This is a genomic window from Halomonas caseinilytica (genome assembly GCF_001662305.1).
In the GTDB taxonomy this organism is placed as follows: Bacteria; Pseudomonadota; Gammaproteobacteria; order Pseudomonadales; family Halomonadaceae; genus Halomonas; species Halomonas caseinilytica.
Genome location: NZ_BDEP01000005.1, coordinates 1 through 162,381, shown reverse-complemented (window position 1 = coordinate 162,381; position 162,381 = coordinate 1). Strand labels below are relative to the sequence as shown.

Genomic DNA, 162,381 nt, shown 5'->3' with positions numbered 1-162,381 from the left:
CTACATTAGATGATGACCCCAATAGATCCAGGGGAAGCCGCGTCGCGGCCTCCATTGTTGTTGTGGTGATGGCCGCCTCGGCAGCCTAGAGATGGTCGAGAATGTCGAAATGATCGCAGTCCGGCAGGTCGACGAGATCCGCCCTGCCACCGGCAGCGTTCAGTGCGCTCACGAAGTCGCGTCCCTGGCGACGGAAGGCGGGCGAGTCGTGCTCGGCGATCAACACTCGGCTCGGCGGCAGTCCGGTCAGCTCACCGAACAGCGGGCTCAACGCCCGGGCCTGCGCCGGGTCGAGCGAAAGCGGTACATTGACGTAGGTGTCGACCAGCGGCGTCAGGTCATAGACACCGCTGACCAGCAGCAGCGCGTCGATGTCCTTGCCTGCCTCATCAGCCACTCGACAGGCCAGTTGGGCCCCGGCACTGTGACCGCCGAGCGTCACGGCGTCGACACCGCCCCGCGCATCGAGCGCCGTCCGCGCCTCCGCCAGCCCGCGCGCGCACTGCTCGCCCATGGTCTCGATTGATGTCGCCGGCGCCAGCCCGTAGCCCAGGGAAGCGAAGGCCATGCCTCGTGCCAGATAACGCTCGGCCAGGAAGTCAGTGGCGGTATGGTCCAGTTCCTGCCAGTAACCTCCATGGATGAAGGCCATCAATGGCCAGGGGCCGTCGCCCCGAGGCACGAAAAGATCCAGCCTGGCCAGTGGATCGTCACCATAGGCAAGCCGGCATGGCGCATGGCGCTCGACCACCTGCCGCCCCATCGCCGCCTGCCGCGCCAGGGTGGCTGCGACATCCCGGGCGTAGTGGCTCGGTGAATACTCGCGATCCAGGGCATCGCTCATGGCGCATCCTCAGGTTACGGCACCGCGCACGTTGAAGCGCGACTCCCGGTACTCGCCGGTTTCCAGCACCTCGCGGAAATGCCCGGCGGCCTGCCAGACATCTTCGAAGCTCAGGTAGAGCGGCGTGAAGCCGAAACGCATCAAGCCGGGCTCGCGGTAATCGCCGATCACACCCCGGGCGATCAGCGCCTGGACGATGGCGAAGCCATTCTCGGTGTCCACCAGCGATACCTGGCTGCCCCTCTCCCCGGCCGCCGGGGTGATATCGGTAATGCCGTAGGATTCGAGCAAATCAGCCAGACAATCGCGAAACAGCTCGCTCATCGCCAGGCTCTTGGTGCGCAATGCCTGGAGATCGACGTCCTGCCACATGTCGAGCGATGCCTCCAGGGCACGGTAGGTCAACGCCGAGTGGGTCCCGGTGCGAAAGCGGGTGATATCGCCGGCCGGGGCATAATCCGCCTCGAAGTCGAAGGGCGCGGCATGACCGTGCCAGCCGGAAAGCGGCTGCCAGCCACCGTCCTGGTGATCGCGCTGGACGTACAGGAACGCCGGGGCACCAGGGCCACCGTTGAGGTACTTGTAGGTGCAACCCACGGCATAACGGGCCCCGCAGCCGTTCAGGTCCACCGGCAAGGCCCCAGCCGAGTGGGCCAGGTCCCAGATGATCTCGGCGCCGTGTGCATGCACCTGGCGGGTGACGGCCGCCATGTCGCGCAACGCACCGGTACGGTAATTGACCTGGCTCAGCACCACCACATCGACACCGTCGAGATGTGCCTCGAGCGGCGCCCCCTCGGGCAGGAAACGATGCTCATGCCCGCCGAAGCGACTGAAGCCCTGGGCGATGTAGCCATCGGTGGGAAAGTTGCCGCCCTCGCTCAGTACCACCCCGCGTCCTTCATCACGCTGGCCGATGATATAGCCCAGCAACTTGAAGATGTTGAGCGTGATGTTATCGGTGACGATCACCTCGCCCTCACCCGCCCCCAGCACCGGGGCAAGCCGGTTACCGAGCCGTTCCGGCGCATCGAACCATCCCTGATTCCATCCCTTGATCAGCTCGTCACGCCACTGATCCAGGGTCTCGGCGACCGCATCTCGGGCCGCAAGGGGTTGGGCACCGAGGGAATTGCCATCGAGGTAGAGCACGCCCTCCGGCAGCGCGAAGCGCTCCTTGAAGGTCGCCAGTGGATCCTGGCGATCAAGCTCACGAACACGATCCAGGTTCACTCTCATATCGAATCTCCGGGCAGGCAAAGGGAATCGCTGCAGGGCATTCTAGGAGCAGATGGATGACGAGAGGTTGCGTTTTTCCACGCTAAACCCCACTTTTATGCAAAATTATTGCGCATAATGGCTTTATAAAGAGAAATGACATCACTCGACCGTTTTGATCTGAAACTCCTGCATATCCTGCAGCGCGATGCCCGCCTGACGCTGGGGCAACTCTCAGAGCGGGTGAACCTTTCCACCAGCCAATGTTCGCGACGCCTTGCACGACTGGAACGCGAGGGCGTGATCCAGGGATATTCGCTTCGCGTCTCCCCCGACGCCCTGGGCCTGCAGGTCACGGCCTTCATTTTCCTTTCCATGGACAAGCACCGCATGGACGACCCGCGAAGCGCCGTAGCCGCTCTGCTGAAACGGGACGAGGTGATCGAGTGCCATACCGTTACCGGCAACCACGATTTCATCATCAAGGTGGTGGTGGGCAGCCTCGGTGCGCTGTCGAGCTTCCTTGCCGAAGTGGTCAGTCCTCTGGACGGCATCCACGACATTGCCACTCAGGTCGCCATGGACACCCTCAAGACCAACGGGCCACTGAGAACGGACTGACGTCTTCACTGCCGATTCCGGCTAGTTTCCGCGATACGTCGCGATACACTGGCCACATCGATTCGGGATGCCGGAGGAGAACGCCATCATGCTGGACCCCGCCCAGTGCCGCCAGGCTCGTCTGGCTCGGGATGCCCGGTTCGACGGCCGCTTCTTCATCGCGGTGACCAGCACCGGCGTCTACTGCCGCCCGATCTGCCCGGCCACCCCACCCCATGAACGCAACGTGCGTTACTACGAGAGCGCCCTGGCCGCCTCGCAGGATGGCTTTCGCCCCTGCCTGCGCTGCCGGCCGGACAGTGCACCGGATTCGCCCGCCTGGCGTGGCCCCCACACCACCTTCGAACGAGCCCTGCGGCTGATCGACGAGGGCGCCCTGAGCGAGGCCACCTTGGGCGCGCTCTGTGAGCGCCTGGGCATCGGCGAACGTTATCTGCGCCAGTTGTTCCAGCAACGTCTCGGCGTCTCACCCAAGTCCTATGCGCTGCATCGCCAGTGCCTGTTCGCCAAGCAACTGCTGCATCAGACCAGGCTGCCCGTCACCGAGGTCGCCCACGCCAGCGGTTTTCGCAGCCTGAGGCGTTTCAACGACGCCTTTCGCCGCCACATCGGCCTGGCTCCTCGGGAATTGCGCCGCCACGGTGGCGATGGCGGCGACGACCTGACGCTGACGCTCGCCTACCGGCCGCCCTATGCCTGGCAGTCCTTACACGGCTTCCACCGCCAACGCGCCATCGAAGGCCTGGAGTGGGTCGGCGAGCATCACTATGGCCGCCATATCCGTTGGGGCAACGCCCGCGGCTGGTTCACCGCCGAGCATCATCCCGAACACCACGCTTTCCGCGTGCACCTGGCGCTGGACGATCTTGCTGCCCTGGCACCGGTGGTACGGCGGATTCGCCGGGTTCTCGACCTGGATGCCGATACCGCTACCATCGAGGCCCATCTCGGTCGTGTCGTGCCGGGGTTGCCGCTGATTGCGGGCCTGCGCCTGCCCGGCGTCTGGTCGCCATTCGAGGCCGGCGTGCGGGCGATCCTCGGCCAGCAGGTCTCCATCGTCGCCGCGCGTCGACTGGTCGGCACCCTGGTCGCCCGACTGGGCGAGCCGACCGAGCATGGCCATCATTTCCCCACGCCCGAGTCCATTGCCGCCAGCGAACTCGCCTTCCTGCGCATGCCCGGTGCACGCAAGGCGACCCTGCAACGCTTCGCGAGCTGGTACGCTGGTGCCGGATCGGGCGACGATCCGCTCCAGTGGACGGCCCTCAAGGGCATCGGTCCCTGGACGGCAAACTACGCCGCCATGCGCGGTATAGGGCATCCCGACATCTGGCTGGATGGCGACGCCGGGGTACGACGAGCCCTTGGCCACCTGGGCGGCATCGACCCGGCCGACGCCGCACCCTGGCGCAGCTACCTGACCCTTCAGCTATGGTCTCGGGAGCCGGCGCCCGACAACCTGGAACCGAACGTCATGGAGGCGAGCCGATGACCGACGCCCTCGACTACTACCAGCCCCCGCAAAGCGACGCCCTCGGCCTACTGCGCCTGAGCGCCACGGCCTCGGGCATCAACGAGATCGCCTTCGTCATGGAAAAGGACGCTGCGCCACGCCCCAACGAGATCACCGAGCGTGCCCGGCAGCAGCTCGCCGAGTATTTCGCCGGCGAACGCCGCGAGTTCGACCTGCCGCTCGCGCCCGAAGGCACCGACTTCCAGCAGCGCGTCTGGGAGGCGCTCACCACCATTCCCTACGGGCAGACCCGCAACTACGCCGAGATCGCCGAGCAACTCCGCTGCAAGGGCGGCCAGCGCGCGGTGGGAGCCGCCAACGGCAAGAACCCCATCGCCATCGTCGTGCCCTGCCACCGGGTGATCGGCAGCGACGGCCGACTCACCGGCTACGCCGGTGGCATCGGGCGAAAGCAATGGCTGCTGGCCCACGAAGCCGGCGAGATTTCTTTTCAACTGGCATGAAGTGGCTCGCTCAGACGGCATCCTCCTGCAGGGTGCCGAGCCGGCGCACGCTGGCGACGAAGTCGCTGAAGCGCTCGCCCTGGATGAGCACGTGATCGCGTAGCGCCCGCTCGGCCCGCTCGGCCTCTCCGGCCTCGATGGCAGCGACAATCTCGCGATGCTCCTCCAACGAGCTGCCCATGCGCTGACGCACCTGAAGCTGCAGGCGTCGGTAGGGCTTGAGCCGCTGCTTCAACTGGCGCGCCTCGCTATCCAGAAAACCGTTGTGGCTGGCCCGATAGATGCAGTCGTGAAAGGCCGCGTTCTCGTAATAGTACTCGTCGGGATCGCCCGCCCGAGCTGCCGTCTCGCATCGCGCCAGGGCCTCGCGCAGCTCCGTCAGTTCCGCGTCGCTGATCCGCCGGGCGGCCAACCGCCCGCACATTCCCTCCAGCTCGGCCATCACCTCGAACATCTCGATCAACTGATCGATGCCCACCTTGGCCACGAAGGTTCCCTTCTTCGGCGAGACCGTGACCAGACCGCTGGCCACCAGCTGCTGGATCGCCTCGCGCACCGGCGTGCGCGACACCTCGAACTCACGGCCCAGAGCTTCCGGATCCAGGCGCTCCCCCGGTGCGCGCCGCCCATTGATGATGTCGTCTTCCAGTGCATCCCGAAGTCGCTGCGTATTCGACCGTTTCATGGTCTGGGCTCCTCTCTTCACGCGCTTGCCTCACCCCTTGGTCTAAGGTCCTAAATTTGACACTGGTATTTCAATACGGCTATTGAAGTATACATCAGCCTAGCTGATACACACTTCATACAAGAACAATCTCCAAGGAGACGCCATGAAACGCTCATACATGCCACCCCTGGTGGCCGGCCTGGCTATCGCCACGCTCGCCGCCAGTTCTACCGCGGCTGCCCAGACGGTACTGCGCGCCTCCCACCAATTTCCCGGCGGGCAAGGCGACGTGCGTGATGAAATGGTCCAACTGATGGCCGAGAGGGTCGCCGACGCCGATGTAGGGCTCGAAGTCGAGGTCTATCCCGGTCAGTCGCTGTTCAAGGCACGCGAGCAGTGGGCCGCTCTGTCTCGGGGCCGGTTGGACATCACCGCGCTGCCGCTCGACTACGCCAGCGGCCGCCACCCCGAGTTCTCCGCTACCCTGATGCCCGGCCTGGTGCGCAACCACGAGCACGCCCAGCGGCTGAACGACTCCGAGTTCATGGGCATGATCAAGGACGTCATCCAGGAAGGTGGCGCCCGAGTGCTGGCCGATGCCTGGCTGGCCGGTGGCTTCGCCTCCAGCGATCGCTGCATCACCTCGCCGGACACCGTCGAGGGCCAGAACTTCCGCGCCGCCGGCCCGGCCTTCGAGGAAATGCTGGAAGCCGCAGGCGCATCGATCACCTCCATGCCCTCCTCGGATATCTACACCGCCATGCAGACCGGCGTGCTGGATGCCGCCAACACCTCATCGATGTCCTTCGTCTCGTACCGCATCTACGAGCAGGTCGAGTGCCTGACCGAACCCGGCGAGCACGCCCTGTGGTTCATGTACGAACCGATCCTGATCGCCGAGCAGAGCTGGCAGAAACTCGACGAGGCGCAGCAGCAGGCGCTCATGGAAGCCGGCCAGGACGCCGAGGAGTTCTTCGCCGAGCAGGCAGCCGGCCTGGACCAGCAGATGGTCGATGTCTTCGAGGAGAACGGCGTCGAGGTCGTGAGCATGAGCGAAGAGGACTACAACGCCTGGCTGGAGATCGCCAAGCAGAGCGCCTACAAGAACTTCGCCGAGAACGTCCCCGATGGGCAAGCCCTCATCGATGCCGCCCTGGCCGTCGATTGACCCACCGGCTCCGCCACCGACACCGGCCCACCACGCCGGTGTCCCTGACTTCGGGAGGACGACATGGCCATGGCCAATACTTCACCCTTTGCCGGACGCCTGCCACTCATCGATCTCTATATTCGCATGATGGACAGCGTCTCTCGCTACGCCGCCTACCTGGCTGCCGTGATGTTCATCGCCGGCGTGTTCGCGGTCTGCCACATGGTGTTCGTGCGCTACGTGCTGGGCATGAGCACCAGCTGGCAGACGGAATTCACTGTTTTCTCCGTCACCGGCGCCATGCTGATGGGCAGTGCCTACGTGCTGATGACCGGTGGCCATGTCGCCATTACCCTGCTGCCCGACATGGTGGGAGGCGTGGCCCGCAAGGTCATGCAGTGGATGGCCTCGCTGGTCGGCCTCGGCTTCTGCGCGGCCCTGAGCTACGGCGCCTGGATCTATCTGGCCGAGGCCTGGCATGGGCAGTGGACCACCGGCACGGTATGGAATCCGCCGCTCTGGCCGGCCCTGCTGCCGCTGGCCGTGGGCAGTAGTCTGCTGACCCTGCAGTACATCGCCGAACTGCTGCGCGGGGAGGACTGACATGGACCCGATTACACTCGGCATCATCGTGGCCCTCGCCCTCGTGGCACTGATGGCCATCGGCACTCCCATCGCCTTCGCCCTGGGCGGCGTCTCGCTGCTCGCCCTGCTGTATGACCGGGGCCTGCCGGAACTGACCTATTTCGGCGAGACCTTCTTCGAGCGCATCGCCGACTTCGGCTTCGTTGCCATTCCCATGTTCATCCTGATGGGTGCCGCCGTGGCCTCCTCGCCCACCGGCCGCGATCTCTATCGCTCGCTGGACCTGTGGATGGGACGGCTCCCGGCAGGCCTGGCGGTCTCCAACATCGGCGCCTGCTCGATCTTCGCCGCTCTCTCTGGCTCTTCCCCCGCCACCTGCGCGGCCATCGGCAAGATGGGCATCCCCGAGATGCGCACCCGCGGCTATCCGGATGGCGTCGCCGCTGGCAGCATTGCCGCCGGCGGTACCCTGGGCATCCTGATCCCGCCCTCGGTGACCATGATCATCTACGGCATCGCCAGCGAGACCTCCATCGGCCGATTATTCATCGCCGGGGTGGTGCCGGGCTTCATGCTCGCGGGGCTATTCATGGTCTGGACCATCATTGCCTGCAAGCTGGCCGGCGGCTATCAGGCACCAATAGCCCAGACAACCGAGCGCCTGAAGGAGACCGTCAAGACCAACGTCGACTCCAACATCAAGGCCTTGATCCGGGTGCTGCCCTTCCTGGCCGTGGTAGCGGGCATCCTGTTCGCGCTCTACGGCGGAGTGGCCACGCCTTCGGAGGCCGCCGGCGTCGGCGCCTTTCTGTGCCTGGCACTGGCCATTCTCATCTACCGCATGTGGCAGGTCGGTCCCATCAAGCTGATCATGCGCGACTCTCTGCGCGAGAGCGTGATGATCATGCTGGTGATCGCCTGTGCCGAGGTGTTCGCCTACGCCCTGTCGTCGCTGTTCATCACCCAGACCGTGGCCGGCGCCATCGCCGAGCTGGAGGTCAATCGCTGGGTGCTGATGGGTGTCATCAATGTCTTCTTGCTGGTAGCCGGCTTTTTCCTGCCGCCGGTGGCGGTGATCGTGATGACCGCCCCGATCCTGCTGCCAATCATTCTGGCCGCCAACTTCGATCCTTACTGGTTCGCCGTGGTGCTGACCATCAACCTGGAGATCGGCCTGATCACGCCGCCGGTCGGCCTCAACCTCTTTATCATCAAGGGCATCGCACCGGACATCTCGTTGCGCGACATCCTGTTCGGCAGCCTCCCCTACGCACTGTGCATGGTGCTGGGAATCGTCCTGCTGTGTCTCTTCCCGGGCCTTGCCCTGTGGCTACCCGACCTGCTCATGGGCTGAAGGAGTCGACGTCATGAACATGACCTTCCTGCAGGAGATGTTCAACAACATCACCCAGCGCGACGCCTTGCTGCGACGTCGCCACGGGTACAACACCAATCCTGACCACGCCGACCTGGTGGGCGCCTGTCGTGCCCTGCTGGAAAGCGATGGCGAGGCCTCGAGCATCGCCCTGGCCAGCCGCGCCCTGGCCATGTACGAGCGGCTGGATGGCAGCGAACGCCGGCGTTTCTTCGCCCGGCTCGCCGAGGAATTCGCCGCCGATCCGACACGGATCGACCAGGCCTACGCCGCCTATCGCGAGTCTCGCGACAACGCCACCCTGAACGGCCTGTTCGAGGCCTGCGAACCACGGCGTCAGGAGCTGTTCCGGCGACTCAACCTCGCCCGCGACGGCACCTATCAACTGGTCCGCATGCGCGAGGTCCTGCTCGCCCTGCGTCGCGAACACCCAGAGCTGGCGGGCATCGATGCCGACTTCGCCCACCTCTTCGCCTCCTGGTTCAATCGCGGCTTCCTGATGCTCAAGCGCATCGACTGGAACACACCGGCCTCGCTGCTCGAGCGCATCATCCACTACGAGGCGGTGCACGAAATCCACGACTGGAACGACCTTCGTCGACGGCTCGATACCCGTGACCGGCGCTGCTTTGCCTTCTTCCATCCCGCCATCGGCGATGAACCGCTGATCTTCGTCGAAGTGGCGCTGTGCAAGGGCTTGCCGGATCACATCCAGCCGATCCTGGCGGGAGAAGACAGCGACGTGGAAGCACCCGAGGATGCCGACACCGCCGCCTTCTTCGGCATCAGCAACTGCCAGACCGGGCTACGCGGCATTTCCTTCGGCAACTTCCTGATCAAGCAAGTGGTGCAGGAACTCAAGCAGGAACTGCCCCAGCTCAAGCACTTTGTCACCCTCTCGCCGGTGCCGGGCTTTGCCCAATGGCTGAAGGCACAGCGTGACGACGACAGTACGTCCGAGGCCCAGCGCGAGGCGCTCGCGGCCCTGGACGAGCCGGGCTGGCACCGGGATCCCGAACGTGCCGAGGCCCTCAAGGCCGTCGTGCGGCCGATGGCCGCCCGCTATCTGACGCAGGAAAAGAACGACCGGGGGTTGCCGCTCAACCCGGTGGCTCGCTTTCACCTCGGCAACGGCGCCGAGCTGCATCGCATCAACTGGCTCGGCGACATCTCCGACAAGGGGCTCGAGCAGGCCGTCGGCCTGATGGTCAATTACCTCTACGTGCTCAACGACATCGAACGCAACCACGAGAACTACACCGCCAACGCCACCGTGGCCTGCTCGAGCGAGGTACGCGACCTCGCCCGCAAGGCCAGGAAACAGCAGGCCAAGGGAGAGCTGAAATGAGCCACAACCTCTTCGAGAGCTTCGCCAGCCGCATGCAGCAGCGCGGCGACGCCGATTTCATAACCACCCGCGAGGGTCGACGCTACTCCTACGCCGACACACTCGCCGAAAGCGCGCGCCTGGCCGGCGCCCTGACCGAGCTGGGCGTCTCGCCCGGCGACCGGGTCGCCGTCCAGGTCGACAAGAGCCCCGAAGTCATCCTGCTCTACCTCGCCTGCCTACGAATCGGCGGCGTCTATCTGCCCCTCAACACCGGCTATACCTTTGATGAGATCCGCTACTTCCTCGGCGACGCCGAACCCGCCCTGTTCGTCTGCCGGCCCCAGGTCCACGAGGATGCCCGTGCCATTGCCGCCGAGGCCGGCTGCCCGGCGGTGGAAACCCTGGGAGCCAATGCCGACGGCAGTTTGCTGGATAAGGCCGCACGCGCCACGCCGCGCAACGAGACAGTGCCACGCGAGGCCGACGACCTGGCCGCCATTCTCTACACCTCCGGCACCACCGGTCGCTCCAAGGGTGCCATGTTGACCCACCGCAACCTCGCCTCCAACGCCGAGACCCTGGTGGAAGCCTGGCGCTTCGAGGCGGAAGATCGACTGATCCACGCCCTGCCCATCTTCCACACCCACGGCCTGTTCGTGGCCTGCAACGTCAGCCTGATGGCCGGCTCGAGCATGCTCTTCCTGCCCAGGTTCGACGCCGAGGTCATCCTCGAGGAAATGCCCCGCGGCAGCGTGATGATGGGCGTGCCCACCTTCTACACCCGACTGGTGGCCGACGAGCGCCTGACGGCCGAGCGCACCGCCAATATGCGGCTGTTCGTCTCCGGCTCCGCCCCTTTAACCGCCGAGACCCATGAAGCCTTCGAGACCAGAACCGGGCACGCCATCCTCGAGCGCTACGGGATGACCGAAACCAACATGAACATCTCCAACCCCTATGACGGCCCGCGCCGCGCCGGCACCGTCGGCAAGCCGCTGCCCGGTGTGGAAATCCGCATCACCGACCGCGATACGGGTGAGGAAGTCGCCGAAGGCGAGATCGGCCTGCTGCAGGTACGCGGCCCGAACGTCTTCATCGGCTACTGGCGCATGCCCGAGAAGACCCGCGAGGAGCTGCTGGAAGACGGCTTCTTCATCACCGGTGACCTGGCCATGATCGACGATCACGGCTACGTGCAAATCGTCGGTCGCGACAAGGATCTGGTGATCTCCGGCGGCTACAACGTCTATCCCAAGGAAGTCGAACAGGTGATCGACGAGCTCGAAGGCGTACAGGAGTCGGCGGTGATCGGCCTGCCCCATCCGGACTTCGGCGAAGGCGTCACGGCGGCGGTAGTCTGCGAGCCGGGCGCCAGCCTCGACGAAGCGCAGGTGCTCGATCACCTGCAGGGCCGCCTGGCCAAGTACAAGCAGCCAAAACGCGTCTTCTTCATCGACGCCCTGCCCCGCAACACCATGGGCAAGGTGCAGAAGAACGAGCTGCGCCAGCGCTTCGACGCTACCTACCGCTGAGTCGCCCTGCCTCCCATGACGGCACCCCGACGGCGGTGCCGTCGCTGATCCGCATGACGAGCGGCGATTTGCCAGGCGCCTGAGCCACGAATCTCAGCATCAATTGATTTTCGCCTTCATTTCTGTAATTCTCGACATATGGACAATGAAAAGATTCTCGACGCCTTCACGGCACTTTCCCAGGCGACCCGCCTGGCGACCTTCCGCGTCCTGGTACGGTACGAACCGGAAGGTCTCCCGGCCGGCGAGATCGCCCGGCTACTGGATGTGCCGCACAACACCATGTCGACGCATCTGGGCGTGCTGTCGCGGGCAGGACTGGTGAGCTCGCGTCGACAGAGCCGCTCGATCATCTATCGAGCCAACCTGGATCACATGCGAGAGACACTCAGCTTCCTGGTGCGCGACTGCTGCGCCGGACGCGCCGAACTGTGTGAACCGCTCCTTCGGGAGTTGCAACACCCCGCCGCCGACTGCAGCCGAGAGGCTGGCGAGAACCTGTGCAACGGTGAGGACGCCTCATGAGGCTGGATCAATTACCCAACATCGACCCCGAGTACTTGCACCCCATCGACGTCGACGCTCTGGTCGGCCCGGACCAACCTCGTCATCCCCCGCGCATTCTGGTGCTGTACGGCTCGCTGCGCGAACGTTCCTACTCGCGCCTGCTCTCCGAGGAAGCCGCACGCTTGCTGCGCTGGTTCGGTTGCGACGTGCGCACCTTCAATCCCTCCGGCCTGCCGCTGCCCGACGATACCGACGCCGAGCACCCCAAGGTGCAGGAGCTGCGCGACCTGGCCGAGTGGAGCGAGGGCATGCTGTGGGTCAGCCCCGAACGTCACGGCGCCATGACCGGCATCATGAAGGCCCAGATCGACTGGATACCCCTGGCGCTGGGCGGTGTCAGACCGACCCAAGGCAAGACACTCGCGGTCATGGAGGTCTCCGGCGGTAGCCAGAGCTTCAATGCCGTCAATCAACTGCGCATCCTCGGCCGCTGGATGCGCATGCTGACCATCCCCAACCAGTCGTCCGTGCCCAAGGCCTTCAACGAGTTCGACGAGGCCGGTCGCATGCATCTTTCGCCGCTCTACTACCGGGTCGTCGATGTCTGCGAGGAACTAGTGAAGTTCACCTGGATGACGCGCGGGCGCGCCGCTTACCTGACCGACCGTTACTCGGAGCGGGTAGAGAGTGCCGAAGCCGTGTCCCGACGCGTCAATCAGGCCACGCACTGAAAGGATCGCCGACAGAAGGGAATCGAACATGCTGGCTTTCGCCATCTTCGTGGCCACGCTGGTGCTGGTCATCTGGCAGCCGAAAGGGCTGGGTATCGGTTGGAGCGCCCTGGGCGGCGCGGCAGTGGCACTGGCCACCGGCGTGGTCGACTGGGGCGATGTGGATACCGTCTGGCACATCGTCTGGGACGCTACCTTCACCTTCGTCGCCCTGATCATCATCTCGCTGATCCTCGACGAAGCGGGCTTTTTCGCCTGGGCCGCACTGCATATCGCCCGCTGGGGCAACGGCCGCGGCCGCCTGCTGTTTCCACTGATCGTGATGCTCGGCGCGATGATCGCGGCGTTGTTCGCCAACGATGGCGCGGCCCTGCTGCTGACGCCCATCGTCATCGCCATCCTGGCGCGGCTCGATTTCAGCCCGGGGGCTGCCCTGGCCTTCATCATCGCCACCGGCTTCGTCGCCGACTCGACCAGCCTGCCGCTGATCATCTCCAACCTGGTCAACATCGTCAGCGCCAACTACTTCGATATCGGCTTCACGCGCTACGCCCAGATCATGGTACCGGTCGACCTGGTCTCGCTGATCGCCACCCTCGTCGTGCTGGGCTGGTACTTCCGCCGCGATATCCCCGCCCGCTACGATGTCGAGCGACTCGAGGCACCGGCCTCAGCGATTCGCGATCACCAGGTCTTTCGCGCCGCCTTTCCGCTGCTGGGCGTGCTGCTGATCGCCCTGTTCCTGACGACCCGCTGGCCGATCCCGTTCGCTGCCATCATGGGCGTGGCCGCCATCGTGCTGATGGCCATCGCCGGTCGATGGCTGACGCCAGGACATCTGCATGTCATCCCGCTTCGCAAGGTCATCGCCAACGCTCCCTGGCAGATCGTGCTGTTCTCGCTGGGCATGTACCTGGTGGTCTATGGCCTGGGCAATGCCTGGCTGACCGCCCGAGCGGCGAATGTGCTGGTGTGGTTGGGCCAGCAAGGCACGATCGTGGCGACCCTCGGCACCGGCTTCGCCTCCGCCATCCTGGCCTCACTGATGAACAACATGCCCTCCACGCTGATCGGCGCGCTGGCCATCGACCAGGCGGATGTCGCGCAGCAGACTCAGCAGTTGATGGTCTACGCCAACGTCATCGGCAACGACCTAGGGCCCAAGTTCACCCCCATCGGCAGCCTCGCCACCCTGCTCTGGCTACATGTGCTGGCCGGCAAGGGCTACCGCATCGGCTGGGGGCAGTACATGAAGGTCGGGCTGGTCATCACCCCGCCGGTGCTGCTGGCCACGCTGCTCGCCCTGGCACTGTGGCTGCCCGTGTTGCCGGCCCCCTAGATCGTTCATGCCCGAAGCGCCCGGACTCAGGAGTGCAGTGCCGCCGTGTCGCGCTCACACCGGCAGATGCAGGATGGCGCTGCGCAGCGCGGCCTCGTCGGCCCACAGCTTGCCCAGGGTCAGCGGCAGCGAGAAGCGACGCCGGCCGGCACCGCCAGGATTGAACAGCAGCCGGCCGTTGCGCCATTCGTTGCGCGCCTTGTGGGAGTGGCCATGCAGCACGACGTCGCAGGAAGTGGCACTATCGAAGTCGGCGATGTCGTGCACCAGGTGCAGACGCCAGCCGTTGACCACCAGATCGAGATGCCAGGGCAGCCGCTCGGCCCAGGCCGCGGTGTCGACGTTGCCCCGCACCGTATGGACCGGCGCCAGCTCGGCCAACCGCTCGAGTATCGCCGCATCCTGATCGCGGCTGCCCACATCGCCGAGATGCAGGATCAGCCCGCAACCCTCGAGCATCGTCAGCGCCTCGTCGCGCAGTGTGCCGTGAGTGTCGGCGATCACACCGATCGGCGTGTCGCATTCGAAACGTTCGGTGTTCATGCGCCAGCTCCCGTGATGCACGCAGTCCCATGCTTGACGCCAGTGATTGTCCTTGACCAGCAACCACCACATTTATACCGCCACCGATTTGCGGCACCATGAAGGCATGCTCGCCGCCGCGAAGGAACTGCCATGCTCGCCACATCCGACACCACCCTGCAACCCGGCTTCATGGTGGTGCATGGCAATCGCCTGGAGGACCTGCGCGACCTGGCGGTGACCTGGATGCGCAGCCATCCGCTGACGCCGCTGGAAGACGAGACCATCCTGGTGCAGAGCAACGGCATCAGCCAGTGGCTCAAGCTCGCCCTGGCCGCCGATGATCCGCAGGGCAGTGGCGTGGCGGCGGCGCTCGACGTCACCCTGCCGGCGCGCTTCCTGTGGCAGGCCTACCGCAGCGTGCTGGTGCATCGCGAGGGCGAGGGTGCCGTCCCGCCGGAGTCGCCGCTCGACAAGCCCCGGCTGATCTGGCGGCTGATGCGCCTGCTGCCCGCCCTGCTCGACGACCCGCTGTTCGCCCCGCTGGCGCGCTTTCTGGCCGATGACGATGACCTGCGCAAGCGCCACCAGCTCGCCGAGCGCCTGGCCGATCTGTTCGACCAGTACCAGGTCTACCGCGCCGACTGGCTGGCGGCCTGGGCGGAAGGCCGCGACGAGCTCATCGACGCCCGCGGCCAGGCCCGGCCGCTCGACGACGATCAGCGCTGGCAGCCCGCCCTGTGGCGCTACCTGCGCGACGACATCGGCGCGACGGGGCTGGGCACCAGCCGTGCCCTGGTGCACAGCCGCTTTCTCGAAGCCTGCAAGGAACTTACCCCCGAGACGCGTCCTGCCGGCCTGCCGCGTCGTGTCATGGTGTTCGGCATCTCCTCGCTGCCCCGCCAGACCCTCGAGGCCCTGGCCGCCATCGCCCGAGTCAGCCAGGTGGTGCTCTGCGTGCACAACCCATGTCGCCACTACTGGGCCGACATCATAGAGCACAAGGACCTGCTGCGTGCCGCACGCAAGCGCCAGCAACGCCGCCCCGGCATGCCCATCGAGCTGGACGACACCCAACTGCACCTCCACGCCCAACCACTGCTGGCCGCCTGGGGCAAGCAGGGCCGCGACTACCTGCGCCTGCTCGACGAATTCGACGACCAGGAAAGCTACCGAGCCCGCTTCGAGGCCGAGTCGCTGCGCATCGACCTCTTCGAGTCGCCGCTGGAAGGCTGCGACGCACCCGGCCTGCTCCAGCAGTTGCAGGACGACATCCTCGAGCTGCGCCCGCCGAGCGAGACCCGCGACACCTGGCCGGCCGTCGACCCGGAGCACGACACCAGCCTGCGCTTCCATGTCGCCCACAGCGCCCTGCGCGAGGTCGAGATCCTCCATGATCAGTTGCTGGCCGCCTTCGACGCCGACCCGAGCCTCAAACCCCGCGACATCCTGGTCATGGTGCCCGACATCGACACCTACACCGCCGCCGTCCAGGCGGTGTTCGGGCGATTGGCACCGGACGATCCGCGCCATATTCCCTTCACGCTCTCCGACCAGACCAGCCGCCACCGCCAGCCGCTGCTGATCGCCCTGGAGGCGCTACTGCACCTGCCCGAATCGCGGCTCAGCGTGGGCGAGCTGCTTGACCTGCTCGAAGTGCCCGCCCTGCGCCAGCGCTTCGGGCTCGACGCCGAGGCCCTGCCGGTACTGCGCCGCTGGATCGAAGGCGCCGGCATTCGTTGGGGACTCAGCGCCGACCAGCGTGCCCGCCTCGACCTGCCCGACGGGCTCACCGCCAACACCTGGGTCTTCGGCCTGCGCCGCCTGTTGCTTGGTTATGCGGTGGGCGACAACGCCGACGGCCCCTGGCACGGCATTGAGCCGTTCGGCGACATCGGCGGCCTGGAAGCCGCGCTGGCCGGCCCGCTGGTGGATCTGCTCGATACCCTGGACACTCTCTGGCGCCGCCTGAGCGAGCCCGCCGACGTAGCCACTTGGTGCCAGCGCTTGCGCGAGCTGCTCGCCGACTGCTTCAGCGCCGCCGACGAAGCCGATCTCACCACCCTGACCCGGCTCGAGGAACTGCTCGACGAATGGCGCGACACCACCGAGGATGCCGGCCTCGAGGAGCCCCTGCCGCTCTCGGTAGTACGCGAGCACTGGCTCGGCCAGATCGACGGCAACAACCTCTCCCAGCGCTTCCTGGCCGGCGCGGTGAACATCGCCACCCTGATGCCGATGCGCGCCATTCCCTTCCGCCACGTCTGCCTGCTGGGCATGAACGACGGCGACTACCCGCGCACCCAGCGCCCGCTGGACATCGACCTGATGGGCCACGACTACCGTCCCGGCGACCGCTCGCGCCGCGAGGACGACCGCTACCTGTTCCTCGAGGCGCTGCTCTCGGCCCGCGAGCGGCTGATGATCAGTTGGGTCGGCCGCAGCATTCACGACAACGCCCTACAGCCGCCCTCGGTGCTGCTCGGCCAGTTGCGCGACCATATCGCCGACGGCTGGCGCCTGGCCGGGCACGCAGCGGATGAACAGGCAGGCGACGGCCAGGCGCTGCTCGATGCCCTGACCACCGAGCACCCGCTGCAGCCCTTCAGCCGCACCTACTTCCGCCAGTCCCACCGCCCCGACGCCACCGCCGACCAGGGGCTGTTCACCTATGCCCATGAATGGCGGGCGATTCATGCACCGCAGAGTGCCAAGGGACGCGACTCAACGGCCACGCCGACAAACGCCACAAGCTGTGCGCGCACCCCCACCTTGCCCCCCATGGCCCAGGAAACTCCACTGACGCTCAAGCAACTCGGCGCCTTCCTCAAGGATCCGGTCAAGGCCTTCTTCCACACCCGGCTCGGCGTGTACCTAGAGCGCGAGGCTGCCGAAAGCCCCGACCACGAGCCCTTCGACCTCGACGGCCTGGCCCACTGGCAACTCCAGAACGAGTTGATCGGCGCCGGGCGACGCGCCGTGGAAGCCAGCGAGCCGCCCATGCCCGTCGTCGACGAGACCCTGGCGCGGCTCGAGCGCGAGGGCCGGCTGGCCATGGGCGGCTTCGCCCAACGCATGCGCGAGGACCTCGTCGCGCCCCTGGACGAGCTGTTCGTCAAATACGCCGAACTGCTCGACGCCTGGCCCCACGCCCGGCCGATGCCGGCACCGGTCTCGCTCTCGCTGGACGCCGACGGCGGCGAACTGGCCGTGGAGGACTGGCTCGGCGAGCTGCGCGAGAACGACCAGGGCGAAACCTGCCGCCTGCTGCTGCTCACCAGCAGCCTGATCAATCAGAGCAAGTACAACTGGAAACACTGGCTGACACCCTGGGTCGAGCATCTGGCCGCCCAGATCGCCGTCGGCCCGATGATCACCGAGCTGCGCTCCCGGGCCGGCGAGGGCACGCTGTATCCGCTGCCCGCAGACGAAGCCCGCGCCCGGCTGACCGCCATCGCCTCGGCCTGGCAGGCCGGCATGACCGCGCCGCTGCCGCTGGCCCGCGACACCGCCTTCGCCTGGATCGAGAAAGGCGGCGACGCCAGCGGGGTCGAGCGCTACCTCGGCGACGCGGAGAACGCCGAAGAAACCGATCTCAAGGCCGCCAAGGCTGCCGTCCAGACCCTGGAAGGCAACGACCACCAGGGCGGCGAACTCAGCCGCGACGCCTACCTGGCCCGCCAGTGGCGCGACTTCGACGAGCTGGCCCGCCACCAGGCCGCCGGTCGACGCTTCGGCGAACTGGCCGAACGCCTCTACGGGCCACTGCACTATATGGTGAAGGTCACCCAGAAGCAGATGTCGGGCACCGCAAAGCGCCAGCCGAGGGGAGACAAGTCATGAGCGAACACGCCCCCAACCTGGACCCGATTCACCTGCCGCTGCCCGGCAGCCGCCTGATCGAGGCCAGCGCCGGCACCGGCAAGACCTTCACCATTGCCCTGCTCTACCTGCGGCTGGTGCTCGGTCCGCGCGACGCCGACGACACCGCGGCCTTTCCCCGACCACTGACGCCACCGGAAATCCTGGTGGTAACCTTCACCAACGCCGCCACCCAGGAACTGCGCGAACGCATCCGCGCCCGGCTCGTCGAAGCCGCCGACGCCTTTCAGGCCGATACCAGCGCGGTGGGGAAAGGCGCCGAAGGGGCGCCTGGAGCAGGCCTTGAAGGAAGTCCGTCCCGGAACACCACCCCCGACCTCTTCGCCGAGCCACAGAGTTCGGCAGAGCCAGCGCCCGGCAGCACCTCCACCGCCGAGCGTCCTGCGGACCCGCTGCTCGCCCTGCGCGACAGCTACCCCCGGGAAAGCTGGCCGGCCTGCGCCCGCCGCCTGCGCCTGGCCGCCGAATGGATGGACGAAGCCGCCGTCTCCACCATTCACGCCTGGTGCCACCGCATGCTGCGCGAGCACGCCTTCGACAGCGGCAGCCTGTTCGCCCTGACCATGGAACTCGACCAGTCGGCGATGGATCAGGAGATCGCCCGGGACTACTGGCGAACCTTCTACTACGCCCTCGACCCCGAGGCCCTGGGCGTGATCACCCAGCACTGGGCTTCGCCGGACGCCCTCAACGAGGCCGTCGGCCGCCTGCGGGCCCACGCCGCCGCCCTGCCCGAGGCGCCACCTCCGGCCGAGACGCTGGCCAGCGCCCGGGCCGAGCGCGAACGCATCCTCGGCGAACTCAAGGCGCCCTGGCCGGCCTGGGTCGACGAACTGGAAGCACTGCTCGATGACGCCGCCGCCCGCAAGGCGTTCAATGGCCAGAAGCTCAACGCCAAGAACCGCGCCAACTGGCTCAACAAGCTGCGCGACTGGGCCAGTGACCCCGAGGCCGTGACGCCCGATCTCACCGATGCCGCCTGGAAACGCCTGACGCCGGAGGGCCTGGCCGAGATCTGGAAGGAAGGCCCGCCGCCGACGCATCCCGCCCTGGACGCCCTGGCCGAACTGCGCGACCGCCTGGCCGAACTGCCCGAGCCCTTCGCCAACCTGCTCTCCCACGCCGTGCACTGGATGGCGCGGCGCCGCGAGACGGTCCAGCGCCGCCGTGCCGAACTCGGCCCCGACGACCTGCTGCACCGGCTCGATGCAGCCTTCCAGGGCGAGGCCGGCGAGACCCTGGCCTCGCGTATCCGCGCCCAGTTCCCGGTGGCGCTGGTCGACGAGTTCCAGGACACCGACCCGGTGCAGTACCGGCTATTCGACCACGTCTATCGACTCGCCGAGAACCGTGGTGTCGTTGATGACAGTGAAATGAGCGCGGCATCGGGCGCTGAACAGAGCGCGGCTTCGGGCGCTGAAAAGAGCGCCGTACTGCTGATCGGCGACCCCAAGCAGGCCATCTACGCCTTTCGCGGCGCCGATATTCACACCTATCTCCAGGCCCGGCGCGACACCGCCGGTCGCCACGTCACCCTCGGCACCAACTTCCGCTCCGCCGCCAACATGGTCGCCGCGGTCAACCGCGTATTCGAATACGCCGAGGCACACAACGAAGGCGGCGCCTTCCTGTTCCGCCAGGGCGGAGAAGACCCCGTTCCCTTTCAGCCCGTCAGCGCCAAGGGACGCAAGGACTCACTGACCCGCGACGGCGCGCCCCAGGCAGCCCTGACTCTCTGGCACGTCGACGCCGAGACGCCGCTGTCGAAATCCGCCTACCTGCGGGAGCTGGCCGCGCGCTGCGCCAGCCAGATGGCCGCACTGCTCCGCGAAGGCCAGGCCGGCCGAACCGGCTTCACCGAAGGCGAGGATTTCCGCCCCCTGGCGCCGTCAGATCTTGCCGTGCTGGTCAACAACGCCGGCGAGGCACGTGCCATCCGCCGTGCGCTGCTCGAGCGCGGCGTGCGCAGCGTCTACCTCTCCGACAAGGAAGGCGTGTATGAGACCGAGGCCGCCGCCGAGCTGGAGTTGTGGCTGGCCGCCTGCGCCGCACCCGACGACGACCGCGCCCTGCGCGCCGCCCTGGCCAGCCCCAGCCTCGGCCTGACGCTGGCCGAGCTGGACGCCATGAGCGGCGGCAACCAGCAGGACGAACTGGCCTGGGAAGCCCGAGTGATGCAGTTCCGCGACTACCACCGCCAATGGCGACAGCGTGGCGTGCTGCCGATGATTCACCAGATCCTCGCCGACTTCAGCGTACCAGGACGGCTGCTGGCCGTGCCCGAGGGGGAAAGGAGACTGACCGACCTCTTGCACCTCGGCGAACTCCTCCAGCAAGCCAGCAACGAGCTCGACGGCGAGCACGCCCTGCTGCGCCACCTGCGCGAGGCCATCGCCCGGCCGCAGGAACAGGGCGAGGCCCATCGCCTGCGTCTGGAGAGCGACGCCGATCTCGTTCAGGTCGTCACCATCCACAAGTCCAAGGGGCTGGAGTACCCGCTGGTCTTCCTGCCCTTCATCGCCGCGGCCCGGCCGACCAAGAAAACCGACCTGCCGCTGCGCTGGCACGATGACGAGGGCCGGCTGCACCTTTCCCTGGAAGCCGACGAGACGATACGCGAGCGTGCCGATCACGAACGGCTCAGCGAGGACATGCGCAAGCTCTACGTCGCCCTGACCCGGGCACGGCACGCCACCTGGCTCGGCCTCGCCCCGCTGGAAGGCCTGGAGCACTCGGCCATTGGCTGGCTCGTCGCCGGCGGCCAACCGCTGCCACCCGACGCCTTGCGCCCCGCGCTGGAAGCCCTCGATGACGCGGCTCATGATGGCAGCGAAGGCGCCACGGTCGTCGTCAGCGACGCCCCCGACGTGGACACCACGCCCGTACCGCCGGACGACGACGAAGCGCCACTGGCCCCGGCTCGCCGCCCGCAACGCACCATTCGCGAACACTGGTGGATCGCCAGCTACTCGGCACTACGTACCGGCGCCACTCCGGATAACGACACGGAATCCGCTACCAGCGTCGAGGCCGAGCCGTCACCGGAGCCCACCACCGCTGGCGAAGCCACGGCGATGGAAGTAATCGGCGAGCCCTACGATGCCGGCGCCGCTACGGTGAGCGAGGGCTCACTGCATAGATTTCCTCGCGGCCCCTCGGCGGGCACGTTTTTGCATGGCCTGCTGGAATGGGCCGGCCAGCACGGCTTCGCCCGGGTCGTCGAGGACGCCGAGCTGCGCGACGAGACCCTGGCCCGCCGCGCCAACCGACGCGGCTGGGAAAGCCAGATTCCCGCCCTCGCCGAATGGCTGCCCAGCCTGCTGAGCGCCGAACTGCCGGTGCCTGACAGCCCAGCGGAGACGGCCACGGACGACACCCCGCTGCGCCTCGACCAGCTCGAGAGCTACAAGATCGAGATGGAATTCTGGCTGGCCGCCCACCGGGTCGACACCCGCCGGCTGGACGCCCTCGTAAGCACTCACACACTCGGCGGAAGGCCCCGGCCGGCGCTCGACCCCGATCGGCTCAACGGCATGCTCAAGGGCTTCATCGACCTGGTGGCGGAACACCAGGGGCGCTATTACGTGCTCGACTGGAAATCCAACCACCTGGGAGCGGACGACGCCGCCTACTCGCCCGAGGCCATGATGGATGCGGTGCTCGAGAAACGCTACGACGTGCAGTACTGCCTGTACCTGCTGGCCCTGCACCGACTGCTCCGTTCCCGCCTGCCGGACTACGACATCGACCGCCATCTGGGCGGCGCGCTCTACGTCTTCCTGCGCGGCACTCGCGCGCCCTCACGCGGCGTGCATGCCGAGCGCCCATCCCACGAACTGATCGAAGGGCTCGACGCCCTGTTCCGCGACGCCGAGGAGGCCGCCGCATGACGCCGGATATCACGACTGTTTCCCCCGAGCGCGCCCTCGACGATCACGAAGCGCTGTTCGCCCTGCTCGAGCGCTGGGTGGCGCGCGGCTGGCTGCGTTCGCTCGACCGCGCCTTCGCCGATTTCCTGCGTCGCGAGGTAAGCGAGGCCTCACCCGCACTGCTGCTGGCGGCGGCACTCGCCAGCCACCAGCTCGGGCGCGGGCATGTCTGCCTCGACCTCGCCCTCACCCTGGAAACACCGGACCTCGCCCTCTCGCTGCCCCCCGAGGGGGACAGCCTGGAGGAACCGCCGCCACTGCCCAGCCAGGTGATGGCCGGGCTCGATGTCGCCACCTGGCGCGCCGCCCTGCACCAGCCTGAGCTGGTCGGCGACGGCCCCGGCGCCACGCCCCTGGTGCTCGATGGCGACGCCGAACGACCCCGGCTGTATATGCGCCGCTACTGGCAGCACGAGCAGGATATCCACAGCCGGATCTCAGCGCGGCTCACGGTCGATGAAACGACCATGGAAGCCGCCAGCCTGCGGCCGCTGCTCGATACCCTCTTCGCGCCCCGCGACGAGCTCGACTGGCAGAAGACCGCCTGCGCCCTGGCCACGCGTTCGCGCTTCGCGGTGATCACCGGCGGCCCCGGCACCGGCAAGACCACTACCGTAGTGCGCCTGCTCGCCCTGCTCCAGGCCCTCACCCTGGGCGCCGGCGAGCCCGCCCTGCGCATCCGCCTCGCCGCGCCCACCGGCAAGGCCGCCGCCCGGCTCAACGAATCCATCGCCGGCCAGGTCGGCCAGTTGCCCTTCGGCGCCCTGGCCAGCCAGGCCGAGATCGAGACAACACCGAGCGATGGCGAGACAAGCCCCGCCGCACGGCTCCACAAGGCCGTGCCGCAGGACGTTTCCACGCTACACCGCCTGCTCGGCTCACGCCCCGATACACGACGCTTCCGCCACGACCGCCATAATCCGCTGCCGCTCGACATGCTGGTGGTCGACGAAGCCTCGATGGTCGACGTGGGTATGATGGCCGCCCTGCTCGAAGCGCTGCCGCCCCACGCCCGGCTGGTCCTGCTCGGCGACAAGGACCAGCTCGCCTCGGTGGAAGCCGGCTCGATCCTCGGCGACCTCTGCGTCCGCGCCGATGGCGGCCACTACACCCCGGCCACCGCCGACTGGCTGAATGATGCCACCGGCCAGACACTGCCCGGCGACTATCTCGACGCCGACGGCCAGCCGCTCGACCAGAGCATCGCCATGCTGCGCGTCAGCCACCGCTTCACCGCCGACAGCGGCATCGGCCAACTGGCCGCCGCCATCAACGCCCCGCTCGATCGAGAGAACGAACCCGCCGAGCAGCGCCGGGCGATTCAGCAGGCTCTCAGCGCCGGCTTCGCCGACCTCTCGCACCTGAAGCTACCCAAGGACGACGAACGCCGCCTGGCCCGCCTCACGGTGACCGGCTATCCCGAAGGCTTTCCCAAGGCCGAGACAAGTACCGCCGCCGCCAGCAGAACGCCTCCGGTCGGCTATCGTCACTTTCTCTCGATCATGGCCGAGCAACGCCCGGCGGACGACGCCGATCAAACGGCCTTCGACGACTGGGCCAGAAAAGTGCTCGAAGCCCACGGCCACTTCCAACTGCTGTGCGCCTTGCGGCGCGGCCCCTGGGGTGTGGAAGGCCTGAACGAACGCGTGCGTCAGGCACTGGAAAAGGAAGGACTGATCGACAGCCAGGACGGCCGCCACCTCTGGTACCCCGGCCGCCCGGTGCTGGTGACCAAGAACGACTACGGCCTCGGGCTGATGAACGGCGATATCGGCATCACGCTGGCCATGCCGCGCCCCGATGCCAACCCAAGCGACAACAACCCACGCCTGCTGCGCGTCGCCTTCCCCGCCGGCGACGGCAGCGACCGCATCAAGTGGGTACTGCCCTCACGCCTGCAAGCCGTGGAAACCGTGTTCGCCATGACCGTACACAAATCCCAAGGCTCGGAATTCACCCACGCCGCCTTGGTACTCCCCGACGCCCCCAACCCGATTCTCACAAGGGAACTCGTCTACACCGGCATCACCCGCGCCCGCCACTGGCTGACACTGGTGGAAATCGGCCGAGGGCAACTACTGGACGCCGCGCAGCGGAGAGTGATGAGGGTAAGTGGGTTGCGGAGTTAATTGATATCAGCTCCCTTTGATCAATCATTGGTTGTGGGCCGGTTTCCGACCAGCAGCATCACTTGAGAAAGATATAACGCCGCACTCAGCGGCAAATTTGGAGCGAAGCGGAAAACTTGCCCAACAGCAGCGCTAGCGCTTTGTTATACGGAGCTTGCGCAAGCCTCAAGCCACCCTAAACTTCCATAATCGGACCTTTCACTTAATTCGTCATAACATCACAACTCAACGGATCAGTTGTCTATTCATTCGACTCTATAGATTCTTAAATTTGCGAATCAACATTAAATGTGGATTCAGAGGTGACTTTGCACCTCAATGACTTCAGATTTTCGCGCCAATTTTTTTCTATAAGGCTTTCCTTCACTTTAGTCACATCGGATGTATAAATCACATGAGCTAAACTACTCTTTGCACGAGTGGATGTGACATAAAATAACCGGCGAGTGCGGTCCAAACCAGTTTCTTCTCCAGAACTTCGTTTCTTTTGACTTTCTCGAGAAATCTCCTTAGCGCCAAAATACTGCTCATAGGAAAACAAGAATCCGCCTGCTTCATCATCATCCATGACAACCATTACACGCTCGAACTCATTACCCTTCACGCCTTGATGGGTTCGAAAAATTGAATTCTCATCAATGTAGTTCTTATAGTTCTGAATCTGGAAGAAATCAGTCTCCAAAGCTTCAGCCCAAGCAGCAATCTCGCTATTATCCCGCTCTTCAGGTTCTGGTTCAACCTCCGGCCTATCTCCCATTTGATCTGACTCTGGTTCAACCTCAGTTTCTTCTGAATTTGTCACAAACGACTGTAATTTTTCTGGAATTATAAGCAGATCGTACTTAGCAAGTACTTCTAAAACTGAGCGAAAACTGACCTTATCATTTGAAACCACATTTCTAAATGCATGTTCCGCGGCTCGAGCAAGCGCGAGCGGATCGTCCTTATTTTCGTCAAGCACCCTGGCTTCCAACAGCGGAGACTTGTTTTCTCTCAAGATATACATCAATTCGGCTCGCTTTTTCTTCCGGCTCGCCTCAGCCAAAGGAAAAACAATGCTAGAAAAGAAATTCAGCTCGGCACTTTCACCTTCAGAGATCCGATATTTAATCTTGTCTGATTTTGAAAGCTTGTCCCAAAGATCATGAAAACCAAGCCGACGCCCAGCCATTTTATGTTCCAAAAGCAAAATAGCAGTTTCTTTGGATTGAGTGTCTTCCCAGTCCGCGTCACCCGTAACTTTCGCCATAGCCTCACGAATTTCCGCTTCGACTTTGTCTTTATCTGAAACACCGTGCGACAGTAAAAAATAGCGAACGAAACCTTCATCAGCTCCATCTTTGGCAAATTGATTAAGTCTGTCATCCTCACGACGAATTTGATTACCCAAACCAACGATGCGCCGCGCTGAGCGATGGTTCATTTTTTTGTCGAAAGTAGTCCAGCCGCTTGGCTTAGTCTTACCAAGCTCAGGTTCTCCTCCGCCAAAGATACGCTGCATAGTATCCCCAAACAGACCGACAACTACTTTATCCGACTTATTTTTTTGCAGATCAAAGAATGCACCAACTACGTCTTTATTAGTATCTTGGCTTTCGTCGATGAATATGAAAGGGAATTTGTTTACTATGATTTCTTCCATCATAGGCTTGGTAGTCAATAAGTTATAGAAAAGTTTCAAAACATCTGCGTGCGACAGCGAATTTTGGGAAGAGTTGACGCCGTTTGGATCGTAAACGAATGAGCGAGGTTGCGCTAACCATTCCATTTTCTTAGTCAGGCGGCAGATATCCCTTTTTCGAGCATCGGAAGCCTTTCCTGCGCGGCCTTTCCTTTCTTTTTCCTTGAGATTTTCTAAATCAGCGGGAATTGTTTCCAAGTACCACTTTCGAATATCTTCATTAAAACCGGAAATAGCCGACCAGCAAAAACTATGAATCGTCGAAACCGCAAAGATAGGACTTTGCTCAACCCGGTCCACGATTTCATTGGCTGCATTGTTCGTAAATGTTACAACGGCAACTTTCTTTCCTTGACGAACAAAATCACCAGAATACTCTTTCTTTAGAAAATCAAGAGCCTCTTTTAGAGAATAGGTCTTTCCTGATCCCGCCCCAGCGAAAGTGATAAAGCCTTTTCCGGAACCTATGCGCAGGCACTCTCTGATAGATTTATCAACGCTACTGTCATAATCTACGGGTTTCATGTCCGCCAAGTAGAATTCTTCTGACATAACTTATCCCTATGTTTTTGGTGAAAGCTGAGCTGCCAGCCATTTGAGGCCATCGCTCATGTATTCGGGGGGAGTGAAGCTATTCGACTCATTCTCCGCGAGATGGAATAGGCAATCAAAGGCAAAGTCCCCCTTATTCAATCCTTGCACATATTCATAAAGTGACTTTGACAACGATTCACCACCACTTTCATGGGCAGCTTTTATCTTGGGTTTTTTCTGGAAATACTCATAATCAAAATTAGCCAAAATCAAAGCATCTTCAAAAGTTCGGGACAAAGCTTCCTCCCCACAAATCAGAGCCGGCTTCTGGAAGGCAACGTAAAGCGGCGCACCTTGGCTTATTGTCGCATGTCCTGTTTTTGGTAAGTCTACTAGTTCATCAACAGTTTCTTTCCGTGGATGCCACATCTTCAAAGTATCATTATTGCTCTTTTGATCAGAATTTCTTTGCGGAAAGCAAGACTTTCCTTGGTTATCAACAGAGTCAAGATCAGTCAGCACTAGAGTCGCGACCCCAAGCTTCTCGACTAACTCTCTGTATTTGTGCGTGTGAGCACCGCTCACCTCAAGCATAGAGATGTACCGATTAGATAAGTCTGGGAAGCTATTGGAAATAAACTCTGGCACCAGAAGGCGCTCAGCCTGCCCCTCAACGAATATAACGCCATCGGCAAAGAAGATATCACAATGAGTGAGTTTCAAGTGTTTTCTTACAAACAAAAGCTCGTCTTTCGCGTGCGCAAAAAGTTCTGACATATTTGCAATTGATGTATGGTCCATCGCGATGGACGCATTCGGATCATTTCGTCGAAAGTAACGTAAATCTTTGAAGTCAATGTCATTAATAATATGACTGGAGTGAGTACTAATCACGAGCTGAGTCTGGTATTCAGGCTTATCTTTCTTTTCTTCCTGGTCGCGCAAATCGGAATGATTCCGCAAAGTATCGTAAGCTTTCGATATAAAAACACGCTGAACCTGAGCGTGAAGATTAACTTCCGGCTCTTCAAGCAATACTAAGTGAATTGGTTCAATCTGATCTTCGACATTATCCTCTGAAGAAGCCGATTTGCCAACACGCATCCATTTGTCGCGAAATTCTAAAAGCCTAAAGGTTAGGTATATTAGATTCTGGTAGCCAAGCCCAAGGTAACTTTCAGGAAGAAACTCTTCCTCCTTGTCATCAAGACGGTATCGAACCGATGACGATTTTTGCAAAGCATCCGTTCCGCTAACTTTCGCGGCAATTTCAACAGTTGGATTACCACCGATACCAGGGTAACCCATACTTTTCAACTCTTCGAAAGGAGATTCAAACTGCTTGTTCAGCCTTTTGGTAAAGTCCTTTTCTAAATTTTGCTGTTGCCCCAAGACTTTGAGGTCGTCAGCCTCCGGGGAATCTTCTGGGTTCAAAATACCCTCATAATAGTCTCGAAGTAGCTTGTTGAGCCGCTGCTTTTCTGAATATGGTCCTTTTTGGTCTGCGTCATCTTCAGCACCTAGTCCACGTTGTTCGGATATAGCATCTACTCGAATTAATTTTTTCAAAGCTTCAGATTTGAGAGGCTGCAAAATTTCGTCCTCACTAGTCTCGGCCCCTTTGCTCAAGACGTAGTGCTTTTGCTTTATGAACTTACTGAAGTTTCGGCCTTTCTCCAAGAAATCACATAGATCCTTAGGCCACAGACTTACCTCACCCTCATGCCCGGAAACTATAACTCTTGTATCAACAAACTCGCGAAACATTTTTGAGACATCGGTCACTTCATAGTTTATACGAACAGATAGAGCACCACCACTCCATTCCAAGTCAGGGAGAATATCACGAACCTTATACGCCTCATTCGCTTCCGCCGTTATCTCGATATCTAAGCTCGGCAACAACATGACAAGATCTTCGGATAGGTCCTCCATTTCCTCGTTAGTAGGAAATTCCTCTTCGACTTGTTCACCTAGCTTTTGGATTGCCTTCCAATTCTGCTTCGATATATCTCTAACGTTTAGGTTGTCTGGGCTTCTCAGGAATGTATGTAACGCTCCAATGCAGGAGGTTTTACCACTATTGTTAGCGCCGACAAGAACCGTTGTTTTATCATCAAGCACCAAGGTTACATTGGCCAGACGCCGGTAATTTTTTAAAGAAAAGGAAGTGATTTTCATGTGCAAAACCTTAAAGAAGGACCAGAAACAAGAGGATATTAATTTTAAAATTACTCCTTTTTACACTTTCGACCAATTCCCGCTAAAGGTCGAAAACACACTCTCATGCAATGCAGTATAACGCTTAGCGTAACCGGCTGGCTTCGGAGAAGCAGCGTAGAAGCCAGCCCGAGTTAACACTATTGTCATGCACTTTCTCAATCGAAGAAATCCTTGAGAACCTTTCGCGTTCCCACTTTCCTCCATTTGACTGGCTCAAAATTTGGACACCAGTCACAGACACTCTTTACAGCGGATGCCTGAATCTGGTCAGCAATCGAAGATGGGTGATCCTTCTGAAACCTAAATCGATTGAATAAAAAGTTACAGGGGAACAGGTAACGATCCATCTCAACCTCGTGCTTTATAGACGGTTTGTCCACTACCCTTATCGATAATGTACCCCGCCCCTCAACTTCTTCAGAGAATGGGTCATCAATTACCTTGTAGCAGTGAGCTTGGTAATCTCGACACGATTGCGATTCAAGATAGCAGTTAAGCACCGGTGCCATATGATAAGAGTTCTGCAGCAGCTTACCCTTAGAAAAAACCTGCACTCCCTTCCAGGTTCTCACATAATCCAATATCGCAACTGCTCGGCCTGCATCTGACTGACTTTCACCAAAGCAGACAAAATATGTGGACTTCCCATTTATGTCTGCTACCGCATACTGCTCAGCTCCTTCTGCAATATTCAGAACTAGTGAAAAGTTCTTTGATGTGCTTTTCGGGAACACCACAACAAGCATATACCGAAGCGACGCATCGAATGGATCAATTCTTTTTGCCAGTTGATTTTTAGTCACACTCATACCTCTTAGGGCATATAACGCCTAGTCTCACCTGCCCTTTTAGAGACGCCCCGCACCGGAAAAGCGGTCGGCGGCATCCCTTAGTAAGGGATCATTGTCACTCGGCCTTTCGTATTCACTGGCCGAAACTACGAAACTATTACCGCGACCAGTGTGCACTACACACCAGAACCTTTGCCCATTCATATTCTTTTCATCAACGGATAGAAAATAGGCGCCACCTTCAAATTCTTTATAGCTGACCTCGTTTCCGTATAGATCTAACCCCTCTTTCGCTAATGCAGCAGTGGCCACCTCCCTATCGATATTATCCCCCTCGTTTATACCTTTCAGTATTTCAACTACTTTGTCGGGCACAGTAATCCCAACGAAAAGCAAGAATTTCCGCATTTCACCTGGTTTTAGAATTATTGGGTAGCCAACTGGCTGGGAACCCAGGGTTAGCAACCCACCATCAATATCTGAGTAGAACGTTGTCCCGGGTGAATCACCACGCGTCAGATCGTAATTTTTGATAGAAAGTTGTCGGCTCCCGGTGTTCGAAATGGTGAGCTCCCACGGAACCTGAACAACGCTTCCCAAGCGTTCGAGCTTTGTCCCTGTAATGTAAATAACTCCCTTTAAGTACGGATTCAACTTGATAGAGACATCTTCCCGATGGAGCTTATCAAACTGCTCCTGTTGCTGCATGAGAGCGGCTTTTTGTTGAACATAGGGTATGGCAACGGCAGCTATCGCAATGACTAGCGATATGACTGCCGTAATTCGCGCAAACTTATCTGGTGATCTTTCACTCATCCCTGCCAATCCCTAACGCCCAGATTTGTAGCGCCAGCGGAAAAGCCGTTCCGCTTTGACGCTGTGGTTGAGTCTATGCCCGCTATTCTGGGAACCATCTCAGGTGCATTTCGAATTCCGCTCGGTATGGTGTCCGTATCTGCCCCGGAGCTTTTCTGACATACTCTTCAGCGCCTTGCTGGTATTCTTGGCCCAGTGAACGAAAGTAGGCCAAGGCCTCGTCAACGGAAGGAACCCTGCCATCCTCACCTTGGAATTTCGGCGACAATGCAGTCCAAATCACGGTATCAGCACCTCTGGCTATTGCCCAAGCTGGCAAACCTGGAATAAGGCCTGGTGCTTTCTCCTCAGTTCTCCAGACTCCAATTCGTTTGGTCGCTGTCTCCTCCCTTCGACGAAGACTCTCTATCGCGCGATCTAGATCATCACCATCCATCCAAGCCCATAACGAAGGCATTTCCTGAAACGATCGGCCAAGAACAAGTGTCAGTCTATGACCACTCGACTGTCGGGCAAACTCCACAGGTACTTTTGGGCCATCCTTATACCACGGCGAAGATAGAGCCAGGTCGCGGGCATCCCACACCAATGACCCCCAAGCAAGACATGCTATATGCATATTCCTCCTTCGCCCTTATAGGTATTAGCGAGCACACTCGTTTTCCACTTAAATGAGCATGCGCGTTCAATTTTTTATACCACTCCGATAACCCATTATTTTCAAAGAGAACATCCATCTACCCTGCAATAGGATCCCAATAAACACGCGCACTAGATAATACGGCTGAGCCACTACACTAGCCTTCATTCCACGCTCTCCGTCACCTTGTACGCGTCAAATGCCACTAGGCCGGCGATGGGTTGCATCTCGTCAATTGGCCATTTATAGCTCCAGGCCACATCGGCAATATCGGGCAGCGAGTAGTAGGTGCTGCCGCCCTTGAAGGGGCAGTGGGTCATAGTTTCGGAGATGGTGAGCTTTGACATATCCACATCGGATCGCGGCAGATATTGCCGCTGTGGATAGTCTTTCTCGCGCAGCTCAATGACGTCGCAGGTATCGGCGAGCAGGGTATCGCAATAATATATCCGCCCCCTGCGTGCATGCGGGTGCAAGATGTTGCGGGAGGCGATGTGATTGGCCATCAGCAGTCTCTTGCCGGTTGGGTTATCAGTCAGCCTAGAAGGGGGGATACAGAATGTCACCGTTTGGCGACATTTTCGGCTTCAACCATTAATCCACGTCTGCCTACGCAGAACATCCAAACCAGCACCAGCCAGGCTACTCAGCGCTTGGCGCTAACGCTGCCTCCCGCCATGATGATGAGATTGATGGGCTGCGGGAGACTCTCGGGATGAACCAGACACCACGCACACCGGCGCCGCTGACGAACCTGAGCGGTCGCTCCGTTCTCTTCGTGATGGCGGCGGACGCTGAATACGGCCCGCATCTGAAGGCGCGTTTCGTTCCCTTCATGACCGGCGTGGGGCCGGTCGAGGCGGCGGTGGAGCTCACCGCCGCGTTGGCGGAGCTGGAGGCACGCGGGCGGCTGCCGGACCTGGTGGTGTCACTAGGCTCGGCGGGCAGCCGGGATCTCGAGCAGACCGAGGTCTATCAGGCGACCTCGGTTTCCTACCGCGACATGGACGCCTCGCCGCTCGGCTTCGAGCCGGGCGTCACGCCCTTTCTCGATCTGCCGGCCACTTTGTCCCTGCCGTTGCGCATCCCAGGGATTCGCGAGGCGTCGCTGTCGACCGGCGCCAACATCGTCTCGGGCGTGGCCTATGACGCCATCGCCGCCGAAATGGTGGACATGGAGAGCTACGCCTGCCTGCGCGCCTGCACGCGTTTCGACGTGCCGCTGGTGGTGCTGCGCGGCATCTCGGACGGCAAGGCGGAGCTACAAGGGGTCGACGACTGGACGGCGTATCTCCACGTCATCGACGAGAAGCTGGCCGCCGCCGTGGATAGATTGGGAGAAGCACTCAAGGAGGGCTGCTGACGCGCCACCTTCCCACGTGCGGGCGCGGTATCTCGATGCATCAGCCCTACGGCAACACTTCAGATAAAGCCTCCACGCAGGCGTCGACTTCATCCACGCTGTTGTAGTGCGCCAGGGAGATGCGGGTAACCGCCTTGAGCCCCAGCGGGCACAGGTTGCCCGAGAAGACGTCGTCACTGTCCTCTCGACGCGCGTTCCTGTCCATGACGCAATTTCCGTCACATGCCTTCACGGCGGTCCCGGGTCTTGCAGGTCAAGGGACAAGGACGACCCGGCCCAGAATGGAATTGTTCTCGGCATAGGCATGTGCCGCCGCGACCTCGCAAAGCGAAAACCGTCGATCGAGGGGAACCTCCAGCTCACCGGTGGCGGCCAGGCGCAACATGTCGTCGACCGTCCTGTGGACGTCGGGTTTTTCGAGCTGGCTGCCCATGAACACACCCAGAAGCGTCTGGTTGGCCTGCAAGGCGGGCCAGAGGTCCAGGTCCAGCGACGCACGCCCTGCATTGCCAACGAAGACCAGACGTCCCTCGGGCCGGAGTGCGGCAAGCGATTCCGCGAGCGTGGAGCCGACGGGATCGACGACCAGATCCACGCCGCGGCCGTCGGTCAGCCGCATGACGGCCGCAGTCACATCCTCTGAGCGGTAGTCGATTGCGGTGTCCAGCCCATAAATCCGCAGTCGCGCGGCGCGATCCGCGCCCGAGACGGTTGCCAACACCTTCGAACCGGCGCGATGTGCCAGTTGGATCACCGCGACCCCGACGCTGCCCGCTCCGCCCTGCACGAGCATGGTCTCGCCGTCGGCCAGGTTGCCGCGCGCGAACAGGCTGTGATGAGCGGTTCCGAACGAGATGGGCAAGGCGGCCGCAGCCGCCATCTCCAACCCGTCCGGCACGATCCATGTCCGCGAGGCCTTCACGGCACGCAATTCGGCATGGGATCCGCCCATGTCGAATGAGGTCACCTTTTGCCCGATGAAGCGGTCGCGAACCTTCGCACCAACCTCGACGATCTCACCCGAGGCCGCATAGCCAGGAACGTGGCCTGCTGCCTGAGGCGCCGCCGTCGCCCGATTGATGAGATCGCCCCCCTCGATCGAGATTGCCTCCACCCGGAGGAGAACTCCATCCTCGGGACAACCCGGAGCCTCGACTTCTGCGTAGCTCAGGACCTCCGGCCCGCCTGGAACATCATAATATGCAGCCTTCATGCTCTTTCCTTCCATCGGCCTTCTGCCTCCGATTCTGACCGCGCCACAGCGCCTGAACACGTACTTCACTTGAGGGGCTTGGCGCAGTACGCGGCCGCTTTTTTGTGATTTCAGGCTCTTCCGACGTCTCGGCCAGTTGGTGTTTGAGACGGGCATTCTCGTCGGGCAGGGGCTACTCGCGAGCTGAAGCGCAGCAGAGCATGCCGCTCGGAGAAAAGGCCCCAAGCAAGAAAGTTCAGGATCTGGATTTGAGCGGTCATCAGACTTGTGCGGCTCCGCCGTCAGCGAAGACCTCGCTACCAGTCATGAAGCTGCTTTCGTCCGAGGCAAGAAAGAGCGCCACCGCCGCCGTCTCCTCGGGGTGCCCGATACGACCAAGAGGTATCTGCGAGGCAAAGCCTTCCAGCAACGCATCTTCCTCGCCCACATTTGCCAAGCCCTTGAGGCCGGGTGTCTCGGTGGCGCCGGGAGAGAGCACGTTTACGCGGATGCCTGTCCCTTTCAGGTCCAGGGCCCAGCTTCGGGCAAAGTTGCGGATTGCAGCCTTGGTCGCGCTGTAGACGCTGAACGCAGGAGTTCCCGTCGAACCGGTCGTGGAACCGGTGAGAATGATGGATCCGCCGGCCTGCATAAGCGGCAGAGCCTTCTGCACTGTGAACAGCGTTCCCTTGACATTGACGTCGAAGGTCAAATCGAACGATGCCTCGTCGATGGCGCCAAGCGAAGCTAGATTTCCAAGCCCGGCATTGGCGAAGAGAATGTCTATTCGTCCACTTTTCGCACGCACCGTCTCGAACAGCCGCTCAAGGTCGTCCAGATGCGAAACATCGCCCTGCACCGCGGTCACTCCGGGGCCGATCGCCTCCACCGCCCTGTCCAGTTCCTCCTGACGACGGCCGGTAATGAAAATCTCGGCACCTTCCGCCACAAACCGTTTGGCCGTCGCCAGACCGATGCCGCTGTTGCCGCCGGTTATGACGGCGACTTTACCTTCAAGTCTACCCATCTCGATCTCCTGGAAAGTGATAGCTGCTTCGCAATGGAGAATAGAGACTTGCTTTCTTTTATTAAAGTATGCACCTTTTAGTAAGTACCTACTGGAGCATGCGAAATGACAACATCTGGCTTTACCTGTGGGCTGGACGCTGCGTTGGCTGTCATCGGCGGCAAGTGGAAACCTTTGATTTTGTTCCACCTTGCCCACCAAGCGCGACGTTATGGCGATCTGAGGCGCGCCATCGGCAATGTCAGTGACAAAATGCTCATTCAGCAACTCAAGGAACTGGAGGCTGATGGGATCGTCGACCGGCTCGACTTCAAGGAAATTCCGCCGAAAGTCGAGTATTCCCTCACTGCGTTCGGCCAGACTCTCGCCGAAGCCTTGAAGCCGCTCTGCGCCTGGGGAACGGAACATATGACAGAGGTCGAGAAACTTTTGTCACGGCGCTCGGCACCGTGATCGTCCGCCTGTTCGACGATCCCGCGACCGTCGGGGTGATGCTCAATCCCGACGGCCGCTCCATGCCCTTCGTGATGGCGGCGCTCGATGCACGCGGGCAACGGCAGAAACCGAGTAGTGATGTATCGCGAGAGGATGGAAGAGGGATAAATGGGCATCGGTTGGAGAAAACATTGGCATCAGGGCCCGGAGGGGGCGAAAAGTACCTCCGGCCCCGATACCGCTTTCACTGGCCCGATACTAGCCCGATTCATTCGTCAGCAGCGGCTGCAATGCCCCATCCACGTGGCCGGCCCAGTCCGAGGGAGACATCGCCTCGTAACCCTGCTGGTCGGCGAAGGCACTGGAAATCACCACGTCGGGCCTGAGGTCACGCAACAGTCTGAGGCTTGCCACCAGAGCGTCACGATCACTCATGTCATCCATAAAGCCGTTGCTCCATTGCCCTACCCTGTTCCTGTATAGCGTATCGCCGGTAAACAGGTAGGTCTTCCCGGTCGTCGAACTGACCAGGAAGCAGGTACTGCCAGGGGTGTGGCCAGGGGTCGGAATCACCTCAATCCCGCCAGCGAGTGTTTCCCGCTCCTTGAACAACAGGTCCGGCTCCAGAATTTCCGCGAAAGCCTCACGTTCGCGGACAGGTCCTCCCAATTTCGCGCCGTAGCGCTCACGCACCCATAGAAGCGACTTACCGAGCTCATCCAGGTGGCTCAGAAAGTGCCAGTCTACGCCACCCAGTTCGGCCATGGCATCGATCTCATGTACATGGCCGGTATTGTAGAAGAGCACATTGCCTTGCTTTCGGGTAAGCAGGTAAGCGTGGGTAGTCAGCCCCGGGAACGGACTCTCCACTTCGGTTTGCCACAGGTCAGGAAAAATCTGTTTCATGGTGGTCTCCATTGTCTCGTCTTGTTGGCAAGAATGACTCGAAGCGTCCGGTTGCGAACGTTGTCAGCACTCCGACGAATATCATCAGCTGCTAGGCGACTTCTCTATATGGCACTGTCTCCCGCGCAGCCCGCGTCGCGGTCGCCCACCAGTGGAGCTGGCTCACCACCCGCTGTAACGCCGCCACGGCACGGTCCGGGCTGGCCAGACTCCCGTCATCAGCGAACTGCTCCCACACGTTGATGAAACTGACGCTGTCGCGCACCGTTACCGCATGCAGTTCCGCAAACACCTGCCGCAACTGCTCGACCGCACGCAGTCCCCCGGAAATCCCGCCGTAACTGACAAATCCAACGGGCTTGGTCTGCCACTCGGCATAGCTGGAATCGACCAGGAACTTCAGTGCCGCCGGGAAGCTGTGATTGTATTCGGGGGTGATCACAACAAAGGCGTCAGCCCGGTCGAGCTGATCCCGGAGGCGGTGGATTCCTTCGTTGGCCTGGTTTTCATGGCAACCGGGCAAATCGAGGCTGGCCGGATCGATCAGGGAGAACGTCAGGTCGTGACGTTTGTCGAGTTCTCCGGCGACCCACGCCGCCAAGGTGTCGCACAGTCTGCCTTCGCGGGTACTCCCGAGGATGACGGCTACATGGATGGGGTTGGACATGTGTTATCTCCTTTATCAGTCACTGGCTGATTCTTCATCAGGTGCACGAGGAGCCTATTACCTCAAGTTAAGTTGAGGTCAACGAACCGGATCATGGAGAATGGCTATGGGGGGAATAGTGTGAGTGGAATAGCCAGAGGGAAATAACCAGACAGACGCCAGGGGGCAAGCATGACGACAACACGAAACGGCCGGGACATACGATCCGCAATGAGTGTGGGAGAGGTCGCAAAACGCAGCGGTGTCGCGGTTTCCGCCCTCCGCTTCTACGAACAGAAGGGCCCGATCAAAAGCTGAAGCAACGCCGGTAGCCAGCGACGGTGCCAGCGAGCCATACTCAGACGGATCGCACCGTAACCACCGACGACGGGCAACGCCTTTCCGAGCGTTGGCGGGCAGAACTGGACCGCCACATTGAAGCGTTTCGACCAGCTCGGCGACTGCATCAGCTGTGGCTGCCTCTCGATCGATGCCTGCCGGCTACGCAATCCCTGGGATGAGCTGGGTGCCGAAGGGCCGGGAGCGCGGCTACTGGAGCCGGACGCTGAAGACTGATGAACACCGGTGCAGTCCCCCATGCAACAATGCCAGAGCTGATTCGCGGGTGCCGCCTACAACGCCATCGACGCCGACATGGTGGACATGGAGAGCTACGCCTGCCTGCGCGCCTGCATGCGTTTCGACGTGCCGCTGGTCTTGCTGGACGGCAAGGCGGAGTTGAACCACGTCGACGACTGGACGGCGTATCTCCACGTCATCGACGAGAAGCTGGCCGCCGCCGTGGATCGTCTGGACGAGGCACTCTAGGCTGGGAAGGAAAGGACGTTCCGGCATATTGAGGAGGCATGATGCCCACGACGCGCACGACCTCGCCCGCCCTGGAGCGAGCCCACCTGGTGTGGGACCTGTTCATCATCGTGCTGGTGATCGCCAACCTGGCGCTGCTGCTGTTCGACAGCCTCTTCCTGCTGCCGCCGCTGAACGCCGCCTTCGAGGCCGTGGCGCCCGGTCTGCACGGTGCCTACGACGAACACATTCATGCCAACTTCCTCACCATCGACCTGGCATTCGTGGCCGTCTTCCTGCTCGACGTGCTGCTGGGCTGGGCGGTGGCCATCGCCGAGCGGCACTACCACCGCTGGTTCTTCTACCCCTTCGTGCACTGGTACGACGTGCTCGGCTGCATCCCGCTGGGTGGCTTTCGGTTGCTGCGTATCCTGCGCGTCATCTCGCTGCTGCACCGCCTGCAGCGCATGGGCCTGATCGACGTGCGCCGCTGGTACCTCTACAGCGTGGTCGCCAAGTACTACGACATTCTCATGGAGGAGCTCACCGATCGCATCGCCATCCGCATGCTCGACAACGTGCAACAGGAGCTGCGCGCTGGCGACGGGCTCTCGGCACCGGTGATCGAGCGCGTGGTGGAACCGCGCAAGCAGGCGCTGATCCGCGAGATCAGCCAGCGCCTGGAAGTCATGGCGGATGATGCCTATACCCACAATCGTGACGATACGCTGCGTTATGTGCGCGGGCTGGTCGGCCGTACCCTGGCGGAGAGTCCGGAGCTTCAGCGGATTACGCGCCTGCCGCTGGGCAGCCAACTGGCTCGTGGACTGGAAGCCTCATTCTCGGACCTGGCCTGCCGACTGGTCGACGAGGCCCTGGCGGGTCTGAAGTCGAAGGAGTTCTCCAACCTGGTGGAGCACCTGGCCGAGAGCGGTTTCGATGCCTGGCTGCACACCGACCCGCAGACCGAGCAGATCACCGAGCAGGTGCTGGTGGACATGCTGGAACTGCTCAAGGAACAGATCGCGGTCAAGGGCTGGCAGCACAAATACGACTGAGCCCGCCGGCAGACAGTATCTCGAGCAACTCCCCGTGCCGCTCGGGATGCGCCACCAGCAGGCTGGCCCATTCGTCGGGCGTCGAGTCACCGGCAATATCGGTGACCGTGCAACCTGCCTCGCGGGCGATGACGATGCCGGCGGCGACATCCCACAACTCGAGCCGAGCGCCCTGGGACCAGAAGGCATCGAAGCGGCCGAGGCCAGCATAGGCGACCTCGAGAGCCGCCGAACCGGGCACACGGATGCCGGCGACTCGGGGCATCAGCGCCGTCAACTGGGCCAGGCTGGTCGGGCAGTCGCCCTTGTCGTGATAGGGCAGGCAAGTGGCGATCAGCATTTCGTGCAGGGCCCGGGCCGGCGGCGCGGCGATGCGTTGCTCGTTGCGATACGCGCCTTCCCCCGCCACCGCCCACAACATCTCGTCCAGCAGCGGCTGATAGACCACGCCGTGGGTCAATGAACGGCCTTGGCGCACGGCGATGGAGACCGAGAAGTGAGGCACCCGATGCAGGAAGTTGTTGGTGCCATCCAGCGGATCGATGATCACCGTGGTATCGCCGGCCCCGGACGGCGTCACGCCGCTTTCCTCGCCGAGAAAGGCCAGGCCGGGATGAGCGCGCTGGAGGCAGTCGATGATGATCCGCTCCGCCGCACGGTCATAGTGCGTCACGAAGTCGGAGGCCCCCTTGGCTTCGAAGTCGATGGCACCGGCAGCCTGGTAGCCCTCGAGAAGATGCGCACCGGCAAGGCGGGCAGCGTGTTGCAATGACGCGATCAGAGACGACTCGTGCATGATTCCTCCCGGGGAAGCCTGGAGCGCGCGACGCGACGATGCATCGCCAATGCCATGACGATAGCAGCGCAAGATTTCCGCGGGATGGCAGCGAGGCCGCCAGCATGTGCTTTCACCACGAGAAGTCCCTTCTTCACTGCCGCGTCGGACGAACCTTTTTTCGCATCCCCTGGCGCGTCAAGGCGATCCTCATCAGGCGCTGAAAGGTCGGGCATTCCAGATGGCTAGGAGCCGTGCAGGTCGCGGCATGACGCAATCCATCACGCAACGCGCTCAATTCCTTGATATGGCGATCCACAGCATCTGCCTTGGCAGCCAGCATGTCTCGGTCGATGCTTGGCTCCTTCCCCTGTCCCAGCATTCCGCGGATCTCGGCCAATGAGAATCCCGCAGCCTGCCCCAACGCAATCAACGCAAGACGTGGCAACACATCGGGTTCGAAGACACGACGCAGCCCTTTCCGCCCGACGGATCGAATAAGCCCGACTTCCTCGTAATAGCGCAGTTTTGAGGCGGGAACCCCGCTTTTTCGTGAAAGCTCAGTAATGTCCAGCATGCGACTTGACTTCAAGTTGACTTGAAGTAGTAGCTTATTCGATCTCAACTTGACTGCCCAAGGAAATCAAATCACATGGTGAGCTCTGATACCCATGACCGCGTCCCTCACGAGCCAGGTCACGTCGACCTGAAGTGCCTCGAAATGAAAGACTCGCTAGTAGCAGGAGCCCAGCAATGACTGACCTGACGATAGATGCCGTGCTCATTGGAATAGGTGCGACCATCTTTATGGATGTCATCGCTCTGCTGCGAAGTCGCCTGCTCAGCATTCCTTCACTGAATTACGCGATGGTGGGACGCTGGCTGGGGCATCTTCCCAACGGCACAATCGTCCACCGCCCTATCAGCAAAAGCAGCCGGGTTCGCGGCGAATCTGCCCTGGGGTGGGCTGCACACTACCTCGTCGGGATCGTTTTCGCTGCTGTATTTCTCAGTCTGGCAGGGGCGGAATGGCTCGAGCATGCGACCCTCCTACCGCCGCTAATGTTTGGTGTGCTGACGGCACTCGTCCCCTTTCTCATCCTGCAGCCTTGTTTGGGGGCGGGGATAGCCGCGCGCAAGACTCCTCGGCCGAATGTCGCCAGGCTTAGCAGCCTCTTCATACATGCCAGTTTCGGCCTTGGCTTGTGGGTCGCAAGCCAGGGATACGCGCACATGCTTCAAGGCTGACGACTGACGCATATCAGCTCCGCTCCGGCCGATGCGGGAGAGAGCCGTCATGGAGGCAAACCGATGCGAGGGACGATGCGCTGCCCGAAAGCCGGCTTCACTCACTCGTGCTGCAGGATATTGACGAGCTTGCCGAACGGGTCGCGAACGTAGAAACGCCGCACGCCCCAGGGCTCGCTGACTGGGCCGTATTCTATAGGCACGCTCGCTTCCTCGAAGCGTGCCAGCGCCGTCTCGAGATCATCGACTTCGATGGAGAGATCGGGCACCTCGGTACCCGAGCCACCCTCGGCACCAAAGCTCACCTGGACCCGCATTCGCTCGTCCGAGCCGTAGGTGCGAAACCAGCCATGATCCATGAGCCGCTCCAGGCCCAGGATGCGGCCATAGAAGGCTTCTGCCTTGTCGAGATCTTCCGTGGCCGTGTTAGCCATGATGCGTTTGACCTTCATGCGTCACCTCATCCGCGGGGCTTCTCGTGCATTCAATTCATGCATTCGATGGTTGCTCGGGAATCTCTTGCCGATGTCGATCACTGTAACTGTAGTCGCAACGTGCAATGTTCATAGAGTGACTGGCGTATCGGCTAGGCTCTGGGCGGTCGCAGTAAGCTTGGCCCCGATGACGAGCCGCAAAAAAACAGGGCCACGTCTCGGCGTGGCCCCGAAGCGGCATGGATAACGGCCTCAACCCGCCGTCAGGCTCGCAACGGCCTGGCCTAGGTAATCCTTCATGCGATCATTCATCCAGGTACTGTCCTTCAGTGCCGGTTCCTGCTCATTGGCCTGCCGGATCTTCTGGTGCGTGGCTGGGTCGTCGCCGGCAAAACGTTGCAGCAAGGCCAGCCATTCCCGGGCCAGTTGCTGCGCGGCCGGTTCCTCGGGGCGCGTGCCCTGCTCCAGCAACTGACGCAACCTGGCCATTAAGGGCGGCCACTCATGCATGCACTGCGGGTAGTTCTCTCGCATGAGATCGAACTCCGCATCCGAGAGATAGCGCCGATAGAAGGTCAGCTTGTACTCGGCGAACGCCTGCATCACGAAATCCGAGACCCGCGTGGAAATACCCAGTTGCTCCTGCGCATCGGGTTCGTTGGCATGCATGGCATTCAGCTTTTCGAGCAGAGCCGGGTCGCCGGCGGTATCACGCTCGAGTTTCGCCATCCAGCGCATCGCCAGATCCCGCGCCTCGGATGATGCGGGAGAGGTGCCCTGCTGCAACAGCGCCTCGGCTTCCTTGACCAGGTCCTTCCATTCCGCCCAGCGTGCGTTGTCGGCCTGGTAGAGCGGCAATCGATCGAGCTCCTCCGGGGAGAAGTAGCGGTCGTACATCGTCATCAACTCCAGTGTTTTCAGCCAGTCGTCCATTGCCGGTTCCTCGCCGTTCACGACCTGGCGATGCAGGTTCGCCAGACGGTCGCGCAGCTGAGTCTTCTGCACGATCTGGTGTTCCAGCAGGCGCATCTGCCGCTCGATGACGGTCGACAGCGGTGGAGACGGCTGGTCGAGCAAGGTGCCGATATCGGCCAGCGACATACCCAGGGAACGCAGCGCCTGTATGCGATGCAGGCGCGCGACATCCTGGCGTCGATAGAGCCGATAACCGGCGTCGGAACGCGTGGAGGGCTTGAGCAGGCCGATGTCGTCGTAATGGTGCAGCGTCCGGACGGTCAGTCCGGTGCGTCTGGCCAGTTCACCGACACGTAACAGCATGCTGTATCTCCTCTCCTCCACGCGTGGCTGAAGTCTGGCGCCTCACGTCGCGTGAGGGTCAAATGCCCCGTAACAAAATCTCGCAACACGCATACTCAGGTCCTGTTGATGGATAATCCGCCGTCCACGAGCATCGCGCTGCCACTCACGAAACTCGAGGCCTCGGAGGCCAGGAATAGCACGGCCTTGGCGATTTCCTCGGGGCTGGCGATCCGCTTGAGGGCATGCAGTCCTTCGACGAAGTCCCGTACCTCCTGCGTCGCATCCGGTGCGTTCACCATGTTGGCAGGCGTATCCGCCCCGCCCGGAAGGAGGGCGTTGACCCGCAGGCCCTGCGCACCGTGCTCGACGGCCAGCGTTTTGGCCAATCCGATGAGCCCGGCCTTGCTCGCCGCATAGGCCGACATACCGGGTATGCTGGCCGTGTAGCCAACGAAGCTCGAGGTGAAGATCAGCGAGCCACCGCCTCGCTCAAGCAGCGCCGGCACCTGGTGTCTGGCGCCCAGAAACGCTCCGGTGAGGTTCGTTTCGATCACCTGACTCCACTCCTCGCGCGTCAGCTCGGAGGCGGGCGCCATTCGCCCGATCACGCCAGCATTGTTGAAGGCAATGTCGAGGCCGCCGAAGCGGCCGACGGCTGTGTTGACCAGCGCCTTGGTGTGCGCTTCTTCCCGGACATCCCCCACCACGGCAATGGCGTCACCGCCCAATGCCCTGATGTCCTCCACGACCCCATCGAGTTCTGACTGACGCCGCGCGCCAAGAACGACCTTCGCCCCTTCACTGGCGAACAACAGTGCCGTGGCACGACCGATGCCGGAACTGGCTCCCGTGATGATGGTGACCTTTTGCTGAAGTGTCTGCATGATTTCCCCCTTTTTCCGATGGAATGAGGAACCGATGACGCCAAGAACTCGCCATGCAAGTTGCGGTTCCCATGCCAACTCTCGTGGAGAGAGCTAATCCAAGCACTCCGTTTCTTGTGCTCGAATCGCCATCGGGTGGGTCATGCACGACGTATGCTCGACGACCCGTTGAAGCGAGCGCCGAGCTGAGCGACTGGTTCGTGAATCACGAGGAAGGAGACGTCGTCCCAACCGAGTGTCGGGTCGCTGGTCATGGAGGGGGTTGGCGACTCACTTCATCTCGAAGCCACGTTCGACCAGGAAGTCCCGCATGTGCGGACGCAGCTTGGTCGCGAAGAGCGGTGTCAGATTGCGGGACCAGTCGGAGCTCTTGTTGCCTCCCTTGCGTTCGCTGTAATAGCGCTGCATGGACGCATCGAAAGCGGCCACGTGCGCCTCGTCGTCCTCGTAGACATCTTCCTTGAGGATCGCCTCCACCGGCAGGCGCGGCTTGATGTCCGGCTCGTCGGCCGGATAGCCAAGGCACATGCCAAACACCGGATACACGTGCTTCGGCAGCCGCAGCAGGTCACTGATGGCTTCCGGATTGTTGCGGATACCGCCGATGTAGCAGATGCCCAGGCCCTCGGACTCGGCGGCAAGCGCCACGTTCTGCGCCATCAGCGCCGTATCGACGCTGGCCACCAGCAACTGCTCGGTCGTCCCTCGCGTGACAGCGGCACCGGTACGCTCGGATGCCTCGGTAGGCCGCTTCATGTCGGCACAGAACATCAGGAAGTCGGAGCAACTGACGATATAGTCCTGACCACCGGCCAGCTCGGCGATCCGCTCGCGATTGCTCGGGTTCTTCACGTGGATGACGCTGTAGGCCTGCACATGGCTGGACGTGGCAGCTGCCTGGCCGGCACGGATCAGCTCGAGCAGCGTCTCGCGGGGAATCCGCTGCTCGGTGAACTGGCGAATCGAACGGTGGGACTTCATCAACTCGATGGTAGGGTTCATGCGACCTCGCAGGATGCAGAATCGAATGGGACAAACCCATCAATATAGTTAACCTGCTTATAATTTTCCACTATCAATGTCGTGCCCCTGGGCCAGATCACCCCGCCCCGCCGATGGCATCCCCCTTTTCCAGCGCCTTGAACGCCTCAGCAATCGTGGGCGGTGCCGTGGGACGGGCATGCATCGACGTCAGGTATGCTCTCAACCTCGGCGCCTCATCAAGCATCTTCTCTTCGTTCGCCCAGTCCAGCGTATAGGCGGCATTGAAATCGGCCACGCTGAGCCGGTTGCCCACCATGACATCACGATCCGCCATGTGCCGCTCGAGCACGGCCACCATCTCCACGCATTCCTGCCGGGCCAGCGCGGCATCCTCAGGCAAGCGCTTATCTTCCGGATAAAGGAAGGTATGGCGAGCGATGCGCCACAGAGGGGCCTCGATTTCGGTCGCCAAAAAGAAGATCCAGCGATACATCTGGGCCCTTTCCTCCACGGTCTCGGGCATGAACCCCGATTGGGGATGTTTCTCGGCCAGGTAGAGCTGGATCGCCGACGACTCGGTCACCACCAGATCCCCATCGACCAACACGGGAACCCGGGCCGCCGGGTTGAGGGAACGAAAGTCCCGCTGCAGGTGCTCACCTTGCAGAAGGTCCACCGGGCATATCTCGTACTCCAGGCCTAGCTCGTTGAGCAACCAAAGAACACGCAGGGCACGTGTCGGAGGTGCTCCGTATAGCTGGATCATGGTCAACTCCCTCGATTGATAGACATCGTGACGTTTCTTGATGCCTGATATGGTCGAACGGGAGCCTGTCGAATCGACACCCGCAATGCGACAACCTGCCTCAGGAAAGATAAATCAGAAACAAGTAAAGTAGAGAATGTCAGTTTGGCCAAGGTTGGCCTCTGCACTCAGCGTTCAGACGCCAGCATTTTCGAGGGAGTCGATCTAATGAAGAAGGTTACTGCATTATCTGCCATTTTCCTGGCCCTGGCAGGTGGAGCTTTCTCCTCTTCCGCATTGGCATCTTATGGCAAGGGTGACATTTACACGCGGGTAGGCGTTGCCAAGGTCGATCCCAAGAGTGACAACGGCAACTTCAATTCCATTGGCGTCAGCGACGTCGATGTCGACTCGGACAGAGGTGCGGCCTTTACCCTCGGATATCGCTTCATGGACAAGGTGGGCATCGAGCTGCTCGCGGCAGAGCCCTTTGAACATGACATCGCGCTGGACGGCGCCAACATTGCCTCGACCAAGCACCTGCCACCCACCTTGACCGTTCAATACTATCCTTTGGGTGGCACGACATCACCGGTTCAACCCTATGCGGGCGTTGGGGTCAATTACACCCACTTTTCCGATGAGCACGTCAACGGCGGCAACCTGGAGCTGGATGATTCCTGGGGCGTTGCCGCTCAGCTCGGCGTTGACCTGCTGCTCGACGATCACTGGGCGCTCAATGCAGCCGCCTGGTATCTGGATATCGACACGGATGCCACGGCAACCATCGGCGGCTCAAGTTACGACACCACGGTCGATATCGATCCCCTGGTGGTCATGGGTGGCATTAGCTATCGATTCTGAAGGTCATGGCAGTGCCTGAAGCATTAAAAAAACCGAGCCCAATGGCTCGGTTTTTATTATCCAGTCATCCATCAACCTTATAGTTTCTTCTCTGACCATCTCCACAATCAACCTGGAGATAATGCTGGCTCATGGAATGCTGAACCTTTCGTCACAGGGGCGATGGATTACCAGGTGATCTGTCGCCCTTCCTTGAAGACGGCCTTGAGCGTCTTTTCCGGATACTCGAGCACTCCGAGGTCCTCATCGGGCTGCCCTTCCCACAGGGCCAGGTCAGCCAGTGCCCCAGGGCGTATCACGCCAATCTCTCCTTCACGGTCAAGCAGGCGAGCATTGTTTGAGGTCGCCTGCTTGAGCACTTCAATGGGCGAAAAGGTTTCTCCGCGCAACATGAATTCGCGCATTTGATAACGTTGCATCTCACCGAGCAAGTCACTGCCCAAGCCGACCTGAACGCCGCTATCCCGGAGGAGCTCCAGGGCATCCAGACCTTGTTGGCGAACATCTTCTACCTTGGCGCAGCTAACCGCAGGTAATCCCATCTCCTTTCCATACTTGGCCAGTGCCTCGTACGTGCTGACCGTGGGCACAATAAAGGCTTCACGTTGCTTGGCCAGCTCACAAGCTGACTTGTCGATCAGATTGGCATGCTCTATCGAGCGCACCCCGTATTCCAGGCAACGCGAGATGGCTTCAGGAATATAGGCATGCGCCAGACAATATTTGCCCCATGCCTTCGCTTCCCAGACGATCGCCCGGATCTCGTCTTCCGTGTATTGCAACACATCTATCGGATCAGAGGGTGAGGCCACGCCGCCGCCAGCCATGATCTTGATATGGTTGGCTCCCTTGCGCAGCTCGTCCCGAGCGGCGTGCTGCACGTTTTCCACGCCATCGGCGATGCGGGAAATACTCGTTGAGGCCCCGCAACCACAGAGGCATCCACCCTCGAATGGCGTCCAGTCACCATGCCCTCCGGTCTGGCTCAAGGCCTTGCCACAGTAAAAGAGCCGGGGACCATCGATCAGCCCTTCTTCAACGGCTTGTGCCAGCCCGTAATCAGCCCCCGCTGCGTCCCGGACACTGGTGAACCCCCGCCTTAACATGGCGCGCAGTGAATGATGCGCAAACTGTGCGACATAGGAAGGCGCCATCAAGTCGACCTGCTTGAGACTCGCCGATGCCGCAAGAACATGCACGTGTGCATCGATCAACCCAGGTGTCAGCGTCGCTCCGGCGGCATCGATCACATCAGCGTGGGCCGAGCTCTCGACACCGTCGACGATGTGACTGATGCGGCCGTCTTCGATCACAACGCTCTGGTCGTCCTTGACGGTCTCGCTGAGACCATCGAAAAGTCGGCAATTCTTGATGATCAGCATGCAGAACTCCTTATCCTCGTGTGGTTTGCGTGTGGCTCGATGCGGGTTGTGTCAACAGGCTGACAACAACGAGCGCGAACGTGGCCAATGGCATGGCGACCAGCACGCTGTTCCACTCGAGCGGTTTGCTCAGGCCGATCTCCCAGATCAGCGTGACCGCACCACCGGTGAGCATGCCGGCCAGCCCTCCTGAAGGCGTGGCACGCTTCCATAGCAGGGCGGCGAGCAAGGCCGGGGTGATGGCCGCCCCGTACATGCCGTACGAGTACATCTGGATGGCCAGAACACTGGGGAAAAACGCACCCAGGATATAAGCGACAATCCCCAGCGCCGTAACACTGATTCGATTGAAGATCAGGCGTTTCGCTGCCGGGATCGAGACCTTGAACAGGCCGGTGATGATATCCTGTGTCAGATTGGCCGAAGACGAGAGCAAATAGGAATTCCCCGTCGTCAGGATGAGGGCCACGACCGAAGACAGCAGCAATGCGCCCAGCACGCTCGGCAATCCTTGCTGTGCCATGACCAGCATGGCGGTGTCAGGATTGATATCGGGGAATAACACGCGTGTGCTACTGACCAAGAGGACGATAAGCACGATGCAGACAAACCCCGTGACCATGAATCCCATCGCCGAACGGCGAGCCGTGCCTGAGTCCCTGGCTGCGGCAAAACGCTGGAAGAGATTCTGGTCACCAAGCAGCAGGAGAAACAAGGGCAGGAAATAGCTGATTGCCTACCATGCACTGAGCCCCCCGGTCAGGGTACGTTGTTCGCTCGGCAAGGCCGCCAGCATGCCCGAGAACCCACCAAGTTCGCTCAAGACAATCGGTACACCAATCAACATGCTGACAAAAATGATGATCGCGCTGATGAAATCTGTGTAGGCAACCGACACCAGCCCACCCAGCATGGCAAGCAGGGTAATGATGCCTGCCGATATCAGTGTGCCCTGCCAGGTCGGCAGGCCGAAGGCAATGTTGAGCGCATAGCCACCACCCAGAAACTGATAGGAAACGATACCGATGTAGGCCAGCAGGATGATCAGTGAAGCGACCGTACGCGCCAAGCTTCCGTACCGGCTCTCAATCAACTCGGGAATGGTCGTCGCCTCGGAGTCACGGATACGCCTGGCCAGGAACCAGTACATGATGAACGCCCCGATGGGCGTGCCGGCGAAAAAGAAAATCGCGGCCCCCGGACCGTTCTGGAAGACAAAGCTCGCACCGCCAATCACCGATCCAGAACCGACAAAGGTGGCAAGTAGCGTCCCCGTTACGACGAAGAATGGCAGCGAGCGCCCCGCTACAAGGAAGTCGGCATCATCACGGACTTTGCGCTTCGAGAAATAGATGCCTGCCAGGACCATCAAGATCAGATAAGCAATCAATATAGTTTCATGCATGACTTCAATTCCTGATTGAGATTGTTATGGGTAGGAGATGGCGCACGGAAGAGTGATAGCGCACCGTCACGCTCAGGAAGCGACTTCCTGTCGCAGAATGGCTTTCCAACTGTTCAATAGTTCGTTGAAATATTGAGAATCTTCTCGGAACACGCTCTGCGTTCCCATGCCACGAAGCAGGTTCATGGAAAGATTCATCAAATGACGGGATCTCTCGGGAGGAAGATGGGGAAACAGCCGTTCCCAGATATCATCGATGCGTGAATGGAAGCGCCGCACCTGGGGCGTCAACAGATTCTTGAAATCCGGCTCGTGGCGTGCCTTCAGGGCAATTTCGAGCGTCACCATATATAACTGACCGCTCATGTAATGCCACACCAGATCGAGAAACCCATCCAGCGTCAGATGACCGTCGTGAAACTCATCGGCACCGCAAGCCAATGCCTCGACGAACTCATCCAGCACCTTCTCGATGGCATGGACCAACAGGTCGTCCTTGTTGGCAAAGTGGTGCGTCAAGGCCCCTTTCGATACACCGGCCTCGCCGGCGACGCGATCCAGCCGGAAGCTGTGAAACCCATCGCGTTCCAGGCAGATCAGCGCGGCATTCAGTAGCTTACGGCGTGTTTCCCAGCTTTTGCGTTGCTGCCACTTCATGATGATGGTCTCTTCGTTGGCGCTTGTTGTTGTATGGCCTCTCACACAGATAGCATCGCAAAAAACAAACCGTCAAGTCGGTTTTATTATTGGAAATCACGGTTTCACCCACCCTTCAGCAGTGGCCCCTATGCCACCCAGGCTGGCCAGCAGGTGCTGCTAAGCCTAAGTGACCTCAAGCCTTCATCAGTGCCACCGAGGACCATAAGCCGGGACGTAACGCTATACGCTTATAGCCAAGGCAGCCCTGGCTGGACAATACCGTGCTCCATGTTCAACCACGGCCCCTTGTCTTGCGGAGCTCATGAGTTGCCAAATGGCCACGCCTTGCATAGCATACGAAACATATACGAATCATATATAAGTGAGGTCGTCATGGGGATCGTGAAAATTTCCGAGGACATGCATGAGGTTCTACGCCTCACCAGTCACGCGCTTAGCCGGTCGATCAATGCCCAAGCCGAGCATTGGATGCGCATCGGCATGCTGGCTGAGCTACATCCGGATCTGGATCATAGCGAACTCAGTCGCTTGCTGATCCGCGCTGAACAGGCAGGCGGGCTGGATTTACAAGCACTTGCCGGCGCCAAGGGCCTTGCACAGGCCCATGACGAAGAGGCGGCTTCCCATGGGTAGCGAGATCACGATCCACACGCCTACCGACCTGGCCATGTCCCGTACTGCCGGAAAGCTGGCCGCTGAAGTGCTCACCATGATTGCGCCTTATGTTCAGCCGGGGGTCACGACCGACGAACTTGACCGGATCTGCAACGATTACATCGTCAACGTGCAGCAAGCCATTCCGGCTAACGTGGGCTATCAAGGCTTCACGAAGACAATCTGCACCTCTATCAATCATGTGGTGTGTCACGGCATACCGTCGGACAAGGCGTTGAAGGATGGCGACATCGTCAACATCGATGTCGCGCTGATCAAAGACGACTGGTATGGCGATACGAGTCGCATGTACTTCGTTGGCACGCCCAGCACCAAGGCACGGCACTTGGTGAAAACGACCTATGACGCCATGCGTGCCGGTATTCACGCCGTGCGCCCCGACGCGACGCTCGGAGATATCGGGCACGCCATTCAAACCGTTGCCCACCGGAACGGTTATAGCGTCGTTCAAGAGTATTGCGGGCACGGCATCGGCCGGGTCTACCACGATGAGCCGCAGATTCTGCATTACGGGCAGCCAGGAGAGGGACTGCAACTCAGGCCCGGCATGATCTTTACCATCGAACCCATGATCAATGCGGGAAAACGTTTCGTGAGAACGTTGAGCGATGACTGGACAGTCATCACGAAGGACCGCTCCCTATCGGCTCAATGGGAGCACATGGTGGCCGTCACCGAGGAAGGTTTCGAGGTTCTGACGTCCTGGCCCGACCATCCCGAAGACTACCCTGCCATATAAAATGGGGCCGAGTGCCGGCCATGATCGATCCCCTGAAGCAGGACCACGCCCTGACGCGGTCCTGCGAGTACGGTGGACATTCATGCCTCACGGGCTTCGGTGCCCACTGGGCTGGCGAGCCACCGGCGGCTTGCTCGGTGACATCGGTCACTCGGCTGCCTCGCCCGCAGCCAGCCACGGATCAATGGTGTCGCGGTGGTTGTCGATCCACTGCTGGGCGCCTTCCTCGGGGTCACCGACTTCCTCAATGGTCGCCATGAGTCCACCGAGGCTGTCGTCGTCCATTTTCCAGGCATTCAGCACCTCGGTCAGCCAGGGATCATCGCCGGCGAAGTCGCCGCGCGAGAACCAGTAGATGGTTTCGTTCTCGCCATAGACGCCCTCGGGATCCTCGAGATACTTGAGATCATATTCGGCGAAGGCCCAGTGCGGGCTCCACAGGGTCACGACGATGGGTTCCTCGCTTGCGTAGGCACCGTCGAGGGCCGCCATCATGGCGGGGCCTGAGCTGTTGACCTGCGACAGCGGCAGTTCGTACTGCTCGATGGCGTCGTCGGTCAAACCGGCGATCGCGGAGCCACTGTCGATGCCCAGGATCGAGGGACTGCCTTGATACTCGAAGTCATCCGCACGTTCCTTGAGTTCCGGAATGGTGTCGATATCGACGTAGCTGGGCACGACCAGCCCCAGCCCGGCGCCCTCGTACCAGGCATCGTGCACCTGGAGCTCGTCCTTGTAGGGTTCGAGGAAGGGCTTGTCGGTGATCGGCAGCCAGATCTCCATGGAGATATCGATGTCACCCTGGGACATGGCCGCGTAGAGCGCATTCTTGCTAACATTGGAGAGTTTGACGTCGTAACCGTACTCGTCCTCCAGCAGAATCTTCCACATATTGGCGACGGCGATATTCTCGGCCCAGTTATTGGTGCCGATGACCAGTTCCTTGTCCTGTGCCATGAGGGCCTGGCTCGCCGGGATGAGGGCAAGAGCCAGCAATGCGGATGAGGCTTTCTTCATTTGAGAGGTCTCCCCGTTCTCGCGTTATGTTATCGATGCTCGATAGTAACAAGGTCTGTGCCCTTCCCCGCCCCTGGATTGAGAATGCCGGCCATGAGAAAAGGGAATGGCAGCGACGCCCCTGCCGGGACACGGCCTAGGCCGTCAGCCTGGGATCGAAGGGATAATCCGACAGCAGCTCGACCCGGCCGTCGTCGCGAATATACAACTGTTCCTCGAGCTTGACGCCCTCGCCGCCGTCCTCGTGGCCGATGAAGCTTTCCACGCAGAGCGTCATGCCTCTTCCACAACCCGCCATGATGAGCGCACCATCTTGATCTCGTTGGGCACCTTGAAGGCACGCGCCAGTTCAAGGGGCTCCTGGGCGTCCAGCACGCGATAGCCGCGCCGCTGCAACTCGAAGGCCGCCTCCGGGGTGGCACTCTCGATGGCGATGTGCTCACTATCACCGCACCGGCGCACCAGTCCGCGGAATCTCGTCGATAGTGGGTTCGCAGTCTGCCGGCTCATGGGTGAGCAGCAGGAGATCCAGGGCCACCAAGCTAGCTACCGCTGAGCCCCCTCCCCGAATACCATCAGCCTCCGCAGTTTTACGGACTTTTTACGTCACCTCGTGCTTTCATGTTTCTCATCGTCGGTGAGGTGGATGCAAAGGAGGGCCTCTTTCATGCCTGACGTCCGGAGGGTCACGGATGCACTGCGCCGGTGGGCACCCATTCTCAAGGTGCTCGCCGTGTTATGGGTAGTGCTGGCCATGTTCATGGCGATTCCACTGCTGATACTGATCGTCGAAGGCGAGCCCGATGCCATGGCATTCGGCCTGTCGATCGCCATCGTGCTCGCGGCGGCGGCGCTATCGTGGCTCGTTACCTGGCGAGTTCCCATCAGCCTCAAGCCCTGGCAGATGTTCGTGCTGACGACGCTGAGCTGGGTGACCATCAGCGGCTTTGCCAGCCTGCCGCTGGCGCTGGGCGCACCACAACTGACCCTGACCAACGCGGTCTTCGAATCCGTCTCGGCCATCACCACCACAGGGTCGACGATACTGGTGCATATCGAGGAGCTCTCGGATGGCCTCAAGCTCTGGCGCGGTATCATGCAGTGGCTCGGCGGCATCGGCATCATCGTCATGGGGATCGCCATCCTGCCGTTCCTCAAGGTAGGCGGCATGCGCCTGTTCCACACCGAATCCTCCGACTGGTCCGACAAGGTGATGCCACGCACGGGCGGCATCGCCAAGGCGACCCTGAGCATCTACTGTGGCTTCACCGCGCTGGCCGCACTGGCCTACTACCTGGGCGGCATGACCCCGCTCGATGCCGTCGTGCATGCCATGACCTCACTGGCCACCGGCGGCTTCGCCAACTCCGATGCGTCCTTCGGCGCCTATGCCGAACAGCCACAACTGCTCTGGATGGGCAGCCTGTTCATGCTGTGCGGCGCCTTGCCGTTCGTGCTCTACATCCGCTTCCTGCGGGGCTCGCGCCTGGCCCTGGTGCGTGACCAGCAGGTACAAGGCCTGCTGTTGCTGCTGCTGATCGTCATCCTGGCACTCACGGCCTGGCGAATCGGTCAGGGCTCGGCACCTTTTACCTCACTGACTCACGTGACGTTCAACGTCATCTCCGTGGTCACCACCACGGGCTATGCCTCCGATGATTACAGCGCCTGGGGGGCCATGCCCGTCGTGGCCTTCTTCTATCTCACCTTCGTGGGCGGATGCAGTGGTTCCACCAGCGGCGGCATGAAGATCTTTCGGTTCCAGGTGGCCATGCTGCTGCTGCGCAACCAACTGCGTTATCTGATCCACGCCAGCGGCGTCTTCGTCTCGCGCTACAACAACCAGCCGCTGACCGATGACATCACCCGAGGTGTGGTGGCCTTTTCGTTCTTCTTCTTCCTGACGGTCGCCGGCCTGGCCCTTGGGCTGAGCCTGCTGGGACTCGATCTCATCACGGCCCTGACCGGTGCGGCCACGGCGGTCACCAATGTCGGCCCCGGCCTGGGCGAGACGATCGGTCCTGCCGGCAACTTCGCGCCATTGCCGGATGCCGCCAAGTGGCTACTCTGCGCAGGCATGCTGATGGGCCGCCTGGAGATCCTCACGGTACTGGTTCTGCTGACGCCCATGTTCTGGCGACAATAGCGGCCTCTTTGCCATGACGTTTGACGTGACTTTCCCATGATGCCGGACAACGCTCAGGAAGCCGCCATGACCCGATCGTCCAACACCTCCTTGCATGGCCCGCGTGTGCTGGCGGCGCTCAGCGGTAGCAGCGAGGATGCCGCGCTGATCCGCTCGGCTCACCGTCTCGCCGAACGCGAGCAGTTGCCCTGGGGGGCTGTGCATGTCGACGGCGGCCGCCTCGATGCCGACAGACGCCTCGTCCTGGAGCAGGACGCTTCCAAGGTCGCTCGCCTGGGCGGCGAAATGCACACGATCCAGGGTCAGGACCGTGTGGCGGAGCTGCTCCATTACGCCGACGAGCACCGTATCACGACCCTGCTGGTGGGCTGTTCGCGTCCTTCCGGATGGCGCTTCTGGCGTCGCTCGCTACCCGAGCGCCTGCTCCATGCGGGCGGCGCATTCGACCTGGTCATGATCGCCGAGACCAGCAAGCGTCCCCGCTTCCGTCCACGCAGGACCTGGCAGCGATTCCAGTTGCGCGAACCCGCGATCGCGACGGCGACGTCCCTTTGTGCCCTGGGGTCCGCCTGGCTCCTGCAGGCCTGGCTGGAGCTGGCCGACCTCTCCCTGGTGTTTCTCGCAGCCGTACTGGCCAGTGCGGCCCTCGCCGGTACCAGGGCGGCCATGCTGAGTGCCTTCTTGGGGTTCTTGTCCTTCAATTTCTTCTTTATGCAGCCCCGCTTCTCGCTGGCCATCCTCGAGAAGGAACAACTGCTCACCGTAGTCTTTTTCCTGCTGGTCGCCGTGGTGGTGGGCCAACTCGCCGGGACCGGGCGTCGACGCCTGCACGCCCTGCGTCACAGCCAGGAGCAGTCCCAGCGACTGCTGGCCTATTCACGCTCCCTCTCCGCGGCGACCGATCGGGAACAGGTGTGCGATATCGGCCTCACTGCGCTGGAGCGATGGCTGCATGTCCCGGTCGCCTTCCTGGATTTCGAGCCAGGTGGCAGCCATCCATGCATTCGGCAGGCCATACCACAGGGAACCGTACCGGATGCGCCAGCCCTGACCGCAGCAAGCTGGAGCTGGCAGCACCAGCGCCCCAGTGGCGTGGGTACCGGGCAGCTCGACGAGGACGACCAAGGCTGGCGGATGCTGCCCCTGTCGGCACGGGGGCGGAGCATCGGCATGGTGGGCATCAAGCTCGGGCAGCGCCCCGCGCCATTGAGTCCCGATCACGAAGCGCTGCTGGAGTCGCTGGTCGGCCAGCTGGCCATGGCACTGGAACGGACACGCCTGGTCGGCGAACTGGAAACGACGCGGGTCTCGGAAGAGAACGAACGCCTGCGCTCGGCACTGCTTTCCTCCGTCTCCCATGACCTGCGCACGCCCCTGGCGTCGATCATCGGTTCGGCGAGCTCGTTGCGCGACCTGGAAGCGCAGTTGAGCCCGCAGGACAAGGCGGAACTGCTGGACGGCATTCTCAGCGAGAGCGAACGCCTCGACCGCTATATCCAGAACCTGCTGGACATGACCCGGCTGGGACACGGCAACCTCAAGCTCGAGCGCGACTGGATCTCCCTCGACGACCTGGTGTCGGCTGCCGTGCAACGCCTGGCGCCAGCGCTGTCCCCCCTCGAGCTTCGACTCGACTGGCCCACGGACCTGCCGCTGTTGCATGTTCATCCCGCCCTGATCGAGCAGGCACTGGTCAACGTCATCGACAACGCCGCACGCTTCTCCCCACCGGGCGGCCAGGTGTGCATCCAGGGCCGGCTCGATACCGACCACCGGCAGCTCGAGATCCGGGTGATGGACCAGGGGCCGGGCATCGCTCCCGAGATGCGGGAAGCTGTGTTCGACATGTTCCACACCGGCAGCGAAGGCGACCGCAGCCGCTATGGCAGTGGCCTGGGGCTGGCCATTTGCCAGGGCATGGTCGGCGCGCATGGTGGCAGTGTCGATGCCAGGCTCGGCCCGCAGGGGATCGGCACCATGATCACCCTCCATCTGCCCCTGCCGGTCACGGAGGACACGCAAGACTCGGAGCCCCCTCATGCCGACTGAACGCGACCGAGTGCTCGTCATCGACGACGAACCACAGATCCGACGCTTCCTGCGCATCAGCCTGGTCTCCCAGGGCTTCAGCGTGATCGAGGCCGAAACGGGAACCCAGGGCCTCGCTCGGGCCCGCGAGGAAGCCCCCGACCTCGTTCTGCTCGACCTGGGACTGCCCGACATGGACGGGCAAGCCGTGCTGGATGCGCTGCGGGCGCAGAGCGACATCCCGGTCATCATCGTCTCCGTGCGTGGTCAGGAAAGCGAAAAGGTCCGCGCACTCGACAATGGTGCCAATGATTACGTCACCAAGCCGTTCGGTATCCAGGAACTCCTCGCTCGCGTACGCGCGCTGCTGCGCCACCGGCGACGGCCGGACACCACGGGCGACGTCGAATGCTATCGACACGCAGGGCTGACCATCGACCTGTCAGCCCATCGCGTCAGTCTGCATGGCGACCCTGTGCATCTCACGCCCAAGGAATACGCCGTGCTCGCCCTGCTGGTCCGGCAGGTCGGGCGCGTGGTGACACAAACCCAGTTGCTGCGCGATATATGGGGCGCCGATCACGCCCACGATAGCCACTACCTGCGCATCGTGATCAGCAAGCTACGCCACAAGCTGGGCGACGATCCACAGTCGCCACACCTGTTGCAGACCGAAGCGGGCATCGGCTATCGCTTGCTGGCCCCTCGAGATCCCGAGGCATAACCGGTCGCCTTGATGTCGGTACGTCCGAGCCACCGCTTCGAGCGGCTTTTCCGTCTCCTGGCGAGGATTTTTTCGGCACCCGGTCGGCAAAGCCGGGGTCGGAGGCCTATGATGGTGGTTTGTCATCCGCATCGGGAGAACGCGTGATATGTCGTCCCTGTCCTTCAAGCCACGCCCTCGCGGCGGTCGCTGGCCCGTCGTGCTGGGTTGGCTGGGTGTCCTCCTGCTGGTGATATCGGTGGCACTGATGGGCGCCGCGGGTCCGGCCTACCGCCTGGAGTGGCTGTCGCTGGGGTCCTCGTTCACATTGCTTCGCCAGGGTTCACACTTGGCCCTGGGGGCGGGCGTGCTCGGCCTACTGACCTTCATGGTGGCCGGACTATGCCGGCGCTGGCGGCCGGCACTGGTCGGCATGGTGGTGATCCTGGCCGTGGCCGCAACCATCGCGCTGCCAGCACAGATGATGCACATGGCCCGCACCGCGCCGCCGATCCACGACATCACCACCGACATGACCGACCCGCCCGCCTTCGAGGCCCTGGCTGACGAGCGCCAGGCGGCACCCAACGCAGTCGCCTATCCCGGCAAGCCCTTCGCCCGGCAGCAGCGCATTGCCTATCCGCGCCTCGCGCCGCTCACCCTGGATAAGCCCCTGGCGCGCGTCATGGCCGCCGTGGAAGCCACGGTCGATGCCCGTGACTGGCACGTCGCCGAGGTCACGTCCCACCGGCTCGAAGCCACCGCTACCACACGCTGGTTCGGCTTCGAGGACGATATCGTGGTCCGGCTGACGGAGACGCCGAGCGGCGTTCAGGTCGACATGCGCTCGGCCTCTCGAATCGGTCGCAGCGACCTCGGCACCAATGCGGCCCGCATCCAGACCTTCCTCGAGGACGTGGCGCAGCGCCTGCGGGAATAGCGTCGACACGCCTTCACAGCCTGACCCGATTCGCTATCATCATGGCTCATCAATGCATCAGGGAGTCGATCATGAGCCTCGCCAGTGTGCGCGCCTTTCTCGCCGAAAACGCCCCCGACATCGAGATACTCGAACTCGAGACCAGTACGGCCACCGTCCAACTGGCCGCCGAGGCGCATGGGGTGGCGCCCGGCCAGATCGCCAAGACCCTGGCCTTCCGGATCGGCGATAGACAGGTACTGGTGGTGGCCAGTGGCGACGCGCGCTTCGACAATCGCAAGATGCGCGATGCCTTCGCCGGCAAGGCCAAGATGCTCGATGCCGAGACCGTGCTGGCACTGACCGGCCATCCCGTGGGCGGCGTCTGCCCGTTCGGCCTGGCCACGCCGCTGCCGGTCTACTGCGATGCCTCGCTCAAGGCCTACGACGAGGTGCTGCCCGCCGCCGGCGAGGTGAACAGCGCCGTCCGCCTCGCGCCGGCCCGGCTCGCCGAACTCGTCGGCGCCGAGTGGGTGGATGTCTGCAAGACACCGGAAATCGCCTGAACCATGGCAGATCTCGCGTGGTACCAGTATGCGCTCATCGGCTTGATCTTCGCCTGGAGCGGCTTCGTCAGGACGAGTCTGGGCTTCGGTGGCGCGGTGCTGGCCTTGCCCTTTCTGCTGCTGGTCCTCGATGAGCCGCTGGTCTTCCTGCCGATCGTCGCCATCCATCTGTTGATCTTCTCGAGCTGGATCGCTTGGCGCGGCCATCGCCAGGCTAGCAACTCCGAGGCCGGACAAGGGAACGATGGCGGCAACATCGATTGGGCTTACCTATTCCGGGCACTGAAGATCATGATCGTGCCGAAGCTGATCGGCGTGGTGGGTCTCCTGACCCTGCCGGGCCACATCATGTCGATCATCATCTTCGCGATCGTGCTCGTCTACGGCACGAGCTACCTGCTGAACAAGCCGTTTCGCAGCCAGGGCAAGGTGGTCGATTGCACCTTGCTGGGACTGGGCGGCTATGTCAGCGGCACCTCGCTGATCGGCGCGCCCTTGATCGTCTCGGTGTTCGCCAGCCATGTGGCGAAGCACCAGCTGCGCGATACCCTGTTCGTGCTGTGGTTCATCCTGGTGGCGATCAAGATGGTCTCGTTCCTCATCGCCGGCGTGGACCTGCAACTGATCCACCAGCTCTGGCTGCTGCCCTGTGCGCTGGTCGGCCATCTGCTCGGCGAACGCGCCCACCGCTACATGCTGTCCGCCGGCAGCGGCGTTTTCTTCCGTGTGCTCGGTGCGGTGCTGATCCTGGTCAGCGTGCTCGGGCTGATCGTCGGGTCCGGCTGAGGGAATCTCCTCAGCCACGCGTCGCCAGGGCACGGCGACATTCCTCGCGGTAGGCATCGAGTTGCCTCGCGGGATCGGCCGGAAGTCGCCCCAGCTCGGCGGCCAGCTCGAAGAAGCCCGTCGCCGGCAGCCCCTCGCCTCGCTGACTGACGACCAGAGCGGCAATCATGGGACGCCCCTGCTGAGCGTCCTCGCGCATCAGCGCTTCCAAGGCCGTCGTCACGCGCTGGATGGTGCGCGGTGGTGTCAACCCGAGCGCCTCGGCCAGCTGGCGATAGGTCATCGGCAAGGCCGTGTCGGGCACCGTTTCCAGCACCCGCCGCGCCTGATCGGCAAGGGCCTGCTCGCCACTCCCGGAGGCGCCCCCGTCGCTCATGACAGCGCCTCGGCGATCTCGCGCTCGCCGTCGAGCAGGTCGAATTCACGGTCAGCCAGCGTGCGCGCCTGGACCAGATGCAACAGCGCGTGCGCCACATTGGCCCGGGAGACGGTATTCTCACCACCGGTTTCCTCGAGCGAGGTGGCGACCTTGCGGGTGGCGGCCTCATCGGTCAGCCGGCCGGGCTTGAGGATGACATGCGGCACGCGAGCATGGCGAAGGTGCGCATCGGCGGCAAACTTGGCCGCCGTGTAGGGACGCAACTTCTCGGGGGCAGTCAACGGATCCTCGGCACGCATGGCGCTGACCATCAGATAGCGCGACAGTCCCAGCTCACTCACCAGGTCGGCGGCTCGAATCGCGCCATGAAGATCGATCATCAACGTCTTGTCAGGCCCCGTATGCGGCCCGGACCCTGCCGTGAAGAGCACCTGGTCGCAGCCTTCGAAGGCATGGCGCAGCTCGCCTTCCAGATCGGCCACCACGGTGTCGATGCCACGCTCCTCGAACCAGGCGCGCTGTTCTTCGCTTCTCACCATCGCCTTGATGGGCTCGCCCGCCGCTTTGGCCAGCTCGCAGAACTGGCGCCCGATCTGTCCGTTGGCGCCGATCACCAGTGTCGTCATGCCGCCTCCTCGCGTGGGTGTGTCTCCCTTGCATGTGGGCCGGCCCCGAGAGATTCAAGGCCGGCCCGACGCGAGTGCAGCAACCACAGCCGTTCAGTGTTGCTGCAAGGCTCTTGTCACGAGCTTTCCGACCTCGGCGATGGCAGCGTTGCGCTGGTCCATGTCGCCTTCGAACTCGGTGAGGTAGGCGCTGATGATCACCGGTTCGCCGTCCGACGGCCAGGCCACCGCCACGTTGTTCGTCGAGCCATGTTCACCACTGCCGGTCCGGTCGCCGATCCGCCAGTCATCGGGTAGGCCGGCGCGCAGGCGAGCATCGCCCGTCCGGTTGCCGAGGAACCAGTCGGTGAGTCGCTCTCGGGACTCTTTCGAGAGTCGATCGCCGAGGAACAGCACCTGCAGGTCGGCCGCCATCGCCGCCGGCGTGGTGGTGTCGCGCGGATCGCCGGGAGTGGCCTCGTTGAGCTTGGTTTCCCAGCGGTCGAGGCGCGTCATGTCATCGCCCAGCGAGCGTGCGAAATCGGTCACCGCACTGGGGCCACCGATCGCCTTCAGCACCATGTTGGCTGCGCTGTTGTCGCTGTAGCCCATGGCAGCTTCGCAGAGCGAATCCAGCGTCATGCCGGGTTCCCCGACATGTTCCTGGGTGACCGGCGAATAGGTCACCAGATCATCCTTCTCGTAGATCACGCGGCGCTGCAGTTCTTCCTGGCCGGCATCCACGCGATCCAGCAAGGCGGCGCAGGCCAGGACCTTGAAGGTACTGGCCATGGGGAAACGTTCGTCCTCGCGATGGCCCCAATGCCGGCCACTGCCGGTATCGGTCACCGTGACGCCAAGACGACCATCAAGCCGCTGCTCCAGCGATGCCAGCTCGGCCTCCAGGCCAGCGCTCTCGGCATCGGCCAGGGTGATCATCGGGGTTAGCATGGCTCCCGCCACGGCCAGGGAACCAAGCAGGGCAGTGAACCCACGACGGGTCAGGGATAACGACACGACATTCTCCTTACATGTGAGGAAACACTTCGATCAAGCGGCAAACAGGCCAGATTAAACGCTGCTCGGCCAGATATCCGATTCCTTCACGACATCATCGAAGATCAAGCCTATATAGCGGCCATTCGCACCACAAACCATGATATTTTGCCTCACACATAAGCTGAGTTAGGGCTTGTCATGGCCAGACCCCACCTTCCCCTCAATGCCCTGCGTGCCTTCGAGGCCGCCGCGCGACATGCCAGTTTCACTCAGGCAGCCAACGAACTGAACGTCACCCAGGCGGCCGTCAGCCATCAGGTCAAGCTGCTTGAGAACCGGCTCGACGTGGCGCTGTTCAAGCGTCTGCCCAGGGGCCTGCTGATCACGCCGGAAGGCGAGGCGCTGCTGCCCATCATGCAGGATTCCTTCGATCGCATGGCCGAGATGCTGGAACGCCTGGAGACGGGGCGGGTCCGCGACATCCTGATGGTCGGCGCGGTGGGAACCTTCGCCGTGGGCTGGCTGTTGCCCCGCCTGCCGGACTTTCAAGCGCGTCATCCACTCATCGAGATGCGCCTGTCGACCCACAACAATCGAGCCGACATCGCCGCCGAAGGGCTGGATTATGCAGTACGCTTCGGCGATGGAGGCTGGCACGGCACCGAGGCGATACCGCTGTTCGAGGCGCCGCTTTCCCCGCTGTGCATTCCGCGCATCGCCGCCACCCTGCGCGAGCCGGCCGACCTGACACAGCATCCCCTGCTGCGCTCCTACCGCGAACACGAATGGGCGAGCTGGTTCGAAGCCGCCGGCGTGCATGCCACACCACCTCTCGCCCAGGGCATCGTCTTCGATTCCTCGCTGGCAATGATGGACGCCGCCCTGCAGGGGGCCGGAGTGGCGCTCTGCCCGCCCCGGATGTTCACTCGACAACTGGCCAGCGGCGCCATCCGCCAGCCCTTCGACCTGCACACTTCCATGGGCAGCTACTGGCTGACGCGCTTGAAGTCCCGCCCCGTCACACCGGCTATGCACGCCTTCGAGGACTGGCTGGGCAAGGCCATCGCCGCGGATACCACCCCGGCATTTCCCTGAATACCGGCCATTGCCGTAAGATACCGCCCTTGTCATGACAGGAGCACGCCCGTGAACCCCGAGGACCTGGAACGACTGGTGACCCTGCGGATGCCCTTCGGCAAGTACGAAGGGACCCTGATCGCCGACCTGCCTGGCCCCTACCTCAACTGGTTCGCCCGAGAGGGCTTTCCAGGCGGCGAGATCGGCCGGCTGCTGCACCTGATGCATGAAATCGACCATAACGGTCTGGGCGGATTGCTTGACCCACTGCGACACGCGTCGCAGGCATGACCCCGGACCCGGGGAGCCTATGCTGCGTATTTCCAACACCGTGGAACTGAACGACCGGGAAATCGAGATCACCCAGATTCGCGCCCAGGGCGCGGGGGGACAGAACGTCAACAAGGTCGCCTCGGCGGTGCACCTGCGCTTCGACATCCCCGGTTCGAGCCTGCCGCCCTTCTACAAGGAACGCCTGATGGCGCTGTCGGATCAACGCATCAGCAAGGAAGGGGTCATCATCATCAAGGCGCAGAACCATCGCACCCTGGAGCTGAACAAGGAAGACGCCCTGGAACGGCTTCGCGAACTGATCCAGGGCGCCGTGCGGCCGCGCAAGACCCGCAAGGCGACCCGGCCGACCCGGGGCTCCCAGCGCCGCCGGGTCGACAAGAAGGTGCAGAAGGGCAAGACCAAGGCCCTGCGCGGCAAGGTCAAGCCCTGACCGGACATGTCCATCCGGATCCGCAGGGTGCCGTCATGCATGGTCACCGTACTCGTCGTGACGGCGCCACCAGATCCCTCCCGACTCGTTGCGTCCCTTGGGAGCTCGATCGAGCCATTGATAGGCGCCCCACAAGCCATCCAGTCCACGCGAATACGCGGAATAGCAATGGTAGACGACGCCATCCTCCAGGACGAAGGTGCTCATTCCCGGCCGGTCGCGCTGGTAGGTGGGTGAATCGGTGCCGCACATGGCCGCGAACTGCGCTTCCGGTGCCTCGCCACCGCCTTCTTTCCCCTCCCGCCATGCGAAGGCAGGCTCGCGCTGATAGTTGTACTCGATGTCGCCGTCACGCTGTTGCTGCTCGGTGAACCAGACATTGAAATCGAAGTTGAAGTCGCCATCGGGCGACGACGCCCAGGGAAAGGACCAGCCCATGCGCTGCTTGTAGGCTTGCAGGACCGCCAGTGGTGCTCGTGATACTGCCATCAGGGTGACGTCATGATGGGCCAGATGGGTCGTGAAGCCGTTGAAACCATCCGCGATCATCGAACAGGACGGGCAACCCGCCTTGTAGTCCGGCCCGAACATGAAATGATAGACGATCAGCTGCGAGCGCCCCTGGAAGAGATCCTTGAGCGAGGCCTCTCCTTTCTCGGTATCGAATCGATACGACTTGTCGATCCGTACCCATGGCAGCGACTGCCGCCACTGCGCCAATTCATCACTGCGCCGGGTCAGCGCTTTCTCCGCCTGGAGCAGTTCGAGACGCTCCCTCAGCCATTCTTCGCGTGTCCCGGTTCGATGTCCCGTCATCTCGGCATTCTCCTTTCGAATCGTGCATGATCGCTCGTGTCATCTCTCGGGCCTGTCGATACCGACCCATGAGATATAGTTAGTACATGCACGGCGCGTCCGGGAGTAACAATGATGGCGACATTTCCATGGATGCCCTGATCGCGGCTGCGGGGCGCGCGCTCGCGCAGGGCGACCCGCTCGGCGCACTGAACCGGATTGCCCTGCGCGAGGATGCGCCAGCCCTCGCCCTGAGGGGCATCGCCATGGCGCGGCTCGGCGATCTCGCGCTGGCCCGGGAACGGCTGCGCGATGCCGCGCGAGCGTTTGGCTCGAAGGACACGGTGGCGCGTGCGCGATGCATCATCGCCGAGGCCGAGATTGCGCTCGTCTCGCGTGACCTCGGCTGGCCCGCCAGGGCGCTCGAGGATGCCCACGCGACCCTCGCGTCACACGGCGATCTCGTGAATGCCTCCCATGCTCGTCACCTCGAGGCCCGCCATCTGTTGCTGCTCGGTCGCCTCGACGCGGCCGACGAACGCCTCTCGGGCATCGATCCCGCCGCCTTGCCACCGGCCTTGCGAGCCGCCCATGAACTCGTGGTAGCGGGCATCGCGACGCGACGACTCAAGACCGGCCGAGTCCATTCCGCACTCGCCAGAGCCGGGCACGCCGCTCGCGCCGCCGGCATTCCAGCCCTGCTGGCGGAGATCGAAACCGCCACCCATGTGCTGCACACCACCGCGGCGCGCCGAATGACATGCGACGGCGAGCGCCCCCTGCTGCTCGCGGATGTCGAGGCTCTCCTGGCCTCCCGGGCCTTGGTGGTGGATGGGTGCCGCCATGTCGTGCGCCACACCGACACCCTGGTCGCGCTGACCCGACGGCCAGTATTGTTCGCGCTCGTGCGCGCCCTGGGCGAAGCGTGGCCCGACGACGTACCGCGGGAGATCCTCATCAAGCACGCCTTCCAAACGCGCTACATCGACGAGACGCATCGTGCGCGGCTGCGGGTCGAGATCGGCCGACTGCGCACGGCGCTGCGCCCGCTGGCCACGGTGAACGCGACACGCCGAGGCTTTGCGCTCGCGCCACACGATGCCCGCGATGTCGTCGTGCTGGTGCCGCCCGACGATACGCCGCATGCCGATGTGCTGGCCTTGCTCGCCGACGGCGAAGCCTGGTCGAGCTCGGCCCTGGCACTCGCTCTCGGGGTCAGCCAGCGCACCGTACAACGCTCGCTCGATGCGCTGGCGGCGATGGGCAAGGCGCAGGCCCATGGCCGTGGGCGGACGTGTCGCTGGATGACAGCCACCATCCCCGGGTTCACGACAACCTTGTTACTCCCTGGTCCACTGCCGAGCGGCTAGCCTTGGTCAGGTAATCGACAACCAAGGAGAAGACGATGCAACGACATTCAGCCGACGTGATCCGCGAGTACGGCCCGTTTCCCGGCATCGAGTGCGTGCATGGCGTGACATTCGACGGCCGCTCCATCTGGCTGGCGACCGGCGAGACGCTGACCACCCTCGATCCGGAAAGCGGCAGGACAGGGCGCTCGGTGGATGCTGCGGCAACCGCCGGAACGGCCTTCGATGGCCAGCACCTGTACCAGATCGCCGGCAAGCGCATCCAGCGCATCGATCCAGAGACGGGAGATGTGCTCGCGACGATCCCCTCGCCCAGCGAAGACGATGACTCGGGGTTGGCCTGGGCCGAAGGAACACTCTGGGTAGGACAGTATGAAGGACGCAAGATCCTTCAGGTCGATCCTTGGACCGGCGACGTGCTGCGCATCCTCGAATCCGACCGCATGGTCACCGGCGTTACCTGGGTGGACGGCGAACTTTGGCACGGCACCTGGGAAAGCGGCGAAAGCGATGTGAGGCGGGTCGACCCGCATACGGGGGAGGTACAGCAACGCCTCGAACTGCCGACCGACACGGGGGTCTCGGGGCTCGAATCCGACGGGGCCGATCGGTTCTTCTGCGGCGGCGGCCCCAGCGGGCGGGTCAGGGCCATCCGACGCCCGACGCGAAATGCCTGACGACGACGCCCGCCACTCGGGCAGGATGGCTCCCGGGGCCACCCTGCCCCGACACATCGCCCCGCCGCGCCTTCGGTCGGACGTGCATGCGCTCTTTCAGCCGACGACAACCAGCCTTGGCCATATCGACAACCACTCCTTGCGGCGGAAGCGCGCACGAAATGCCGTCCGGTTGCAGCATCGCGGATTGTAGGTCACCTCGCCTGCCAGCAACGACGCCAGGCCGAATGGTGCCACCAGTGACAGGCGCTGATCCCTGCCGAGATGGGCACCCACGGCCGTTTCATGCTCGACCCAATACGTCATGGCATCGCACGTCGAGCGATAGGGGGCATCGCCATTACGTTCATGCATCCTGGCCTGATTCTTGACCGACCAGGGCAGGTTCGACACGGCACCTAGATACTCCTCCAGCTCACGATCCCGCGCCGCCGAGTCATCCCGGGCATCGAAGTACACGAGATCAATGTCATTGAGCGGCGTCGGATGCGTGTATCCGTGGAGACGATCCCATACCAGGTTGCGCACGAAACCTGCAGCCAGGCACCAGTCGTCCAGGCGCAGTCGTTCGGCGAGCTCCAGTGCTTCGAGCCGAGCGGGGTCGGCACGTAACCAGGCAAGAACCCGGCTTTCCAGGTCATGGCACATGACAGGAGGCCTCTACCCGACAGGGGCTAGCTATCCGACAGGAGTGGCCATCTCTCGCCACTGTTCCCGGGACAGGCGGTACAGGCGAACATCGCGCCCGTGGAAACGGCTCGTGACGAATGCCCGGAACCCGACCTTCTCCGCCACGCGAATGGAGGCCAGATGCGCCGGCTCGATGACGGCCACTACCGTCTCCAGGCACTGAGCGTCGAAGGCATTCGCCAGCACGGCCCGGGCCGCCTCGGGGGCCAGTCCGCGATGCCAGAAACGTCTGGCCAGTCGATAACCGATCCCGATCTCCTCGACACCCGCCACCTCTTCCGGCACCAGGCCACAGAACCCCACGAACTCACCGCTCTCCCGTTCGATCAGCGCCATGGGCCCGAAGCCACGGATCGCGTGGCAATCCCGGCTCCAGTCAAGGAAACGACGGGTGGCCCGTCGGTCGCAGACGCCTCGAACGGAAAACCGCATCACCGCCGGATCACTCAGAATGGCCGCCAGGTCGGGCAGATCCTGCTTCGATAAGCGGCGGATGGTCAGCCTATCGGTCTCGAACGAGAGGTCGCGGCTTCTCTTCATGGGCCTCGTTGCCTTGCGATCATGCAGGGTCTCGTGCCGACCGACGGCATTCACCGGTCCGACAGCGCCAGTTGAACACCCAACCCCGCAAAGGCACCGGAGAAACCACGTCGCAGCCATGATTGCACCCGGGGCGATTCGACGACGCCCCGGCGGAAGGCATGCGCCAGGCAGCCGTAGCCGACGAAGACGACGAGCGTCATCACCATGAACACGGCGCTGAGTCCCATCAGCTGCCACAATCCGGGCACCGCACCGGGCACGACGAACTGCGGCAGAAACGCCATGAAGAAGAGGGTCAGCTTGGGATTCAGGCTGTTGATCAGCATCGCCTTGAGGATGAGGCTCAGCGCGCTGGATCGCGTGACGCTTTCGTCCAGTGCAAAGGCAGAACGATCCCGCCAGGTGGCATAGGCCAGATAGAGCAGATAGGCAACACCGGCGAACTTGAGCACTTGAAAGGCGACCGCACTGGTGTGCAGGATCGCCGCCAGGCCAAGTACCGTGGCCAGCAGATGAGGCACGATACCGATCGTGCAGCCCAAGGCCGTGTAGAGGCTCGCGACACGCCCTTGAGTCAGCCCCGCCGTCACCGTGCACACCACGCCGGCGCCAGGCACCAGAACCACGATCAGGGACGTGACCAGAAACTCGATGGATATCATGTCGGATTGTCCTCGAAAGCTCGGATGACAATGGACGAACTTCGAGTCTAGGCCATTCTGGACAAACCGACGAACACGGCATGCCCTTCAGGCAATTATTCTCCCGCCTGCTGACGGAACGTCCCTTCTTCTCGCAATCCGACCCGATTGCCATCGGGGTCGAAGAGGTTGATGGTCGCGCCCCAAGCGTTACGCTCGATGCTCGCCTCGATGCCCTGGGCACGCAGGGTCCCGAGGGCCTCTTCCAGGTCCGCCACGTTGAACCGGAGCTTCGTGGCATTCTCGGCAATACGCTTGCCTTCGGGACGCGCCACCCCGCCGGTTTCGACCATCAAGTAGGCACCGCCAAACTCCAGGCAGGTCAGTCGGAAGTCGCCTTCCTGCTTCTCGAACATGACGGGCAGCGCGAGAACATCTCGATAAAAGGTCACGCACGCCTCATGGTTCTCGGTGTTGAGAATCACGCCGGTTCGCTGGAGTCGCATCGCTCATATCCTTGTCGTGAAGACTTTCGAACATCGCCTTCAGCATACCGTGAATCGTAGTGGGTGCTGATATGCTCCTTTGGCCATGTGCCCGTACTTGCCCCAACCCACCCGGTAGTTTTCCGCTCGCCCACCACTCCATCAATCCCACACGACGCTGAACGCTCGGGTCGAAGCGCTCGGCTCACTCCGCACGGACGATCACACGGTCGCGTGGCCAACGCACCTTCTTGAGACCGGCAAGCCAGTCGGTCTCCAGGTCGCGATAGCCGAGCGTCACCACCACGGCGCTGCGCAGCCCGCGTTCCGGCAGGCCAAGGACTTCGTCCAGGGCCGCCGGATCGAAGCCCTCCATGGGGGTGGCATCGACACGTTCCATGGCGGCTGCTGTCAGCACCATGCCCATGGCCAGATAGGCCTGCCGTGCGGCCCATTGATGCCTCGCCTCCGGTGTCGACAGGCGAGCGACCGTCTCCGCGATGGTATGGCGATAGCTTTCGAGGGATGCCGGCTCGACCCCACGTTCCTCGGCAATCAGCGCCATCAATTGGTCGACCTCGGCGTTGCCGATGCTCTCCCAGGTGGCAAACACCAAAAGGTGAGAGCCCTCGACGACCTGGGGTTGATGGTACATCGCTGGCTGGCAGCGCTCTCGCAGCTCCGGCGTATCGACCACCACGATCGAGTAGGGCTGCAGGCCATAGGACGAGGGCGCCAGGTGGGCCGCGTCCAGGATGCGTTCGAGTGTGGCATCGGGTACGCGACGGCCGTTCATTCGTTTGGTGGCGTAGCGCCAGTTCAGGGCAGTATGCAACATCATCAGGACTCCTCGGGTTGATGGGGGGCCGGGCGCGTCGAGGATGGTACTGCTCGCCAGGACGCACGTTGGAAAACCAGGGTGCCGGCAATGACCAGGCCACCGGCGATGGCGAGATTGGGCGGCGCCGATTCCCCCAGAAAGAGTACGGCGATAGCCGTGCCCATGACGGCGGCGACGGTGCCGATCTGGCTCAGATACACCGGGCCGGCTAACCGTTGAAGGATGAAGAAGAACAGATACAGAACGGTGAAGATGGCCATCTCGACCATCAGCAGCCCCACTGCGGCGGATGAGTCGAACAGCTCCCCGATCTGGCCCGGTTCGGTGCCGAGTGCTATCGGCAGCAGACCGAGCGCCGCCCCTGCCAGCACCAACGCAGTGAGATAGGTGAGCGGCACGCCATCCGGCCAGCGCCGGGTCCGGTAGATGTTACCCAGCGCCAGCATCACAGGCAGCAGCAGGATCAACAGCGACCAGCCCAGTTGACCGCCGCCGGCCTCGGCCTTGGACAAGGCCAGCACGACACCGCCGGCCAGCCCCAGCAAGACGCCGATCAACCGGTCCCAGCGCAGCGACTCCATTCGCAGGAGCACCGCCAGCAACCAGGTCACCAGTATCGGGAAGGCAAAGCTCAGCGAGACGAACCCTGCGCCCACATGACGCACCGCCAGAAAGCCCAGTGCATTGGGCATGGCCAGCAGGAGCCCGGCGACCAGCGCGTACTCGATGATGCGGCGATCGAGACGCCAGTGCCCCCGTTTCGGCACCGAAAGCAGCAGCAGAGCGAGACTGGCGCCGACCATGGCCACCATCAGGAAGGTGAGGCGTGGCAGTTCCGCCGCATCGGCGAACTTGGCCACGCTCAGTGACAGGGCCAGCAACGTCCCTACCAGCAGCAGGCAGCCCAGGGCCTTGACGACGTCGGCCTTGTGTCCCGTGGGTACATTCGCCATTCTATGCTCCTCTATCTCGTTGTCGTGTATCACGATAAAAAGAATCTTAGTATCAAGATAAATGGATGGCAAGGACTATGGACAGAGTCAGTGTCGCGATCGATCAGTGGCGCCGGGAACGGCCCGAACTCGAGCTGCTGCCCATGGAGCTGACCGCCCGCCTGGGGGCCGTCAGCCGCCATATCACCCATGACTACCTGGAGCCCTTCTTCAGAGAGCGCGGCTTGCAACCAAGAGAATTCGATGTGCTGGCAACCCTGCGTCGCGCCGGAGAACCCTATGCCCTGACGCCGACCCAGCTGTTCAAGGTGCTGATGTTCTCTTCAGGAGGCATGACCAACCAGCTCGACCGCCTGGAGAAGGCCGGCTTGATCGCGCGTCGCCCCAACCCGGATGACCGCCGCAGCATGCTGGTCACCCTGACGGAAGAAGGGCTTGAGCTCGTGAACAGCACCGTCGCCTTGCATGTGGACAACGAGGCCCGAGCGCTCTCGCCGCTGAGCGATGAGGAGCAGCGCGCGCTGAACGCCCTGCTGGCCAAGTTGATGAGCGGCCTGGACGCCAACGGCTAATTGGCATGGTCACCGCCCGGATCGGACCGGACGGTGATGAGCGACAATATCGAGGTCACTCGAAAGTGTCGCAGACGGAAGCGAGCGTCGAAGGATCATGGGTTTCTACATGCGAGACATTCCCGCCATCCGCTTCTATGGGAATGCTCCACTGGTGATCGTTTTGCATCTCGTCGCAACGACCGACAGAGCCGCCGCCAAAGTTGGAATCGATCCAGTAGTGCACCTCGTAGTTTCCGCCCTCCTGGAGCGCCCCGGGAAACTCGAAGGTAAAGGCGGGCTCCGCACTGGCGGAGACCTCGCCGCTTTCCATGCCCAGGACCTCTCCGGAAGCGGTGTCGATCAACGCGGCCTGTATCGACTGGCCGCCGTGCGGCCCTCCGAAGCTAGCATCGCCTTGAAAGGTCAGGTCGCTGCCCTCTTCGGCCAAGGCGGAAAAGGTGGAAAAAGCGAACAGCGGCAACGCGAATAATGCCCGACGACCAAGCGATATTGTGGACATCTGCTATCCCTCCCGAAACTGGTAGGTGAACATTGCCCTTCGGGGCTTCCGTTCCAGCATAGTGCCCAGCCGTCGCCCTTGCTCGCCGCCTAGTCCCCGACGGCCTCCTCGAGCCGTTCGAGCTCGACGGTCATGTAGAGGATGTCGGGCCTATCGGTCCAGGCGTTAGCGGGAGGCCGTGTCTCGACAAAACCGAGCCGGCGATAGAGTCGTCGCGCGGGATTATCCGGGAAAACGAACAAGGAACAGGCCTCGGTGGCCAGGGCCTTGCCGCCTTCCCGGGCGAGCAGCTGGATGAGCCGCGCCCCCAGCCCCTCGCCACGCCGATCGCTCGCGACGGCCAACCGGGCCAGATGGCAATGCCCCCAGCGCGCATAGTATTGACCGAAGCCCAGTAATTCCCCCGACTCGCCCAGCAAGCCGCGCGAGGTTATCTCATCGAGCTGCAGGTCCTCGCGAAAGCTCCGCATCGTGAAGGGATAGCGAAACGCCGGCCCTCCCCAACGACGACAACTCCACGCATCCGGGAACCAGCTCGCGAGCGTCTCGAGGTGCGAGGCGTGCAGTGAAACCAGGTGTCGATGTCGCATGAGTGGTTGCTCCCCAGCCCCAGCGGCAGAATGCACGACTACAGCCAGCGCTTGCGCCTGAACAGGTAGAGCATGCCGGCCACCAGCGACAGCATGACGCCGATCACGATGAAGTAGCCATAACGGAACGACAGTTCGGGCATGTAGGCGAAGTTCATGCCATAGAGTCCCGCCAGGAAGCTCAGTGGCACGAAGATGGCCGTGATCACCGTGAGGATGCGCATGGTGCTGTTGAGCTGGTGCGACGTCAGGGAAAGATAGCCATCCACTAGATCACCGCAGATGTCGTAGTACATCTGGGTCAGGCTCAACAGGCGCTCGAAGCGTTCGTGCACGTCATTGATGGCGTGCAGGGTTTCCTCGTTGGTACGGGGCAGATGATCGTAGTCGTAACCGATCAGTTCCTGGGTGATACCGACATGGTAGTTGAAGATGCGCCGCATCTTCACCAGCCTCGAGCGATAGGCGATGACGCGACGCATGAGGGCATCGCTGCCGTCGTTGGTCAGGGCATCCTCGAGGTCGCTGAGTTGCGACTCGAATGCCAGCAGGCTCTCCAGGTAGAAGCCCGCCGAGGTATACATGATCCGCAATGCCACATACTCCGGCGACCGTTCCAACAGTCGCTGCCCTTCGCGCTCGAACAGCCGGTCCACACTCATCGCCCGCCCTGGATGCAGGCTGAGCAGGAATCGCTCGCCCAGCAGGAATGCCATCTGCTGCGGCACGTAATCGAGCTCGTCGTCGAAGGAGGAAATGCCGCGATAGAGGATCAGGGTATGATCGTCGAACTCTTCGATCTTCGGCGGGTGCCGGTCACGCTGGGCATCGTCGATGGCCATGGGATGGCAGCCGAATGCCTCGAGCAACTCATGCTCGCGCGCCGCGCTCTCGCCCTGCAGGTCGATCCAGATGCGACTGTCCGCCGCTTCACGCCAGTGCGCGATCAATTCTTCACCCCCCAGGCAGGCGTGACCATCGGCGTCCAGGAGCAGCGTTCGAATCATCGTCTTGTCATCCCTGAATGATAGGCTCCTCTACGATACGGCAAGCCATTCGGCCTTGCCTACATGGCCATGGCATTCATGCCCTCGATCACGGACGGACACGGCACCACCATGACGGCATCCTCCCGGCACGACCTCGCCGAAGTGTTTCGCGCCTTTCTGCTGCTGGGGCTGAGCGCCTTCGGTGGCCCTGTCGCCCATCTCGGGTACTTCCGCGCGGAATTCGTGACACGTCGCCACTGGCTCGACGAGCACGCGTATGCCAATCTGGTCGCGCTGTGCCAGTTCCTGCCCGGCCCGGCCAGCAGCCAGGTGGGATTTGCGCTGGGCTTGATGCGCGCCGGGCCATTGGGAGGGCTCGCCGCCTGGACGGCCTTCACCCTGCCCTCGGCGCTGCTGCTGATGGTGTTCGCATTGGGGGCCGGCAGCCTGGAGGGCCCCTTGGGCACCGGGCTGCTGCAGGGATTGAAGGTGGTCGCAGTGGCCATCGTGGCCCACGCGGTCTGGGGCATGGCACGCACGCTGTGTCCCGACAGGCGACGCGCCGGCATCGCCATCGCCACCACCCTGCTGGTCACCGGCCTGGGGGGCACAGCCGGCCAGGTTGTCGCCATCCTCCTGGGAGGACTGGCCGGCCTGGTACTCTGCCGGGACATCGACGAGGCCCGCGCCCCGGCCCCGGACATCGCCCTCTCCCGTCTCGCCGGCCTCGTCTGCCTGGGGCTGTTCGCCGTGCTGCTGCTGGGCCTGCCACTGCTGGCCTCGGTCGGTCCCGGGATCGCACTGGTCGATGCGTTCTATCGCGCGGGCGCCCTGGTCTTCGGCGGCGGTCATGTGGTGCTGCCACTGCTCGAGGCCGCGGTTGTCCAGCCCGGCTGGGTGAGCGCCGATGATTTTCTGGCCGGCTATGGGGCGGCCCAGGCGGTTCCCGGGCCGCTTTTCACCTTTTCCGCCTATCTGGGAATGGCCGCCGATACGCTGCCCAGTGGCATCGTCGGCGCGGCGCTGGCCCTGGTGGCCATCTTCCTGCCAGGCATATTGCTGTTGCTGGCCGCGCTGCCATTCTGGAACAGGCTGCGCGAACGCCAAGGCATCCAGTCGCTGATGCGCGGCGCCAACGCCGCGGTGGTGGGATTGCTGGTAGCAACGCTCTATCAGCCGGTGTGGACCAGCGCGATTCTCGGACCGCACGAATTCGCCCTTGCCCTGGCGGGCTTCAGCCTGTTGGCGATCTGGCGGCAACCCGCCTGGCTGGCGGTCCTGGTATGCGGCCTGGGCGGCGTGCTGCTGAGCCTGCCCTCGACGGGATGAGGGCTACGAGACCTCAGCGTCGTGGGCCGCCTTCAACCGATAGAACTCGTCGACGATCTCGTCCATGGCCGACGCGTCATAGTCACAGAGCCCACTGACCACCAGCTTCTTGGCGCCACTGCCGATCTCCTCGCCGCCGGCGACGATACGAAAGTCCAGCATCACATCGCCGCGCTTGCCGACCACGTTGAGGGACGAATCGAGCAGCTCCAACCCCGGCTCGACGCCATCCAGGCGCGTGAGCGAGAAGCCCATGCTGTCATAGATCACCAGCGGGCGACGCGGGTTGAACATCACCCGGCGGTCTTCCATCAGCGGCTTGAGGTAATGGGGGAAGTTCTTGCCGGAAAAGGCCACATAGCAACGCGTGAAGGCCTCTACCACGGATTCGTCATGCGTGACCTCGCCGTCGCGGCACACTTCGAGATAGCACTTTCCGGCATCGTCCAGCACCCGGATCAGTCCATCGTCATCCTCGACGAAGGTCAGCGGCACGCTGTCGCCGACCATGCTGAGGAAGCGGAAGGTCATGTTCTGGGAGAGTCCGAACCGCGCCAGCACCAATGCGAACAACAGGTCCCCCGGGACGCAGAAGCGTCGCGCGTCGGGATTGTGGATCGGGTTGAAGTCACCGGCCACGCGCTTGGCGAAGCGACTCGCCTGCTCGGCGGTAATGTGGATGCGCGAGCCTGTGCGCGAGTGGTAATCGTCGAGAAACATGCGTCGAAGTCTGCCTGTGTCATTGGCGTTACGAAACTCTCCCGGCATTCCGGCCGGAGCCGCAGATGATGCCATAAAATTCGCGCCGAGGGGCGGGATAAGCGGCGATACCCCACACACCGACTCATGGCGATAGCAGCACTCCCCCTACCAAAGGGGCAGGCCAGCAGACCAATTGTCGTCGTGCAAAATGGTAAAATTTGCCAGTTTTCGCGTCTTTTCCCCATCTTACAACTCAGGATAACAATGATGTTGCAACGCTTTTGCCGCCCCGCCGGAGGATGCCGGCGCCACCGTCTCCCCGATCGCCTCGCGCTTTTGTCCTGCCTGCCTCTTCTGTTCCTTCTGGCCAGCCCCGCCCTCGCCGCATCCGGCGGCCTCGACCTGACCACCTCCTTCGTCGGTTTTCTCGCCGTGGCCATCTTCGTGCTGGCCTATGCCCTGGTCATGGCCGAGGAAAAGCTGCACATGCGCAAGTCGAAGCCCGTGCTTGTCGCCGCCGGCATCATCTGGGGGTTGATCGGCTGGGTCTACGTCAAGGCCGGCATGCCCAGCGAGTCCGAGCACGCCTTTCGCGAGACATTGCTCGAGTTCAGCGAGCTGATGCTCTTCCTGCTGGTCGCCATGACCTACATCAACGCCATGGAGGAGCGCAACGTCTTCGATGCGCTGCGCTCCTGGATGGTCCGCAAGGGCTTCAGCTACCGCATGCTGTTCTGGCTCACCGGTATCCTGGCCTTCGTCATCTCGCCCATTGCCGACAACCTGACCACGGCCCTGCTGATGTGCGCGGTGGTCACCAAGGTCGCCGAGGGCGACAAGCGCTTCATCAACCTGGCCTGCGTCAACATCGTGGTGGCCGCCAACGCCGGCGGCGCCTTCAGCCCCTTCGGCGATATCACCACCCTGATGGTCTGGCAGGCTGGCATCGTCCATTTTCAGGAATTCTTCGCGCTGCTGGTGCCCTCGCTGGTCAATTTCCTGATTCCTGCCGTGGTGATGAGCGCCTTCATCCAGAACCGCAAGCCTGCCGGCCTCGAGGACGACGTCTGGCTCAAGCGTGGCGCGCGACGCATCATCGTGCTGTTCTTTCTCACCGTGGCAACTGCCGTGGCCTGCCATACCCTGCTGCATCTGCCGCCGGTGCTGGGCATGATGACCGGTCTGGGCTACCTGCAGTTCTTCGGCTATTACCTGCGCCAGAGCCTGCCGCGCTCACTGGAGCGCAAGCGTACCCGCTACACGCAGCGCGGCGACTGGAAGAAGCTGGAGCAGCTGGGCAGCGTGGTGCCCTTCGACGTCTTCAACCGCGTGGCCCGGGCCGAGTGGGATACCCTGCTGTTCTTCTATGGCGTCGTGATGTGCGTCGGCGGCCTGGGCTTCATGGGTTATCTGGGCCTGCTGTCCGACATGCTCTACACCCAGTGGCACGCCACCTGGGCCAATATCGCCCTGGGCGTGGTCTCAGCGGTGGTCGACAACATCCCGGTGATGTTCGCCGTGCTGACCATGGAGCCCGATATGTCGCATGGTCACTGGCTGCTGATCACCCTGACCGCCGGAGTCGGCGGCAGCCTGCTGTCGGTGGGGTCTGCCGCCGGCGTGGCGCTGATGGGTCAGGCGCGAGGCAACTACACCTTCATGGGCCACCTGCGCTGGACCCCGGTCATCGCCCTGGGCTACATCGCCAGCGTGGCGACTCACCTATGGCTCAATGGGCATAGCTTCGCCCTGCATGGCTAGCCCCTGCCCCTGAGCCACCTCTCACGCCGGCGGTTCAGGGGGATGCGCCCAAATCTGGCCCGGGATACAGACGGTCGGGCCAGTCCAGCAGCATGATGGCCAGGACGTTGCGGTGCTCGCCGTACGCCGGGTCGAGGCCCCCGTCCTCGGCCGGCACCATGCGGGCTTCAGCGTCGTAGGCCGCCAGCAGGGCATCGCGCAGTCGGCCCACCGCAGGATCCCGCTCACGCCCCGCGAGCAGAAAGCTGATCCCGACTTCGGTATAGATGTCCTCCTTGGTCTCGACCAGGATCCGCTCCAGGTGGCCGGCAAAGTAGTCCAGTATCCAGTCGAACTCATCGGGCGGCACAGGCCATTGGTAATAGCCGCTGGCGGCGATCACGAAATGGGTCATGCCGTAGATCTTGTTGCGATAGGAGGCACGCGACAGCGACGCGTCCCGTTCGGGCGGGTAATGCCGGCGGAATGCCTCGATCGATGCCTCGCGTAGATCGGCCACCTCCAGCTCGTGGAGGTAATACGCCAGATTGGCTACCTGGGCGGCATAGACCTCCATCACCTCGGGGTCAGTGACGAAAGCGCGAAAATCGATACCCTCCAGGTAGCGCAACGCCCGGCGATATCCCGGCAGGTCGGTCTCGTTGAGCAGGCCGAGGTAGCTGGCCTGGGTCATCCGAAAGGCCAGTCCCTTGGCATAGGCAATCTCGCGCCAGTCGGCGAGCATGCGCTTGCGGCGCCGCTGCTTGTCGGTGCGCTCCGGATAGTCGGTCACCGCCGCCTCGGCACGCGCCGCGATGATCTCCGGTCGAGCCAGGCCGGGGAGCTCCTCTTTCAACTCGGCGAGAAGCCGGTCGGCATAGTCGCGATTGGGCGGCAGGTAACGCGCCTCGCCGGTCAGGCGGTAGAGGCGCTGGGCGTAATGCCGACGATCGTCCGCCGGCAGGTCGGGCAGGATTCGCTCATAATGCTGGCGTATCTCATCGGCCACCGCGATATAACGCGCTTCGTCGCGTTGTTCATCGAGGGCGCAACCGGCCAGCCACAGGCACAGCACCAGCCACCAGGCCCGAGACAGACAGCGCAGCATGGGCGGGAGGGGCATCGTGTTCATGAGCGCTCCTTGCGGCGTCGCGTCCGCTCGGGAGGAATCAGCTTGACGCGTGCCTTGGGACGCTTCGGTGGTGCCGGCGCCTCTCCGGCCTGCGGCTGACCTGCCGGTCGCTCCACTATCACCCAAGCGAAGACCGGCAACGCCAGGCGCCAGCGAATCGCCGCCAGGCGCAGCCCCAGCGTCGTCATCAGGGAGCCGCAGATGGCAACGAACAAGGACGCATTCAGCGCCTCCAGGGTCACGAAGACCACGCCACCGGCGATCGAGGCCGTCGCGTAGATCTCCTGTCGCAGCACCATCGGCACGCGTCGCGCCAGCACATCGCGCATCATGCCGCCCGCCACCCCGGTCAGCAGCCCCATCAGCACCGCGACCACACCCGGCGCATCCAGCAGCATCGCCTTGTAGGCGCCGATCACGGTGAACAGCGCCAGGCCGAAGGCATCCGCCACCGGCAAGAAGACACGCGACAGACGATGAATGTAATGGAACCCGAGGATGGAAAGGCCCACGGTCGCCAGGATGACCCACAGATATGCCGGATCGTCGACCCAGAACACCGGGCGCACACCAAGCACCAGATCGCGCAGGGTGCCGCCGCCGATCCCGGTCATGGCGGCGAGCACCAGCATGCCGAAGGGATCCATCCGCGAACGACAGGCCAGGATCACGCCCGACAGCGCGAAGACGATCACGCCCATCATGTCCAGCCAGTAGATCACGCCCGCCACTTGCATCCTCCGCTGTCCCATTGTCGCCAGCATAGCAGGCCCGACGTTCGCCACTGCCAACGCCCCGCTCGGCTCCACGAGCAGGTTCCTTGCCCCCGAAGGCTCATCGGAGATCGCCGTTATCGAGAGGCGAAACGCGCCAATTGCATCTCCCGCAGCCGGCTCAGGGTACGACGAAAGGGAAAGGCCAGGTGTCCGGCCGGATAGAGCGCCTCCATGGGCACCCGGGCCTCGACATGCAGAGGAACACCACGGTCGTAGCATTCATCGACCAGAGCGATGAATCGACGCACGCCATCATCATGCCGGGAGAGTGCCGGCAGCTCGCGGTCGCCGGTCTCGACCCTGGCGCCGGCGTCCTCGGTGCCCCGCGCGATCCGCGAGGCAACGGGAGTGCCGACGAGACAAGGCACCTCGCCGAGCAGGACATGGCGAAACCGATCGCACAAGGCGATGAAGTCCAGAGCCGCCAGCGGCCGTTCGCAGAGGGCCGCATAGCGGCACCACAGGACCGACTCGCTGCGCGCCTCCACCTCGATCGGCAGGTGTGCCAGGGTGAACGGCTCGGCAGACGCCGCCCGCTCCCCGTTGAGTCGTGCAAAGACCGCCGGCAGTACACTGGCCTGGCCTGCGCCGCGCACCCAGTAGCGCTGCTCGACCGCCCCCGGGTGACACCGGTGGTCCTGGTCGCCGGCCAGGTGCACCACCCGGGTGCTACGCTCGATGGCCTCGATGGCCGGCAGAAAGCGCTCGCGGTTGAAGCCGTCGGCATAGAGCCCGGAAGGCGGCTGGTTGGACGTGGTTACCAGAGTCACACCCTGCTCGAACAGCTCGCCCAGCAGGCGGCCAAGCAGCATGGCATCGGCGATATCGGCGACGAAGAGCTCATCGAGACACAGCACGCGCGCCTCGGCACGCAACTCGGCGGCCAGGCAACGCAGCGGATCGGCGGTCCCGGTCAGCTGGAACTGGCGACGATGCACCCAGCGCATGAAATGATGGAAGTGCTGGCGTCTCGACGGCACCTCGAGGCCACGCTGAAAGGCGTCCATCAGCCAGGTCTTGCCGCGCCCCACCGTTCCCCATAGATAGACGCCCGGGACCTGATCGTCCCTGCGCGCCAGGGCCCGATGGACATCCTCGAGCGCCTCGACGGCCTGCCACTGGGCATCATCCGCGACAAAACCATCCGCCAGGGCACGTCGATAGGCAACCAGGGGCGATGTCATGCGTCGGCGCCACGCTACTTCTGGATCAGAGTCACCACGACCAGCACCACGACGCCGGCCACCACACCGACCACGAGGTTGAGCAGCATCGGGCCGAGACCGTGCACGATGGCGTCCAGACCCGGCATGGCCAGCTCGACCTCGCTCATGTCCTGGCCCAGATGATGCAGGGCGGGAACGCCATGGCTCAGAATGCCGCCGCCGACCAGGAACATCGCCAGGGTACCGACCACCGACAGCAACTTCATGAGATAAGGGGCTCCCTTGACCAGGCCGCGCCCGACGACGGCCAGGGCGCCGCCACGCTCATCGAGGTAGAACCCCAGGTCATCCAGCTTGACGATGCCCGCGACCAGGCCATAGACACCGGCCGTCATCAACAGGCCAATGCCGATCAGCACGACGATCTGCTGGCCCAGGGCTGCCCCGGTGACCGTGCCCAGGGCGATGACGATGATCTCGGCGGAGAGGATGAAGTCGGTACGCACGGCCCCCTTGATCCTTTGGCGCTCGAAGGCCCGCATGTCGACATCGCCGGAAGCCAGCGCCTTGGCTCGCTCGGCGTGCTCCGCCTTGTCGTCCTCGCCATGCAGGAACTTGTGCGCCAGCTTCTCGGCGCCCTCGAAGCACAGGAAGGCACCGCCCAGCATCAGCAGCACCGTCACCAGCCAGGGCAGGAGCGCGCTGATCAGCAGCGCGGCAGGAATCAGAATCACCTTGTTGAGCAACGAGCCCTTGGCCACCGCCCAGACCACCGGCAACTCGCGAGCCGCCCTCACGCCGGTGACCTGCTCGGCATTGAGGGCCAGGTCATCCCCCAGCAGGCCGGCGGTCTTCTTGGCCGCGACCTTGGTCATCACCGAGACATCGTCGAGGATGGTGGCGATGTCATCGATCAGTGTCAGTAGACTGGCTCCAGCCACGGGGACCTCCTGTCGTGATGGTGGACATGTGATCCCCAGCATAACCGCAGTCACTGCCGACGCCGAGCATGAATGGCCCGCCTGCACGAAAAAGCCCCGCCGTGTGGCGGGGCAAGACAAGGAGGGAATCGCCGTTTCAGCCCAACTGAAATGGGTAGACGCTGCCGATGCGCAGAATGCCGGTCAGCTCGTCGAGAGCGGTGAGGGTCTCCTCGGCGAGCTGTGGGTCGGCCAGGTCGTCGGGTGCCAGGCGATCCCGGTAGTGGCGCTCGACCCAGGCCGTCAACTCGCCATGCAAGGCCTCGTCGAGCAGCACGCGCCCGGAGACGGCGGCACGCTCCGGCGCCGAAAGCGCCACGCGCAGCCTCAGACAGGCCGGACCGCCGCCGTTGCGCATGGACTGCTTGACGTCCTTGACCACCACCTCGCTGATCGGATTGTTGCCGGCCAGCAGATGATCCTGGATGCAACGCCACACCGCCTCGCGTTCCTGGCACTCGCCGGGTACCACCAGCGTCATGCTGCCATCCGGGTTGCTGAGTAACTGAGAGTTGAACAGGTACGAGGCCACGGCATCGTCCAGGCTGACCGCTTCGCACGGCACGCGCACCGGAATCAGCGGCTCGGGCATCCTGGCTCGCAGGGCGTCCAGGGTGCCCTCTTCATCACGGAAGGCCATCTCGTGATAGAGCAGCACCGGGCCGTTGCCCACCGCAATGACGTCATTGTGGAAGACGCCGGCATCGATAGCCTCGGGATGCTGCTGGGCGAACACCGCCTGCGCCTCATCGAGACCGTGCTGGCGTACCACCGCCTGGCTGGCTTCCCGGGTCTGGCGAGCCGGATAGCGACGCGGCTCGACGCCGTCGCCCCCGAACGCCTGGCGGCCATAAACATAGAGATGCACCCCGGCCGCGCCGTGCTCGGCGCACAGCCGGGTGTGGTTGGCCGCTCCCTCGTCGGAGAAGGCCGGCGTGGCGGGCAGCGCCGGATGGTGCGCGAAGCGCGTCTCGTCAGCGAAGATCGACGCCAGCACCCGGCCGGTGGTGGCCGGTTCCAGATAGCGATGGAAGCTCGACTGCAGGTTGGCCGGCGTGAAGTGAACCCGACCGTCGGCGGCATCAATACTCGGCGTCACCGTGGCGGCATTGGCCGTCCACATGCTGGAGGCGGAACACACCGCACGCAGCAGTTGCGGCGCCTCGCTGGCGGCCCGGGCCAGCACCCGAGCGTTGTCGCCAGCGAATCCCAGGGCGCGCAGGGCGCCAAGGTCCGGGCGCTGCTGAGGCGGCAACACGCCCTGGGCGTAGCCGGCCTCCATCAGCGCCTTCATCTTGCCGAGCCCCTGAAGCGCCGCCTCGCGGGGGTTGGCGATCAACCCCTGGTGGGTCATCGAGGCGACATTGCCATGCGCCAGTCCCGAGTAGTTGTGCGTCGGGCCCACCAGACCGTCGAAGTTTACCTCGCGAACGTCTCGCCCGACCTCGCTCATAGCGTCACCCCCGGCGGCAGTTCCTCGGGCAGTTGCAGCTCCTCGCTCTCCATGGATGCCACCGGATAGGCGCAGTAATCGGCGGCGTAATAGGCGCTCGGGCGATGGTTACCGCTGTCACCGACCCCACCGAAGGGCGCGTCACCGGACGCACCGGTCGTCTGGCGATTCCAGTTGACGATGCCGGCACGAATACGCAGCAGGAAGTCGTCCCAGTCGGCCCGTTCGCCACCGATCAGCCCGGCGGAGAGGCCATAACGGGTATCGTTGGCGAGGTGCAAGGCTTCGTCCCAGTCGTCATAGCGGTAGACCTTGAGCAGCGGGCCGAAGTGCTCCTCGTCGGGAACGTCCAGACCGGTGACATCGATCAGGGCGGGAGACAGCAGGCTGGTGCCCTCCTCCAGGCGTGCCATGCGCGACAGTACCGTACCACCCCGTACCTCGAGGTCCGCCTGGGCATCGAGCAACCCATCGGCCGCGTCGAGGGTCGCCAGGCCACCATAGAAGCCGGCCGGCTCGGCGAACTGGCCGGCTACCCGCAGCTTGCCGATCGCCTCGCTCAGCGCCTCCAGCAGCCGGTCACCCACCGGTCCACGAGGGACGATCAGTCGGCGCGCGCAGGTACAGCGCTGGCCACCGGACAGGAAGGCCGACTGAAGGATGGTCAGCACGGCCGCGGCCTGGTCCGGTACGTCCTTGATCACCAGCGGATTGTTGCCGCCAAGCTCCAGGGCCAGGATCTTGCCGAGCTGCTCGGCGAACTGACGCTGCAACAGACCGCCGACCTTGGCGCTGCCGGTGAACAGCAGGCCATCGATGTCCGGATGCCGGGACAGCGCCTGCCCCACCGGCGCCGCGCCCTGGACGAGGTTGATGACGCCTTCCGGCAGCCCCGCCTCGCGCCAGCACTGCAGGGTCAAGTCGGCAGTCAGCGGCGTCTGCTCGCTGGGCTTGAAGACCACGGTGTTACCGGCCAGCAGAGCCGGCACGATATGGCCGTTGGGCAGGTGGCCCGGGAAGTTGTAGGGGCCGAACACCGCCATCACGCCATGCGGACGATGGCGCAGCACCGCCCGGGCACCGCCCAGGTCACGCTCGCGCTCGCCGGCACGCTCCTGCTGGGCACGAATCGAGATCGCCACCTTGCCGATCATGGCGCCAACCTCGGTGCGCGCCTCCCACAGGGGCTTGCCGGTCTCATGGGCGATGGCCGTGGCCAGCGCTTCGCGGTGGGTTTCCAGCACGTCGCGGAAACGCTCCACCAGCGCCTTGCGCTCCTCCAGGGGCGTGCGCGCCCAGGCCGGCATGGCGGTACGGGCAGCATCCACCGCAGCGCCCACCTGGGCCTCGCTGGCAGCGCCGCCGGACCACAGCGCCTCGCCGCCTACGGGATCATGCTTGGCGAATGCCTCGGCCTCGCCGGACTGCCAATGGCCGCCGATCAGTAGCTGTTGCGTCGCCTTCATCATGTCTCCTCGTCGGTATCCAGAATACGCAGGGTGTCGCCCGAGCCGACCTCGAGTCGCTCGGCTTCGGCCTCGCTCAGGGTCAACACGCCTTCTGCGTCGGGGCCGCGTCCCACCCAGGCTGCGCGGAAATCGGCCATGACGGTACTGGCGGCCAGCCAACGCGGACGCGGCGTCTGCTCCAGCTCGCCGGCCTTGACCTCGACCCGGCAGGTTCTCGACAGGCGCACGCCACGCACGTCGTCGATATAGGCTTCCACGGTGGGACCGCCATCGAAGATGTCGATGAAGCCTTCCCAGCGCAGGCCTTCCTTCTTGAGCATCGCCAGCGCCGGGCGCGTGTCCTCGTGCACCTGGCCGATGCAGGCACGCGCCTCCTCAGAGAGAAAGGGCGTGTAGATCGGGAACTTGGGCATCAGCTCGCCAATGAAGCTCTTCTGACCCAGCCCGGTGAGCCGGTCGGCCTCGTTGAAGTCCATGGGGAAGAAGTGGCTGCCCAGGCACTCCCAGAAGGGACTCCTGCCCGATTCGTCGAACAGGCCGCGCATCTCCGCCAGAACCTTGTCGGGGAAGCCATCGCGGAACTGAGCCATGAACAGCCAGCGCATCATCGACAGCAGCGCGCCGTTGCGCTCGTGGCGACGGTCGGTACCACGATACTCGGCACGCAGGAACAGCGAGGCCACCTCGGCGTCGCCGGTGTGGTCCGAGCTCAGGAAGAGCGTGTCGATGGTGCGGTGCAGGTCGAGCTGTACCGAAGAGTGCGCCAGGGTGCCGACGCGATAATGATAGAAGGGGATCTCGCGTCCCACCTGGCTTTCGATGGCACAGCAGCCGGCCAGACGGCCCTCGACCTCGTCTTCGAGCACGAAGAAGTACAAGCGCTTGTCTTCCGGCGTCTCGCCATTGAAGGCGCTCACCGCCGAGGCGATCTTGGCGGCCAGGAAGGGTTCGTTATCGGGCAGCGAGGTGAACCCCACCCCCGTTTCGCGGGCCAGCACCCGCAGATCGTCCAGGTCGGACTCGGCAATCGGTCGGATGCGCATTACAACTCTCCCTCGTCGTAACCCGGGTCATGCTCGGCTCCTGCGAGTGACAGCGGCGCGGCAAGCACGGCGCGGCCTTCCTCGACGCCGAGCAGCTCGGCGTGCTCCGGCGACAGCATCAACTGGCCGGTGGGCGACAGGGCATAACGCGCCACGACGCAACGGAAATCGCCGAGACGCTGATTGGCGACCATCGCCGGCTCGGCGTCGGGCAGCGAATGGGAGGGACGAATGCGTACCGGATGCCAGGCGGCTTGGCGAAAGCTCTCGAGCCGCTCGCGCTCGCCTTTGATCACCGGCCCGGCATCGAAGATGTCGACATGTCGCGAGCGCAAAAAGCCCTCGGCGAGCATCTCGCTCATGGCCGGCTCGTGCTCCGGGTGCTCACGTCCCACCGCGGCCCGCGCCTGAGGCGTGAGCAGCGCCAGGTACAGCGGGAACTGCGGCATCACCTCGGCGATGAAGCTCTTCGAGCGCACCCCGGCGATATAGTTGATGTCCTGGAAGTCGCGGACGAAGAAATGACGCCCCACGCTGTTCCAGAACGGCGATTGCTGCTCGTCGTCCAGATAACCGGGGAAGGCCATCGCCAGGATCTCGGCGAAGCGTTCCGGGTACTGGGCGATGAACATCAGCCGTGCACGACGCAGCAGGCTCTCGGCGCTGGTGCCCCGATAGTGCGAGTCGAGCGAATAGGCGCACAGCAGGCTGGCTTCGGAAACCTCATGGGAGAGCGACAGGGTCTGTACCTCGCGGCGCACGTCGAGCTGCTGCGAGGCGTGGATCAGCGTCTCCTGGCGATAGGTATAGTAGGCTTCCCGGGCACCGGCCTGGGCGCGGATGGTGGCGGTACCCACCGCCTCGCCCCGCTCCAGGTCCTCGAGCACGAACGTATAGTGCTCATCGCCGGGAAACTCCACCTCGGCCTCGAAGGCCCGCTGGGAGCGCGCGATACGCTCCTCCAGCCGGTCGCGATGCGCCGGCAGATTGGTCAGGCGCGGCGTGGCGCTCCCCGCCAGCCGCTCCAGGGCCGGCAGATCCGCCGGCCGGGCGGGACGTACCACCAGCATGTCATGGCCTCCACGTGATTGGGCTTCCTGCATGGCGGAGACGCGGCTCACTGGTCGGCCACCAAGCGAGCGATGGCCCGCTCGAGGCGCGCCATGCCCTCGGCGATGTCTGCCTCGGGAATCACCAGCGACGGCGCCATGCGCAACACGTTGGGACCCGCCACCAACGCCATCAGGCCCTCCTCGATGGCCAGCGGCAGGATGTCCTTGGCGCGCCCCTCGTACTCGGGACGCATCTCGGCACCGATCAACAGCCCCATGCCACGCACTTCCTTGAAGACGCCGTGCTTGCGATTGATGGTCTCGAGGTGCTCGCGGAACAGGTCATGACGCTTGGCCACGCCCTCCAGCACCTCGGGGGTGTCGATGTGCTCGACCGCTGCCAGGGCCACGGCGGACGCCAGGGCATTGCCGCCGTAGGTCGAGCCGTGAGTGCCCAGACCCAGCGACGGGGCGACGCGGTCGGTGGTCAGCATGGCACCCACCGGGAAGCCGCCGCCGAGAGCCTTGGCGGTGGTCAGGATGTCCGGCGCCACGCCGTACTGCATGTAGGCATACAGCGAGCCGGTGCGGCCCACGCCGGTCTGCACCTCGTCGAAGATCAGCAAGGCATCGTTGGCATCACAGAGTTCACGCAGTCCCTTGAGGAACTCGGGGTCGGCGGGAATGATGCCGCCCTCGCCCTGCATCGGCTCGACCATCACCGCACAGGTGTCGGCATCGATCAGGTCGCGCACGCTGTCGAGGTCATTGAAGTCGCCATGCACGATGCCGCCGGGGACCGGGCCGAAGCCCTGGGAATACTTCGGTTGGCCGCCGACGCTGACGGTGAAGAAGGTCCGGCCGTGGAAAGACTTGCCGAAGGAGACGATGCGGTTCTTGCGCTCGCCGTGATGGTCGTAGGCCCAGCGACGCGCCAGCTTGAGCGCGGCCTCGTTGGCCTCGCCACCGGAGTTGCACAGGTAGACCTTGTCGGCAAAGGTACGCTCGACCAGGCTGCGTGCCAGCTTCAGGGCCGGCTCGTTGGTATAGACATTGGCCAGGTGCCACAGCTTGTCGGCCTGATCCTTGAGGGCATCGACCAGCACCGGGTGACAGTGACCCAGCGCGTTCACCGCGATGCCCCCGGCGAAATCGATGTACTCCTTGCCCTGCTGATCCCACAGGCGGCTGCCCTCGCCACGCACCGGGATGGCCTTCTGGGGCGCGTAGTTGGGCACCATGTACTGGTCGAAGTCGCTGCGGGTCGGGGTCTGGGTCATGTCACGCTCCTTTTGCTCGAGAAGACTCGGAAGGATGGCTCATCGTGCTTTCGAGTCGATGCATTCGAGTATAGGGAGCGCGGACCGAGGGGGCTTTCAGCAATGGGACGGCGAATTGTGAAAGAAGGCAGCCTCTCGGATCAGGCCGAACCGCTCTCAGACGACCGGCACGCCCGCCATGCATGGGGCGATCCGCTCTCGAATCGCCGCCAGGCGCGCCGGAGTTGGCGATCATCGCCGAACCCGACCTCGCCGGCGATGCGCGCCAGGCTCCAGGGCGTCTCTTCCATCAATTGTCGCGCAAGCTGCAGACGCAGGCGCATCAGGTAATCGTGCGGCGACATGCCGGCGACCGCCACGAAGCGTCGGCGCAGGTGACGCTCGCTCATGACCGCCACCCTCGCCATGTCGGCCATCGACCACGCCACCCCCAGGCGGTCGCACAGGGCATCCTGCAAGCGGTGGATACGCTCGTCGACATGGTTGCGCCCCTCCAGCCAACCGGACAGTTGTGGCTCATGGCCACTACGGCGCAGGTAGAGCACCATCTCCCGGGCCACCGCCAGTGTCAGCCGGTGCCCGAGGCGCCGTGTCAGCCAGTGCAGCATGGTGTCGATTCCCGTGGAGATGCCGGCGCTGGTGAGGATGGGCCCATCTTCGATGAAGATGCAGTCGCCCTGCACGCGCGCACCAGGCGCCAACGCTTCCAGGCGCGACAGCAGGGTGTGATGAGTGGTAGCGCGCCGGCCTTCCAGCAGTCCTGCCTCAGCCAGCAGCAGCGAACCCGAGCAGATGCCCATGACCGTGCCGGCAACCGGCGCATGCTCGCGCAGCCATTCGACGGCCAGCGGCTGACGGCTCGGATCGATGCCCTGCCGATACTGCCCAGGCACCAGCAGCAGATCCCAGGCTTGCGGCGTCCTGGGCAGGGGCTCGATACCGCTCAGCGCCAGCGGCCCCAGCCAGTCGAGCGTCTCGCAGGGGCCGAAATAGCGAATCCTCAGATCCTCGTGCATGCGCTGCGCACTGTGCAGCACCTGCAGCGGGCCCACCAGGTCGAGCGGGACCTGGCCGGGGAGCATCAGCACCCCGACCGTCGGGGACGGCACCGTCTCAAGCGGCATGCGTGCCCCACTCCTTCGCCAGGCCGACGACATCGACGATGCGCGCGAAGCGGCCTTCCAGCACCAGCTCGGTGCGCGCGCGAATGTCCTCGGCGGACCAGGTTCGACCCAATCGGGTCATGGGGAAGGTCAAGGTCGCCTCACTGACGAAGTCCACCGCGAAGCCGAGATCGGCGGCAACACGCGTGGTGGTCTCGCAGCACTGCTCGGTGCGAATGCCGCTGACGATCAGCCGTTCGATGCCCCGCTCGCGCAGCCAGCGCTCCAGCTCGGTATCGGTGAAGGCGTTATGGGCCCGCTTGTGAAAGGTCGCCGCCGCTGGCTCATCGAACCCCTCGAGCGGACGAACCAGGCCATTGGCGGGATCGAAAGGCGTCGCGCTGCCCGGCTCCTCGTGGAAGATGCGCACCATGGGAATGTCGGCCTGGCGGGCCAGTTCCAGCAAGGCGTGTTGCCGCTCGCGCCAAGGGACAGCCAGCGCCTCGTCCCAGTAGTCACGGGCCGGGAAGGAAGCTTGAACGTCGATCATCAGTAGCGCGGTGTTCATGGGCATGCTCTCCGTCAATGGGAATCATGCCAGGATACTCCTGCTCGTTCGCGTGGCTGAGGCCACAAACGGCTCATCAGCGGACATTTTCGGCCATAATCACCGAGTGCCGACACTGTTCGTCGAGCCTCTAGCCCAAACGCTCCTCGCGGGGCGTCATGCCAAAGTGATTGCGATAGGCAGTGGAGAAATGCGCCGCCGAGGAAAAGCCGGTCTGCAGGGCGATCTCGCCGGCGGGACGGTCGCTTTCGCGCAGCAGACGGCGAGCCTGCTGCAAGCGCAGGTTGAGGTAGTAGCGACTGGGCACGGCCTGGAGGTACTTCTTGAACAGCCGTTCGAGCTGGCGACGCGAGATGCCGAGATGCTCGGCCAGTTCGTGGGTCGTCAGCGGTTCTTCGATGTTCGACTCCATCAGCGCCACCGCGTCCACCAGACTCTGGGGCGCATGGCCGAGTCGCGTGCGCAACGGCACCTGCTGGGGCTCGTCGCCCATGCGGATACGCTCGAGCACGAAGTGTTCGGAGATGCGCTCGGCCAGCTCGTCACCGTGGTGGCTGCCGACCAGGGTCATCATCATGTCCATGGCGGCGGTGCCGCCTCCACAGGTCAGCCGGTCGCGGTCGATCTCGAACAACTGCTGTGACAGGCGGACCCGCGGATAATCCCGGGCGAAGGCCTCGAAACGCGGCCAGGGCAAGGTGGCACGATAGCCATCCAGTACCCCGGTACGCGCCAGCACCTCGGTGCCGCCACCGATACCCCCCAGCACCACCCGAGCGGCGGCCAGGCGTTGCAGCCAGTCGAGCAGCGACTGTGGGACACTCCCCGCCAGTGGGCCCGGCGCGCACACCAGTAGCAAGTCCAGGGAGGCGCCGGAGGCTGCAGCCGCGGCCTGGGGCAGCAGGGCCTGGCCGGAGGCACTGGCCACCGGACGCTCGTCGACGGCGAAGGTCGAAAGGCGGTACAGCGTCCGGCCGGCCAGCCGGTTGGCCACATGCAAGGGCTCGGTGGCACAGGCCTGGGCCAGCATCGAGAACCCCGGCAGCACCACGACCCCCACGTCTCGCGTCAAACCGGGGGAAAGGGGCGGGGCCTTGCCATCAGCGACCATCATCGGCGTCGTGCAGGGTATCGATGAAGGCGTTGGATCGGGAGATCGCCGCTTGCATGCGCGCCCTCAGGGCCGCGACATCGCGTTCCAGTCCATCGACTTCCCCACGCAACGCCCCGATCGCCCGAGCATTGAGGTTGTGCTTCAACAACAGCACATTGTCGCGCATCGCCAGCAACACGGGGTGCATGCTGTCGGCAGCCTCCTGCATGGCGTCGTGCATCTGCACATAGCGCTGACGCGTCTGCCGCAGCCGCTGCTCGGAGAGCCGGCGATACTCGGCACTCTGGTAGAGATCGAGCTCGCTTTCCCATTCCTCGAACAAGGCCGCGGCCACAGACTCGATGTCATCGATGCGTGTTTCGACCCGCTCGGCGGCGACCTCGCTGCGCTCGTACGCCTCGTCGAGGCGCTCATAGGTCTGCGACAACTCGCTGTCGGGCACACGCACCACGGCGCGGAATTGTTCCAGCGCCGATGCGAACTGTTCCTCGGCCGCCACCTGGGCGTCACGACCTTTCTCGACCCGCTCCACCATCAGGTCACGCTTGTGGATGCCGACCTTTTCCAGAGCGCCATAGTAGGCACTCTGGCAACCGCTCAGCAGCAACAGCAGGATGGCCGATACGAGCCAGCCATGGAGGGGCCGCGCCAGACGTCGGTGTCTCATGCAGCGTCTCTCAGAGTTCGACGACATCGAAGGTCGCCACCGGGTCGACGTCGGCCTCGTAGTCCACGTCGTCTCGCTCGAAGCCGAACAGCTTCAGGAAGTCGTGCTTGTAGCCCGCGTAGTCGGTGATCTCGAACAGATTGTCGGTGGTGACCTGCGACCACAGCGTCTTGCACGCCTGCTGGACATCGTCGCGCAGCTCCCAGTCATCGAGGCGCAGACGCCCGGCCTCGTCGGTGGCCATCTCGCCGCCCTGGGGGGAATAGAGACGCTCGCCGAACAGGCGGTTGAGCTGGTCGATGGTGCCTTCGTGCAGGCCCTGCTCCTTCATCACCTTGTAGACCATGGCGATATACAGTGGCATCACCGGGATCGCCGCGCTGGCCTGGGTCACCACGGACTTGAGCACCGCCACGTTGGCGCCGCCGCCCTGCTCGCCGAGGCGCTTATCGATCTCGCCGGCAGCGCGATCGAGGTCTTCCTTGGCACGGCCCAGGGCGCCGTGCCAGTAGATCGGCCAGGTGATCTCGGTGCCGATATAGCTGAAGGCCACGGACCGTGCCCCCGGCGCCAGCACACCGGCGCGGTCCAGAGCGTCGATCCACAGCTCCCAGTCCTCGCCGCCCATCACGTCGACGGTATCGGCGATCTCCTGTTCGGTGGCCGGCTCGACTTCGGCTTCGATGATGGCGTCCTTGTTGGTGTCGATGGCAGTGGCGCGGTACGTCTCGCCGATCGGCTTGAGGCTGGAGCGCTTGATCTCGCCGCTGTCGGGCAGCTTGCGCACCGGGGACGCCAGGGAATAGACCACCAGGTCGACCTGGCCGAGATCCTGCTTGATCAGCTCGACGGCCTTCTCGCGCGCCTCATGGGAAAAGGCGTCACCGTTGATGGACTTGCTGTACAGCCCTTCCTGCTTGGCGAACTTGTCGAAGGCCGCGGCGTTGTACCAGCCAGCGGTACCGGGCTTCTTCTCCGTGCCCGGCTTCTCGAAGAACACGCCCAGCGTATCGGCACCGTAGCCAAAGGCCGCGGTGACGCGTGCCGCCAGGCCATAGCCGCTGGAGGCGCCCACCACCAGCACTTTCTTGGGGCCGGCATGCTTGTCCAGGCCTCGCGCCCGGGTCGCCTCGATCTGCTCGAGCACGTTCTTCTCGCAACCGACGGGATGAGTGGTGGTGCAGATGAAACCGCGTACCTTGGGCTTGATGATCACGACAGACCTCTTCGTTGGATACCGAGGAGCCGCACGGGGCAGCGTCCGGGAAGTTGTATTGCCAATGGCGACATTCTAGCGACACTGGACGGCACTGTCCGCCCTCATCGACTCGCGGGGCAATCACACCGGCCAGGCCGTTATTGAGTACCGCCGCCGGCTGGGGCAGCATGGCGGTGATCCCGATGTCCGACACACAAGCAGGAGACCGCCAATGGATGCCCAGACCCTCGTCGACGAGCGTGGCGAATTATGGCTGGCGCTGGCGCCCCTGTGGCTGGAGCGGGAACCCAGGGAAACCGACTACGCCCGCATGGTCGACGTCATCCAGCGTCACGACCTCAGCGTGCGGGAGCTCGAGTGGGTTTTCCGCCTGGAACTGGCACCGGTGCTCTCTCGCCAGCAGATGTCCGTGGCCAGCGAATGGCGCCACTTCGACGATCACAAGCTGATGCGCCAGCTGGTTGCCCACAACCTGAGGCTCAAGGGATGGCGTCGCAAGACCTGGGCGCTGTTTTCGGGCCTGACCACCATGATGGCCCGCCACCGCTGGAACGAGCTGATGGAACGGGTCTCGATCGCGCGGGGCGAAACGCTGTAACCCCGCCTCGACCAAGACGGGTCAGTGAGACACAAGGCGGGCCAGTGACGAAAAGAGGGAGAAGCCACATGGATACTCGCATGATGGACCACGACCACGGATATGGACTGGTAAGCCGCTTTTTCCACTGGTTCATGGCGTTGCTGCTGCTCTGGCAGCTGATATCGGCAGCATTGCACTTCGCTTTCGACGAGGCGCCAGTCACCGACTTCTTCTTCGGTTTCCATTTTTCCAATGGTGTACTACTGCTCTGCCTGGCGCTTCTGCGAGGTATCTGGGGGCTGCTCAATCTCTCGCGCCGACCGCCCCATCGGCGCGGCATCGAGCGACTCGCCGCACTCGGCCATGTGCTGATCTATCTGTTGATGATCGCGGTGCCCACGATTGCCCTGATTCGCGCCTATGGTTCCGATCGCCCCTTCTCCGCCCTGGGCATGCCACTTTTTGCCGGCCAGGCCACCGAGATCGAATGGATGACGAATCTCGGTGGCCAGTGGCACGGGCTGCTGGGCTGGGGATTGTTCGCGCTGGTCGCCGGTCACATCGCCATGGCCCTGGTCCACACCCATGTATGGAAAGAGCCCCTGATCCGGCGGATGACCAGGGGCAGCGATCTCCCGTAGCGGCCTGCCGGACTCGGGGCAATCGGCCGGTTGCCCTCGAGCCGCACGGCGAGAGGCGCTAGACGTCGTCCAGGATCCTCTCCAGCGCTTCATTGAGCTCGCCAATCCCCGCCCGCGGCGAGAAGCGACGCACGACGCGACCGTCCCGGGCCACCAGGAACTTGGTGAAGTTCCACTTGATGGCTCGCGTGCCCAACAGGCCCGGCGCCTCTCGCTTGAGCTCGACGAACAGGGGATGAGCGTGGCGCCCGTTGACCTGAACCTTCTCCATCAGCGGGAAGGTCACGCCATAGGTCTGTTCGCCGAAGGTGCAGAACGCCGGGGCCGACTCGGGCGACTGTCGGCCGAACTGGTTGCAGGGAAAGGCCAGCACGGTGAAGCCACGGTCGCGATGGCGACGATAGAGACGCTCGAGCTCGCCGAGCTGGGACGTGAAGCCACAGCGGCTGGCCACATTGACGATCAGGAGCACCTGGCCGCGGAGCGCGCGGAGGTTGAATGGCTCGCCGCGATACGTGCGGCAATCATGGTCGTGGATGCTCATGGCTCGGGCTCGCTGTCTGTTCCATCAAGATGCCACGCCGGCTCCCTCGGCGCCAGTCCCGCGCCAACGCGGCCTCACTCGGAGGCCGTGAGCAAACCGTCGTGGATGAGCGTTTCCACCACCTGGCGCGTATCCGGCGTGACATCCTCGAGCGCCAAGGCCCTTTCCGGGGGCAGCCAGAAGGTCTCGGCGACTTCATCCGCCTGCAGGTCCAGAGGACCATCATAGTCGACCAGGTAGGCGCTACCGAAGATATGGTTGCCATCCCGGGCATGAACGAACTCCAGCACATGCCGCAGGGGAACCCCGACGATCCCGAGCTCTTCGGCCAGTTCGCGTCGTGCCGCCACGTGCACGGCCTCTCCAGCCCCCACCACGCCACCGGCGGCCAGGTCGATGCCACCGGGGAAAACCTCCTTGTATAGCGTGCGACGCTGCACGCACAGCTCGCCCCGCGCATTGCGCACCACGATATAGGTGGCCCGGTGCCAGAAGTGATAGCGCCGCATGGTGGCGCGCGGAGCGCTTCCGCAAGGCCGATTGCGCGCGTCCACCAACTGGATGCTCTCGTCGGATATGCGCTGGACCACCGTCGAATCGGACGGCGCACCTGAGTCGGAGGTCATGGCAACTTCCTGCAGGGAAATAGGCTCAGCCTAACGGCTCGTCGTGAGCACGTCATCTCCCTGCCGCTGGCATCGCCTTTCCTTCGTTGCCTTGCCGGTGGCTGCGTTACAGTCATCATTCCCTCCCGATGACGACAACAAGGGCCGAGCCATGCGCGATACCGACAAGAATACCGACAACCGCCAGGTGGACCTCGACGATGAGGGCGTTCACTGGGATCAGGCCATGAGTTATGGGCAATACCTGAACCTCGAGTCACTGCTGGACTGCCAGCGCCCCCTCTCCCGCGAACATGACGAAATGCTGTTCATCGTCATCCATCAGGCCTCCGAGCTATGGATACGACTGTGCCTGCATGAAGCCCATGGCGCCGCCGAGTACATTCGCCACGGCGACCTGCGCCCCGCCTTCAAGATGCTGACTCGGGTCGCACGCATCCAGGAGCAGCTCATCAACGCCTGGGAAGTGCTCGTCACCATGACGCCGGCGGACTACCTGAGCTTCCGCGACGAACTGGGCCAGAGCTCCGGCTTCCAGTCGTACCAGTACCGAGAACTGGAATTCCTGCTGGGCAACAAGAACGCGCGCATGATCGAAGCGCACCGCGCCCATTCCCGCCACTATGATCGTCTGCACGAAGTGCTTCACGCCCCCAGTCTCTACGACATCACTCTGCAGCAACTCGACAAGCGTGGCTTCGATATCCCGGATGACCGGCTCGAGCGCGACTGGTCCGAACCCTATATCGCCTCATCCCGCGTCGAAGCCGCCTGGCGCGAGATCTATCGCGACACCGAGACCTACTGGGATCTTTATGAACTGGCCGAAAAGCTGGTGGATCTGGAGTACAACTTCCAGAAATGGCGTTTCAGCCACATGAAGACCGTCGAGCGCATCATCGGTTATCGCCGCGGCACCGGCGGCACCGGGGGCGTCAGCTATCTGGTCAAGGCCCTCGACCTGCAGTTCTTCCCCGAACTCTGGTCGGTGAGAACCCTCATCTGAGCGCCGCCGAAAGCGTTGACCGGGCACCGGCTGAAGGCCATGCTCAGAAAGGTTCTCGCCACTGGAGTTCCGTCATGCAGGACTACGCACCGCGTGCTCGACTGGCAACCCACGAGGTGACCAACCAGCCCGACGCCCCCGAGGATCGCAACCTCCTCGAGGATGATCTGCCGCTGCGCGAAGCACTGACACGAGACGCTCCCGACTGGGTGACCGAGCGTCTCGCCCCGCTGGGACGCGAAGTCGGCAGCGAACGTGTCCGCGCCCTGGGCGAGGCGGCCAACCGTCATCCGCCCGAGCTGCGCTTGTTCGACCGCTACGGGCGCCGTCTGGATGCCGTCGACTATCACCCGGCCTACCATGCGCTGATGCACCTGGCCCTGGACAACGGCTGGCACGCGGTCGCCTGGCAGGAGGAAGGCCACGGCGGACACCAGGCGCACGTGGCCGCCCTGTACCTGCTCACCCAGGCGGAACCCGGCTTCTGCTGCCCGGTGACCATGACCCATGCCGCCATGCCGGCGCTTCGCCATTCGTCGTCCCTGCATGAGCGCTGGTCGCCCGGCCTGCTGAGCTGGGACTACGACCCTCGAGCACTCCCCGCCGAACGCAAGACGGCGCTGACCTTCGGCATGGCCATGACCGAGAAACAAGGCGGCAGCGACGTGCGTGCCAACACCACCCGAGCGCTCCCCACTGAGGACGGTTGGCGACTGAATGGCCACAAGTGGTTCTGCAGCGCCCCCATGTCGGACGCCTTCCTGACACTGGCACAGACCGACGACGGCCTCGGCTGCTTTCTGGTGCCGCGCTTCACTCCGGATGGCGAGCGCAACGCCATCGAGCTGCAGCGACTCAAGGACAAATGCGGCAATCGAGCCAACGCCTCGGCCGAAATCGAGTACCGCGACGCCTGGGCCGAGCCACTAGGCGAACCCGGGCGTGGCATCGCCACCATACTGTCGATGGTCCAGCAGACCCGGCTCGATGCCGCCACCGCGCCGGTGGCGATGATGCGGCAGGCGCTCTCCGAAGCCTGGCGACATGTGCGAACACGCCACGCCTTCGGCCAACGCCTGTCCGAGCAGCCCTTGATGCGCACTCTGCTCGCCGACATGGCCCTGGAAGTCGAAGCCGGCGTCGCCCTGACCCTGCGCACCGCCCGGGCCTTCGACGGCGCCGCGCGAGGCGACGCCCACGAAACCGCCCTGGCACGGCTGTTGCCGGCGCTGGCCAAGTACTGGCACAACAAGCGGGCTCCTGGTTTCCTGGCCGAGGCCATGGAATGCCTGGGTGGCATCGGCTACGTGGAGGAATCCCCAATGGCGCGGCTCTATCGCGAAGCGCCGGTGAACTCCATCTGGGAAGGCTCAGGCAATGTCATCTGCCTCGATGTGCTGCGGGTGTTCGAACGCCACCCCGACGCCCTGGCGGCACTTCGTCAGGAACTCAACGCCGTTCGCGGCATATCTCCAGCTCTGGATGCAGCCATCCAGGAGCTCGTCACGCGTCTCGAAGCGCCGCCGGAGACTCTGGAGCGGCAGGCCCGCTGGCTGACACAGCGCCTGGCCCAGTGCCTGCAGGGCGCCCTGCTGCTGCGCCACGCTCCCGCCGAAATAGGCGAGACCTTCTGTCGCTCGCGGCTTATCGACCCTGGCCCCGTCTTCGGCATCCTGCCTGCGGATGCGCCTGAAGATGCAATTCTGGCACGCCTGCCAAACTGAGCCGCTCATGGAAGACTTGACCCTCAGATGGATCCTCGGACAGGCCGTCAGCTTCACCGCTCTGGCGCTGTGCATCGTCGCCTTTTCCAGCAAGCGCGATGACCGACTGTTCGTGATCCTCGTTTTCGCCAATGTTGCCTTCGCCGTACAGTTCGCGCTCTTCCAAAGCTGGGTGGCTTCCGGCATCTCCGCGCTGATCGTGCTGCGTATCGTCCTGGCCCGACGTTACCCTCGCCATACCGGCATCATGGCGACGGTACTGATCGCTACCCTGGCCATTGCCGCCCTGACCTGGAGCGGGCCGGAGGACATCCCCGCCCTGGCGGCGGGATTACTGGGCACCTATGGCATGTTCATGCTGCGAGGCATCGCCATGCGCGCCCTGCTGGCCAGTGCCGCTTTCTGCTGGATCATCAGCAACCTGCTGGCCGGCTCCATCGGCGGCACTATCGCCGAGACCCTGATCTTCCTCACCAATGTGGTGACCATGTGGCGCCTCAAGCGCGATGCCGTGCTGCATGGCGTTTGAGGCGCCGACTTCCCCCTCTCCGCCTTGGCCAGGCCGAGTGCCAGGCAACCCGCCCATGCCGCCGGATGGGCGATGTCAGCCGCCGATGGGGCCCAAGGCTACCCGTAACGCCAACGCCAGAAGCAGCACGCCGGTAGCCCGGTTGATCCAATGGGCACGGGCCTGCAGCCAGGGCAGCACCCGAGAGTGGGACAGCCCGACGGCGACCAGCACGTACCAGCCACCATCGATGAGCATGGCTGTGCACACGATGATCGCGCGCGCCGCCAGGCTCATGTCCGGCGTCACGAACTGACTGAGCAAGGCAACGAAGAACAGGATGAGCTTGGGATTGGCGAGCGCCACCAGCATTCCCTCGCGCGCCGCCTGCATGCCAGAGGTGACCATGGCGTCCGCGTTTAGCGCCCCCGATCGCCCGGCCCGCAAGGCCTTGATGCCCAGCCAGGCCAGATAGGCGGCACCCGCCCAGGTGATCGCCTGGAACAGCGATGGGAAACGCTCGATCAGCGCTCCTAGCCCCCAGACGGTGAGCAGCGCATAGAGCCCCACCCCCAGCGCATGGGACAAGGCCGCCACCACGCCCGGCGTGCGTCCACCCCCGAGGGTGTGGCGCAGCACCAGCGCCAGGCTGGGTCCAGGCGACATGGCCCCCATGGCACAGATAGCCGCCAACGACAACCAGAGGGAAAAAGGCATGAGCATTCTCCAGTGACACATGATCGACCGGGCGCCACCCGGTCCGTCGACGAGCGAAAGGTATGGCAGAGAAACCGTGCCTAGCGGTGGAACTGCCCTTCGCGTTCCGGCTGCCAGAGGATAGCGTCGACACGCAGCGTCGCCTGCCTTCCTCCGGGCAGGGGCCATTCGATGACATCACCCACATGCAAGCCGAGCAGTGCCGCACCGACCGGCGCCATCACCGAGACACCATCGTCGGTGAATTCCAGCGCATGAGGGTAGACCAAGGTTCTCACGATCTCACGCTCATGCGTCAGATCGGTAAAGCGCACCTGGCTGTTCATGCTGATCACATCCGCTGGAATCTGTTCGGGCTCCAGCACCTCACCACGCTCCAGTTCTTCTTCCAGGGATAGCGCCACGGCATCCTCGCCAGCCGCGTCGATGAGCCGCTGTAACCGTTCAGCATCGAGCCGATTGATGATCAAAGGGGGACGCACCGCCATATGAGCCTCCTTGCCAGACGTGGCGTACGGGGATAACCAATAAAAACAGCCCTCCACCCGCTAGCGGGAGAAGGACTGTCCACGAAGCCACCATACGACATCACCACGAGGAAAGACAGGCCGCATGATACCCGTGCGCCCGCCTTGCTGATATCAAGCTGCCTGGCGCGCATGTTTCCTAGGCGAGGGGCATGACACATCATCGCAACAGGCGATAACAAAACCTCACAACAACGCTACCTACACCCCTCGATGTGGGCATCTATACTCACGCCAAGCTCCCAAGGCACCCGTTTCTCAAGGGATCAGCGACTTTCCTTGAGACGACGCCTCCCATTGGCAGGCATCACTTGGAAGCCGGCAAGAGATTGCATACCAGGAGACACAGGAGGGCATACCAATGGTCGACAAGCATAATGCCACCACAAGCCTCCCATCCCCCACAGGCATCAGGCCCCTACAAGAGCACGAATACGTATTCGTGAACGGTGGTGTAAACGATCAGAGCGCCACGCTTTCACTCGACGAGCTCGGCGGAGGATGGGCTACGACCATGGCAGTCGGTGAGGAAGAGCCCTGGCATAACGCCTCTGTAGCGCTCGATATCGAACTGCACATTGGCGCGTCAGCCAAGTCCGAATAGATACGCCAGGTCACCAGGGCACGACGCGCTCTCTTGCAGTCCCTGGTGACCGCCCGATACCTGGTTTGACAACCCGAACGCCTTTCTTCTGACCACTACACCGCCATCCGATACACAACAATCGCTGACAACACAGGTCTCCAGACGTCATGATTTTGATCGCCGGCGGTCAGTTCGATGTCAATCTCAGAGCGCTGCATGAACGACTAACCTATCGAGGCATTCCATTCTGCAGTCTCCTGGTTGGCCCGAATCAGACACCGAATTTACGCATCGACATTCAGGGCAACCGCCTTGAAGTGAATGATAGCGAAATATCACCCACGGCCTGTTTCATCAGACACGATGTCTTCCTTCATCAGGCCTCCGATAGAAAAAGGGCGCAAACCAGTGCTCTTAATTGGTTCCATGCCGTTCGTGGCTGGGCCGTCAGCCAGCCAAGTGTCCGGGTATTCAACCGACACTCTTACCTTCGTGAGAACAACAAGGTACAGAACCTGCTCCTTGCACAGGCGCATGGGCTCTCGATTCCCGACACGGTCGTCGTCAACGACCTCTCCAACCTTGATGCCACAGCAGAAGCCATGGTGCACAAACCGGTTGCCGGCGGAGAATACACGGGGCTGGTCAGCGAGTTACGTCAATCACCCGCCCTCGACTACCCTCGCTTCATCCAACCACGCCTGCAGCGCCCCGAGATGAGGATTTACCGTATTGGACCTGCCTTGATGGCGTTCTGGCTGTATTCCTCTGAACTCGACTACCGTCGCACGCAGGATGTCGAGATCGTCCACACTGCAGTTCCGCACACCATCGGCAATGACCTGATACGGCTGCTGGATCACCTCGAGCTCGACTTTGCGGCAGCAGATTTCATGGCAGACGAGGAAGGAGCCCTGCATTTCCTCGAGGTCAACACGCAGCCGATGTTTGCCGCCTTTGATCGCGCAACCCACGGGAAGCTCTGTGATGCCATCATCGATGGCTTATTCTACAGAGGAGGGCACTGCAAAAAGAAGGGAATGCCACTGACCACTTGATTTTCAAGTGGTGCCGGTGGTCGGACTCGAACCGACACGCCTGTTACAGCGGCGGATTTTGAATCCGCTGCGTCTACCAATTCCGCCACACCGGCAACGGCCCAGAATTATACGTGGGCCGACGGCCAGGTCAATGATTTCACGTCATTCTCGCGGGCATCATCAGTAGATTGCTATCATCGCGCCCACCTTGACTCGGCGCCTCCGCCGACGGTCGTTCCCGTATCAGGAGTCCTCCATGGCGCAATCACGCAACGACACCCCACCCTCTCCATCCGTCGCAGCACGCACCGGGCTGGTGCTCGGCCTGGTATTCCTGCTGTTGACCCTGATCATCCCAGCACCGAGCGGCATGTCGCCCGTCGCCTGGCACTGTGTCGGCATGGCATTGCTGATGGCCAGCTGGTGGTCCACCGAGGCGATTCCGATTCCGGTCACCTCACTGGTGCCGATGGTGCTCGCCCCGGCGCTGGGCATTGAGGGTATCAAGGAGACGGCGGCCAGCTATGCCAATCCGATCATCTATCTGTTCCTCGGCGGCTTTCTCCTGGGTATCGCGATGCAGGTCTGGAACCTCCATCGCCGTGTGGCGCTGCAGGTACTGCGGGTGGTCGGCAGTGAGCCGAAACGCCAGATTGCGGGGTTCATGATCGCCACCGGCTTCATCAGCATGTGGGTCTCCAACACCGCCACGGCGATCATGATGCTGCCGATCGGCCTCTCGGTACTGAGCCTGCTCGAGCATTCGGATCCCAAGGAACTGAACCGCTTCGCAACCGCCCTGCTGCTGGGCATCGCCTATTCAGCAAGCATCGGGGGCGTGGCCACCCTGATCGGCACGCCTCCCAACGCCCTGCTGGCCGGCTACCTGTCGGACTCGATGAACATTGATCTCGGCTTTGCCCAGTGGATGCTGATCGGGCTGCCGATCAGCATCGCGATGATGGTGGTTGCCTGGTGGTGGCTGTGCCGTGGCGACTTTCAACTCGCCACTGGCGGCAGCGAGAGCGCCGACATGATTCATCGCGAACTGGCCGAGATGGGACCGATGAGCGCGGCCGAAAAGCGCGTCGGCATGGTCTTTCTGCTGGCGGCAGCGGCCTGGATCGTCCGTCCCCTGCTCAATAATCTCGGCGTCGACTGGCTGTCGGATACCTCGATCGCCATTCTCGCCGGCATGGCACTGTTCCTGATCCCCAGCGGTCGCCACCGTGGCGAATCCCTGATGAACTGGGAGGAAGCGGTCAAGCTGCCCTGGGGCATCCTGCTGCTGTTCGGTGGCGGCCTGGCGCTGGCCGGGGCCATCAGCTCGTCGGGACTCGCCGAGTGGATCGCCAACCAGCTCTCCGTGCTCGGCGCGCTGCCGACCCTGGCCGTCATTGCCGGCGTGGTACTGGTGATCATCTTCCTCACGGAAGTGACCTCGAACACCGCTACCGCGGCGGCCTTCCTGCCGCTGCTCGGCGCCATGGCCATGTCACTGGACATTCCGGTGCTGGTCATCACGGTTCCCGCCGCGATCGCCGCCAGCTGCGCCTTCATGATGCCGGTGGCCACGCCGCCCAACGCGATCGTCTTCGGCTCCGGGCATATGAGCATTCAGTCCATGATCCGCGCCGGCTTTGCCCTCAACCTCGCAGGCACCGTCCTGGTAACCCTGATGGCCTACGCGCTGATCCTGTTGCTGTGGTAATCGTCACGCGCCATTTCTCATGAATCTGCCCGCGTTTCCTGACGTGACAGTCAGGAAACGCTATCCTTGTGCACCGCCGTCACGCGTCATCCCTTCGACCCACCGCGGCTTCGGCGGGTCACTCACCTGTTGATCGTTGTTGCGTCTGTCATTCAAGAGCCCACATGCAAAGAGCCGATTTCCATTTTGATCTTCCGCAAGAGTTGATCGCTCGCTACCCTTCGGAAGTACGCAGCGACTGTCGCCTGCTGTGCGTCGATGGCGACAGCGGCCAGTTCAGCCACCACCACTTTCCCGACCTCGTGGACATGCTGGAACCCGGCGACCTGCTGGTTTTCAACGATACTCGCGTCATTCCCGCGCGCCTGCACGGCCACAAGGCCAGCGGCGGCAAGGTCGAGATGCTTCTGGAACGCCCGCTGGATGCCCATCGTGGGCTGGTCCACCTGCGCGCCAGCAAGTCACCGTCCCCCGGCACCGAACTGAACTTCGAAGGCGGGATCCAGGCGGTGGTCGAGGGACGTCAGGACGCGCTGTTCGAGCTGCGCTTCCTCGGCGAGACACCGATGATCGCGCTGCTCGAGCAGCATGGCCACATGCCGCTGCCGCCCTATATCACCCGCGACGACGAACTTTCGGACCGCGAGCGTTATCAGACGGTCTATGCCCGCCGCGATGGTGCGGTGGCCGCCCCGACCGCCGGATTGCACTTCGACCAACCGTTGCTGGAACGCCTGGCAGCCAAAGGGGTCGAATCGACGTTCGTGACCCTGCATGTCGGTGCCGGAACCTTTCAGCCGGTACGTGCAGAGGACATTCGCGAGCATCACATGCACAGTGAGTGGATCGACGTCGGTGAAGATACCTGTGCCAAGGTGCGCGCCGCACAGCAGGCCGGCAAGCGAGTCATCGCCGTGGGCACCACCAGCGTGCGTTGCCTGGAAACGGCCAGTGCCTCGGGCGAGATTGCGCCATTCTCCGGCGATACCGATATTTTCATCTATCCCGGCTACGAGTGGCGCTGTGTCGATGCCTTGGTCACCAACTTCCACCTGCCGGAGTCGACCCTGCTGATGCTGGTGTCCTCATTCGCCGGTCACGATACGGTCATGGCGGCGTATCGGGAAGCGGTCCAGGAAGGCTATGCCTTCTTCAGCTACGGCGACGCCATGTTCTTGACCCGCCACCATGCTCCATCCGCAAGACGCGCCGATATCGAGACCTCCGATGCGTAACGAATGCTTCATGACCTTCGAGCGCCTGGCCAGCGACGGCCGGGCGCGCCGCGGTAGACTGACCTTTCCCCGAGGGACGGTCGAAACCCCTGCCTTCATGCCGGTCGGAACCTATGGCACCGTCAAGGGCATGACGCCCCAGTCGGTGCAGGAAATCGGCGCCGAGATCATTCTCGGCAACACCTTCCACCTGTGGCTGCGGCCGGGAACCGAGGTCATCGAGGCCCACGGCGATCTGCACGACTTCGCCCAGTGGGACAAGCCGATCCTCACCGACTCCGGCGGTTTCCAGGTCTTCTCGCTCGGCGAGATGCGCAAGATCACCGAACAGGGCGTGCATTTCCGCTCGCCGGTGGACGGCGCCAAGGTCTTCATGGGCCCCGAGGAATCCATGGCGGTGCAGCGTGCGCTGGGCTCCGACATTGTGATGATCTTCGACGAATGCACGCCCTACCCTGCGACCTTCGACGAGGCCCGACGCTCCATGGAAATGTCATTGCGCTGGGCACAACGCTCGCGCGATGCGCACGGTGCGTCCCCCTCGGCGCTGTTCGGCATCATCCAGGGCGGCATGTATCCGGCACTGCGCGAGGCCTCCCTGAAAGGACTCGACGAGATCGGCTTCGATGGCTACGCCATCGGCGGCCTGTCGGTGGGCGAGCCCAAGGAGGAAATGCTCGAGGTGCTCGACTACCTGCCCGAGTGGATGCCGGACGACAAACCGCGCTATCTGATGGGCGTGGGCAAGCCGGAAGACCTGGTCGAGGGCGTGCGCCGCGGGGTCGACATGTTCGACTGCGTGATGCCGACCCGCAACGCTCGCAACGGCCACCTCTTCACCGCCGAGGGCACCGTTAAGATCCGCAACGCCAGGCATCGCCACGACACCGGCCCGCTGGAGGAAGGGTGCGATTGCTACACGTGCCGGAACTTCTCGCGTGCCTATCTGCATCATCTGGATCGCTGCGGCGAGATGCTCGGCTCGATGCTCAATACCGTCCACAACCTTCGCCATTATCAGCGCCTGATGGCTGGTTTGCGCGGTGCCATCGAAGCGGGTACATTGGCCCACTTCGTGGAAGGGTTCTACGCGCAGCGTGGCCTGCCGGTTCCTCCCGTACCGAATTGAAGGCTGGCCAACCCAGGAGGCCAGCCGCCAGGCGCCGCATGGTGCCGCTTTGTTTACCACGACTCAGGAGATTGTCGTAAATGTTGGACTTCTTCATTTCCCCGGCCCTGGCCCAGGACGCCGGGGGCGCGCCGGGCGGAGGCATCGCCCAGATCGTGATGCTGGTCGGCTTCGTGCTGATCTTCTACTTCCTGCTGTGGCGCCCCCAGGCCAAGCGAGCCAAGCAGCACAAAAAGCTGATCGCCGGCCTCTCCAAGGGCGACGAGATCGTCATCGGCGGCGGCATGCTGGGTCGTATCACCAAGGTCAGCGAGGACAGCGAATTCCTGTCCATGGAAATCGCCGAGGGCACCGAGGTCAGCGTGCAGAAGAACGCCGTGGCCACCGTCCTGCCCAAGGGCACGCTCAAGTCCATCTGATCGGACATGCCCGCGCCGCCATGCGGTGCGGGCTGCCCTGCGACCACCGAGGCGGGGCCAGGCCAACCGGCTCCGCCCGGTGCTCGTGATGACGCAACGCCCGTCTCCATCATCAGCAACCTGAGGGCAGGGCCCCCATGCTCAACCGTTACCCCCTGTGGAAGTATCTACTGATACTCCTCGTCCTCGTCGTCGGCCTGATCTATGCCCTTCCCAACCTCTTCCCCGAGGACCCGGCAGTACAGATCAGCAGTGATCGCGGCGAATTCACGCTCGACGAACGACAGCTCGACCGCCTCGAGACCTCCCTCGAAGAATCGGATATCGCCATCAAGTCCGTCGAGAATCAGCCCCAGAGCGTCCTGATCCGGCTCCGTCACGCCGACGACCAGATCAGAGCACGCGACCTGCTCAGCGATTCTCTCGGCGAAGACTACGTCGTGGCACTGAACCTGGCCGAATCCACGCCGTCCTGGCTGGAGTCGCTGGCTGCCTCGCCCATGACGCTCGGCCTCGACCTGCGCGGCGGCGTGCACTTTTTGCTCGAAGTCGACATGGATGCCGCCATCACCCAGCGCCTGGAGTCGGACGCCAGCGCCATGCGCACCACCCTGCGCGACGAGCGACTGCGCTATCGCAACACCAAGCTCGGCGAGCGTTCGATCAGCATGGACTTCATGAACGCCGAAGACCGTGACGAAGCGCGACAGTTGATCGCCCCCGAGTATCCCGAGTTCGACTACAGCAATGTCGAACGGGCGCGAGGCGCCGGCCTGAAGATGACCCTGACCGACACGGCCGTCGACGAGATCCAGGATTACGCGGTCAACCAGAACCTGACCACGCTGCGCAACCGCGTCAACGAACTGGGCGTCTCCGAGCCGCTGGTACAGCGCCAGGGGCCGAACCGTATCGTCGTCGAACTGCCCGGCGTCCAGGATACCGCAGCCGCCAAGCGCATCATCGGCGCCACGGCCAATCTGGAGTTCCGCCTCGAGGCGCGGCCCGACACCCCGGATGCCGAAACCGAGACCTTCCCGTTCCGCAACAATGAAGCACGTACCGCGACCCTGATGCGTGACGTGATCATTACTGGCGACCGAGTCTCGAACGCCAACCGCAGCTTCGATGAAAATGGCCGTCCCCAGGTCAACATCGATCTAGACGGTACCGGCGGCACCCTGATGAACCGCGCGACCCGAACCAACATCGGGCGCAACATGGCGGTGCTGTTCATCGAGCACAACTCCCGCGAGCGCACGGTGATGGAGAACGGTGAGGAGACCACCGTCCGCACGCAGAGCACCGAACGCGGCATCATCAGCCTGGCCACCATCCAGAGCGCGCTGGGTAACAGCTTCCGCATCACCGGCCTGGAGTCGCCCACCGAGGCGGCCGACCTGGCACTGTTGCTGCGCTCCGGCTCGCTGGCTGCGCCGATGTACTTCGCGCAGGAGCGCACCATCGGACCCAGCCTCGGTGCCAAAAACATCGAGCGCGGCATCCAGTCCGTTCAGATCGGCCTGCTGCTGGTGGTGCTGTTCATGCTGGTGCGCTACCGGGTGTTCGGGGTCTTCGCCAATATTGCCCTGGCACTCAACCTGACCCTGCTCGTCGCTGTCATGTCGATGCTCGGCGCCACCCTGACCCTGCCGGGCATTGCCGGTATCGTGCTCACCCTGGGGATGGCCGTGGACGCCAATGTGTTGATCTTCGAGCGCATCCGCGAGGAACTACGCAACGGGCTCTCGGTCCAGCAAGCCATTCACGCCGGTTACGAGCGCGCCTTCTCGTCGATCGTCGACGCCAACATCACCACCCTGCTGGTGGCGTTGATCCTGTTCTCGATCGGCACCGGGCCGGTCAAGGGCTTCGCCGTGACGCTGTCACTGGGCATTTTGACCTCGCTGTTCACCGCGCTGATGGTGACCCGCGCCATGGTCAATCTGTGCTACGGCGGCAAGCCGGTCAAGAAGCTCTGGATATAAGAGGTGGCCATGCAATCCCTCATCAATCGACAATTCGACTTCATGGGCAAGCGCCGCTATGCCTTCATCATCTCGGTGGCAACGCTGCTGATATCGGTGGTCGCGATACTGGTCCAGGGCCTCAACCTGGGACTCGATTTCACCGGCGGTACCCTGGTCGAAGTCCGCTATGCCACGGCACCGGCGCTCAGTGCAGTGCGCGAGACCCTGGAGGCCGCCGGCTTCAAGGACGTGGCGGTGCAGACCTTCGGCGCCTCCACCGAGGTGTTGATTCGTCTGCAGCAAGCCTTCGATGCCGGTGTCGGCGACCAGGTCGTCGACCTGCTCCGCCAGGGCGGCAACAGCGTGGATCTGGTGCGTGCCGAGTTCGTCGGCGCCCAGGTCGGTGACCAGCTACGCGACCAGAGCGGCATGGGCATGCTGGTGGCCCTGGGCGTCGTCGTGCTCTACGTGGCCTTCCGCTTCCAGTACAAGTTCGCCATCGGCGCCCTGCTGGCCCTGGGCCACGATGTCTTCATCGTGCTTGGCGTCTTTGCGCTGTTCGGCTTCGAGTTCGACCTGACGGTGTTGGCAGCGGTGCTGGCGGTGATCGGTTACTCGCTCAACGACACCATCGTGGTCTACGATCGCATCCGCGAGAACATTCGCAAGTCGCGCATCGACGACATGCCCGCCATCTTCAACGAATCCATCAACCAGACCCTGTCGCGGACCCTCGCGACATCCGGTACCACGCTTCTGGTGGTGCTGGCCCTGATGATTCTTGGCGGCGACATGATTCACTTCTTCGCCGTGGCACTGTTCATCGGCATCACGGTCGGGACCTTCTCGTCCATCTATGTCTCCGCCGCTTTGCTGCTGCCCCTCAAGCTGCAACGCGCGGACCTGATGCCGGCACAGAAGGAAGACGCAGAAGCCGAAGAAGAACTGCCCTGATCGCTCCCCCGAAAGGGCAGCCCGACAAAAAGAGCCACCCGGCATGCCGGGTGGCTCTTTTTTCATCCAGCGGCATCGGCAAAAAGCTCGATACCGCGACTCGATCACTCGCTAAGCTACGCCCTGGGCATCAGGGCGAAAGACTTCACGAGCGTGGTGATACAGCACACCGGAATAGCCATTGCGCTGCAGCACCTTGAGAATCTTGGCGGGGTTTTCGTCATCGAGGGCGCGACGCAGCTTGTCCCGCTGCTCGTCATCGAGGGCCTCGTGCCAATGGTACGGCTCGCCATTCGCGCTGGCCGCCTCGGCGCGGCGCATCAAGTCCATCTCGACGCGCCCACCATAGCGGTACAGGAGATCATAGCCTTCCTGGAGGTGCAGCGCCGGCACGTCACAGGGTTTCTCCAGGCTTTCCAGCACGTTGTAGTAGTAATAGCTGAGCGGTTGCATCGTCACTCCTCTCGCATGTGGTGTTCATGACCCGGCGAGACCGGGGGGCATGAAACCGGTGACCGGAAGAGTCACCGGCTACCTTCAACGTACACCGACTCATCGATCTCGAACAGTCTCGAGAACGTTACGAGATGTTGTTCAGACGCCATGCTTGAACAGGCGCCGATCAGAAGTGAGGCTTGAGCTGTTGCACCAGCGTCTTGTAGAGGCGCGGGCCAGCGGCCATCAGCGGCTGGCTGGTCGAGACAGACGGCTGGCCATCCGGCGCGCCCATCAGGGCACCGGCTTCCTTGAGCAGCAGCGAGCCGACCTGCAGATCCTGCTCATCCAGGCCGAGCGCGAAGGCCGCATCGACGCGCCCGGAGGCCAGATCGGCCAGATCCAGCAGGGGAGCGCCGGAAGAGCGCATCAAATCGATTCGCGGCGCCAGTTGCTGGACCAGCGTCAGGTGGGTAGGCAACAGGCGAGACCGAAACTCGCTTTCGGGCAGACCCATGGCAACGCGCGCGCCATCGATCGTGTGATGCTTGGGCACACGAATGCGCTTGCCGTTGAGCTGGGCGCCGCGCCCACGGCTCATCAGGTACTCATCATCGCTGAACGGACAGATCACCACCGCATGCTCCGGTCGGCCCTTGACCAGGCACACCAGCGACAGCGCGAAGCCGGGAGCGGCAACGGTGAGGTTGGAATAGCCATGAAACGGTTCGATGCGCCACAGGACATCGCGACCTTCACGCTCGCCTTCGCGATGCGGCGTATAGCGGCCAACGACACCGTGCTGCGGATACCCACGCGCCAGTTGCCGCTGGATCAACGTCTCGGCGTTACGGGCAGTATCCTCGAGCAGCTTGTCGAGGTTATGTTCTTCATGAGCGTTCTCGATGCGCTCGCGAATGCGCAGGAATTGCTCGCCGGCACTGCGCGAGGCACGCAGTGCGAATTGGACCATCGGATGCATGATCGGGCCTTGAGGAGTCGGTGATGTTAAAGAACGGGATGTGACAACGATGTCTCTTGGGTGGCGCGAATCCTAGCAGAAACGCTCCGATCGCGCTACGCAGCCCGCAGCCCGCAGCCCGCAGCCCGCAGCCCGCAGCCCGCAGCCCGCAGCCCGCAGCCCGCAGCCCGCAGCGTCATGCTAGACTGGCGCCACATCCCCTTGATAGTCCCCAATTGGAAGTCCCTCATGCTCGAGCGCATACGCATCGTCCTGATCGGCACCAGTCACCCCGGCAACATCGGCGGCACGGCCCGCGCCATGCACAACATGGGGCTGACGGACCTGGCACTGGTGGCGCCGCGCTGCGAACCCCTCACGGCAGACACCGTCTCCAGGGCCTCCGGCGCCGACACGCTGGTCCACAACGCCAGAACGGTCGACAACCTGGAAGACGCGGTCGGCGACTGCACCCTGGTGGTGGGCGCCAGCGCTCGCTCACGCACTCTCCCCTGGCCGATGATCACACCGCGCGAGCTGGGCGAGCGCTTGCCGGCCGAACTGTCCTCGACGCAAGGGCGGGTCGCCCTGGTCTTCGGTCGAGAGGACAGCGGCCTGACCAACACCGAGCTGCAGCGCTGCCATGCCCATGTGCACATTCCCACCAACCCGGACTTCAGCTCCCTGAACCTGGCTGCCGCCGTCCAGGTGCTGGCCTACGAGTGCCGTCTCGCCTGCCTGACCGAGACAACCGACTCCGCCGAACCGGAAGCGGCACCGCTGGCGACCCACGAGGAACTCGAACATTACTTCGCGCACCTGGAGCGCTGCCTGATCGCCATCGGCTTTTACGACCCGGCCATGCCTCGCCAGTTGATGGCGCGCCTGCGGCGCTTCACCCTGCGGGCTCGCCCAGAGCGCATGGAGCTCAACATCCTGAGGGGCATCCTCACCGCCACTCAGCGCCAGGCCGAACGCCACAAGGACGAGTGAACCTTCGCTTGAACCCCGCTCGGGCGACCCCCAATATGACAGACAACGACTCGCTCCCATCCAAGGACCGCCGCATGTTTCAACGTCTGCGCGAGGACATCAACAGCGTATTCGCCCGCGACCCGGCGGCACGCAATTTCCTGGAAGTGCTGACCAACTATCCGGGCCTGCACGCGCTGCTGCTCCACCGCCTGAGCCACTGGCTCTGGCATCGCAACCTCAAGTGGCTGGCTCGCACCTTGTCGACCCTCGGGCGCTGGTTGACCGGCATCGAGATCCACCCCGGCGCCAGCATCGGCCGGCGTTTCTTCATCGATCACGGCATGGGTGTGGTCATCGGTGAAACCGCCGAGGTCGGCGACGATGTCACGCTCTACCAGGGCGTGACTCTGGGGGGCACCAGCTGGAACCATGGTAAGCGTCACCCGACACTGGGCGACGGCGTGATCGTCGGGGCCGGCGCCAAGATCCTCGGTCCCTTCACCGTCGGGGCCGGCGCCAAGATCGGCTCCAATGCCGTGATCACCAAGGAGGTGCCGGTCGGTGCCACCGTAGTGGGCATTCCCGGCAAGGTCGTGCAGCGCAACGACCCGGACAAGGAGGAAACCCTCCAGGTCGATCCCGAGCGCCGCGAAGCCATGTGCCGCAAGTTCGGGTTCGATGCCTATGGCGTCAGTCAGGACATGCCCGACCCCGTGGCGCGTTCCATGCAGGCCATGCTCGATCACATGCATGCCGTGGACGAGCGCATCGAGCGCATGTGCTCCACGCTGCGACAAATCGACGCCAGCTTCCGCGACGGCCACCTGCCGGAACTGCGCGACGAAGACTTTGCCGACATCCTCGACGACGTCGACAGCTGCTGCCCTCCTCCCGAGGACGACACCCCGTCCCAGGACCAAGCCAAGGGCCAGGCCAAGGACGCGGAGCGCGACAAGCCGCGCCGCGAAGAAGACACGGTGAGCGACCGCCACGGCAATGGTTGACCGCCCTACTGGGTCTTTATCATAATGTTCAATCCACCCGGTGCCTCCATGGGCGCCGGGCCGATCAACGACCACCGACGTCCGCAACGGTGCCGAGGTGAACACCCCATGCGCCTGACCACCAAGGGACGCTACGCCGTCACCGCCATGCTCGACCTGGCGATGCATGCCGACGAGGGGCCGATCTGCCTCGCTGACATCGCCAAGCGTCAGGAAATCTCGCTTTCCTATCTCGAGCAGCTGTTCGCCCGCCTGCGGCGTCGGGGCCTGGTGGAAAGCGTACGAGGACCGGGCGGCGGCTATCTGCTGACTCTTGCGCCGGAAACCATCTCGGTGGCCAGAGTGATCGACGCCGTGGACGAGTCAGTGGATGCCACGCGTTGTGGCGGCATGTCGGACTGCCAGCAGGGAGAAACCTGCCTCACGCATCACCTATGGTGCGAGTTGTCCGAGCAGATCCACGGGTTTCTCGACGGCGTCACCCTGGGCCAGCTGGCCCGCCGCGACGAGTTCCGGGCCATCGCCACGCGGCAGCGCCGCGTCGCCGACAAGCAGATCCCGGCATCATCGCCCTGAGCCGACGGCCCGACCGTCTCCGATTCGCCATCACCGTTCCGAGCCCATGAGCGCACCCATTTATCTCGATTACGCCGCCACCACGCCCGTCGACCCCAGAGTCGCCGAGGTCATGAGCCGTCACCTCACGCTCGACGGCGTCTTTGCCAACCCTGCCTCGCGCAGCCACATGTCCGGCTGGCAGGCCGAGCAGGCCGTCGAGAGCGCGCGGCGACAGGTCGCCGACCTGATCGGCGCCGACCCCCGCGAGATCATCTGGACCAGCGGCGCCACCGAAGCCGACAACCTGGCATTGACCGGCATCATGCGCGCCAACCGGGAAAAGGGCCGCCACCTGATAACCTCGACCATCGAGCACAAGGCGGTGATCGATACGGCGCGGGCCCTGGAGCGGGAAGGCGTCGAGGTCACCTGGCTGACGCCCGGCGAAGATGGCCGCATCGCGCCTTCGGCGCTGCGCGAGGCCCTGCGCGACGACACCGTTCTGGTCTCGTTGATGGCAGTGAACAACGAGCTTGGCACGATCAACGACCTGGCGGACCTGGCCGAGGTCGCCCATGGCGGGGGCGCGCTTTTCCATACCGATGCCGCCCAGGCCGTGGGACGCCTGCCGCTGGATGTGACACAGCTCGGCATCGACCTGATGTCGCTCTCCGGGCACAAGGCGTATGGCCCCAAGGGCATCGGCGCACTCTACGTGAAGCGCGATCCGGACATCCGCGTGGAGGCCCTGATCCACGGCGGCGGCCACGAGCGCGGCATGCGCTCGGGCACGTTGCCGACCCATCAGATCGCCGGCATGGGGGAAGCCTTCGCCATCGCCGGACGCGAGGGCCAGGCCGACCAGCAACGCATTCAGGGGCTGCGCGACCGCCTGATCGAGGGACTCGAGGATCTCGACGGCATCCATCTCAACGGTGCCGCCGACGTCTCGGTGCCCAACATTCTCAACCTGGCCTTCACCGGGGTCGACGGAGAGTCACTGCTGATGGCCCTGCGCGACATCGCCGTGTCCACCGGTTCGGCCTGCAACTCTGCCAGCGTCGAGCCATCCTATGTATTAAAGGAGATCGGCGTTCCTCGGCAGCTGGCGCTGGCCTCGTTGCGTTTCAGCCTTGGCCGTTTCACCACCGAGGACGAAATCGATAGTACCATCGCCACTCTGCGGCATGCCCTGACCGGGCTACGCCGCTAACTCATCGAGCAGGAGGCCACCATGGCGACCCTTTCCATCACCACCGCCGCCGCCGAACAGATCCATCGGGTGCTCGACGAGCGCGGGCACGGCCTGGGGCTGCGGGTCACCGTCAAGCCCAGCGGCTGCTCGGGCTACAGCTACGTCCTCGACTTCGCCGACGAGGCATCGAACGACGACGTGGCTTTCGAGGAACACGGCGTCAAGGTCTTCGTCGCGCCGGACGCCCTGGAAATGCTCGATGGCAGCGAGGTCGACTATGTGTCGGAAGGGCTCAATCGCTTCTTCCGCTTCAACAACCCGAACGTCAAGGATGAGTGCGGCTGCGGCGAGAGCTTCAGCGTCTGAGTCCGCCTGACGACGCGAATTGTCCCTTCCCGCCTCGGGGCGGTATACTCTGCGCCCATTCGGCGCGTGGCGCCGGACCGCACGAATCACATGCCCAGCGCCGCCCTGGTTTCCCGGGGCGGCGCTGGGTTGTCACTGCCCGTTACCCAGACTGGAGAGCACGCCACATGGCCACTGAACGCACCCTGTCCATCATCAAGCCCGACGCCGTCGCCAAGAACGTCATCGGCGAGATCGAAAGCCGCTTCGAGAAGGCCGGTCTGAAGATCGTCGCCGCCAAGATGCTGCACCTCTCCCAGGAGCAGGCCGAGGGCTTCTACGCCGAGCACAAGGAGCGTCCCTTCTTCGGTGACCTGGTCGGCTTCATGACCTCCGGTCCGGTCGTGGTCCAGGTGCTGGAAGGCGAGAACGCCATTGCCGCCAATCGCGACCTGATGGGCGCCACCAACCCCAAGGAAGCCGAGGCCGGCACCATTCGCGCCGACTATGCCCAGTCCATCGACGCCAACGCCGTCCATGGTTCCGACTCCCCGGAGTCCGCGGCACGCGAAATCGCCTACTTCTTCGAGGAAAGCGAGATCTGCTCGCGCTGAGGAAACGCTGATTCATCGCCGTTCGCGATATCCATCAGTAGTTCCCTGGTGGCAGGTTTCCTGCCGAGCGGGAGCCATACGGCTCCCGCACCTTGCCCCAACGACCCACGATGCCCGCCATGACCGCTGATACCGCCCCACAACGCCCCAACCTGCTCGGCATGACGCGCGAGGAAATGGAGGCTTTCTTCCTTTCCATCGGCGAGAAGAAGTTTCGCGCCGCCCAGGTGATGAAATGGATTCACCAGGAAGGCTGCAGCGACTTCGCGTCCATGACCAACCTGTCCAAGGCCTTGCGGGCGCGGCTCTCCGAGGTCGCCGAGATCCGCGGGCCCAGCGTGGTCTACGAAGGCACTTCCAACGACGGCACCCGCAAGTGGGTATTGGAAGTCGAGGACGGCAGCTACGTCGAGACGGTGCTGATCCCGGCCGACAACGGCAAGCGTCGTACGCTGTGCGTCTCGTCCCAGGTCGGCTGCTCGCTGGACTGCAGTTTCTGCTCCACGGGCAAGCAAGGCTTCCAGCGCAACCTCACCGCCGCCGAGATCATCGGGCAGGTGTGGGTCGCCAGCAACAGCTTCGGGCCGCGCCACGACACCGCCAACCGTCCCGTCACCAATGTGGTGATGATGGGCATGGGCGAGCCGCTGCTGAATTACGACAATGTCGTCCCGGCGATGAAGCTGATGCTCGACGACTATGGCTACAGTCTCTCAAAGCGCCGCGTCACCCTTTCCACCTCCGGCGTGGTGCCGATGCTCGACCGCCTCGGCGACGAGCTCGACGTGAGCCTGGCCATCTCGCTGCATGCCGCCAACGACGAGCTGCGCAGCGAACTGGTGCCGCTCAACCGCAAGTACAACATTCGCACCCTGCTCGATGCCTGTCAGCGTTACCTGGCCAAGTGCGACGACACCCGCATGGTCACCATCGAGTACACCCTGATCAAGGACGTCAACGATCAGCAGGAGCATGCCCGCCAGCTCGCCGAGCTGCTGCAGGAGCTGCCCAGCAAGATCAACCTGATTCCGTTCAACCCGTTCCCCCATTCGGGATACGAGACACCGTCGCGCAACCAGGTAAAGCGCTTCCAACAGTGGCTCGCCGATCTGGGTTACACGGCGCCGATCCGCTCCACCCGCGGCGACGACATCGATGCCGCCTGCGGCCAGCTGGTGGGTCGCGTCAAGGATCGCACACGGCGGCACGAGCGCTATATCCAGTCGATCCAGCTCGACGCCGATTGAGCCGGCTCACGTCTTGACTTCAACCGGGCACGACGCTTTGATGGTCAGGCTTTTTTCACCATCGGTCAGGCATCGTGCCGCCCACTGCCACGATGCCTCAACGAGGATGCCATGACGGGTCGCCCGAGTCTCGACGGCTACCGACAATGCCGCATCGCGGTCCTTCTGATCGGCGCTCTGTGGTTGAGTGGTTGTGCCATGCGTGACGACCAGGCCCCGCGAGACGCCGATCCCGTCGAGGCCTACACACGCCTCGGCGAGGCCTATCTGGCCCGTGACGACCTGCAGCGTGCCTCCGAGGCCCTCGGCCATGCCCTGGAGCTGGCTCCCGGCGACGCCGAAGCACGCCAGGCAATGGCCATGGTCCATCAGCGCCGGGGCGACGATGCCCTGGCCGAAGAAAACTTTCGTGCTGCACTGCATGACGATCCCGATCTCACCCGAGCACGCAACAACTACGCTGCCTTCCTGTATGATCGGGGACGTATTAGAGAAGCGTGTCATCAGTTGCAACGCGCGAGCAAGGACACCCGCTACATCAACCGGGGCCAATTGCTCGTCAACCTGGGACGCTGCCAACGCGCAACCGGCGACGAAGCGGCGGCGCGAGCCAGCTTCGAACAGGCCTTGCGCATCGATCCCGGTCGACCCGGCGCCCATCTGCGTCTTGCCGAGCTCGATATCGCGCAAGGACGATTCGAGAATGCCGAGCGGCACCTGGAACGTTATCGGCGCCAAGCGGGTCCAGATGCAGCGTCAGCTCGCCTGGCCGACGACATCGCTCGCGCCCGGGGCGATCATGATCGACCGGCAACCTCGCGAGGCACGCCCTGAGCCCTGTTTTCCAATGAAGGATGCCACGCCATGAGCGACACACCCCTCCAGGAACCCGACGCTACCACGCCCCAGGCCTCGCCTGGCGAGCTGTTGCGTCGGGAGCGGGATGCCCTGGGACTATCGCGCGAGGAGGTCGCCGCGGCCCTCAATCTGCGTCCGGCCGTGATCGATGGCCTGGAGAACGACAGTTACGAGGAGGTGCCGATCGCCACCTACCGGCGCGGCTACCTGCGTAGCTATGCCAACCTGCTCGGTCTCGATGAGACACGAGTGCTGGCGGCCTACAAGGCACACTTCGGCAAGGACGACGAGCACAAGGTCACCCCCGTGCATGTCGTCAACAAGCCACCCTCGCGGATCGGCGCCTGGCTGTTCCGCCTCGCGACCCTGGTGGTCATCGCCGGGCTGATCGGCTTGACACTGATGTGGTGGCAAAGTCGCGGAGGCAGCGAGCCGCCGTCTCCCAACGACAGTGCCCCGGTCGCGGTCGACGGCATCGATGGCAACGCCGCCATCACCGAAGGCTCCGCGCCATCCGACGACGCCGCGGCATCATCGGCCGACGGTGCACAGTCATCCGCAGACGCTACCGACACCTCATCGCCGACCGGCTCCTCGGACGGGCCTGCCACCGACGAGAGCACGGCCCAGCCGGATGACGAGCCTGATCTGCTGTCGACAACCGACGAGGCGTCACCGGAAGCGACATCGGATGCCGACACGGCCGAGGCATCGGCGTCTGAGGAAGGCAACGGCCTGGCAGAAGGCAACGAGGCGTCCTCAGAGGCCGGCGACGAGGAGGCCGACTCGGCAACACAGGCCGATCCTCGCGTGCTGAACCTGACCTTCAACGAACAGTCCTGGACCGAGATCTTCGACGCCAACAACCAGCGCGTCTTCGTCGGCCTGCAGGAACCCGGCACCACGGCACGAGTCGAGGGCGACCCGCCCTTCCGGCTGACCGTGGGCAACGCAACCGGCGTCGAACTCCGTTGGGGCGGCGAAACCGTCGACCTTGTCGAACGCGCCGGCGCCAACAATGTCGCTCGCTTCACTTTGGGAGAGTGAGTCTCATGCACGCACCATCGCCCATCCAACGACGTCAATCTCGCCGCATTCATGTCGGTGACGTACCGGTCGGAGGCGGCGCCCCCATCTCCGTGCAGAGCATGACCAATACCGACACGCTCGACGTGGACGGCACCGTGGCGCAGATCCAGCAGCTGGAAAACGCCGGTGCCGACATCGTGCGCGTCTCGGTGCCGACCATGGAGGCCGCCGAAGCCTTCGGCCGTATCAAGCGCGCCGTGAATATCCCCCTGGTCGCCGATATCCACTTCGACTACCGCATCGCCCTGCGCGTCGCCGAACTCGGTGTCGACTGCCTGCGCATCAATCCCGGCAACATCGGTCGCGAAGACCGCGTCGCCGCGGTGGTCAGCGCTGCCCGCGACAACGGCATCCCGATCCGCATCGGCGTCAACGCCGGCTCGCTGGAAAAGGACCTGCAGAAGAAGTACGGCGAGCCGACACCGGCGGCACTGGTCGAATCCGCCATGCGCCATATCGACCATCTCGACCGTCTGGACTTCCCTGACTTCAAGGTCAGCGTCAAGGCGTCCGACGTGTTCATGGCCGTCGCTGCCTATCGGGAACTCGCCTCGCGCATCGAGCAGCCGCTGCATCTCGGCATTACCGAAGCCGGTGGCCTGCGTTCAGGTACCGTCAAGTCTTCCATCGGGCTGGGCATGTTGCTGATGGACGGCATCGGCGACACCATTCGTGTCTCGCTCGCCGCCGACCCGGTCGAGGAGGTCAAGGTCGGCTTCGACATGCTCAAGAGCCTGAGCCTGCGCGCCAAGGGCATCAATTTCGTCGCCTGCCCGAGCTGCTCGCGACAGAACTTCGATGTCATCGGTACCATGAACGCCCTCGAGGAGCGTCTGGAAGATGTCCTCACGCCCCTGGACGTTTCGGTCATCGGTTGCGTGGTCAACGGCCCGGGCGAAGCCAAGGAAAGCGACATCGGCCTGACGGGCGGAAGCCCCGCCAACCTCGTCTACATCGACGGCAAGCCGGCCAGCAAGTTGCGCAACGACCACCTGGTCGACGATCTCGAACGACTGATTCGTGACAAGGTCCGCGAGAAGCAGCAGGCGGAAAAGGACGTGATTGCCCGGGACGCCTGATCCCGGCACGTGAAGGAGTCATCATTGAGCAAGAAAATCCAGGCCATTCGAGGCATGAACGACCTGCTGCCGGCGCAAGCGCCCCTGTGGCAGTACTTCGAGCAACAGGTCCGCACGCTGATGGGTCGCTACGGATATGACGAGATCCGTACCCCCATCCTCGAGCAGACCGCCCTGTTCAAGCGCTCCATCGGCGAAGTCACCGATATCGTCGAAAAGGAAATGTACACCTTCGAGGACCGCAACGGCGACAGCCTGACCCTGCGGCCCGAGGGTACGGCAAGCTGTGTACGCGCCGCCATGGAGAATGGCCTGCTGCACAACCAGACTCAGCGTCTCTGGTATCAGGGCCCGATGTTCCGCCATGAGCGCCCGCAGAAAGGTCGCTATCGCCAGTTCCATCAGGTCGGCGTGGAAACCTTCGGCCTCGAAGGGCCGGATATCGACGCCGAGGTGATCCTGCTCTCGGCCCGCCTGTGGAAGCAGCTAGGCTTGTTCGAGCACGTGACCCTGGAGCTCAATTCCCTGGGATCGCCGGAGGCACGTGCCGCCTACCGCGACAAGCTGGTGAGCTATTTCGAGGCACACTTCGATGTGCTCGATGAGGATTCCCGCCGACGCCTGTCCACCAATCCGCTGCGCATCCTCGACTCCAAGAATCCGGCCATGGCGGACATGCTGGCCGATGCACCGCGCCTGATGGACCACCTGGACGACGCGTCCCGCGAGCACTTCACGCGCTTGACCGCCATCCTCGACGCCGCCGGTATCGAGTACGTGATCAATCCTCGCCTGGTGCGCGGGCTGGACTATTACTCGCGTACCGTCTTCGAATGGACCACCGACGCCTTGGGCAGCCAGGGCACGGTATGCGCCGGGGGACGCTACGACGGCCTGGTCGAGCAGCTCGGGGGCAAGCCGGTGCCGGCGGTCGGGTTCGCCATGGGCATCGAGCGGCTGATCCTGCTGCTCGAGACGCTGGAGCTCGTACCCGACGCCGCCCTCGACACCCTGGACGTCTACCTCTTGCCAATGGGTGACGCCGCCGAAGCCGCGGCCCTGGAACTGGCCGAACAGCTGCGCGACGAACTGCCAACGCTTCGCCTGCAGCTCCACTGTGGTGGCGGTGGCTTCAAGAGCCGCATCCGCAAGGCCGACAAGAGTGGCGCTCGCCTGGCATTGCTGCTTGGCGAGGAGGAACTCGCCGAGGGTGTCGTCACTCTCAAGTTCCTGCGCGAGGAGCGCGAACAGCGCCGCCTCGACCGCAACGAGCTCGCCTCGGCCCTCACCGACCTCTTGTCGGAAGCCTGACGGACCGCATATCGAATAAGGAGGCCGCCCGTGGCGGAACTGAGAACCGAAGAAGAACAGATAGAAGCCATCAAGCGCTGGTGGAAGGAGAACGGCGTATCCCTGCTGATCGGCGCAGCGATTGCCGCCGCCGGCGTCTTCGCCTGGAAGGCCTGGCAGGACTATCAGACCGGCCAGGCCGAAGCCGCTTCCCAGCGCTACCAGCAACTGCTGACCCTGAGCAGCCAGGACCAGGTCACTGACGCGGCTCGCGGCCAGGCAGAGGAACTGGTCGCCTCCCTCACCGAGGAACATGGCGACAGCCTCTACGCCGACATGGCCCGACTGCTCTCGGCTCGCCTGTCCGTGGAAGGTGGGGACCAGGCCGCGGCTCGCGAGACGCTGGAAGCGTTGATCGCCGACAGTGAGCACGCCTACCTAACCGGTCTGGCGCGACTCCGACTGGCGCGCCTTCAGGTCGCGGCCGATGAGCCCGAGGCGGCCCTCGACACCCTCGACGGCACGATTCCCGCCACCCTGTCTGCCCAACAGGCAGACATTCGCGGTGATGCGCACTTCGCCCTGGGCGAGACCTCCCAGGCCCGTGATGCCTGGCGCGAGGCCCTGCAGCTCGCCGAAGAGGGCGAGCGTCCGCTCTACGGCGTACAACTCAAGCTCGACAATCTGGGCGTTCAGGAGACCACGTCATGAAACCGACTCTGGCGATCGCCGCAACTGCGGCACTGGGACTGCTGGCAGGTTGCGCCGGCCAGGTGGATTCACAGAATCCGCCCCGGGAACTGCAGGACATCGCTCGCAGCACGTCCGTGAACACCCTGTGGGACGAGCAGATCGGTGACGGCATGGGGCTCGGCGGCTACACCCTCACGCCCGCTCGGGACGGCGATACCCTGTTCGCCGCCGACCAACACGGCCTGGTGATGGCGCTGGACGCCGACACCGGCGAAATCCGCTGGGAACATGAGCTCGACAACGGCGCCTCCAGTAGCCTGACTGCCGTGGCCGGTGGCGTCTATCTCGGCACGCGCAACGGTGAAGTCGTGGCACTGGACCAGTCCAGCGGCGAGGAAGTCTGGCGTTCTCGCGTCAGCAGCGAAGTGCTTTCCGCCCCTCAGATCAACAGTCAGCTGGTGGTGGTGCAGAGCGTCGACGGCAATGTCACTGCCCTCGATCGCGCCAGCGGCTCGGAACGCTGGGTCTATACGTCATCACGCCCCTCGCTGACCCTGCGCACCACCGGTACGCCGCGGATCATCGACGCGGTCACCTTCGCCGGCCTGGCCAATGGTCGACTGGTGACCATCGAGAACGGCAGCGGCCGGGCCCTGTGGGAGCGGCGCATCGCCACTCCCGAAGGACGCAGCGACATCGAGCGCATGGTCGACCTGGTCGGCCAACCCGTGCTGACCCCTGACGGCCGCCTCTATGTCACCAGCTACAATGGCCGCCTGGTGGCCCTCCAGGCCACTAGTGGCCAGGTACTGTGGTCGCGGGACGTGCCCAGCTACCACACGCCCGTGCTGGTGGACGACACTCTCTACGTCGTCGATGATGACAGCCACCTGGTCGCCCTGTCGGCCAGCAACGGCGAGCAACGCTGGCGTCTCGACGATCTCGCGGGCCGCCAGTTGACGGCTCCCGCCTTCGCCGATGGCCGTCTGGTGGTGGGGGATTTCGAAGGTTATCTGCATGTCATCGACGCCGAGAATGGTACCTTGGTCGGCCGCACCGAAATCGACGGCTCCGGTATCAGCGCGCGCCCGCTCACCGATGGCAATCGCGTCTATGCAATGGCCGACGACGGTAGCCTGGAGGCTCTGGAACTCAACCCATGAATCCCGTTATTGCCCTGGTCGGGCGCCCCAACGTGGGCAAGTCGACCCTGTTCAACCGCCTGACCCGCTCGCGCGACGCGCTGGTGGCCGACTTCCCGGGCCTGACCCGGGACCGCAAGTACGGCAACGGCGTGCTCGGTGGCAAGACCTATACGGTCATCGACACAGGTGGTATCAGCGGCGATGAGGAAGGCATCGACGTCGCCATGGCCGAGCAGTCGCTGCAGGCCATCGACGAGGCCGACATCGTGCTGTTCATGGTCGATGGACGCAGTGGCCTCAACGTGGCCGATGAAGCCATCGCCAACCATCTGCGCGTCAACCAGAAGAAGACCTGGCTGGTCGTCAACAAGACCGACGGCCTCGAGGAACACTCGGCCATGGCCGACTTCTGGCAGCTCGGCATCGGCGAGCCGCGCTCCATCGCCGCCGCCCACGGACGCAATGTCACCGCCCTGATAGAGGAAGTGCTCGAGCCCTTCCCCGAGCGTGATGCGGACATTCCCGCCGACACCGGCACGTCGGGTATTCGTATCGGAGTGATCGGACGGCCCAATGTGGGCAAGTCGACCCTGGTCAACCGACTGCTCGGCGAGGAGCGCGTGGTGGTCTTCGACGAGGCGGGCACGACACGCGACGCCATCGAGATCCCCTTCGAGCGTCGTGGCAAGCCTTACGTGCTGGTCGATACCGCCGGCGTCCGCCGTCGCAAGAACGTCCGCGAGGTCGCCGAGAAGTTCTCGATCATCAAGACGCTGGAAGCCATCAAGGAGTGCCATGTCGCCGTCATGGTGTTGGATGCCAGAAGCGGCCTGGTCGAGCAGGACCTGCACCTGCTCGACTATGTGCTGACCAGCGGCCGGGCCCTCGTGCTGGCCGTCAACAAGTGGGACGGCCTCGAGAGCGAAGCCAAGGACAAGATGCGCACCGAGATCAAGCGCCGTCTGGGTTTCGCCGACTATGCCGAGCTGCACTTCATCTCGGCGCTGCACGGCACGGCGGTGGGCGATCTCTATCCCTCGATCGAGCGCGCCTTCGAATCGGCCAACAGCCACTGGTCGACCAACCGCCTGACCAATATCCTTCAGGACGCCGTGGAGCAGCACCAGCCGCCGATGATCCATGGCCGCCGCATCAAGCTGCGCATGGCCCACCAGGGCGGTACCAACCCACCGATCATCGTGGTCCACGGCAACCAGACCGCCTCGCTGCCCGAAGCCTACAAGCGCTACCTGACCAACACCTTCCGCAAGGTGCTCAAGGTGCGCGGCACTCCGATGCGCTTCGAGTTCCGTTCAGGCAAGAACCCCTACGACAACATGGCCGGCGCCAACGATCGCGAGAAGGCCAAGAAGCGTGAGCTCGACCGCACCCGCTCGGCACGACGCGGCCGACGCTGAACCTCCAAGCGTCACGCCAACATTGCCGCAAAGCAGCGCGCCGCCCCCGGGCGGCGCGCTGCGTTCTGGGCGGCGCTACGCCTCGACACCTCACCCCTCAAGGCGCAGGCGCCCTACCCATTGGCAAGCAAACTGCCAGGCTACCCGACCACTTCGCCCGCCACGCAGGGTGGCATAGCGAACCGCCTCGGTTCGGGCCTCGTCATTCCAGTCGCCATCGTCTCCCAACCAGGTCACCCAGTGCGCGCAGGCCTGCAAATAGGTCGCCTGGTCGAAGGGGCGAAAACTCAGCCAGAGGCCGAAACGATCCGAAAGCGAGATCTTCTCTTCCACGGCATCGCCATGATGCAGCTCCTCGCCCACCAGCCGAGAATCGTCATTGTCGCTCATCGACTCCGGCAGCAGGTGGCGCCGGTTGGACGTGGCATACAGCAGGACATTCTCGGGCGGGCCGGTCAGCGTGCCGTCGAGCACACTCTTCAGGGCCTTGTAGGCATCGTCATGCCCTTCAAAAGACAGATCATCGCAATAGACCACGAAGCGATGCGGCTCGCGACGCAGGCGTTCGACCAGCACTGGCAGGGCGGCCAGGTCATGACGATCCACCTGCACCAAGCGAAGTCCCTCCTCGGCCAGGTCATTGAGCAAGGCCCTCACCAACGACGACTTGCCGCCTCCCCGAGCGCCCCACAGCAGGGCATGGTTGGCCGGATAGCCCTGCAGAAAGGCCCGCGTGTTGTCGACCAGCGCCTGTTTCTGTCGCTCGATCCCGAGCAGGTCGTCCAGGCGCATGGCATCCCTGGGTGGCACCGGGGTCAGACTGCCGCCCAGGGCATGTCGCTGCCAGAGGGCAGCCACATCACGCTGCCAGTCGACCTCTACCGGTGTCGGCGGCAACCAGGGCTCCACACGCTCCAGTACACCCAGCAGGCGCCTGGCCAGTTCATCGTCCATCACGTCGTTCTCCCTACTTGTCTCGCGGCCTTCTATCAGGCCCTTGCCATGACGGCGCACCGAGCGGGCACCATCACGACACGGCCAAAGGGCATGATGCCATACTCTGCCTCTTCCCCCGCCCTCGGTTGACCCGCCGGGCAGGCACGGTATCTTGTCATCGAGCACTGCCCCGCACCCGGGGCCGATTCTTGGAGGAAACCAATATGCGCTGGATGCACTGCCTCGCCATAGGGGCGCTCGGGCTCGCCCTGGCGGCCTGCACGACCTCGCCGACCGGACGCTCGCAGTTGATGCTGATGTCCGACGATGAGCTCGATCAGATGGGCGCCAAGGCATTCGCCCAGTATCAAAGCGACCGGCCCACCGTCAGCGGCGCGCCCTTGCGATATGTGCAGTGCATCACCGATGCGGTGGTGCGGGTGCTGCCTGCCGAGGCACGCCAGGAGAACTGGCAGGTACGCGTCTTCAAGGACGACTCGGCCAATGCGTTCGCCTTGCCCGGCGGCTATGTCGGCGTGAACACCGGCCTGCTCGATATCGCCACCAATCAGGACCAGGTAGCCTCGGTGATCGGCCACGAGATCGGCCACGTGCTGGCTCACCATGCCAATGAGCGGGCCTCGACCCAGAGCGCCACCCAGATTGGCATGACGGTGGCTTCAGTGGCCGCCGCCGCTGCCGGCATCCAGGGAGCGAACCATGACATGGCCATGTCGGCACTCGGCATGGGGGCCCAGTACGGTGTCCAGTTGCCCTTCTCGCGCAGCCACGAGCGCGAGGCTGACAAGATCGGTCTGCAATTGATGGCCCAGGCCGGCTTCGACCCCCGCGCCAGCATCGTTCTGTGGCATAACATGAGCGAAGCCGGCGGAGGCCAGCCTCCGGAGTGGATGTCCACTCACCCCAGCCATGGCAACCGTATCCAGGGCCTTCAGGCCAACATGGAGACTGCCCTGGCCAGCTACCGACAGGCCCGTCAGTCCGGCCGCACGCCGCACTGCCAATAGCCCCTGATCATCAACGCAGGCGCACCACGCGCTTGCCGACGCCCCTGACGTCGTCGTTGAATAGCCCGCAGAAGGCTCGCGGCCAGCCAGTGAAGCCATCCACCACGTCAAGGGGCGCCACCACCTCTTCCCACCGTGCCATTTCCCTCTGGAAGCCCTCCCAGTGAGCAGCTTCGTGGCCCGGCACCACGAAGGGTTGCAGGTGTCCGCCCGCCGCTGTCAGACGAGACAGGTTACGAGGTGCGCGACGCGGCTCGGGCGAGTTGTACTGACCGACCAGCCCGCACAGCACCACGCGGCCTCCAGGCGCCAGAGCCTCGATGGCTGCTTCGAAGACATCACCGCCCACGTTCTCGATGCTCAGATCGATCCCCTCCGGGGCGACGTCGGCCAGTCGCGATGCGATGCCGCTGTCGTGGTGATCCAGCGCCGCCGCCACCCCCAGCCGATCGATCAACCAGTCGCGCCTGGCGGCATTGCCGGCGGTGGCGATGACTCGCGCCCCGGCACGATGCGCCCACTGGATGGCCAGGCTGCCCACCGCGCCAGCCCCGGCGGATACCAGCACGGTCTCGCCGGCCTGGGGACGACCGTAGAGACGCATGGCCAGCCAGGCGGTGAAGCCCGTCATGCCACGGGTATGTAACCAGCGCTCGGGAGAGGGCGTATCGGCGGGCAACGTCAGGGGCGGCAGGTCAGGCGACGCGCCGGGGCCCAGCCGGCAACGCTCGGCCACGGGCATGTGGCCGACTACCCAGTCGCCTTCGCGCCAGGCACTGCGGGATGCAATGACCCGCGCCAGCCCCCAGGCGGAAAGCGCATCGCCGGGCCGCCATCGCGTCAGGTAGTCATATCCCTCGGGTTGCATGCGCGTGCGCATGTAGGGATCCACCGACAGCCAATGGGGTTCCAGCCAAGCCTCACCCTGACCAGGTGCTTCGAGAGGGACGCGATGACACGCGAAATCTTCGGGGACAGGACACCCTCGAGGCGTTCGAGCCAGATGCCAGGCACGGACGGTCGCCGCTCCGGACCTCACAGCGAGCAGCGCAGACTATCCAGCACGGGGGCCACATCCGGGCGCTTGCCGCGCCACAGCAGGAAGGACTCGGCCGCCTGCCCCACCAGCATGCCCAGCCCGTCGATGCCACGGGCACCGCGCTCGCCGGCCCAGCGCAGGAAGACGGTGGGCTCGCTGCCGTACATCATGTCGTAGGCGACACCGCCCTCGGCGAAGAGGTCGTCGGGCAAGGGCGGCAGGTCGCCGGCGAGACTGGCACTGGTGCCGTTGATGACCAGGTCGAAGGGACCGTGCACGGCGTCGAAGCCGCCACCCGCCACCTCGCCGAGATCCGCGAAATCGGCGGCCAGCGCCTCGGCCTTGGCCGCCGTGCGATTGGCAATGTACAGGCCGGCCGGCCCAGCCTCGAGCAGCGGCTCCAGCACGCCGCGCACCGCTCCCCCGGCGCCCAGCACCAGGATACGGGCGCCGATCAACTCGACATCCTGGCGGCGCAGGTCACCGACCAGCCCCAGGCCGTCGGTGGTGTCGCCGCGCGTCCGGCCATCCGCGTCCAGTACCAAGGTATTCACCGCCCCGGCCCGCCGGGCGCGGGGACTCAGGGTATCGCAAAGCTGATGCGCCTGTTCCTTGAACGGCACCGTGACGTTGGCTCCCCGACCGCCATCGGCCGTGAAGGCCCGCCAGGCACCGGCAAAGTCGTCCACGGGCGCCTCGATGGCGACGTATTCGATCGCCTCACCGGTCTGTTCGGCGAAGGCGGCGTGGATGGTCGGCGACTTCGAGTGGCCGACAGGATGGCCGAACACACAGTACCGATCCGTCATCGGGCAGCCTCCTCCCCGGCCGACTCACCGAGCCAGTCCCGGGGGCGCAGATAGTCGTTCAACTCGGCTTCGGGACTGCCCGCCTCGGGCTCCCAGCCGTACTCCCAACGTGCCAGGGGCGGCATCGACATCAGGATCGATTCGGTACGCCCACCGCTCTGCAGTCCGAACAGGGTACCGCGGTCCCAGACCAGGTTGAATTCCACGTACCGCCCTCGGCGATACAACTGGAAATCGCGTTCGCGCTGCCCCCAGGGTGTCGCGCGGCGCCGCTGAACGATGGGGAGGTAGGCATCGAGGAAGCTGTCGCCCACTGCACGCTGGAAGTCGAAGCAACGCGCAAAGCCTCCCTCGTTCAGGTCGTCGAAGAAGAGGCCGCCGACCCCACGGGTCTCGTCGCGATGCTTGAGCGTGAAGTAGTCGTCACACCACGCCTTGTAGCGCGGATAGACCTCCTCGCCGAAAGGCGCGCAAGCGTCCCGGGCGACACGATGCCAATGGCGGACATCATCGAGAACGGGATAGAAGGGCGTCAGGTCGTAGCCTCCCCCGAACCACCAAACCGGTTCTTCGCCTGCCTTGTCGGCAATCAGGAAGCGCACGTTGCCATGACTGGTGGGCACATGGGGATTCTCCGGATGCAGTACCCAGGAGACGCCCACCGCATGGAAGCCCCGCCCCGCCAGTTCCGGCCGCGCGGCCGAAGCGGACGCCGGCAGTGCCGCCCCGTGCACATGGGAGAAGTTGACACCGCCCTTTTCGAACACCCCACCGTTCTCGATCACCCGGGAACGGCCACCTCCGCCTTCCTCGCGACGCCAGCTATCCTCGCGAAAGCCGGCCTGGCCATCCTCGACGGCCAAGGCATTACACAGGCGGTCCTGCAGGTCGAGCAGATACGTCTTGACGTCATCGAGATGTGCGTGTGCCACAAAGCCTCCTCGGAAAGCAACAGGTGGGAAAGCACGGAATGAAGCCCAAGGAGAGCGCCTCCTCAGGCCCGCAAGACCTGGCCGGTGGCCAGATCACGAATGGTGCTGGGACGGGTGTGCCCCCCAAGAGGGCCATCGAACAGGGCATCCAGCTCGTCACCGAAGATGCGCGTCACTTCCTCGGCACTCATCGCCGAGGGCTCGCCGGCCCGATTGGCCGACGTGGACACCAGCGGCCCTCCGAAGGCGCGACACAATTCGCCGACCAGCGGATGATCACTGACGCGCAATGCCACCCTGTCATGCTCTCCCCTGACCAGCTCGGCAGCACGCCCGTTATCGGGCACCAGCCAGGTCGTCGGCTGAGGCTGCGGCTCGGCCAGCACCGCGCGGCGCTCCTCCGGCAACCCTTCCAGCCAGGGCGAGAACTGTTCGAGGCTGGCCGCCACCAGGATCACGCCTTTGGCTGGGTCGCGGCGCTTGATGCGCAGCAGGCGAGTCAGGGCCGAAGCGTCATCCGGGTCGCATCCCAGCCCCCAGACGGCTTCGGTGGGATAGGCGATCACGCCCCCGGCGCGCAGGGCGTCCACGGTGTTGTCGAGGGAAGTTGCCTGAAGCATGGCCGATGCATCCGAACCTGATGATGACATGGCTGGATTCTATCACGCCCCCGACGACGTCGGCAGGCGTACCCAGCCTCCCGCCGCCTGACTCGCCCGTCCTTCCAGCTCCAGCGCCAGCAGGCGACGCTGGCAATCCGAGACCGCCAATCCGCTCAAATCGACCAGCGCATCCACGGGGGTGGGCGTATCACTGAGCCAGGCCAGCAAGGGATCCGTGTCCGTCGACGCCTCTGGGGCGCGACGATTCACCACAGGCGTGACGCCCCATTGAGCGAGTTCGGCGAGAATGTCATCCACGCCCCTCACCAGGGCAGCCCCCTCCCGGATCAGGTGCAGACAGCCACTCGCCTGGGGATTGTGTATCGAACCAGGCAGGGCGAAGACCTCTCGCCCCTGCTCGGCCGCCAGCCGGGCGCTGACCAGCGAACCACTGCGCTCGGCGGCCTCCACCACCAGCACGCCTCGGGAAAGGCCGGTAATGATGCGATTGCGCCGCGGGAAGAAGCCCGCTCGTGCCCGGGTACCTGGCGGGTGTTCGGAAAGCAGCAGCCCGCCGGAGCCGCGCAGCCGCTCATGGAGGCACCGATGACGGGCCGGATAGACCACATCAACACCGCACCCCAGCACCGCAACGCTGCACCCACCGGCGTCCAGAGCGGCCTGCTGGGCGATGCCATCGACCCCCAGCGCCATGCCGCTGACCACGCACCACCCTCGTTCGGCAAGTCCTCGGGCAAAACCGGCGGCGTTGCCGCTGCCCTCGCGGGTCGGACGGCGGGTTCCCACCATCGCCAGGCGCGGCGCCTCGAGGGCATCGAGATCCCCCAAGGCCCAGAGTACCGGTGGTGGATCGGCGATCTGGCCCAAGGTCTCGGGCCAGGCTGGGTGATCGGGATGCAACAGGTGGCGTTCGGGCGAGGCCGCGAGCCACTCGCGTTCGGTGGCGAGTCGCGCCGCCAGCGGGCTCTGGGCGGGATGCTCGAGATACAACCGTAGTGCCTGGGCGGCCGGACGCGGCAAAGCCGCCAACCAGCCATCCGGCCAGGGCGGGTCGCTAGCCGCCAGTTCGGCGAGTCGTGCAGCCCCCATCCCCGGCAACAGGGACAGGGCCAGCCAGTCCGTGGCGCTGCGCTGCATGGGCGAATCTCCTTGCCCGGATCGACGACGGTCCCCGGAACATCGCCGAGATGCTATAGTCGAACCCTATCGAGGCGATACATGCCGAGCGGTTTTCCCCTCGCCTCTCGCCTCCTAGAATAGACGTATATTTCGCATGACTGTACAACGGTGACCTGACGCCATGGCCAAACTCCCTATCCTCGAATTCCCCGACGAACGGCTGCGTACCGAGGCCGCCGAGGTCGAGACGGTCGACGACGAGGTGCGCCAACTGGTCGACGACATGCTCGAGACCATGTATGACGCCCGTGGCATCGGTCTGGCTGCCACCCAGGTGGACGTGCACCGCCGGGTCATCGTCATGGATGTCAGCGACGACCAGAGCACCCCCCTGGTGCTGATCAATCCCGAGTTCACGCCCATCGGCGACGAGCGCGAACCGATGCAGGAAGGCTGCCTGTCGATTCCCGAATACTACGCCGAAGTGCCTCGTGCCCTGAAGGTCCACCTCAAGGCGCTGGATCGCCAGGGCGAACCCTATGAACTCGAGGCGGAAGGGCTGCTCGCCCATTGCATCCAGCATGAGTGCGACCATCTGCGTGGCGTGCTCTTCGTCGACTACCTGTCGCCGCTCAAGCGCGATCGGGTGATGAAGAAGATGCAGAAGCGTCACAAGCTCGCCCAGGGCGCCTGAACACCAGAAACTGCCGGGGCATCGCCATCCTGCCGTACGGGGCAGTGTCGTCGTTGACGGCACTGCCCTTCGTCGTTCGCGCCAGGCTCCGTTATCATAAGGGGCATCCATTTCGGCAAGGCCCCTCGACATGTCCCAATCCCTGCGCGTCATCTTCGCCGGTACGCCCGACTTCGCCGCCGCGAGCCTGGAAGCGTTGCTGGCAAGCCATCACCGGGTCGTCGGCGTCTATACCCAGCCCGACCGAGCCGCCGGCCGTGGTCGCAAGCTGACCGCGAGTCCCGTCAAGGTCCTCGCCCAGTCTCACGGCCTACCGGTCCATCAGCCAGCCTCGCTGCGCACACCGGAAGCCCAGGCGCAACTGGCGGAACTGGACGCCGACCTGATGGTCGTGGTCGCCTATGGCTTGATCCTGCCACGCGAGATTCTCGACACCCCACGACTGGGCTGCATCAATGTGCATGCCTCCCTGTTGCCGCGCTGGCGCGGTGCGGCCCCCATCCAGCGCGCCATCGAAGCCGGCGACACCGAAAGCGGCGTGACGCTGATGCAGATGGACGAAGGGCTCGACACCGGCGACATACTGCTCACCCGGCGCACCCCCATCGAGGCCACCACCACTGGAGGCTCGCTCCACGACACCCTGGCCAGCCTGGGCGGCGACGCCCTGGTCGAGACCCTCGATGCCCTGGCCGGCCCCGGCCTGGCGCCCAAACCTCAGCCTGACGATGGCGTCACCTATGCCGCCAAGCTTTCCAAGGCCGAGGCCGAGCTGGACTTTCGCGAATCCGCCTCGACCCTCGCCGCCCGCGTGCGTGCCTTCAACCCCTGGCCCGTGGCCTGGTGCTCGCTCGGCAACGAGCGGTTGCGCCTGTGGCTGGCCGAACCCGGCGAGCCGGCGAGCCACGAAGCCGCGCTCGCACCGGGAACCTTGCTCGAGCCTGACAAAGAGGCATTGCGTATCGTCTGTGGCGATGGCGTACTGCGCGTAACCCGTGCCCAACTGCCCGGTGGCAAGCCTCTGGACGTCCCCGAGCTCCTGCGGGCCCGGGCGGACCGCTTTACCGTCGGTACACGACTCGGAACATCTGATGGGGAGACATCCGCATGAGCCAGCAGCGCCGCAACGACGGTCGCAGCAAGTCCCTCGACAATGGCCTGGCCGTGCGCGCCGCCGCCGCCCGGGCGATCGCGCCGGTGATCACCGGCAAGAAGTCGCTGAACGATCTCGACGAGCACCAGGTCGTCGCCCGGGACCGTGGGCTCTTCAAGGAGCTCTGCTTCGGCACCTGTCGGACCCTTCCCCGCCTGGAGGCCCTGGCAGGAAAGTTGCTGGAAAAGCCCTTCAAGACCCGCGACGCCGACATCCAGGCCTTGCTGCTCGTCGGCATCTACCAGTTGCTGTATCTACGTGTCCCCGCTCACGCCGCCGTGGGCGAGACTGCCGGCGCGGCACGGCTGCTGAGCAAGGCCTGGGCCACCCGGGTGCTCAACGGCTGCCTGCGACGCCTGCAACGGGAAAGCACGGCACTGCAGGCCGAGGTGGACCGCGACCCGGCGGTAGCCCTGCTGCATCCGCGCTGGTGGGTGAAGACATTACGTCAGGCCTGGCCCGACGACTGGCGGTCGATCTGCGAGGCCAACAACCAACCGGGCCCCATGACGCTAAGAGTCAACCGACGTTACGGCGACCGGGAGATGTACCTGGAACGCCTTGATTCGCCCGGCGCGCGGCTGTGTCCGCATGCTCCCGATGGCCTGACCCTGGAAGCCCCCTGCGATGTCGCCGAATTGCCGGGATTCCGCGAGGGGCATGTCAGTATCCAGGATGAGGCCGCCCAGCTCGCCGCCGTCCTGCTGGGACCGGTGATCGCTCCTCGGCCTGGCGCCCGCGTTCTGGATGCCTGCTGCGCCCCGGGTGGCAAGGCCGCGCATCTGCTGGAACTCTTCGACATCGACCTGCAGGCAATCGACAGCGACGATGCCCGCCTGGCGCGCGTCGAGGATACCCTGGCGCGACTCGGCCTAAGTGCATCGCTGGCGCATGGCGACGCTACCGGAAGGGACTGGTGGGATGGCACCGCCTTCGATGCCATCCTGCTCGACGCGCCCTGCTCCGGCAGCGGCGTCATCCGGCGCCATCCGGACATCAAGCGCCTGCGCCGCCCGTCAGATATCGCCAAGCTCGCCGAGGTGCAGGCACGCCTGCTGGATAACCTCTGGCCGCTGCTCGCGCCGGGCGGCACCCTGCTCTATGCCACCTGCTCGGTGCTCCCGGAAGAGAATGCCGATCAGGTACAGGCCTTCCTCGAGCGCACCCCCGACGCCGAAGTCACCACGCCGAGCGGCCTGGCATGGGGACGCCCCGCCGGTGCCGGGCGCCAGCTTCTGCCAAGCCCCGACAGCCACGATGGCTTCTTCTATGCCAGACTGAGGAAAGGAACCGCCTGACGGGTTCTGATCGCCCCTCATCGCCAACCAAAGGATTGTCATCATGAACCACACCTACAAGCACATCGAGCTGACCGGTTCCTCCGACAAGGGCATCGAGGACGCCATCCAGAGCGCCTTGACCAAGGCCTCGGAAAGCCTGCACGGCATGCGCTGGTTCGAGGTCATCGACACCCGCGGCCATATCGAGCATGGCCGGGTGGCCCACTGGCAGGTGACGATCAAGGTCGGTTTCACCCTCGACTGAACGCCTCGCCTGTTCTTCCAACGGTGACTGGTTTAGGCTTTCCGCCACCGAAAAATGGTGGTGCCCATAGCGCACCGCCCCTCACCCCCTGCGGACTGTGATACGCGATGAAGATCATCATCCTCGGTGCCGGCCAGGTCGGCGGCACCCTGGCCGAACACTTGGCCCGCGAAGAAAACGACATCACGGTGGTGGACACCGATGCCGATCGCCTGCGCGAACTGCACACTCGCCTGGACATTCGCACCGTGACCGGCGCCGCCTCCTATCCCATGGTGCTTCGCCAGGCCGGCTGCGAGGACGCCGACATGCTGATCGCGGTGACCAACACCGACGAGGTCAACATGATCGCCTGCCAGGTGGCACACACCCTGTTTCGCACGCCGACCAAGATCGCCAGGGTCCGTGCTACCGCTTACCTGACCCGCAAGGGGCTCTTCGCCCATGAGGCGGTCCCCATCGACGTGCTGATCAGCCCCGAGCAAGTCGTCACCGATCATATCCGACGCCTGATCGAGCATCCCGGTGCCCTGCAGGTCCTGGAATTCACCGGCGGCCTGGTGCAGCTGGTGGCCGTCAAGGCCTACTACGGCGGCCCCCTGGTGGGTCAGGAGCTCGGCTTCCTGCGGCGCCACATGCCCAGCGTCGATACCCGGGTCGCCGCCATCTATCGCCGCAACCGCCCCATCATCCCGCGCGGCGATACCGTCATCGAGGCCGACGACGAGGTCTTCTTCATCGCTGCCCGTCGCGACATCCGCGCCGTGATGAGCGAGCTGCGACGCCTGGAGCGCGACTTCCGACGCATCGTCATCGTCGGCGGTGGCAACATCGGCGAACGCCTGGCCGAACATCTCGAGCACAACCATCAGGTCAAGATCGTCGAGCGCAGCCTGGAACGCTGCACCCAGCTCTCCGAGCGACTCGACCGCACCGTGGTGCTGCACGGCAGCGCCACCAGCAAGCGCCTGCTGGAAGAGGAGAACATCGAGGACTGCGATATCTTCTGCGCGCTGACCAACGACGACGAGGTCAACATCATGTCGTCGATGCTGGCCAAGCGCATGGGCGCCAAGAAGGTCCTGACACTGATCAACAACGCCGCCTATGTGGACCTGGTCCAGGGCGGCGAGATCGACATCGCCATCTCCCCCCAGCAGGCCACCATCGGCAGCCTGCTGACCCATGTGCGACGCGGCGACATCGTCAATGTCCACTCGCTGCGTCGCGGTGCCGCCGAGGCCATCGAGGCCATCGCTCACGGCGACACCCAGTCCTCCAAGGTCGTGGGCCGCGCCATCGGTGACATCGACCTGCCCAGCGGCACCACCATCGGGGCCGTGGTCAGAGGCAAGGAGGTACTGATCGCCCACGACGATGTGGTCGTCGAATCCGGCGACCATGTCATCCTGTTCGTCATCGACAAGCGCCGCATTCGTGATGTCGAGCGCCTCTTCCAGGTGGGGCTGACCTTCTTCTGATGGAGTTCACCATGCCGACTGGGAAGACGAGGGGGATCATCGCATGAGCCTGCGCATGATCCTGCGCATCCTGGGCCTGCTGCTGATGATGTTCAGCCTGACCATGGTGCCCCCCATCCTGATATCGCTGCTGTTCGCCGATGGCATGTGGCAGGCCTTCGTGATCGCCTTGAGCATTACCGTGGCCACCGGCGCCCTGATGTATCTGCCCAACCGCCATGCGCGCAAGGAGCTGCGTACCCGCGACGGCTTTCTGATCGCGGCCCTGTTCTGGAGCGTGCTGGGGCTGTTCGGTTCCTTGCCCTTGATGCTCACCGGCGCCTCGGCACTCTCCCCGACCGATGCCGTCTTCGAGTCGTTCTCCGGGCTGACCACCACCGGCGCCACCGTGATCACCGGCATCGACCTGCTGCCCGAGGCGATCCTCTACTACCGCCAGCAGCTCCAGTGGCTCGGCGGCATGGGGATCGTAGTGCTGGCGGTGGCCATCCTGCCGACACTCGGCGTCGGCGGCATGGCCCTGTATCGCACCGAGATTCCCGGGCCGCTCAAGGATTCCAAGTTGACCCCGCGCATCACCGAGACGGCCAAGGCGCTGTGGTACATCTACGCTACCCTGACGGTCACCTGCATGCTGGCCTACATGGCCGCCGGCATGAACTGGTTCGATGCCCTCGGGCACAGCTTCTCCACCGTGGCCATCGGCGGCTTCTCCACGCATGACGCCAGCATCGGCTACTTCGACAGTGCCGTGATCGAGCTGATCTGCGCGGCCTTCCTGCTGATCTCGGCCTTCAGCTTCAGTCTGCATTTCGTGGCCTGGCGGGAACGCCGCCTGTCCCATTATTTCCAGGATCCGGAAGCACGCTTCTTGATGCTGTTCCTGGCCGGTTTGATCACCATCACCGCCGTCTCGCTATGGCTCACCAGCGACTACGAAACCACCACGGGCCTTCGCCACGCCATCTTCGAAGTCGTGTCGGTGGCCACCACCGCGGGCTTCTCGGTGGCCGACTTCTCCACCTGGCCCGGCGCCCTGCCCTTTCTGCTGTTCGTGGCCGCCTTCGTCGGCGGCTGTTCCGGTTCCACCGGCGGCGGCATGAAGGTGATTCGCATCATCCTGATCCTCAAGCAGGGCATGCGCGAGGTGATGCGCCTGATCCACCCCAGCGCCGTGATCACCGTGAAGATCGGCAAGGTCAGCGTGCCCGACGGCATCGCCCAGGCGGTGTGGGGGTTCTTCTCGGCCTATGTGATGCTGTTCTTCCTGATGCTGGTGGGCGTAATGGCCACCGGCGTGGACCAGGTCACCGCCTGGTCCACAGTGGGCGCGACCCTGAACAACCTGGGGCCGGCACTCGGCGAGGCCTCGGCCCACTACGGTGATCTGCCGAGCCTGGCCAAGTGGATCCTGGTCCTCGCCATGCTACTGGGGCGCCTGGAAATCTTCACCGTCGTGGTATTGTTCACCCCTGCCTTCTGGCGCAAGTGACAAACCCGATGCAAGTGCCGCACCGGGTTTGGCCCGCCGGCGGCCTTCGTGGATAATCGACCCTTCACATTTTCAAGGCCCGAGCGCCCATGACCGACACTCAGGATTGCGCCATCGCCGAACCGGCCATCGAAACCCTCGGCCCGCGCCGAACCCTGCAGGTGGGCGGGACCCGCTATACCCTGCTGGGCACCGCCCACGTCTCCGCCCAGAGCGCCGCCGAAGTGCGCACGCTGATCGATTCCGGCGAGTTCGACGCCGTGGCCATCGAGCTCTGCGATTCGCGCCACCAGAACCTCGCCAATCCCGACGCCCTCGGCGAACAGGATCTGTTCCAGGTCTTCCGCCAGGGCAAGGCCGGCATGGTAGCCGCCAGCCTCGCCCTGGGCGCTTTCCAGCAGCGCGTCGCGGAACAATCGGGCATCGAGCCCGGGGCCGAAATGCGTGCCGCCATCGAAAGCGCGCGAGCCCATGACCTGCCGCTTGCGCTGATCGACCGCGATGTCGGCGTGACCCTCAAGCGCATCTATCACAATGTGCCGTGGTGGCAGCGCTTCTCGCTGTTTTCGGGCCTGCTCGGCGGCGTGCTGTCCCGCCAGGAGGTCTCCTCGGAAGATATCGAGCGACTCAAGGAAGGCGACGTACTGGAATCCACCTTTCGCGAATTCGCGACCCAATCCGAAGCGCTCTATACCCCGCTGATCAGCGAACGCGACCACTACATGGCGCTAAGACTGGCCGAGCTCTGCCCGCCTGGCCACTACCGCCATGTGCTGGTGGTGATCGGCGCCGGCCATCTGCAGGGCATGGCCGAGCACCTCGAGGCACCGCTGCCCGAGACGCCCTCCTCCGAGCGTGAGCAACTGGAAGTCACCCCGCCCCGTTCCAGAATCTGGAAGGCGATTCCCTGGCTGATCACCGCACTGGTGCTCACCGGCTTCGCCATCGGCTTCTCACGCAACACTGACCTGGGCTGGCAACTGGTCGGTGAATGGTTTTTGATCAACGGCGTACTTTCCGGTGCCGCGACCCTGGTGGCCCTGGCCCATCCCGTCACCGTGGTGGCCACGATGTTCGCCGCCCCCCTCACCTCGCTGAATCCCACCATCGGTGCCGGTTTCGTCGCCGCCGGGGTGGAGCTGGCCCTACGCAAGCCCAAGGTGCGCGACTTTGCCACCCTGCGTCACGACGTTACCGATTGGAAAGGCTGGTGGCGCAACCGGGTGGCGCGCACCCTGCTGGTGTTCTTGACCGCGACGCTCGGCTCCGCTGCCGGCACCTGGATCGCCGGGCTACGCATCGCCGGCACCCTGTTCGGCTAGCCGCCCTGTCGGGCCGCCAGCAGGCGACGCATCGCCGGTGTCGGCTCCTCCGGCTTGGCGTGGCGGCGGCTGGCGGCGTAGTTGTCGTTGAAGACCTCGAAATAGTCGTCGAGCACCTCGGCCGCCCGGTCATCGCCAGCCTGATGCAGCAACTCCGCCGCCACCTCGGCGGTGCACAGGTGATCGCTGGACGCCGCCTTGCGCAGTCGGTAGCGAGTCTGCCGGTCGGTAACCAACGGCAGCACCGGCAGATCCGCCAGGTAGGCGCTGCGCCGGAAGATGCGACGCGCCTGCCGCCAGGTGCCATCGAGAAGAATGAAGACCGGAATACGGCCGGCATCCCGGTGCTCGATCACGCTGTCCATGCCGACCACTCGATCGGCGTACCCTTCCTGATCGTCGGGGAAGACCACGAAGGGGGCATAGCGCGAATCCGCCAGCAGATCGAGCAGGCGCTCGTCCGGCGCCGTGCGATACCAGGTGAAAACCTCGGTATCCGGCAGGACGTCACGAATCAGACGACCGGTATTGGTGGGCTTGTAGCGCTCGATGGGATGCGTCAGCAACCACACCCTAGAGCGGCTCTCGGCCTGCACCCGGTAGGGGCACAGGCAGTTGAGACGCGGTAGGTTGCACGACTCGCAACGTACCACGAAACTGCCGCGCGCTTTGAACTCGCGCCGTGGCGGTGAAGCGACATCGAAAGGTGTATCAGGGTAAGGCGAGGTCGGTGATTCGTCCTGCATGCGTCTCGGTGGCGTGTCGGTGATTGGGAAGAGCCGCATTCTAGCATGCCTGCCGACCGGCCCTATTCGCCGAACACGGCCTCGGGGAGCCACAGGCGGCCTTCACGGCGCCAATGGCGCGCCAGCAAGGGCACTCCTTCCCCGGCGGGCAGGGCAAGCCCGTGCACGCCGGCGGTCGTCAGGTCGCGAGCCTCGGGATCGACCAGCACCCGAGGTGCCGCCATGGGGGCTTCGTCGATCAGCGAGGCGGCCGGCATCACCGCCAGCGATGTCCCCACGACCAGCAGCAGATCGGCCTCGGCCACGATCTCGATAGCCTCCTCGAAACGAGGCACCGCCTCGCCAAACCACACCACGTCAGGACGCAACTGGCTGCCCTTGTCACAGACATCACCCAAGGCGATTCCCCCGCGCGGTAACGGATAGCGCATGCGCGCATCCACCGAGGAACGCGCCTTGAGAATCTCACCATGCAAATGCACGACCCGTCGGGAACCGGCCCGTTCGTGCAGGTCATCGATGTTCTGGGTGACGATGCTGACCCGAAAGCCATCGGCCTCGAGCCGCGCCAGTGCCTTGTGGGCAGCATTGGGACGCGCACGGCGTACCTGGTCGCGACGCGCATCATAGAAGCGCAGGACACGCTCGGGGTCTCGCGCCCAGGCTTCCGGGGTGGCAACCTCCTCGATGGGATGATCGGCCCAGAGCCCATCGGCGGCGCGAAAGGTCTGGATGCCACTCTCGGCGCTGATGCCGGCGCCGCTCAGCACAACCAGATGCGGGTTAGAGTGATGATTCGTCATGCAGATTCCCTCATATGCCCCAGGTATCGACGCCATGCTCGAGCATTCTGCCAACCTCGACCACCAGACGCGAATTGCCTTCTGTGATGGCCATCATGGATGACATCCACGCAAGCGGCAGCGACAATGGCGACCTCGCTGTCACCCCTCGAAGCCACCATGACCGACGCACTGCCCATCCTTCACCACGATGACCATCTGATCGCCGTGCACAAGCCGGCGGGCATGCTCGTGCATCGCAGCGCCCTGGCCAGGGGCGAGCGGCGCTTCCTGCTGCAGACACTGCGCGACCAGATCGGTCAACGCGTCTATCCGGTCCACCGTCTCGATCGCCCCACCTCGGGGCTGATGGTGTTCGCGCTCGCCCCGGACATCGCCACCCAACTGGCGGAGGCCTTCGCCGCGCATCGGGTCGACAAGCGCTATCTGGCCGTCGTGCGCGGCCAAGGGCCCGAGGCTGAACGGCTGGACTATGCCTTGCGGGACGAGGACGGACGACGGCCCAAGGCTGAGATGCCGGCACGCAAAGCCCACACCGAGGTACGACGCCTGGACAGCGTGGAGCTGCCGATTCGGGTCGACCGTTATCCGAGCGCCCGCTATTCGCTGATGGAGGCGCGCCCACTCACCGGTCGCCGCCACCAGATTCGTCGCCACCTGTCACGCCGCGGCTACCCGATCATCGGCGACGCCAAGCACGGCAAGGGCGTGCACAACCGCTTCTTCGCCGAGCAACTGGCCTGCCCTCGCCTGCTGCTCGCCGCGGTGGGACTGGCGTTCGACCACCCGGCCGATGGCCGCCGCCTCGAACTCGGCTGCGCGCTCGATGCGCCAATGACCGCGCTTTTCCAGCGCTTCGGCTGGTCGGGCCACCTGCCCGCCAATCACCGATCCACTGCACCTTCACCCTCCGCGATGACGACACCATGAACGACCTCCCCCAGCCTTCCACGGCCTTGCACAGCGATGACCACGAATTGCGCTTCGGCGGCATCCAACGCCTCTATGGCACGCGGGCCGCGGCACGCTTCCGGCAGGCCCATGTGGTGGTCGCCGGCGTCGGCGGCGTGGGTAGCTGGGCCGTGGAGGCTCTGGCGCGCTCCGGCATCGGCCGACTGACCCTGATCGACCTGGACGATGTCTGCGTTTCCAACGTCAATCGCCAGCTGCATGCGCTGGACGGCACCATCGGGCGCCCCAAGGTGGAGGTACTCGCCGAACGCTGCCGCGCGATCCAGCCCGGCATCGAGGTCATCGCCGACACCGCCTTCATCACGCCCGGCAACCTGGCCGAACGCCTGCCCGAGGACGCCGATCATGTGATCGATGCCATCGACAGCGTGGTCGCCAAGGCGGCGCTGATCGCCTGGTGCAAGCGGCGCAAGCTGCCGATCACCGTCACTGGCGCCGCCGGAGGCCAGACCGATCCCACGCGCATTCGCACGGCGGATCTCACGCGTACCGAGCACGACCCGCTGCTGGCCAAGGTCCGCGCTCGGCTGCGCCGTGACCATGGCTTCTCGCGCAATCCGCGGCGTCGCTTCTCGGTGGAGTGCGTCTATTCCGATGAGCAACTGGTCTACCCCGACGCCGAAGGCGAGGTGTGCCACACCAAGCCCGGTGCCGGCGAGTCGACACGCCTCGATTGCGCCTCGGGCTTCGGTGCCGCCACCTTCGTTACCGGCAGCTTCGGCTTCGTGGCCACCAGTCGCGTTCTGGCGCGGCTGGCCCGCGACGCCGCTTCCGCTCATTGACCACGGAGAACCACGATGGAAGCGCAGCATCCCGTCCCCGGCATCTATCGCCACTACAAGGGGCCGCTCTACGAGGTCATCGGCGTGGCCCATCATAGCGAGACCGAGGAACCCCTGGTGGCCTATCGCGCCTTGTACGGCGACTACGGCCTCTGGGTCCGGCCTTTGTCGATGTTCATGGAGAACGTCGAGATGCAGGGCGAGCCTCTGCCACGCTTCGCCCTGGAGAAGGCATTCTAGATAGGGAGAAAAAAATCGAGGGAAGAGGGAACCGACCTCCCCGGCCAGAGTGCCGAGGGTTGGCTTTCCTGAGCGCTCGCGCCGCTCTTCCTTCTTCCAGCGGCGCCAGCCGCGCCCTTCCTGCTTCTTTATTCGGCTTCTTGCATCTGCTTCTGCAGATAATTCTGGATGCCCACCTTGTCGATCAGGCCAAGCTCGGTTTCCAGGTGATCGATGTGCTCTTCCTCGTCATCGAGGATGCGCTTGAACAGGTCACGGGTGACGTAATCCTTGACCTGCTCGCAGTGCGAGATGGCGTCGATCAGGTCGGCGCGCGCCTTCTGCTCGAGCTTGAGGTCACACTCGAGCATCTCCTTGGTGTTCTCGCCGATCAGCAGCTTGCCGTAATCCTGTAGGTTGGGGATGCCCTCCAGGAAAAGGATACGCTCGATCAGGGTATCGGCGTGCTGCATTTCCTCGATGGATTCCTTGTACTCCCACTTGCCGAGAGCGCCTAGCCCCCAGTCCTGATACATCTTGGCATGCAGGTAGTACTGATTGATGGCTACCAGTTCGTTGCCGAGTACCGTGTTGAGGTACTGGATGACCTTGCTGTCGCCTTTCATGACGTCACCTCGATTGCTGTCAGAGTCCTGTTGCATCGGCACGGGCTCTCCGCCCTGCCAAGCATACTTGACAGTCTAGATCACGTCACAAAAAAATCAATAAAATCAACTAGTTGTTAATGGCAACACAAATAATATCGATTGCCATCACACCGCATAGGCGAGTTCTTCGGAACAAGCCACCAATGTCTCGCGGATGGCCTCGCGGGTAATGCCCTTGGCCATGCAGGCACACTTGCCGCACTGAGTGCCACAACCCGTCTCGAGCTGCACCTCGCGCCAACTGCGCGCACCTTCCTCCACGCTCTGGCGGATGGCCTTGTCACTGACACCCTTGCATAGACACACGTACATGACATCACCTCGTGCTGACCTCGAGGCAAATGTAAATGATTCGCATAGTCTATCGCAACCATAGACTGTCACTTTTTGCTCCCTGGAGACTGCGTCTTTCGTCTCAGGTACCTTTTCGCCCCCGCTTGGGCAACACCATCACCCGTGTGCCGGACGCGATATCGGCCCAGCTACGGCGCTCGGCATCGAACAGCACCCAGAGATGCCCCAGGCCGAAAGCGGCCCAGGAAAGCGCCCCTACCAGATACCGCACCAGGCTCTGGCGCAGACTGATCGACCGCCCATCCGTCGTCTGCACACGCAGCCGCCAGGCCTGCATGCCCAGAGTCATGCCGCCGCGCATCCAGAAAAAGGCAAAGAACACGAAGCCGCCGAACACCAGCAAGGCACGTAACGACGCCACCTGGGCCACGCCATCGCCCAGCCGCGCCGGCGGCAGGCCCAGCAACAGGCGGCTGACCAGCACGTGTGCGGCGGCCAGGGCAATCCAGATGGCCAGCACCAGCAGGCCGTCATACAACATGGCACCAAGGCGGCGTCCCAGCCCTGCCGCCCGTGCCTCGTCGAGACGATCGAAACGATGCACCATGCGGCCTCCGGGTCAGCCGCTGCGACGGAGCAGATAGAGCCCCAGGGCAGCGCATATCAGGGTCGGCGCCAGCACCGCCCAGGCCGGCGAGAAGCCGAATACCGTGGAGGCCGGCCCCAGCAAGTCCTGCAGATACTTGAAGACCAGCCCGGTGACCACGCCATAGAACACCCGGGTACCGGCCGCCACGCTGCGCAAGGGTCCGAACACGAAGGAGGCGGCTACCAGCATCAGCGAGGCCATGGTCAAGGGCATCATCATCTTCTGCCAGAAATAGAGCAGCGGCTGGGTGGCCTCCTGGCCCTGGGACTGCAGATAGCGCGCGTGGGCCCAGAGTTCGCTGGGCGCCTGTGTCTCCACGTCGCGCAACAGACGATCCAGTTCGGCGGGCGTCAGCTCGGTCTGCCAGGGCTTCGTGGCCTGGTGGGTAGCCTCGGTACGCCCCTCCACGAAGCGAGTGGTGTTCACGTCCTCCAGTACCCAGCCGCCATCGCGCCAGACCGCTCGGCGCGCATTCATCGCTTCACGCAGTTCGCGCCCCTCGAAGCGGTAGCGGGTCAGGTCGAGCACGACATTGTCGGCGCGGATGGCGCCGAAACGGTAGAAGCTGTCGCCCTCCCGTTGCCAGCCACCCCGCTCGGTGAGCACGGCCCCTTCCCCCTGCAACCGCTCGAGCCGCCAGGCACTGGCGAACTGTTCGGTCCGAGGGCTGACGAACTCGGCGATGAACAGCACCACGACGATCACCAGGATGACCGGCTTCATGACGCCCCAGAGAATGCGCCCCAACGACCGGCCCGCCGCGCGCATCACCGTCAGCTCGTTGCTCGAGGCCATGCCCCCCAGGCCGATCAAAGCGCCGATCAGCACGCCCACCGGAGCATACTGATAGAAGCGCCAGGGCAGGCGCATCACCAGATAGAGGAGTACCTGAAGGGCCCCATAGTCCCCCTCCACGTCACCGAGGTCATTGATGTAGGTAATGACCAGATCCAGGCCCAGCAATACGACCTGTACCACCAGGATGGCGCCCAGGACATTACGAGCGATATAACGGTCCAGACGGTCGGCGATCATCCGCTCATCCCCTTGCGCTGGGCATGCAGCGTCATCATCAGGCCAATGGCCAGGAAGGCGGCATGAATCGGCCACATGCCCACCGTGACCGACCAGCTCCCTCTGGCGATGGCATCCAGCGCCGCCAGCAGCAGGCTGAGGTAGGCCACATAGAGAAAGATTGCCGGCAGCAGCTTGGCGAAACGCCCCTGCCGGGGATTCACCCGGGACAACGGCATGGCCAGCAGCGTCAGGATGAACACCATCGGCGGCAGGCCGAGTCGCCACTGCAACTGTGCCATGGCCGGTGGCGACCCATCGGCGATCAGCTCGGCGGTGGTGGCGTATTCGGGATCGTCCAGGTCCTGGCGTTCGGCAGCGCCGGAGAGGCGCACCGCATAGGTGCCGAAGGAAAGCCGCTCGGCCACGGCCCGCCCGGGCTCGACGCTGTAGCGCTCGCCATCGGACAGCACCAGAAACCGGCTGCCGGTGTCCTCATCGATGGTCTGATAGCCCTCGGCTGCACGCGTCACCACCGTCTGGGGCGTTCCATCGTCGCGCCGCTGGCGCTCGCTGATGAAGACCTCTTCCAGGCGCCGTTCCTGCTTGCTCAACGCCTCGGCATAGGCCACCCGGCCATCGCCGAAGTCCTGAAAGCGCCCCGGTGTCAGGACACCGAAATCGAGCTGGCTGCGCTGCTCCTCGATGAGGATTTCGTTCTGCAGGGCACCGGCCGGGGTCAACCAGAGGCTGCAGAGCCCTACCAGGATGGCCACCACGGTCGCCGGCAGCAGGCTGACCCACAACAGCCGATTGGGGCTGGTACCACAGGCCACCAGCACGGTGATCTCGCTGTTGAGATAGAGCTGCCCCAACGCGAGCAGAATGCCGAGAAAAAAGGCCAGCGGCAGGATCAGCTCGAGAAACCCCGGCAAGTGGAAAAGCATCAGGGTCCCGAGAATATCGACCGGGATCTCGCCCTCCGCCGCATTGGAGAAGTAACGGATGAAGCGACTGCCCATGATCACCAGCAGCAGCACGCCGGCGACGGCGGCCATCGTCTGCAGGATCTCGCGGGTCAGGTAACGAAATATGATCAATGCTGTCTCCCGATCCGGGTTGCCGGCCCGGCCAACTTCCATGCAATGACGCCCGGCCTTGGGTACACTGGGACGACTCGGCAATGTGCCGGCATTATCCAGAATCCCTCACCGCTTGTCTTGTGGAGACACCATGGAATTCCCAGTTCAGACGGCCAATCCTGCCAAGGTCGAGACGGCCTGCCTCGTGGTACCGGTGTTCAAGGACGGCGATCTGCTGCCTGCCGCCACCAAACTCGACAATGCCAGCGAGCGGCTGATCGGCCAGCTGATCGAGCGCGGCGATTTCGACGCTCGTCTGGGCAACGTCCAGTTGATTCCCTTCGCTCCCGGCCTCAACGCCGATCGCTTGATGCTGGTGGGCCTCGGCGCCCGCGAGACGTGTCAGGAAGGCGCCTTCCGCAAGGCCATCGACGCCGCCTTCACCGCCCTGGCATCGCTGCCCGCCGATGACGCGGCCGTGGCCTTCAACGACGTTCCGGTCCCCGATCGCGCCTGCGACTGGAAGGCCCGAATGGTGGCCGAGGCCGCTCATCGTGCCGTCTATCGCTTCAACGACTTCAAGTCGGAGCCCGCCCCCGTGCCGTCGCTCGAGCGCGTGACCCTGCTGGTCAGCGAAGGCGGCGATGCCGACGCCGCTCGCGAAGGTGGCCGCATCGGCGACGGTATCGGCCAGGGCATCAACGCCACTCGCACTCTCGGCAACCTGCCCGGCAACGTCTGCACCCCGAGCTACCTGGCCGAGCGAGCCGAGCAGATGGCCGCCGATTCCAAGGGCGCCCTGACCACCGAGATCCTCGATGAGCAGGCACTCGAAGAACTCGGCGCCCACAGCCTGCTCAGCGTGGGACGTGGCAGCGCCGAGCCGTCGCGCCTGATCGTGATGAAGTATCAAGGCGCGGACGATCCTGACGAGGCGCCTCACGTGCTGGTCGGCAAGGGCATCACCTTCGACTCCGGTGGCATCTCGCTCAAGCCGGGCGACGGCATGGACGAGATGAAGTTCGACATGTGCGGCGCCGCCAGCGTGTTCGGTGCCGTCACCTCCGTGCTCGCCATTCGTCCCAAGGTCAATCTGGTGGCCATCGTCGCCAGCGCCGAGAACATGCCCGACGGCCGTGCCACCAAGCCCGGCGACATCATCAAGACGCTCAAGGGCCTGTCGGTGGAAGTCCTCAACACCGACGCCGAGGGCCGCCTGGTGCTCTGCGATGCGCTGACCTACGCCGAGCGTTTCGAGCCCGCCAGCGTAGTCGACATCGCCACCCTGACCGGTGCCGCCATCATCGCGCTTGGCCACCACGCCACCGGCCTGATGTCCAACGACGACGACCTGGCGCTGGACCTGCTCGACGCCGGCGAGACCGCCTGGGATCGCGCCTGGCACATGCCGCTGTGGGACGAGTATCAGGAGCAGCTGGACTCCAACTTCGCCGATCTGGCCAACATCGGCGGTCGCCCGGCGGGCACCATCACCGCAGGCTGCTTCCTGTCGCGCTTCACCGACAAGTACCCCTGGGCACACCTGGACATCGCCGGTACCGCCTGGCACTCCGGCAAGCAGAAAGGCGCCACGGGGCGGCCGGTGAGCCTGCTCACCCAGTACCTGCTGGACCGCGCTTCCGACAGCCAAGTCGAGGTCGGCGAGGACTGATCCGTCACCGCGGGTCTTGCCTTTTCCGCGCGGCGACTTTTTCATGAAAGGAGCCGACCATCACGCACCGGGCCGGCAGCGCCGGTCTGGTGTTTCAGTATTGCCCCGAGGCGCCAGCCGCACCTCGGGCACAGCGGAGATTCATTGCCGTGCCCACAGAACGCTTTTCCGTGCTGCCATCCACCGAGGCCAAGGCAGCCCATATCCGTGACGACATTCTCGCCGCCCCCGGTTTCGGTCGCTATTTCACCGACCACATGGCCCATGTACGCTGGACTGCCGATGCCGGCTGGCATGGTCATGAGGTCCGCCCCTACGGACCGCTGACCCTCGATCCCGCGGCCGCCGTGCTGCACTACGCCCAGGAAATCTTCGAGGGCATCAAGGCCTATCGTCACGAGGACGGCTCGGTCTGGGCCTTTCGCCCGGAGAAGAACGCCGAGCGTTTCCGCCGCTCGGCGCGCCGCTTGGCGCTGCCGGAGCTGTCCGACGAGGACTTCATCGACTCTCTGCGCGCCCTGCTGGCCCAGGACCATGCCTGGGTCCCGACGCCGGCCAGCGCCGCCGAGGAGTCCAGCCTCTACCTGCGGCCCTTCATGATCGCCAGCGAGACCTTCCTCGGCGTACGCCCCGCCAAGGAAGTCGACTACTACGTGATCGCCTCGCCCGCGGCCGCCTACTTCAAGGGCGGCGTGGCGCCGGTGTCGATCTGGCTCTCCTCCCAGTACAAGCGCGCCGCCGCCGGGGGCACCGGCTTCGCCAAGTGCGGCGGCAACTACGCTGCCTCCCTGGCGGCCCAGAAGGAGGCCGAGGCGCACGACTGCAGCCAGGTCGCCTTCCTGGACGCCGCCGAGAACAAGTGGATCGAGGAACTCGGCGGCATGAACCTGTTCTTCGTCTATCGCGACGGACGCCTGGTCACGCCACGCCTCACCGACACCATCCTCGAGGGCGTGACCCGCGACTCGGTGCTGACCCTGGCGCGCGATGAAGGACTGACCCCCGAGGAGCGCCCGATCAGCATCGACGAGTGGCGCGAGGGTGCTGCCAACGGCGAGATCACCGAAGTCTTCGCCTGCGGCACCGCCGCGGTCATCACGCCGGTGGGCGAGCTGGTCACCGAAGACGGCCCGATCCGCCTCAGCGCGGGAGGCGACAACGAGGTCGCCAAGCGCCTGCGCAGCCACTTGCTCGACCTGCAGTACGGTCGCCGCGACGACAACCGTGGCTGGCTGACGCGCCTGGCCTGAACCTCATGCCCAGGGCACGGTCCGAGGGCCGTGCCCCAACTCACCGACTTCAAGAGGCCGACATGTCGAAAGTGATGCTGATTACCGGTGCCGGACGCGGCATCGGCGCCGCCACCGCCCGGCTCGCCGCACAGCGTGGCTACGCCGTGGCCGTCAACTACCGGAGTGATGACGCCTCGGCCAAGGGCGTCGTCGCCGACATCGAGGCCGCGGGTGGACGTGCCATCACCGTACGAGCCGATGTCGCCGACGAAGCCGACATCCTGGCCATGTTCGAGACCGTGGATCGGGAGCTTGGCCGCCTGGACGTGCTGGTCAACAACGCCGGCGTGGTCGACCAGGTCAGCCGTGTCGAGGACATGGACTTCGCACGCATCGATCGCATGATGCGTATCAACGTGACCGGCCCGTTCATCTGCGCCCGCGAGGCCATCAAGCGCATGGCCAAGCGCCACGGCGGCCAGGGGGGCGCCATCGTCAATGTCGGCTCGGCGGCATCGCATCTGGGAGGCGCCGACGAATACGTCGACTATGCCGCCTCGAAGGGCGCCATCGACACCATGACCGAAGGCCTGGCCAAGGAAGTCGCCGGCGACGGCATTCGCGTCAACACCGTGCGCCCCGGCGTGGTTCGCACCACCATTCATGCCAGCGGCGGCAATCCGGAGAAAACGGACGTTGCCGACGCCGTCATCCCCATGGGGCGTGTCGGAGAGCCCGAGGAAATCGCCGAAGGCGTGTTGTGGCTCGCCGGTGCCGGCTTCACCACCGGCGCCCTGGTCGACATCGACGGCGGGGTATAAACAAGTAAGTACGCCGCTGCGCGGCTTGAAGAAGGAAGAACGGCGCTACGCGCCTCGAAGAAATCAGATGAGCTTCTCTTCCTTCTTCCCCCTTATTTCTGATAACGCCCGGCGAAGCCGGGGCGGGAATTCATGACCCAAGTCGACTTCTACATCCTGCCCGATACCACCCTCGACGCGAGACTCGAGTTTGCCTGCCGGCTGGCCGAGACCATCGTCAACAAGGGTTATCGGCTGCACCTGCATGCCGAAGACGAGGCCATGGCCCGAACCCTCGACGACCGCCTGTGGGACTTCCGGCCCGACGCCTACCTGCCCCACGCCCTGCTGGGCAGCGAGCAGGCCGGTAGCGTGCCGGCCACCATCGGCTGGGGAGAACCGCCCGCTCTCGACGAACCGGCCATCCAGGCGATGCTCAACCTGCATCCCGGTATCCCGGAATGGTTCTCTCGCTTCGAGCGGGTCGCCGAGATCATCAATCAGCACCAGGAGGTGCTGACCGCCAAGCGCGACTGCTGGCAGACCTACAAGAAGCGTGGTTACCCGGTAAAGGCCCACCAGCTAGGCAGCCAGACAAATCGCCACTAGCCGCCTCGGCTGACGCCCGAGGGCTCATCAGGCTATAATCGACCCCATTTTTCGACGATACCCCGCCATCCGGCTGCAAGGCCGGTGGCGACCCTTTCTGGATCCGGAACCGCCCATGGACAAGACCTACCAACCCGAGCAGATCGAGAACCGCTGGTACCAGCGTTGGGAAGAGGATGGCCACTTCGCCCCCTCCGGCGAGGGTGAGCCCTACTCCATCATGATCCCACCGCCCAATGTCACCGGCAGTCTGCACATGGGCCACGCCTTCCAGGACACCATCATGGACACCCTGACGCGCTGGCGACGCATGCAGGGCCGCAACACCCTCTGGCAGGTGGGCACTGACCACGCCGGCATCGCCACCCAGATGCTGGTGGAACGCAAGGTCGCCGCCGAGGAAGGCAAGAGCCGCCATGACCTGGGACGCGAGGCCTTCACCGACAAGATCTGGGAATGGAAGCACGAGTCCGGCGGGCACATCACTCGCCAGCTGCGTCGCATGGGCGCCAGCGTCGACTGGTCCCGCGAGCGCTTCACCATGGACGACGGCTTCTACAAGGCGGTCCAGGAAGTCTTTGTGCAGCTGTTCGACAAGGGCCTGATCTATCGCGGCAAGCGACTGGTCAACTGGGACCCGACCCTGCACACCGCCATCTCCGATCTCGAGGTGGAGAACCGCGATCAGCAGGGCCAGTTCTGGCACTTCCGCTATCCGCTGGCCGACGGCGTCACCACCGAAGCAGGGCTCGACTACCTGGTCGTCGCCACCACGCGGCCCGAGACCCTGCTCGGCGACAGCGCCGTGGCGGTCAACCCCGAAGACCCTCGCTACGCCTCGCTGGTCGGCAAGTTCGTCGACCTGCCCCTGGTCGGACGGCGCATCCCCATCGTCGCCGACGAGCACGCCGACATGGAGAAAGGCTCGGGCTGCGTGAAGATCACTCCTGCCCACGACTTCAACGACTATGAAGTCGGCAAGCGCTGCGAGCTGCCGCTGATCAACGTCTTCTCACGGGACGCGACCATCCTCGAGCGTGCCGAGGCCTTCGACCTTCAGGGCCGTCCGCTGAGCGACATCGACACCAGCCTGCCCGCCGCCTATGCGGGCCTCTCGCGCTTCGAGGCCCGGGAGCGCATCGTCGCCGACATGGAGGCAGCCGGCCTGCTCGAGCGTACCGAGACGGTCAACAACACCCTGCCCTTCGGCGACCGCTCCGGCGATGTCATCGAGCCCTATCTCACCGATCAGTGGTTCGTGGCCGTGGAAAACCTCGCCAAGCCGGCCATCGCCGCGGTCGAGAACGGCGATATCGAGTTCGTGCCGAAAAATTACGAGAACATGTATTTCGCCTGGATGCGCGACCTCCAGGACTGGTGCATCTCGCGCCAGTTGTGGTGGGGCCATCGCATCCCGGCCTGGTACGACGCCGACGGCAACGTCTATGTGGCGCGCAACGAGGCCGAGGCCCGCGACAAGCACGGCCTGTCCGACGACGTCAGCCTGACCCAGGACGAGGACGTGCTGGATACCTGGTTCAGCTCCGGACTGTGGACCTTCGGCACCCTCGGCTGGCCCGAGAAGACCGAGGCGCTGGCGACCTTCCACCCCACCAGCGTGCTGGTCACCGGTTTCGACATCATCTTCTTCTGGGTCGCCCGGATGATCATGCTGACCCTGGCGTTCACCGGCGAGGTGCCCTTCAAGCAGGTCTATGTCCATGGCCTGGTGCGCGATAGTCAGGGCAACAAGATGTCCAAGTCCAAGGGCAACGTGCTCGATCCCATCGACCTGATCGACGGCATCGACCTGGAGAGCCTGGTCGAGAAACGTACCGGCAACATGATGCAGCCGCAGAAGGCCAAGGCCATCGCCAAGGCCACGCGCCAGGAATTCCCGGAAGGTATCGAGCCCCACGGCACCGACGCCCTGCGCTTCACCTTCCTCTCCCAGGCCACCACCGGTCGTGACATCAAGTTCGACATGGGCCGCCTGGACGGTTACCGCAACTTCTGCAACAAGCTGTGGAATGCCTCGCGCTATGTGCTGATGAATGCCGAGGGCCAGGATTGCGGCAGCGATGGCAGCGAGGTCGAACTGTCGCTGGCCGATCGCTGGATCGTCTCGCGCCTGCAGCAGACCGAGGCCCAGGTGACCCGCGCCATGGAGGAATATCGCTTCGACCACGCCTCCCAGGCACTGTACGAGTTCATCTGGAACGAGTATTGCGACTGGTACCTGGAGCTCTCAAAGCCGGTGCTCTGGGACGACGACGCCACGCCACAAGCGCAGCGCGGCACCCGCCGAACCCTGGTGCGCGTGCTGGAGGCCATCCTGAGGCTGGCGCATCCGATGATGCCCTACATCACCGAGGAAATCTGGCAACGGGTCGCTCCCCTGGCCGGTACCCATCGCGGCGAAGGCGACTCCCTGATGGTCCATGCCTGGCCGGAAGCCGACGAAGCCCGCGTCGACGAGGCCGCCACCCGCAACATCGAGTGGCTCAAGGGGGTGATCGTGGCGATCCGCAACATCCGTGCCGAGCTGAACATCGCGCCCGGCAAGCCGCTCGAGGCCTTGTTGACCAAGGGCGATGCCACCGACCGTGAGCGGCTGGAAGCCAACCGGCCGTTTCTCGCCAAGCTGGCCAAGCTCAAGCGTCTCGACTGGCTCGACGATCCTGCCGAGGCGCCCCTGGCCGCCACGCAGCTGGTGGGCGACATGGAAGTGATGGTGCCCATGGCCGGCCTGATCGACAAGGACGCCGAACTCGCTCGCCTGGAAAAGGAGATCGACAAGCAGGACAAGCTGATCGGCGGCATCGAGAAGAAGCTCGGCAACGAGAGCTTCGTCGCCAAGGCTCCCGAGGCGGTGGTGCAGAAGGAACGCGACAAGCTCGAAGACCTCAGTGCCAACCGCCGCCTGCTGGTGGAGCAACGCGACAAGATCGCCGCGCTCTGAGTGGTGATGACGGCGCGGGAGTCTCCTCTCGCGCCGGTTCTTTCGCCTTTCAGCCTTTCAGCAGCACATCCAGGCGCGCCAGTGCCGCCTCGAGCTGCTCGGCGGTCGTGCCGAAGTTGAGCCGGACAAAGCCCGGCCAGCCGAAGTCGGCACCATCCGAGAGCGCCACGCCGGCGCGTTCCAGCAGAACCTGCTGGGGCGAGTCGGCATCGCGCAGCGCCGGGGCATTCCTCAGGTCCAGCCAGGCCAGGTAGGTCGACTGCGGTGCTGCTATCCTGACGCCCGGCCAGGTCGCGACACGCTCCACCAGACGACGGCGATGGCAACGCAGCGTCTCGAGCAGAGCCTGGCGCCAGGGCTCGCCGTGACGATAAGCGGCCTCGGCGGCCACCAGCCCCAGCACATTGCCATCGGGCTGGAGCCCCTTGGCCAGATCCGCGTAGCGCCGGCGCAGGCCGGCATCGGGAATCACCGCACAGGCCGTGGTCAACCCCGCCAGGTTGAAGGTCTTGGAGGGTGCCCAGAGAGTCAGGGTACGCTCGGCAAGCGACGGAAACATCGCCGCCAGCGGGCGGTGCCGGGCGCCATCGTCGAGCAGCAGGTCGCAATGCAGCTCGTCGGAGACGACCCGCAGGTCGTGACGCTCGACCAAGGCAGCCAGCCCCTCCAGCTCGGCGATGCTCCATGTGCGCCCGGTCGGGTTGTGGGGATGGCACCACAGCAGCAGCCGGGTGCGTGGCGTGATGGCCGATTCCAGGGCCTCGAGATCGAGCCGCCAGTCACCGTCAGGCGTCTCGGGCGGGCGCATGGCGGCCTGCTGGGGCTCGCGGCCAGTACGCCGCGCCACCTGCAGGAAAGGTGGGTAGATCGGCGTCACCGTAAGCACGCCGTCACCGGGCTCGGTAAGCGCCAGGCTGGCCATGTGCAGGGCCGGCACCACACCCGGCAGCCATAGTTGCCAGTTGGGCTCGATGGGCCAGCCATAGTGCTCGGCGCTCCATTCGCACAGCGCCTCGCGCAGGCTGTCCGGCACCAGGCCATAGCCATAGACGCCATGGTCGACCCGCGCCCGCAGCGCCTCTGTCACTGCCGGCGGCGAGCGAAAGTCCATGTCGGCCACCCAGAGCGGCAGCACATCATCGCCGAAGCGATGCCACTTCTGCGACGGCCAGTCACCATCCGCGGGATGTCGCCGCTCGACGGGCGTGGCAAAATCGAATGTCGAGGTCATATAGAGGCCATCCTTGCTCCGAACCGGGCGTGGAATCACGCCCTTGAGAATGAAGGAAACCATGCCCCAAAGCAGCTTCTATGCCAAGGTTCGTCGCGGCCTGCCGGCGGTCATCGCCCAGTGGCTGGCGCTCGGCCAGGGCGATACCGATCGCCTGGCCCTGATTCTCGCCGAGACCGCCCGGGTCGCCAAGCTGGGCGAGCCCGAGGCCACGCCCAGCGGCGCCACCCTCGAAGCCTGGAGCGATGCCGAGCGACACGAGGAGATCCCGCTCTGGGCGGGGCGCACCGCCGTCTTCCTGCTGGTCCAGATGCCGGCACGCCCGCAACCGGCCGATGACGACGAGGCGTGCGCCTGGGCCTACTGCTGGCTGCGCAACCGCCAGGTCGACGATTACGATGCGGCCGTGGCCGGTCTGCCGGAACACTTGCGCGCGCCCCTGGACGCTGCCCTCAAGGCCGCCTGGGTGGATCAACAAGGGCTGCGCCTCGTATGACACAGCTCAGCGACGGCGGCGCGTCGGCCGCTTGGGCTGAAACCCTGCCGGTTTGGTGGCCAGCCACTCGACGAAGGCCCTGATCTCCGGATGCGCCAGCAACGCCTCCCGGCTGCGATAGTGCTCGGCGAGTTCCCGCTCGCCCAGCAGCGCATGAATATGGCGATGGCAGGCATGACAGAGCCAGAGGATCGACGCCAGCCGTTCGGCTCGATCGAAGCGGCGCCGATAACGTGCCTTGCCATGCAAGGCCCGGGGAATCAGGTGATGACGCGTCAAGGGCGCGGCGCGTCCGCACAGTTGGCAACCCTCGGGGCGCGGCGGGGACGACAGAGCGTGTCCCGTCATGCAGGCCTCCTTGCTGGTAGCGGCACTGCCACACAATTGATGCAACAGGGAAAAGGATAACGTCATGGATGTTCCACTCGGGTGGCAAGTGGCCAAGCTGCTGGTCTCGATCGGTGTCGTGCTGGGGCTTTCCGTCGTCGCTGAACGCCTCAGCACCCGAGCCGCCGGCCTGCTCTCGGGCTATCCTCTGGGGACGGCCATTGCGCTGTTCTTCATCGGTCTGGAGATCTCCCCGAACTTCGCCGCCGAAAGCGCCGTGCACACCCTGGCCGGCTTCTCGGCGACCCTCGCCCTGGGAGGCGGTTATCTGCTCTGCGGCCGGCGCAACGGTCTTTCGGGCGTCCTCGCCGGCACCGCCGGCGGCCTCGTCGCCTGGGCCATCGCCGGCCTGCTGCTGACCCGGTTCGATCTCAGCCGTCTCGGCGGCACCCTGATCACCCTGGCGGCCATCCTCGTCTTCATGCGCCTTTATCGCCATGTCCCGGAGACGGCCGCGACGCCACGCGGCGGCTTCTCCTGGCCGGCGCTCGCGCTGCGCGCCGGCCTCGCCGCCGGCATCATCTTCCTGATCACCGGCCTGGCCCATGTGGTGCCCTCGGCCTGGGCCGGCGTGATGGCCGCCTTCCCGGTCACCATGTATCCCTTCCTGGTGATTCTGCACCTGACCCATGGCGCCGCACCAGTCGCCACGGTCATCAAGCACTATCCCGCTGGCCTCGGGTCGTTGCTGTGCTACGCCCTCTGCGTCTCGCTGACCTATGTCCCGCTGGGGCTCGCCTGGGGCACCCTGACCGGTTTCGCTGCGGCCACGCTCTGGTTGCTGACCTGGACCCGGTGCCAGGCTCGGTGGCGCCGTCGACAAGATGCCGCGACTTGACCGAGCGCTTGCTCGACACAATGCTATAGGCTTCGGTCGTGCCCCAAGCACCGCCCTGAGCCACCCGACGAGGAGCCTCCATGTTCGTACGTACCATCGAGCCGGCCTTCTACGACACCGACGCCCTGGGCCACGTCAACAATACCCGGCTGCCCGCCTGGTTCGAACTGGCCCGCAACGACCTCTTCAGGCTGTTCACCCCGGACCTCGACCCGCGCCGTTGGCGGCTGATCATGGCCCGCATGGAGATCGACTATCGCGCCGAGCTGCACTATGGCGCCGATGTCGAGATCCGTACCTACCTCTCGCGTCTCGGTAACAGCTCCTTCACCGTGACCCAGGAGGCACATCAATCGGGTACACTGGCCAATGTAGGTCACACCGTACTGGTCCACTTCGATCACGAGACCAAGCGAGCCGTGCCCCTCGAAGGCCCGCTCCGCGAGGCCCTGGCGGAACACCTGCAGCACACGGAGGCCGAAGGCGCATGACTCCGGCGGTAAAGGCGCTCAAGCAGGCTGGTGTGGACTTCTCGCTGGCCACCTACGAGCATGACCCGCGCAGCCCTGCCTACGGCGAGGAGGCCGCGCATGCCTTGGGGCTGCCGCCCGAGGAAGTCTTCAAGACATTGCTGGCCCGTCTCGACGACGGCCGGCTGGCCGTGGCCATTGTCCCGGTACCCGCACAGCTCGACCTCAAGGCCCTGGCCAGGGTCGCCGGAACCCGCAAGGCGAAGATGGCCGACGCCGACGAGGCCGAGCGCGCCACCGGCTACGTGGTAGGCGGCATCAGTCCGCTGGGACAGAAAAAGCGGCTGCCCGCCTTCATCGACAGCAGCGCCGAGGCGCTGCCCGCCATGCATGTCAGCGGCGGGCGCCGTGGCCTGGAAATCTGCCTCGCGCCGACCGACCTCGTCACGCTGCTGAGCGGGCGCTTCGCCTCCCTGGCACGGCGCCAGTGAACAGAGACAACAAGCCGAATCGGCCATCCTGTTGTCTCAACCGTACCAGCCCTCGGTGCGACCGAGCCGATACACCCAAGGGAGCCGCCGATGGCCATCCGCTACGACCTTTGGCTCGACCCGGAAAACGTCGCCCGCCACCACGCCGTGGAGGCCGACCTGGAGCGCTACTTCATGGAGCGCTTCGCCGACTACCCGCACATTCGCTTGTTCGGGGAAGACCCTTACGATTATGATGCGCCGTTCAACCGCCTCTACGACGTGCTGATGGCAAGGGCCGTCGATTACTGTGACCGGTACTGGCGCTACGTGCCCACACCGGAGCAGCTCAACCGGACCTTCTTTCGCGCCGTGGGCCGCTCGAACAAGTTCATACGAGATAACGACGATGGTGATCCGCCCTGACACGATGCCTGACGACCGGCAACTGGCCATCATCGCCGAGCAGCTCGGTCGCCCTCCCCGAGGCATCGAGGCACTGGCCGCCACCGATGGCGAAGGCACTCCGCTGGTCCTGCGCATGGCGCCCATCGTCGATGGCGCGCCCTTCCCGACCCTCTACTGGCTATGCTCGGAGCGTCTCAAGACCGAGCTGTCGCGCCTCGAGGCGGCCGGCGTCATCAAACACCTGGAGGCTCGCCTGCGCGAGGAGCCGGCCTTCCTGCATGCTTACCACCGCAGCCACGCCGATTACGTCGAGACCCGCTGGCGCAGCATGAGTGCGGCACAGCGCGACGAGGTCCAGCGACTCGGCTATGACACCGTCCTGCGCGAGCGCGGCATCGGCGGCATCGCCAACTGGGATCAGGTGCGCTGCCTGCATACCCAGTATGCCCACCACCTGTGCGGCGACAATGTCATCGGTCGCTGGCTGGACGACGAATACGCCGTGGCCGACTGCCTGCCCTGAGCGCCCCGCAGGCCGGGGCAGGTTCGATCAAGGAGAAATGGATGTCGACTTTCTGCGTTTATCTCGGCTCGCGGACCGGCAATGACCCGGCCTTCCTCGACGCCGCCCGACAGCTGGGCGACGAGCTGGCCGCCCGAGGCCACTCGCTGGTCTACGGGGGCGCCCGGGTCGGTATGATGGGGGCGCTGGCCGACCGAGTGATGGCTGCCGGCGGCGAGGTCACCGGTGTGATGCCCGACCATCTGGTCGAGCGCGAGCAGGCCCACCGAGGCCTGACACGGCTGCTGCGGGTGCGCAACATGCATGAGCGAAAGGCCAGCATGGCGGCTCACAGCGATGCCTTCATCGCCCTGCCCGGCGGCATCGGGACGCTCGAGGAACTCTTCGAGGCCTGGACCTGGCAATATCTGGGGCTGCACGACAAGCCCATCGGCCTGCTCGACACCCAAGGCTTTTACACGCCCCTGCTGACGTTTCTCGACGGGACCGTGGAGCGCGGCTTTCTCGATCCCGCCACCCGCGCCAACCTGATCGACGCTACCACACCCGCCGGCCTGCTCGATGCCCTGGAACAGCGCCTGACACCTTCCCACGCCGATTGAAGGAGGTCATATGCGAGCCATACGACACGATGATGCACGCCTCGTCTGGGACGAAGCCCCCGATCTTCCCGCTCCCGAGAGCCACGAAATCCGCCTGCGGGTCGCCTGGGCCGGCGTCAACCGCGCCGATCTGATGCAACGCACCGGCCACTATCCACCACCGCCTGGTGCCTCGCCCGTGCTCGGCCTGGAAGTCAGTGGCACGGTCACCGAGCTCGGCGATGGCGTCACCGGCCTGAGCGTTGGCCAATCCGTCTGTGCCTTGCTGGCCGGCGGCGGCTATGCCGAGGAGGTCGTGGTCGATGCGCATCAGGTCCTGCCGTTGCCAGAGGGCTTCTCCCTGCACGAAGCGGCGGCCCTGCCCGAGGTCTTCGCCACCGCCTGGCTCAACCTGTTCATGGAGGGGGCACTGACCGCCGGCGACCAGGTTCTGCTCCATGCCGGCGCCAGCGGTGTGGGAACCGCCGCCATCCAGTTGTGTCGTGCTTTCGGCTATCCCTGCTTCGTCACGGTGGGCAGCGAGGCCAAGCTGGCCGCTTGCCGTGAACTGGGGGCCGAGGACGGATGGAACCGCCATGAAGGCAGCTTCGTGGATGCCGTGAAACGCTGGGGTGGCGCCGACATGATCCTCGACCCGGTCGGTGCGAGCTATCTGGCCGACAACCAGCAGGTGCTCAATGAGGACGGCCGACTGGTGGTCATCGGCATGATGGGGGGCCGCCAGGCGGAGTTGGACATGGGGCGCATGCTGATGAAGCGTCAGCGCCTGATCGGCTCGACACTGCGCGCCCGCCCACCGGAGGCAAAAGGCAGGGTCCTTGCCGCCCTGGCCGAGCATGTCTGGCCGCGCCTGGCTGCAGGCGACGTGCATCCGCTCATTGACCGCACCTGGCCCATCGACGAGGCCGAAGCGGCCCACGACCATGTGCAGGCCGACGCCAATACCGGCAAGGTCCTGCTGGAGGTGGGTGGCGACAACGCCTAGAGCGAGAGCGTGCGCTGATAGGTCTGCTGCAGCAACAGGGCATCCTCCCCGGCACGGTGCCGAAGGATGCCCTGCTCGTGAATGATCATTTCCTTGGTGGCGCTCCAGCGCTCGAGCTGGGCTTCGCTGAGCAGACGACGCAGCGCTTCGAGGCGGAAGGCCGGCAACATGCCGGCGTGATGGAACAGGAGCGACAACCAGGTGTTGTCGTAGCCCCAGCTATCGCTGTAGGCGATCCCGATCTCGCCGAGTTCGTCGTTGAGCCAGCGAGCCACCTGGCGTACCGGATAGCCTTCACGCTGCAGTCGGTCACGCGAGATCCCGTGCAGCAGTTCCGCCTTGGGATCCCAATGGGTCCATTCTTCCAGGGGCTGAATGAGAAAGGCACAGACGCTACCGTCGGTCCGGGCCAGACCGATCTCGATGGGGTAACTGCCGCGCCCGAAACCGGACGCTTCGATATCCAGCAGTGTCGGTAGCGTCACGGAGTGGAGAGTCCTTGATGATGGCCGCCGCGCTGGCGTGTCGGCCAGTGGTGACAGTCTCGTCTATGAGACGCATGGCCCTAGTGTCGCGCTCCGACATCCGGCATGTCCAGTGACTCGAGCGACCCGGAGAACTGGTCGGCCAGACGCTGCCAGTAGGCCATGCGTTCGGCATCGACCGGCAGGCCCAGCTCGCCGGTGCGATAGGCACGAGCCAGGCGCGCGGCGGCCTGGGGATGCCCATCCTCGCCAGCACGCGCATACCAGGTCACGGCATGGTCCTCGCGACGCGGGTACTGGGCGCAACCATGCTCATGGATCTGTCCGGCGCGAAACTGGGCACAGGTGTCACCACCATGCGCGGCCTCGATCACATAGCGAGCGCCACGGGCCTTGTCCTGAGGGGACACGCCACGGTGGAACAGCATGTGGCCATACTGCGCAAGAGCAGCGGTATGCCCGGCATCGGCACATCGCTGGAAGAGATGCATGGTCAGCTTCTGGGTCCGCGGCGAGCGAGGCAACCAGCGAGTATGCACGAGCTGTTGTGCCAGACGGTACTCGAGCCGAGTAAACAGTGACGATGCCTGCGGCATGGCAAACAATCCTGCTTGCTGAGGTTCGATTCGAAAGTGACGTCGAGCACCACCCTGTGTCCGGCGTCGTTCCCAAGATCTCGCTGGCCGCTCGGACTCCGCCGGGCCAACGGGAAGGCAAGCATACGCTTGGCTCCGCAGCGACTCAACCCCCCGGCGTTTACGCTCTCGCCTCCCCCGGCTACCATGCCTGTCGAACCGATTTTCAAGCGCTTTGTGAGGAGGGAAGGATGCAGACGCGCCCCCTGGGCAACACCGGCATCGAGGTCAGCCGGCTATGCCTCGGCACCATGACCTTCGGCGAGCAGAACAGCGAAGCCGAGGCCCACGAACAGCTAGACCGAGCGGTCTCCTTCGGCATCAACTTCATCGATACCGCCGAGATGTATCCCGTGCCTCCCGACGCCGCGACACAGGGTCGCACCGAGAGCTACATCGGCAGCTGGCTCGCATCTCGCGGTTCCCGAGACGACATCATTCTCGCCACCAAGGCAGCGGGTCCCGGGATTGCCCACCTGCGAGGCGGTTCGCGCCTGACCCGTGAGCAGATTCACCAGGCCATCGACGACAGCCTGCAGCGACTGCGCACCGACTACGTCGACCTCTACCAGCTACACTGGCCCGACCGGCGCAGCAACTTCTTCGGTCGTCTCGGCTACGAGCCCGATGAAGAGGAAGATGCCATCGCCCTGGAAGAGAGCCTCTCGGCGCTCCAGGAACTGGTGCAGGCTGGCAAGGTGCGCGCCGTGGGATTGTCCAACGAGACTCCCTGGGGCGTCATGCGGGCCCTGCAACTGGCCGATCGCCTGGAACTGCCTCGTGTCGCTTCGGTGCAGAACCCTTACAGCTTGCTAAACCGCACCTTCGAGGTCGGCCTGGCCGAGATCGCCCACCGCGAGAGCGTCGGCCTGCTGGCTTACTCTCCCCTGGGCTTTGGCGTGTTGTCCGGCAAGTACCTGGATGGCGCGCGACCCGAGGGTGCCCGCCTGACGCTCTATGAGCGCTTCCAGCGCTATACGTCGCCGCAGGCCGAGCAGGCCACCCGTGCCTATGTCGACATCGCCCGTGCCCATGGTCTCGACCCGGCTCAGATGGCCCTGGCCTTCGTGAACTCACGCCCCTTCCTGACCAGCAACATCATCGGCGCCACCACCATGGAGCAGCTGGAAAGCAATCTGGCCAGCGAGGCGCTGCGCCTGGACGACGAGGTGCTGGAGGCCATCGAGGAGGTGCATCGGCGCCTGCCCAACCCCTGTCCCTGATCGGTATGCCCGGGGCTATCGGACCGATAGCCCCGCCTTCGCCATGGCCTTGATATAATCGACATCGACTTCACCAGGTACAGGAGCGCCCCATGCTGAGCGTGATTTCCCCGGCCAAGAAACTGGACTTCGAGACGCCGGCCACCACCTCCCGGCACACCCAGCCGGACTACCTCGACCGCAGCCAGACACTGATCGATATCCTGCGTGACCTGTCACCTCAGCAGATCAGCGAATTGATGGGCGTCAGCGACAAGATTGCCGGACTCAATGCCGCACGTTTCGCGGAATGGCACACGCCCTTCACCGCCGATAACGCCAAGCCCGCCGCCCAGGCCTTTCAGGGCGACGTCTACGTCGGGCTCGAGGCCGAACGCTTCGACGACGCCGACAACGCCTTCGCCCAGGAACACCTGCGCATCCTGTCCGGTCTGTATGGCCTTCTGCGGCCTCTGGATCTGATCCAGCCCTATCGCCTGGAGATGGGTACCAAGCTGGCAAACCCGGCCGGCAAGGATCTATATGCCTTCTGGCGCGACGAACTGACCACGGCCCTCGACCGTGCCGTGGCCGACAGCGGCAGTGCGGTACTGGTCAACCTCGCCTCCAACGAATACTTCAAGTCCATCGATGCCAAGCGTTTGAACGCCCGGGTCATCACCCCCGTCTTCAAGGACGAGAAGAATGGCCAGTACAAGATGATCAGCTTCTACGCCAAGAAAGCCCGAGGATTGATGGCCGCCTGGATGATCCGGCAGCGCCTGGATGACCCTGAGGAACTCAAGGCCTTCGATGTCGCCGGCTATCGCTTCAACGCCGCCATGTCGGAAGGCGATACGCTGGTCTTCTGCCGGGACGAGCAGGACCGCACCTAGGCGAAACGCAAGGGACGCGACGCGCGTTCCTTGAGGAAACGCCGATGGATGTCCTTGAAACGGGCATCGTCGCATCGCTCCAGCCACTCATAGGCCACCATGTCGGCGCTGACTGCCTGGGCACCGGCACGTTCTATGCGACGCCGGGCTAATGTCGCCTCCTCCAGGCGCCGGCTGCTCATGGCCTCTGTCAGCCAGGCAACATGGTAGCCTGCAGCAAGCAGAGACAGGCCGGTCTGCAAGACGCAGATGTGCGCCTCTGCGCCACACAGAACAATCTGCCGGCGTCCGGTGTCGGCCAGGGCACGGGCGAACCCGGACTCGGCATGAGCATCGAAGTGCGTCTTGCGCCACGTCCGAGGGCGTGCCAGCGACGAGATCAGGGAAGGCACGCTCTCCCCCAGTCCCTCGGGATACTGCTCGGTCAGCCACACCGGTACACCCAGCGCCTCCGCGACACCGCCCATCCACGAGGCTTCCTCGACCGCCTGCTCGCCGGCCTCGAGCACCGGCGTCAGGCCGACCTGCAGGTCGACGATCAACAACAGACTCGTATCCCGCTGCATGCGCATGGCAGCCCCCGAAATGAAAGCGATAGGCGGTGCTCGCCACCAGCTTAATCGCTAGAATGTCAGCTCCGAAAGACAACCGGCCTCACGGCCACCACGGAGATACCTCGATGCGTCACTTCCTTGTCATGCTCATTGTCGGCATGTTCGGTTTCGGCCTCGCCGTCGACCACGCCGATGCGCGCCGCCTGGGAGGCGGCAAGAGCGTCGGCAGCTATTCCCGAACCATCAGTCCCCAGAACAACACCTCGCGTGCCACCGCTGCGCCCCAGCGCAAGCCCTCCAGCGGGCTGTCACGGTTTGCTGGCCCCTTCGCTGGTCTGCTCGCGGGTGGCCTGTTGGCTTCGCTGTTCTTCGGCGGGGCCTTCGATGAGCTGCGCATGATGGATCTCCTGCTGATCGCCGGCGTCGCCTTCCTGCTCTTTCGCCTGCTGGCTCGTCGCCGTACTGCTACGGCAGGTGCGCACGACACGACACCTCACGCTGCCCGGGAACCCGGCCCTCAGGCGTTCCAGTCGTCTTCCTCCGCGGGAAGTTCCGCCAACCTGGCGGGAGAGCCTGACTGGTTCGACAAGGAACGCTTCCTGAGCGGTGCCAAGGAGCATTTCATGACACTGCAGCGAGCCTGGGACAACAACGACTTCACCCTGATCCAGGATTACGTCACCCCCGAGCTCTACAACTTGCTGCGCCAGGAGCGTGAACAACATCCGGCCAATAACCACACCGAGATCGTGCGCCTCGTCGCGGAGCTCGGTCATGTGATCGAAACCGATCAGCAGGCGGAAGCTAGCGTACTGTTCCACGGCATTCTCGATGAGAACGGAGAGCACAACGAGTTCAACGAAACCTGGCACCTGATACGCGACCGCCGTGATGGTGCTCCCTGGTACGTTCAGGGCATCGAGCAGAATCCCGCCTGAGCCATCATCGAGCAGCGCCTCTCAACGCGAAAGGCCGGGCAATGCCCGGCCTTTCATCTTCCTGCACCTGGAAGGACAACAGCTTATTGCTGTGTCTCGTCGGCGGCTTCCTGAGTCTCTTCGCCGGCTTCTTCCATGGCCTCGCCAGTGCTGTCCATGGCCTCATCAGCGGCATCGCCGACACTGTCAGCGGCATCATCAACGGCCTGATCCGCGCTATCGGCGGCCGAATCCATTGCTTCGCCTGCGTCGTCGACGGCTTCTTCGGTGTTCTCTGCCGCAGAATCCATGGCGGAGTCCGCCTCATCGGCCGCACTCTGTGCGGTGTCGCCGGCTTCATCCATGGCTTCGTCGGCACTGTCTGCCGCTTCACCGGCCGCCTGCTCGGTTTCTTCAGCGGCTTCATCCATGGCGGCCTCTGCATCACCAGCAGCATTTTCCGTGCTCTGAGCGGTCTCATCCGCCGCCTGCTCGGTGCTTTCGCCCGCTGACTCCGCAGCACCTTCATCCTCGCCACCACAGGCCGCCAGTCCAACCGTAGCTGTACCAAGCAGCATCATCAGGGCCAGCTTGCGCAGAATTTGCTGTTTCATTGTGCTCCTCCTGAGATCACCGTATATCCATCGGGGTATTGCCTGTTCACCCTAGTCGTCTTGGCCACAACTTGCCAACCGATTCAGGGTGTTGGCCGACCTGCTCCATGATCCTTCAACATTCTGGAAGCAGCGTCGCCAAGTAACGTCACCCAAGATTGCCTTGACGCGAGGGCTTCGTCCAGCCACCCGACACAAAAAACCCCGACCTCAGTGAGGCCGGGGGTCTCGGTATAAGTGCCTGACGCCTCCACGGCCACGCCGTG

The 162,381-nt window shown here is 63.9% G+C and carries 171 protein-coding genes, 1 tRNA gene and 1 pseudogene; 92 read left to right on the top strand and 81 right to left on the bottom strand.

The window, feature by feature from the left end; genetic code table 11:
* Positions 1-85 precede the first annotated feature (85 nt).
* Both A9O65_RS03960 and kynU read right to left on the bottom strand, forming a co-directional pair.
* Positions 86-844 carry an alpha/beta hydrolase gene (locus tag A9O65_RS03960; protein WP_064701428.1) on the bottom strand — a complete coding sequence of 253 codons (759 nt, stop codon included), beginning with the start codon at positions 842-844 and terminating at the stop codon, positions 86-88.
* 9 nt (positions 845-853) lie between these two features.
* Positions 854-2,083 (bottom strand): kynureninase, encoded by a 1,230-nt coding sequence (gene kynU / locus A9O65_RS03955; protein ID WP_064701427.1) that lies wholly within the window; start codon positions 2,081-2,083, stop codon positions 854-856.
* A gap of 135 nt (positions 2,084-2,218) precedes the next feature.
* Between kynU and A9O65_RS03950 the strand changes: the two genes are divergently transcribed.
* From A9O65_RS03950 to A9O65_RS03940, 3 genes are all read left to right on the top strand, one after another.
* The gene (locus A9O65_RS03950; RefSeq protein WP_064700097.1) at positions 2,219-2,683 is read left to right on the top strand and encodes an Lrp/AsnC family transcriptional regulator; all 465 of its coding nucleotides are present in this window, start codon (positions 2,219-2,221) and stop codon (positions 2,681-2,683) included.
* 88 nt (positions 2,684-2,771) lie between these two features.
* On the top strand, positions 2,772-4,175 hold the full coding sequence (locus A9O65_RS03945; RefSeq protein ID WP_064701435.1) for an AlkA N-terminal domain-containing protein: 1,404 nt from the start codon (positions 2,772-2,774) through the stop codon (positions 4,173-4,175).
* Positions 4,172-4,660 carry a methylated-DNA--[protein]-cysteine S-methyltransferase gene (locus A9O65_RS03940; RefSeq protein WP_064701426.1) on the top strand — a complete coding sequence of 163 codons (489 nt, stop codon included), beginning with the start codon at positions 4,172-4,174 and terminating at the stop codon, positions 4,658-4,660. Before A9O65_RS03945 ends, A9O65_RS03940 begins: the two co-directional genes overlap by 4 nt.
* A gap of 10 nt (positions 4,661-4,670) precedes the next feature.
* Here the strand turns inward: A9O65_RS03940 and A9O65_RS03935 are convergent, their stop codons facing one another.
* A complete protein-coding gene (locus A9O65_RS03935; RefSeq protein WP_064700099.1) occupies positions 4,671-5,345 on the bottom strand; it encodes a GntR family transcriptional regulator in 675 nt (224 codons plus the stop codon).
* 145 nt (positions 5,346-5,490) lie between these two features.
* Between A9O65_RS03935 and A9O65_RS03930 the strand changes: the two genes are divergently transcribed.
* The 8 genes from A9O65_RS03930 to A9O65_RS03895 all read left to right on the top strand — a co-directional run bounded on the left by A9O65_RS03930 (position 5,491) and on the right by A9O65_RS03895 (position 13,876).
* Positions 5,491-6,495: a TRAP transporter substrate-binding protein gene (locus A9O65_RS03930; RefSeq protein WP_064701425.1), complete on the top strand. Its 1,005-nt coding sequence runs from the start codon at positions 5,491-5,493 to the stop codon at positions 6,493-6,495.
* A 63-nt stretch (positions 6,496-6,558) separates the two neighbouring features.
* Entirely contained in the window at positions 6,559-7,080 is a 522-nt protein-coding gene (locus A9O65_RS03925; protein ID WP_064701424.1) for a TRAP transporter small permease subunit, read from the top strand.
* Position 7,081: 1 nt separating this feature from the next.
* Entirely contained in the window at positions 7,082-8,416 is a 1,335-nt protein-coding gene (locus A9O65_RS03920; protein ID WP_064701423.1) for a TRAP transporter large permease, read from the top strand.
* Positions 8,417-8,429: 13 nt separating this feature from the next.
* Positions 8,430-9,785, top strand: coding sequence for a malonyl-CoA decarboxylase (locus tag A9O65_RS03915; RefSeq protein ID WP_064701422.1), 1,356 nt, complete (start codon positions 8,430-8,432; stop codon positions 9,783-9,785).
* A complete protein-coding gene (locus A9O65_RS03910) occupies positions 9,782-11,299 on the top strand; it encodes a malonate--CoA ligase (protein WP_064701421.1) in 1,518 nt (505 codons plus the stop codon). The genes A9O65_RS03915 and A9O65_RS03910 overlap by 4 nt, the downstream gene beginning before the upstream one ends.
* A 138-nt stretch (positions 11,300-11,437) precedes the next feature.
* On the top strand, positions 11,438-11,824 hold the full coding sequence (locus A9O65_RS03905; protein WP_064700105.1) for an ArsR/SmtB family transcription factor: 387 nt from the start codon (positions 11,438-11,440) through the stop codon (positions 11,822-11,824).
* Entirely contained in the window at positions 11,821-12,537 is a 717-nt protein-coding gene (arsH, locus tag A9O65_RS03900) for an arsenical resistance protein ArsH (protein ID WP_064700106.1), read from the top strand. Before A9O65_RS03905 ends, arsH begins: the two co-directional genes overlap by 4 nt.
* Before the next feature lie 28 nt (positions 12,538-12,565).
* On the top strand, positions 12,566-13,876 hold the full coding sequence (locus tag A9O65_RS03895; protein WP_064700107.1) for an arsenic transporter: 1,311 nt from the start codon (positions 12,566-12,568) through the stop codon (positions 13,874-13,876).
* A gap of 54 nt (positions 13,877-13,930) precedes the next feature.
* Here A9O65_RS03895 and A9O65_RS03890 read toward each other — a convergent pair whose 3' ends face one another.
* On the bottom strand, positions 13,931-14,419 hold the full coding sequence (locus A9O65_RS03890; RefSeq protein WP_064701420.1) for a metallophosphoesterase family protein: 489 nt from the start codon (positions 14,417-14,419) through the stop codon (positions 13,931-13,933).
* 132 nt (positions 14,420-14,551) lie between these two features.
* Here A9O65_RS03890 and recC point away from each other — a divergent pair, with 132 nt between their 5' ends.
* Genes recC through recD form a run of 3 tightly spaced genes read left to right on the top strand, consistent with a single transcriptional unit; the run spans position 14,552 to position 24,338 of the window.
* Positions 14,552-18,241, top strand: a complete 3,690-nt coding sequence (gene recC, locus A9O65_RS03885; RefSeq protein ID WP_064701419.1) for an exodeoxyribonuclease V subunit gamma — start codon at positions 14,552-14,554, stop codon at positions 18,239-18,241.
* Complete coding sequence (gene recB, locus A9O65_RS03880) at positions 18,238-22,170, top strand: exodeoxyribonuclease V subunit beta (RefSeq protein WP_064701418.1); 3,933 nt, start codon at positions 18,238-18,240, stop codon at positions 22,168-22,170. The genes recC and recB overlap by 4 nt, the downstream gene beginning before the upstream one ends.
* A complete protein-coding gene (gene recD / locus A9O65_RS03875; protein ID WP_064701417.1) occupies positions 22,167-24,338 on the top strand; it encodes an exodeoxyribonuclease V subunit alpha in 2,172 nt (723 codons plus the stop codon). The genes recB and recD overlap by 4 nt, the downstream gene beginning before the upstream one ends.
* A 265-nt stretch (positions 24,339-24,603) precedes the next feature.
* Here the strand turns inward: recD and A9O65_RS03870 are convergent, their stop codons facing one another.
* The 5 genes from A9O65_RS03870 to A9O65_RS03855 all read right to left on the bottom strand — a co-directional run bounded on the left by A9O65_RS03870 (position 24,604) and on the right by A9O65_RS03855 (position 31,529).
* Entirely contained in the window at positions 24,604-26,571 is a 1,968-nt protein-coding gene (locus A9O65_RS03870; RefSeq protein ID WP_139180675.1) for a UvrD-helicase domain-containing protein, read from the bottom strand.
* Between the two features lie 9 nt (positions 26,572-26,580).
* Complete coding sequence (locus A9O65_RS03865) at positions 26,581-28,734, bottom strand: ATP-dependent nuclease (RefSeq protein ID WP_064701416.1); 2,154 nt, start codon at positions 28,732-28,734, stop codon at positions 26,581-26,583.
* A 197-nt stretch (positions 28,735-28,931) separates the two neighbouring features.
* Positions 28,932-29,579 (bottom strand): hypothetical protein, encoded by a 648-nt coding sequence (locus tag A9O65_RS17155; protein ID WP_139180676.1) that lies wholly within the window; start codon positions 29,577-29,579, stop codon positions 28,932-28,934.
* A gap of 45 nt (positions 29,580-29,624) precedes the next feature.
* Positions 29,625-30,383, bottom strand: coding sequence for a hypothetical protein (locus A9O65_RS03860; RefSeq protein WP_064701415.1), 759 nt, complete (start codon positions 30,381-30,383; stop codon positions 29,625-29,627).
* Positions 30,384-31,187: 804 nt separating this feature from the next.
* Complete coding sequence (locus A9O65_RS03855; RefSeq protein ID WP_064701414.1) at positions 31,188-31,529, bottom strand: DUF427 domain-containing protein; 342 nt, start codon at positions 31,527-31,529, stop codon at positions 31,188-31,190.
* 209 nt (positions 31,530-31,738) lie between these two features.
* Between A9O65_RS03855 and A9O65_RS03850 the strand changes: the two genes are divergently transcribed.
* Positions 31,739-32,386 (top strand): 5'-methylthioadenosine/S-adenosylhomocysteine nucleosidase, encoded by a 648-nt coding sequence (locus A9O65_RS03850; protein WP_064701413.1) that lies wholly within the window; start codon positions 31,739-31,741, stop codon positions 32,384-32,386.
* Positions 32,387-32,432: 46 nt separating this feature from the next.
* On the opposite strand, the gene A9O65_RS17320 is transcribed toward A9O65_RS03850, so the two are convergent.
* From A9O65_RS17320 to A9O65_RS03840, 3 genes are all read right to left on the bottom strand, one after another.
* Entirely contained in the window at positions 32,433-32,591 is a 159-nt protein-coding gene (locus A9O65_RS17320) for a hypothetical protein (protein ID WP_175473460.1), read from the bottom strand.
* A 48-nt stretch (positions 32,592-32,639) separates the two neighbouring features.
* Positions 32,640-33,599: a quinone oxidoreductase family protein gene (locus tag A9O65_RS03845; RefSeq protein ID WP_064701412.1), complete on the bottom strand. Its 960-nt coding sequence runs from the start codon at positions 33,597-33,599 to the stop codon at positions 32,640-32,642.
* A gap of 259 nt (positions 33,600-33,858) precedes the next feature.
* Positions 33,859-34,605, bottom strand: coding sequence for an SDR family NAD(P)-dependent oxidoreductase (locus tag A9O65_RS03840; RefSeq protein ID WP_064701411.1), 747 nt, complete (start codon positions 34,603-34,605; stop codon positions 33,859-33,861).
* A 105-nt stretch (positions 34,606-34,710) separates the two neighbouring features.
* Here A9O65_RS03840 and A9O65_RS03835 point away from each other — a divergent pair, with 105 nt between their 5' ends.
* On the top strand, positions 34,711-35,058 hold the full coding sequence (locus A9O65_RS03835; protein WP_064701410.1) for a winged helix-turn-helix transcriptional regulator: 348 nt from the start codon (positions 34,711-34,713) through the stop codon (positions 35,056-35,058).
* A gap of 240 nt (positions 35,059-35,298) precedes the next feature.
* Here A9O65_RS03835 and A9O65_RS03830 read toward each other — a convergent pair whose 3' ends face one another.
* Positions 35,299-35,946 (bottom strand): MBL fold metallo-hydrolase, encoded by a 648-nt coding sequence (locus A9O65_RS03830; protein ID WP_064701409.1) that lies wholly within the window; start codon positions 35,944-35,946, stop codon positions 35,299-35,301.
* A gap of 91 nt (positions 35,947-36,037) precedes the next feature.
* Positions 36,038-36,613, bottom strand: coding sequence for an NADPH-dependent FMN reductase (locus A9O65_RS03825; protein WP_064701408.1), 576 nt, complete (start codon positions 36,611-36,613; stop codon positions 36,038-36,040).
* Positions 36,614-36,784: 171 nt separating this feature from the next.
* Here A9O65_RS03825 and A9O65_RS17460 point away from each other — a divergent pair, with 171 nt between their 5' ends.
* The 4 genes from A9O65_RS17460 to A9O65_RS03810 all read left to right on the top strand — a co-directional run bounded on the left by A9O65_RS17460 (position 36,785) and on the right by A9O65_RS03810 (position 38,457).
* The gene (locus A9O65_RS17460; protein WP_369691731.1) at positions 36,785-36,910 is read left to right on the top strand and encodes a MerR family DNA-binding transcriptional regulator; all 126 of its coding nucleotides are present in this window, start codon (positions 36,785-36,787) and stop codon (positions 36,908-36,910) included.
* Between the two features lie 117 nt (positions 36,911-37,027).
* The gene (locus tag A9O65_RS17455; RefSeq protein WP_254783118.1) at positions 37,028-37,168 is read left to right on the top strand and encodes a MerR family transcriptional regulator; all 141 of its coding nucleotides are present in this window, start codon (positions 37,028-37,030) and stop codon (positions 37,166-37,168) included.
* Positions 37,169-37,246: 78 nt separating this feature from the next.
* Positions 37,247-37,420, top strand: coding sequence for a nucleoside phosphorylase-I family protein (locus tag A9O65_RS03815; RefSeq protein WP_254783119.1), 174 nt, complete (start codon positions 37,247-37,249; stop codon positions 37,418-37,420).
* A gap of 41 nt (positions 37,421-37,461) precedes the next feature.
* On the top strand, positions 37,462-38,457 hold the full coding sequence (locus A9O65_RS03810; RefSeq protein WP_064701407.1) for an ion transporter: 996 nt from the start codon (positions 37,462-37,464) through the stop codon (positions 38,455-38,457).
* On the opposite strand, the gene A9O65_RS03805 is transcribed toward A9O65_RS03810, so the two are convergent.
* A complete protein-coding gene (locus tag A9O65_RS03805; RefSeq protein WP_064701406.1) occupies positions 38,429-39,253 on the bottom strand; it encodes an inositol monophosphatase family protein in 825 nt (274 codons plus the stop codon). The genes A9O65_RS03810 and A9O65_RS03805 overlap by 29 nt on opposite strands.
* A gap of 133 nt (positions 39,254-39,386) precedes the next feature.
* Positions 39,387-39,809 (bottom strand): helix-turn-helix domain-containing protein, encoded by a 423-nt coding sequence (locus tag A9O65_RS03800; RefSeq protein ID WP_064698965.1) that lies wholly within the window; start codon positions 39,807-39,809, stop codon positions 39,387-39,389.
* A gap of 176 nt (positions 39,810-39,985) precedes the next feature.
* On the opposite strand from A9O65_RS03800, the gene A9O65_RS03795 reads away from it, so the two are divergent.
* The gene (locus A9O65_RS03795) at positions 39,986-40,480 is read left to right on the top strand and encodes a DUF2938 domain-containing protein (RefSeq protein ID WP_064701405.1); all 495 of its coding nucleotides are present in this window, start codon (positions 39,986-39,988) and stop codon (positions 40,478-40,480) included.
* A 101-nt stretch (positions 40,481-40,581) separates the two neighbouring features.
* Here the strand turns inward: A9O65_RS03795 and A9O65_RS03790 are convergent, their stop codons facing one another.
* The 5 genes from A9O65_RS03790 to A9O65_RS03770 form a co-directional block, all read right to left on the bottom strand.
* A complete protein-coding gene (locus tag A9O65_RS03790; protein ID WP_064701404.1) occupies positions 40,582-40,932 on the bottom strand; it encodes a VOC family protein in 351 nt (116 codons plus the stop codon).
* A 234-nt stretch (positions 40,933-41,166) separates the two neighbouring features.
* A complete protein-coding gene (locus A9O65_RS03785; protein WP_064701403.1) occupies positions 41,167-42,192 on the bottom strand; it encodes a MerR family transcriptional regulator in 1,026 nt (341 codons plus the stop codon).
* A 95-nt stretch (positions 42,193-42,287) separates the two neighbouring features.
* Entirely contained in the window at positions 42,288-43,058 is a 771-nt protein-coding gene (locus A9O65_RS03780) for an SDR family oxidoreductase (protein WP_064701402.1), read from the bottom strand.
* Between the two features lie 270 nt (positions 43,059-43,328).
* The gene (nfsA, locus tag A9O65_RS03775; RefSeq protein ID WP_064698960.1) at positions 43,329-44,060 is read right to left on the bottom strand and encodes an oxygen-insensitive NADPH nitroreductase; all 732 of its coding nucleotides are present in this window, start codon (positions 44,058-44,060) and stop codon (positions 43,329-43,331) included.
* Positions 44,061-44,157: 97 nt separating this feature from the next.
* Entirely contained in the window at positions 44,158-44,808 is a 651-nt protein-coding gene (locus A9O65_RS03770) for a glutathione S-transferase family protein (RefSeq protein WP_082920106.1), read from the bottom strand.
* Positions 44,809-45,015: 207 nt separating this feature from the next.
* Here A9O65_RS03770 and A9O65_RS03765 point away from each other — a divergent pair, with 207 nt between their 5' ends.
* Positions 45,016-45,651 carry an OmpW/AlkL family protein gene (locus A9O65_RS03765; RefSeq protein ID WP_064701401.1) on the top strand — a complete coding sequence of 212 codons (636 nt, stop codon included), beginning with the start codon at positions 45,016-45,018 and terminating at the stop codon, positions 45,649-45,651.
* 167 nt (positions 45,652-45,818) lie between these two features.
* Here A9O65_RS03765 and A9O65_RS03760 read toward each other — a convergent pair whose 3' ends face one another.
* The 3 genes and pseudogenes from A9O65_RS03760 to A9O65_RS03750 all read right to left on the bottom strand — a co-directional run bounded on the left by A9O65_RS03760 (position 45,819) and on the right by A9O65_RS03750 (position 49,095).
* On the bottom strand, positions 45,819-47,033 hold the full coding sequence (locus tag A9O65_RS03760) for a metal-dependent hydrolase family protein (protein ID WP_064698958.1): 1,215 nt from the start codon (positions 47,031-47,033) through the stop codon (positions 45,819-45,821).
* Positions 47,034-47,043: 10 nt separating this feature from the next.
* Positions 47,044-48,402, bottom strand: a pseudogene (locus A9O65_RS17450) (sodium:solute symporter family protein).
* A gap of 108 nt (positions 48,403-48,510) precedes the next feature.
* Complete coding sequence (locus A9O65_RS03750; protein WP_064698956.1) at positions 48,511-49,095, bottom strand: TetR/AcrR family transcriptional regulator; 585 nt, start codon at positions 49,093-49,095, stop codon at positions 48,511-48,513.
* Positions 49,096-49,470: 375 nt separating this feature from the next.
* Here A9O65_RS03750 and A9O65_RS03745 point away from each other — a divergent pair, with 375 nt between their 5' ends.
* Positions 49,471-49,731: a ParD-like family protein gene (locus A9O65_RS03745; RefSeq protein WP_064701400.1), complete on the top strand. Its 261-nt coding sequence runs from the start codon at positions 49,471-49,473 to the stop codon at positions 49,729-49,731.
* Positions 49,724-50,512 (top strand): type I methionyl aminopeptidase, encoded by a 789-nt coding sequence (gene map / locus A9O65_RS03740; RefSeq protein ID WP_064698954.1) that lies wholly within the window; start codon positions 49,724-49,726, stop codon positions 50,510-50,512. The genes A9O65_RS03745 and map overlap by 8 nt, the downstream gene beginning before the upstream one ends.
* 147 nt (positions 50,513-50,659) lie before the next feature.
* On the opposite strand, the gene A9O65_RS03735 is transcribed toward map, so the two are convergent.
* From A9O65_RS03735 to A9O65_RS17440, 3 genes are all read right to left on the bottom strand, one after another.
* Positions 50,660-51,529, bottom strand: a complete 870-nt coding sequence (locus tag A9O65_RS03735; RefSeq protein ID WP_064701399.1) for a glycine betaine ABC transporter substrate-binding protein — start codon at positions 51,527-51,529, stop codon at positions 50,660-50,662.
* A 136-nt stretch (positions 51,530-51,665) separates the two neighbouring features.
* The gene (locus A9O65_RS17445) at positions 51,666-51,806 is read right to left on the bottom strand and encodes a hypothetical protein (RefSeq protein ID WP_244534474.1); all 141 of its coding nucleotides are present in this window, start codon (positions 51,804-51,806) and stop codon (positions 51,666-51,668) included.
* Positions 51,803-51,991, bottom strand: coding sequence for a hypothetical protein (locus tag A9O65_RS17440; RefSeq protein ID WP_064701398.1), 189 nt, complete (start codon positions 51,989-51,991; stop codon positions 51,803-51,805). The genes A9O65_RS17445 and A9O65_RS17440 overlap by 4 nt, the downstream gene beginning before the upstream one ends.
* A 205-nt stretch (positions 51,992-52,196) precedes the next feature.
* Between A9O65_RS17440 and trkI the strand changes: the two genes are divergently transcribed.
* From trkI to A9O65_RS03700, 6 genes are all read left to right on the top strand, one after another.
* On the top strand, positions 52,197-53,675 hold the full coding sequence (gene trkI / locus A9O65_RS03725) for a Trk system potassium transporter TrkI (RefSeq protein WP_064698951.1): 1,479 nt from the start codon (positions 52,197-52,199) through the stop codon (positions 53,673-53,675).
* 66 nt (positions 53,676-53,741) lie between these two features.
* A complete protein-coding gene (locus A9O65_RS03720) occupies positions 53,742-55,724 on the top strand; it encodes an ATP-binding protein (RefSeq protein ID WP_064698950.1) in 1,983 nt (660 codons plus the stop codon).
* Positions 55,714-56,427, top strand: a complete 714-nt coding sequence (locus tag A9O65_RS03715) for a response regulator transcription factor (protein WP_064698949.1) — start codon at positions 55,714-55,716, stop codon at positions 56,425-56,427. Before A9O65_RS03720 ends, A9O65_RS03715 begins: the two co-directional genes overlap by 11 nt.
* 148 nt (positions 56,428-56,575) lie before the next feature.
* Positions 56,576-57,346: a DUF1499 domain-containing protein gene (locus A9O65_RS03710; RefSeq protein ID WP_064701397.1), complete on the top strand. Its 771-nt coding sequence runs from the start codon at positions 56,576-56,578 to the stop codon at positions 57,344-57,346.
* A 71-nt stretch (positions 57,347-57,417) separates the two neighbouring features.
* Positions 57,418-57,891 carry a YbaK/EbsC family protein gene (locus tag A9O65_RS03705; protein WP_064698947.1) on the top strand — a complete coding sequence of 158 codons (474 nt, stop codon included), beginning with the start codon at positions 57,418-57,420 and terminating at the stop codon, positions 57,889-57,891.
* A 3-nt stretch (positions 57,892-57,894) separates the two neighbouring features.
* Positions 57,895-58,677 (top strand): TSUP family transporter, encoded by a 783-nt coding sequence (locus A9O65_RS03700; RefSeq protein ID WP_064701396.1) that lies wholly within the window; start codon positions 57,895-57,897, stop codon positions 58,675-58,677.
* Positions 58,678-58,687: 10 nt separating this feature from the next.
* On the opposite strand, the gene A9O65_RS03695 is transcribed toward A9O65_RS03700, so the two are convergent.
* The 3 genes from A9O65_RS03695 to bla form a co-directional block, all read right to left on the bottom strand.
* Positions 58,688-59,053, bottom strand: coding sequence for a hypothetical protein (locus A9O65_RS03695; protein WP_064701395.1), 366 nt, complete (start codon positions 59,051-59,053; stop codon positions 58,688-58,690).
* On the bottom strand, positions 59,050-59,682 hold the full coding sequence (locus A9O65_RS03690; RefSeq protein ID WP_064701394.1) for an NAD(P)H-binding protein: 633 nt from the start codon (positions 59,680-59,682) through the stop codon (positions 59,050-59,052). The genes A9O65_RS03695 and A9O65_RS03690 overlap by 4 nt, the downstream gene beginning before the upstream one ends.
* Positions 59,683-59,775: 93 nt before the next feature.
* Positions 59,776-60,678 carry a class A beta-lactamase gene (gene bla, locus A9O65_RS03685; RefSeq protein ID WP_217641198.1) on the bottom strand — a complete coding sequence of 301 codons (903 nt, stop codon included), beginning with the start codon at positions 60,676-60,678 and terminating at the stop codon, positions 59,776-59,778.
* A 180-nt stretch (positions 60,679-60,858) separates the two neighbouring features.
* Between bla and A9O65_RS03680 the strand changes: the two genes are divergently transcribed.
* The 3 genes from A9O65_RS03680 to arfB are packed head-to-tail and all read left to right on the top strand — an operon-like array spanning position 60,859 to position 62,461.
* Positions 60,859-61,755: a LysR family transcriptional regulator gene (locus tag A9O65_RS03680; protein WP_064701393.1), complete on the top strand. Its 897-nt coding sequence runs from the start codon at positions 60,859-60,861 to the stop codon at positions 61,753-61,755.
* Positions 61,756-61,806: 51 nt separating this feature from the next.
* The gene (locus A9O65_RS03675; protein WP_064701392.1) at positions 61,807-62,028 is read left to right on the top strand and encodes a DUF3820 family protein; all 222 of its coding nucleotides are present in this window, start codon (positions 61,807-61,809) and stop codon (positions 62,026-62,028) included.
* A 19-nt stretch (positions 62,029-62,047) separates the two neighbouring features.
* On the top strand, positions 62,048-62,461 hold the full coding sequence (arfB, locus tag A9O65_RS03670) for an alternative ribosome rescue aminoacyl-tRNA hydrolase ArfB (RefSeq protein WP_064701391.1): 414 nt from the start codon (positions 62,048-62,050) through the stop codon (positions 62,459-62,461).
* Positions 62,462-62,494: 33 nt separating this feature from the next.
* Here the strand turns inward: arfB and A9O65_RS03665 are convergent, their stop codons facing one another.
* A complete protein-coding gene (locus A9O65_RS03665; protein ID WP_064698940.1) occupies positions 62,495-63,277 on the bottom strand; it encodes a DUF899 domain-containing protein in 783 nt (260 codons plus the stop codon).
* Between the two features lie 86 nt (positions 63,278-63,363).
* Here A9O65_RS03665 and A9O65_RS03660 point away from each other — a divergent pair, with 86 nt between their 5' ends.
* A complete protein-coding gene (locus tag A9O65_RS03660; protein WP_254783120.1) occupies positions 63,364-64,626 on the top strand; it encodes a winged helix-turn-helix domain-containing protein in 1,263 nt (420 codons plus the stop codon).
* Between the two features lie 35 nt (positions 64,627-64,661).
* A complete protein-coding gene (locus A9O65_RS03655) occupies positions 64,662-65,303 on the top strand; it encodes an NHL repeat-containing protein (RefSeq protein WP_064701389.1) in 642 nt (213 codons plus the stop codon).
* A gap of 96 nt (positions 65,304-65,399) precedes the next feature.
* On the opposite strand, the gene A9O65_RS03650 is transcribed toward A9O65_RS03655, so the two are convergent.
* From A9O65_RS03650 to A9O65_RS03625, 6 genes are all read right to left on the bottom strand, one after another.
* Positions 65,400-65,951, bottom strand: coding sequence for a nucleotidyltransferase family protein (locus tag A9O65_RS03650; protein WP_064701388.1), 552 nt, complete (start codon positions 65,949-65,951; stop codon positions 65,400-65,402).
* Between the two features lie 30 nt (positions 65,952-65,981).
* Positions 65,982-66,533: a GNAT family N-acetyltransferase gene (locus A9O65_RS03645; RefSeq protein ID WP_064701387.1), complete on the bottom strand. Its 552-nt coding sequence runs from the start codon at positions 66,531-66,533 to the stop codon at positions 65,982-65,984.
* A 50-nt stretch (positions 66,534-66,583) separates the two neighbouring features.
* On the bottom strand, positions 66,584-67,198 hold the full coding sequence (locus A9O65_RS03640) for a LysE family translocator (protein WP_064701386.1): 615 nt from the start codon (positions 67,196-67,198) through the stop codon (positions 66,584-66,586).
* A 95-nt stretch (positions 67,199-67,293) separates the two neighbouring features.
* Entirely contained in the window at positions 67,294-67,683 is a 390-nt protein-coding gene (locus tag A9O65_RS03635) for a VOC family protein (RefSeq protein WP_064701385.1), read from the bottom strand.
* A 184-nt stretch (positions 67,684-67,867) separates the two neighbouring features.
* Positions 67,868-68,503, bottom strand: a complete 636-nt coding sequence (locus A9O65_RS03630; RefSeq protein ID WP_064698934.1) for an NAD(P)H-dependent oxidoreductase — start codon at positions 68,501-68,503, stop codon at positions 67,868-67,870.
* A complete protein-coding gene (locus A9O65_RS03625) occupies positions 68,503-69,456 on the bottom strand; it encodes a DMT family transporter (protein WP_064698933.1) in 954 nt (317 codons plus the stop codon). Before A9O65_RS03625 ends, A9O65_RS03630 begins: the two co-directional genes overlap by 1 nt.
* A 77-nt stretch (positions 69,457-69,533) precedes the next feature.
* Between A9O65_RS03625 and A9O65_RS03620 the strand changes: the two genes are divergently transcribed.
* Positions 69,534-70,028 (top strand): MarR family winged helix-turn-helix transcriptional regulator, encoded by a 495-nt coding sequence (locus A9O65_RS03620; protein WP_064698932.1) that lies wholly within the window; start codon positions 69,534-69,536, stop codon positions 70,026-70,028.
* A gap of 55 nt (positions 70,029-70,083) precedes the next feature.
* On the opposite strand, the gene A9O65_RS03615 is transcribed toward A9O65_RS03620, so the two are convergent.
* From A9O65_RS03615 to A9O65_RS03605, 3 genes are all read right to left on the bottom strand, one after another.
* Complete coding sequence (locus A9O65_RS03615) at positions 70,084-70,491, bottom strand: hypothetical protein (RefSeq protein WP_254783122.1); 408 nt, start codon at positions 70,489-70,491, stop codon at positions 70,084-70,086.
* A 128-nt stretch (positions 70,492-70,619) separates the two neighbouring features.
* Positions 70,620-71,120, bottom strand: coding sequence for a GNAT family N-acetyltransferase (locus A9O65_RS03610; protein ID WP_064698930.1), 501 nt, complete (start codon positions 71,118-71,120; stop codon positions 70,620-70,622).
* A gap of 38 nt (positions 71,121-71,158) precedes the next feature.
* Positions 71,159-72,127: a magnesium transporter CorA family protein gene (locus tag A9O65_RS03605; protein ID WP_064701383.1), complete on the bottom strand. Its 969-nt coding sequence runs from the start codon at positions 72,125-72,127 to the stop codon at positions 71,159-71,161.
* Positions 72,128-72,238: 111 nt separating this feature from the next.
* On the opposite strand from A9O65_RS03605, the gene chrA reads away from it, so the two are divergent.
* The gene (gene chrA / locus A9O65_RS03600; RefSeq protein WP_064701432.1) at positions 72,239-73,438 is read left to right on the top strand and encodes a chromate efflux transporter; all 1,200 of its coding nucleotides are present in this window, start codon (positions 72,239-72,241) and stop codon (positions 73,436-73,438) included.
* Between the two features lie 3 nt (positions 73,439-73,441).
* On the opposite strand, the gene A9O65_RS03595 is transcribed toward chrA, so the two are convergent.
* Positions 73,442-74,158: a DUF3581 family protein gene (locus A9O65_RS03595; RefSeq protein WP_064701382.1), complete on the bottom strand. Its 717-nt coding sequence runs from the start codon at positions 74,156-74,158 to the stop codon at positions 73,442-73,444.
* A gap of 246 nt (positions 74,159-74,404) precedes the next feature.
* On the opposite strand from A9O65_RS03595, the gene nhaD reads away from it, so the two are divergent.
* A complete protein-coding gene (nhaD, locus tag A9O65_RS03590; RefSeq protein ID WP_082919957.1) occupies positions 74,405-75,901 on the top strand; it encodes a sodium:proton antiporter NhaD in 1,497 nt (498 codons plus the stop codon).
* Positions 75,902-75,935: 34 nt separating this feature from the next.
* On the opposite strand, the gene A9O65_RS03585 is transcribed toward nhaD, so the two are convergent.
* From A9O65_RS03585 to fabV, 14 genes are all read right to left on the bottom strand, one after another.
* The gene (locus A9O65_RS03585; RefSeq protein WP_064701381.1) at positions 75,936-77,012 is read right to left on the bottom strand and encodes a DUF3541 domain-containing protein; all 1,077 of its coding nucleotides are present in this window, start codon (positions 77,010-77,012) and stop codon (positions 75,936-75,938) included.
* Positions 77,009-77,743, bottom strand: a complete 735-nt coding sequence (locus A9O65_RS03580; protein ID WP_074749325.1) for a trimeric intracellular cation channel family protein — start codon at positions 77,741-77,743, stop codon at positions 77,009-77,011. Before A9O65_RS03580 ends, A9O65_RS03585 begins: the two co-directional genes overlap by 4 nt.
* 119 nt (positions 77,744-77,862) lie before the next feature.
* Entirely contained in the window at positions 77,863-78,972 is a 1,110-nt protein-coding gene (gene zapE, locus A9O65_RS03575; protein ID WP_064701379.1) for a cell division protein ZapE, read from the bottom strand.
* Positions 78,973-78,986: 14 nt separating this feature from the next.
* The gene (locus A9O65_RS03570) at positions 78,987-79,895 is read right to left on the bottom strand and encodes a DUF808 domain-containing protein (RefSeq protein ID WP_064701378.1); all 909 of its coding nucleotides are present in this window, start codon (positions 79,893-79,895) and stop codon (positions 78,987-78,989) included.
* 136 nt (positions 79,896-80,031) lie between these two features.
* Positions 80,032-81,387 (bottom strand): N-succinylarginine dihydrolase, encoded by a 1,356-nt coding sequence (gene astB, locus A9O65_RS03565; protein ID WP_064701377.1) that lies wholly within the window; start codon positions 81,385-81,387, stop codon positions 80,032-80,034.
* Positions 81,384-82,853, bottom strand: a complete 1,470-nt coding sequence (astD, locus tag A9O65_RS03560) for a succinylglutamate-semialdehyde dehydrogenase (protein WP_064701376.1) — start codon at positions 82,851-82,853, stop codon at positions 81,384-81,386. The genes astB and astD overlap by 4 nt, the downstream gene beginning before the upstream one ends.
* Positions 82,853-83,899 (bottom strand): arginine N-succinyltransferase, encoded by a 1,047-nt coding sequence (astA, locus tag A9O65_RS03555; RefSeq protein ID WP_064698921.1) that lies wholly within the window; start codon positions 83,897-83,899, stop codon positions 82,853-82,855. Before astA ends, astD begins: the two co-directional genes overlap by 1 nt.
* Entirely contained in the window at positions 83,899-84,969 is a 1,071-nt protein-coding gene (locus A9O65_RS03550; RefSeq protein ID WP_064698920.1) for an arginine N-succinyltransferase, read from the bottom strand. Before A9O65_RS03550 ends, astA begins: the two co-directional genes overlap by 1 nt.
* A gap of 47 nt (positions 84,970-85,016) precedes the next feature.
* On the bottom strand, positions 85,017-86,231 hold the full coding sequence (locus tag A9O65_RS03545; RefSeq protein ID WP_064698919.1) for an aspartate aminotransferase family protein: 1,215 nt from the start codon (positions 86,229-86,231) through the stop codon (positions 85,017-85,019).
* 140 nt (positions 86,232-86,371) lie between these two features.
* Positions 86,372-87,355, bottom strand: coding sequence for a GlxA family transcriptional regulator (locus A9O65_RS03540; protein WP_064698918.1), 984 nt, complete (start codon positions 87,353-87,355; stop codon positions 86,372-86,374).
* Entirely contained in the window at positions 87,345-87,902 is a 558-nt protein-coding gene (locus A9O65_RS03535; RefSeq protein WP_064701375.1) for an isochorismatase family protein, read from the bottom strand. The genes A9O65_RS03540 and A9O65_RS03535 overlap by 11 nt, the downstream gene beginning before the upstream one ends.
* A gap of 130 nt (positions 87,903-88,032) precedes the next feature.
* The gene (locus A9O65_RS03530; protein ID WP_170825742.1) at positions 88,033-89,013 is read right to left on the bottom strand and encodes a GlxA family transcriptional regulator; all 981 of its coding nucleotides are present in this window, start codon (positions 89,011-89,013) and stop codon (positions 88,033-88,035) included.
* Positions 89,003-89,683, bottom strand: a complete 681-nt coding sequence (locus tag A9O65_RS03525) for a DUF2959 domain-containing protein (RefSeq protein ID WP_064701374.1) — start codon at positions 89,681-89,683, stop codon at positions 89,003-89,005. Before A9O65_RS03525 ends, A9O65_RS03530 begins: the two co-directional genes overlap by 11 nt.
* Positions 89,684-89,693: 10 nt before the next feature.
* Positions 89,694-90,899, bottom strand: coding sequence for an enoyl-ACP reductase FabV (gene fabV / locus A9O65_RS03520; protein WP_064698915.1), 1,206 nt, complete (start codon positions 90,897-90,899; stop codon positions 89,694-89,696).
* Positions 90,900-91,113: 214 nt separating this feature from the next.
* Here fabV and A9O65_RS03515 point away from each other — a divergent pair, with 214 nt between their 5' ends.
* Complete coding sequence (locus A9O65_RS03515) at positions 91,114-91,500, top strand: DUF7079 family protein (protein ID WP_064698914.1); 387 nt, start codon at positions 91,114-91,116, stop codon at positions 91,498-91,500.
* Between the two features lie 68 nt (positions 91,501-91,568).
* Positions 91,569-92,123: a cytochrome b gene (locus A9O65_RS03510; RefSeq protein WP_064701373.1), complete on the top strand. Its 555-nt coding sequence runs from the start codon at positions 91,569-91,571 to the stop codon at positions 92,121-92,123.
* 58 nt (positions 92,124-92,181) lie between these two features.
* Here the strand turns inward: A9O65_RS03510 and A9O65_RS03505 are convergent, their stop codons facing one another.
* On the bottom strand, positions 92,182-92,667 hold the full coding sequence (locus A9O65_RS03505) for a glutathione peroxidase (RefSeq protein WP_064698912.1): 486 nt from the start codon (positions 92,665-92,667) through the stop codon (positions 92,182-92,184).
* Between the two features lie 74 nt (positions 92,668-92,741).
* Complete coding sequence (locus tag A9O65_RS03500) at positions 92,742-93,293, bottom strand: NUDIX hydrolase (protein ID WP_082919955.1); 552 nt, start codon at positions 93,291-93,293, stop codon at positions 92,742-92,744.
* A 151-nt stretch (positions 93,294-93,444) separates the two neighbouring features.
* On the opposite strand from A9O65_RS03500, the gene kynA reads away from it, so the two are divergent.
* From kynA to A9O65_RS03485, 3 genes are all read left to right on the top strand, one after another.
* Positions 93,445-94,299: a tryptophan 2,3-dioxygenase gene (kynA, locus tag A9O65_RS03495; protein WP_064698911.1), complete on the top strand. Its 855-nt coding sequence runs from the start codon at positions 93,445-93,447 to the stop codon at positions 94,297-94,299.
* A 74-nt stretch (positions 94,300-94,373) separates the two neighbouring features.
* Positions 94,374-96,023: an acyl-CoA dehydrogenase family protein gene (locus tag A9O65_RS03490; protein ID WP_064698910.1), complete on the top strand. Its 1,650-nt coding sequence runs from the start codon at positions 94,374-94,376 to the stop codon at positions 96,021-96,023.
* A gap of 7 nt (positions 96,024-96,030) precedes the next feature.
* A complete protein-coding gene (locus A9O65_RS03485; RefSeq protein WP_064701372.1) occupies positions 96,031-96,552 on the top strand; it encodes a YgjV family protein in 522 nt (173 codons plus the stop codon).
* A 75-nt stretch (positions 96,553-96,627) separates the two neighbouring features.
* Here the strand turns inward: A9O65_RS03485 and A9O65_RS03480 are convergent, their stop codons facing one another.
* Positions 96,628-97,248, bottom strand: coding sequence for a LysE family translocator (locus A9O65_RS03480; RefSeq protein ID WP_137055207.1), 621 nt, complete (start codon positions 97,246-97,248; stop codon positions 96,628-96,630).
* A gap of 80 nt (positions 97,249-97,328) precedes the next feature.
* Positions 97,329-97,736 carry a nucleoside diphosphate kinase regulator gene (gene rnk / locus A9O65_RS03475; RefSeq protein ID WP_064701371.1) on the bottom strand — a complete coding sequence of 136 codons (408 nt, stop codon included), beginning with the start codon at positions 97,734-97,736 and terminating at the stop codon, positions 97,329-97,331.
* A gap of 400 nt (positions 97,737-98,136) precedes the next feature.
* Here rnk and A9O65_RS03470 point away from each other — a divergent pair, with 400 nt between their 5' ends.
* Positions 98,137-98,379, top strand: coding sequence for a hypothetical protein (locus A9O65_RS03470; RefSeq protein ID WP_064698906.1), 243 nt, complete (start codon positions 98,137-98,139; stop codon positions 98,377-98,379).
* Positions 98,380-98,528: 149 nt separating this feature from the next.
* On the top strand, positions 98,529-99,419 hold the full coding sequence (locus A9O65_RS03465) for an ATP-grasp domain-containing protein (protein ID WP_064701370.1): 891 nt from the start codon (positions 98,529-98,531) through the stop codon (positions 99,417-99,419).
* 8 nt (positions 99,420-99,427) lie between these two features.
* Here the strand turns inward: A9O65_RS03465 and A9O65_RS03460 are convergent.
* Positions 99,428-99,514, bottom strand: a tRNA-Leu gene (locus A9O65_RS03460).
* A gap of 143 nt (positions 99,515-99,657) precedes the next feature.
* On the opposite strand from A9O65_RS03460, the gene A9O65_RS03455 reads away from it, so the two are divergent.
* From A9O65_RS03455 to secF, 6 genes are all read left to right on the top strand, one after another.
* A complete protein-coding gene (locus tag A9O65_RS03455) occupies positions 99,658-101,112 on the top strand; it encodes an SLC13 family permease (RefSeq protein ID WP_064701369.1) in 1,455 nt (484 codons plus the stop codon).
* 164 nt (positions 101,113-101,276) lie between these two features.
* Positions 101,277-102,347 carry a tRNA preQ1(34) S-adenosylmethionine ribosyltransferase-isomerase QueA gene (queA, locus tag A9O65_RS03450; RefSeq protein WP_064698894.1) on the top strand — a complete coding sequence of 357 codons (1,071 nt, stop codon included), beginning with the start codon at positions 101,277-101,279 and terminating at the stop codon, positions 102,345-102,347.
* Between the two features lie 10 nt (positions 102,348-102,357).
* Positions 102,358-103,476, top strand: a complete 1,119-nt coding sequence (gene tgt / locus A9O65_RS03445) for a tRNA guanosine(34) transglycosylase Tgt (protein WP_211598197.1) — start codon at positions 102,358-102,360, stop codon at positions 103,474-103,476.
* Positions 103,477-103,556: 80 nt separating this feature from the next.
* Positions 103,557-103,895: a preprotein translocase subunit YajC gene (gene yajC, locus A9O65_RS03440; protein ID WP_064698892.1), complete on the top strand. Its 339-nt coding sequence runs from the start codon at positions 103,557-103,559 to the stop codon at positions 103,893-103,895.
* A gap of 137 nt (positions 103,896-104,032) precedes the next feature.
* The gene (secD, locus tag A9O65_RS03435; RefSeq protein ID WP_064698891.1) at positions 104,033-105,883 is read left to right on the top strand and encodes a protein translocase subunit SecD; all 1,851 of its coding nucleotides are present in this window, start codon (positions 104,033-104,035) and stop codon (positions 105,881-105,883) included.
* A 9-nt stretch (positions 105,884-105,892) separates the two neighbouring features.
* Positions 105,893-106,819 (top strand): protein translocase subunit SecF, encoded by a 927-nt coding sequence (gene secF / locus A9O65_RS03430; RefSeq protein WP_064698890.1) that lies wholly within the window; start codon positions 105,893-105,895, stop codon positions 106,817-106,819.
* Positions 106,820-106,930: 111 nt separating this feature from the next.
* On the opposite strand, the gene A9O65_RS03425 is transcribed toward secF, so the two are convergent.
* Complete coding sequence (locus A9O65_RS03425; protein WP_064700894.1) at positions 106,931-107,272, bottom strand: hypothetical protein; 342 nt, start codon at positions 107,270-107,272, stop codon at positions 106,931-106,933.
* A gap of 169 nt (positions 107,273-107,441) precedes the next feature.
* Positions 107,442-108,236, bottom strand: a complete 795-nt coding sequence (locus tag A9O65_RS03420) for an inositol monophosphatase family protein (RefSeq protein WP_064700893.1) — start codon at positions 108,234-108,236, stop codon at positions 107,442-107,444.
* Positions 108,237-108,464: 228 nt separating this feature from the next.
* Here A9O65_RS03420 and trmJ point away from each other — a divergent pair, with 228 nt between their 5' ends.
* From trmJ to der, 14 genes are all read left to right on the top strand, one after another.
* Entirely contained in the window at positions 108,465-109,208 is a 744-nt protein-coding gene (gene trmJ / locus A9O65_RS03415; protein ID WP_064701367.1) for a tRNA (cytosine(32)/uridine(32)-2'-O)-methyltransferase TrmJ, read from the top strand.
* 74 nt (positions 109,209-109,282) lie between these two features.
* Positions 109,283-110,194, top strand: coding sequence for a serine O-acetyltransferase (gene cysE / locus A9O65_RS03410; protein ID WP_064700891.1), 912 nt, complete (start codon positions 109,283-109,285; stop codon positions 110,192-110,194).
* A 108-nt stretch (positions 110,195-110,302) separates the two neighbouring features.
* A complete protein-coding gene (locus tag A9O65_RS03405; RefSeq protein WP_064700890.1) occupies positions 110,303-110,770 on the top strand; it encodes an Rrf2 family transcriptional regulator in 468 nt (155 codons plus the stop codon).
* A gap of 46 nt (positions 110,771-110,816) precedes the next feature.
* Complete coding sequence (locus tag A9O65_RS03400) at positions 110,817-111,965, top strand: IscS subfamily cysteine desulfurase (protein ID WP_064700889.1); 1,149 nt, start codon at positions 110,817-110,819, stop codon at positions 111,963-111,965.
* Positions 111,966-111,986: 21 nt separating this feature from the next.
* Positions 111,987-112,313, top strand: coding sequence for a HesB/IscA family protein (locus tag A9O65_RS03395; protein WP_064700888.1), 327 nt, complete (start codon positions 111,987-111,989; stop codon positions 112,311-112,313).
* Between the two features lie 167 nt (positions 112,314-112,480).
* Positions 112,481-112,906 carry a nucleoside-diphosphate kinase gene (gene ndk, locus A9O65_RS03390; RefSeq protein WP_064700887.1) on the top strand — a complete coding sequence of 142 codons (426 nt, stop codon included), beginning with the start codon at positions 112,481-112,483 and terminating at the stop codon, positions 112,904-112,906.
* A gap of 119 nt (positions 112,907-113,025) precedes the next feature.
* On the top strand, positions 113,026-114,153 hold the full coding sequence (rlmN, locus tag A9O65_RS03385) for a dual-specificity RNA methyltransferase RlmN (RefSeq protein WP_122983331.1): 1,128 nt from the start codon (positions 113,026-113,028) through the stop codon (positions 114,151-114,153).
* A 111-nt stretch (positions 114,154-114,264) separates the two neighbouring features.
* Positions 114,265-114,987: a type IV pilus biogenesis/stability protein PilW gene (pilW, locus tag A9O65_RS03380; RefSeq protein ID WP_064700885.1), complete on the top strand. Its 723-nt coding sequence runs from the start codon at positions 114,265-114,267 to the stop codon at positions 114,985-114,987.
* 30 nt (positions 114,988-115,017) lie between these two features.
* Complete coding sequence (locus tag A9O65_RS03375) at positions 115,018-116,058, top strand: RodZ domain-containing protein (RefSeq protein WP_064700884.1); 1,041 nt, start codon at positions 115,018-115,020, stop codon at positions 116,056-116,058.
* A gap of 5 nt (positions 116,059-116,063) precedes the next feature.
* Positions 116,064-117,179: a flavodoxin-dependent (E)-4-hydroxy-3-methylbut-2-enyl-diphosphate synthase gene (gene ispG, locus A9O65_RS03370; RefSeq protein ID WP_064700883.1), complete on the top strand. Its 1,116-nt coding sequence runs from the start codon at positions 116,064-116,066 to the stop codon at positions 117,177-117,179.
* Between the two features lie 24 nt (positions 117,180-117,203).
* Positions 117,204-118,490 carry a histidine--tRNA ligase gene (hisS, locus tag A9O65_RS03365; RefSeq protein ID WP_074749323.1) on the top strand — a complete coding sequence of 429 codons (1,287 nt, stop codon included), beginning with the start codon at positions 117,204-117,206 and terminating at the stop codon, positions 118,488-118,490.
* 30 nt (positions 118,491-118,520) lie between these two features.
* Positions 118,521-119,180, top strand: coding sequence for a YfgM family protein (locus tag A9O65_RS03360; RefSeq protein WP_064700882.1), 660 nt, complete (start codon positions 118,521-118,523; stop codon positions 119,178-119,180).
* Positions 119,177-120,325: an outer membrane protein assembly factor BamB gene (gene bamB, locus A9O65_RS03355; protein ID WP_064700881.1), complete on the top strand. Its 1,149-nt coding sequence runs from the start codon at positions 119,177-119,179 to the stop codon at positions 120,323-120,325. Before A9O65_RS03360 ends, bamB begins: the two co-directional genes overlap by 4 nt.
* A complete protein-coding gene (gene der, locus A9O65_RS03350; protein ID WP_064700880.1) occupies positions 120,322-121,725 on the top strand; it encodes a ribosome biogenesis GTPase Der in 1,404 nt (467 codons plus the stop codon). Before bamB ends, der begins: the two co-directional genes overlap by 4 nt.
* A gap of 90 nt (positions 121,726-121,815) precedes the next feature.
* On the opposite strand, the gene A9O65_RS03345 is transcribed toward der, so the two are convergent.
* Positions 121,816-122,679: an ATP-binding protein gene (locus A9O65_RS03345; RefSeq protein WP_064700879.1), complete on the bottom strand. Its 864-nt coding sequence runs from the start codon at positions 122,677-122,679 to the stop codon at positions 121,816-121,818.
* A gap of 206 nt (positions 122,680-122,885) precedes the next feature.
* Here A9O65_RS03345 and A9O65_RS03340 point away from each other — a divergent pair, with 206 nt between their 5' ends.
* A complete protein-coding gene (locus tag A9O65_RS03340) occupies positions 122,886-123,689 on the top strand; it encodes a M48 family metallopeptidase (RefSeq protein ID WP_064701365.1) in 804 nt (267 codons plus the stop codon).
* Positions 123,690-123,699: 10 nt separating this feature from the next.
* Here the strand turns inward: A9O65_RS03340 and A9O65_RS03335 are convergent, their stop codons facing one another.
* The 5 genes from A9O65_RS03335 to dprA form a co-directional block, all read right to left on the bottom strand.
* Positions 123,700-124,728 (bottom strand): MDR family NADP-dependent oxidoreductase, encoded by a 1,029-nt coding sequence (locus tag A9O65_RS03335; protein WP_074749324.1) that lies wholly within the window; start codon positions 124,726-124,728, stop codon positions 123,700-123,702.
* On the bottom strand, positions 124,725-125,537 hold the full coding sequence (gene aroE, locus A9O65_RS03330) for a shikimate dehydrogenase (RefSeq protein WP_064701363.1): 813 nt from the start codon (positions 125,535-125,537) through the stop codon (positions 124,725-124,727). The genes A9O65_RS03335 and aroE overlap by 4 nt, the downstream gene beginning before the upstream one ends.
* A complete protein-coding gene (gene hemF, locus A9O65_RS03325) occupies positions 125,534-126,469 on the bottom strand; it encodes an oxygen-dependent coproporphyrinogen oxidase (protein WP_064701362.1) in 936 nt (311 codons plus the stop codon). Before hemF ends, aroE begins: the two co-directional genes overlap by 4 nt.
* Before the next feature lie 62 nt (positions 126,470-126,531).
* The gene (gene tsaC / locus A9O65_RS03320) at positions 126,532-127,089 is read right to left on the bottom strand and encodes an L-threonylcarbamoyladenylate synthase type 1 TsaC (protein ID WP_064700898.1); all 558 of its coding nucleotides are present in this window, start codon (positions 127,087-127,089) and stop codon (positions 126,532-126,534) included.
* Positions 127,090-127,131: 42 nt separating this feature from the next.
* Positions 127,132-128,229 (bottom strand): DNA-processing protein DprA, encoded by a 1,098-nt coding sequence (dprA, locus tag A9O65_RS03315; RefSeq protein ID WP_064701361.1) that lies wholly within the window; start codon positions 128,227-128,229, stop codon positions 127,132-127,134.
* A 163-nt stretch (positions 128,230-128,392) separates the two neighbouring features.
* On the opposite strand from dprA, the gene def reads away from it, so the two are divergent.
* From def to A9O65_RS03280, 7 genes are all read left to right on the top strand, one after another.
* Complete coding sequence (def, locus tag A9O65_RS03310; protein ID WP_064700873.1) at positions 128,393-128,905, top strand: peptide deformylase; 513 nt, start codon at positions 128,393-128,395, stop codon at positions 128,903-128,905.
* Positions 128,906-129,035: 130 nt separating this feature from the next.
* The gene (fmt, locus tag A9O65_RS03305) at positions 129,036-130,016 is read left to right on the top strand and encodes a methionyl-tRNA formyltransferase (RefSeq protein ID WP_064700872.1); all 981 of its coding nucleotides are present in this window, start codon (positions 129,036-129,038) and stop codon (positions 130,014-130,016) included.
* A complete protein-coding gene (gene rsmB, locus A9O65_RS03300; RefSeq protein ID WP_064701360.1) occupies positions 130,013-131,356 on the top strand; it encodes a 16S rRNA (cytosine(967)-C(5))-methyltransferase RsmB in 1,344 nt (447 codons plus the stop codon). The genes fmt and rsmB overlap by 4 nt, the downstream gene beginning before the upstream one ends.
* A 40-nt stretch (positions 131,357-131,396) precedes the next feature.
* Positions 131,397-131,603, top strand: a complete 207-nt coding sequence (locus tag A9O65_RS03295) for a dodecin (RefSeq protein WP_064700870.1) — start codon at positions 131,397-131,399, stop codon at positions 131,601-131,603.
* Between the two features lie 107 nt (positions 131,604-131,710).
* Complete coding sequence (trkA, locus tag A9O65_RS03290) at positions 131,711-133,084, top strand: Trk system potassium transporter TrkA (RefSeq protein WP_064700869.1); 1,374 nt, start codon at positions 131,711-131,713, stop codon at positions 133,082-133,084.
* Between the two features lie 43 nt (positions 133,085-133,127).
* A complete protein-coding gene (locus A9O65_RS03285; protein WP_064700868.1) occupies positions 133,128-134,576 on the top strand; it encodes a TrkH family potassium uptake protein in 1,449 nt (482 codons plus the stop codon).
* Between the two features lie 89 nt (positions 134,577-134,665).
* Positions 134,666-135,898, top strand: coding sequence for a TraB/GumN family protein (locus A9O65_RS03280; protein WP_064701359.1), 1,233 nt, complete (start codon positions 134,666-134,668; stop codon positions 135,896-135,898).
* Here A9O65_RS03280 and A9O65_RS03275 read toward each other — a convergent pair.
* Both A9O65_RS03275 and A9O65_RS03270 read right to left on the bottom strand, forming a co-directional pair.
* Positions 135,895-136,644 (bottom strand): tRNA-uridine aminocarboxypropyltransferase, encoded by a 750-nt coding sequence (locus A9O65_RS03275; protein WP_064700866.1) that lies wholly within the window; start codon positions 136,642-136,644, stop codon positions 135,895-135,897. The two genes, A9O65_RS03280 and A9O65_RS03275, sit on opposite strands and share 4 nt — an antisense overlap.
* Before the next feature lie 62 nt (positions 136,645-136,706).
* Positions 136,707-137,447 (bottom strand): SIR2 family NAD-dependent protein deacylase, encoded by a 741-nt coding sequence (locus A9O65_RS03270; RefSeq protein ID WP_064701358.1) that lies wholly within the window; start codon positions 137,445-137,447, stop codon positions 136,707-136,709.
* Between the two features lie 159 nt (positions 137,448-137,606).
* Here A9O65_RS03270 and A9O65_RS03265 point away from each other — a divergent pair, with 159 nt between their 5' ends.
* From A9O65_RS03265 to A9O65_RS03255, 3 genes are read left to right on the top strand one after another with little or no spacing between them, the layout of a single operon-like run.
* A complete protein-coding gene (locus A9O65_RS03265) occupies positions 137,607-138,377 on the top strand; it encodes a pseudouridine synthase (protein ID WP_064701430.1) in 771 nt (256 codons plus the stop codon).
* Positions 138,374-139,201 (top strand): tRNA cyclic N6-threonylcarbamoyladenosine(37) synthase TcdA, encoded by an 828-nt coding sequence (gene tcdA, locus A9O65_RS03260; RefSeq protein WP_064701357.1) that lies wholly within the window; start codon positions 138,374-138,376, stop codon positions 139,199-139,201. Before A9O65_RS03265 ends, tcdA begins: the two co-directional genes overlap by 4 nt.
* 15 nt (positions 139,202-139,216) lie before the next feature.
* On the top strand, positions 139,217-139,441 hold the full coding sequence (locus A9O65_RS03255; protein WP_064700863.1) for a DUF1653 domain-containing protein: 225 nt from the start codon (positions 139,217-139,219) through the stop codon (positions 139,439-139,441).
* 128 nt (positions 139,442-139,569) lie between these two features.
* On the opposite strand, the gene bfr is transcribed toward A9O65_RS03255, so the two are convergent.
* The 5 genes from bfr to lptF form a co-directional block, all read right to left on the bottom strand.
* Positions 139,570-140,046 carry a bacterioferritin gene (bfr, locus tag A9O65_RS03250; protein WP_064700862.1) on the bottom strand — a complete coding sequence of 159 codons (477 nt, stop codon included), beginning with the start codon at positions 140,044-140,046 and terminating at the stop codon, positions 139,570-139,572.
* Positions 140,047-140,193: 147 nt separating this feature from the next.
* Complete coding sequence (locus tag A9O65_RS03245; protein WP_064700861.1) at positions 140,194-140,400, bottom strand: (2Fe-2S)-binding protein; 207 nt, start codon at positions 140,398-140,400, stop codon at positions 140,194-140,196.
* 103 nt (positions 140,401-140,503) lie between these two features.
* Positions 140,504-140,989 carry an RDD family protein gene (locus tag A9O65_RS03240; protein ID WP_064701356.1) on the bottom strand — a complete coding sequence of 162 codons (486 nt, stop codon included), beginning with the start codon at positions 140,987-140,989 and terminating at the stop codon, positions 140,504-140,506.
* Positions 140,990-141,001: 12 nt separating this feature from the next.
* The gene (gene lptG / locus A9O65_RS03235; RefSeq protein WP_064700859.1) at positions 141,002-142,066 is read right to left on the bottom strand and encodes an LPS export ABC transporter permease LptG; all 1,065 of its coding nucleotides are present in this window, start codon (positions 142,064-142,066) and stop codon (positions 141,002-141,004) included.
* On the bottom strand, positions 142,063-143,145 hold the full coding sequence (lptF, locus tag A9O65_RS03230; protein ID WP_073292187.1) for an LPS export ABC transporter permease LptF: 1,083 nt from the start codon (positions 143,143-143,145) through the stop codon (positions 142,063-142,065). The genes lptG and lptF overlap by 4 nt, the downstream gene beginning before the upstream one ends.
* A gap of 133 nt (positions 143,146-143,278) precedes the next feature.
* Here lptF and A9O65_RS03225 point away from each other — a divergent pair, with 133 nt between their 5' ends.
* The 5 genes from A9O65_RS03225 to A9O65_RS03205 all read left to right on the top strand — a co-directional run bounded on the left by A9O65_RS03225 (position 143,279) and on the right by A9O65_RS03205 (position 150,402).
* A complete protein-coding gene (locus A9O65_RS03225) occupies positions 143,279-144,799 on the top strand; it encodes a leucyl aminopeptidase (protein WP_064701355.1) in 1,521 nt (506 codons plus the stop codon).
* Positions 144,800-144,948: 149 nt separating this feature from the next.
* Entirely contained in the window at positions 144,949-146,049 is a 1,101-nt protein-coding gene (locus A9O65_RS03220; protein WP_064700857.1) for a branched-chain amino acid aminotransferase, read from the top strand.
* 62 nt (positions 146,050-146,111) lie between these two features.
* On the top strand, positions 146,112-146,852 hold the full coding sequence (locus A9O65_RS03215) for an SDR family oxidoreductase (protein WP_064701354.1): 741 nt from the start codon (positions 146,112-146,114) through the stop codon (positions 146,850-146,852).
* A 132-nt stretch (positions 146,853-146,984) separates the two neighbouring features.
* Positions 146,985-147,440, top strand: coding sequence for a DNA polymerase III subunit chi (locus tag A9O65_RS03210; RefSeq protein WP_064700855.1), 456 nt, complete (start codon positions 146,985-146,987; stop codon positions 147,438-147,440).
* 115 nt (positions 147,441-147,555) lie between these two features.
* Positions 147,556-150,402 carry a valine--tRNA ligase gene (locus A9O65_RS03205; RefSeq protein ID WP_064701353.1) on the top strand — a complete coding sequence of 949 codons (2,847 nt, stop codon included), beginning with the start codon at positions 147,556-147,558 and terminating at the stop codon, positions 150,400-150,402.
* 49 nt (positions 150,403-150,451) lie between these two features.
* Here the strand turns inward: A9O65_RS03205 and A9O65_RS03200 are convergent, their stop codons facing one another.
* A complete protein-coding gene (locus tag A9O65_RS03200; RefSeq protein WP_064701429.1) occupies positions 150,452-151,633 on the bottom strand; it encodes a MalY/PatB family protein in 1,182 nt (393 codons plus the stop codon).
* 61 nt (positions 151,634-151,694) lie between these two features.
* On the opposite strand from A9O65_RS03200, the gene A9O65_RS03195 reads away from it, so the two are divergent.
* Complete coding sequence (locus A9O65_RS03195; RefSeq protein ID WP_064700853.1) at positions 151,695-152,129, top strand: hypothetical protein; 435 nt, start codon at positions 151,695-151,697, stop codon at positions 152,127-152,129.
* A gap of 6 nt (positions 152,130-152,135) precedes the next feature.
* Here the strand turns inward: A9O65_RS03195 and A9O65_RS03190 are convergent, their stop codons facing one another.
* Complete coding sequence (locus tag A9O65_RS03190) at positions 152,136-152,477, bottom strand: hypothetical protein (RefSeq protein ID WP_064701352.1); 342 nt, start codon at positions 152,475-152,477, stop codon at positions 152,136-152,138.
* Between the two features lie 64 nt (positions 152,478-152,541).
* On the opposite strand from A9O65_RS03190, the gene A9O65_RS03185 reads away from it, so the two are divergent.
* The 7 genes from A9O65_RS03185 (at position 152,542) to A9O65_RS03155 (ending at position 156,812) form a co-directional block, all read left to right on the top strand.
* Positions 152,542-153,354: a hypothetical protein gene (locus tag A9O65_RS03185; RefSeq protein WP_064700851.1), complete on the top strand. Its 813-nt coding sequence runs from the start codon at positions 152,542-152,544 to the stop codon at positions 153,352-153,354.
* An 80-nt stretch (positions 153,355-153,434) separates the two neighbouring features.
* Positions 153,435-153,845, top strand: coding sequence for an acyl-CoA thioesterase (locus A9O65_RS03180; RefSeq protein ID WP_064700850.1), 411 nt, complete (start codon positions 153,435-153,437; stop codon positions 153,843-153,845).
* On the top strand, positions 153,842-154,315 hold the full coding sequence (gene ybaK / locus A9O65_RS03175) for a Cys-tRNA(Pro) deacylase (RefSeq protein ID WP_064701351.1): 474 nt from the start codon (positions 153,842-153,844) through the stop codon (positions 154,313-154,315). The genes A9O65_RS03180 and ybaK overlap by 4 nt, the downstream gene beginning before the upstream one ends.
* A 90-nt stretch (positions 154,316-154,405) precedes the next feature.
* Positions 154,406-154,720 (top strand): hypothetical protein, encoded by a 315-nt coding sequence (locus tag A9O65_RS03170; protein ID WP_064700848.1) that lies wholly within the window; start codon positions 154,406-154,408, stop codon positions 154,718-154,720.
* Entirely contained in the window at positions 154,704-155,225 is a 522-nt protein-coding gene (locus A9O65_RS03165) for a DUF501 domain-containing protein (protein WP_064700847.1), read from the top strand. The genes A9O65_RS03170 and A9O65_RS03165 overlap by 17 nt, the downstream gene beginning before the upstream one ends.
* A gap of 41 nt (positions 155,226-155,266) precedes the next feature.
* Positions 155,267-155,827, top strand: coding sequence for an LOG family protein (locus A9O65_RS03160; protein WP_064701350.1), 561 nt, complete (start codon positions 155,267-155,269; stop codon positions 155,825-155,827).
* 10 nt (positions 155,828-155,837) lie between these two features.
* Positions 155,838-156,812: an NAD(P)H-quinone oxidoreductase gene (locus A9O65_RS03155; RefSeq protein WP_064701349.1), complete on the top strand. Its 975-nt coding sequence runs from the start codon at positions 155,838-155,840 to the stop codon at positions 156,810-156,812.
* On the opposite strand, the gene A9O65_RS03150 is transcribed toward A9O65_RS03155, so the two are convergent.
* On the bottom strand, positions 156,809-157,297 hold the full coding sequence (locus A9O65_RS03150; protein WP_064701348.1) for a hypothetical protein: 489 nt from the start codon (positions 157,295-157,297) through the stop codon (positions 156,809-156,811). The two genes, A9O65_RS03155 and A9O65_RS03150, sit on opposite strands and share 4 nt — an antisense overlap.
* 80 nt (positions 157,298-157,377) lie before the next feature.
* Positions 157,378-157,893 (bottom strand): tetratricopeptide repeat protein, encoded by a 516-nt coding sequence (locus A9O65_RS03145; protein WP_064700843.1) that lies wholly within the window; start codon positions 157,891-157,893, stop codon positions 157,378-157,380.
* Positions 157,894-158,123: 230 nt separating this feature from the next.
* On the opposite strand from A9O65_RS03145, the gene A9O65_RS03140 reads away from it, so the two are divergent.
* A complete protein-coding gene (locus A9O65_RS03140) occupies positions 158,124-159,155 on the top strand; it encodes an NADP(H)-dependent aldo-keto reductase (protein WP_064700842.1) in 1,032 nt (343 codons plus the stop codon).
* 92 nt (positions 159,156-159,247) lie between these two features.
* Positions 159,248-160,030, top strand: a complete 783-nt coding sequence (gene yaaA, locus A9O65_RS03135) for a peroxide stress protein YaaA (RefSeq protein WP_064700841.1) — start codon at positions 159,248-159,250, stop codon at positions 160,028-160,030.
* Here the strand turns inward: yaaA and A9O65_RS03130 are convergent.
* Entirely contained in the window at positions 160,027-160,602 is a 576-nt protein-coding gene (locus A9O65_RS03130) for an isochorismatase family protein (protein WP_064701347.1), read from the bottom strand. The two genes, yaaA and A9O65_RS03130, sit on opposite strands and share 4 nt — an antisense overlap.
* Before the next feature lie 107 nt (positions 160,603-160,709).
* Between A9O65_RS03130 and A9O65_RS03125 the strand changes: the two genes are divergently transcribed.
* Positions 160,710-161,522, top strand: a complete 813-nt coding sequence (locus A9O65_RS03125; protein ID WP_064701346.1) for a Tim44 domain-containing protein — start codon at positions 160,710-160,712, stop codon at positions 161,520-161,522.
* A gap of 83 nt (positions 161,523-161,605) precedes the next feature.
* Here A9O65_RS03125 and A9O65_RS03120 read toward each other — a convergent pair whose 3' ends face one another.
* Positions 161,606-162,115 (bottom strand): hypothetical protein, encoded by a 510-nt coding sequence (locus tag A9O65_RS03120; protein WP_082920105.1) that lies wholly within the window; start codon positions 162,113-162,115, stop codon positions 161,606-161,608.
* Positions 162,116-162,381: the final 266 nt, after the last annotated feature.

Coding starts and splice junctions, on each gene's coding strand:
- A9O65_RS03960 (WP_064701428.1), bottom strand. CDS start 844: ATGAGCGATGCCCTGGATCGCGAGTATTCACCGAGCCACTACGCCCGG.
- kynU (WP_064701427.1), bottom strand. CDS start 2,083: ATGAGAGTGAACCTGGATCGTGTTCGTGAGCTTGATCGCCAGGATCCA.
- A9O65_RS03950 (WP_064700097.1), top strand. CDS start 2,219: ATGACATCACTCGACCGTTTTGATCTGAAACTCCTGCATATCCTGCAG.
- A9O65_RS03945 (WP_064701435.1), top strand. CDS start 2,772: ATGCTGGACCCCGCCCAGTGCCGCCAGGCTCGTCTGGCTCGGGATGCC.
- A9O65_RS03940 (WP_064701426.1), top strand. CDS start 4,172: ATGACCGACGCCCTCGACTACTACCAGCCCCCGCAAAGCGACGCCCTC.
- A9O65_RS03935 (WP_064700099.1), bottom strand. CDS start 5,345: ATGAAACGGTCGAATACGCAGCGACTTCGGGATGCACTGGAAGACGAC.
- A9O65_RS03930 (WP_064701425.1), top strand. CDS start 5,491: ATGAAACGCTCATACATGCCACCCCTGGTGGCCGGCCTGGCTATCGCC.
- A9O65_RS03925 (WP_064701424.1), top strand. CDS start 6,559: ATGGCCATGGCCAATACTTCACCCTTTGCCGGACGCCTGCCACTCATC.
- A9O65_RS03920 (WP_064701423.1), top strand. CDS start 7,082: ATGGACCCGATTACACTCGGCATCATCGTGGCCCTCGCCCTCGTGGCA.
- A9O65_RS03915 (WP_064701422.1), top strand. CDS start 8,430: ATGAACATGACCTTCCTGCAGGAGATGTTCAACAACATCACCCAGCGC.
- A9O65_RS03910 (WP_064701421.1), top strand. CDS start 9,782: ATGAGCCACAACCTCTTCGAGAGCTTCGCCAGCCGCATGCAGCAGCGC.
- A9O65_RS03905 (WP_064700105.1), top strand. CDS start 11,438: ATGGACAATGAAAAGATTCTCGACGCCTTCACGGCACTTTCCCAGGCG.
- arsH (WP_064700106.1), top strand. CDS start 11,821: ATGAGGCTGGATCAATTACCCAACATCGACCCCGAGTACTTGCACCCC.
- A9O65_RS03895 (WP_064700107.1), top strand. CDS start 12,566: ATGCTGGCTTTCGCCATCTTCGTGGCCACGCTGGTGCTGGTCATCTGG.
- A9O65_RS03890 (WP_064701420.1), bottom strand. CDS start 14,419: ATGAACACCGAACGTTTCGAATGCGACACGCCGATCGGTGTGATCGCC.
- recC (WP_064701419.1), top strand. CDS start 14,552: ATGCTCGCCACATCCGACACCACCCTGCAACCCGGCTTCATGGTGGTG.
- recB (WP_064701418.1), top strand. CDS start 18,238: ATGAGCGAACACGCCCCCAACCTGGACCCGATTCACCTGCCGCTGCCC.
- recD (WP_064701417.1), top strand. CDS start 22,167: ATGACGCCGGATATCACGACTGTTTCCCCCGAGCGCGCCCTCGACGAT.
- A9O65_RS03870 (WP_139180675.1), bottom strand. CDS start 26,571: ATGTCAGAAGAATTCTACTTGGCGGACATGAAACCCGTAGATTATGAC.
- A9O65_RS03865 (WP_064701416.1), bottom strand. CDS start 28,734: ATGAAAATCACTTCCTTTTCTTTAAAAAATTACCGGCGTCTGGCCAAT.
- A9O65_RS03860 (WP_064701415.1), bottom strand. CDS start 30,383: ATGAGTGAAAGATCACCAGATAAGTTTGCGCGAATTACGGCAGTCATA.
- A9O65_RS03855 (WP_064701414.1), bottom strand. CDS start 31,529: ATGGCCAATCACATCGCCTCCCGCAACATCTTGCACCCGCATGCACGC.
- A9O65_RS03850 (WP_064701413.1), top strand. CDS start 31,739: ATGAACCAGACACCACGCACACCGGCGCCGCTGACGAACCTGAGCGGT.
- A9O65_RS17320 (WP_175473460.1), bottom strand. CDS start 32,591: ATGGACAGGAACGCGCGTCGAGAGGACAGTGACGACGTCTTCTCGGGC.
- A9O65_RS03845 (WP_064701412.1), bottom strand. CDS start 33,599: ATGAAGGCTGCATATTATGATGTTCCAGGCGGGCCGGAGGTCCTGAGC.
- A9O65_RS03840 (WP_064701411.1), bottom strand. CDS start 34,605: ATGGGTAGACTTGAAGGTAAAGTCGCCGTCATAACCGGCGGCAACAGC.
- A9O65_RS03835 (WP_064701410.1), top strand. CDS start 34,711: ATGACAACATCTGGCTTTACCTGTGGGCTGGACGCTGCGTTGGCTGTC.
- A9O65_RS03830 (WP_064701409.1), bottom strand. CDS start 35,946: ATGAAACAGATTTTTCCTGACCTGTGGCAAACCGAAGTGGAGAGTCCG.
- A9O65_RS03825 (WP_064701408.1), bottom strand. CDS start 36,613: ATGTCCAACCCCATCCATGTAGCCGTCATCCTCGGGAGTACCCGCGAA.
- A9O65_RS17460 (WP_369691731.1), top strand. CDS start 36,785: ATGACGACAACACGAAACGGCCGGGACATACGATCCGCAATGAGTGTG.
- A9O65_RS03815 (WP_254783119.1), top strand. CDS start 37,247: ATGGTGGACATGGAGAGCTACGCCTGCCTGCGCGCCTGCATGCGTTTC.
- A9O65_RS03810 (WP_064701407.1), top strand. CDS start 37,462: ATGCCCACGACGCGCACGACCTCGCCCGCCCTGGAGCGAGCCCACCTG.
- A9O65_RS03805 (WP_064701406.1), bottom strand. CDS start 39,253: ATGCACGAGTCGTCTCTGATCGCGTCATTGCAACACGCTGCCCGCCTT.
- A9O65_RS03800 (WP_064698965.1), bottom strand. CDS start 39,809: ATGCTGGACATTACTGAGCTTTCACGAAAAAGCGGGGTTCCCGCCTCA.
- A9O65_RS03795 (WP_064701405.1), top strand. CDS start 39,986: ATGACTGACCTGACGATAGATGCCGTGCTCATTGGAATAGGTGCGACC.
- A9O65_RS03790 (WP_064701404.1), bottom strand. CDS start 40,932: ATGAAGGTCAAACGCATCATGGCTAACACGGCCACGGAAGATCTCGAC.
- A9O65_RS03785 (WP_064701403.1), bottom strand. CDS start 42,192: ATGCTGTTACGTGTCGGTGAACTGGCCAGACGCACCGGACTGACCGTC.
- A9O65_RS03780 (WP_064701402.1), bottom strand. CDS start 43,058: ATGCAGACACTTCAGCAAAAGGTCACCATCATCACGGGAGCCAGTTCC.
- nfsA (WP_064698960.1), bottom strand. CDS start 44,060: ATGAACCCTACCATCGAGTTGATGAAGTCCCACCGTTCGATTCGCCAG.
- A9O65_RS03770 (WP_082920106.1), bottom strand. CDS start 44,808: ATGATCCAGCTATACGGAGCACCTCCGACACGTGCCCTGCGTGTTCTT.
- A9O65_RS03765 (WP_064701401.1), top strand. CDS start 45,016: ATGAAGAAGGTTACTGCATTATCTGCCATTTTCCTGGCCCTGGCAGGT.
- A9O65_RS03760 (WP_064698958.1), bottom strand. CDS start 47,033: ATGCTGATCATCAAGAATTGCCGACTTTTCGATGGTCTCAGCGAGACC.
- A9O65_RS03750 (WP_064698956.1), bottom strand. CDS start 49,095: ATGAAGTGGCAGCAACGCAAAAGCTGGGAAACACGCCGTAAGCTACTG.
- A9O65_RS03745 (WP_064701400.1), top strand. CDS start 49,471: ATGGGGATCGTGAAAATTTCCGAGGACATGCATGAGGTTCTACGCCTC.
- map (WP_064698954.1), top strand. CDS start 49,724: ATGGGTAGCGAGATCACGATCCACACGCCTACCGACCTGGCCATGTCC.
- A9O65_RS03735 (WP_064701399.1), bottom strand. CDS start 51,529: ATGAAGAAAGCCTCATCCGCATTGCTGGCTCTTGCCCTCATCCCGGCG.
- A9O65_RS17445 (WP_244534474.1), bottom strand. CDS start 51,806: ATGACGCTCTGCGTGGAAAGCTTCATCGGCCACGAGGACGGCGGCGAG.
- trkI (WP_064698951.1), top strand. CDS start 52,197: ATGCCTGACGTCCGGAGGGTCACGGATGCACTGCGCCGGTGGGCACCC.
- A9O65_RS03720 (WP_064698950.1), top strand. CDS start 53,742: ATGACCCGATCGTCCAACACCTCCTTGCATGGCCCGCGTGTGCTGGCG.
- A9O65_RS03715 (WP_064698949.1), top strand. CDS start 55,714: ATGCCGACTGAACGCGACCGAGTGCTCGTCATCGACGACGAACCACAG.
- A9O65_RS03710 (WP_064701397.1), top strand. CDS start 56,576: ATGTCGTCCCTGTCCTTCAAGCCACGCCCTCGCGGCGGTCGCTGGCCC.
- A9O65_RS03705 (WP_064698947.1), top strand. CDS start 57,418: ATGAGCCTCGCCAGTGTGCGCGCCTTTCTCGCCGAAAACGCCCCCGAC.
- A9O65_RS03700 (WP_064701396.1), top strand. CDS start 57,895: ATGGCAGATCTCGCGTGGTACCAGTATGCGCTCATCGGCTTGATCTTC.
- A9O65_RS03695 (WP_064701395.1), bottom strand. CDS start 59,053: ATGAGCGACGGGGGCGCCTCCGGGAGTGGCGAGCAGGCCCTTGCCGAT.
- A9O65_RS03690 (WP_064701394.1), bottom strand. CDS start 59,682: ATGACGACACTGGTGATCGGCGCCAACGGACAGATCGGGCGCCAGTTC.
- A9O65_RS03680 (WP_064701393.1), top strand. CDS start 60,859: ATGGCCAGACCCCACCTTCCCCTCAATGCCCTGCGTGCCTTCGAGGCC.
- arfB (WP_064701391.1), top strand. CDS start 62,048: ATGCTGCGTATTTCCAACACCGTGGAACTGAACGACCGGGAAATCGAG.
- A9O65_RS03665 (WP_064698940.1), bottom strand. CDS start 63,277: ATGACGGGACATCGAACCGGGACACGCGAAGAATGGCTGAGGGAGCGT.
- A9O65_RS03660 (WP_254783120.1), top strand. CDS start 63,364: ATGCACGGCGCGTCCGGGAGTAACAATGATGGCGACATTTCCATGGAT.
- A9O65_RS03655 (WP_064701389.1), top strand. CDS start 64,662: ATGCAACGACATTCAGCCGACGTGATCCGCGAGTACGGCCCGTTTCCC.
- A9O65_RS03650 (WP_064701388.1), bottom strand. CDS start 65,951: ATGTGCCATGACCTGGAAAGCCGGGTTCTTGCCTGGTTACGTGCCGAC.
- A9O65_RS03645 (WP_064701387.1), bottom strand. CDS start 66,533: ATGAAGAGAAGCCGCGACCTCTCGTTCGAGACCGATAGGCTGACCATC.
- A9O65_RS03640 (WP_064701386.1), bottom strand. CDS start 67,198: ATGATATCCATCGAGTTTCTGGTCACGTCCCTGATCGTGGTTCTGGTG.
- A9O65_RS03635 (WP_064701385.1), bottom strand. CDS start 67,683: ATGCGACTCCAGCGAACCGGCGTGATTCTCAACACCGAGAACCATGAG.
- A9O65_RS03630 (WP_064698934.1), bottom strand. CDS start 68,503: ATGATGTTGCATACTGCCCTGAACTGGCGCTACGCCACCAAACGAATG.
- A9O65_RS03625 (WP_064698933.1), bottom strand. CDS start 69,456: ATGGCGAATGTACCCACGGGACACAAGGCCGACGTCGTCAAGGCCCTG.
- A9O65_RS03620 (WP_064698932.1), top strand. CDS start 69,534: ATGGACAGAGTCAGTGTCGCGATCGATCAGTGGCGCCGGGAACGGCCC.
- A9O65_RS03610 (WP_064698930.1), bottom strand. CDS start 71,120: ATGCGACATCGACACCTGGTTTCACTGCACGCCTCGCACCTCGAGACG.
- A9O65_RS03605 (WP_064701383.1), bottom strand. CDS start 72,127: ATGATTCGAACGCTGCTCCTGGACGCCGATGGTCACGCCTGCCTGGGG.
- chrA (WP_064701432.1), top strand. CDS start 72,239: ATGACGGCATCCTCCCGGCACGACCTCGCCGAAGTGTTTCGCGCCTTT.
- A9O65_RS03595 (WP_064701382.1), bottom strand. CDS start 74,158: ATGTTTCTCGACGATTACCACTCGCGCACAGGCTCGCGCATCCACATT.
- nhaD (WP_082919957.1), top strand. CDS start 74,405: ATGATGTTGCAACGCTTTTGCCGCCCCGCCGGAGGATGCCGGCGCCAC.
- A9O65_RS03585 (WP_064701381.1), bottom strand. CDS start 77,012: ATGAACACGATGCCCCTCCCGCCCATGCTGCGCTGTCTGTCTCGGGCC.
- zapE (WP_064701379.1), bottom strand. CDS start 78,972: ATGACATCGCCCCTGGTTGCCTATCGACGTGCCCTGGCGGATGGTTTT.
- astB (WP_064701377.1), bottom strand. CDS start 81,387: ATGAGCGAGGTCGGGCGAGACGTTCGCGAGGTAAACTTCGACGGTCTG.
- astD (WP_064701376.1), bottom strand. CDS start 82,853: ATGAAGGCGACGCAACAGCTACTGATCGGCGGCCATTGGCAGTCCGGC.
- astA (WP_064698921.1), bottom strand. CDS start 83,899: ATGCGCATCCGACCGATTGCCGAGTCCGACCTGGACGATCTGCGGGTG.
- A9O65_RS03550 (WP_064698920.1), bottom strand. CDS start 84,969: ATGCTGGTGGTACGTCCCGCCCGGCCGGCGGATCTGCCGGCCCTGGAG.
- A9O65_RS03545 (WP_064698919.1), bottom strand. CDS start 86,231: ATGACCCAGACCCCGACCCGCAGCGACTTCGACCAGTACATGGTGCCC.
- A9O65_RS03540 (WP_064698918.1), bottom strand. CDS start 87,355: ATGCCGCTTGAGACGGTGCCGTCCCCGACGGTCGGGGTGCTGATGCTC.
- A9O65_RS03535 (WP_064701375.1), bottom strand. CDS start 87,902: ATGAACACCGCGCTACTGATGATCGACGTTCAAGCTTCCTTCCCGGCC.
- A9O65_RS03530 (WP_170825742.1), bottom strand. CDS start 89,013: ATGGTCGCTGATGGCAAGGCCCCGCCCCTTTCCCCCGGTTTGACGCGA.
- A9O65_RS03525 (WP_064701374.1), bottom strand. CDS start 89,683: ATGAGACACCGACGTCTGGCGCGGCCCCTCCATGGCTGGCTCGTATCG.
- A9O65_RS03515 (WP_064698914.1), top strand. CDS start 91,114: ATGGATGCCCAGACCCTCGTCGACGAGCGTGGCGAATTATGGCTGGCG.
- A9O65_RS03510 (WP_064701373.1), top strand. CDS start 91,569: ATGGATACTCGCATGATGGACCACGACCACGGATATGGACTGGTAAGC.
- A9O65_RS03505 (WP_064698912.1), bottom strand. CDS start 92,667: ATGAGCATCCACGACCATGATTGCCGCACGTATCGCGGCGAGCCATTC.
- A9O65_RS03500 (WP_082919955.1), bottom strand. CDS start 93,293: ATGACCTCCGACTCAGGTGCGCCGTCCGATTCGACGGTGGTCCAGCGC.
- kynA (WP_064698911.1), top strand. CDS start 93,445: ATGCGCGATACCGACAAGAATACCGACAACCGCCAGGTGGACCTCGAC.
- A9O65_RS03490 (WP_064698910.1), top strand. CDS start 94,374: ATGCAGGACTACGCACCGCGTGCTCGACTGGCAACCCACGAGGTGACC.
- A9O65_RS03485 (WP_064701372.1), top strand. CDS start 96,031: ATGGAAGACTTGACCCTCAGATGGATCCTCGGACAGGCCGTCAGCTTC.
- A9O65_RS03480 (WP_137055207.1), bottom strand. CDS start 97,248: ATGCCTTTTTCCCTCTGGTTGTCGTTGGCGGCTATCTGTGCCATGGGG.
- rnk (WP_064701371.1), bottom strand. CDS start 97,736: ATGGCGGTGCGTCCCCCTTTGATCATCAATCGGCTCGATGCTGAACGG.
- A9O65_RS03470 (WP_064698906.1), top strand. CDS start 98,137: ATGGTCGACAAGCATAATGCCACCACAAGCCTCCCATCCCCCACAGGC.
- A9O65_RS03465 (WP_064701370.1), top strand. CDS start 98,529: ATGATTTTGATCGCCGGCGGTCAGTTCGATGTCAATCTCAGAGCGCTG.
- A9O65_RS03455 (WP_064701369.1), top strand. CDS start 99,658: ATGGCGCAATCACGCAACGACACCCCACCCTCTCCATCCGTCGCAGCA.
- queA (WP_064698894.1), top strand. CDS start 101,277: ATGCAAAGAGCCGATTTCCATTTTGATCTTCCGCAAGAGTTGATCGCT.
- tgt (WP_211598197.1), top strand. CDS start 102,358: ATGACCTTCGAGCGCCTGGCCAGCGACGGCCGGGCGCGCCGCGGTAGA.
- yajC (WP_064698892.1), top strand. CDS start 103,557: ATGTTGGACTTCTTCATTTCCCCGGCCCTGGCCCAGGACGCCGGGGGC.
- secD (WP_064698891.1), top strand. CDS start 104,033: ATGCTCAACCGTTACCCCCTGTGGAAGTATCTACTGATACTCCTCGTC.
- secF (WP_064698890.1), top strand. CDS start 105,893: ATGCAATCCCTCATCAATCGACAATTCGACTTCATGGGCAAGCGCCGC.
- A9O65_RS03425 (WP_064700894.1), bottom strand. CDS start 107,272: ATGCAACCGCTCAGCTATTACTACTACAACGTGCTGGAAAGCCTGGAG.
- A9O65_RS03420 (WP_064700893.1), bottom strand. CDS start 108,236: ATGCATCCGATGGTCCAATTCGCACTGCGTGCCTCGCGCAGTGCCGGC.
- trmJ (WP_064701367.1), top strand. CDS start 108,465: ATGCTCGAGCGCATACGCATCGTCCTGATCGGCACCAGTCACCCCGGC.
- cysE (WP_064700891.1), top strand. CDS start 109,283: ATGTTTCAACGTCTGCGCGAGGACATCAACAGCGTATTCGCCCGCGAC.
- A9O65_RS03405 (WP_064700890.1), top strand. CDS start 110,303: ATGCGCCTGACCACCAAGGGACGCTACGCCGTCACCGCCATGCTCGAC.
- A9O65_RS03400 (WP_064700889.1), top strand. CDS start 110,817: ATGAGCGCACCCATTTATCTCGATTACGCCGCCACCACGCCCGTCGAC.
- A9O65_RS03395 (WP_064700888.1), top strand. CDS start 111,987: ATGGCGACCCTTTCCATCACCACCGCCGCCGCCGAACAGATCCATCGG.
- ndk (WP_064700887.1), top strand. CDS start 112,481: ATGGCCACTGAACGCACCCTGTCCATCATCAAGCCCGACGCCGTCGCC.
- rlmN (WP_122983331.1), top strand. CDS start 113,026: ATGACCGCTGATACCGCCCCACAACGCCCCAACCTGCTCGGCATGACG.
- pilW (WP_064700885.1), top strand. CDS start 114,265: ATGACGGGTCGCCCGAGTCTCGACGGCTACCGACAATGCCGCATCGCG.
- A9O65_RS03375 (WP_064700884.1), top strand. CDS start 115,018: ATGAGCGACACACCCCTCCAGGAACCCGACGCTACCACGCCCCAGGCC.
- ispG (WP_064700883.1), top strand. CDS start 116,064: ATGCACGCACCATCGCCCATCCAACGACGTCAATCTCGCCGCATTCAT.
- bamB (WP_064700881.1), top strand. CDS start 119,177: ATGAAACCGACTCTGGCGATCGCCGCAACTGCGGCACTGGGACTGCTG.
- der (WP_064700880.1), top strand. CDS start 120,322: ATGAATCCCGTTATTGCCCTGGTCGGGCGCCCCAACGTGGGCAAGTCG.
- A9O65_RS03345 (WP_064700879.1), bottom strand. CDS start 122,679: ATGGACGATGAACTGGCCAGGCGCCTGCTGGGTGTACTGGAGCGTGTG.
- A9O65_RS03340 (WP_064701365.1), top strand. CDS start 122,886: ATGCGCTGGATGCACTGCCTCGCCATAGGGGCGCTCGGGCTCGCCCTG.
- aroE (WP_064701363.1), bottom strand. CDS start 125,537: ATGACGGATCGGTACTGTGTGTTCGGCCATCCTGTCGGCCACTCGAAG.
- tsaC (WP_064700898.1), bottom strand. CDS start 127,089: ATGCTTCAGGCAACTTCCCTCGACAACACCGTGGACGCCCTGCGCGCC.
- dprA (WP_064701361.1), bottom strand. CDS start 128,229: ATGCAGCGCAGCGCCACGGACTGGCTGGCCCTGTCCCTGTTGCCGGGG.
- def (WP_064700873.1), top strand. CDS start 128,393: ATGGCCAAACTCCCTATCCTCGAATTCCCCGACGAACGGCTGCGTACC.
- fmt (WP_064700872.1), top strand. CDS start 129,036: ATGTCCCAATCCCTGCGCGTCATCTTCGCCGGTACGCCCGACTTCGCC.
- rsmB (WP_064701360.1), top strand. CDS start 130,013: ATGAGCCAGCAGCGCCGCAACGACGGTCGCAGCAAGTCCCTCGACAAT.
- trkA (WP_064700869.1), top strand. CDS start 131,711: ATGAAGATCATCATCCTCGGTGCCGGCCAGGTCGGCGGCACCCTGGCC.
- A9O65_RS03285 (WP_064700868.1), top strand. CDS start 133,128: ATGAGCCTGCGCATGATCCTGCGCATCCTGGGCCTGCTGCTGATGATG.
- A9O65_RS03280 (WP_064701359.1), top strand. CDS start 134,666: ATGACCGACACTCAGGATTGCGCCATCGCCGAACCGGCCATCGAAACC.
- A9O65_RS03275 (WP_064700866.1), bottom strand. CDS start 136,644: ATGCAGGACGAATCACCGACCTCGCCTTACCCTGATACACCTTTCGAT.
- A9O65_RS03270 (WP_064701358.1), bottom strand. CDS start 137,447: ATGACGAATCATCACTCTAACCCGCATCTGGTTGTGCTGAGCGGCGCC.
- A9O65_RS03265 (WP_064701430.1), top strand. CDS start 137,607: ATGACCGACGCACTGCCCATCCTTCACCACGATGACCATCTGATCGCC.
- tcdA (WP_064701357.1), top strand. CDS start 138,374: ATGAACGACCTCCCCCAGCCTTCCACGGCCTTGCACAGCGATGACCAC.
- A9O65_RS03255 (WP_064700863.1), top strand. CDS start 139,217: ATGGAAGCGCAGCATCCCGTCCCCGGCATCTATCGCCACTACAAGGGG.
- bfr (WP_064700862.1), bottom strand. CDS start 140,046: ATGAAAGGCGACAGCAAGGTCATCCAGTACCTCAACACGGTACTCGGC.
- A9O65_RS03245 (WP_064700861.1), bottom strand. CDS start 140,400: ATGTACGTGTGTCTATGCAAGGGTGTCAGTGACAAGGCCATCCGCCAG.
- A9O65_RS03240 (WP_064701356.1), bottom strand. CDS start 140,989: ATGGTGCATCGTTTCGATCGTCTCGACGAGGCACGGGCGGCAGGGCTG.
- lptG (WP_064700859.1), bottom strand. CDS start 142,066: ATGATCGCCGACCGTCTGGACCGTTATATCGCTCGTAATGTCCTGGGC.
- A9O65_RS03225 (WP_064701355.1), top strand. CDS start 143,279: ATGGAATTCCCAGTTCAGACGGCCAATCCTGCCAAGGTCGAGACGGCC.
- A9O65_RS03215 (WP_064701354.1), top strand. CDS start 146,112: ATGTCGAAAGTGATGCTGATTACCGGTGCCGGACGCGGCATCGGCGCC.
- A9O65_RS03210 (WP_064700855.1), top strand. CDS start 146,985: ATGACCCAAGTCGACTTCTACATCCTGCCCGATACCACCCTCGACGCG.
- A9O65_RS03205 (WP_064701353.1), top strand. CDS start 147,556: ATGGACAAGACCTACCAACCCGAGCAGATCGAGAACCGCTGGTACCAG.
- A9O65_RS03200 (WP_064701429.1), bottom strand. CDS start 151,633: ATGACCTCGACATTCGATTTTGCCACGCCCGTCGAGCGGCGACATCCC.
- A9O65_RS03195 (WP_064700853.1), top strand. CDS start 151,695: ATGCCCCAAAGCAGCTTCTATGCCAAGGTTCGTCGCGGCCTGCCGGCG.
- A9O65_RS03190 (WP_064701352.1), bottom strand. CDS start 152,477: ATGACGGGACACGCTCTGTCGTCCCCGCCGCGCCCCGAGGGTTGCCAA.
- A9O65_RS03185 (WP_064700851.1), top strand. CDS start 152,542: ATGGATGTTCCACTCGGGTGGCAAGTGGCCAAGCTGCTGGTCTCGATC.
- A9O65_RS03180 (WP_064700850.1), top strand. CDS start 153,435: ATGTTCGTACGTACCATCGAGCCGGCCTTCTACGACACCGACGCCCTG.
- ybaK (WP_064701351.1), top strand. CDS start 153,842: ATGACTCCGGCGGTAAAGGCGCTCAAGCAGGCTGGTGTGGACTTCTCG.
- A9O65_RS03170 (WP_064700848.1), top strand. CDS start 154,406: ATGGCCATCCGCTACGACCTTTGGCTCGACCCGGAAAACGTCGCCCGC.
- A9O65_RS03165 (WP_064700847.1), top strand. CDS start 154,704: ATGGTGATCCGCCCTGACACGATGCCTGACGACCGGCAACTGGCCATC.
- A9O65_RS03160 (WP_064701350.1), top strand. CDS start 155,267: ATGTCGACTTTCTGCGTTTATCTCGGCTCGCGGACCGGCAATGACCCG.
- A9O65_RS03155 (WP_064701349.1), top strand. CDS start 155,838: ATGCGAGCCATACGACACGATGATGCACGCCTCGTCTGGGACGAAGCC.
- A9O65_RS03145 (WP_064700843.1), bottom strand. CDS start 157,893: ATGCCGCAGGCATCGTCACTGTTTACTCGGCTCGAGTACCGTCTGGCA.
- A9O65_RS03140 (WP_064700842.1), top strand. CDS start 158,124: ATGCAGACGCGCCCCCTGGGCAACACCGGCATCGAGGTCAGCCGGCTA.
- yaaA (WP_064700841.1), top strand. CDS start 159,248: ATGCTGAGCGTGATTTCCCCGGCCAAGAAACTGGACTTCGAGACGCCG.
- A9O65_RS03130 (WP_064701347.1), bottom strand. CDS start 160,602: ATGCGCATGCAGCGGGATACGAGTCTGTTGTTGATCGTCGACCTGCAG.
- A9O65_RS03125 (WP_064701346.1), top strand. CDS start 160,710: ATGCGTCACTTCCTTGTCATGCTCATTGTCGGCATGTTCGGTTTCGGC.
- A9O65_RS03120 (WP_082920105.1), bottom strand. CDS start 162,115: ATGAAACAGCAAATTCTGCGCAAGCTGGCCCTGATGATGCTGCTTGGT.